A 187,696-nucleotide genomic window follows, 5' to 3' on the forward strand; every position below is an offset into this window, starting at 1 on the left:
GCTGATGTAAGCAGGCTCCCCCGCCGGCCAACCCTTAAGCCTTGAGGTGTCTAAGGAAAAAGCCTGTGCCGGGAAGCTGGATTCGAAAGTGTTAACTGCCGGGTAATCTTGCTGGAACCAGCAATGAGAGGGGCACTTGCAACAAGAAAAAAAGGCGCCCGGAAGGGCGCCTTTTTTTCATACAGAATCCGTTTCTGGCCCCTACAGGTGATCCGGTTGCGGCATTCCCAGAACATGGAAGCCACCGTCCACGCGAATGATCTCACCGGTGGTGCAGGCGCCTGCATCGGATGCCAGATAGACCGCTGTGCCGCCCACTGCCTCCAGTGTTGCGTTGTCGCGCAGCGGTGCGTTCTGGGCAGTGTGTTTGAATGTCTTGCGCGCACCGCCGATGGCGGCACCGGCAAGGGTTTTCATCGGGCCAGGCGAGATTGCGTTCACCCGGATGCCCTCGGGGCCCAGATCATTGGCCAGATAGCGGGTCGCTGATTCAAGCGCAGCCTTGGCAACACCCATCACGTTGTAGTTCGGGACCACCCGGTTCGACCCCTGATAGGTCAGAGTCAGCAGAGTGCCGCCGTTATCCTTCATCATCGGATAGGCGCGGCGCGCGACCTCGATGAAGGAGTAGGCGGAAATATCCATCGAGTTCTTGAAGTTGGAGCGGGTGGTGTTCAGGAACCGCCCGGTCAGCTCAGACTTGTCCGAATACGCGATGGCATGAACCACGAAGTCGATCGAAGGCCAGCGCGCAGCCAGTTCCTCGAACGCCGTGTCCAGCGAGGCATCATCGGTCACATCCACATCAACCATGAAGTCAGAGCCGACGCTCTGCGCCAGCGGCTCAAGCCGTTTGCCAAAGGCCTCGCCCTGGTAGGTGAATGCCAGCTCAGCCCCGGCCTCCGCCATGGCCTTGGCAATACCCCAGGCGATGGAGCGGTCATTGGCAACGCCCATAATCAGGCCGCGTTTGCCTGTCAGCAATCCCGCCATCGTCAATTATTCCTTGTACTTGCTCAGAACCATCGAGCCGTTAGTGCCGCCAAAGCCGAAGCTGTTGGTCATCACCGAGTCGAGGCCGGCGTTTTCCACCAGGCTGGTGGCAATCTCGCCAGGCAGGATGCCTTCGGCGAGCGTGTCGACATTGATCGACGGGGTAATGAAATCGTTGTCCAGCATCAGCAGGCAAAAGATTGCCTCCAGCGCGCCGGCGGCACCCTGAGCGTGACCGGTCATCGACTTGGTCGAAGAGATCGGGGGCACATTGCCTTCGCCAAAGACGCGGCGGGCGGCTTCAACTTCGCCAACATCTCCGACCGGGGTCGAAGTGCCGTGCGCGTTGATGTAGTCCACCTTGCGCCCTTCGGGCAGGGTGGACAGCGCCAGCCGCATCGCCCGCTCGCCGCCTTCACCGGAGGGCGCCACCATGTCGTGGCCGTCGGAGGTTGCAGCAAATCCGGTTACTTCGGCATAGATCTTGGCGCCGCGGGCCAGCGCGTGCTCCAGATCCTCCAGCACCACGATGCCACCGCCGCCGGAGATCACGAAACCGTCGCGGTCCTGGTCAAAGGCACGGGAGGCTTTCTCCGGCTCGTCGTTCTTCTTGGAGGACATCGCGCCCATGGCGTCGAAAAGGCAGCTGAGGGTCCAGTCCAGCTCCTCGCCGCCGCCGGCGAACATCACGTCCTGCTTGCCCATCATGATCTGCTCTGCCGCGTTGCCGATGCAATGCAGCGAGGTCGAGCAGGCCGAGGTGATGGAGTAGTTGATGCCTTTGATCTTGAAGGCAGTCGCCAAGTTGGCCGAAATTGTGGAGGACATGCACTTCGGCACTGCAAAGGGGCCGATGCGCTTGGTCGCGCCGGATTTCAGGACAGTCTGATGCGCGGTCAGCATGGCAGAGGTCGACGGGCCGCCGGACCCAGCGACAAGGCCGGTGCGCTCGTTCACCACCTGATCTTCACTGAGGTCCGCGTCCGCAATCGCCTGGCTCATGGCAATATGCGCATAGGCCGCACCAGGGCCCATGAAACGCAGGGTGCGCTTGTCCACATGCTCGGCCACGTCGATCTTCAGCGTGCCTGCTACCTGGCTGCGGAAGCCGTGCTCGGCCATTTCCGGGCTGGCAACGATGCCGGACTTTCCGGCCTTCAAAGAGGAAAGAACCTCCTCGGCATTGTTCCCGATGGAGGAGACAATCCCCAAACCGGTGACGACGACGCGGCGCATGTGCGTACTCCTGTTTCTGTGACTTTCGTCCTGCCGGAAAGCTTATCAGCTTTCGGACAGGGCCACTTTCATGTCCTTGACCTGATAGATCACCTCACCGTCTGCCTCGACGATGCCATCCGCGACGCCCATGGTCAGGCGGCGGGTTTGCACGGCCTTGGTGAAGTTAACGCTGTAGGTCAGCATCTTGCGGTCCGGGCGGACCATGCCGGTCAGCTTGACCTCGCCGACACCCAGCGCGTAGCCGCGGCCCTGCCAGCCGCGCCAGCCGAGGTTGAAGCCGGTCAGCTGCCACAGGCCGTCGAGACCCAGGCAGCCCGGCATGATCGGGTTGCCGGGAAAATGGCAGTCGAAGAACCAAAGGCCCGGAGTGATGTCAAACTCGGCGATCACATGGCCCTTGCCATGCTCGCCGCCATCGCCGGAAATTTCGGTGATGCGATCCATCATCAGCATCGGCGGCGCCGGCAGCTGGGCGTTGCCTGGCCCGAACAGCTCGCCCCTCGCGCATTTCAGCAAATCTTCCTTGTCAAAACTGCTGGGGTAATCAGCCATTCGGGCGCATCTCCTGCCTGAGGTTCGTGTATATATATTTGGATCCCTGTAGCACCCGGCCAAAGGGTCCTGCAAGGGGACCCCGCGTCACTTCCTGCGCTGATTGTGCCACATGCGCACTGGAAGCGGCCTGTCAGCTGCGAATGAATTTCATTTGAAAACCCCGGGACGTTGCTCCTATATATACGGTCAGCAACGCGATGCAGGACCTGCTCATGACGCCAAACAGCGAAGAAGTGGCCACACGCTGGCTGACAGATGCCGGGCTGAGGCCCACCCGGCAGCGGGTTGCGCTTGCCGAATTGCTGGTGGGTGACGGCAAGCACCGCCATATCACTGCGGAAAGCCTGTTCGAGTCGGCCAAGAAAAACGGTGCCGCGGTGTCGCTGGCCACGGTCTACAATACGCTGCGCGCCTTTTGCGATGCTGGCGTGCTGCAGGAAATCCCGCTGGACGGCTCCAAGAGCTATTTCGACACAAACACCCACGACCATCCCCATTTCTTCTGGGAGGACGAGGGCCGCGTCAGCGATGCGCCGGCGCAGGAACTGGTGATTCACAAACTGCCGGAAGCGCCTGAGGGGATGGAAATCGCATCAGTCGATGTTGTGATCCGTCTGCGCAAGGTCTGACCGGCGGGCGCTTAGCACAGTGCGGAGGATTTCATGTGCTGTGGCTGCTGGGGAGACCTCCGGCATTTCTGCATGGGCCGCAAGAATCACCGGCTCATGTGCCGCCGCGTCCGTGACCGGCACCTCGCATAGGGGTTTGCCGTCATAACTCCTCCCGCCAGGCGGCAAACTGTAGCTGATGCCCACCCCCTCGCCGTTGGCCGCGAAACTGCGCAGCAGCTCCAGCGAATCTGCCCGGTGCGCGATCCGCGGCACCAGTCCGTGCGCCTTGAATAGCCCTAGCATGTGCTGAACTGACAGCCCCTCTTGGGACATCACCAGCGGGTGCTCAGACAGTTCAGCCAAAGAAACACCGCGCTGCCGGGCCAGTGCGTGGTCCGGAGGCACCAGAGCGTGCGGCGCAATTCTGTCCAATTCCGCCCGGCTGAACGCCGCATCCAGGCCCAGGTCATAGGTTATGGCAAGATCTGCCTCGCCTTGGCTCAGCGCGGAGATCAGCGGGGCAAAGCCGCAGGTGCGGTGGCTGACCTTCACTTCCGGCAGGGCCTGGCGCAAGGCCTTCAGTGCGGGCGCCAGCAGAAAGGGCGCGAGGTCGGAAAAACAGACCAGCACCAGTTCCTGCGCGGCAGCGCCACCCTTCGGGTTTTCCAGCTGTGTGGCCCGATCCAGCAACGTCTGTGCCTGTTCGGCAAACCGCCGCCCTTGCGGGGTAAGCGCCAGCGCCGTGCCGCGTCTGCGTAAAAACAGCGCGTGGCCCAGATGCTCTTCGACCCGGCTCAACGCAGCGGAGAGGGCAGGCTGGCTGACATGCACCGCGTCCGCCGCAGCCGACAGGCTGCCGTGCCGGGCCACGGCGCAGACATACTCGTAATGGCGAAGGGTCAGATATAACATGAAGTGAGGGGTATATTAAAAAGATATGATTTGAAACTATACCTTTGCCGCGGCAGGAATGACGCATCGGATTAGCATCATTCAGCAGCGGAGGCAGCAATGGTCCACCCCCTTATTACTCCTGAACAGGTCGATCAGTACCAGCGCGACGGTGTGGTCCTCATCCGCGGTCTGTTCGCGGAGCAAGTTGAACTGCTGCGCGCAGGAGTGGCTGCCAACATGGAAAACCCCGGCCCTTATGCCTCGAACAATGAAAAGGCCGGTCAGACAGGCCGATTCTTTGACGATTACTGCAACTGGACCCGGTTTCCCGAGTTTCAGGAGGCAATCCGGCAATCGCCGGTGGCCGAAGTGGCTGCGGACCTGATGCAATCAACTTCAGTGCAAATGTTCCACGATCATGTGCTTGTCAAGGAGCCCGGCACCTCGATGGCGACCCCCTGGCACCAGGACGGGCCCTACTACTTTGTCGAAGGTCAGCAGACTGTCAGCTTCTGGTCGCCGCTTGACGAGGTGAAGGAGGCCGCCTTGCGCTGCGTGGCAGGCTCGCACAATTGGGAGAAGGAGGTCCTGCCGACCCGATGGGTGTCAGAGGAGGATTTCTTTCCGGATGAAGGCCAGTACATGGCCGTCCCGGATCCGGATGCCGAAGGCATGACAGTGCGCGAATATGCGATGCAGCCTGGCGACGCGGTGGCTTTCAATTTCAAAACCCTTCACGGCGCCCGCGGCAATACATCTGCCAGCCGCCGCCGGGCGTTCTCGTTGCGGCTCGTGGGAGATGATGCGCGCTACGTGGAGCGCCCCGGTCCGACATCGCCGCCGTTTCCGGGACACGAAATGCAGCCGGGCCAGCGCTTGCGGGAAGATTGGTTCCCAATCCTGCTTCAGCGGTGAAGGTGAGGGGGCGTTGCCCCCTCGGCCTGTCGGCTTTCACCCCCGGAATTTTTACGAAAGGTGAAAGCCGCAGGCGCTATTTCTTCAGATCACGACGGATGCCCATATTCTCGGCGTTCGAGAAGGAGCAGGTCTTGCAGATGCCGAACTGCTTGAGGAAACCGCGCTTGCGGGCGCGGGCAGCCTCGTCCGACCGGTAGGCAGCGAGAAAGCCGTCCTGTTCCACATTGGGCAGCTGGATCACCTGGTCGTAGTCGATGCAGCACAGCCCCAGGTCGCCGTTCCAGAAGACCACCGATTGAAACAGCGGCACTGTGCACATGGCGTGGCTGGTATGACGCGGATGGCGGCGCAGTTCCTTCTGGCGCGGCAGGAAATGGGCAAACTCGCGCTTCTGATCTGCCGAGGTGTAAGAGCCGATCGAGAAGGTCTTGAACCGCACCCGGTCAAAACCTGCGTCGCGCGCCCAGGCCTCCATCTCATCCATCTGCGGTTCGGAGTAGCTGGTGAGCAGCGTCTGCAGCACCGTGATCGGAGTCTTCATGCCCAGGTCTTTCTTGATCCTGAGGAATTCCTCGATGCTCGCCTTGACGTTATCGAAGTCGGAATTGACCCGGTAGACCTCCTGCGCCTCCTTGGAGAACCCGTCCATGCAGAGGTTTACCCGCCCCAGGCCAGAGCGGATCAGCCGCTCGCTCATCTCCGGCGTCAGGCGGGTGGCGTTGGTCGACAGATAGGTGTCATGGCCGTTTTCATGGGCATAGGCGATGAAATCCGGCAGGTCCTTGTGCAGGGTCGGCTCGCCGGAAAAGCTGAAATAGATCGCGGGCTTTTCCCGCTGGTCTTTAAAATCGTCGATGATCTTGCGGAACACATGCGGTTTCATCATTCCGCGCTTGCGCTTCATAGCAAAGGTCACAGGGCAGACCGGGCAGCGCAGATTGCAGCTGTTGGTGGCGTCGATGATGATGATCTTGGGCGGGCGGCGGAAAAACGACAGTGGCAGCAAGCGGGCCAGCAAATGCAACGCCCGCTCGTGAAGCGCTGGCGGATTGTCCGGCAGGTCTGGCTGCGCAGACCCGGGCTTGAGCTCCGGGGCGGGGCTGAGATCTTGCATGGGAGCATCTCCGATTTTGTGTCCAGTCAACCTTAAAGACCGTAGCCCGGCAGGCAACCCTCGGACTGGTCACGATCCTTGAGCGTTGCGTGAGAGAGGCCGGGGCGCACACTGCCAGAGGAAATACTGCCGCGTGCGGTGATGACCGCGCCGCTGCAGTGAAGCAGCTGCCAAACAGGCCGGACGGCGGGTTCCCTTCAGGAAATCCGCCGTCCGCTATCGTGAGGTCCGGGGGCTTATTCTCCGGATTACTGGGTCGAGCCGGGTCAGACCGGGGGCTTGCCCTTCACCGCCCGCGCAATCATCGCGACCACGAACAGCACCAGGAAAATGACGAAAAGGATCTTCGCGATACCCGCAGAAGCGCCGGCGATACCGCCAAATCCCAGCAGTGCGGCGATCAGCGCGATCACCAGAAATGTAAGTGCCCAACCAAGCATTGTTTAACTCCTTTTGCAGGGGCTGCCGGAAACAGCAGTCAGGATACCAACCCGGGAACATGGTATTTGTTCCCGGGAAATTGGTCCCGAGGCAGGTGGGACATGATCATCCGGGTCGAAATCGGCCTGGCGAGCACCGGCCACTGCAGCTGCGGAGAGTGCATGTCCAGCTCCGCTTCCGCGGCGCCTCCCATCAGCACCAGTTTGCCGCCGCGGCTTACAACCGTTTTGTCGATCTTGGAACGGGTCACCGCTTCGGAACCGCATTCCATGAAGGCAACTGCGATTCTCCGGTATCGCGAAAGCACCAGCAGCGCGGCCTCGTGCTCCTTCTGAACGCTGATTTCTGCAGCCGGATCAAAATCAAGAATGGTATCGCAGATATCGCAGGTGACCAGATAGTCCTTGGACGCAATCAGATAGAAATGCCCACAATCGCGGTTGCGCGTTTGCATTGCCGTGCTCCCCTATGAACCGGTAGTTTGGAACTTTTTCAGCGCATGCGCATTAAACTGTGACATAAATGATGAGGGGGAAGATCATGTCTGCCACCGCCTGCAGGGACTGCCCGCTGCGAAAACAGGCCGTTTTTACGCCAATGTCGCGCGAGGAGATTGATTTCACCCAATCCTTCAAAACAGGCGAATTGGTGGTGGATGCAGGCACAACAATTCTGCTGGAAGGCTCGAATAGCCCGCAGCTCTATACCGTTCTGAAAGGGATGGGCACGCGCTACAAGACGCTGGAGAACGGCCGCCGCCAGGTGATCAATTTCCTGTTCCCTGGTGATTTTGCAGGGCTCCAGGCCGGATTGATGGGGGAGATGAAGCACTCCGTTGATGCAACTACCAGCATGACATTATGCGTGTTCAGGCGGGCCGGGCTGTTCGAACTGTTTCAGCATCACCCGGAACGTTCCTACGACCTTACGTGGATTGCAGCAGTCGAAGAGCATTTTCTTGGTGAAACCATTGCTTCGCTGGGACAGCGTGATGCAAGGCAGCGCATTGCTTGGGCGCTGGTGCGGATCTATGAGCGGCTGCGCGCCGTTGGGATGGAAGTGAACAATTCGGTGCCACTTCCTTTCCGGCAGCAGGACCTTGCAGATGCGCTTGGCCTGTCTTTGGTGCATACCAACAAGATGCTCAAGGCCTTGCGGGATGCCAAGCTTGCCGAATGGCAAAACGGCATGCTGAAAATCAGGAATGTGCCGGCGCTCGCCAAAATGGCCTTGATCGAAGACTTTACCCCGGAAGTGCGGCCGCTCATCTGATAGGGAAGCTGCACTTCTCAACAGAAATCCGTGATTCTGATCCGCCTGGTAATGCTGCCAGGCTGTGCCTGTTTCGGTGACTGACGGGCAGTTCCCTTTGGTCTGCATGGAACATTTTCCGGAGCGACAGGTTATTGGGTTATCACACGCAACAGAAAGGGCACAGCATGCTTTACTGGGCACTTGTATTCCTGGCCGTTGCAGTCACCGCGGGCATCTTTGGGTTCAGCGGCATTGCCGTGGCCTCCGCAGGGATCGCGCAGATCCTGTTCTACATCTTCCTTCTGCTGTTTGCAGTGGCAATGATCGCTCGGTTTCTAAACGGCCCATCCCGCTGAAGGCCGGACCGGGCTGCGCTGCCGCGCTTCCCGTTGCTGCCAGCAGAACAAGGGAACTTTCCGCACCGGCCTGCGTTCAGTTCCTAGCCTGTAACCAAAGAAAGGAGTTTCCAATGACTGGCGCGCTTACCGCCGTTCCGAGCCCCCGCAAAGTTGATACTGGTGTCCGAGACACCGGCGCCATCGCTGACGGCCTGGCGGATGTGCTGGCAGACACGTACCGCCTTGTTTTCAAGACCCACGCTTGCCATTGGAATGTGGAAGGCCCGGCTTTCTACTCGATGCACAAGCTGACCGAGGAGCAATACGAGGACATGTTCACCGCCGCTGACCAGCTGGCGGAACGTATCCGTGCGCTGGGTCATCTGGCACCGTCCCGGATGGATGAAGTGCTGAACCGCTCCAAGATTGAGGATCCAAGCGGCAAGCTCAACGCCGGCGAAATGGCGCAGGACCTCGCCGCCAGCCACGTGCGCATCGCACAGCGGATGCACGCACTCGCTGAGCTGGCTGGCCAGTGCCGCGATATCGTGACGGAGGACCTTGCAACGGAGCGGTCAGCTTTTCACGAACAGGCGGCCTGGATGCTGCACGCAATTGCCAAATCCTGACCGGGCAGCGGGGCTGCAGCAGCGCTGCAGCCCCGCTCATCAGACCGAATTGAGCCCCGCCTGAAACAGGCGGGGCTCAATTTTTGCAGCGGTAATGAGGAACCCGGACGGGAATACGGCCGGGTGCCGGATGCTGAACGGTGTTGAACAGCTGCCTGTCAGACTTTCAATGTTTCGGTGGAGGAAAAGAACATAGCCTGGCTCACTGCTGATCGCACCTGCTCTTCGGTGTATGGCTTCGAGATCAGAAATGCCGGCTCAGGCCCTTCGCCGGTCAGCAGCCTTTCCGGATACGCCGTAATGAAAATCACTGGCCGGTCGCCATGTTTGTCCAGAATGCCGTTGACGGCGTCGATACCACTGGAATTGTCGGCGAGCTGGATGTCGGAAAGGATCAGATCGGAAGCCGCCTCTGCTGCTAGATCCATCGCACGGGCCTCGGTGCGGGCGATGCCGGTGACGCTGTGGCCCATCCCGGTGACGATGGCCTCCAGGTCCATGGCAATGACCGCTTCATCCTCGATGATCATGACCCGGCCAGCAGTGGCGCGCGACATTTCCTCGTAAGCGATCGAGATCAGCTCAGACGCCTCTTCTTCGCTGACGCCCATGATGGTGCCGGTGCTCGCGGCACTGAATTCCTCGATGGTGTGCAGCAGCAGTGCTTCACGGGTGTTCGGCGTGAGCTGCCGCAGATGCCTCTGCGCTTTTTCAGCCAAGCCTGTGTCCGCCTCATCTTCTCCCGCCGGAGCTCCGGTGGAAGACCAGATCGCGTGAAAGACCCGGAACAATGCCACCTTCGGCGGCAGCGCGCTGTCAAAGCAGGCTTCTCCGGCCAGAATGGCTTCCAACGCGGCCAGGGCGTACTTGTCGCCGCTGTTTTGGCTGCCGGTCAGTGCCCGCGCATAGCGGCGCAGATAGGGCAGATTGGCACCAATCTGGCTGGCGGTCAGTTCTCCCGATTGAGCGGTCATTTGCGACGTTCCTTTTTTTTGCAGTATATATGGAACTATACGCACTGCAGCGCGTTTGGTTCCAGAAACAGCGTAAAAATCTGATGGATCTCATGACACAGCTACCACGCGCCCGGCCGCGCAAAGAACAGGCCGACCGCGAAATTGATGAAAACCTCAAGCGGGCGTTCGAAAAGGTTGCCAGTGAGCCTGTGCCGGACAGGTTCACCGACCTTCTGAAGCAGTTGAAGGAAAAGGAGGCCAAATCAAGAGCGCAGCAGTCAGGGGAGCACACCTCAAATGACTGACACATTCACCGATCCGAGAGACGACCTGGTCAATCATCTGGGCGCGTTGCGTGCGTTCGCCATCAGTTTGACCCGCAATGCCGCGACAGCAGATGATCTGGTACAGGATACGCTGGTGAAGGCTTGGACCAATATCGAGAAATTCGAAGCTGGCTCGAACATGCGGGCCTGGCTCTTCACGATTCTGCGCAACACTTTTTACTCGTTGCGGCGCAAGCGCAAACGGGAGGTTGAAGATGCTGACGGCGCGCTGTCCGGCAGCCTGGCGCAGAAACCCGATCATGACGGGCGGCTTCACATGCGTGACTTTTCAGTCGCTTTTGCGCGGCTGAATGATGAACAGCGTGAAGCGCTGGTGCTGGTCGGCGCAAGCGGATTTTCCTACGAAGAAGCGGCCGAGATGTGCGGGGTGAAAACCGGCACGATCAAGAGCAGGGTGAACCGCGCCCGTGCCCGTTTGGCGGAGCTTATGGATCTGGACGGCGACAGCCGGTTGGAACTGACCGATACTGTCACTGCTGGCATCGTTGCTCAGCAGGGTGCCGCATGATCTCAATGCCGCGGCTGCAGGCTGGCGGTCTTCTTGTCCGATTGGCTGCGCTGATGACGTTTGCGCTGCTGCCGCTGGGCCTGATCGCGATTTACCAGACAAATGCGGTGGTCGATGAGGCCACCCGTTTGTCGCATGCATCCCTTCTCGACCGCACCGAGCGCGCTGCTGCCAGGGAACGTGAACTGCTGCAGCGCGCGGGGGGCGCGACAGAAGGCTTGGCGGCAGCCGTTTTGCCTGTGATTGAAGACAGCAGTGCCTGCAGCGTTCTGCTGAAAGCCTTTACAGAAGGCCAGAACCCTTTCACTTTTGCTGCTTTTATCACGCCCGTGGGCGAAATGACCTGTGCATCGGACGGTGAGGCGCGGGATGTTTCAGACAGGTGGCTGTACCTGAAGGCGCGCCAGACAGCGCAGCTTTCATTTGCCCTCGGCCGGGATCTTCTGGGGGAAGGCGGTTCCTTCCTGCTGGCCACCAGCCCGGTGCAGCGCGAGGGTATTCTGCTGGGATATGTGTCGATTGCAATCCCGCATAAGGTTTCAGCGATCAAATCCGGAAAGTATTGGTCTGACGCGCAGGGCATCCAGTTCGTAACCATCGATGCACAGGGCGAAATCCTCTCGTCCAGCGTGCCGGAGCAGCAGGCAGAGCAGATTCTGCCGGTCTCTGTGCCGCGCCGCGATCTGCAGGCTCTCACCGGCGGGACCTTCTTCGAGGAGGCCCGTTCCGGCGGCGAACGGTTCTTTGCTGTGACTGAGATCCTTCCTGGCCAAGTATCTGTTGTCGGCAGCTGGCCTGTCGAGAACGCGATGTCCGCAAACCCGGCCTCGCTGATGACATTGGCATTCCCGGTCCTGATGTGGCTGGCGGGGATTTCCGTTGCAATCCTTGGCTTGCAGCAGCTAGTGATCCGCCACCTCAGCGCGCTGCGCCGGGCGATGCGCCGCTATGCCCTGGGTGAGCGTGAGGATCCCAGGCTGGAGCTGGTCAACCCGCCGCGCGAGTTTGAAGAGGCGCAGCAGTCCTTCAACCGGATGGTTGTCATTCTCAGTGAAGCCGAACGGCGGCGCGAGCTGGATCTGGAGGAAAAAACAATCCTGCTGCGGGAGGTCCACCATCGGGTGAAAAACAACCTTCAACTGGTTGCGTCGATCATGAACATGCAGAGCCGCGGGGCGCAAACGCCGGAAGCCCGGCGGATGCTGTCGCAGCTGCAGCGCCGGGTGCGGGGGCTGGCCACCATTCACCGCAGCATGAACACCAATCCTGACGTCACCACCGTGGACAGCCGGGACCTGATGCAGGCATTGATCTCCGAAATCGGTTCGATGAATGCGGGCACGGGCCAGGACATTTCTATTGAAACGGATCTGGCTCCGGTGCCCTTGACACAGGATCAGGGGGTTACACTGTCCATGCTGGTGTCGGAAGCGATGACCAATGCGGTAAAATACCTTGGTGTGCCCGAAGGCGGCCGCCCGGAGATCACGGTCCGGTTGCGCGCTCCGGCAGAAAACTGGCTGGAGCTTGAAATCATCAACACCAAGGGGCAGCCGCTGGTGGAGAAGGAAGAAGTGATACAAGGCACCGGAATCGGTGCGCGGCTGATGATGGCTTTCGCGGCCCAGCTTGATGGCACGGTCGAAACCCACGAGACTGAGGACAGTTTCACATACCGGCTGGTATTTCCCGTCGTTGCCGGGGCGGAGCCGCCAGCAAAACAGACTAACGGACAGGACCAGGATGCAGCAGAACCCGCAGCATGATGAAGACAGCTGCCCGGAGTTTTCGGTTTTGGTCACTGCTGAACAGGCTTGGCCGGCCTTTGAACGTGCGGTCTTGGCCGCCAAGCAGGAAATTACCGCAAGTTTCCGCCTGTTTGACTTCTCTACTCCTTTGCTCAGCCCGGAAGCCAGAAAAACCGGAGACACCTGGGCGGAGCTGATCGCCGATGCTTTGCGGCGGGGGGTGCATGTCCGTCTGGTCGTGAGTGATTTTGACCCGGTGATGGCCGCACCGCTGCACTTAGCCGCGCAAAATACGCTTGCGCAAGCCAGCAAGATTGCTCAGGGGCTGTCGCCTGAACAAAGCACGCGGCTGTCTGTCACAGCGGCCCTGCATCCGGCGCGCGCGGGCATTCTGCCGCGGCTGGCGTTTTCGCCGTTTGTGCTGCGGAAACTGCGCAAACTGCCGCGGCGGTTGCGGCCTTCTGCGGCGGAGACTGGCCTGCCGCAGCTGCATCCTGTCTCCCATCACCAGAAGGTGGCAGTGATTGACCGCGAGATTCTTTATATCGGCGGACTGGATCAGAACCGTCGGCGGTATGACACGCTGTCCCACGATCAGCCAGCGTTCAAGACATGGGCGGATGTGCAATTGCTGTTGCGCGGCCCCGAGGCTGAAGAGGCCGCAGGCCATCTTGACAGTTTTCTCGAGGACATTGCTGCGCGCAGGCAGCCCGCTGCCGGGCGGCAAATCCGCCGTACTTTGTCAGTGCCGCGCAGGGCGGGATTCTGGGCGCTGTCACCGAAAACCGTTCTGCGCGAAATCGAAGAGGACCATCTGACGGCCTTCCAAAAAGCCCGGCACCTGATCTATCTGGAAACGCAGTTTCTGCGTTCCAGCGTCATCGCGCGCGGTCTGGCGGATGCAGCGCGGCGCAATTCTGATTTGTCGCTGATCCTTATCCTGCCGGGCCTGCCGGAAGATGTCGCCTTTGACGGCAATCAGGAGGTTGATGCCCGCTACGGGATGGCACTTCAGGCGGAAGCGCTTGAAAAGGTCAGCGCGGCCTTCGGTTCCCGCGCCTGTATCGCCAGCCCGGTTCAACCGCGCATGGCCGCTCGGGATGCGCCCTCGGTACTGGCAGGCTCGCCGCTAATTTATCTGCACAGCAAGGCTCTGATCACCGACCGTGACTTCGCGCTGGTCGGCTCGGCCAATTTGAACGGGCGGTCAATGCGCTGGGACAGCGAAGCGGCCTTGCGGATCACCAGCCGCGGCCGGATCCGCCAGCTATGGCAAGCACTGGCCGGGCACTGGTGGCAGGAGGACCTGCCGGATCAGGCGCTTGATCCGGCGCGCGCCGCGGCCTGGTGGCAGGACGAGATACGCCGGAACCAAGTGCGCCGCCCGGAAGCCCGCCGGGGATTCCTGGTGCCGCATGACCCCGGCAGGATGGCGGAACTTCAGCAGCCCTTGCCTGGAGCGACTGAGGACATCGTTTGACAGGACCAGGGCGCAGCCGGGGAGCAGGCTGTTATAGAAGCAGTTTGGCAAAGACCCAAAAGGCCCGGTGCAGCGCTGCACCGGGCCTTCGAAGTTCGGAAACGCGCAAAGTGTCACTGCGCTTCTTCGGTGATTTCCTCGCCGAGGTTTGAGACATCCCTGCCGAAACCTTCGGCGGTTTCGCAAGCCGCCGTCAGGCCGGCAAGCGCCAGGACTGCAAGCACGAAACGCATGGCTTCCTCCTTACTTCAGTTTCGAGGCAACGTTGCCCGCAAAGGCATCGATGATTGCGTTGTAAAACAGATCGCTGTCGACGGTCACACTCGCCGGGTCGGTGCCCTCAGGGTAATAAGCATTCAGCTGATCCGCGGAAACGGTGAGATCGTAGCGCATGTCCTTCGAAGCATCAGGCATATCAATGTCCACATCGCCTTTCAAAACCCACTCGCCGACGCCAAGCGCTTGCTCGAAATTGCTGGCCAGCGCAACGGAGTCGATTTCGACGTGGATTTCAGCGGCTTCTTCAGCGTCGGGATCTGCAATCTGTCCCACCAGTTGTTCCGCCAAAGCGGTTTCCAGGTCGGTCTCCAGGCTGGTCCAGACCTTGGCTGCCGGGTAGTTTTCAATCGCGCTCAGGTCGGCGGTCACGTCGATTTCGGAAACCATGGACCCCGCCGCTACTGCGGTGGCCATGGCTGCAACGAGGGTAGTGGTGCGGATCAGATGTTTCATTGTTGATGTTCCTTTCCATTCAAGCCCCTCTGGGGGATGCACCGGCAAAACGCGCCGGCCGGAAGAAAGGTTCCTTGACACTCCTGAGAAGCGCCGCGAATTCAGCGTCCTGAGCGGATTCTTGCAGGTGGCAGGCGGGTTGCAACTGGAACCTGTGTGGAGCAGGGGCGTTGAACCCCAAATCAATGCAGCCAAAAAGGGACGCAATGGCATCTGCAAAACAGCCCATCGAACAAGTGCTGAGGGAGACCAGCAGCCTTGCACGAAGACACCGCAGCGGCATAACCGTAAGCAGATTTGCTGAGGAAATGGGGCAAAGGTCGCTTCCGGCGGTTCTGGCAATACCGGCCATGGCGGTGGTGACCCCGCTCAGCGGGGTTCCAATGCTTTCTTCAGTCTGCGGTATTCTGATCTGCCTGGTTTCGGGACAGATGCTGCTGGGGAGGCGGCATCTTTGGCTCCCAGGATGGCTGGGACGGCGCAGGATCAAGGCCGACGCCGTCAGAAAGGCATCCGTGGCGCTGCGGCGGAGTGTGCGATGGCTTGACCGGCACTCCGGCAAGCGGCTGCTGGCCTTGACGCGACAACCATTTCTGACTGTCATTCAGGTTGTTTGCCTGCTCTGCGGCGCTTTGATGCCCCTGCTGGAAATCGTTCCGTTCTCCTCGTCGATTCTCGGCGCGGTGGTCAGCCTGCTGGCAGTGGCCATGCTGACACGGGACGGGCTGATCGCCTTGCTGACACTGTCCGGTCTCGCGGCAGCAGCAGTCGCGCTGGCGGCCGGGATTCTCTAGAGATTTCACGCAAAAAGACCGGGCTCCGATCTGGAACCCGGTCAATCAGGCCGCTTTACAATGAAGCCTGCTGGGACACCGGTACGAGGCAGGAAACCGGAAGAGGGGCAGGCAGACAGGCGGCTTCATTCATAAGGGCCTGCAGGCCCTTATGAATCCGGTCTTTTATCCGGGCTGGTAGTCAGGCAGAGCTTCCAGCTGTTCGCGGGTCAGATGCGTGATCACACGCAGGTCGTTCTCGACCTCCACAATCTCGATATCCCCCATCGCCAGTTCGACCGGCTTTTCACCCATGCCGAGGAAGCCGCCAACATCAATGATAACCGCTTCGACACCGCCGTTTGTGTTCACAACAACCTGCGAAAGTTCGCCAATATGCTCGTCCTTGGAGTCATAGGCAGGGGCACCCGTCAGAGCATCAGCGGTCACCTCGTTCATGCCCAGCGGCTCCATTGCAATCCCGTCGGCATCGGGGACCAGAGCCGACAGTCCGCCTTCCGAGGCGGTGCCGCCGTTAAGAGCGCTTTCTGCGTTATCTGCGGGTTGCTCGGTCCCGGGCTGCACCGGAGTGCTTTCTGCCTTGGCTTCGCCCATGGCAGTGGCGCCAGCCGAAAGATCGGCAGCAGGGGTTTCCAACTGAACACTCGCCCCGGCATCGCCCGAAATTACGCTCTGGGATCCGGCGAGACCCGGAGCCGCGGCTGCAACAATCAGCGAAGTCGAAAGCATTAGGTGTTTCATCACTTGATCTCCTGTTTGTTCCGCACTTCAGCGCGCCTGAAATACAGTCACCCAACCCGCGCCATGCAGGAAAGTTCCTTTCCCGCCGAATAAAATCGCAGGACCGCTTCTGCGATAAATCAGATGGCAGTGCGAGAAGAGGCGGGTTTTGGAAGGGCCTTCGGCCTGTGCGGCAACTTGCCTCTAGCGGGGCCGAAGGGACAGGCATAGGTGGCGCCTTGCCGTTCCTGAATACAGAAGCCGGCCGGAAAACATGATTGTGTGATGCGCTTTTTGATCCACGTCAAAGTCCCGGTTCTTCGCTTCTGTGAAAAGGGCTGGCAGACAGCCACAAGACGGAGAGAGTCCGTGAGCGATTCCAACCCGGCCCCGAGCCTCTACGCTGCCAGGGAACCGATTTTCCCGCGGCGTGTCTCCGGCCCCTTCCGGAACCTGAAATGGTACATCATGGCGGTGACGTTGGGGATCTACTACCTGACCCCCTGGCTCCGCTGGGACCGGGGCCCCTCACTGCCGGATCAGGCGGTGCTGCTGGACCTGGCAAACCGCCGGTTCTACTTCTTCTGGATCGAGATCTGGCCGCATGAATTCTATTTCGTCGCCGGTCTGCTGATCATGGCAGGGCTTGGGCTGTTCCTGTTCACCTCTGCGCTGGGCCGGGTCTGGTGCGGTTATGCCTGCCCGCAAACCGTCTGGACCGATCTGTTCATACTTGTGGAGCGCTGGATCGAGGGCGACCGCAACGCCCGCCTGCGCCTGCACCGGCAGAAAAAGATGGATTTCCGCAAGGCGCGCCTGCGAGTCACCAAATGGGCCGCCTGGTTTCTGATCGGTCTCGCCACCGGTGGCGCCTGGGTGTTCTATTTCGCCGATGCGCCAACACTGGCCTATGACCTGGTGACGCTGAACGCGCACCCGATCGCCTATTCCACCATGCTTATCCTGACCGCGACCACTTTTCTGTTCGGCGGTTTCGCCCGCGAGCAGATCTGCATTTATGCCTGTCCGTGGCCGCGCATCCAGGCGGCCATGATGGATGAGGACACCCTGACCGTCGGCTACCGGGAATGGCGGGGCGAACCGCGCGGCAAGCTGAAAAAGGGCCAGGTGGCCGAAGGGCAGGGCGACTGCATCGATTGCATGGCCTGCGTCAACGTCTGCCCGATGGGGATCGACATCCGAGATGGGCAGCAGATGGAATGCATCACCTGTGCGCTTTGTATCGACGCCTGCGATGACGTGATGGCCAAGATCGGCAAACCGCGCGGATTGATCGACTATATGGCGTTGTCGGACGAGCCTCTGGAACGTGCAGGCAACCCGCCCAAGAACATCTGGAAGCATGTTTTGCGGCCGCGCACCATCTTGTACACCAGCCTGTGGTCGCTTGTGGGTGCGGGGCTGTTGTTTGCCCTGTTCATCCGCTCCGATATTGAATTGACCGTGGCACCGGTACGCAACCCGACCTATGTGACGCTGTCGGACGGTTCTATCCGCAACACCTATGATGTGCGCCTTCGTAACAAGCACGGCGAGGACCGGGTGTTCAATCTTTCGATCAAAGGTGATCCAGCCATGCGGCTTCAGCTGGAAGGCACAGTCTATCACGCGGTGAATGTCCCCGCGGATACGGCACTTTTGCAGCGGGTTTACATAGTCTCCTCCAAAGGGGCTGCACCCTCTCAGGCAAACACCACCCCGGTTCGCATATGGGTCGAGGATTTGATGAACGGCGAACGTGCCCACAAGGACACCAGTTTTAACGGCAAGGGGAACTGAGCCATGGCAAAGCGAGAACGCGAATTCACCGGCAAACACGCCATTCTGATGTTCGGCGGCGCCTTTGCGGTGATCATCGGGGTGAATATCGTTCTGGCCGTGAATGCGGTGAAAACCTTTCCAGGGCTGGAAGTGAAGAACTCCTACGTTGCAAGCCAGCAGTTCGATCAGCGCCGCTCTGCGCAAGAGGCGCTGGGGTGGTCGGTCTACGCGTCGGCAGCAGGCGATCAGGTGAAGCTTGAAATCACGGATGCCGACGGCACCCCTGTGGAGGTTGCCAAGCTGAGTGCAACGCTCGGCCGCGCGACCCATGTGCAGGACGACCAGCAGCCAGATTTCGCCTTTGACGGCCAGGCCTATGTCGCGCCTGCCGACCTGGGACCGGGAAACTGGAATATCCGCATGGTGGCACGGGCCAAGGATGGCACCGAATTCACCCAGCGGGTGGTCCTGCACGTGAAAGGCTGACTGTCATGACCGCCCAGTTCCGCCCCTCGCTTGCTGCCTGTCCCGCCTGCGTCGCCGCCCCGCATGAGGGAGCGGAGCAGGTGCTAACCGAGGCAAGGCTGGCGCTGTCGCTGCCAGGCATCCACTGCCAGGCCTGTATCTCGGCGGTGGAACGGGAGTTGAACGCCCACCCGGCCGTCCGTTCGGCGCGGGTGAACCTGACCCTGAAACGGGCGTTGATCGAGGCCCAGCCAACTTTGCGTGCCACTGACCTGATCCCGGTGCTGGAGGGGATCGGCTACGAGGCGCACGAACTGGACTTTGCAGCTCTTGCTGCCACCCAGAACGACAAAACGGGCCGGGACCTGCTGATGCGGCTGGCGGTGGCCTTCTTTGCCTCTATGAACGTGATGCTTCTGTCGATTTCGGTCTGGTCCGGGGCGTCTGACGCGACGCGGGACATGTTCCACTGGATTTCGGCTGCGATCACATTCCCTGCCATAATCTTCTCGGCCCAGCCCTTCTTTGCCAATGCCTGGACCGCGCTGCGGGTCGGGCGGCTGAACATGGATGTGCCGATTGTTCTTGCACTGGTGCTGGCACTTGTAACATCCCTATGGGAGACTTTTCTCTCGGGCGAGCACGCTTACTTCGACGCGGCGCTGACGCTCACGCTTTTCCTGCTGGCGGGCCGTTACCTCGATTACCGCACCCGCGCGGTGGCGCGCTCCGCAGCAGAGGAACTGGCGGCGCTGGAAGTGCCCCGTGCGATCCGGCTTCTGGACGGTGACGAATACGAGGTGCCGGTGGCAGATCTGGGCATTGGCGACCTTATCCTGGTACGCCCGGGCGGTCGGATGCCGGTGGACGGTGAGATCGTGGATGGCCAGTCGGAACTGGACCGCTCGCTGCTGACCGGGGAAACCCTGCCGGTCTTTGCCGAACCGGGCCTCGCGGTTTCCGCAGGTGAAGTGAACCTGACCGGCCCGCTGACCATCCGCGCAACTGCGGTGGGCGAGGACACCTCGCTGCACCGCATGGCCGATCTGGTCGCCATCGCAGAATCTGGCCGGTCCCGCTACACATCGCTCGCCGACAGTGCTGCGAAACTCTACGCGCCCGGTGTGCATATCCTCTCGGCGCTCGCCTTTGCAGGCTGGTATCTCTACACCTTCGACATCCGCACGGCGCTGAACATCGCCGCTGCGGTGCTGATCATCACCTGCCCCTGCGCGCTGGGCCTCGCGGTGCCTGCGGTCACCACCGCCGCTTCCGGCCGGCTGTTCAAGAAAGGCATGCTGATCAAGCACGCCACCGCACTAGAACGGCTGGCGGAGATCGATACCGCCGTCTTTGACAAGACCGGCACGCTGACTGCCGGCACGCCGGAAGTCACCAATTTGGGCGACCATGCCCGCGCGGATCTGGAGATTGCGCTGGCGCTGGCCGAAGGCTCCTCGCACCCGTTGTCGGTGGCGCTGTCCCGCGCCGCGCGGGAGGCCGGGATTAAGTCCGCGAGCGTTCAGGACATCACAGAGGTGCCCGGCTATGGTGCCGAAGGCCTGTTCCGCGGCAACCGCGTCCGGCTGGGCCGGGCGGCCTGGGTCGGCGCGGAGCAGGGCAGCCAGACAGCAGCCTGGCTTGATACCGGGGCAGGGGAAGCAAAACCCTTCCTGTTCACCGATGCTTTGCGCCCGGGCGCGGCGGAGGCCGTCAGGGCGCTGAAGGAGGCGGGCAAGGATGTGCTGCTTATCTCCGGAGACACCACCGGCGCGGTGGAGGACCTTGCAAGGCAGCTCGGCATTGCCAAATGGGTGGCCGAGGCGCTGCCTGCCGATAAATCTGCCCGGGTGCGGTTGCTGGTCGATCAGGGCAAGAAAGTGCTGATGGTTGGCGATGGCCTAAACGACACTGCGGCGCTGGCCGCGGCGCATGTTTCGATCTCCCCGGCCTCGGCCCTGGACGCGGCACGGGTGGCCTCTGACATCGTGCTTCTTGGCCAGGACCTCAGCCCGATTGCGGAGGCCTGCGGCGTGGCGTGGAAGGCCACCCGCCGCATCCGCGAGAACTTCCGCATTGCCACGCTCTACAACGTGATTGCCGTGCCATTGGCGATTGCCGGTCTGGCCACGCCCTTGATCGCAGCACTGGCGATGTCTACCTCTTCCATCACAGTCTCTCTCAATGCGTTGCGGCTGCGCTGAGCCGCTCTAGTGATACCGGTGCCCTGCCAATGAGTGTCCTTGCCTACCTGATCCCGATTTCACTTATCCTAGGCTCGATAGGGCTGGCGGCGTTTTTCTACACTGTGCGCAGCAACCAGTATGACGACCCAGAAGGCGATGCCCGCCGGATTCTCAGTGATGAATGGGACGACAAGCCGAAACCCTGAACTGATCCCGCTTCCGCAGGTGACCAGTCCGGTCAGAAGGCGGCGTTTCGTAAGAAGACTATAGTGGCAGGCGGGAGAATCTGCGGAAAGCGGGCAGGACCGAGGCAGGAAAAAGGCGCCTTCGAAGGCGCCTGTGCCGGTTGCAATTGCCGGGTGCTCAGGACGGGCCGATCGGCTCGCAGTTTACGTTGCGGGCGTTTAGGCGGCGGCAGGCCAATTCCGCTTGCTCTTGGGTCATACCCAGGAAATTGGCTTCGAATCCCCGGCGGGTCTTCGCAACTTTGCGCAGGGTGCCATCCAGGGTTTCCAGTTCAGACAGCGCAGTCCGCAGAAGCACCTTCTCAGCCTGATAGCGGCTGGTGTAGAGGCCGACATTGACACCCCAGTAGCGCCCGCCGGACGTGGAAAGACGGGTCACAACCACAGGCTCCGGCTCAGGCGAGGCCGCAGCCAGGCTTGCCGGGCGTGCCACCGGGCGCAGACCGGTGAAAGGTACTTTTTGCACGGCAGCGATGACCACTGGATTTGCCTCTTCCGCGGCAGGCAGGGGGTCCGCCTCCGCTTCGGCCAGTGCAAACGCAATGCTGTCACGCAACGCGTCTCCCTGAAGTGCACCGTCCGCGCTGACGGTCTGCACGTTTTCGATCGGCCCTTCCGCGGCATCCTCTGCAGCGGCGTCCACCTTCGCAGCGTCAGTTGTTTCCGCGCTTGCGGTGTCCGCGGGCGGTGTTTGCAAGGCTTCCTCAAGAGCCGCGACGAGCACAGGCGAATCGCTGCTGCCCGGGCGGGTCTTCGGGCGCAGGCTGGTGTTCACCTGGCCGCTCACCCGGATCGTCTTGCCCGCCACCCCGTGCGAGGGGTCGTCATCGGCATCGGCAATCACCACATTACCCGCACCCTGATAGGCCGGCCTCTGAGGCTTGCGCAGGGCCGCACGCGATGGCGCCCGGCGGAAACCGAGATCCAGCAGTTCCGCTACCTTGGCGTTGCGCGCGGCGGTGGACTTTCCGCCGAATACCGTAGCAATGATCCGTTCGTCGCCGCGCTTGGCAGAGGCTACCAGATTGAACCCTGCCGCTCGGGTGTATCCGGTCTTGATTCCGTCTGCACCGCGGTAGGCAGCCAGCAGGCGGCGGTTGGTGTTTGGCACTTCGCGAATGCCGGCGTGGGTCGAGCGGCGCGAGAACAGGTTGTAGTACTCGGGGTAGTCATAGAGCAGGTGCCGCCCCAGCGTGGTCATGTCGCTGGCGGTGGACAAATGCCCGCTGGCGGTCAGGCCATGAGCATTCTTGAAGGTTGTGCGATTCATCCCCAGCGCTTTCGCCGTGCGGTTCATCCGGCGGGCAAAAGCGGCCTCGGACCCCGAAAGGGTCTCGCCGATAGCAGTGGCCGCGTCATTGGCGGACTTCACCGCTGCGGCACGGATCAGGTAGCGGAAAGCAATTTTCTGGCCGGATTGCAGCCCTAGTTTCGAGGGCGGCTCGGCAGCGGCGTTGCGGCTGATCCGGACTTTGGTGTCCAGTGTGATCTCGCCGTTCCGCACTGCTTCGAATGCAATGTAGAGCGTCATCATTTTGGTGAGTGACGCCGGGTGCAGCCTGGTGTCAGCATTGCGCGAATGCAGTACTTCGCCGGTGCGGGCGTCGATTACCATCGCCGCGTAGGGCGCAGCGGAGGCCCGCTGCGGCTGCAACGCCACGGTAAATACTGCCAAAAGAAAAACCGCGGCTGCCCATAGGAACCGGGTACGGGGATACCGGCCAGACGCCGGATTGTCCTGCGTGATCACTGCCATGTTTGCCTCGTGCCGCCGGTTTTCCGGCTGACGTTTTTGCCTGTTAGCAAAAGCGTAACACAGGGTTGATGAGGAATAAACAGGGACGAAAGGGGGAGAACCGCATCACAGGCGGCAGGCTGCCTGCATTTTGTGTTTGAGGCCTCCAAGCCCTCTAAATGCGGTAAGTGCTAACAGAAGGTTACCAAAAAAAGTTGTACAGATGAGCAGGCTGGCGGTGTTTTCTGGATGTGACAACGCCGCCGAGCCGCTCCGGCCTCTCAAACCGTGTGAGAATTCGTGACGTAAAAAGGGGTAGAGTAGCTGAGGCCAAGGGAGAATTCGCAGTGCTGATGCAGCCTCTGCTTGATGCGGCTTTCCAGGTCCGCCAGCAGCGCCAGGGAAAACGTCTCATCACGGTGCGGCTTGGTCAGCAGGGCGATGCTGACCATGAGATGAGTGTGGTGGAACAGCTGCGCCGGATAGGCGCGTCCCTTGCAGGCGCCGGCACCGCTGTCGTGCTCCTGAATAATGGATTCGATTTCCGCCAGAATGGCGTCGGCATCAATCTCCAGATCGCAGGAGTATTTCAGTTCTGCATGCGGCATTTTTCCTGGCTCCCTTGGCGTTCGCCATGGGATAACGCCGCCTAGCCCAGGCTGTCCACCAGATCCGCCAGTCCGCCCAGATCGGTGATCTCTTTGTACCGCGGGCTGTGCTCCGGCGCTGCGGCGTGCTCTACTTCCCAGACCAGCCCGTGCGGCACATAGGTGCCCCAGCCGCCGGCCTCGATCACCGGCAAAACGTCAGAGCGCATGGAATTGCCAACCATCATCGCGCGGTCCGCGCCGTCGCCATGGCGGGCGAAGATGTCCATGTAGACCTCCGGCGTCTTTTCCGACACCACTTCGACCCCGTCGAACAGCTCGCCGAGGCCGGACTGAGCAAGCTTGCGCTCTTGGTCCAGCAGGTCGCCCTTGGTGATCAGCACTACTTTGTAGCGTCCGGCAAGGGCTTCCACCGCTTCCCGCGCATGCGGCAGCAGCTCGATCGGGTAGGACAGCATCATCTGGCCAGCGGTGATCAGCTCCTTGATCACGGCGCCCGGCACCCGTTCTTCCGTCACGTCGATCGCGGTTTCGATCATCGACAGGGTGAACCCCTTCACCCCGTAGCCATAGCGCCCCAGATTGCGTTTTTCAGCGTCCAGCAGCTGTCGTTCCAGCTGCTCCGGACCGATGTCGGCGGGCGTGTGATCCAGCAGCAATTCGGCAAACCGTTCCTGCGTGACGCGGAAGAACCGTTCGTTGTGCCAGAGGGTATCGTCGGCATCAAAGCCGATTGTTGTCAAATTAGGTGTCAATCTGCGGGTCTCAGTCTCTTTTCCTGAACAGCTAAGAGGCTATATAAGCGTCACAGGAAATTCCATGCACCACTGGATCAAATTGCTTATGCCGCTGCAGCCCTTGAAGATGACCGATCATTCTGACGACGACACGGAAGCCGGCGTCCTGACCAAGACGCGGCCCAAGACCAAGCGCCCGCCGCGCTACAAGGTGCTGCTGCTGAACGACGATTACACCCCGATGGAATTCGTGGTGATGGTGCTGGAGCGGTTCTTCGGCATGACCCACGCGCAGGCGTTCGAGATCATGCTGACCGTGCATAAGAAGGGCGTTGCCGTGGTCGGCGTGTTCAGTCATGAGGTGGCGGAAACCAAGGTGGGCCAGGTGATGGATTTCGCCCGCCGCCACCAGCACCCGCTGCAGTGTACTATGGAAAAAGAAGAATAAAGAGGCCCTTAAATGTCCGTTCGCTTGTCCCTGGCCGCCCAATCGGGCGGCTTTGCTGTGCCTGCCGAGGGCCGCATCGCCGTGTTCCACCCGCGCGTGGAGCATGATCTGTCCGCGCTGCCCAAGGATCAGGTTCTGGTCATTCAGCCGTTCCGCCCGGACCACGATCACTTTCAAGGGCAGGGGTATGAATGCGCCCCGTCGCTGGAGGTCGGCGCGGACTATGCCGCCGCTGTTGTCTTCCTGCCGCGGGCCAAGGCGCTGGCCCGGATGCTGGTGGCGCAGGCTGCTGCCGCCACCCATGGCCAGGTGCTGATCGACGGCGCCAAGACCGAAGGCATTGATTCGCTTCTGAAGGACCTGCGCAAGCGTTGCACGCCCTCGGCGCCGGTCTCCAAGGCGCATGGCAAGGTGTTCTGGGTCGACGGCGGTACCGACCTGTCCGTCTGGCTGCCCGAAGGCCCTCAGCAGGTCGAGGGCTTCATCACTGCGCCCGGCGTGTTCTCGTCGGATGGCATCGACCCGGCCTCCCGCATGCTGGCCGCGGCTCTGCCGCAGAAACTGGGCCGCTGTGTTGCCGACCTGGGGGCGGGCTGGGGCTACCTGTCAGCACAAGTGCTGAAGCACGAGGAGGTCGAAGAATTGCATCTGGCCGAGGCCGACCACGCGGCGCTGGCCTGTGCCCGCCTGAACGCCGCCGACCCGCGGTCGCATTTCCACTGGGCTGATGCCCGGAGCTGGAAGGTGCCTGGTCCGGTGAACACCGTGGTGATGAACCCGCCGTTTCACACAGGCCGCGCGGCGGAACCGTCGCTGGGGCAGGCCTTTATCGGCGCGGCGGCGGCCATGCTGGCCGCAAACGGCAGCCTCTGGATGGTGGCCAACCGGCATTTGCCCTACGAGACCGCTCTTTCGGAACGGTTCGTCCAGGTGCGCGAAGAGGGCGGCGACAACCGCTTCAAGATCCTGCACGCGGCCAAGCCGAAACGCGGGCGGAAGTAACCGAAGGCGCGGCGCAATGATGGTTTCCAAACCCGCAGGCGCGGTCTAACGTGCGCACGAAATGCTCTAGGGGAGTACCCTTTTATGTCCTTTTCCATCTCCGGCAAGACCGCCATCGTGACCGGCGCCGCCAGCGGCATCGGTCTGGCGATCGGCAAGCAATTTGCTGACGCCGGCGCCAATGTGATGTTTGCCGATCAATTCGAGGCACAGCTGGTCGATGAACTGGGGGAACAGGCCGACGAAGGCAATATCCGCTATTTTGCCGGCGACCTGCGTGAACGGTTGACCATTGCCAACCTGCTGTCCGCCACCATTGACGCCTTTGATGACATCGACATTCTGGTCAACGGGGCCCGGCAGGTGGTGGCCACCGATGCGCTCGACCCGCAGGACGAAACCCTGGACCAGCTTTTGAACCACAGCCTGCTGCCAACAGTGCGGCTGTCCCAGCAGGTGGCCAGGCGGATGATCAAGCAGGGCGAGGAGCGCGAAGGGGACGGTCCCCTTGGCAGCATCATCAACCTGTCCTCTATCGCGGCCCGCCGCACCCACCCGGACCTGATGGCCTATTCGGTGGCCTCTGCCGCGCTGGATCAGGTGACGCGTTCTCTGGCGGTCTCGCTGGCACCGCATCGGATCCGGGTGAACTCGATTGCCTTTGGCTCGGTGATGAGCGCCTCCATGCAGGCAACCCTCAAGGAAAACCGCAGCTTCCGTCAGGATATCGAGGCGCATACCCCGCTGGGCCGGGTTGCGGCCCCGACCGAACTGACTGAAACGGCGCAATACCTTGCCTCCGATGCCTCCGGCTTCATGACCGGGCAGGTGGTTACGCTGGACGGCGGCCGCACTCTGCTGGACCCTGTATCCGCGCCGATGCACTGATTGGAAAGACCTGTGACTGCTGAAATGAAAGAGGAAAAGGCCAAGGCGGCCGCTTGGTTCCGGGAATTGCGCGATCAGATCGTTGCTGCGTTCGAGGGGCTGGAGGACAGCCACAGCGAAGGCCCATTCTCGGATATGGAGGCGGGCCGGTTCGAGGTGACGGAAACCAAACGCACTTCCGACGATGGCTCCGACGCGGGCGGCGGGCTGATGAGCGTAATGCGCGGCGGCCGGGTGTTCGAGAAGGTTGGTGTTAACATATCCGAGGTTTACGGCACCCTGGGCGCGCGTGCCCAGAATGCGATGGCGGCGCGCAAGGGCACCCCGGGGATGAAGGATGATCCGCGGTTCTGGGCCTCAGGCATCTCGCTTGTCGCCCATATGCGCAACCCGCATGTGCCGGCCGTGCATATGAATACCCGCATGTTCTGGACCCCGCATGCCTGGTGGTTCGGCGGCGGCTCTGACCTCAATCCCTGTATCGAGTACGCTGAGGATACCGAGCATTTCCACGGGCAGCAGAAGCAGCATCTGGACCTGCACGGAGCGGAGCTCTACCCGCGGCTCAAGGCATGGGCCGATGAGTATTTCTACATCCCCCATCGCAAGCGCGCTCGCGGAGTCGGCGGCATCTTCATGGACGATCAGAACTCCGGCGATTGGGCTGCGGATTTTGCCCTGACCCAGGATATCGGCCGCGCCTTCCTGCCGGCTTACGTGCCACTGGTCGAGAAACGCCGGGTGCAGGACTACTCCGATGCCGACAAGGACGCCCAGCTGATCCACCGCGGCCTCTATGCGGAATACAATCTGGTATATGACCGCGGCACAAAGTTCGGGCTGGAAACAGGCCACGACGCCAACGCGGTTCTGATGAGCCTGCCGCCTTTGGCCAAATGGGTCTGAGCCGGGCTCAGCCCTGAAACAGACATCGCGCCGCTGATCAGCGGCGCGTTTTTCTTGCGGCGGATTTACGCTGATCTGCGCTCATCGGGGCGCGACATTGCGCTAACCTGCGCTAAGATGAAAAGCAACAGGCAAAGAAAAGAGCAGTTATCACGAAACGAGGCAGGGAGCACATCACATGCGCAGACTGGTTCTTGGGGCATTGGCACTGGCATTGGCAGCGGGCTGCGGCAGGCCGCCGGAAAGGGGTGCCGGCGCCCCGGCTGTTACCCGCACCGAACCCGCCAACGCCCGGCTCGCAGGGCTTTCCACCTATCCCCGTTTCGGCGACCGCGACCCGCATGATTGGGACGGGCGCAAGCCTTGGTCCTACCCGGTTCACGGCATCGACGTCTCGCGCTACCAGGGCGATATCGACTGGCACAAGGTGCGCCGCTCCGGCGTTTCCTTTGCCTATATCAAGGCAACCGAAGGCGGTGACCACACCGACGCAAAGTTCCGCGACAACTGGCACGGCGCGCGCGCCGCGGGCATCAAGCACGGCGCTTATCACTATTATTATTTCTGCCGCCCGGCTGCGGAGCAGGCGCAATGGTTCATCCGCCATGTGCCTAAAGACCCGAACGCATTGCCGCCGGTGCTGGACATGGAGTGGAATCACCGCTCCCGCACCTGCCGCACGCGGCCTGACGGCGCCACCGTGCGGGCCGAGGCGCGCAAGTTCCTGAACATCATGGAGCGCCACTACGGCAAGCGCCCGGTTGTCTACACCACGGTGGATTTCTACCGCGACACCGGCATCGGCAGTCTTGGCGGCACCGAGTTCTGGCTGCGCTCCGTCGCGGGCCACCCGCAAAAGGTCTACCCGGGCAAGGCCTGGAGCTTCTGGCAGTATTCCGGCACCGGCGAGGTGCCCGGGATTGCGGGCGACGTCGATCTCAACACCTTCCGCGGCAGCCCCGAAAGCTGGCTCAGGTGGTCCGGGCAGATCTGACGCCGGGCAGGGGCTTTGCCCTCTCGCGCCCTGGGCGCTCACCCCCTGGATTTTTTCAGCCGGATGAAGAGCGGATCCTTAATTCATCTGGCCCCAAATATCCCGGAGCGCGAGGCCGCGCCTCGCTTCAGGCCTTCCAGTCGAAGAAGCCCTTGCCGGCCTTCTCCAGCAGCTTGGCCGCCATCTCCCGGCCCAGCTCCGCACCGTCCTCGACTGCACAGGTCTGGTCGTCACTGATCGCCTCCGACCCGTCCGGCCGCAGCACCTCGCCGCGCAGGCGCAGGGTGGTGCCGTCCAGCTCCGCCAGCCCCGCAATCGGCGTCTCGCAGGAACCATCAAGCGCCGCCAGGAACGCCCGTTCCGCCGCCAGGCGCTGACCCGTCTCATGGTCATGGATCGCCGCCAGCATATCACCCGCGCGGCTGTCATCTGTGCGCCGCTCGATGCCGATGGCGCCCTGCGCCACCGCGGGCAGCATGTCGCTGGTCTCAATCGCAGTGGCAGGCACTTCGTCCATCGCCAGACGGTTCAGGCCCGCCATCGCCAGGAAGGTGCACCCCGCCACGCCCTCGGACAGTTTGCGCAGGCGGGTCTGCACATTACCGCGGAACTCCACCACCTTCAGGTCCGGGCGGCGATTGAGCAGCTGCGCCCGGCGGCGCAGAGAGGAGGTGCCGACCACCGCGCCCTCCGCCAGATCATGCAAGGACTTCAGCGCAGGAGAAATAAACGCATCCCGCACGTCCTCGCGCGGCAGATAGGTGTCCAGCGCCAGCCCCTCAGGCTGCGCGACCGGCATGTCCTTCATCGAATGCACCGCAATGTCGATGGCACCCGACAACAGGTCCTCTTCGATTTCCTTGGTGAACAGCCCCTTGCCGCCCAATTCCTTCAGCGGCTTGTCCGCCGCAATCAGCGCCTGATTGTCGCCGGTGGTCTTGATCACCACGATCTCGAACGCCTCCTGCGGCAGATCAAAGGCCGCGGCCAGGCGCGCGCGGGTCTCATACGCCTGGGCCAGCGCCAGCGGCGATCCGCGGGTGCCGATCTTCAGGGGCGAAGCGGGGGAGGGCAGGGTCAGTGTCATGCAGAAAGCCATAAATCAGTTTGCATCCCGGAGGAAACCGGTTTTTGCGCATCTCCCACGGGCCGGGCGCGCGGGCTTTGACATAGGACAAGGCGCAACCGCGCCGGGCGCGGCACATCGCCCCTGCTCTTGACATTCCGCCTCTCAGGCATGACCTCAGGAGCCAGCTGACAAAGAGGATGACCATGGCCGGACAAAAGAAGCTGCTGCGCGCATTGGCGGGTGAAAAACAGGATGTGCCGCCGATCTGGATGATGCGCCAGGCAGGCCGCTACCTGCCGGAGTACCGCGCCACACGTGCCCAGGCCGGGGATTTCCTGTCGCTCTGCTACAATCCCGATCTGGCCGCCGAGGTGACCCTGCAGCCGATCCGCCGCTATGGTTTTGACGCTGCGATCCTTTTTGCCGATATCCTCTTGGTGCCGCAGGCGCTGGGCGCTGACCTGTGGTTCGTGACCGGCGAAGGCCCGCGGCTCTCCACCATCACGACCGAGGCGGACTTCGCCAAGCTGGGCCCCGCGTCAGATATTCACGAAACGCTGACCCCGATCTATGAAACTGTCCGCATCCTGTCGCGCGAACTGCCCGCGGAAACCACGCTGATCGGCTTCGCCGGCGCGCCCTGGACTGTCGCCACCTATATGGTCGCAGGCCGCGGCACCCCGGATCAGGGGCCTGCTCATGCACTGCGCGAGGAAAACACCGCCCTGTTCGAGGCGCTGCTGGCGCGCATCACCGAGGCGACAATCGACTACCTCTCCAAGCAGATCGAGGCCGGGGCCGAAGTCGTCAAGATCTTTGACAGCTGGGCCGGCTCGCTGAAGGGCGAGGCATTCCAGAAATACGCGCTGGAGCCCTGCCGCCAGATCACCCAGGCGCTGAAGGAACGCCACCCGGGCATCCCCGTCATCGGCTTCCCGCGCGAGGCAGGCGAAAATTACGTGGGTTTTGCCGAGGCAACCGGCGTCGACTGCGTGGCGCTGGACAACTCGGTTGATCCGGAATGGGCTGCGGCCAATGTGCAGGTGGACCGCTGCGTGCAGGGCAACCTGGCCTCCCGCCACATGGTGACGGGCGGGCAGGATCTGGTCGAAGACACCCGCCGTATTGTCCAAGCCTTCCGGAACGGTCCGCATATCTTTAATCTGGGCCACGGCATCACTCCCGACGCGGACCCGGACAATGTGCAGCTGATGATTGATACGGTCCGCAACGGCTGATCTTGTGTTATCTATCAAGATGCGGCAATAGCCGCATCTTCGGATACATCCAGAGGTCTCACGATGGACTACAGCAGAATGGGCGGCGCCCGCGCGGGCAGCAACAAGCCTCGTCATTCGGAACACAATGCCAAGGGCACTAAGAAAAATCCTTTTGGCAAGCAGTCGGACAAGACCGAGCTGCTTAGGCGGATGAAGGCAGCCGCCGAGAAGGCCAAGAAAGAAGACTGAGCTTACTCCCGGTCCAGCTTCGCCAGGATTTCCTCGCTGTGCTGGCCGCGATGCGGGATTTCCGGCGGCGTCCATTCAGGCTGGCCGGAAAACCGCGGGGCAGGGGCTGCTTGCAGCATGCCCTGCTCTTCAACCCAGGTGCCGCGGGCGTTCATCGCATGCGCTTGGGCCTCCTCCGGGTTCAGCACCGGGGCCACGCAGGCATCACTCCCCTCGAACAAGGCCGCCCAGTGATCGCGCGGCTGGCTGGCGAAGATGCCGGCAAGACGGCCGGTCAACGCGGGCCAAACGGTGTTTTCGAACTGCTGCTGGAAGTCTGCATCTTCTGACAGTCCCAGCTTTTCCAGAAACACCGCATAGAACTTCGGCTCCAGGCATTGCACCGAAACATAGCCGCCATCGGCGCAGGCATAAGTGCGGCTCCAATGCGGCCCGTCGAGCAGGTTTGCTCCACGTGTGACGCCAAAGTTCCCGGCCTGGCGGATGCTCATCAACAGGTTCATCATATGGGCTGAGCCGTCATAGATCGCGGCATCGACCACGCAGCCCGCGCCGCTGGACTGCGCCTTGAGAATGCCCGCCAGCATTCCCGCCACCAGATACATCGCGCCGCCGCCAATATCACCGACCAGCGTGGCGGGCGTCAGCGGCACGTCACCGGGGGCGGAGGCATACCACAGCGCACCCGATAGTGAGATGTAATTGAGGTCATGCCCCGCCGCATGGGCCAGCGGGCTGTCCTGCCCCCAGCCGGTCATCCGGCCATAGACCAGACCTGGGTTCACCGCGTGGCAGTCTTCGGGACCGAGGCCCAGACGCTCCATCACACCGGGGCGGAAGCCCTCGATCAGGCCATGTGCGTTTTTGGCAAGTTTCAGGAAGGTCCCGGCATCGGCGGGGTCCTTGAGGTCCAGCGTGATCGACCGCTTGCCCCGGTCCAGCAGCGAGCTTTCCGGCATCCCCGGTGTACGGCCCGGTGTACGGGGGGTGTTCGGGCGGTGCACGCAGATCACCTCCGCCCCGAGGTCGGCCAGTGTCATCGCGGCAAAGGGGCCGGGGCCCAGGCCCTCGACCTCCAGAATGCGGATCCCTTGCAGCATTTTGCGCTCCCTTTGCGATGGCCTGCAAGGTCCAGTCTGCTCCGGCTCAGCCGCTTCCGGCAAGCTGCTGGCGGAATTTCCGTGGCGGCATTCCGGTGCCCTTGGCAAACATCCGGCTGAAATGCGCGGGATCGTTGAAGCCCAGTTCATAGGCAATCTGCACCGCGGTCAGGTTGGTATAGATCAGCAGCCGCCGCGCCTCCCGCAGCACCCTGGCATTGACCAGCGCCGAAGCCGGCTGGCCGGTGGCCTGATGCGCGATCCGGTTCAGATGGGTCGGTGACACCGCCAGCTCATCCGCGTATTCCGCCAGCGGGCGGCGCAGACGAAAGTCGCGCTCAACCAGCGCCTCGAAGCGAGCGAACAGCGTGCTATGCTGCGCCTGCGCAGAAGCATCATGGCCGGCGGCAATGGCGCGCGCAGCCGCAGCGGTGAGCGAAAGCGCCAGTCCGCGAAGCATCTGCGCCCGGCCGAAGTCGCGGCGGCGGCAGTATTCGCTGAAAAGCTGCTCTGCCAGATCCTGAAGGCCGCCAGGCAGCGGCCGCACAGCAGGCAGATCCAGCAGCGCCCGCACCCCTTCGCCGGGTGTCAGGTTCTGGTCCAGCAGATCGGAGGTCAGAGTGATCACCCAACCGCCGGTACCGCTGCCAAACCGGAACCCATGCACAACGCCGCGGGGCACATTGATCAGGCAAGGCGGGGTGAGGTAATGTCTGTTTCCGTCAAGTTCCGCCTCTCCCGTCCCGCTGATCAGCACCAGCAGCTGATGCAGCCTGGCGTGCCGGTGCGGCCGCAATTCCCAGTCATGCAGCTCAGACCTGGCACGAATTGTCTCTACATGCAGCACATCAGCTAGTTCGGCGGTTTCTCCGAACAGATTGTAGCTGTCGATGCGGGTTGAGAGATTCATGTGCGAAATATACAAGTAGTGGCGCGCTTGGTCCATTCGCAAAATTGCGCCGCCGGCGCATAATTCCCCTCGCACGAAAGCAGCAAACGATCATGGGGAACGCGCATGTCCACGCATCAGACGCAGGTTGTCATCATTGGCGGCGGGCCTTCGGGGCTGCTGCTGTCGCAGCTTTTGTACCGTAAGGGGATCAGTTCGATCGTGCTGGAGAAGCACACACGGGAGCATGTGCTGGGCAGGATCCGGGCGGGCGTGCTGGAGCATGGTTTCGTCAACCTGATGCGCGAGGCGGGCTGCGGTGAACGAATGGACCGTGAAGGGGAAATCCACGAGGGCTTCCATATTGCCCATCAGGGGCAGCTGGACCGGATCGACCTGGCAAAGCACACCGGCGGCGAGACGGTGATGGTTTATGGCCAGACCGAAGTGACCCGTGACCTCTATGATGCGCGCGATGCGATGGGCGGCATGATCATTCACGAAGCGCAGAATGTGCAGCCTCATGCGCTGACCGAAACCCGTCCTCACGTGACCTGGGAGCAGAATGGAGAGACGAAACGGGTAGAGTGCGACTTCATCGTCGGCGCCGATGGTTTCCACGGGGTCAGCCGCAAGTCGATCCCGGCGGAGGTGCTGAAGGAGTACGAGAAGGTTTATCCCTTCGGCTGGCTGGGGGTTCTGTCGGAAACGCCGCCAGTGGCTGAGGAGCTGATCTATGCCCGGCACGAGCGCGGCTTCGCGCTGTGTTCGCTGCGCAGCCGCGTGCTGAGCCGCTATTACATCCAAGTGCCGCTGACCGACCGCGTGGAGGATTGGAGCGATGCGGCGTTCTGGCAGGAGCTGAAACGGCGGCTGCCGCAGGACGTGGCGGCGGGCCTGCAGACCGGGCCTTCGATCGAGAAATCCATCGCCCCCCTGCGCAGCTTCGTGGCGGAGCCGATGCGGTACGGAAATCTGTTCCTGGCGGGTGACGCGGCCCATATCGTGCCGCCCACCGGCGCTAAGGGGCTGAACCTGGCAGCATCGGATATCCATTACCTCTACCATGGGTTCCTGGACCACTACCTGAATGGGGATAGCGGCGGGCTGCATGGCTATTCGGAAAAGGCACTGGCCCGGGTCTGGAAGGCGGAGCGGTTCAGCTGGTGGATGACCAACCTGCTGCACCGGGCGCCGGAGGGGTCGGAGACGGACCTGCGGCTGCAGCGGGCCGAACTGGACTACCTGTTTTCCTCAGAGGCAGCACAGGTGTCGCTGGCGGAAAATTACGTCGGGCTGCCCTACTGAGGGCGCTGTCCAGCGGCTGATCCGGTCATCGGGCGAGCAAAGGGCTCCCGCGGCTTTGCCAGGCATTGCAGATGCCAGGGAAAGCCTTGGGCCCGGCGCCGCGCTGGCGCGCAGCGCTGCAGCACGCGGCCACGTGCTGCTTGGCCCAACGCTGCCCCAAGGGCGGCGTTAGCCGACCGCCAGGGCGGGGGCGGGAGCGCCCCAGGCAACGGTCAGCTTCTGCCGGATGCCGCGCGGGGTTTCGGCCAGATCCAGCAGCGCCGCGCCGAAATCGGCAAAGGAAATCTGCGAGTTGCCCTTTGCATCGGTGACCAGCGTGTCGGTGCCGAAGCGGTAGCTGCCGGTCTGCGGCCCCTCCGTCAGCATCGCGGGCGGGCGCAGGCAGGTCCATTGCGCCTCTGTTTCCGCCTCCAGCAGCGCGTCCTGCGCGGCGCAGGCCTCTGCAATCGGGCGGACGCTTTCGGGCAGGAAACCGGGAGCGCTCAGCACCGTGTGGCCGCTGCCGTCGGCCAGTTTCAGCGTTGCAGCGCCGCCGGTGACCAGAACCGGGATCCCGGCTTTCCGGGCCGCCGCCAGCGCAGTGCGGGTCAGCGGCACCAGGTCCGGCTCGCGCCCAGCGGGCGGGCGCAGGGTGCTGATGGCCAGATCATGGCCCGCGGCGGCGTCTGCTGCAGCTTGCGGCTCTGCCAGCAGATCCAGTGCCAGCGGTGTCACCAGCGGGCTGGCCGCCGCCAGGGCCTGCGGGTGGCGTGCAACCGCGGTGACCTGGTGGCCGCGGGCAACGGCCGCCTGCAATGCTGCACCGCCGGCGTCTCCAGTGGCGCCAAAGAGAATGATCTTCATGGTGTGCTCCTGTGTTGGTTTTGTATTTGTCTTGATATCGAGATAGTTGTCAAAAATCTTGACGTCAAGATAAAATCGGCCAAACCGCCGCCGGCAAGAGTGCCGGGAGCGGCCGCAAGATGCCTGAATGTCACTGCGGGCTTGGCAGGGGCGGAGCAGGGGGCTAGGTCTGGAACAGACCGTAAGCAAGCGCCAGGGAGGCTCCACCATGCAGATGAGTGACCAGAAAGAGATCGCCGCTGACCCCGCAACCGTCTATGCGGCGCTGCTGAGCCCGGAGGTGCTGCAGGCCTGCGTGCCCGGCGCGCAGGAAGTGACCGGCACGCCGGAGAACGGGTTCGAGGCCACGGTCACTCAGAAGGTGGGGCCAGTCAAAGCCACCTTTAAGGGGCAGGTTACGCTGTCGGATCTGGTTGCAAACGAGAAGCTGACCATCTCCGGCGAGGGCAAGGGCGGCGCGGCGGGATTCGCCAAAGGCGGTGCGGTGGTGGCGCTGGCGCCGTCGGAAACCGGCACATTGCTGGCCTATGACGTTGAAGCCAAGGTCGGCGGCAAGCTGGCGCAGCTGGGCAGCCGGATCATCGACGGCTTTGCCAAAAAGATGGCGGATCAGTTCTTTGCCAACCTGCAGGCGCATCTGGCGCCGGAAGAGGAAAGCCAGGATGGCGATACGCCGGAAGAGGGTGAAGAGAAGAAAGGCTGGTTCAGTAAGGTGACAGGCCGTAGCTGACCCCTGCACTGGCGCACATGCCATTCTGCGGACTGATCCGCGGCGCAGGGCTGGCAGATGCGGCAAACCGCCGCTAGGGTGGCCGGGATTTGAGACCATCCCGGAGGCATCATGGCAGCGATCCTGTCCATCCGCGATCTGCGCAAAACATACGATGGCGGTTTCCAGGCGCTGAAAGGCGTCTCGCTGGATATTGAAGAAGGTGAAATACTGGCACTGCTCGGCCCCAATGGCGCCGGCAAAACCACACTGATCTCGACCATTTGCGGCATTACCACTGCGACCTCCGGCAGCGTCTGCGTGGGTGGTTTCGACAATGTTTCGCAGTTCCGGCAGGCCCGCGCCCTGATCGGATTGGTGCCGCAGGAAATCACGCTGGAGCCCTTTGCCAAGGTGCATGACACCGTCATGTTTTCACGCGGGCTGTTCGGCAAGCCTGCGGACCCGCCCCGGATCGAAGCAGTGCTGCGCAAGCTTTCGCTGTGGGAAAAGCGGGACGCTAAGATCATGGAGCTATCCGGCGGCATGAAGCGGCGGGTGCTGATTGCCAAGGCGCTGGCCCATGATCCGCAGATCCTGTTCTTGGATGAGCCGACTGCAGGCGTTGATGTTGAACTGCGCAAGGACATGTGGGAGATCGTGGGGGAGCTGAAGGCAAGCGGCGTCACCATCATCCTGACCACCCACTATATTGAAGAAGCCGAGGCGATTGCCGACCGGGTCGGGGTTATCACCGGCGGCGATTTGCTGCTGGTCGAGGAAAAGGAGCGGCTGATGGCCCGGATGGGGCAGAAGCAGTTGGAAGTTCAGCTGACAGAGCCGATTGACGCACTCCCGGAACAGCTTGCAGGGCATAACCTGCAGCTGGTGAATGGCGGCGGCGCGCTGCTTTACACCTATGACACGCGGGCTGAGCGCACCGGTATTACCACGCTTCTGAATGATGTGGCAGAGGCCGGCCTGGTGCTGGCGGATGTGCAGACGCGGGAATCCAGCCTTGAAGACATCTTCGTTGGCCTCGTTGCACGCAACGGTGGCGGTGAAGCAGCAGTTTCAGGAGACGCAGCGTGAACTGGACAGCAGTCGCCACCATTTACAAGGCGGAAATGGCGCGCTTCTGGCGCACTTTCCTGCAAAGCTTCATCTCGCCGGTGCTGTCCACATCGCTCTACTTCGTGGTGTTCGGCAGTGCCATCGGCAGCCGCATCCAGGAGGTCGACGGGGTTGAATACGGTGCCTTCATCGTGCCAGGGCTGATCATGCTGTCTGTAATCACCCAGAGCATTTCCAACGCCTCCTTCGGGATCTATTTCCCCAAGTTCATCGGTAACATCTATGAAATCCTCTCAGCACCGATCAACTTCCTGGAGGTGGTCGCAGGCTTTGTCGGAGCGGCGGCGACAAAGTCGCTGTTTATCGGCACTGTGATCCTGTGCACGGCCGCGCTATTTGTGGACCTCAGCATTCAGCACCCCTTTGCGATGGTTGCCTTTCTGGTGCTGACCTGCCTCAGTTTTTCGCTGATGGGGTTCATCATCGGCATCTGGGCGGGCAATTTCGAACAGCTCCAGCTAGTGCCGCTATTGGTGGTGACACCGCTGGTGTTTCTGGGCGGCTCCTTTTACTCGATTTCGATGCTGCCGCCGATATGGCAGACGATTACCCTGTTCAACCCGGTTGTCTATCTGGTCTCGGGCTTCCGATGGGCGTTCTTCGGCCAAGCGGATGTGCCGGTGCTGCTGAGCCTGTGCGCCATTGGCGGCTTTACTCTGGCTTGCATGGGGGTCATCTGGTGGATCTTCAAGACGGGCTGGCGCATCCGCGCCTGACGCTTGAGGAGTAGCCTGACGCCGCAGGAGTAGCCTGCCGCCTGCAGGAGCGGCTAACCACATGGCTTCTGCCTGTTCCGTGCGCGGCCCGCTGCTCTTCCCGGTTTGCAGCGGGGGCGTTGCAATTTTGCCTGCTACCGCGCGGTTTTTGCATTTCAGGGAATTTCCCCGGGCGGGGCACCTTGTTTCACCCGGTGCCGGCCTCTACATCGGCGCCATGAGATTTCACCTGCCTTTCCTGAAACGGCCGCCACTGGTTGCAGTCGTGCGTCTGAACGGCGCTATCGGCATGCCCGGCCGCGGCTCGCTAAGTGATGCCGCGCTGGCTCCGGTGCTGGAGCGCGCCTTCCGCAAGGGCAAGCCTGCGGCGGTAGCCCTGGAGATCAATTCGCCAGGTGGTTCGCCCGTGCAAAGCTCGCTGATCGGCGCCCGCATCCGGGCGCTTTCCGAAGAACTGAACGTGCCGGTCTATGCCTTTGTCGAGGATGTTGCCGCTTCCGGGGGCTACTGGCTGGCAGCTGCTGCGGATGAAATCTGGGCGGATGCGAGCTCTGTTCTGGGCTCTGTCGGGGTGATATCCTCAGGTTTCGGTGCCCATGTGTTTCTGGCCCGTCAGGGGGTGGAGCGGCGGGTCCATACCGCGGGGGAGAGCAAATCCATGCTGGACCCGTTCCGCCCGGAAAACCCGGAGGATGTGAAGCGCCTCAAGGTGATCCTGAACGACATTCACGCCAACTTCATCGACCATGTCACCGAACGCCGGGGGGGGAAGCTGCACAGTGATGAAAACCTGTTCACCGGTGAAGTCTGGCTGGCACGCCGGGCGGAAGAACTGGGGCTGATCGACGGCATCGGCCACTTGAAATCCAAGATGCAGGAACGTTACGGCGAGAAGGTCCGCTTCCGCCGCTATGGCCTCAAGAAACCGCTGCTCAGCCGCTTCGGCCTGCAGATCGCGCAGGACGCGTTGGCCGGGATCGAGGAGCGTGCCGAGTTCGCGCGTTTCGGGCTCTGACGTGCTGTTCAAGATCGTTGCAATCTTTCTGGTGGTGATGGCTGTGCTTGCGATGTTCGGCAAGCTGCGGTTTCCCGGCCAGAAGCACATCAATTCCAGGCGCTGCCCCTCCTGTGGCCGCTTCAAGATCGGCAAGGGACCTTGCGTCTGTAAAAAAGGAGATCGTGGCAAATGATGCCATGGCTGTATTCGGCGCTTGGCCTGTTGATCCTGCTGCTGGCCGGCGATGCGCTGGTGCGCGGCGCAGTGAACCTCAGTCTGCGGCTTGGGGTGCCTGCGCTGATCGTCAGCCTGACCATTGTCGCCTTCGGCACGTCGGCACCAGAGCTGCTGATTGCCATCAAGGCGGTTAGCCACAATGCGGACGGCATCGCACTGGGTAACGTGGTGGGATCTAACACTGCCAATATCCTGCTTGTGCTGGGCATTCCTGCGATGATGCGCGCGCTGCACACGAGCGAATGCAGCACCCGCAAGAACTATATCTTCATGCTGGGCGCCTCGGTGCTGTTCATCGGCCTGGCATTTTGCGGCACTTTCACCATCTGGTCCGGGCTGATCCTTCTGGCAGCGCTTGCCGGGGTACTGGGGGTGGCATTTCACGAGGCCCGCAATCACCGCCGCAACGGTAATGGCTGCGCGGCGGAGACAGACCTGGAAGAGATCGAGGAAGCGGACCCGGACATGCCCTATTGGCGGGTCTGCACCTATCTGCTGCTGGGCCTGGTCGGCCTGCCGCTGGGGGCCGACATGCTGGTCGACAATGCGACGGTCATCGCCCGCCTTTATGGAATCAGCGAGACCGTTATCGGCCTAACATTGGTGGCCGTCGGAACGTCGCTGCCAGAGCTGGCGACTACTGTGATGGCGGCGCTGCGGCGCCAGGCGGATGTTGCGCTTGGCAATGTGATCGGCTCTAACATGTTCAACCTCCTGGCCATTATCGGTGTTGCAACCTTTATCGGCCCGATCTCTGTGGACCCGGAGTTCCTGCGGTTTGACCTGTGGGTGATGCTGGCAGCCTCGCTGCTGCTGATCCCGTTCGTGTTTTTCAAGCAGGACATCACCCGCACATGGGGCGTTATTCTCACGGCACTCTATCTGGCCTATCTCTTCGTCCTGTTCTAACTCTGTCACTGCAAGAGCAGCAGGGAGGCGCAGATGCGGGCATTGGTGACCGGAGCGGGCAAACGGCTGGGCCGGGCCATGGCGCTGGAGCTTGCGGCACAGGGATATGACGTGGCTGTCCACTATGCCTCCTCGTCTGGCGAGGCTGAGGACACTGCTGCCCAGGTCTGCAAAATGGGCCGCCAGGCAGTGGCCTTGCAGGCGGACCTGCTGGAGGAGGATCAGGCCCAGGCGCTCCTGCCGCGTGCGGCAGCAGCACTGGGCGGTCCGGTAACTTGCCTGGTCAATAATGCATCCGTGTTCGAGCACGACACCTTGGAAACGGCCACCCGTGGCAGCTGGGACCGTCATTTGGACAGCAACCTGAGGGCGCCCTTTGTGCTGCTGCAGGCGATGGCGGCGCAGGATGTCGGGCTGACTTGCGACCAAGGCGGCGAACCGCTTGCCTGGGGGCTGGCGGTCAACATGATCGATCAGCGTGTGCGCAAGCTGACCCCTGAGTTCATGAGTTACACCCTTGCAAAATCGGCGCTGTGGACGCTGACCCGGACCGCGGCCCAGTCGCTGGCGCCTCGGATCCGGGTCAACGCCATTGGCCCGGGGCCGACGCTGCAGGGCCCGCGGCAAAGCTCAGAGCAGTTTTCCCGCCAGCGCAAGGCCACGATCCTGCAGCGCGGTGCGGATGCGGGTGACGTCACTGCGGCCCTCAGCTATCTGCTGCAAGCCAAGGCTGTGACCGGCCAGATGATCTGTGTCGATGGCGGCCAGCACCTGGGCTGGCAGACCCCCGACAGCTGCGGGCTTGAGTGACGCATACAGGGGCAGAACTGCCCCTTTTGATGCAAGTTTTGCACCGGTCCGGATGCCGTCACGGAAGCGTTACAAAAGTGCCTTTGTTTTCAGAACCTTGTCAGGGGTGCGGAAAAGTTTTCATTGAAAACATTATCTTATCACGTTGCCTATTTTTTAGGCATCCGTCCAAAACGGCCAGAATATAAGAGAAAAGACGGGATAGCCCAAAGATATCTCCGTAGTTATCCACAGCATCCGTGGATTTTCCCGCACTTGATCCCGGCAAGCAAACATTGCAGCCACGGCCGGGGAATCATATGTCTGGGCGCATGACTAACCAGCCTTCCGATGCAGCCCCGGATTCGCCAACCCGCACCGGTTATGCGGTAATCCAGGATTATGTGAAAACACTGGACGCATCGCCCGGCGTTTACCGGATGCTGGATGCGGACAGCCGGGTTCTGTACGTCGGCAAGGCGCGCAATCTGAAGGCAAGGGTGTCGAATTACACGCGGCCCGGAAACAGCCCGCGGATCGAGCGGATGATCGCGCTCACCGCCTCGATGATGTTCCTGACCACCCGCACAGAGACCGAGGCGCTGCTGCTGGAGCAGAACCTGATCAAACAGTTGAAGCCTAAGTACAATGTGCTGTTGCGCGATGACAAAAGCTTCCCGAATATTCTTGTGGCCAAGGATCACGCCTTTCCGCAGATCAAGAAGCACCGTGGCGCCCGCAAGCAGAAGGGCAGCTATTTCGGCCCCTTCGCCAGCGCAGGGGCGGTGAACCGGACGCTGAACCAGCTGCAGAAGGCATTTCTGCTGCGCAACTGCTCGGATTCCATGTTCGAGACCCGTACGCGCCCCTGCCTGCAATACCAGATCAAGCGCTGCACCGCGCCTTGCACCGGGCTGATCAGTGAAGAGGATTATGCCGCCAGTGTCCGCGACGCCGAACGTTTTCTGTCCGGCCGCTCCACCAAGATCCAGGAGGAGTTGGCAGAGCAGATGATGGCGGCCTCCGAGGCGATGGAGTTCGAGCGTGCGGCGGCGCTGCGCGACCGGATCAAGGCGCTGACCCAGGTGCAGACAAGTCAGGGCATCAACCCGCGCGGTGTCGCCGAGGCGGATGTGGTCGGCCTGCATATGGAGGGCGGCCAGGCTTGCGTGCAGGTGTTCTTCATCCGCGCCAACCAGAACTGGGGCAACCAGGATTTCTATCCACGTGTGGATGCCGACAACAGCCCGGCGGAGATCATGGAGGCCTTCCTCGGCCAGTTTTACAGCAACAAGGAGCCGCCGCGTCAGCTGATCCTGTCCGATGCGATTGAGAATGCCGACCTGATGGAAGCGGCGCTGAGCGAAAAAGCGGACCGCAAGGTGGAACTGCTGGTGCCCCAGCGCGGCGAGAAGACCGAGCTGGTCGCCTTTGCCGTGCGTAACGCGCGCGAAAGCCTGGCTCGCCGCATGGCTGAAAGCGCGACCCAGGCCAAGCTCTTGCGCAGCTTGGCCGAGGCTTTCGGGCTGGACAGCCCGCCGCAACGGATCGAAGTTTACGACAACTCGCACATTCAGGGCACCAATGCGGTGGGCGGCATGATCGTGATGGGGCCGGAGGGTTTCATGAAAAACGCCTACCGCAAGTTCAATATCCGGGGGGACGACCTGGTGCCCGGCGATGACTTCGGCATGATGAAAGAGGTTCTGAACCGCCGCTTCTCGCGCCTGCTGAAGGAAGACCCGGACCGGGACAAGGGCCTTTGGCCGGATTTGCTGCTGATCGACGGCGGCGCCGGCCAGGTCTCGGCTGTGGCGGAGATCATGGAAGAACACGGCGTGCAGGACATTCCCATGATCGGCGTCGCAAAGGGCGTGGACCGTGACCACGGCAAGGAAGAGTTCTACCGTCCCGGCAAAAGCGCCTTCGCCCTGCAGCGCAACGATCCGGTGCTCTATTTCATTCAGCGGATGCGGGACGAGGCGCACAGGTTCGCGATCGGCACACACCGCGCCAAACGCGCCAAGGCGCTGAGCGCCACGCCGCTGGATGAGGTGTCCGGCGTCGGCGCGTCGCGCAAGCGCGCATTGCTGGCCCATTTCGGCAGCGCCAAGGCGGTAAGCCGCGCCAATCTGGCCGATCTCAAGGCGGTGGACGGGATATCCGAAGCCCTGGCGGAACGCATCTATGACCACTTCCACGGGCAGAGCTAGACCACCCGACTTGGGCGCAATGGCAATCGCGCTATTTTTGAAGGGCAGTCCCTAGCTGCCCGGAGGAGTTATGCCCGTCTCTCTGACCGTGAAACCCGTTGTCTATGATCCCTATCCGGTGTCCGGAAAGACGCTTCCGGATGTTGCCAAAAGCATCAAAAAGAGCGGTCCGAAAGACCCGAATGACAACAAGAAGGTGGCTTTTCTGACCACAACCGAGCTGGAATGCATGACCGCCAAGGGCAAGTTTGCAGCCGATGGAAAGGCAAAGATCGACAAGAAGACCGGCTGGTTCGAAGTGAGAGCGAAGGTCTCGGCCCTCAAAGTTGTCCTGCACACAACCGTCCGCTGCCCGAGACGCTCTGTCAGCGGGCTGTCGCCGCGGGCGCTGATTGAATGGTATCGCTTTTATGCCTGCTGCCTGGCGCATGAGGCCCAACATGTGGATAAGGCTAAGAAGGAATGCGGGAAGATCGCCAAGGAATTGGACAAGCTGAAAGGCACCGGGCTGGCGGAAACCGAGGCCGAGGCCCTTAAGCAGGCAAAGGAGGATTTGATGCGGGTTATCAATATCCATATCTTTGACGGCCGCGACCGGCTCAACGAGGTGCACCGGAAATTTGATCGTTCCAGTCATCACGGTGAAAAGAAGGGTGCGTTGCTGGATACGTCCGTTGGGTGAGGGGGATGCGAAGCACGTGCGTTCATACTGGAGCGGCAACGCGCGATGGCCCCGGTCTTTGCCAGACATCGCCAAATTTTAGTCAAGCCCGCTTTCCACTTTCGAAACAGCCGGATAATGTGCGCCGCATGAAGTGGACTTTACCCAATATTCTCACCCTGCTGCGGCTGGTCGCGGCGCCCGGCCTGGCCGTGATGTTCCTGTACTTCCACCGGCCCTATGCGGACTGGTTTGCCTTGCTGCTGTTTGTCACCGCTGCGGTGACCGACTGGTTCGACGGCTATCTGGCGCGGGCCTGGAAGCAGGAAACCAAGATGGGGGCGATGCTGGACCCGATTGCTGACAAGGCGATGGTGGTGATCGCGCTGATGATTCTGGTGGGCTACTCCACCGAACACTGGACCCCTTGGCTCGTGCTGCCCGCCACGGTGATCCTGTTCCGCGAAGTGTTTGTGTCGGGGCTGCGCGAATTTTTGGGCGCAGCGGCCGGGACGCTGAAGGTGACCAAGCTTGCCAAGTGGAAGACCACCGCGCAGATGATCGCCATCGCCACCCTGTTCTCCCAGGGCATTTTTGAGCACTATCTTGTCATGTCCTCCTTTGGCATGGATCAGGCGCTGATTGACCAGATCATGACCGGGGAAGTTTCCGACGAAATGGGCCTGCGCTGGAAATTCGAGGGCATGGTGTGGACAGGGCGCATCGGGTTGTGGCTGCTTTGGGTTGCCGCTGCCCTGACTGCGATTACCGGGGTCGACTATCTGCGCAAGGCGATGCCGCATCTGAAGGAGGCACATTGATGGACATCCTCTATTTCGCCTGGGTACGGGAGCGCATCGGCCTGCCGCGCGAACGGGTGGAGACCTCTGCCGCCACGGTTGCGGATCTGGTCGAGGAGCTGCGCGGGCGCGAAGACCGCTATGCAGCAGCTTTTGCCGATTTGTCCGCCCTGCGGGTGGCGCTGGACCAGGAGCTGTCGGAATTCGATGCGCCGCTGGACGGGGTGCGCGAAGTCGCTTTTTTCCCGCCGATGACCGGAGGCTGAGGCAATGCGGATTTCCGTGCAGGTAGCCCCGTTTGAATTGGGTGCCGAAAGCGACGCCTTCGCGGCAGGGGTGGAAAACGCCGGCGCCGTCGTGACCTTCGCAGGTGTTGTCCGGGATTCCGATCAGGGCGGACTTCAGGCGATGGAGATCGAGCATTACCCCGGCATGACGGAAAAGGCGCTGACTGCCATCGCGGAGGAGGCCGTGGAGCGCTGGTCGCTGGCTGATGCCTTGGTGATCCACCGCCACGGCCGCTTGGCCCCGGGTGAGCGCATCATGATGGTCGCTACAGCTGCCCGCCACCGCAAGGACGCGTTTGAGGCGGCGGAATATCTGATGGACTATCTGAAATCGCGCGCCCCCTTCTGGAAAAAGGAAATCCTGGCCGGCGGAGGGTCGGACTGGGTGGCGGCCAAAGTTGCCGACGAAGACGCTCTGAAACGCTGGTGAAACCGCGGCAGGGAGCTCCCGCCAGATGTTCAATCATCACAGATGATTTCCGCCTGTTGGGCCCGGCGCCGCGCTTACGCGCGGCGTCTTCTTCTGTGGAGAAGGCCTGAACGGGCAGGTTTGCCCGGTCAGGTCCAACGCAAGTTTTTAGAGTTGCGCATCAAGAGGAAGCCGCTGCGCGGGGCCTGCGGACTCCTTGACCCGCCGGTGGTTAAATGAGGCCCGCACCGCGCGCTGGCGCGGTGCCATGCCCAAGGCTGTGGCGCAACCAGCGTGGGTTTCAGGCGCGGGAGCGCGCCGCTCAGCGCGTCTGCCTAATGCGGGATCTGGCTGCGCAGCTCTTCGGCCTCGCGGCGGGCCTCGCGCAGGCCATCCATCGCCGCGCGCAGCTCTGCCTCGGTCTGGGTCAGCTGGTTGGTCAGTTCCGCCTCGCGCTGCTGCAAATACGTGATTGCCTGATCGCGCGTCTCTTCCGCCTCATGCAGCTCCTGGCTCATCCGGTCGAGATCGGCCACATCGCTTTGACGCACACGGGTGAAGCGGTGCACCAGCCAATTGGCAAACCAGCCCATGGCAAAGGCCGCAAACAGGATGATCGCGGTGGTGATGATGAACTCGGTCCTGTTCATTCCTCTGTAGTCTCCTGTGCGTCCTCAGCGCTGCCGGCGGTCCCGCCGGTATCCTCGATATCCGCTTCCTCCTGCTCTGCAGGGCGGACCAGCTTGAACTCGATGCGGCGGTTGGCCTCGCGGCCTTCTTCGGTGCCATTGTCGGCAATCGGCTCGCTCTCGCCATAGCCCTTAGCGGCGAAGGTCGAGGTTACAACCCGGCGCGCGCGCAGTTCGTTCAGCACCGATTGCGCCCTTGCCTGGCTCAGGTTCTGGTTCATCACTTCGCGCCCCTGGCTGTCGGTGTGGCCCTGAATCTCCAGCCGCACCGGGCCGCAGTTGGCCAGAACTTCAGCGATACGGTCCATGGTGCCGGCGCTTTCCGCGGCAATGGTGGCGGATCCGGGTTCAAAGGTGATCTTTGATTCGGCTTGGGCACTGGCAAGCTGCGCCTCGCAGAGTTCAGGCGCGATCGGCTGGTCCTTGGGTGCAGGCGGTTCCTCGTAAGTGATGTCGAGGCCGTAGGTCTCCGCCTCACCCAGCTTGGCCGACAGGAAACGGGCGATCTCAGCGAGCGCATCCTTGCGGTAGCTCATGCCGCGCAGTTCCAGGTTTTCCGGTGTTACCGTCACCGAGCCGCGCTGCAGGTAAGACAGCGCCTCCAGTCCGGCCAGCACCCGAACCGGCCAATCAGGGGGCAGGTCGGCGACGACGCGGGTGGCGGTGTGCACATTGGCCGAGCCGAAGCGAGCCTTGGCATAGCTGTCGGCCACCGTGCGCAGGGCAGCGTCGCTCAGCCGGCCGCGCAGCTGCACCTGGCCTTCTGGGCTAAGGGTAGCGGTGAACTCCGGCGGCCCGGCGGTGGCGCTGGATTCGGGCACCGGCAGCACCGCGTGCAAGGCAAAGACTCTGGGCAGGGCGCTTTCCAGTTCGCCCACCACGTGGTCGAAAGTGCCGCTGGCGGTGCCTTCTGCGGCCACCAGAGTAATATCGGCATTGGCAATGGTGACGGAGCCGCCGCCAAGCTCCGCAAGGCTGGCGATGCTCAATTCCGCCGCGCGGGCCCAGTTCGGCGAGGGCACGCCCATGCCAATCACGCAATCGGCCTCCCCCTCCAGCCCGGCCTTGCGGGCCGCAGCAAGAATGCGTTTGCGGCTTTCCTCGCTCTCGGCGGAGCAGGCATCGAACTGGGCGCCGCCTTCCTCCAGCAGGAAGCGCAGGGTGAAGGGGGTAATCACCGGACGCGGCGCCGCAATGTCCATCGCTAAACGCAGCCCCGGAGGCGCCAGCCGGCCCAGCTGCTCTTCCAGCCGGTGCTTGGCCTCTTCACTGCCGGAAATTGCGGTGATGGATACCTCGCCGGCTTCCACCGAAATCTTGGCGCGCGGCAACAGCTTCAACGCCTCGACGGCAAAATCCAGCGCCTGCTGCCAGCCCTCGGGCTTGGCATATTTGGCGGTTTCCAGAAGGTCCGCGACGCTGCCTTCCCCTGCCAGGGCGTTCAGCTGCTTGACCATCGCTGCGCGGCCGGAGCCTGCCGGGATCAGCCCGATAATAGAGATGCCGCTGTCATTGCGCAGGATTTCCGCGGAAAACCGCGGCGGTGCCAGGCCCTTGGCCGGGGGAACCTCCATCCCGTCGATGATCCGGGCCGCATCCACCACGCCGCCAACCAGGGAAATCACCGAAAACCGGGTTGCTTCGTCGGGCGCCGTGCCTTCCAGCAGCACCTGAAGCCCGTCCGCGGTGACTTCCGCCCAGGTGTGCCCGGCACGGTCAAGTGTCTGGCGCACCCCGGTTTCGGTGCTGCGCTCAACTGCGGTGACGGTAAAACCGGCGGCAACAAGGCTCAGCCCTGCGGCGGCTGTGAAAGCCAGGCCTGGGATCAGCAGAGAGGACAAGCGCATATGGCGGCAATTTCCCTTGGTCAGTTAGTGGCTCATACCCTGCCGGGCGCGGCGGTTCAATCACACGAACATGGCGAGCGCAAAGAAGATCAGCGGGATCAGGCCGGTATCGCGGTTGAGCCGGAACAGCTGCAGCAGCCGGGCATTGTTTTCCGCGTCAAAGGCGCGCAACTGCCAGGTCATGTGCCAGCCCATCGCCCAAGGGGCGGCCAGGGCCAGCACCAGCGCCAGCACTGAGGCGCTCTCCAGCATCGCTCCGATCACTGCCATCGCCATCAGGCAGACGAAGGCAACGATGAAGCGGCGCAGCCACATTGGTGTTTGGCTGCCGAATAGCCGGGCGGTGGATTTCACGCCGATCAGCGCGTCATCCTCGGTGTCCTGATGGGCATAGATGGTGTCATAGAACAGTGTCCAGGCGATGCCCGCCAGATACAGCAGCACCGGTGGCCATCCCATGGATCCGGTGTGCGCCACCCAAGCCAGCATGGCGCCCCAGTTGAAGGCGAGGCCGAGGAACACCTGCGGCCACCAGGTGAACCGCTTGGCAAAGGGATAGACCGCCACCGGCAGCAGCGACAGGATGCCCATGGCAATGGCCGCCTGGTTGAAAGTCAGCAGGATTGCAAGCCCAGCCAGGCACTGCAGCCCCATCCAGGCCAGCGCGCCCTTGACCGTCACTTGGCCCGAGGGGATCGGGCGCGAGCGGGTGCGCTCCACCTGGCCGTCGAAGTTGCGGTCGGTGATGTCGTTCCAGGTGCAACCGGCCCCGCGCATCAGCCAGGCGCCGGCCGCGCAGCCGATGGCAATCCAAAGGTCGCTCCAGCGCGGGCTTTGATCCGCGAGGATCGCCAGTGCCAGCCCCCACCAGCAGGGGATCAGCAACAGCCAGGTGCCGATCGGACGGTCGGCGCGGCTGAGGCGCAGGTAGGGCCGCGTCCATTCCGGCGCATATGTGTCGACCCAGTTTCCCTTGACCGCATCCGCGACCTGACCCTCTGGCGCTGGCTTCTGGCCTTGCATATGTAGGACCCCATGAGTGCAAAAATCAGACTGTATGTAGAGCACCCTTTGGGGGCAGGGCAATCGGTTCCCTTGGATCGTGATCAGGCGCATTACCTGTTCGGGGTGATGCGGCTGTCTGTTGGCGCCTATGTGGCGCTGTTCAACGGCCAGGATGGCGAGTGGCTGGCCGAGGTTGCTGAAGCCGGCAAACGCGGCGGCACGCTGGTCTGCCTGGAGCAGACGAAGCCCCTGCAGCTGCCGCCGGACCTGTGGCTGATGTTTGCCCCGATCAAGAAGGCGCGCACCGATTTCATTGTCGAAAAGGCGGCGGAGATGGGCGCCGCCCGCATCCTGCCGGTGCAGACCGAGTTCACCAATTCCGAACGCATCCGCCAGGACCGGCTGCAGGCTCATGCGGTCGAGGCGGCAGAGCAATGCGGCGGCACCTATGTGCCGGAGGTGGCGGATTTGCAGAAACTCCCGCGCCTCCTGGACCTGTGGCCCGCCGAGCGGCAGCTGATGTTCTGCGATGAGGCTGAGGTGGGCAATGCGCTGCAACTGGCCGCGGAGACGCAGAAAGTCGCCCCATGGGCCATTCTGATCGGTCCGGAAGGCGGCTTTTCCGAGGCGGAGCGCAAACGCCTTCACGCGCTGCCGCAATCCCATGTGGTCAGCCTCGGCCCCCGCATTTTGCGCGCGGACACCGCAGCCGTGGCCGCCATGACCCTATGGCAGCAGGCGCTGGGGGACTGGTAAAAGCGGGGCCATGTCTCCGGTCACGGTTTGGAAACCATTTTCGGTTAACCTTTTCGTGTGCGTCAGCGGCAGCCGGCGGTGCAGAAACCGCCCACGCAGCCTGCAATCGGCGTGGCCGCCATTGCATCCGCCGCCCTGACCCCACAAGTAAGGAGGGCACGGCAGGCCGTACCGCCTGCCAGACGTTTTTATGAGGCGAAACACATGAGTTTCATCCGCCCCGAAGCCCGCGACGCGCTGTGGCAATGGCGCGAGGTTCTGGCCGCTGCCCTGATGTTCCTGCTGGGGCTGAAATGGGCGTTTTCCTCGGCTGGCTTTACTGCGATCAGCGGCTGGGCTCTGGTTGCCACCGGGCTGGTGACCGCAGTGATCGGCGCCCAGCGGATGCGGTTCCGGCGCGGCACCGGCGGCCCTGGCGTGGTGCAGGTGGATGAAGGGCAGATCGCCTATTTCGGGCCGCTCACCGGCGGTGCGGTTGCGGCCTCGGAACTGGAGCGGCTGGCGCTGGATCACACTTCCAAGCCGCCGCACTGGCTGCTGGAGCAGCCCGGCCAGCCGCCGCTGGCAATCCCGGTGAATGCGGAAGGTTATGAGGCGCTGTTTGATGTCTTTGCCGCCCTCCCGGGCCTCAAGACTGAGCGGATGCTGGCGGAGCTGCGCCGCCGGGGCCCTCACCAGGTCGTGATTTGGGAGCGTGCCGCCAGCCGCCCGGAACATCAGCGCCTGCATTGACACCGGCGGCGATTCCGCCCACGACTGACCCTTCAAGACAGATCTAACAGGACGGAGTGCCAGGCATGTCCATTCCCCAGTCCGGCGGCGGGCCGATCGAACGCCACGAGCAGCTTGCCCAGTATCTTGCCGACGGCTGCAAACCCAAGGAAGACTGGCGCATCGGCACCGAGCACGAGAAGTTCGGCTTCTGCAAGGACACGCTGAAGCCGCTTCCCTATGCCGGCGAGCGCTCCATCCAGGCAGTGCTTGAGGGCCTGCGCGACGGCCACGGCTGGGCGCCGCTGACTGAAGGCGGCAACCTGATCGGTCTGACCAAGGACGGCGCCAACATCAGCCTGGAGCCGGGCGGCCAGCTGGAACTGTCCGGCGCGCCGCTGGAAACCATCCACGAGACCTGCGACGAGGTGAACGCCCACCTGCGCGACGTCAAGGACATCGCCGACAAGATCGGCGTCGGATTCATCGGCCTGGGCGCCGCCCCTGTGTGGCGCCATGAAGACATGCCGCTGATGCCCAAGGGCCGCTATAAGCTGATGGACGGCTACATGCAGGAAGTCGGCACCATGGGCACCACCATGATGCGCCGCACCTGCACCGTGCAGGTGAACCTCGATTTTTCCTCCGAGGCAGACATGGTGCAGAAGCTGCGGGTGGCGCTGGCACTGCAGCCGGTCGCAACGGCGCTGTTTGCCAACTCCCCTTTCTTGGACGGCCGGCCCAACGGCCACAAGTCCTGGCGCGCCCGCGTCTGGCGCTCGCTGGACGCCGATCGGACCGGCATGCTGCCGTTTGTGTTCGAGGAGGGCTTCGGGTTCGAGGCCTGGGTGCAATACGCCCTCGATGTGCCGATGTATTTCGTCTACCGCAACGGCGAATACATCAACGCGCTCGGCATGTCCTTCCGCGACTTTCTCAAGGGCGAGCTGCCTGCGCTGCCCGGCGAAACCCCAACGCTCAGCGATTGGGCCGACCACCTGACCACCATCTTCCCCGAGGCGCGCATCAAGAAATTCATCGAGATGCGCGGCGCCGACGGCGGCCCCTGGCGCCGCCTCTGTGCGCTGCCGGCCTTCTGGGTGGGGCTCACCTATGATCAGACCGCGCTGGACGCGGCCTGGGACCTGGTCAAGGGCTGGGACGCGGAAACCCGCGACGCCCTGCGCGTCGCCGCCTCGGAACAGGGGCTGCAGGCCAAGGTGAACGGCATCAGCATGCACGAGCTGGCCCGCGAGACGGTCGCGATCTCCGAAGGCGGCCTCAAGGCGCGCGCGCGCCCCGGCGCTGGCGGTCTGGTGCCGGACGAAACCCATTTCCTGAACGCGCTGAAGGACAGCCTGGAAACCGGCAAGGTCCCCGCGGATGAGCTGATGGAGCGCTACAACGGCGCCTGGGAGGGGGATCTCTCCCGCATTTACAGCGAATTCGCCTACTGACTACAGACGAAAGAGGCCGCGCTCCGGGCGCGGCCTTTTTTATTTAAGAAACCGGCGGCAGATTGCCCTGCCGCCGGTTGTTTGCACGTGAGTGGAGGCCTCAGGCCTACTGCGTCTGCAGCTCCGCCGGGTCTTTGTCCGCAATATCGGTCCAGTTGGCGTTGGCATTCTGGATGAAGCCCGGAATGTCGCCTTCCCAGCGGTCCTGAATGTCCTGCGACAGGTTCAGGTACAGGGTGTTGTCGACGATCTTCCAGTGGTTCGGATCGCCGTCGAACTTGAAGCCCATCGCAGTGCCGAAGGCGCAATAGCCGCCGTAGGCCGGCACATAGGCTTCGGGATTCTTTTCAAACGCCGCTTTGTGCTCTTCCGTGGCAAAGCGGTAGGTTGCGTCATTGTAAATGGAAGTGATTTTGTAGCTGCCCTTGGTGGGGGCACCGTCCGTGAAATATGCGACCGGGTCATAGCCCTGCATGGCCAGGCCGGTGGAGGATGCGTTGATTTCAACGCCCGCCGCCAGTGCCGAGGTTGCCATCGCAACCGACAGAGCCACACCGCTGATCAGTGCCTTTACTTTGTTCATGGTCCCGTCCTTTCAAATCCCGGCCGCGGCGTTCCCAAATGCTTGCCCGGCCGGCGTTTCACCATGTGTGCCGCGGTATGCTGCGGGTCACGGAACCGATGTGGAGAGCCGGGCGATCACATTCAAAGCAACTCAAATTGAATGTGCGCGGGGCGGCAGCTGGCTGTGCATTGCCGCGCAGAAAGGGTGACAGGTTGCACAGATGCGGTCAGAGTGAGGGCAGGCTAGCTGGAGACTTGTATGACACGCCTATTTCCCATCCGCCGCGCAATTCTGGGTGGCCTTTTGACGGCCGCAGCCTTTGCCGGGGCGGCCGCAGCCCAAAGCATCAGCGGCAGCTACCGCGCCGAGGGGCGCAACCCCGACGGTAGCGCTTATGCCGGCACGGTGCAGATCCGCGACAACGGAGGCGCCATCGAGATGAACTGGCAGGTCGGCAGCCAGACTTATGCCGGGACCGGCACCCGCAACGGCGATGTGGTCTGGGTCAACTGGGGCGATACCTACCCGGTGGTCTACGTGCGGATGCCCGATGGCGAGCTGCATGGCACCTGGTCCAACGGCCGCGCGCTGGAACGGCTCATTCCGTGACCTGCAGCGACAGTACGAAGCGGACTACCTTTTCCGCGGGCATCTCGCAGGGTTTAAGACGCGCACCGGAGGCCAGACGGTAGAGGTTCAGACTGATACAGTCCGTGCTGCCCAGCTCCCGCGCCAGAAGTTTCTGAGCCTTGCCTTCGGCCAGATCCAGGCGGACCGCGGCATAGCGCCGCCCACCAGCTTTCCCTGTGAAGGCGCCCAGCGGCAGGGCGTCAAAAGCTGCAAGAAAGGCCTGCAGTTCCTCCGGTGTCACTTTTGGCCGATCCGCGGTTCGGTGCCCGCCCGCAGCCGCGCAATATTGGCGGAATGGCGGATGTAGACCACCACCGCCAGCAGTGCCGCCAGTACCGCAACCGGCTGATATCCGAGCAGCATTGCCCAGACTGCGCCGGACGCGGCTGAAACCAGCGCCCCCATCGAGGAAATCCGGCTGACCGCAGCTGCCGCCAGCCAGGTCAGGCAGCAGGCAATACCCACCGGCCATGCCAGCGCCAGCATCAGCCCCAGGAATGTGGCCACGCCTTTGCCGCCCTTGAAGCCCAGCCAGACCGGAAAGCAATGGCCAAGGAAGGCCATCAGCCCCGCCGCCTGCGCCGCATCTTCGCCGGCCAAAAAGCGGGCCAGCAGCACCGCCGCCGCGCCCTTGCCGCCATCCAGAAGCAGTGTCAGTGCTGCGGCGGCCTTGCTGCCGGTGCGCAGCACGTTGGTGGTGCCGATATTGCCGGAACCGATTTCCCGCAGGTTGCCGAGCCCGAAGATCCTGGTGACAACCATGCCAAACGGGACCGAGCCCAGGCCGTAGCCGATCACCGCCCATAGAAACAGAACGGCAGCAGAGCTTTCGAGAACAGGCATCAGTCCCTCCGGTAGACGGGCTCACCGGCCACATAGGTTGCTTCGACCCGGCCCTGCACCCGCTGGCCGTCATAAGGCGTGTTCTGCGATTTCGAGCGCAGCTTGAAACGGTCCAGCACAAAGGGCACATCGGCATCGAACAGCACCAGATCAGCGGGCGCGCCCGCCGCCAGGCGGCCGCTCTCCAGCCCCAGCCGTCTGGCCGGGTTCAGCGCCATGGCGCGGAACAGCGTCGGCAGGTCCAGCAGTTCCGCATGGTACAATCGCAGCGCTGCCGGAAGCAGCGTCTCCAGCGCCACCGCACCGGCTGCGGCTTCCTCGAACGGCAGGCGCTTGCTTTCCTCGTCTTGCGGCGTGTGCATCGAGGAGATGATATCGATCAGCCCCGAACGCACCGCCTCGACCACTGCCAGCCGGTCGTCTTCCGAGCGCAGCGGCGGCTTCACCTTGAAGAAGCTGCGGTAGCCCGCAACGTCCAGCTCATTCAGCGTCAGGTGGTGGATTGAGGTGCCCGCGGTAATGTCGAGCCCGTTGGCCTTGGCCCGTTCCAGCGCGGGCAGGGCGCGTGCTGTCGTAATCTGGTCGGCGTGGTACTTCGCGCCGGTCATTTCCAGCAAAGCAATATCCCGGTCCAGCCCCATCCGCTCTGCCATCGGCGACACTGCGGGCAGGCCGTAGAGTGCCGCAAACTTGCCGCTGGTGGCGGCCGCGCCCTTGCTCAGAACCGGCTCCTGCGGGTGGGCAATGACCAACGCGCCGCAGGAGCGGGCATAGGTCAGCGCCCGCTGGAACACCTTGGTGTTGCTGACCACGTGGTCGCAGTCGGAAAACGCCACCGCGCCGGCATCCATCAGGAAGCCGATCTCGGTCATCTCGCGGCCCTCACGCCCCTTGGTCAGCGCCGCCATCGGCAAGACGTTGACCGGCGCATCGGCCTGGGCGCGGCGAGTGACGAATTCCAGCGTCTCCGGGCTGTCGATCGCAGGCGCGGTGTCCGGGCGGGTCACGATGGTGGTGACCCCGCCTGCGGCTGCCGCAAGCCCCGCGGATTTATAGCTTTCCTTGTGCCGCTCGCCCGGTTCGCACACCTTGACGCCGATATCCACAATCCCCGGCGCCAGGCATTTGCCGCCGCAGTCGATATGGGTCACATCTTCTGACCTGATGTTTCGCGCGCGAAACAACTGGTCAGGATCTGTGACGTTCTTTTCGACCGCAGCGATCCGCCCGTTTTGGACCAGCACCATGCCCGGTGTATCGCTGCCACCCTCCGGGTCGATCAGGCGGGCGTTGGTGAAGAGAGTGCTCATGCCTTGGCTCTTTCGATTGCGTTGAGGGTCGCGGCCGGGTCGGCCTGGTATTTGATAAGGTGCTTGTCGCCGCCCTTGGTGACCACCTGCACATAGCTGCCCATGGTTTTGACAGCTTCGATTTGCGTGACCGGAACCGAACGCCCCGCGGGCCCCGAGAAAGACTCCCGGGTCAGGATCCAGACCGCCGCCAGCTCCTCGCTGGCCATGTACCAGCCGCGCAAGCCGATGGCGGCCAGCCCGCCGATGGCGCCGGTCCAGATGTGCGGGCTGTCGATGATCCACAGCACCGCCATGGCGCCGCCCATGCCGATGGCCGCCATCCAGGCGTGGGCGCGGACATAGGCGCCGCGGTCCGGTCTGATCTCCTGTGCCGCCATCAGGTCACGAGCACCCAGATCAGCAGTGCAATCAGCAGCATCACCACGGCAAACAGCCCCGCACCGATGCGGCGGGCCTGCGACCGCGCCGTGCGCGGCGGCAGTTTCGGAGCGGAATAGGGCTTGGCGCTCTCGGCGGTTTCGGGCGGCGCGCTCCAATTGGTCCGCCGCTCGCCATAGGTCCCGATCAGTTTGATCTGATCCGCCGGGGTCAGCCGCGTTTCCTTGCCTTCAAAAGCGCGCGAGCGGATCAGCAGCACGTGGCCCTCCAGCGCCTGCAGCATCGCGCGGTCTTCTTCGACCTGCGCCCGCGGCACGCCGCAGCCCTCAGTCAGGTAGCCGGTCAGGCCGATGTCCTCCAGGTCGGAGACCGGGAAGACCTCCACCTGGTCCATGTCGAGCGCCTCGATCCCCAGGACCTGCGCCAGCGCGCCGGGTTCCTTCAGGAACGCCGCCTGCTCGGGCCGCATGTCCAGCGCAAACAGCCGGATCACACCGCGCTCGCCCGCCGGGATATGGATCACGCCCTCCACGCCGCTCATCCGGCCATGGCCTGGCGTTCGGCGCGCAGGTTGCGGGCCAGCAGGTCCATCGCCGCCATCCGCACCGCGACACCCATTTCCACCTGCTCCTGAATGACCGAGCGGTTGATGTCATCGGCGAGCGTGCCGTCGATTTCCACGCCGCGGTTCATCGGGCCGGGGTGCATGACGATGGCGTCGGGCTTGGCCAGTGCCAGCTTTTCGGCGTCGAGGCCATAGCGGTGGTAATACTCGCGCTCGGACGGAATGAAACCGCCGTCCATCCGCTCTTTCTGAAGCCGCAGCATCATCACGACATCGACGTCCTTTAGTCCTTCGCGCATGTCGTCATAGATCTCGGCGCCGAACTCGGCGAACTGGCCGGGCACCAGCGTCGGCGGGCCGATCAGGCGGATGCGGTTTTCCATCTTGCCCAGAAGGATCAGGTTCGACCGCGCCACGCGGGAATGGGCAATGTCGCCGCAGATCGCGATGTTCAGCCGGTGCAGACGGCCCTTCGAGCGGCGGATGGTCAGCGCGTCCAGCAACGCCTGTGTCGGGTGCTCATGCTTGCCGTCGCCCGCGTTCAGCACAGCGCAGTTCACCTTCTGCGCCAAGAGGTCCACCGCACCGGAATGCGGATGGCGCACGACCAAAAGATCCGGGTGCATCGCGTTCAGCGTCATCGCGGTGTCGATCAGCGTCTCGCCCTTCTTGATCGAGGAGGCCTGCATCGCCATGTTCATCACATCCGCGCCCAGCCGCTTGCCCGCCAGCTCGAAACTGGCCTGGGTGCGGGTGGAGTTCTCAAAGAACATGTTGATCTGGGTAAGGCCCGCCAGCACGTCGGAGTGCTTTTCCGGGCGGCGGTTCAGCGCCACATAGTCGTCGGCCAGGTCGAGGATCGCGGTGATCTCATGCGGCTTCAGCGGTTCGATGCCAAGCAGGTGGCGGTGTTCGAAGGACATATGGGGCGGCTCCGCTTGATTTGCCGGTTCTTATAGGCGGGGCGGGCGGATGCGGCAAGGCAGAGCAGGCGAGGGGCCGGCCCCTCGCGCTCCCCGGAGTATTTTCTGAAAGATGAAAGGCTTGAATCTGCGGCATGGCGGCGGAGAGGTGTTCCGCTTGCCGGCTGGGCGGAGTAGCTTGGGCGCATGGAATCGGCATTGGATTACTGGAGCGCCCGGGCGCTGTTGGAGTGGCAGGCAGAGCTTGGCGCCACCGAGGCGCTGTGCGACGAACCGGTCGACCGCTATGCGCTGGAACAGGCCGCGCCCAAGCCGAAACCGGGCGCTGCCCCCGCACCGCCGCCCAAGCCCAAGGACGTGAACCCGGCCGAGGTGGCCCAGAAGGCCGCCAGGGGCGCAGCCTCCCTGCCTGCCTTGCGCGATGCGATGGACGGCTTCAGCCACTGCGACCTGAAGCGCGGCGCCCGTAACCTGGTGTTCTCCGACGGCCAGGCCGGCGCGCGGGTGATGATCATCGGCGAGGCTCCGGGCCGCGATGAGGATCTGCAGGGCAAACCCTTCGTGGGCCGCGCCGGGCAGCTTCTGGACAAGATGCTGGAGGCGATCGGCCTCAGCCGCGCGGAAAACGTCTATATCACCAACGTGCTGCCCTGGCGGCCGCCGCAGAACCGCGACCCGTTGCCCGCCGAGATTGCCATGCTGACGCCTTTTCTGGAGCGGCATGTGGCGCTGGCCGAGCCGGACATCCTTGTGCTGATGGGCAATATCAGCTGTCAGGCGGTGCTTGGCAAACGCGGCATCACCCGGCTGCGCGGGCAATGGGATCAGGCCTGGACGAAACCGGTCATCCCGATGTTCCACCCGGCCTATTTGTTGCGCCAGCCGCAGCAGAAGCGGCTGGCCTGGGCCGACCTGCTGGAGCTGAAGGCGCGTCTGGGGAGCTTGTCCTGAGGTAGCCCATGAAAATTCTGGCATTCTCCGATCTGCATCTCTCTGCCTCCCATGCGGCGGATATCGTCGCTGCCAGTGCCGGCGCGGATCTGGTGATCGGTGCGGGCGATTTTTGCAATATGCGGATGGGGCTGGACAGTGCTGTGGCGATGCTGGCCGGGCTGAAGGCGCCTATGGTGGCGGTCCCCGGTAACGGTGAAAGCGCGCAGGAGCTGCGCGCCGCGGGATTTGCCAATACCGCCGTGCTGCACGGCGAGGGCCGGGACTTCGAAGGCCTTCGCCTTTTCGGGCTGGGCTGCGGGGTGCCGGAGACGCCCTTTGGCAGCTGGTCATGCGATCTGAGCGAGGTGCAGGCAGCGGCGATGCTGGCGGCCTGCGATCATGCCGACATCCTGATTTCCCATTCACCGCCCAAGGGGCTGGGAGACGTGACTTCGGGCGGGCTCTCTGTTGGCTCCACCGCGGTCCGGGCCGCAGCAGAGAGGATCCAGCCGCAGCTGCTGCTCTGCGGCCACGTGCATGATTGCTGGGGCTTCCGCGGCCAACTTGGGAAAACTCAGGTCGCCAATCTTGGTCCCGGGGTGAACTGGTTCGAGGTGGAGCCGTGATTGATGCCGTGACCTTGCTTGCCTTCATCCCGGCGGCCTTGGCGCTGAACCTGACGCCGGGCGCGGACATGATGTTTTGCCTGGGCCAGGGCCTGAGGTCCGGGCGCGGGGCGGCGGTGGCGGCCAGTGCCGGGATCTCGGCGGGCAGCATGGTCCATGTGACGGCGGCCGGCCTCGGGCTGGGGGCGGTGGTCGCTGCAATGCCTGCGCTGTTCGCCGTGATCCGCTGGGTCGGTGTGGCCTATCTGCTGTATCTGGCCTGGGGGGCCTTGCGCAGCGGGCCGGTCAGGCCGGATGCGCCTGCGGTTCCTGCCCGTCAGGCGTTCCGCTCCGGATTTCTTGTCAACCTGACGAACCCCAAGGTGATCCTGTTCGTGCTCGCCTTCGTGCCGCAATTCGTGAAGCCGGAGGCCGGGCCGGTGCTGGCGCAATTCCTGGCCTTCGGGCTGATCCTGTCTGCGGGCGGGTTTTTCATCAACGGGCTGGTGGGTGTTTTTGCGGGCCAGGCGGGCCGGCAGCTGACAGGCTCGCCGGTGTTCGCGCGCTGGCTGGGCCGGGTGTCGGCCGGAATTTTTGCAGGGCTGGCCGTGCGGCTGGCGGTTTTGGAGAAGGCCTAGATGTCCCGGATTGACGAAAGCAAGGAATTCATCCCGGTCCGCATTGCGGTGCTGACGGTATCGGATTCCCGGAAAATGGAGGACGACCGTTCCGGCCAGGTACTGGTGGACCGGCTGCGCGACGCAGGCCATACGCTGGCCGATCGCAGGATCATCCCGGATGAGCGGGCAGAGATTGCCGGCCAGCTGCGCGCCTGGATCGCCGACCCCAAGGTGGATGTGGTGATCTCCACCGGCGGCACCGGCCTGACCGGCCGCGATGTGACGGTGGAGGCGCACCGCGACGTCTATGAGAAGGAAATCGAGGCCTTCGGAACCGTCTTCACTTGGGTTTCGATGCAGAAGATCGGCACCAGTGCGGTGCAGTCGCGCGCCACGGGCGGCGTCGCAGGCGGAACGTACCTGTTTGCGCTGCCCGGCAGCCCTGGCGCCTGCAAGGATGGCTGGGATGAGATCCTGTCAAAACAGCTCGATTACCGCCACCGGCCCTGCAATTTCGTGGAAATCATGCCCAGATTGGACGAACATCTGCGCCGGAAGTGAGCGCGCGCGGCGTGTAACCTCGCAAACCCGCGCGAAAATTCTATATTTTCATGCGGGGACAAGGCATTTGCGCTTTTGGCCGGCCATGAGCGGCCCCGGCAGCAGCCGCCACCGGAAGGGAGAGATATGCGCTTTTTGCGTCAGAGTTTGATGGGGCTTTTCCTTGCGTCGCTGACGGCGGCTCTGCTGCTCTATGCCGGGCAGATGATCTATGGCGCCATAGAGGCGCAGCTCAATGCCGAGCGCAAAGTGCCGCCGGTGCGCGAGCGGGTGTTTGCAGTGAACGTGGTCACCGCGGACCTGCAGACCGTTGCGCCGGAGCTTACGGCCTTTGGCAGGGTCGACAGCCGCCGCACCCTGGAACTGCGGACGGCCGTCGGCGGCCGGGTTGTGCAGCTCTCTGAGGATTTCGAAGAAGGCGGCACCGTGCGGGCAGGTGAGGTGCTGGTGCAGATTGACCCGGCGGATGCGCAGGCTGTGCTGGACCGGGCCGAGGCCGACATGATGGATGCCCGCGCCGAGGAACGCGATGCGGGCCGGGCGCTTATTCTGGCGCAGGACGAGCTGCAGGCGGCCCAGGACCAGGCGCAGCTGCGCGAGCGCGCCTTTCAGCGGCAGGTGGATTTGCAGGAGCGCGGAGTCGGTACTGCAGCCACGGTGGAAACCGCGGAACTGGCGGCGGTCCAGGCCCGTCAGGCGGTGATCTCGCACCGCCAGGCGGTCAGCCAGGCAGAGGCGCGCTCCGATCAGGCCGCAACCCGGGTGGCCAGGGCGGAGATCGCGCTGGGCGAGGCCCGCCGCGACCTGGAGGATACCACCATCAGGGCGGGCTTCGACGGCACCCTGCAGGCGGTCAGCCTGGTGCAGGGACGGCTTGTTTCGGCCAATGAAAAACTGGCGGATTTGGTTGACCCCGACCTTCTGGAAGTGGCGTTCCGGGTCTCTACAGCGCAATATGCCCGGCTGCTGGATGGCGGCGGCCAGCTGCTCAAGGCCCCGGTCAGGGTGTCGCTGGATGCCGCTGGCGCCGGCCTCAGCGCGACCGGGCGGATCTCGCGCGCCAGCGGCGCGGCGGGTGACGGGCAGACCGGGCGGCTGGTCTATGCCAGCCTGGACGCTGCGCCGGGCTTCAAGCCCGGGGATTTTGTGACGGTTCATGTGACCGAGCCCGAGGTCCGGGCGGTGGCGAGGGTTCCCGCTTCCGCTCTCGGTGCCGACGGCTCGGTGCTGCTGCTGGGGGCTGAGGACCGGCTGGAGGCGCTGCCGGTCGAACTGGTGCGCCGTCAGGGCGACGACGTGCTGATCCGCGGTTCGGGCCTGGAGGGGCGCGAGGTCGTTACCGGGCGCACGCCGTTGCTGGGCGCAGGCATCAAGGTGCGCCCGCTGCGCCAGGGGGCCGAGGTGCAGGCTCTGCCGGAGCTGATCGAACTGACGGACGAGCGCCGCGCCCGGCTTGTGGCGCTGGTGGAGCGTAACAGCCGGATGCCCTCAGAGATGAAGGTCAAGATGCTGCAGCAGCTGGCTGAGGCCAAGGTGCCTGCGCAACTGGTCAGCCGTATCGAATCCCGGATGGGAGGCTGAGGGCGATGGTCCGCGAGCTCCCCCGGCAAGCCCGCGGGCTGTTCGGCTATTTCACCCGCCACCGCACGGCAGCCAACCTCCTGCTGGTCATAATGCTGGTGCTGGGCGCGGCAGCGATGCCCAACATGCGGGCGCAGTTCTTCCCGGACGTGATCGTCGAGAGCGTCACCGTTACCGTCGAATGGGAGGGGGCCGGGCCGGAGGACGTGGACAGCGCGATCGTGCAGGTGCTGGAGCCGGTGCTGCTGGCGGTGGACGGGGTGGAGGAAACCTCCTCCATTTCCCGCGAAGGCTGGGCCACGCTGACGCTGGAGTTTGAGCCCGGTTCCGACATGGGGCAGGCAACCGACGATGTGCAGACGGCGGTGGATGGCATCACCACGCTCCCGGAAGAGGCGGAGGAGCCGGAAGTTCGCCGCGGCGCCTGGCGCGACCGGGTGACAGACGTGGTGATCTCCGGACCGGTCGCGGCGGCGCAGCTGGGTCTCTTTGCTGATGAGCTGGTGGTAAGGCTCTTTGAGGCTGGCGTCACCCGCACCACTATCCGCGGCATTGCAGCGCCTGAAACCATCGTCGAGGTGCCCACGGCCAAGCTGATCACCCACGGCATCACCATGCGCGAGATTGCCGAAGCCATCGCGGCAGAGGTGGATGCCGCCCCAGCAGGCGACGTGACCGGCGCCAATGCCCGGGTCCGCACCGGCAGCGAGAAACGCAAACCGGAGGAGCTGGCAGCCATTGTTCTGCGCACCAATCCCGACGGATCGGTGCTTACCATCGCCGACGTGGCACAGATCCGGATCGAGGGCTTCGACCGTGACCGCGCCTACTTCGTTGGAGAACATCCGGCGATGTCGATCCGGATCGACCGGTCCGATCAGGGCAATGCCATCCGCCTGCAGCACCAGGTGCAGGAGGTGGTGGATCAGATGCAGGCAAGCCTGCCGCAAGGGGTGACAGCGCAGATGATCCGCACCCGGGCGCAGTCAATCACCGACCGCTTGGACATGCTGGTCGACAACGGCTTGATGGGCCTCGCCCTGGTGCTTTGCCTGCTGTTTCTGTTCCTCAACACCCGCATCGCCTTCTGGGTGGCGATGGGCATCCCGGCCTCGATGTTCGCCGCCGTGGCGCTGATGTATGCCGCCGGAATCACGATCAACATGGTCAGCCTGTTTGGCCTGATTATCACCCTGGGCATCGTGGTGGACGATGCCATCGTCGTAGGGGAACACGCTGATTTCCGGGTGCGGCGGCTGGGCGAAAGCCCCATCCAGGCGGCCGAAAATGCAGCCCGGCGCATGGCGATGCCGGTCTTCGCCGCCACGCTCACGACCATCATTGCCTTTTTCGGCCTGACGCTGGTGGGCGGGCGCTTTGGCGAATTGATCCGTGACATTCCCTTCACCGTGATTGCGGTGCTGGCGGCGTCGCTGGTGGAATGCTTCCTGATCCTGCCCAACCATCTGGCTCACGCGCTGACACATGCCCGGGCGCACCACTGGTACGACTGGCCCAACCGGATGGTGAACCGTGGTTTCCGCTGGCTGCGCGACCATGCTTTCCGCCCTCTGATGGGCCTCATCGTCACTGCCCGTTACGCGGTCCTGGCAGGCGCCCTGGCGGTGCTGGCCAGCCAGGCGGCACTGTTCATAAACGGCGATGTGCAATGGCGTTTCTTCAACGCGCCGGAGCGCGGCTCGGTCAGCGGCAACTTCGCCATGGCAGAGGGGGCAACCCGTGCCGACACCCTGGCGATGATGCGGGAAATGCAGCGCGCGACAGAGGAGCTGGGCGCGGAATACGAAGAACGGTATGGCCGCAATCCGCTGGATTTCGTGATGGCGGAGGTCGGCGGCAACGCCGGCCGCGGCCTGAGCGGGGTGGAAGCCAAGGACACTGACCTCCTGGGCGGCATCTCGATTGAACTGATCGACGCAGACCTGCGTCCCTATTCCAGCTTTGCCTTCGTCGCGGAACTGCAGAAGCGGGTGGTGCGCCATCCGATGGCCGAAACGGTCTCTTTCCGCAGCTGGCGGTCGGGGCCGGGCGGCGATGCGTTGGATGTGCAGTTTTCGGGCCCCAGCGTGCAGGTGCTCAAGAACGCTTCGGAGGATCTGAAGACGGCGTTGCTGCGCTTCCCGGAAGTTTCCGCGGTGGAGGACAATCTGGCCTATGACAAGGAAGAGGTGATCCTCGACCTTACCCCGCAGGGGCAGGCGCTGAATTTCACCATCGGCAGCTTGGGCCAGGCGCTCCGGGCGCGGCTCAACGGCATTGAGGCGGCAACCTACCCGGACGGGCCGCGCAGCGCCACGATCCGGGTGGAACTGCCGGAAAACGAACTGACCGCCGACTTTCTGGAGCGTACCCTGATGCGGGCGCCGAGCGGCATCTATGTGCCGCTCGCCGATATTGTCTCCGTCACCCAGCGCACCGGATTCTCCACCGTGCGGCGTGAAAACGGCATCCGAGTGATCAGCGTGACCGGCGACATCTCCGAGGATGACCCGGCCCGTGCCGAGGCTGTCACTCAGGCCCTGCAGAACGACATCCTGCCGAGGATCGCCAGCGAGCGGCAGGTGGAATGGCGCCTGTCCGGGCTGGCCGAGCAGGAGCAGACATTCCTCCAGGAGGCTGCCACCGGCCTGATCCTCTGTCTTACCGGCATCTATCTGATTCTGGCCTGGATCTTTGCCAGCTGGACCCGGCCGCTGGTGGTGATGGCGATCATTCCGTTCGGCCTGGTGGGCACAATATGGGGCCACTACATGTGGGAGGTGCCGCTGAGCATGTTCACCGTGGTGGGCCTGCTGGGGATGACCGGGATCATTATCAACGATTCCATCGTGCTGGTGACCACCATCGACCAGTATGCCGAAGACCGCGGCCTGATCCCCTCCATCATCGACGCGGCAGCAGACCGGCTGCGCCCGGTGATGCTGACCACCATGACCACGGTGCTGGGGCTCGCGCCGCTGCTGTTTGAGCGCTCCCAGCAGGCGCAGTTCCTGAAACCGACGGTGATCACGCTGGTCTACGGCCTGGGTTTCGGCATGTTCCTGGTGCTGCTGGTGGTCCCGGCGCTGGTTGCGATGCAGCGCGACCTGTCGCGGCCGCTGACATCTCTGCGCCGCGCCTTGCGGCAGGGGGCCGGGCGCCTGCGCTGGCTGGTGCTGGGAACGGCTCTGGCGCAGCTGGGCTGGCTGGTGCTGACTTTGGGCTGGGCCATGGCCACCGGCGCTTTGCACCCGGCCTTGCGGATGCTGCCCGCTCTTGCAGCGATGGAGCCGGTGCGCGCGGGGCTGCTGGCCTTCCTTGCAGGCGCTTTGGTGCTGGCGCTGCTCGCCTATGCTGCTGGCGGCATTACCTACCGGCTCAACGCCCGCCAGCGGGCCTGAGCCAGCCGCGCAACGTCGCTGACCTGATCCAGCAGCTGCAGCCCGCGGGCCTCGATCTCTGCAATCGGGATCCACTCGGCCTGTTCGGCGTCATCATCAGGCGCCGGTTCGCCGCTGAGGTGCTCGCAGAGCACCACGGTCAGCAGGTACTGCCGCCGCGGCGCGCCCGCCGCATCGCGGGAGATCACGTCGACATTGGTGAGATATTCCAAGGGCCGTGCGGTCACGCCGGTTTCTTCCTTCAGCTCGCGCGCCGCTGCCTGCAGCGCCGTCTCACCCATCTCCACATGGCCGCCGGGAAAGCCCCACCAGCCTGCATTCGGCTCCTTTCCGCGCTGCACCAGGATCACCTGATCCTGCCCGCCAATATGGCGGCAGACCACGGCAATGGCGCCCAGGACCGGGCGGGCCAGGGTGCCAGGCGCGCTCATCCGGCGCTGCAGCCCTGAATATCAACCGCGTGGTTTTTTCCCAGCACCGTGATCCGCAGTTTTGAGCGGTCGATGGCATAGCTATTGCCGTCCGCTGGCAGGAATTCGGTCTCTGCCACCAGCTGCCCGCCTTCACGCCGGGTGCTGGTTTCGCCTGCAAATAGCCTGGGATTGCCCGGCTCGATCACCGCAATCTCCTCGCCGCCGGCGGAGGGCATTGAGATGCGGGCGGTGACCGTCATGCCGTATTGCGTGGGGTGCAGGCTGCAGGACGCCGCACGCACACCAGCCTCTTTGGCGGTCCACGGGCGGCTGGCCATTGCAGCGGCAATCGCCGGGTGGCGGCCCGCGCTGCTGTCCAGCTGATGGTCGAATTCCAGTTCGGCCGGCACGCAGACATCCTTGCACACCCCCAGCTGCATCCGCCCTTTCAGGCGCACCGGCTTGCCCGGGGTTTCGGGCGTGATCTCCACCGGGAGCACCAGCTGATCGTGATAGCCGATGGTGCGGTAGCCGGAGGTCAGGAACACCTCGGGCGCGGGCCAGATGATCGACAGCTCTCCGACATTGCGGGCGCCGCGCCAGGAAAAGCTTGGCGGGATGCCGGCATCGCCAGGCGCGCGCCAATAGGTCTTCCACCCCGGCTGCAGGGTGATCCGCAGCGCGCCCAGATGGGTGCCGCGCGGGGTCAGGCCGCCATCAAGCACCTCGATCCGCACGATGTCGCCCTCAGCGGCACCAGAAAGGGCAGGGGCGGGCATCGCGACTGCAAACAGGGCCGCAGCGGCAGCAGCGGATTTGGTCAGCGTCTGTCTCATGCCCGAATAAATGCGCCTGCCAGCCGGGTTTGCCAAGTCACGATCCGGTCATGGCCGTTTCATCCGCCTGCCTTTGCGGCAAATTTGCCGGAGCCTGCGCGGGGTTACGCCGATGCGCCCCTTGCGCGGAAAGCGGGCGCGCGTCATGGTGGGGGGAGGCAGCAGAAAGACGGAAATTCATGGATCTGACTGGCAAGCTCTTGATTGCAATGCCTGGTATCGGCGACCCGAGGTTCGAGCATTCGGTGATCTTCCTGTGCTCGCACGGCGAGGAGGGCGCGATGGGCCTGATTGTGAACAAACCCGCGGACGGCGTGGCGCTGGGCGATTTGCTGGAACAACTGGACATGGGCGGCGAGGAAAGCGCGGCCTCGGCGCTGCCGGTGCGTTTTGGCGGTCCGGTGGAGACCCAGCGCGGCTTCGTGCTGCACACACCGGACTACGAATCGGATGTGAGTTCGCTGAAGGTGCCGGGCGGCTTTTCGATGACCGCGACGCTGGATATTCTGGAGGATATCGCCCAGGGGCAGGGGCCGCAGGACCTGCTGGTTCTGCTGGGCTATGCCGGCTGGGGGCCGGGGCAGCTGGAATCGGAAATCACCATGAACGGCTGGCTGACCGCCGAGGCCAGTCCGGAACTGGTATTCGGCCTCGCGGATGACAGCAAATGGGGCGCGGCGCTGAAGACCCTCGGGGTTGATCCGCTGACGCTCTCCGCCAGCGCCGGCCACGCTTGACCGCAGTAAGCCAAAACCGCACGGGGGGAGGCTTCCGCGCATTTTCTGGTTTTCCGCAGTGAATCCCAAAACCCTTGGGCCGGGCGCCCATTTGCGATCGGCGCTGCCGCGGTCCTCGCGCTCAGTCCCGCGGTGCGGCGGCGCGGTGCAAGCGGTCGTTGATTGCCTCGCCCAGTCCGTGTTCCGGCACCGGGGCAACGGCGATCGGTTTGCCTAGGGCATCCAGCCGGTGGAGATGGCCGAAAAGGTTCGCGGCGGCCTCCGCCAGATCACCGCTTTCGGACAGGTTCAGGTCGCATTCCACCGGGCCGAAGCCGAGAAACAGCTCGCCCTCGCCGGGCGCCTCCGCATTCAGCCGCACCGGCGCGCCGGGGGCATAATGCGACAGCAACTGGCCCGGGGCGGTAAGCGGATCATGCACATCCCGCTGCACCAGCTTGCGGCCCAGCACCGTCTCGATCTCCTCCGCAGCCAGCCCGCCCGGGCGCAGCAGCATCACCTCCGACCCTGCCAGCCCGATGATTGTGGACTCAAGGCCAACGCCGCAGGCGCCGTCATCCAGGATCGCCGCAATCCGCCCGTCCAGCCCGGCGATCACATGTGCCGCTGTTGTCGGACTGATCTTGCCGGAAGGGTTCGCCGAGGGGGCCGCCACCGGCCCGTCCAGCTCTCTCAGCAGTGCCTGGCCCGTGGGATGCGCCGGCACCCGAATACCCAGGGTGTCCAGCCCGGCAGTGACCAGCGGTGAAATCCCGTGCCCCTCGCGCAGCGGCAGCACAAGCGTCAGCGGGCCGGGCCAGAACGCGGCCGCCAGCTGTTCCGCAACGTCATTCCACTGTACATAGCGCCGCGCCGCCTCCGCCGAATGCACATGCGCGATCAGCGGGTTGAAAGACGGCCGCCCCTTTGCCTCGTAAATTGCCGCCACCGCTTCGCCCTGTCTGGCATCGGCGCCCAAGCCATAAACGGTCTCAGTCGGGAAAGAGACCAGCCGCCCCTCCCGCAGAAGCTGGGCGGCGCGGGCAATGCCGCCTGCCGTTGCGGCAAGAATTTCAGTGCTCTGCTGGGGCATTTCGGGTGACGCGGCGTTTTGGTTGATTGAAATAAGCGTCCGATTAGGTAATCGGACAAGCCACAGACCATAATGGGCCAGCGCCGGGAAGCCAAGACTGCCCGCGCCCGCACGCCCCAGAAACCCCCGCCAGAGGACGCCCATGACCTTCCGCGCCCCCGTTTCCGAGTATGAATTTCTGCTGAACCACGTCGTCGGATATGACAGCATCCCGGCCACAGACCGCTTTGCAGAGGCAACCCCCGACATGGTGAGCGCGATCCTGACCGAGGCGGGCAAGTTGTGCGACGAGGTGATGGCCCCGCTGCAGCGCAGCGGCGACCTGCATCCCGCGCATCTGGAAAACGGCGTGCTGAGGACCTCGCCCGGATTCGCCGAAGGGTATCAGGCCATCATGGACGGCGGCTGGGTCGGAATCAGCGCCGCAGAGGAATTCGGCGGCATGGGGCTGCCGCAGACGGTTGCCGTCGCGGTGTACGAAATGATGGCCGGCGCCTGCCTGTCGCTGCAGCTGGCACCGCTGCTGAGCCAGGGCCAGATCGAGGCGCTGGAGCACCATGCCTCCGACGCGATCAAGGAGATCTTTCTGCCCAAGCTGGTCTCCGGTGAATGGTCCGGCACCATGAACCTGACCGAACCCCAGGCCGGTTCCGATGTCGGCGCTCTCAGCTCCAAGGCAGAGCCCAACGGCGATGGCTCCTATGCCATCTCGGGCCAGAAGATTTTCATCTCGTGGGGTGACAACGACTTCTGCAGCAACGTCTGCCACCTGGTGCTGGCACGGCTGCCGGACGGGGTGCCGGGAACCAAGGGGATTTCGCTGTTCCTGGTGCCTAAATACCTGCCGGACGCCGGCGGCAACCCGGGCAAGGCAAACGATCTGAAGGTCGTCAGCCTTGAGCACAAGATGGGCCTGCACGGCTCCCCCACCTGTGTGATGCAGTTCGACGGCGCCACCGGCTGGCTGGTCGGGGCCGAGCACGGCGGCATGGCCGCGATGTTCACAATGATGAACAACGCGCGCGTTGGGGTTGGCGGCCAGGGCGTCGGCGCAGGCGAGGGCGCCTATCAGCACGCGCTGGCCTATGCGCTGGAGCGCAAGCAGGGCAAGACCGCTAGCGGCTTCATTGCCGACCACGCCGACGTGCGCCGGATGCTGATGGAAATGAAGGCGGACCTCTTTGCCTCCCGCGCCATCCTGATGGCCTGCGCCCGCGCCATCGACATGCAGACCGCCACCGGAAGCGGGGACTGGGGCGCGCGCGCAGCCTTCCTGACGCCGATCGCCAAGGCCTTCGGCACCGACACCGGGATGCGGGTTTCGGAAACCGGAGTGCAGGTGTTCGGCGGCATGGGCTTCATCGAGGAATCCGGTGCCGCGCAGTATTACCGCGACGTGCGGGTGACGGCGATCTACGAAGGCACCAACGGCATCCAGTCGATGGACCTGGTGGCGCGCAAGATGATGGACGGCGGCGAGACGGCCTTTGCCCTGATCGACGAGATCGAGGAGCAGGCCGAACGCGCCCGTGCCACCCATCCGAACATGGCGGAAGCTGTCTGGCAGGCCTGCGAATCATTGCGCGAAGCGACTGAATGGCTGGTGGCGCAGCAGGACCTGCAGGACCGCTTTGCCGGCTCGGTGCCGTATCTGCGCGCCTTCGCCCGGGTGCTCGGCGGCCATTACCACCTGGCTGCCGCAATGGCTGATCAGGGCGGTGCGCGCGAGAAACTGGCCCGGTTTTACATCACCCGGATGCTGCCGGAGCATGCGGCGCTGCTGGCGCACGCCCAGGCCGGCGCGGCAGGCACCTTCGCGCTCAGCCTTGATGAACTTGCAGGCTGACACCGTGGCCGATATCCCCGACGTCTCCCCCCGCACCCCCTGGGAAGAACCGCCCGCGCATGGCGAAGCCATCGAGGTGGCGGAGGGCGTTCTTTGGATGCGCCAGCCGCTGCCGATGAAACTGGATCACGTCAACATCTACGCGCTGGACGATGGCGACGGCTGGACGGTGGTCGACACCGGCTTCAACACCCGCAAGAGCCGCGCGATCTGGGACAGTCTGATGGCGGGGCCACTGAAGGGCAAGCCGGTGACGCGGGTGGTCGGCACCCACCACCACCCCGATCACATCGGCCTCGCGGGCTGGTTACAAAGCGGGCAGGGCGCCGAACTGGTCACCACCCGAACCGCCTGGCTGTTTGCCCGCATGCTGACCCTGGATGTGCAGGAAGTCTGGCCGGAGGAGACCCTGGCCTATTACCGAAGCGCCGGCATGGCGCCGGAAATCTACGAGAAGCGCGTGAATGACCGGCCCTTCAACTTTGCCGACACCGTGCACCCGATGCCGCTGGGCTTCACACGCATCAAGCAGGGCGATGTGATCCGAATGGGCGGGCGCGACTGGGATGTGCACACCGGCAACGGCCACGCGCCGGAGCACGCGACCTTCTGGAGCCGCGACGACAATCTGGTCCTCACCGGCGACCAGATCCTATCCACCATCAGCCCCAACATCGGCGTTTACGCGACCGAACCGATGGCCGACCCGCTGGGCGAATGGCTGGAGTCCTGCGAGCGGCTGGCGAAACTGGCGCGTCCTGATCACCTGGCACTGGGCGGCCACAAGCTGCCGTTCTCGCGCCTGCCGCTCAGGATGCAGCAGCTGATCGGCAACCACCACGGCGCGCTGGAGCGGCTGATGGATCACCTTTCCGTGCCCCGCACCGCCGCCGATTGCTTTGCGCCGCTGTTCAAGCGCACAATCGGCGAAGGCGAGTACGGGCTTGCACTGGTCGAGGCGGTGGCCCATGTAAATCACCTGTACCACACCGGCCAGGTGTCCCGCTGGAAACGAGACGACGGCGCCTGGCTTTATCAATGCAAGGGGTGACACGCCCCGCGGCAGGGGAGGCACCATGAGCGACGAGATTTCAACCAGCGCCGAGGCGGCAGAGGCGGCGGTGCTGCCCTGTGTGCATGAAGTCCACTCCGACCCCGAAACCTGCGCGGGGCTGCGCAAGGTGCCGGAGAAGCTGCAGAAGCCGGACGCGGCCAAAAGCCCGGCGCGCTGGGCCTATGAGCGGCTGATCCTCTACATCCAGAATTTCGAGCAGCAGCTGGACGCCGAGCACGAGGTGGCGATGGGCTTCACCGGCGGCAATACCGGTGTGCTCAGGATCGAGGGAATGGGCTATTTCGACCCCGACATCATCACCTTCTACGGCAGCGAGGGCAGCGGCTCCAAGACCCAGCTGGTGCAGCATGTCAGCCAGCTGAACGTTATGCTGCGCGCGGTGCCCAAGGCGCGCGAGGAGGCGCCGCCCAACCGGATCGGCTTCCGCCTGGCCTCGGATCTGCAGCAGGGCTGACCGGCGCCGGACGGCGCGAATCGCCGCAGGGGCCGCCGCGCCGGCTGTCCGGCCGGGTTTCGGCGGTTTTGCGGGGGCATTTCCCCCGGATGCGCCCGAATGACGTGGTGACAGGGCGCGGCAAATCCGGTAATCAGCGGAAAAATGCACGTGAATTTGAGGGATAAACCACATGGCTGAACATCAGCACGGCACCATGGACACCACCGTTCAGGAGAAGACCTACTCCAGCTTCCTGACCTTTGTGACCCGCTTCAGCATTGCGATGGTCTTCCTCGCGCTGTTCCTGGCCGTTTTCGCCACCTGATTCCCGGAACGAAATGATGCGCAGTCTGCTCTGCCTCGGCGCGGTGATGCTGGCGCTTGCGGGTTGCGCGGCGCCCCAGCAACCCAACGCGGACGCCGAAACGCTGGCCAGGGTGGCCTACCGCCAGCCTGGACCGGCCACGCTCACCCTTTACACCATGATCAACAATCGCACCGGGCGGGGCGGCCATACGTCGCTGATGATCAATGCCTCGGAACGGGTGATCTTCGATCCGGCGGGCTCGTTTTACGCCTCGGCCGTGCCAGAGCGGAACGACGTCCTTTACGGCATTACACCGGCGGTCGAGAAAGCCTACCGCGGCGCCCATGCCCGCAGCACCTACCATGTGGTGGTGCAGCGCGTCGAGGTAACGCCGGAGCAGGCGCAGAAAGCCTATCAGCTGGCGGTCACCAACGGCCGCGTGCCGGGCGCCTACTGTGCCCAGGCCACCATCGGAATCCTGCAGCAGGTGCCGGGGTTCGAAAGCCTCGACCGCACCTTCTATCCGGAGAAGCTGTCGGCCCAGTTCGGCCAGCTGCCCGGCGTGAAGACAGAGCGCTACTACGAAAACGACAGCGCCGACCTGCAGGCGGGCATCACCAAGAGCGATGCCGCGCTGAGCGCCGCGGAGGAATAGTCCCGCCCGGAATCAGGCCGCGGGCGCGGGCAATGCGCGCCGCCGGATCCGGCTGCGAGTGCTAGGCCGCGAGGTACAAAAGCAGCAGCGACAGCCCGCCTGTGCCAAGGCCGATCAGCACATTGCGGGTCAGATAGCCTGCGGCAAAGGTCGCGGCTGCAGCGGCAAAATGCATCAGGCTGGGTTCCCCGCCGTTCGGCGCAGGCCAGACCACCAGCGGCGCCACCAGGGCCGGGATGATCGCGACGGCGGTATAGCGCAGGTGCCGCATCAGCCATTCCGGGATGGGTCTGCCGCCCATGAAGCCGATGAAGGCAAACCGCAGGGCATAGCTGCCGGCCGCCAGCCCGATGATAACGGTCCACAGAACCGGTGCAGGGATGCTGCTCATTTGACGCCCTCCGCCTTGATCTTCTGCCGCTCCAGCCACAATTCCGCCTGGGCGCCGGCTACCATTCCGGCGATCCCGGCCACGATCAGCCCCAGGTTATAGGGCAGCGCGGCCGCAGGCAGCGAGGCGGCCACCGCCACAAAGCAGGCCGCCACATGCGCAGGCGTGCGCAGCATCGGCCCGATCATCGCCAGAAACGCCAGCGGCAGCACGAAATCCACCCCCCAGCTCTCCGGAATGCGGGTGCCGACCAGCGCCCCCAGCGCGGTGGCGATCACCCAGGCCGGGGTGATCAGGCCATTGGTTCCAAAGAAGTAGGCGACCCGCTGCGGCAGCGGCATCTCCGGCTCCTGCTCAAACTTCACGATCGACAGCGCATAAGACTGGTCGACGATGAAATAGGCGGCCAGCGCCCGCTGCCACATCGGCGCATCGCCGAGGTAGGGCGTCAGCGAGGCCGAATACATTGCCATCCGCAGGTTCACTGCCAGCGCCGAGATCAGGATGATGATCAGCGGCGCATTCTCCTGCATCAGCTGCAGCGCGGTGAACTGGGCTGCGCCGGCAAAGACCGCCAGCGAAAACGCAAAGGCTTCCGGCACGATCAGCCCGGCCTCTGCCGCCAGCACGCCGAACAGGAAACCGAAGGGCGATGCCATGAACAGGAAGGGCGCGCTGTCGCGAAACCCTTTCCAGAAGGCCGATTTGGTGGTGGTGATTGCCATCTGCGCGTCCTAGATTGCGTGCACCCGGCCTAAGGCGGACGCAGGAGGAATGCAATTGGTGAGTATGGATATTACAGAAGAATATCTGATTGCGCCCGGTGTCTCCGACCCGCGGCTCACACGCGCTGTCACCGGCGTTGACCAGAACGGCGATACAAGCGAGATCGCGGTGGTCGAGGAGCGGCCGCTGACCATCTTCCTGAATTCCCAGGAAATTGTTACCGCGATGACCATCGGCGACTACCCGGAATACCTGGCGCTCGGCTTCCTGCGCAACCAGCGGATGCTGCGCGATGAGGATGAAGTCACCCGCGTCGACTATGACGAGGACCTGGAAACCGTGGTGGTGCGCACGGCGGTGGAGACCAGCCACGAGGAAAAGCTGAAGAAAAAGACCCGCACCTCCGGCTGCGCGGTCGGCACCGTCTTCGGCGACATGATGGAGGGGCTGGAGGACGTGCGCCTGCCGCAGACGGAGGTCCGCACCTCCTGGCTTTATGCGCTGGCGCATAAGATCAACCGCACGCCCTCGCTGTACCTTGAGGCCGGCGCGATCCACGGCACTGTTCTGTGCCATCAGGACCGCCCGCTGGTCTATATGGAGGACGTTGGCCGCCACAACGCGGTGGACAAGATTGCAGGCTGGATGCTGTCGGAAAAGGCCGAGGCCGAGGACAAGATCCTTTACACCACCGGGCGGCTGACTTCGGAGATGGTGATCAAGACCGCGATGATGGGCATCCCAGTGCTGGCCTCGCGCTCTGGCTTCACTGCTTGGGGCGTGGAGATTGCGCGCGAGGTCGGCCTCACCCTGATCGGCCGGATGCGCGGCCAGCGGTTTATCTGCCTCTCCGGTGAGGAGCGGCTGGTGCGGGACATGGACCCCAAGGACGCGCCGGTTGAGGAAAAGAAGCACCGTCGCAAGAGTGCGGGATCGTGACGGCCGAGCCAAGGCAGACAAGGAGAATTGGTTTGATTGAAGATGACCAAAGCAGATTTGCAAAATGGCAGCAATGGCATCATGCTTGACGTAGTCAAGTTTTTCCTGCTGTTGACGGGGTTGATTGGCGTGCCGTTAGTATGGGTGGCAGGTGTTCGCCTATATTCTCATTCAGCCCAGTTAATATTCTATGGTATGGCAAAACTGCCATCCAGCGAGTTGGAGCGCTTCGGCTGGCCAAGCTCTGCAGACGTGTTTCAAGACATTCGGATGCGTCCCTTGCTGGATAAGTTAGTCGCATCGCTGCATACGGAAACCTATGATCGCCCTACAATTCTCGGGAAATTTTGGGTATGGGGATTGCCAGCTTGTAATGGAATTTCCATTGAAACACGACGCGCTGCACGGCGATACCGGGTTATTCGAACTTCTGGCACATTGCTTTTCTTTGGCGTTCTACCTTTTGTCGCTCTTCGAAGCTTTGGTGCTTCTATTATGATCTTGGCATTCATTGTTCTGGTTCCGCCAGACAAACTTTTTCCCTGGAAGCAGAGAAACGGAAGCACCCCATGACCCAACCCCTTGGCGTAATCCTCGCAGGCGGCCTTGCCACCCGGATGGGCGGCGGCGACAAGGGGCGGCTGCTGGTCGGCGGTGAAAGCCTCTTGTCCCGCGTGGCGGACCGGCTTGGCCCCCAGGTCGCGGGCCTGGCGCTCAACGCCAATGGCGACTCGGAGCGGTTCGCCGACTTGGGACTTCCGGTCATTGCCGACTCGATCGCAGGCTTTGCCGGTCCGCTTGCGGGCGTGCTGGCGGGCCTCGACTGGGCCGCAGAGCAGGGAGCCAACACCATTGTGACCGCTGCTGCCGACACGCCCTTTTTCCCGCGGGATCTGGTTGCGCGGCTAACCGCTGCCGCACAGGGCATGGAGCACCCTCTGGCCCTCGCCACCACCCCGCGCACCGGCGGTGAGTCACTGAAGTCCGGCGGGCGGAGCAAAGTGAACCGGCATCCGGCTTTCGGCCTCTGGCCCGTCGCCCTGCGCGACGACCTGCGCGCTGCCTTGAATGACGGGCTGCGCAAGGTGGTGCTGTGGACCGACCGGCACGGGGGCCGCGAGGCGCTGTTCGAAGCCGATCCCTTCGACCCCTTCTTCAACATCAACACGCCAGAGGATCTGGCCAAGGCCGAGGCGCTGCTGACATGAAGATCTACGGCGTCACCGGCTGGAAGAACAACGGCAAAACCGGGCTGATGGAGCGGCTGGTGGCGGAGTTTTGCACCCGCGGCCTCACCGTCTCCACCATCAAGCACGCCCATCACGCCGCCGATGTGGACCAGCCTGGCACCGACAGCTACCGCCACCGCCAGGCGGGCGCATCGGAGGTGGTGCTGGCCTCCGCAGGCCGCATCGCAATCATGCAGGAGCTGCGCGGGCAGCCGGAGCCGCCGCTGGCAGAACTTCTGGCCCGCCTGAACCCCGCCGATCTGGTGCTGGTGGAGGGCTACAAGCGCGAACCTCACCCCAAGGTCGAAGCCCACCGGCAGGCTGCAGGCACAGAACTGATCGCCGCGCGGGATGTCAGCATCCGGGCGGTTGCCAGTGACACTCCACTTGATCTGGACCGCCCGGTGTTCGATTTGAACGACACCGCGGCGATTGCGGATTTTATCCGGGCCGAGCTGGACCTGTGAGCCGCTTTGAGACCATTCTGGCCGTCGACTGGTCTGCAGCCAAGCGCAGGTCTCAGCGGCCAGGCAAGGACGCGATCTGGCTGGGCGTGGCACGCGATGGGACCTCAGAGCAGCAGATTTACTGCCGCAGCCGGCAGGAGGCTGAGACGCGGATCAGCAGCTTCCTTGATGACGAGAAGGCCGCAGGGCGGCGGGTGCTGGCGGTTTATGATTTTCCTTTCGGGTATCCGCGCGGGTTCGCGCGCCGGATCACCGGGTCGGATGACCCCTTCGCCCTTTGGCAGTGGCTGGAGGAGCGTGTCGAGGACGCCGAGGACGGCAGCAACAACCGGTTTGAAGTCGCCTCTGCAATGAACCGCAAGTTTGCCGGCGCCGGTCCGTTCTGGGGCAAGCCGGTGGAGACGGCCTGGCCGGACATTCCTTACCGCAAGGCAGGTATAGCTTACGAGGACGTGGCTGAACGGCGCAGCGCGGATCTTGCGGCCAAGGCAGCCTCCTCCTGTTTCCAGTTGTTCTTCAACCCCACAGTTGGCAGCCAGATCCTGATGGGCCTGCCGGTCCTGCAGCGGTTGCGGCTCCGGCACAACGCCGCGGTCTGGCCGTTTGAGAAGGTTGCGGATGCGCAAATTGTGTTTGCAGAAATTTGGCCAGGATTGATCGAACCGGCCGTAAGGTCCGCCATGGCTGCGGCTGGACCTGAAGAAATCCGCGACCGCGTGCAGATGCGGCTGTTGTCGCAGGCGCTCAGCCGTCTGCCGACAGAGGAGCTTGCCGCAATGCTGGCTGCCGCGCCTGAGGACGCACGAGAGGAGGCCTGGATATTGGGCACCGGATACGAAGACCGATTGAACGCGCTTGCCTCGGATGGGCAGGGCGGGCTGAACCCGCCGCCGCTCAGCAACGACTGCTTTGCCCTGCCTGCCGGCGTTGACTGGACCCCGGTCGATGACGCGCTGGCATTGCTGCGGGGCCGGCTGGGGCCAATCACCAGCGCCGAAGCCGTGCCGCTGTCAGATGCCCTGGGACGGGTGCTGGCAGAGGATGCCGTGGCCAAACGCGCCAATCCGCCGCTGCCCAACACGGCGGTGGACGGCTACGGCTTTGCCGGCGGCCGGGGCGAGGGCCCGCATGTGCTGCCGCTGGTGCAGGGCAGGGCAGCCGCCGGGGTGCCGTTTGACGGCAGAGTGGCCGAAGGCAGCGCCATCCGGGTGCTGACCGGCGCCGCGCTGCCGGATGGCGTTGACACGGTGATCCTGGAAGAGGACGTCAGCACCGACGGCGCCCGGATTGCCTTCAACGGCCCGCTGAAGCAGGGCGCGAACACCCGCAAGGCAGGCGAGGATGTCTGCGCAGGCGAGGCCATCCTGCCTGCAGGCCGGGTCATCACCCCTGCCGATCTCGCCCTCGCCTCGGCAACCGGGCTGGCTGAGCTCACGGTCCGGCTGCCGCTGCGGGTCGGGGTGCTCTCCACCGGCGACGAGTTGGTCGAGGCCGGGGAAGCCTCGGGCAAGGGGCAGATATTCGACGCCAACCGCCCGATGCTGCTGGCGCTGATCCGCCAGCTGGGGTTTGTGCCGGTGGACCTGGGCAAGGCCGCCGACGACCGCGATGCCTTGCGCGCGCACTTGGACGGAGCCGCGGCACGGACCGATGTGATCCTGACCTCCGGCGGCGCCTCCGCCGGGGACGAGGATCACATGTCGGCGCTCCTGCGCGAGGCGGGCGCGATGCAGGAATGGCGCATCGCGCTGAAACCCGGCCGTCCTCTGGCCTTGGGCATGTGGCACGGCACGCCGGTTTTCGGCCTGCCGGGCAACCCGGTGGCCGCCCTCGTATGCACGCTGATCTTTGCCCGCCCTGCAATGGGGCTGATGGCAGGGGCAGGCTGGCAGGAACCGCAGGCGTTTGAAGTCCCTGCCGCGTTTGAAAAGCGCAAGAAACCGGGCCGCCGCGAATACCTGCGGGCGCGGGTGCGGGACGGCCGCGCCGAGGTGTTCAAATCCGAAGGCTCCGGCCGCATCAGCGGCCTCAGCTGGGCCGAGGGCCTGGTGGAACTCGGCGACGGCGCCGCAGAGATCAAACCCGGCGACCCGGTGCGCTTCATTCCCTACGGCAGTTTCGCCATGTAGGTGGGGCGCTCCCGCCCGCGGCCCGGCGCATCCAAGATGCTTGCCCGCCGTTGGGCCCGGCGCCGCGCTGACGCGCGGCGCGAACGCCCTGCAGCTTCACCTTTGTATAAATACTCCCGCCGGAGGCAGCGGCCCGCCAGGGCCGCCCTGATCAGTCGAAGGTCCCGGCCACCCGGCCCAGCAGCATGAAGGCGCGGGCGGTGCGGGTGTTGCCAAGCGCGGAAATCTCGCCGTCGGTGGCCTCGGCCTCGAAATCGGCAAACATCTGGTCGAAGCGGCGCAGGAAGTGGTGCGCCGCGTCCCGGAAAATCGGATCCTGTTTCATCCGAGCGGCTGTCAGCGCCAGCGAGGTGCGGTCGCGCACGCCGCCAAGCGCCGCCACCGCGCGGCCGCGCGCGCCCTGGCCGAACTGGCGCCAGACCTCGGGCCGGGCCATGTCTGGGCGCAGGTCGTCCATGTAAATGCCGTCCTGGCTCAGCAGCGTCAGAACGTCCTGCGCCGCCTGAATCACCTGCGCCGCCTTGCGGTCGCGCAGTGCCGCGCGCAGAGCGGCAAAGCCTTCCTCGTCCTCAGCGGTTTCCGGGAAATTCAGGGCACGGATAAACTGTTCGGCAGACAGCGGCGGCGCGGTGTCCGCGGCCTGGGTGCCAAGCGCCAGAGAGCCCTGTTCCGCCGCGGTCATCTCCGCTGCCGCCTGCGGGATCGCCGGGCGCAGCGGGTTGGCGCGGCGGCTGGTGTGGAAGGTCGCCAGCGCGGTTTCCGTCTTGCGGGTGGCCTCGGCGATTTCCTCCAGCCGCTTGGCGACCGAGGTCTCCGCCACCCCCGCATGCTGCTGCGCCTGGGCCAGATAGCTCTGGCGCAGCCCGTCGATCGCCGCCTGCAGCTGTTCGCTTTCTTCCCGCATCACCCGGGCCGACCGCGCAGCGGAGGCCGCGACCCACAGCATTGCCAGTGGCAGAACCACCGCCAGCACGGTGGTGATCAGGTCCGCCCATTGCGCCAGGCCGGTCTCCTCCGGCGCGAAGACGTAAAAGGCAACCGCCGCCAGCAGCCACAGGGCCCCCAGTCCGATCGCTGCCAGCTCAGCCCCGCCCAGCCCGTTGCCGGAGGCCGGGCCTTCAAGGCGCCGCAGCGGCTGGCCGCCGCCTGGTTTCGGGCTGGAACCCGGACTGCTGCTGGAGCCTGTCATGACCACTCTGCCCTTGCGGATCAGGAATAGACGATTTTGAGAATCTCATAGGAACGCTCGCCGCCGGGCGTGCGCACTTCCACACTGTCGCCTTCGTCCTTGCCGATCAAGGCGCGTGCGATCGGGGATTTGATGTTCAGCAGGCCTGCTTCGATATTGGCCTCATGCTCGCCGACGATCTGCCAGGTCTTTTCCTCGTCGGTGTCCTCGTCCACCACCGTCACTTTGGCGCCGAACTTGATGGCGCCGGACAGCTTGGCCGGATTGATCACATCGGCCAGCGACAGAATGCCTTCCAGCTCCTTGATGCGGCCCTCGATGAAGGACTGCTTTTCGCGGGCGGAGTGGTATTCAGCGTTCTCCGACAGGTCGCCCAGTTCGCGCGCTTCGGCAATCGCCTGGATGATGGCCGGGCGTTCGACGGATTTAAGGTTCTTCAGTTCGCTTTCCAGGGCGGCGAAACCCGCCGGGGTCATCGGGATCTTTTCCATGTGATTGGTCCAGGTCGCTCTTTGTTCTTGTCTCTATGAAAACCGCAGCCCCGCAGCATGAGCCGCGGGGCCTCCGGTCCGGTTGACAGATACCTGACCCAATCCTGTGCCCGATTTCAAGTGGGCGCAGGGCTTTGCCGCACGCAATTCCGCCTAACCCGGCAGATTGCGGGGGTTTTCCACAGGTTTGCGCGAAAAAATGCCGTGAAGGGCGGCTGCGGCCCGCACCGCCGGCCGCAGCGGGTCAATCATATTGGACCGCTTCGTATTCGATGCCGTTCTCGTCATGGAAATAGAACCGGCGGCCCGGTTCGTAATCGCCGTGGTTCACCGGCGTAAACCCTGCGGCCTTCACCGCGGCTTCGGTGGCGTCCAGATCGTCCACGATCACTGCCAGGTGGTTCAGGCCCCCGATGATGCCATAGCTTTCCGGCGCTTTGCCGGCCGCGGTGCGCGGGGTGAAAAGCGCCAGATAGCTGTTCTCCTCCCCGACATGCACGGTGTAGCCGCCGTTGATGGCCGCACCTTCCCACCGCACATGCCAGCCAAAGACCTTCTCCATCCAGGCGGCGGTGCCATTGGGGTCGGCTACGGTGATATTCGCGTGCTCCAGAACTGCGCTCATGGGAAATCTCCTTTTCGGGTTGAGCAAACCTGTTGATGCGACTCACCGTAATTCCTAAACCTAACTTTAGCTCAAGAGATTTCTTCAGGGAGTTTGCCATGCCCCAACCTGCCGGGATTTCCATCGGTTACCTGGCCGAGCGCACCGGTCTCGCGGTGTCCGCCATCCGCTACTACGAGGCGCAGGGCCTGGTGGAGCCCTGGCGCAACGCAGGCGGCCAGCGGCGGTTTCACCGCGCCGACATCCGGCGGCTCAGCTTCATCATGATCGCGCAGCAGTTCGGCTTCTCGCTGCCGGAGATCCGCGGTTTCCTCAAAAGCCTGCCGGGCAGCCGCACCCCGACCAGGGACGACTGGGCGCGGATCTCGGAAAACTTCCGCAGCCATCTGGACCAGCGAATCGAAACCCTGGTCAAACTGCGCGACAATCTGGACGGCTGCATAGGCTGCGGCTGTCTATCGCTTCCGAATTGCAAACTTTACAACCCCGAGGACCGGGCGGCACAGAAGGGGCAGGGACCCCGATATCTGATGGGAGACCGGCCCGAGGCGGAAAATGATCCTTGAGTGACGAAAATGGACGCACTTTTTGTCTCAGTTGCCTGTTTTACAGGTGTTTGACGCGGAGTTTGGATTGACCGCACGGCACGCCAAACGCTAAGCAGCCGCGAAAGAAAATTGCGCCCACCGACTGTTGTGGGGCCGGTAGCGAACAGAAAGCCAAGGAGCGCCGCAAATGGCCGAGATTGAACGCGAAGCGATGGAATACGACGTGGTGATCGTCGGGGCCGGCCCTGCCGGTCTGTCTGCGGCCATCCGCCTGAAACAGCTGGACGCCGACCTGCAGGTCGTCGTTCTGGAAAAAGGCTCCGAAGTGGGCGCGCACATCCTGTCCGGTGCGGTGCTGGACCCCTGCGGCCTGAACGCGCTGATCCCCGACTGGAAGGAAAAGGGCGCGCCGCTGAACGTCGAGGTCAAGGAAGACAACTTCCTGATGCTGGGCGAGGCCGGCAAGGTCCGCATCCCCAACTTCCCGATGCCGCCGCTGATGAACAACCACGGCAACTACATCGTTTCCATGGGCAACGTCTGCCGCTGGATGGCGGAACAGGCCGAGGAACTGGGCGTCGAAATCTTCCCGGGCATGGCCTGCTCGGAGCTGGTCTACGGCGACAACGGCGAAGTGAAGGGCGTGGTTGCCGGCGAATTCGGCAAGAACCCCGACGGCACCCCCGGCCCGGCCTATGAGCCCGGCATGGAGCTGCACGGCAAATACGTCTTCCTCGGCGAAGGCGTGCGCGGCTCGCTGTCCAAGGAAGTGATCGCCAAATACGGCCTCTCCGACGGCAAGGAGCCGCAGAAATACGGCGTCGGCATGAAAGAGATCTGGGAGATCGACCCTGCCAAGCACAAGGAAGGCACCGTCACCCACACCATGGGCTGGCCGCTGGGCTCCAACGCGGGCGGCGGCTCGTTCATCTATCACCTGGACAACAACCAGGTTTATGTGGGCTTCGTGGTGCACCTGAACTACAAGAACCCGCACCTGTTCCCCTACATGGAATTCCAGCGCTTCAAGCACCACCCGGTGGTCGCCGACCTGCTGAAGGGCGGCAAGCGCGTGGCCTACGGCGCCCGCGCCATCACCGAAGGCGGCTGGCAGTCGATGCCGAAACTGGTCGCGCCCGGCGTGGCGCTGCTGGGCTGCTCGGCGGGCATGGTCAACGTGCCCCGCATCAAGGGCAACCACAATGCGATGCTGTCGGGCAAGGCCGCGGCCGAAGCCGCCTATGACGCGATCAAGGCAGAGCGTTCCGGCGATGAGCTGACCGCGTATGAAAGTGACGTGCGCGAAGGCGCCATCGGCAAGGACCTCAAGATGGTTCGCAACGTCAAGCCGATGTGGTCCAAATGGGGCCTCACCGCGTCGCTGGCGCTGGGCGGCCTCGATATGTGGACCAACAACCTGTTTGGCTTCTCCTTCTTCGGCACCCTGGGCCACGGCAAGAACGACGCCGAGGCGACCGAAGAGGCCTCCAAGCACAAGCCGATCGACTATCCCAAGCCCGACGGCGTGCTGTCCTTCGACCGGCTGACCAACGTCAGCTTCTCGATGACCAACCACGAGGAAAGCCAGCCCTGCCACCTGCGCCTGGGCAATGCCGAAACCCCGATTGCAGTCAACCTGCCGAAGTTCGCCGAACCGGCGCAGCGCTACTGCCCGGCCGGTGTCTACGAGGTGGTCGAAAAGGACGGCAAGCCGGAGTTCGTGGTGAACTTCCAGAACTGCGTCCACTGCAAGACCTGCGACATCAAGGACCCGTCCCAGAACATCACCTGGACCACGCCGCAGGGCGGTGACGGCCCGAATTACCCGAACATGTAATGGGAACTGCGCTGCAAGAGGAGATCCTCGATTTCGCAGTGCAGTATTGCCGTGGAAAGCCAAATCGCACCTGGCAGAAAGATCTGCCAGGTGCTTTTGGTTTGGATGGGGCGGATGTCACGGATTTCCTGGAAGCATTTGCTGGGCACTATGATGTAGACCTGTCAGGCTGCCTTTGGGAATTCCACTATAACGCCGATGAGCCGCCCGGCAGGCGGCGCGTGCTGCCGCTTGATGCCTTCGGGGAGGTCATCCCCTATCAGCCGATCACTTTGGAACTGCTCGAAAAAGCGGTTCTGGCTGGCAAATGGGACTATGACTACCCAGAGCACACGATCAAAGACTTGGGGTTTGCCGCTCACCTGCCTGATTGGCGGCATCTTGCAGCAGTTGGCATGCTTGGCATGATTTGGGCCGTTTTCTGGTAGGCGAAGGGTCGCGCAAACCGGCAGAGGCGGCTTCACGTCCACGTCATATTGAGGCACAAGGCTTGAAAACTGACGGCGGCGTGCCCCAACGCCCATTGCGCGTTAACCGCCACGGGACTACGCTTCACTTCAGGCAAGAGCAGTAAACCGTAAGGGGGTCCCCAGTGCCCGTATCCATTCTCCGCACCCTGTCCTGTGCGGCCCTGATGGCCGCCGCAGCCGCACCCGCCGTGCAGGCCGAAGGACTGGCGGGATCCTACCTGGCCGGACGCGCCGCAACCTACGATAGCGACTTCGCCGCGGCGGCGCTTTACTACACCCAGGCGCTGGCCCGCGATCCGCAAAATCCGCTTTTGATGGAGAACGTGGTGTTCGCGCAGCTTGCCATGGGCAAGGCGGAGCTTGCCGTGCCGGTGGCAGAACGGCTGCGCCAGACCGGCGCCCGCAGCCAAGTGGCCAACATTGTCAGCGTCGGCGGCCTTGCCGCCAAGGGCGATTTCCGGGCAATTCTGGACCGGGATCTGGAGCAGGACGCGATCCACCCGCTGGTGGACGGTTTGCTGGAGGGCTGGGCGCATGTCGGCGCGGGATCCGTTTCCAGCGCGCTCGAGACGTTTGACCGGCTGGCCAAGGACGGCAGCCTGAAACCCTTTGTACTTTATCACCGCGCCCTGGCGCTGGCCTCGGCCGGCGACTACGGCGGGGCGGAGGAGCTGTTCGCGGCCGAGGACGGCCGTCTGGCAACCCTCAGCCGCCGTGCTGCCGTGGCACGGGTGCAGATCCTGTCGCAGCTGGGCCGCAACCAGGAGGCCCGCGATGCGCTGATGGCCGCCTTCGGCAGCAGCTTCGACCCCGGTCTTGAAGCCCTGGATGCGCAGCTGGCCGCCGGTGAAACCCTGGCCTACACCATCGCCCCCAGCCCGCAGGACGGCATTGCCGAGGTGTTCTTCACCCTCGGCGCGGCGCTGAACGGCGATACCGCCAATGATTACGTGCTGATGTATGCCCGCATGGCCGCCTCGCTGCGGCCGGACCATGTGGATGCCATCCTGCTCAGCGCCAGCCTGCTGGACCAGCTGGGCCGTTACGAACTGTCGGTCGCCACCTACAAGCAGGTGCCCGGCGGCCATCCCGATTACCACGCCGCCGAAATGGGCCGCGCCGAGGCGCTGCGCCGCGCCGCCAAGCCGGATGCGGCCATCGAAGTGCTGGAGAAGCTGGCCCGCGACTTCCCGGAACAGCCCAGCGTTTACATCAGCCTTGGCGACCTCCTGCGCCAGCAGGAGGACTACGCCGCCGCCGCCCGCGCCTATGACAGGGCGCTGGACAAGACGCCCGAGGATTCCGGCAGCCGCTGGTTCCTGTATTACGCCCGCGGTATCTGCCACGAGCGGCTGGGCCAGTGGCCGCAGGCCGAGGCCGACTTCCGCGCCTCGCTGGAGCTGGACCCGAACCGGCCGCAGGTGCTGAACTATCTCGGCTACTCGCTGGTGGAGAAAAGCAGCAAGCTGGACGAGGCGCTGGACATGATCGAACGCGCCGTCGCTGCCCGTCCCGACTCCGGCTTCATCGTCGACAGCCTGGGCTGGGTGCTTTACCGCATGGGCCGCTTTGACGAGGCCGTGGCCCATATGGAGCGCGCTGTGGAACTGATGCCGGTGGACCCGGTGGTCAATGACCACCTGGGCGACGTCTACTGGGCCGTGGGCCGCCAGCGCGAGGCGGAGTTCCAGTGGAAACGCGCGCTCTCCTTCATCGACCCGGAAGACACGGACGGCGAAGCCGACCCCAAGCGCATCCGCCGCAAGCTGGAGGTTGGCCTGGACGCGGTTCTGGCCGAGGAAGGCGCCCAGCCGCTGAAGGTCGCCAATGGCGGCTGAGGTCTTTGCACCTGCCAAGATCAACCTGACCCTGCATGTGACCGGCCGCCGCGGGGACGGCTATCACCTGCTGGATTCGCTTGTTGTGTTTGCGGATGCCGGCGACCGGCTGGCTCTTGAGAGCGGCCCGGAACTGGCGCTGGAGGTCACCGGCCTGTTTGCGGCGGGCGTGCCTGCGGACGCGCGCAACCTGGTGTGGAAGGCTGCCGAAGGCGCGGGCTGGACCGGGCGCATCCGCCTGGACAAGCGGCTGCCCCATGGCGCGGGGATCGGCGGCGGGTCATCGGATGCGGCCGCGGTGCTGCGTGCGCTGGCCGGGCAGGGCGCAACTATCCCCGAAGGCCTGCCCCTGTCGCTGGGCGCCGATGTGCCAGTCTGCATGGCCGCCCGCGTTTCCCGGATGCGGGGCATCGGCGAGCGGATCACGCCAGTGCAGCTGCCGGAGCTGCACGCGCTGCTGGTTAATCCGGGCGTGCATGTGCCCACCGGCCCGGTGTTCTCTGCGCTGGCTTCCCGCAGCAATCCGCCGATGCCGGAAGATATCCCGCCCTTCACGTCCGCTGAGGACTGCGCCGCCTGGCTTGCGGAACAGCGCAACGACCTGGAGGCCCCGGCTATCGCCGTTGCGCCGGAAATCGACCGGACCCTGTCGGACCTGCGCAGCTCCCGCCAGGCGCTGCTGGCCCGAATGTCCGGCTCCGGCGCCACCTGCTTTGCGCTTTATCCCACGAAGAAGGCCGCCCACATAGCGGCCTACGAAATCGGGGCGGAGCATCCCGATTGGTGGTGCAGCGCGGTCATCCTGACCTGAAGGACCCGCTTTAGGCCGGACACTCCCGCCTGCGGGGCAGCGCATCGAAGATGCTTGCCCGCCGTTGGTCCTGGCGCCGCGCTGAAGCGCCGCGGACTTCCCTATTCATCTTTGCGAAAATACTCCGGGGTGAGGCCGCAAGGCCGAGGGGCAGCGCCCCTCAGACCTCTTAGTTCAGCCGCGACACCACGTAGTCCGCGAGATCGCTCAGCATGCTGCGGATCTCGTTATCGGGCAGCACCTCCAGCGCCGTCCGCGCCTTGGCGGCCCAACCGAAGGCATCCTCGCGGGTGGCTTCCAGCGTCTTGTATTTGGCCATCAGCGCCAGCGCCTGCTCCAGGTCGCCATCCTGCTGCTTGCCCTTCTCGATGGTGCGGGTCCAGAAGGCGCGCTCCTCGTCCGTCGCCTGCGCCACCGCCTTGATCACCGGCAGCGTCAGCTTGCGCTCGCGGAAATCATCGCCGACGTTCTTGCCTGTCGCCTTGGCGTCGCCCTGGTAATCCAGCAGATCATCGGCAATCTGGAACGCGATCCCCAGCGCATCGCCATAATCAAACAGCGCCTTCACCTGCTCTTCGGCTGCACCGGCAATCACCCCGCCAATCTCGGTCGCGGCCGAGAACAGCGCTGCGGTCTTGCCGCGCACCACCTGCAGATAGACATCCTCATCCGTCTTCAGGTTCGAGGCCGCGGTCATCTGCAGCACCTCGCCCTCGGCAATGGTGGCGGAGGCATTGGCGAGGATGTCCAGCACCCGCAGGCTCTCCGTCTCCACCATCAGCTGGAAGCTGCGGGCAAACAGGTAGTCGCCGACCAGCACCGAGCTCTTGTTGTCCCACAAAAGGTTCGCGGTGGGGCGGCCGCGCCGCTGGGCGCTTTCGTCCACAACATCGTCATGCAGCAGGGTGGCGGTATGGATGAACTCCACCGTCGCCGCGAGTTTCAGGTGATGGTCGCCCTCGTAGCCGCACAGCCGTGCCGCCGCCAGCGTCAGCATCGGCCGCAGCCGCTTGCCGCCGGCTTCGACCAGATGCGCGGTCACTTCGGGAATGCGCGGCGCGTGTTTGGAGGCCATCCGGGTGCGGATCAGCGCATTCACCGCTTCCAGTTCCTGGCTCAGCGCTGCGGCCAGCATCTCATGCGGCTTCCTGGTCATCACTTGGTCCATCACTTTCCCGCTCGCAAGTCTCGACAAGGGGGATGCCTTGCCCTTAGATCCATCCCCATGAAAGAGCTTCTGCGCAGCACCGATCCGACGATCATGGCCTTTGCCTCCGCCCTCCTTGAGGGAGAGGATATAGACTGCTTTCAAATGGACGTAAATATGAGCATCCTGGAAGGCGGGATCGGAATTTTCCCGCGCCGTCTGATGGTTCGCGAGGATGACTACGACGCCGCCCTGGTGGTGATGCGCGACAACGGCATCCCGCTGGGACGATGAGCGGTTTTGCAGAGCATGAGCTGAGCTGCAACGGGTTCCTCGGCGGCAGGGTGCAGCTGTGGCAGCCTGTCCGCGGCTACCGTGCCGGCGTGGACCCGGTGCTGCTGGCGGCGGCGGTTCCCGCCCGTGCAGGGGAGAAGGTGCTGGAGCTCGGCTGCGGCGCAGGCCAGGCGCTGCTGTGCCTGGCGTCGCGGGTGCCTGGGCTGGCGCTCACCGGGGTGGAGCTTCAGCCGCCCTATGCCGCGCTTGCGCGGCGCAATGCGGCAGCCAACGGCCAGACCGTCGACGTGTTCGAGGCCGACCTTTCGGCCCCGCCGGAGGCGCTGAAGCAGCGCCAGTTCCATCACGTCATCGCCAACCCGCCCTATTACAAGGCCGGCGCCCACAGCCAGTCCAGCGACGGCGGCCGCCAGGTGGCGCTGGGGGAAGGCACGCCGCTGACGGAGTGGATCGCCACCGCCGCCCGCCGCCTCGCACCGAAGGGCTATCTGCATATGATCCAGCGGGCTGACCGGCTGCCGGACATGCTGGCAGCCTGCGGCGGCGGCCTCGGTTCGCTTGAGGTGCTGCCGCTGGCCCCGCGCGCAGGCCGCGCCGCGGAGCTGGTGATCTTGCGCGCACGCAAGGGCGGGCGGGCGGATTTCCGGCTGCACGCGCCGCTGATTCTGCATGAAGGCACCCGGCATGAGCGTGACGGGGAGAGCTACCGGGCCGAAATCCGCGCCGTACTGCGCGATGGCGCCGCGTTGCCCTGGCCGGGCCAGAGCGGTTTCCCGGCGGCGCAAACTTAGTGGCGGTGCATGCCGGATTCAACCTTTGGAGAATCCAAATCTGCGGGTTTCTGCAAAAACGCGCTAAGCCCTGCGGCAAAATGCGCGGCACACGGCCGATATGAAAATTTCATGACAAAAATCGTGCGGCTGCAGCGTGACAGACGCGTGCACATGTGCTCCACTCTTTAAGTCAAACACATCTAGCTCAATAAAGGAGGGTTGCCATGAGCCTCAGCTCGCATCTGACCGAACTTAAGAAGAAGCACGAGCATCTGAGCATGGAAGTGGAACAGGCCCAACGATCGCCTAGTACCGACGATCTGAAAATCGCAGCAATGAAAAAGCAAAAGCTGAAGCTGAAGGAAGAGATCACCCGCCTGACTGCTGAAGCCGTCTGAAGAGTTCCGGCCGGGGCGGATCCCGGCCATTTATCCGGAGGGCCTGCCAGCGCGGCGGCCCTCCTTTCGATTCCGGACTATGGTTTCGCACCGTTCAGGCGGGCATTCCGCGCCAGGTCACTTGCCGGCACTGGCCCGCGCCGCAATCAGCGCCCCGCCGGTGATCAGCGCCGCCGCCAGCGCCAGCCCCCAGGAGGCCGCGGCGATGCCCGCCAGCACCAGGATCAGCGTCGACAGCAGGGGCGCGGCATAGGAACTGGTTCCGAGCATCTGAATGTCGCCCTGCTTGACGCCGATGTCCCAGACGTAGAACGCCAGCCCGACGGGGCCGAGGCCGAGGAGCAGGGTGGAAACCCAGCCCAGCGTGCCTGCCGGCCAGACGGTTTCCTCCAGCGCGAAATGCAGCCCCCAGGAGGCCACGGCGGTGGCCAGGCAGAACACGGCAACCGAACTGGTCGGCGCCCCGCCCATCAGCCGCGACAGAACCGAGTAGCCGGACCATGTGAGCGCGCACAGCAGCGCCAGCCCGTAGCCCGGCAGAAATTGCGCCTCAAAGCCGCCGCCGCCGCCGGAAATGATGGTGGCCGCCCCGGCAAAGCCCAGGACTGCACCGATCAGGTGCCCCGCCTTGAGCCGCTCGCCTGGCAAGAGGCCAGAGAACAGCACGATCAGCAGCGGCCACAGGTAGGCGATCAGCCCGGCCTCTGCCGCAGGCGCCAGCCGCAGCGCCGAAAAATACAGTGCGTGATAGCCGAAGAGGCCCAGCGTGCCGAAGATATAGACCCGCACCGGCACATGGCGCAGCTGCTTCAGCTTGCCCGACGCTGCGGTCCAGATCATCCCCAGCGTGCCGCCGATGGTGAAGCACAACGCATTCAGCAGCAACGGCGGCGCGGGCTCCGATCCGACGGTCAACAGCGCCAGCAGCGCCCACAGCAGAACAGCGATGAAGCCGATGGCGGTCGCGCGGGTCTTGGTCATCGGGGGTGAAGATCCTGAATCGGGATAATTTTAAAGTCGTCCCACATATGCGCGGTTTTCTCGATCTCTGCAAAGTACCAGTCGCGGAAGGCTGCGATCTGCGGCCGGTCCTTGGCCTCCGGCAGGCACAGGAACCGGAACCGGGCTTCGGACTGGATGGCGATCTTGAAAGGCGCGACCAGCCGCCCCTCGCGCACGTCCTTGATGATCAGCGGCCGCCGCCCCAGCGCCACGCCCAGGCCGGCGCAGGCCGCGTCAATGGCATGGTCCGGCGCGGAAAAATGCGTGCCGCTTCCGGGGGTGAAGCCGGTCCCCGCCGCCTGGAACCAGGCGGGCCAGTCGCAGCCCGGTGCCACCTTGCTGAGGGAATCGTCAAAGATCAGCGGTGCGCCCTGCAGCGACTCGGGGGTTGGAAACCGCTCGTGCAGCTCCGGCGTCATCACCGGCGTCAGCCAGTCGGGGCGGGTGCCGTAGGAGGCCAGCCCGGCATCGTCTGACACCCCGAAACGGATGGCCACATCGACGTCGCCGCGCCGCAAGTCCACCACCTTGAGCGAGGCCGACAGCCGCAGTTCGATCTCCGGGTGGCTGCGGGCGAATTCGAACAATCGCGGTGCCAGCCATTTCGCCGTCAGTGCGGGCCCGGCGGTCACCGTCAGCGTGGTCTCGTCCAGCAGCCGCCGTGTGCTTTGCCAGGCCTGGCCCAATGTGCGGAACCCTTCGGCAGCGCCCGGTGCCAGCGTCTCCCCCGCCTCAGTCAGCTCCACCGCACGGTTCAGGCGGCGGAACAGCGGCTGGCCCAGATGCTCTTCCAGAGATTTGATCTGAAAGGACAGCGCCGCGGGGGTCACGTTCAGCTCCTCCGCCGCCTTGGCAAAGGACATGTGGCGGGCGGCGGCGTCAAACGCGCGCAAAGCGGTGAGAGGAGGGAGTCGATCAGTCATATTCACATAAGTATACCTTAACTGAACGCTGTAAAAGACTCGTTTGCCGGTTTGACGGGACATCCTCATATTGGAAGCAGGTAAAGGATACTGATCTGATAAGGAGGCCGAAGATGCTGGAATACTCTGCTGATGCCGCCGTGAAGTCCGCCATGGCCCGCGCCCACGCCGAACGCGGGCAGGTGCTGAAACAGGCTTGGACCTGGCTGTTCGGCAAGCGGCCGGCGCCAGCGCTTCGCCCCAAGGTTTCCCGCTGGGCCTGAGCGCGCTCTTTTTCGAGAAAAGGCACTTACGGGATAGGAAAAGGGCCGGTCCATGTGGACCGGCCCTTGCCGTTCGGGCTGAGCAAGCAGCTCAGACGAAGAACTGCGCGCCGTTGGCGGAAATGGTCGAGCCGTTGATGAAGCCCGAGTCGTCGGAGGCCAGGAAGGCGACGCAGCGGGCGATCTCTTCCGGCTCGCCCAGGCGGCCCGCCGGGATCTGGCCGATGATCGACTCGCGCACCTTCTCCGGCACCGCCATCACCATCTCGGTGGCGATGTAGCCGGGGCAGACCGCGTTGGCGGTAATGCCGGCGCGGGCGCCTTCCTGGGCCAGCGATTTCACGATGCCCAGGTCGCCGGCCTTGGTGGCGGCATAGTTCACTTGCGCGAACTGGCCTTTCTGGCCGTTGATCGACGAAATCACGATGACGCGGCCGAACTTGCGCTCGCGCATGCCGGGCCAGACCGGGTGCACGGTGTTGAACACGCCGGTGAGGTTGGTGTCGATCACTTCCTGCCACTGCTGCGGCGTCATCTTGTGGAACGGCGCGTCGCGGGTGATGCCGGCGTTTGCGACCACGATGTCGATCGGGCCCAGCTCTTCTTCGACCTTGGCAATGCCGGCGGCGCTATCCTCGTAGCTGCCGACATTCCACTTATAGGTCTTGATGCCGGTTTCCTCGGTGAATTTCGCCGCGGCTTCGTCATTGCCGGCATAAGTTGCCGCCACCGTGCAGCCCTGCGCCTTCAGCGCCTGCGAGATTGCTGCGCCGATGCCGCGGGAACCGCCGGTGACGAGTGCAGTACGTGCCATTCAAGAATCCTCCAGTTTGACTTCTTTGTAATCTTGCTACAGTTTCGGTATCGCCTGCGCAACAATATTGCGTCGTGAAATTTCTGCATCGCCGCAATAAATTGTCGCACCTGCGAGATACCGCTGAATTGTAAAAGAAAAAGGGCGCCCCGAAAGGGCGCCCTTCGATATCAGCAATAAGGCGCCACTTACGGGCGCTCCACGCACATGGCAACGCCCATGCCGCCGCCGATGCACAGCGTGGCCAGGCCCTTCTTGGCGCCGCGGCGCTTCATTTCGAACAGCAGCGTGTTCAGCACCCGGCAGCCGGAAGCGCCGATCGGATGGCCGATCGCGATGGCGCCGCCGTTCACGTTGACGATTGCCGGATCCCAGCCCATGTCCTTGTTCACTGCGCAGGCCTGGGCGGCAAAGGCTTCGTTGGCTTCGACAAGATCCAGGTCATTGACCGACCAGCCGGCCTTCTCCAGCGCCTTGCGCGAGGCATAGACCGGGCCGACGCCCATGATCGACGGGTCCAGACCCGCGGTGGCATAGGAGGCGATGCGGGCCAGAGGCTCGATGCCGCGGCGCTCGGCTTCATCGGCGCTCATCAGCAGGGTGGCGGCGGCGCCGTCATTGAGGCCGGAGGCGTTGGCCGCGGTGACCGAGCCGTCGCGGGTGAAGGCCGGGCGCAGCTTCTGCATCGCTTCGATGGTGGCGCCGTGGCGGATGTATTCGTCCTGGTCCACGGTGATGTCGCCCTTGCGGTGCTTGACCACAAACGGGGTGATCTCATCGGCGAACTTGCCCGCCTTCTGCGCCGCTTCGGCCTTGTTCTGCGAGGCGACGGCAAACTCGTCCTGCTGGTCACGGGAGATCTGCCACTGCTCGGCCACGTTCTCGGCGGTCTGGCCCATGTGGTAGCCGTTGAAGGCATCCCAAAGGCCATCGCGGATCATGGTGTCGATGTAGCTCATGTCGCCCATTTTCTGGCCGGCGCGCAGATGCGCGGCATGGGGGGACAGGGTCATGTTCTCCTGGCCGCCGGCCGCCACGATGGAGGCATCGCCCAGCTGGATGTGCTGTGCGCCCAGGGCGACGGCGCGCAGGCCGGAGCCGCAGACCTGGTTGATGCCCCAGGCAGCGCTTTCCTTGGGCAGGCCCGCGTTGATGTGGGCCTGGCGGGCCGGGTTCTGGCCCTGGGCGGCGGTCAGCACCTGGCCCAGGATGGTTTCGGACACTTCGGATTTGTCCACGCCAGCGCGTTCCACCACGGCTTCCAGCACCGCGGCGCCCAGGTCATGAGCGGGGGTGTTGGCGAACGAGCCGCCAAAGGAGCCGACGGCGGTGCGCGCGGCGGATGCGATTACAACATTGGTCATTGATTTCTGGTCCTCTGCCATCAAGTCAGGTTTTTCCGGTCAAGCCTGGCGCCTGCACTTTTGGGCGGGCACGCAAGAATCTTTCCCGGTCACTCCGGATACCGACATAATCTATTGCTGCACGTGCAGCAATTGACAGCGTGTCTCAGGGGGTGCGGCAGAGTCAACCGCGAGATACGTCCCGGATGGCAGGATTTCCGTCAGCCGGGACCGGTGATGCTGCAAAGCAGCAATGCCGGCGGCGGCACGGGCATGCCGCCCGGGACGGCAATTCCCCCGGGAGGACAGCCGCAACGGGCTGTCCGCAGGCGGGGAAAGCCTGGCCGCTGCCAGACGATGAGGGCGGCGGGTATCCCCTGCGCGCCGGTCCGGGCTCAGCCGGCCTCCTGGCGTTTCATGTCTTCGATCCAGGGCGGCGTGACAGAGGGCGCGCCGAAAAGGTAGCCCTGCAGGCAGTCGACGCCGTTTTCCACCAGAAACTCCGCATCGGCCGGGCTTTCGACCGATTCCGCGACGATGAACATGTCGAACTGTTTGGCGATACCGATCAGGGCGCGGACCACCGACTGGTTGTCGTGGCTGGCATGGATGCCGCGCACGAACTGACCGTCGATCTTGACCGCGTCAAAGAAGAACTGTCGGAAGTGGCCGATCGCAGTGGTGCTGGCGCCGAAATTGTCCAGCGCGAAGGCAATCCCGTGCTGCTGCATCCGGCCCATGAAATCAGTCACCAGTTCCGGTGCCGCCATGGCGGAGGCTTCGGTGATTTCCAGCACCAGTCGCTCGCCCAGGGTGGAATCGCGTTTCAGGAACCGTTCCAGCACCTTGTTCCAGCGCTGATAGCCGATGGAGCGGGCGGACATGTTCACCGAGAGCCGGATCTGGGAATATTTCTCCAGCGCCTTCAACCCGTGCTGCAGCGCAAGGCAATCCATTTCACGGCCGATTTCCTTGTCCTCGACCACATGCATGAATTCGCGCGCGGGGATCACGCGGCCGGTTGGATCCAGCACCCGGATGTACCCCTCGTAAAAGGCGACCCCGTGCGGCGCCATCGCCTGCATCACCGGCTGATAGGCCAGCACCGTCTGATTGTGACGCACCGCTTCGCCTACCATGTCCAGCGTGGAGCGGTCGCGCCCGGCCACCGCCGCATTCAGCGGGCTGTCGGCCCCTTCGGGAAGATCTGCCTTGGCGTTTCGTCTGGTCATGTGCTGCTGGAACCCTGGTTACGGCAATGTTGCGGACAGTATGATGCTCCCCGCAGGGTGCCGCAAAAGGGTTGAGACGGAATTAAAGATCAAATTTGATTGTTCTGGCGGACGCCGGGCAGGCGTCAGCCGCCAAAGCCGGGGGTGCCCGCGTCTTCCGGGTGGCGCGCCAGGTGGGCGGCCTTGATCCCGGCAGAGGTGTCGCGGCTGCCGTCATGGCTGTAGCCGGGCGGCGCAAAGGCATAGAGCAAGCGCTGCTTCAGGGTCAGGCCGGGCTGGGCCATGTCCTTGAAAATGCCGATCCACTCATGGAAGGCGACGCGCAGCGGATTGAAGGTGGCGATGTTGTGGACCAGCCCGTAATCGGGGCGGTCGTGGTCCTGTTCCGGCACAAAGGTGCCGAACATCCTGTCCCAGACGATGAACACGCCGGCATAGTTGCAATCCAGATAGCGCGGATTGCGGCCGTGATGGGCGCGGTGGTGGCTGGGGGTGTTCATCACCGCCTCGAACCAGCGGGGCAGGCGGCCGACCGCCTCGGTGTGGATCCAGAACTGGTAGATCAGATTGAGCCCGCCGCAGAACAGCACCAGCGCCGGATGGAAGCCCAGCAGCACCATCGGCGCCTTGACGGTCATCATGAAGGTGAAGGTGCCGGTCCAGGTCTGCCGCAGCGCGGTGGTCAGGTTGTAGTGTTGGCTGGAGTGATGATTCACGTGCGACGCCCAGACCCAGCGCACCCGGTGGCCGAGCCGGTGCACCCAGTAGTAGCGCAGATCGTCCAGAACAAAGCAGGCCAGGATGGCCCAGATCGAGGTGCCCATGTCCAGCGGTGTCAGCTCCCACAGGGCCATGAGCAGCGCCCAGGCGATGAAGCCCAGCAGCAGCCCCTCGGCGACGCTGCCCGCGCCCATGATGAGGGAGGTGACGGCATCGCGGGTCTCATAGCGGCCGCCGCGTTTCTTCACGGCGATCCACAGGAATTCGGCCAGGATGGCGGCGATGAAGAACGGAACCGCCAGCTGGGTCGCGTCCGGGTAGGAAATCTGTCCGGTCATGCGGCCTCCGCGGTGGCTGCGATCTGTGCCAGCCAGTGGCGGCGCTCCCCTTCCGGCAGGGGCAGGGCGAGGCTAGGGGCCGCGAAATCGTTGAACGCGAAGTGCAGGCCGTCAGCGGTTTCGCGGACCTGGCCGGCCGTCAGACGGCGGCCAGCTGTATCGGCGCCGAAGGCCCAGAGCAGCCCGGGGCCGTTTCCGGTCAGGATCAGCGCGGCCTGTCCGCTGGCGGCGGGCAGCACCTTGATAACGCTGTCGCCGGGAAAGTGGCGCAGCCAGGCCGTGCGGGCGCTGCCGGTGCCCAGAACGGCCTGCCGGGACCGCCCGGTCAGGTGCAGCAGCAAGGCTATTGCGGATATCCCGCCCGCAACCAGGGCCAGCAGCAATTCCAGCGGCATGAACGTCCTCCCGCGGGCAGAGTGGCGGCCCGCCGGAAAGCTGTCAAAGGTGGCGTGGGGTCAAGCGCACGCGCGCCTGTCCCCTGGCCGGGGCACAGGCGGCAGCCGCGGCAGGCCCGGAGCCTACATCGCTGCCGCGGCGCTGCGGGGGCGCGCCAGGACCTGCATCTGCACCACCCGCTCGACGAAGGGCACCAGCCCTTCGGGGCCGGAGGCGCGGTCCTTGAGGTGGATGCAGACGTCCGGACGCAGTGCGGCGATGATGCCGATCAGGTCGCCGCGGATCTGGTCATCCAGCCCGGCGCCCATGATCACGCATTCGATGCGCGGCTCGTTCTCCAGCTGGCGCACCACCTCGGGCTGGTCATGCGCGCCCAGCCAGTGGATCGGCAGATGGTCCAGCTCTTCAGCCACATTGCCGATCACATGCGGCAGCTTTCCGATCAGTAACACAACAGGTTTCATTTCACTCTCCACCCTATGCCAGGGCGCCTTATCTGGACGTCCCTCCGTTTACAGGTAGTGCGAAATTCTGCCGGGTCAGGTGGTGCAGGCGCGCTCAGAATGAATAGGTGACCGATTTGCCTTTGCCCTTGTTCCGCGTGAAGGTCACGGTGTTGCCGTCCAGCGAAACCGTCTGGCAGTCCTGCGGCAGCTGGGTGTTTCCGATATAGACATTGCGGCAGACAAAGCGCTTGTTCCAGACCCAGGCGCCGACAATTTTTTCCCCCTTGCTCGAAACCCCTGTCAGCTTGCCGTCCGCGCCGACAACAATCCAGCTGTTCCCGGAAACAAGTTTCTTGCCGGCAACAGCCGCGACAAAATCGCTTTGCTTCTTGATGGCCCCGGCGCTGGCCGGCGCTGCGGCAGCAATGCTGAATGCCAGGGCGCAGGCAGTCAAATGCAGGATTCTCATGGGGGTCCCTCCCGGCTTACTTGTTAACAGAACACCGGGAGAGTGTGTCAGATCAGGCCGGATTTTTCAATTGGAGGCTGTGGATCCGCCGCTTGGCTCTCCGATCATCGCCTGAACGATCGCCTTGGCGCTGTCCGAGTTCCACTCGGCGTCGCCCAAGAGCCGCGCCACCTCGTTGCCGTCGCGGTCCAGCAGCACCGTGATCGGCAGGCCGATCACCGCCATCTCCCGCGCCAGCGCCTGTTTCGGGTCCTGGTGGCGGGGCAGGCTGTTGATGCCGTTCTCGTCAAAGAACTTCTGGATGCCCGCGGGGGAGTTGCGGCCGGTGGCGATGGTCAGCACCTGAAAATCCTCGCCGCCGAACTCCTGCTGCAGCTCCTCCAGCTGCGGCATCTCCTTGCGGCACGGTGCGCACCAGGTGGCCCAGAAGTTCAGCAGAACCACTTTGCCGTGGTAGTCGGCTAGGGTCGCGGTGCCGGCGCCGTCTGCCAGATCGAACGCGGCAGCAGAGACCGGTTTCGGCTCGGCATGCACCACCAGTTTCTTCATCGAACCTTCGCGCAAGCCTTCCAGAAGCGCGGGGTCCGCCGCCGCCGCGGCATTTGCACCCAAGGTCAGGGCCATATAAAGGGAAAGCTGACGAAACAGACGCATATTATCTCCGGGATTCCACCATGACAGATCAATCCTCGAACCAGATGTGGGGCGGCCGCTTTGCCGCTGGCCCGGACGCGATCATGGAGGCGATCAATGCCTCGATCGGGTTCGACAAGCGGATGGCAGCGCAGGACATTGCAGGCTCCAGGGCCCATGCGGCGATGCTCGCCGCCACAGGCGTCATTACGGATAATGATGCCGAGGCCATTCGGGAAGGGCTGCTCACCGTTTTGTCAGAGATCGAGGGCGGAACCTTCCGGTTTTCCACCGCACTGGAAGACATCCACATGAATGTGGAGGCCCGCCTGAAAGAGATCATCGGCGAGCCTGCGGGCCGTCTGCACACCGGCCGCAGCCGCAATGACCAGGTGGCGACCGATTTCAAACTCTGGGTGCGCGACCAGCTGGACGCGGCGGAATCGGGCCTGCTGGCGCTGATCCGCGCGCTTCTGTCGCAGGCTGAGGCAGGGGCGGATTGGGTGATGCCAGGCTTCACCCACCTGCAGACCGCGCAGCCGGTGACCTGGGGCCACCATATGATGGCCTATGTCGAGATGTTCGGCCGCGATCTGTCCCGCGTGCGCGACGCCCGCGCCCGGATGAACGAATCGCCGCTGGGCGCCGCCGCGCTGGCCGGCACCTCCTTCCCGATCGACCGGGAGATGACCGCCAAGGCGCTGGGTTTTGACCGCCCGGCAGCAAACTCGCTGGATGCGGTCAGCGACCGCGACTTTGCGCTGGAGTTCCTGAGCACCGCCTCGATCAGCGCCGTGCACCTCAGCCGCTTCGCTGAGGAGCTGGTGATCTGGTCCTCCGCCCAGTTCCGCTTCGTAACGCTCAGCGACCGCTTCTCCACCGGCTCGTCGATTATGCCGCAGAAGAAGAACCCGGACGCTGCCGAGCTGATCCGCGCCAAGGTGGGCCGGATCTTCGGCGCCAACACCGCGCTGATGATGGTGATGAAGGGGCTGCCGCTGGCCTATTCCAAGGACATGCAGGAAGACAAGGAGCAGGTCTTTGATGCTGCCGACAACTGGATGCTGGCGCTGGCGGCGATGGAAGGCATGGTCAAGGACATGACCGGCAACCGCGAGTCGCTTGCCGCCGCGGCGGGTTCCGGCTTCTCCACCGCCACCGACCTGGCCGACTGGCTGGTGCGGGTGCTGAAGGTGCCGTTCCGCGACGCCCACCATGTGACCGGCACGCTGGTCGCGATGGCCGAAAGCCGCGGCTGCGACCTGCCGGACCTGCCGCTGGCCGACATGCAGGGCGTTCACGAAGGCATCACCGAGGACATCTTCTCTGTGCTCGGCGTCGAAAACTCGGTAAACTCGCGCATGTCCTACGGCGGCACCGCGCCCGCCCAGGTGCGCGCGCAGATCGCCCGCTGGCAGGGCATCCTGGCGGGCTGATCCCGCCGGCGGGATCCGCCCGTTGAAGGCCGCTGTGCGGCAAGGAGGCAGACAATGCGCAACATGATCTTTGCTTTGCTGGGGCTGGCGGTGCTGGCGGCCTGCGGCGCTGATGGCGAGCCGGTGCAGCCGACCCTGAACGCAGGTGTCGGCGTCGGCAGCGGCGGCGTGCATCTCGGCGGCGCGGTGGGCCTTCACAAGGGACCCGTCAGCGTCTTTCTGGGCTTCTAGCCGCCGGCGCTCTTGATGCGGCGCTGCCGAACAACCATTTCGGAACCGCCCCGCCGTCAGGCCGGGGCGGTTTTGGTTTCAAGGATATTGCAATGAAAGCAGCTCTTGTTGTTGTGGCCCTGCTGGGCCTGGCCGCCTGCGATACCGGCGCTCCGGCGTCCAACCCGCCGCAGCCTTCCGAACCGGCCGCGACCGGCGTGAAAATCTCCGGCTACGGCCGGGTTGGAGTGTCCGGCTCGTTCTAGCAAACACGGGCTATACCCGGTCCGGGCCGCTGTCCCGTCCGGTTGCTGTCTGCTTCGGTGCGTTCCGTATCTGATAGGCAGAACGTCAGCGATTGGAAATGGCGGCGCCGCCAAGGAGCGGAGGCGGGACGGGAGGGTTGCTCCCGCACGCGAAACGTCGTCATTGCGTGCCCGTGCCAATGGGCCCTGTTCCTGGGTGCCGGGGGTGTCAGGCCCGGCGGGTGACCGCGATCAGGGCTTACTCTGCCAGTCCGGGTTTAGAATGCGGTGACAGGGGCGTGCGCCGGTTGCGCAACACCATATGCGTTGCGCTTGCCGCGGCCGCCGCGCCGTGAGTATTCTTGCAAAGTAGAAGAGACATGTTGCGCTGCTTCTTTGCCGGAATACTCGCCCCCCGCCGCGCGGCAGCGCGGCGCTTGGCCCAACGGGCGCGGGCGCATCTTTGATGCGTCTGCGGCGGGCGGGAGTGCTGCCTTGTTGCAGCTGCGCGGCCTGAGCCGGAATCATTTGATCCATCTGCCCCTTTTGCCCTAAACGCGGGGGCATGGATCATTTTCTCTACCGTGACGGCGCTCTTTGCGCCGAAGACGTTCCCATCTCCGAGATCGCCGCGGCGGTGGGCACCCCGTTCTATGTCTATTCCACCGCCACCCTGCTGCGCCATTTCCGGCTGTTCGACGAGGCGCTGGAGGGCACCGACCACCTGGTCTGCTTTGCGATGAAGGCGGCCTCCAACCAGGCGATCCTGAAGACCCTGGCGCAGGCCGGCGCGGGCATGGATGTGGTCAGCCAGGGCGAATACCTGCGCGCCAAGGCGGCGGGCGTGCCGGGCGACCGGATCGTGTTTTCCGGTGTCGGCAAGACGGCAGAGGAAATCCGCGTGGCCCTGACCGGCGGCATCCGCCAGTTCAACGTGGAATCCGAACCGGAGATGGAAGTGATCAGCGCCGTGGCTGAGGAGCTGGGAACGTTGGCGCCGATCACCATCCGGGTCAACCCGGATGTCGACGCCAAGACCCACGCCAAGATCGCCACCGGCAAATCCGAGAACAAGTTCGGCATCCCGATCGCCCGCGCCCGCGAGGTCTACGCCCGCGCCGCCGCGCTGCCGGGGCTGGAGGTGGTGGGGATCGATGTCCACATCGGCTCGCAGCTGACCGATCTGGAGCCGTTCCGGCTGGCCTACCAGAAAGTGGCGGAGCTGACCGAAACCCTGCGCACTGACGGTCACGATATCCGCCGCCTCGACCTCGGCGGCGGCCTCGGCATCCCATATGAGCGGTCCAACTCGGCACCGCCGCTGCCGGTAGAATACGGCCAGATGGTCAAGGAGACCCTGGGGCACCTAGGCTGCGAGATCGAGATCGAGCCGGGCCGGCTGATCGCGGGCAACGCGGGCCAGCTGGTCAGCAAGGTGATCTATGTGAAATCGGGCGAGGGGCGCGATTTCCTGATCCTGGATGCGGCGATGAACGACCTGATCCGCCCGGCGATGTATGAAGCGCATCACGACATCATCCCGGTCGAGGAACCTGCCGCCGGCACCGAGAGCCGGCCCTATGACGTCGTCGGCCCGGTCTGCGAAACCGGCGACACCTTTGCCAAGCAGCGCGACCTGCCGCCGCTTGCTGCCGGGGATCTGGTCTCTTTCCGCAGCGCCGGCGCCTATGGCGCAGTGATGGCCAGCGAGTACAACTCCCGCCCGCTGATCCCCGAAGTGCTTGTGCACGGGGATCAATTCGCGGTTATTCGCCGGCGGCCGGACTATGAAGATATGATAAACCGCGATACCATCCCGGAGTGGCTCTGAAGCGATCCGGGCGTGATCCGGCGCGGGCCATCAGAACATGAGGCCCGTATGCCCTTTTACCGCCGAGCGGACCGACGGACTGACAGACAGGCCGATCCGGTCCTGAAATCCCTGCGCTGGCCCCTGGGCCTGACGCGGGCCGGCCTGGTGGCGGAGCAGGCCCTGCGCGCCTTCTGGCCGCTTGCCTCGGTGCTGATGGCGGCGCTGGCTTTTCTGATGCTGGGGCTGCACCAGATGCTGCCGGAGCGGCTGGTCTGGACCGGCGCGCTGGCGGTGCTGATTGCCGCCGCGGCGGCGCTGGCGCGGGGGGCATGGCGCTTCCGCTGGCCCGGCCGGGACGCGGCGCTGCGGCGGCTCGACCAGACCCTGCCGGGCCGACCGGTCACGGCGCTGCTCGATACCCAGGCGGTCGGGGCAGGCGATGCTGCCTCCGCCGCGCTGTGGCAGGCCCACCAGCGCCGGATGGCCGCAGCCGCGGCCAGGGCCAAGGCCCCGGCGCCCGATCTGAACATTACCGAGGCCGACCCCTATGGCCTGCGCTATATGGCCGGGCTGCTGCTGGCCGTGGCGGTGCTGTTCGGCTCGGTCTGGCAGGTGGCCTCGGTCAGGGAGCTGGGATCCGGCGGCCGCGCCGCGCTCAGCGGTCCCGCGTGGGAGGGCTGGGCGGAACCGCCCGCCTATACCCGGCTGCCGGTGCTGTATCTGAACGACCAGGGCGGAGAGGTCCTGAAACTGCCGGAGGGCAGCCGTGTCACCCTGCGGTTCTACGGCGAGGCCGGGGCGCTTGAGCTGGAAGAGGACGTATCCGGCCGCAGCGGCGAAGAGTCGCAGGCACCGGACGCCAGCCGGCAGACCGCGCTGGAAATTGATGTCACCCGCAGCGGGGGGGTTGCCATCAAGGGCAGCGGCGGGCGCAGCTGGGAGGTCGAGGTGATCCCGGACAACCCGCCCAAGGTGGCGGTGGCGGGCCAGCCGGCGCTGGAGAGCGACGGCTATACCAGCCTCGCTTTCGCAGCGCAGGATGATTACGGCGTTGCCGCGGGCCAGGTGCGGATCACCCTGGATCTGGCGGCGGTGGAGCGGCAGCACGGGCTGTCCGCGGACCCCGACCCGCGCGAGGCGCTGGTGCTGGATCTGCCGCTGCCCCTGTCCGGCTCGCGCAGGGAGTTCACCGAAAAGCTGATCGAGGATTTCGCCCGGCATCCCTGGGCCAACCTGCCGGTGGTGTTCACTTTCTCGGCTGTGGATGAGGCGGGGCAGGCTTCGGCCGCCGCGGGTTTTGGCAGTGAACTGCTGACCCGCCGCTTTTTTGACCCGCTGGCGGCAGCGGTGATCGAACAGCGCCGGGACCTGTTGTGGGCGCGCGCCAACGCGCCGCGGGTGGCGCAGGTGATCCGGGCGCTGTCACACAGGCCGCAGGAAGTGTTCCGTGATTACGGCGATTACCTGCGGCTGCGGACCATCCTGCGGCGGCTTGAGAGCTACACCCTCAAGGGAACCATTCCTGAACCGCGGCAGGCGGAAATCGCTGCCGCGCTGTGGGATCTGGCGATCCAGCTGGAAGAGGGCGATGTGGGCGACGCGCTGGAGCGGATGCAGCGGGCGCAGGAGCGGCTGAGCCAGGCGATGCGCGACGGCGCCAGCGAGCAGGAGATCGCCCGGCTGATGCAGGAGCTGCGCGCGGCGACCCAGGACTACCTGCGCCAGCTGAGCCGCCAGGCGGAGGCCAACGGCGAGATGATGGAGCCTGGCGATATGCCCGAGGACATGATGACCCTCAGCCAGGACGACCTGCAGGCGATGATGGACCGCATCCAGGAGCTGATGGAGCAGGGCCGGATGGCCGAGGCCGAGCAGGCCTTGCGCGAGTTTCAGCAGATGATGGAAAACATGCGGATGACGCGCTCGCAGCAGGGGCAGGGCCAGGGCAATGAGGGCCGCGAGGCGATGGAGGGTCTGGCGGAGACCCTGCGCGAGCAGCAGGGGCTGTCGGATCAGGCCTTCCGCGACCTGCAGGAGCAGTTCAATCCCGGCGCCCGCAGCGGCGAAAGCCAGGGCAACGAGGGCCGTGACGGCGGCCTGGGCCGCGGCCAGAGCCACCAGGGCGGCCAGGGCGGCGACCAAGGCGACGGTCAGGGCGGCGAGGGCGCAGAGAGCCGCAACCCCGATGGCCAGGGCGGTCAGGGCCGTGAACAGCCCGGGCAGGGCGGCTCGCTGGCCGACCGCCAGCAGGCGCTGCGCCAGCAGTTGCAGCGGCAGCGCGACGGGCTGCCCTATCTGGGCGGTGAGGCCGGCGAGGCGGCACGCGAGGCACTGGACCGTGCGGGCCGGGCCATGGAAGGCGCCGAGGAGGCGCTGCGCGGCGGCGACAATGCCGAAGCCATCGACCGCCAGTCGGACGCGATGGAAGCGCTGCGCGAGGGCATGCGCAGCCTGGGCGAGGCGCTTGCGCAGCGCCAGCAGCCGGGGCAGCAGAACGGGCAGCAGCCCTCAGCCACCGCACAGGGGGAACGGCTGGACCCGCTGGGCCGCAGCAACGGCCGGATCAACGATGGCGGCAAGGTGGGCGAGGGCACGGCCTACCGCCGCGCCTGGGACCTGCTGGAGGACATCCGCCGCCGGGCCGGCGAGCGGCAGCGCAGCGAGCGCGAGCGCAGCTATCTGCAGCGGCTTTTGGACCGGTTCTGAGTTATGGGCACCACCGGCGTCAGCCGGTCCTGCGGGCGGATCTGTTGCGCGGATTTGACGGTAACGCCTGGTTACTGTGTCGCGGTCACGGATTTGACCTGGCCGTCGAGCCACAGCCGGGCCTGATCGACCCACGCCACATAGCTGCTGAGCGCCGGATCCGCCTGCGGCAGCTTCTCGGCAATCAGGGGCGCGTTGTCATAGACCATCACCAGGACGAGCGCAGCGATTACCGACAGCGAAAACCCGCGGGCAAAGCCGCTCTTGCGCCGCACCGGGAAATCGTCCGGGGCAGGGTGCGGAGCAGGTGCCGCGCTGCCGGCCGAACGCAGGGTGGAATTGATCTCTTCGATATCCGGCAGCAGCTCCTTGCGAGAGCCGCTTTCGGCAGCGGCCAGCTGGCGCGGATCCTCACCGCGGATGCGGGCCATCCGGTCGCGGGCCTGGCGGCTGCGGCGGGCGGCCTCGTCCTCATGCGCGGCACCGCCGTCCAGCCCCAGGTCGGGCTGGGTTTCCAGGCTCTGGCTTTCCGCCGCCCGCAGTTCGGCCTCCCGTGCGGCCTCTTCGCGCAGGATGTCCGACATCGCCGGGTCCAGTGAACGCCCGCGCTGGGGGGCCTCAGCTGCCTGCGTGTCTTCGTGCCCGTCTTCTTCTTCGTCCTCGTCACGGGTGTCCGGCTGGTCACCGGCGAGCGCTGCAGTGCTGTCCTGCACTGGTGCAGCGGCGTCCTCGGGTTCCGGGTCCGGCTGCGGCGCGGGAGCCGGCTCCGGCCGGGAGGGCTCCTGGGCGCTGTCTTGCGGTTCCAGTTCCGGTTCCGGCCCGGCTGCCGCGGCCTGCGGAGCTGTTGCCGCCATCCCGGTGTCTTCGGGAACATCCTCTGCCGGGGCCGCGCCGGCAGCGGCCTGGAACCAGGTCTGGCCGCAGTTGGAGCACTGCACGTCCCGCCCTTCGGCAGGGATCACATCTTCCGGCACTTCGTACTGGGCTGCGCAGTTCGGGCAGGTCAGGCGCATCATGCTCTCCTCGGCACCATCCCGCCGCCCTGTCCGGCGGCAGGTTGTTTTTTAAGGGATTATAGGCATCCCCCGCCGCTGGTGAAAGTGGCAAATGCCGCAACCCGCCCGCCCCGGGTTTCCCGGCAACAGAGCCCCCATTGAAACTGCCGGCCCCTTGGGGCAAAACAGCCGGGTGCCAACAACGGGCGCGTGCAGGGGGCAGCAGTGATCGAGCTGGAGAATGTGGGCTACAACTACGGCGGCGGCGAGCTGCTGAATGCGGTGTCGGTGCAGTTGGCGCCGGGCTCCTTCCATTTTCTGACCGGCCCGTCGGGGGCGGGCAAGACCACGCTGCTGAAGCTCTGCTACGGCGCTTTGAACCCGACCGCGGGCCGGGTGCGGGCTTTCAACATGGATGTGCTCGGGCTGGACCGCGATCAGATGGCTTATTTGCGCCGCCGGGTCGGGGTGGTGCATCAGGACTGCAGGTTCCTGGACCACCTGCCGGTGATCGAGAACATCGCCCTGCCGCTGCTGGTGTCGGGCCGCGAGCTGGGTCACGAGGAAGCCAACCTGCGGGAGCTGCTGAACTGGGTGGGGCTCAGCGAGCGCGCCCATGCGCTGCCGCCAGAGCTGTCGGGCGGCGAACGGCAGCGGGCGGCGCTGGCGCGGTCGGTGATCCTGTCGCCGGATGTGATCATCGCGGATGAGCCGACCGGCAACGTCGATTGGGAAATGTCGCAGCGGCTGCTGCAGCTCTTGGTGGAGCTGAACCGGATGGGCAAGACCATCCTGGTCGCCACCCATGACCTGTCGCTGATCCGGGCGGCCAAGAACCAGGTGCAGGCGCGGGTGCTGCGGATTTCCAACCGGCAGTTGCAGCTGGCGGGGGCGGACCTATGACAGAAGGCAGGCTGCGCAAGCTGGTGCTGGGCGACACCCAGGCCGACCGGGTGGTGCCGCCGAGCGGTTTCACCGCCCAGCTGACCCTGTTCGTTTCCGGCGCGATGGCCTTCCTTGCGGTGTTTGCACTGGCGCTGTCGATGGCCTCCGGGCGGCTGGCGGACCAGTGGGCCTCGGAGCTGGCGCGGGCGGCCACGCTGCGCATCAACGCGCCGGCAGAGCAGCGCGCCGCCCAGACCGAGGCAGCGCTGGAGATCCTGCGCCAGACGCCCGGCGTCGCCGCCGCCCGGGCGCTGACCGGCGAGGAGCAGGCGGCGCTGCTGGCGCCCTGGTTCGGCTCCAGCGTGCCGCTGGGCGATCTGCCGCTGCCGCAGCTGATCGAGGTGACCGGCGACGATGCCGGCTATGACGCCCAAGGCTTGCGGCTGCGGCTGCAGGCAGAGGTGCCGGGCGCGGTGCTGGACGACCATACGCGCTGGCGCGAACCGCTGGTGGATGCGGCCCGCGCGCTGCGCCGGCTGGCCTGGGTGTCGATCCTGCTGATCGGCGGCGCCACCGCGGCGATGATCACCCTGGCCGCCAACGCGGCGCTGGCCGCCAATGCCCAGGTGATCGAGGTGCTGCGGCTGGTCGGCGCGTTGGACAGCTATATCGCCCAGGCCTTCATCCGCCGCTTCACCCTGCGGGCGCTGACCGGAGCCGCCGCCGGGGTGGTGCTGGGCATGATCGGCGTCTGGCTGATGCCGGAGGCCTCGGATGAGGGCGGCTTCCTGACCGGCCTCGGCTTTCAGGGCTGGGGCTGGCTGGTGCCGCTGCTGATCCCGCCGCTTGGGGCGCTGGTGGCCTTTGCCGCCACCACCCGTGCGGCCACCAAACGCTTGGGGGAACTGTCGTGAAAAATCCCATCCAATGGCTGCGTTCGCTCATATTCATCACGCAGATGTATCTGGCGATGCTGGTGCTGGGAATCGTGTTTGCGCCTTGGGCCGCGCTGTCCCCCAAGGGCGCGCGCATTGCCTGCAAGAGCTTTGCCCGCTGGGCGCTGTGGACCGCGCGCTGGATGGTCGGCATCCGCACCGAGGTGCGCGGCCAGGTGCCCGAGGGCGAAGTCATCATCGCCGCCAAGCATCAGAGCTTTCTCGATATCATCATCATCTTCAACGCGGTGCCCTCGGCCCGGTTCATCATGAAGCGCGAGCTGATGTGGACGCCGGTCATCGGGGTCTATGCCAAACGGCTGGGCTGCGTCCCGGTCGACCGCGGCAAGCGCGGGGCGGCAATCGCCAAGATGGTCAAGGATGTTGCCAAGGAGAGCAGGGAGCCCGGCCAGCTGATCATCTATTCCCAGGGCACCCGCGTCGCCCCCGGCGCCAGGAAGCCCTACAAGATCGGCACCGCGGTGCTGTACGAGGGGCTGAAACAGCCCTGCGTGCCCGCCGCCACCAATGTCGGCGTGTTCTGGCCGCGCACCGGCATCTACCGCAAGCCGGGCCTGGCAGTGGTAGAATTCCTGGAGCCGATGCAGCCGGGGATCGCCCGCGCTGCCTTCATGGCGCAGCTGGAAAGCCGGGTGGAGAGCCGCTCGGATGAACTGATGAGAGAAGCGGGATTTGAACCGGATGCAATACCTCAGCAGCATTGAAGACCTGGAGGCGCTTTACGGGACACCGGGAGCGCCTTCTTTACGCAAGGTGGCGCGGCGGATGACGCCGCTCTACCGCAAATGGATCATGGCCTCGAAACTGTGCATGCTGGCGACCGTCGGCCCCGAGGGCACCGACGACAGCCCGCGCGGCGACGACGGGCCGGTGGTGCAGGAGCTGGACCCCGAGACTCTGGCGCTGCCCGACTGGCGCGGCAACAACCGGCTGGACAGCCTGCGCAATATCGTGCGGGACGGGCGGGTGTCGCTGATGTTCCTGGTGCCGGGATCAAACAATGTGGTGCGGGTGAACGGCATGGCGCGGCTGACCGCTGATGCGGTCCTGCGGGCGCGGTTTGAAAAGCACGGCAAGCAGCCCGCCACGGTGATCGTCATCAGGATCGGTGAGATTTACAGCCAATGCGCCCGCGCCCTGCTGCGGGCCGGCACCTGGAGCGGTCAGGACGAGAGCGCTGGCCTGCCCACGATGGGTGAGATCCTGGCCGAGCAGACGGCAGGCGAGGAAGGTGGTGTGGAGTATGACGCGGCCTGGGGCGCCCGCGCAGCCAAAACCATGTGGTAACGCGCACGGGCGGCAGCCAGCCCAGCGGCGTTCAGAATTTCCTTGGCAAAAGTTTTCAGAAAGCTTTTGAGCGGGGGAGCGTAAGGCTGACCAGGCTTCCTGACCGTTCTCCCCGGTCAGGAAACATGTAAACGGATACGCCCCAGCGCTGAGGCGAGGCCGCTTTACCAGTCATCCATGCCCGGAACAGCACATCGTCGCCCAGGGTGGCCTTTGGGTCAAAGGCCAGGTTCGGGAAAGTCGCGGCCACAACCTGCTCGATGTCCGCGGCCAGCGCGTCGCCTTCGGCTTTTGTGAGCGCATGCGGCGCGTTTGTCGAAATGGAGCAGGTGTGTTCATCCAGACGGAGGTGGCTTGCCGAAACAGGATCTGTCCACCGCCGCTCCCGTGGCAACAGGTCATTCCTGACCAGCCCCAACCCTTCTGGCGGCGCACTGAGCTGACCGTGCGAAAATGGAACGCATATATCTGTGAAAAGCTGGACAGTGCGTTCAGGGCGGCTGGGTTCGTGCTGAAGCATACGGCCAAGCAGCAAACCTGCTGCGAGACCGGCTGCGCATAAGGTGAGCAATACCCTGAGTTTCAAACGCTGGTCCAGCCAATGACCCGGCCCCGTTATGGGGCCGGGCTGTTTTGATCAGCTGTGGATCGGGCCGTCGCCGCAGGCCAGGGCGGCCTCGCGCACGGCTTCGGAATAGGTCGGGTGGGCGTGGCAGGTCAGCGCCACGTCCTCGGCCGAGGCACCGAATTCCATCGCAACGCAGAGTTCGTGGATCATGTCGCCTGCCGCCGGGCCGATGATGGCGGCGCCGAGAATGCGGTCGGTCTCGGCGTCGGTGATGATCTTGACGAAGCCGCCCTCGGCCTGGTGCACGGCCTTGGCGCGCGCGTTGCCCATGAACATGAACTTGCCGACCTTGACCTTCTTGCCTTCGGCCTTCAGCGCGTCCTCGGTGGCGCCGACGGTGGCCACTTCCGGGGTGGTGTAGACAACGCCGGGAATGACGCCGTAGTTCACATGGCCGTGCTTGCCCGCGATCACCTCGGCCACCGCCATGCCCTCATCCTCGGCCTTGTGCGCCAGCATCGGGCCTTCGATCACGTCGCCGATGGCATAGACGCCGGGCAGGTTGGTGCGCCAGTGGTCATCGGTGGCGATCTGGCCGCGCTCGGTCATCTTGATCCCCAGCGCATCCAGCCCAAGGCCTTCGCTGTAGGGTTTGCGCCCGGTGGCCACCAGCACCACATCGGCGTCCAGCGTCACCTCGTCGCCGCCCTTCTTGGGCTGGTACTTGACCTTGGCCTTGGTCTTGGAGGTCTCCACCCCCTGCACCGCGGCGCCCAGGATGATGTTGAGGCCCTGTTTCTCCAGGATCCGCTTGAAGCTCCGCTGCACGTCCTTGTCCATGCCGGGGCAGACCGCGTCCATGTATTCGACCACGGTCACCTCGGAGCCGAGGCGGGCATAGACCGAGCCCAGTTCCAGCCCGATGACGCCGGCGCCGATCACCGCCAGTTTCTTGGGGATCTTCGGCAGCTCCAGCGCGCCGGTGGAGGAGACCACGATCTTCTCGTCGATCTCGACGCCCGGAATGGACGACGGCACCGAACCGGAGGCGATCACGATGTTCCTGGCCTCATGGACTTCGTCGCCGACCTGCACCTTGCCGGCCGCGGGGATCGAGGCCCAGCCCTTGATCCAGTCGATCTTGTTCTTCTTCATGAGGAACTCGACGCCGCCGGTGTTCTGGCCGATCACCTCATCCTTGTAGGCCTTCATCTGGTCCCAGTCGACCGAGGGGCTTTTGCCCTTGAGGCCCATATGGGCGAAGTTGTGCTCTGCCTCATGCAGCAGGTGGGTCGAGTGCAGCAGCGCCTTGGACGGGATGCAGCCGACGTTCAGGCAGGTGCCGCCGAGGGTCTCGCGGCCCTCGACGATGGCTGTCTTCAGTCCCAGCTGCGCGCAGCGGATGGCGCAGACATAGCCGCCGGGGCCGGCGCCGATTACGATGACGTCATAGGATGCCATGTGTCATGTGCTCCTTTCGGGTTGAGCGGGGAGGGGGCGCTGCCCCCGGCCCTTGCGGGCCTCCCCCGGAGTGTATGTGCAAAGGTGAAAGGTCAAGTGAGACAGGCGGCCAGCATGGCCGCGGTTGCGAGGTATCCGGCGGCCCAGATCAGGCTGCGCCAGGGCGTCCAGCCGAAGGCATAGGCCGGAACGTAAAGCACGCGCGCGCCAAGGTAGAGCCAGGCGCAGGCGGCGGTGAGGGGTGAGGATTTCTGCGCCAGCGTGACCACCACGCAGGCGATGGTGAACAGGATCAGCCCCTCGAAATGGTTGATCATCGCCCGCCACAGCCGTGCGGTGCGGCGCGAGAGCCGGTCCTGCAGATCGCCGCCCAGCCGGTCGCGGTCGCGGGGCCAGAGGGTCTGTCCCGGCTTCAGTTCCAGATTGGCCGGAACCGCCATGAGGGCGATCTGGAAAACCTGCAGAAGCGCGGCGAAGGTGAGGGCGGTGAGCTCGGGGGTCATTTGCGGAGTGTCCGGGCTTTAACCCAAAAGTAGAACGGGTAAATCCAGCCGAGGGCGGCATAGAGTGCAAACAGTTTGGTCGATGGACGCTGCATTTGATGCCCGGATTGGCCGACGAAAGGCAACAGTGTTGCGGCCGCGCAGATGAACCAGATCCAGAACCAAAAGGATGCCGGGCGCTGTGCCTTCCATGCGGTTACACGGTTTTTGAGCGCGAACAGCCTTGGGTATTCCTTTTCAGGATCCGGTTCAGGTTGATAGCTCATACAGCCCACGCAGTGCTTTGGCGGCGCACCGGGCCGCTTATAGGCCCGATGCAGGTTCACGGTGTTTGGCTTACAGATCCATCAGCAGGCGGCGCGGGTCTTCCAGCGCTTCCTTGACGCGGACCAGGAAGGTCACGGCGCCCTTGCCGTCGACGATGCGGTGGTCATAGCTCAGCGCCAGATACATCATCGGGCGGATTTCCACCTTGCCGTTGATCGCCATCGGGCGGTCCTGGATCTTGTGCATGCCCAGGATGCCGGACTGCGGCGGGTTCAGGATCGGTGAGGACATCAGCGAGCCGTAGACGCCGCCGTTGGAAATGGTGAAGGTGCCGCCCTGCATTTCCGCCATGCTGAGCTTGCCGTCGCGGGCGCGCTGGCCCTTCTCGGCAATCGCCTTCTCGATGGAGGCAAAGGACATTGCGTCCGCATCGCGGATCACCGGCACAACCAGGCCGGTGGGGGTGCCTGCGGCGATGCCCATGTGGACGTAGTTCTTGTAGACGATGTCGGTGCCGTCAATCTCGGCGTTGACTTCCGGCACTTCCTTCAGCGCGTGGCAGCAGGCCTTGGTGAAGAAGGACATGAAGCCCAGTTTCACGCCGTGCTTCTTCAGGAACAGATCCTTGTACTCGTTGCGCAGCGCCATCACCTCGGTCATGTCGACCTCGTTGTAGGTGGTCAGCATGGCGGCGGTGTTCTGGCTGTCCTTCAGGCGCTTGGCGATGGTCTGGCGCAGGCGGGTCATCTTCACCCGCTCCTCGCGGGCGGCGTCGTCCGCAGTCACCGGGCCGCGCACCTGCGCAGGCGCCGGGGCCGCGGCAGGCGCTGCCTTGGCCGCCGCCACGGCAGCGGCCACGTCTTCCTTCATGATGCGGCCGTCGCGGCCGGTGCCGGTGACCTGAGATCCGTCGATGCCGGCCTCTGCCATCGCCTTTTCGGCGGAGGGCGCGTTAGCGACATCCTTGGCCGGGGCGGGGGCGGCCGCTGCCGGGGCTTTTTCGGCTGCCGGGGCGGCCGCGGCGCCGGACGCAGCGCCGGAGATCACACCGAGTTTGGCTGACGCAGCAACGGTTTCACCTTCGCCTGCGGTGATTTCAGCCAGCACGCCGGCCGCGGGAGACGGCACCTCGACGGAAACCTTGTCGGTTTCCAGCTCGCACAGCATTTCGTCCTGCGCGACGCTGTCGCCCACCTTCTTGAACCAGGTGGAGACGGTGGCCTCGGAGACCGACTCGCCCAGGGCAGGCACGATGATGTCGGTGCTGGCAGCCTCTCCCGCCGGTTCGGCGGTTTCCGGCGCGTTAGCCTTGGGCTTCACGGTTTCCGGACCCGCGGCGCTTTCCTCAGCGATATTAGCCAGCAGCGCGTCGACGCCAACGGTGTCACCCTCGGCGGCAACGATATCGGCCAGCTGGCCGGAGGCGGGGGAGGGCACCTCGACCGTAACCTTGTCGGTTTCCAGCTCGCACAGCATTTCATCGGCCGTGACGGCGTCGCCGGGCTTCTTGAACCAGGTGGCCACGGTGGCCTCGGTCACGGATTCGCCCAGGGTGGGCACGCGGACTTCGGTTGTCATGTCTGTTTATCCTCAGATGCTCAGCGCTTCGTTCACGAGGGCTGTTTGTTGGGCTTTGTGTTCGCTGGCCAAGCCGGTTGCGGGCGAGGCCGAAGTGGCGCGGCCCGCATAAACCGGGCGGGTGTGCTTGGCGCCGATCCGGGTCAGCACCCATTCGATGTTGGGCTCGATGAAGGTCCAGGCGCCCTGGTTCTTGGGCTCTTCCTGGCACCAGACCATCTCTGCCTGCTTGAAGCGTTCCAGCTCCTTCACCATCGAGATCGCGGGGAACGGGTAGAACTGCTCAATCCGCATCAGGTAAACGTCATCGATGCCGCGGGCGTCGCGTTCCTCCAGCAGGTCGTAGTAGACCTTGCCCGAGCACATGACGACACGCTTGATCTTGTCGTCCGCCACCAGCTGGGTATCGGAGTTGCCGTGCTGCGCGTCGTCCCACAGCACCCGGTGGAAGCTGGAGCCGGTGGTGAATTCCTCGGCCTTGCTGACCGCCATCTTGTGGCGCAGCAGGGATTTCGGGGTCACCAGGATCAGCGGCTTGCGGAAGGTGCGGTGCAGCTGGCGGCGCAGGATGTGGAAGTAGTTCGCAGGCGTGGTGCAGTTCGCCACGATCCAGTTGTCCTGGCCGCACATCTGCAGGAAGCGCTCCAGCCGGGCGGAAGAGTGCTCCGGCCCCTGGCCTTCGAAGCCGTGCGGCAGCAGGCAGACCAGGCCCGACATCCGCAGCCACTTGGATTCCCCGGAGGAAATGAACTGGTCGAACATGATCTGGGCGCCGTTGGCGAAGTCGCCGAACTGGGCTTCCCACAGGGTCAGCGCGTTCGGTTCGGCCAGCGAGTAGCCGTATTCAAAGCCCAGCACCGCGTATTCCGACAGCGCGGAGTCGATCACCTCGTACTGCGATTGGCCCGCGCGGATGTTGTTGAGCGGATAGTAGCGCTCCTCGGTCTCCTGGTTGACGATGCCGGAATGGCGCTGCGAGAAGGTGCCGCGGGTGGCGTCCTGGCCGGACAGGCGCACCGGATAGCCTTCCAGCATCAGCGAGCCGAAGGCCAATGCCTCGCCGGTGGCCCAGTCAAAACCCTCGCCGGTTTCGAACATCTTGCCGCGGGCCTCGAGGAAGCGGCCGACGGTGCGGTGCAGCGGCAAGCCGTCCGGCACCCGGCTGAGCGCGTTGCCGATTTCGGCCATGGTTTCGGGCTCGATCGCGGTGCGGCCGCGCTGGTAGTCGGCGTCCTTCTTGTCCAGATGCGACCAGCGCCCGTCCAGCCAGTCGGCCTTGTTGGGCTTGTAGTTCTTGCCGGTCTCGAACTCTTCGTTCAGATGCGCCTGGAAGGCAGCCTTCATGTCCTCGATCTCGCCCTCGGGGATCAGCCCGTCCTTGACCAGCCGGTCGGTGTAGAGGGTGAGGGTGGTCTTGTGGCCCTTGATCTTCTTGTACATCAGAGGGTTGGTGAACATCGGCTCGTCGCCTTCGTTGTGACCGAAGCGGCGGTAGCAGAAGATGTCGATGACCACGTCCTTGTGGAACTTCTGGCGGAACTCGGTGGCGACCTTGGCCGCGTGCACCACCGCCTCCGGGTCGTCGCCGTTCACATGGAAGATCGGCGCCTCAACCACCAGCGCGTTGTCGGTGGGGTAGGGGGAGGAGCGCGAGAAATGCGGCGCGGTGGTGAAGCCGATCTGGTTGTTCACCACGATGTGCATGGTGCCGCCGGTGCGGTGGCCGCGCAGGCCGGAGAGCGCAAAGCATTCCGCCACCACGCCCTGGCCTGCAAAGGCCGCGTCGCCGTGCAGCAGGATCGGCAGAACCTGGCTGCGGTCGGTGTCGCCCAGCTGGTCCTGCTTGGCGCGGACCTTGCCCAGAACCACCGGGTTCACCGCCTCCAGGTGGGAGGGGTTGGCAGTCAGCGACAGGTGAACGGTGTTGCCGTCGAACTCGCGGTCGGAAGAGGCGCCGAGGTGGTATTTCACGTCGCCGGAGCCATCGACGTCCTCGGGCTTGAAGCTGCCGCCCTGGAATTCGTTGAAGATCGCCCGGTAGGGCTTCTGCATCACGTTGGCGAGGATGTTGAGGCGGCCGCGGTGCGGCATGCCGATCACGATGTCGCGGACCCCCAGAGCACCGCCGCGCTTGATGATCTGCTCCATTGCCGGAATGAGGCTTTCGCCGCCATCGAGGCCGAACCGCTTGGTGCCGGTGTATTTGACGTGCAGGAACTTCTCGAAGCCCTCTGCCTCGACCATCTTGTTGAGGATCGCCTTGCGGCCCTCGCGGGTGAAGGTGATTTCCTTGTCGTAGCCCTCGATCCGCTCCTTCAGCCAGGCGGATTGCTCGGGATCGGAGATGTGCATGTACTGCAGCGCAAAGGTGCCGCAATAGGTGCGCTTCACGATCTCGACGATCTGGCGCATGGTGGCAACCTGCAGGCCCAGCACGTTGTCGATGAAGATCGGCCGGTCCATGTCGGCGTCGGTGAAGCCATAGGTCTTGGGGTCCAGCTCCGGATGCGGCGTGGCGGCGCGCATGCCCAGCGGGTCCAGATCGGCCGCCAGGTGGCCCCGGATCCGGTAGGCGCGGATCAGCATCAGGGCGCGGATCGAGTCGAGCACCGCCCGCTGCACCTGGTCGTCAGTCAGTTCCACACCCTTGGCGGCGGCCTTGTCGCGGATCTTCTTGCCCGCGCCCTTGGCTTCCGCCGGAGCCGGCCATTCGCCGGTCAGCGCGCCGGTCAGATCGTCATTGGGGGCCGGCGGCCAGTCGCCGCGCGCCCAGGAGGGGCCCTTGGCCTCGGCCTTCACGTCCAGTTCAGCATCGCCCATCTGGCGGAAGAACTCGGCCCAGGCGGCATCCACCGCGTTGGGATCATTGGCGTAGCGGGCATAGAGCTGCTCCAGATACTCCGCATTGTGCCCCTGCATGAAAGAGGAGGCGTGGAAGAGGTCGTTGGGCGATTGGTCGGTCATTTTGGTGCCTCTTGCGGGTTGGGACCGTATACGTTCTGGCCTTAGGCCGCTCCCGTCAGGGTGGTGCTCGGGAGTTTCAAATGAATGAATGAGCCGCAGAACCTTGCGGCCAATCCGGCGGTGCAAACCGAATTGGCGGCAAGGTCCGTCATTGAATGAGCTGCCTTGGCAGGTGGGGATGCCCGGCGGAGGCCGCCGGGCATAGTCCGCTTTGTGGTATGCAAAGCGGAAGGATGCATTACTTGCCGATCGCCTTCAGCACCGCTTCGCCGAGGCCGGCCGGGCTTTCGGCGACCACGATGCCTGCGGATTTCATCGCTTCGATCTTGTCCTCGGCGCCGCCCTTGCCGCCGGCGACAATTGCGCCCGCGTGGCCCATGCGGCGGCCCGGAGGCGCGGTGCGGCCGGCGATGAAGCCTGCAACCGGCTTCTTGCGGCCCTTCTTGGCCTCATCGGCCAGGAACTGGGCGGCCTCTTCCTCGGCGGAGCCGCCGATTTCGCCGATCATGATGATGCTTTCGGTTTCGTCATCGGCCAGGAACCATTCCAGCACGTCGATATGCTCGGTGCCCTTGATCGGGTCGCCGCCGATGCCGACGCAGGTGGACTGGCCCAGACCGACGTCGGTGGTCTGCTTCACCGCCTCATAGGTCAGGGTGCCGGAACGGGACACCACGCCGACGGTGCCGCGCTTGTGGATGTGGCCGGGCATGATGCCGATCTTGCAGGCATCAGGGGTGATCACGCCGGGGCAGTTCGGGCCGATCAGCACCGACTTGGAGTTCTCCAGCGCCCGCTTCACCTTCATCATGTCGAGCACCGGGATGCCCTCGGTGATCGCCACGATCACTTCCATCTCGGCGTCGATCGCCTCGAGGATGGAGTCGGCGGCAAACGGCGGCGGCACGTAGATCACCGAGGCATTGGCTTCGGTCACGTGCTTGGCTTCATGCACGGAGTTGAAGACCGGCAGGTTCAGGTGGGTCTGGCCGCCTTTGCCGGGGGTCACGCCGCCGACCATTTTGGTGCCGTAGGCGATGGCCTGCTCGGAGTGGAAAGTGCCCTGCGAGCCGGTAAAGCCCTGACAGATGACCTTGGTGTTTTCGTCGATGAGGACTGCCATGTTCTTGGTTCCTTCAAGCGGTATGAGTGTGTTGGGTCTGCGGGGTGGCCAGGGAACGGCCGTCGAAGCGGATTTTTTCGAGGGTGGCCCGCCCCAGGACCACACTGGGAAGTATTCGGAAGCCGCCGCGGAACTCGTAAATCCCGCGCCGGAGTTTCTGGCGGATCAGCGGCCAGCCCCTGGGCCGGTAGCGCGGCGGGCCGACGCCTGCCTCGCCTGGCGCCTCGTTGCCCTGTTCGGCAAGCGCGGGCTGGACCTGATAGACCTTGATGGCCCGCGCCGGACGCGAGGCATCAAAGTTGAACAGCAGGTTGTCCAGCGTGATGTCGAACGGGCGGCTGTCCAGCAGATGCTGAGCTGCCGCGCGCGAAATCACATAGGCTGCGCCGCCCGCGTGGCGGGACAGCATATGCCGCACCTCGCGGCCCAGATGGGTGAAGCCGCCCTTGCCAAGCGCCACCTGCAGCTTGTTGGCGCGCCAGCGCTCGAACTTGACGATGCCGGCATCTGCAGGCCACCAGGACAGATCGTTCAGCCAGGCGCCGGTGTCAGGCGACAGGAAGACGTCATCCTCCAGGATCAGCGCCACATCGGCGTCCGAGGCCAGGAAGGCTTCCCAGGCCTTGGCGTGGCTCAGGGTGCAGGCCATGTCCTTGGTCTGGAAATAGCCCCAGTTGCCCTCGGAACTGCATTGCTGCAGCATCTCCTCGCGGCTGACCCGGGTGCTGTCCACCGCATCGATGCGCACAGCCGTGAGCCCGGCCTGATCCAGCTCCCGCTGCATCAGCTCCGCACGGCCCGTGGCCTGCCGCAGGCCTATGAGATAGACAGCCGCCTTCACCGGATCAGGCCCTTAGCCCTTCACCGCCTTCACGATTTTCTCGGCGCCGTCCTTGAGGTCGTCGGCGGCGATCACGTCGAGGCCGGAGGTGTTGATGATCTCCTTGCCCTTGTCGACGTTGGTGCCCTCGAGGCGAACCACCAGCGGCACCTTCAGGCCGACTTCCTTCACCGCGGCAACCACGCCCTCGGCGATCACGTCGCAGCGCATGATGCCGCCGAAGATGTTGACGAGGATGCCTTTGACGTTTTCGTCGGAGGTGATGATCTTGAACGCCTCGGTCACCTTCTCCTTGGTGGCGCCGCCGCCCACGTCGAGGAAGTTGGCAGGCTCGGCACCGTAGAGCTTGATGATGTCCATGGTCGCCATCGCCAGGCCCGCGCCGTTCACCATGCAGCCGATCTCGCCGTCCAGCGCGATGTAGTTCAGGTCGTACTTGGAGGCTTCCAGCTCTTTCGGGTCTTCCTCGGTGGTGTCGCGCAGTTCGGCCACGTCGGCGTGGCGGTAGACCGCGTTGCCGTCAAAGCCGACCTTGGCGTCCAGCACCTTGAGGTTGCCGTCATCGCCGACGATCAGCGGGTTGATCTCCAGCATCTCCATGTCCTTCTCGACGAAAGCCTTGTAGAGCTGGCCCATCAGCTTGACGCACTGCTTGATCTGCTGGCCTTCGAGGCCCAGCGAGAAGGCGATGCGGCGGCCGTGGTAGGGCTGGTAGCCGGTAGCCGGGTCGACGGAGAAGGACAAAATCTTCTCGGGGGTGGCGGCTGCCACTTCCTCGATGTCCATGCCGCCCTCGGTGGAGCAGACGAAGGAAATGCGCGAGGTCTGGCGGTCGACCAGCAGCGCCAGGTACAGTTCGGTTTTGATGCCGGAGCCGGCCTCGATGTAGATGCGGTTCACCTGCTTGCCGGCCGGGCCGGTCTGATGTGTCACCAGGGTGCGGCCCAGCATCTTCTTGGCTTCTTCGGCAGCTTCCTCCACCGACTTGGTCAGGCGCACGCCGCCTTTCTCGCCGGCATCGGCTTCCTTGAAGGAGCCCTTGCCGCGGCCGCCTGCGTGGATCTGGGCCTTGACCACCCACAGCGGGCCGTCGAGTTCACCGGCGGCGGTCTTGGCTTCTTCGGCCCGCAGCACCACGCGTCCGTCGGACACCGGCGCACCGTAGCTGCGAAGGAGGGCTTTGGCCTGATATTCGTGGATGTTCATCTGAAACTGTCCCGTCTGGCTGCAATTGTCTGCTGTTAATAGGCCGTGTTAAAGCCAAGTGTTAAAGGCTTTTTTGACAGGTGGCGGGGAAATGCCGAAGATTTTCGGTTTTTGTGATCACGGGTTTTGGGGGTGTGATCACAAAATAGCGGCACCTTGATGCGGGTGATTCGAGATCAGGCCAAGAGCTGCCCCCGCCGCATCATGGAGCAAAAGCGGCAGCGCCGGAGCGGCGCCGCCGCGGCATGAGAAAAGGCCCGCCGGAAGCGGGCCTTTCAGGTTTGCGGATGCTGAGCGCCTTAGGCCAGCGAGGCGTCGATACCCTTGCAGGCCTCGACCAGGCCTTTCACGGCGTTGACCGAGTTGTCGAACATGGTCTGCTCTTCCTCGGTCAGCTGGATGTCGACGATCTTTTCGATGCCGCCGGCGCCGATCACGGTGGGGACGCCCACATACATGTCCTTGACGCCGATCTCGCCAGTGCAATAGGCGGCGCAGGGCAGCACGCGCTTCTGGTCTTTCAGATAGGCTTCGGCCATTTCGATGGCCGAGGTGGCCGGGGCGTAGAAGGCGGAGCCGGTTTTCAGCAGGCCGACGATTTCTGCGCCGCCGTCACGGGTGCGCTGCACGATGGCGTCCAGGCGCTCCTGGGTGGTCCAGCCCATCTTGACCAGATCGGGCAGCGGGATGCCTGCAACGGTGGAGTAGCGCACCGACGGCACCATGGTGTCGCCGTGGCCGCCCAGGACGAAGGCGGTGACATCCTTCATCGAGACGTTGAATTCCTCAGCCAGGAAGTGGCGGAAGCGGGCGCTGTCCAGTACGCCGGCCATGCCGCAGACCTTGTTCGCGGGCAGGCCCGAGAACTGCTGCAGCGCCCAGACCATCGCGTCCAGCGGGTTGGTGATGCAGATCACGAAGGCGTCGGGCGCGTGGTCGCGGATGCCTTCGCCGACGGATTTCATCACTTTGAGGTTGATGCCCAGCAGGTCGTCGCGGCTCATGCCCGGCTTGCGCGGCACGCCTGCGGTCACGATGCAGACATCGGCGCCGGCGATGTCCTCATAGGACTGGGTGCCCTTCAGTGAGGCGTCGAAGCCCTCGGAGGGACCGGATTCTGCGATGTCCAGCGCCTTGCCTTCGGGGATGCCTTCGGCGATGTCGAAGAGAACGACGTCGCCCAGTTCCTTCAGGGCTGCGAGATGTGCGAGGGTGCCGCCGATCTGACCTGCGCCGATGAGGGCGATTTTGGGTCGTGCCATTGGAAAATGTCTCCGGTCCGGTTGAAATTTCCCCTGATGCCTAAGGCGTAATACGGACCCGTGCAAGGGCTCTGCGCTGCGGCATTCAGCTCTGTATGCTTGTGTATACCGGGCCGGTACCGCTAAACCGTATGGAATCTAGGGATTTCAGGGGCGGGCCATGGCGGCGTTTGATGCGATGTTTTTCGTTTTTGCCATCCCGGCGGTCGTTTTTGCGGGCGTGTCCAAGGGCGGTTTCGGTTCCGGCGCGGCCTTTGCCTCGGCCTCGATTCTGGCGCTGGTGCTGGAGCCGGGCGCAGCACTGGCGATAATGCTGCCCTTGCTGATGCTGATCGATGCGGCCACGCTCAAACCCTATTGGGGACGGTGGAACCTGCGGGCGTCGCTGCTGCTGATCGGCAGCGGGCTGCCAGGTGTTGCGCTGGGAGCGTGGTTGTATGCAGCGGTGGATGCCGATGTTATGCGGGTGCTGATCGGCATGGTTTCCGTTGGCTTTGTGCTGTGGCAGCTGCGGGCGCGGCTGGGGCTGCGGCTGGCCGCGGAGGCGCCGCTGTCCACCGGGGCAGGGGCGCTGGCCGGGCTGGCGGTGGGGTTCACCAGTTTTGTCAGCCACGCCGGCGGGCCGCCAGCGGCGGTTTATCTCCTCCGCCTCAAGTTGCGGAAGACCGAATATCAGGCCAGCACTGTGCTGATCTTCTGGGCCATCAACATTGCCAAGGCGGTGCCTTATGCCGGGCTGGGGATGTTCACCCGCGAAACCCTGCTGCTGGATCTGACGCTGGCGCCCTTTGCGCTGCTGGGCGCCTGGCTAGGGGTGAAGCTGCACCATTCTATCCCGGAACGCCGGTTCTTCGCGCTTACTTATGTGCTGCTGCTGGCAACCGGTGCCAAGCTGATTTGGGACGGGCTGGTGTAAGTGCTGCGCAGGGCGCAGCCTGCTGGAGTTGCCCGGCCGGAGCAGATGGCTGCCGCAAGGCTGCTCAGGCGTCGGTGTCGGTGTTCGGCAGCGCTTCTGCAAGCACTTCGTAAGACTGGCCCGAAGCCACCAGGCAGGTCATCCCGTTGGGGGTGGTGACGGTGATGGTCCAGCTGCCGGTGTCGGCAGAGGCGAAGGTTTCCATCACCATGCCCTGCTGCCCCATGCCGATGCTTTGCCGGCTTTCGCCGAACTTTTCGGCAAGGCGCTTCACCACCGCATCGCGCGGCGCGCAGTTGCGGCCTTGGGCGGCAGCGGGTGCGGCGGCCACGGCGATCGCGGCCAGGGCCAGCGGCAGTGCGAAGAGCGAGTTTTTCATCTCGTTTTACCCTTTCCGGAACGGCCGGACAGGGCAGGGTGCCGGTTGGCAGCCCCCGGTGTCCCTGAGCGGGCCGGTGTGTGACGCGATACGTATTGCAGGCCCCATGCCTGCGGGCAACAGGTGCGGCCTGATCTGGCGGCGGGAGCCTGTGCCTTGGTATTCTCTAGTATGCCGCGCAGGTCCTGATAACCGGTTAATCAGGCGTGCGATGTAATTTCACAATAATTATCAAATGCTTGCTGCAAATGCGCAAAGGGTTACGCTGCGCTGCGGCGGAATTGTACTTGAAAGTATACAAACGATTCTATACCGCTTTACGCAACAAAATAACTTTTGGAGAGGCTCTATGGATCCGCGTGCGCGCCCTTACCGTTCGGTTTTGTATATCCCCGGCTCCAACGCGCGTGCGCTGGAGAAGGCAAAAACCCTGCCGGTGGACGCGGTGATCTTTGACCTCGAAGACGCGGTCTCGGCCGATGAAAAAACCAATGCCCGCGAGACCTTGGCCCAGGCGCTGAAGGCGGGTGGCTATGGCGCGCGGATGAAGATCGTGCGGATCAACGGGCTGGACACCCCCTGGGGCCGCGGCGATGCGACAGCGGTGGCGCGGATGGGCTGCGACGCGATTCTGCTGCCCAAGGTGAACGCGCCGGAAGATCTGGATGCGCTGGCGGAGATCACCGGCGACATTCCGCTGTGGGCGATGATGGAAACCCCGCGCGGCATGCTGAACGCTGCCGCCATTGCTGCGCATCCCAAGCTGCATGGTATGGTGATGGGCACCAATGATTTGGCCAAGGAATTGCAGACCCGCTACCGCCCCGACCGGATGCCGATGATGGCGGGACTGGGCCTGTGCCTGCTGGCGGCCAAGGCTGAGGGGCTGGTGATTGTCGATGGCGTCTATAACGCCTTCAAGGACGTAGAAGGCCTGGCCGCGGAATGTGCGCAGGGCCGCGACATGGGCTTTGACGGCAAGACCCTGATCCACCCGGCGCAGGTGGAAGTGGCCAATGCCGCCTTTGCCCCGACCGAGCGCGAGATTGACACCTCCCGCCGCCAGATTGCCGCTTTTGAAGAAGCCCAGGCCGCAGGGCAGGGTGTTGCCGTGGTCGATGGCAGGATAGTTGAAAATCTGCATGTTGTTACAGCGCGCGAGATCCTGGCAAAAGCGGATGCAATCGCCGCGCTTTCCGCATAGGTGTTAAGCAGCTTAACATCTAAGAGGGGCTGAAATGGCACTGTTGATCCTGGGACTTCTGCTGTGGTGGGGCGGCCACCTGTTCAAACGGCTGGCACCGGATATGCGCGCCTCGATGGGCAGTGGCGGGCGCGGCGCGGTGGCGCTGGTGCTGGCCGCGGGCGTGGTGCTGATGGTGATCGGATACCGTTCCGCCGATGTCTATGATCTGGCAGCGCCGCCGGAATTCCTGCGTCACGTCAATAACCTGATGGTGCTGATCGCCATCTGGATGATGAGCCCGGCGCCCAGGAAAGGCGCGCTGCTGAACCGGATGCGCCACCCGATGCTGGCAGGCTTCAAGCTGTGGGCTGCGGCACACCTGCTGGTGAACTGGGACGCGGCGTCGTTTGTGCTGTTCGGCGGGCTGCTGGCCTGGGCGGTGGCCGAGGTCATCGTGATCAACCGCTCCGAACCGGAGTGGCAGCCCGGCCCCAAGGGCACCATCGCCAAGGATGCGGTGTTCTTTGCCGCTTCGATTGTTCTTATGGGGGTGATCGGCTACGTCCACGGGATGATCGGGCCGTCGCCCTTTCCGGGATAGGCCCTGAGCAGGATAGGAAGCCATGAAACTCTACCGATTTTTGTCCGAGGACGACACCTCCGCCTTCTGCCACAAGGTGACCGATGCGCTGAACAAGGGCTGGGAGCTGCATGGCAGCCCGACCCAGGCCTTTGATCCCGTCAAGGGGATCATGCGCTGCGGCCAGGCGGTGGTGAAGGACGTGGACGGAACCTACACCCCTGAGACCAAACTGGGAGAACACTGATGGCCAAGACCAATCCGGGCCGGTTTTTCGAAGATTACACCGTCGGCGAGGTGATCCGCCACGCGGTGCCCCGCACAGTGTCGGGCGGCGAACGGGCGCTGTATCACGCGCTCTACCCGGCGCGCCATGCGCTCTATTCCTCGGATGAATTTGCCCGGGCCTCTGGTCTGCCTTCGGCGCCGCTGGATGATCTGGCGGCCTTCCATGTGGTGTTCGGCAAGACGGTGCCGGACATTTCCCTGAATGCGCTGGCGAACCTCGGCTATGCCGAGGGGCGCTGGCTGCTGCCGGTCTATCCCGGCGACACGCTGCGCTCGGAATCCGAGGTGATCGGGCTCAAGCAGAACTCCAACGGCAAGTCCGGCGTGGTCTATGTCCGCACCCGCGGGCTCAATCAGCGCGATGAATGCGTGATGGAATACGTGCGCTGGGTGATGGTGCGCAAACGCGACCTCGATGCCCCGGCGCCGGAGACGGTGATCCCGGAGCTGAACAAGGTGATCCCGGTGGAGCAGCTGGTGATCCCGGCGGGGCTGGATTTCAGCAACTACGATTTCACTCTGGCCGGCGAGCCGCACCGCTGGGGCGACTATGAGGTCGGCGAGACGATCGACCATGTGGATGGCGTCACCATCGAGGAAGCCGAACACATGATGGCGACCCGCCTGTGGCAGAACACTGCCAAGGTGCATTTCGACAATACCGCCCGCCCGGATGGTACAAGGCTGATCTATGGCGGCCATGTGATCTCGATGGCGCGCACGCTTAGCTTCAACGGGCTTGCCAACGCGCAGATGATCGTCGGCCTGAACGGCGGAGCGCATGCCAACCCCTGCCTGTCGGGACTGACGGTCCGGGCCTGGTCCGAGGTGCTGGACAAAGCCGACACCGCGGCACCCGGCGTCGGTGCGATCCGGCTGCGGCTGGTGGCGACCAAGGGCGGCGCGCCATTTGAGCTGAAGGGCGAGGACGGCAAGTACCTGCCCGATGTGCTGCTCGACCTGGATTACTGGGCGCTGATGCCGAAGTGACCTGAAGGGGCCTTCCCCTCGCAAGCTGTGCCTGCTCAGCCCTGGAATATTTTGAACCGGATCGGCCGGGGCTGGCAGAATTGTGATGACCCGCCGCGCGATTGCCGCTTAAGCTGGCGGCATGCGGGTTTTGCAGCTTCTGGTATTCTCCATGCTCTCCCTCTGGCCGCTGCGAACGGCGGCCTGCGATCTGGCATTGGTGCTGGCGGTGGATGTTTCCGGTTCTGTCGATGCCGATGAATACCGCATTCAGATGGACGGGCTGGCGGCAGGGCTGCGCGACGGGGTGGTGTCCGAGGCGCTGGTCAAGGCCCGTGCCCGGGTGCTGCTGCTGCAATGGTCCGGCCAGTCGCGCCAGGAGGTGACGCTGCCCTGGGTGGAGGTGCGGACTTTCGCTGATGTCGAGGCGCTGGCACAGCGGATCGAGCAGGCGCCGCGGCCCTGGCGCAACTATTCCACGGCAGTAGGGGAGGCGCTGTTTCTGGCACTGGAGCAGTTTCCGGCAGTCGCGCACTGCAAGCGCCGGGTGATAGATGTCTCCGGCGACGGGTTTTCAAACGAGGGGGTCGAGCCGCGGGCGGCGCATGCCGCGCTGGCGGCGGCGGATGTGACGGTGAATGCCATTGCCATAGAGCAGAGCGAGCCGGACCTGACCGCCTATTTCTTCGAAAATGTGATCCGCGGCGAAGGGGCCTTTGTGGTCTCTGCCGCGAGCTTTGCCGACTACCCGTCGAGCATCCGCAAGAAGCTGGTGCGGGAGGTGGCAAGGCAGACTGCGGGGCTGCCGGCGGGTGCGGTCAGGGCGGTTGCATCTTTGCAGTGATTTGCAGAATGGCCCCTGATTCTGCAAAAAATTTCCAATCGGCAGATTTGTGATCACTAATTATTTGCTGTGATCACAAGTCGTGGCGTTTTAGCGCCAACAGGCCAGAAACCTGCCGTTTTTAACCGTTCCTTCGGGTGACACGCCGTAAAAATCGGCTAAAACGTCGTCAGCCAACCGGAAAGGAGCCAACATGGCCGATGTCAATCGGGGCAACCGCCCGCTTTCGCCATTCATGATCGGGCCATACTACCGGCCGCAGATGACGTCTATCTCATCCATCATGGTCCGCATTACGGGCATTGCAGTGCTGATCCTGGCCCTGCTCGTGGTCTGGTGGCTGCTTGCGGCGGCAACGTCCCAATCAGCCTTTGCCTTTATCGACGGGCTGCTGCGCAGCTGGCTGGGCGATCTGGTTCTGCTGGGGGCGTCCTGGGCGCTTTGGTACCACATGCTGGGCCGTTTGCGCCATGTCGTTTGGGACTTCGGATACTGCCTGGATGTCCCGACTTCCGAAAAGCTGGGGCTGGGCATGTTTGTCGGCGCGACGGTCCTGACCGTTCTCACCGTGCTCGTGGTGTAAGGAGAGATCTCATGCAATTTCTGACCGACCGTAAACGGGCGCAGGGGCTGGGGGCCGGCCGTTCCGGCACGCATCACCACTGGCAGATGCTTGTCAGTTCTATCCTGCTGGTTCCGCTGGTTCCGCTGTTCATCTTCACCTTCGGCTACGGGCTGGGCGGCACCTATGAAGAAGTGCTGGCCTATTTCAGCCGCCCGTTCCCGGCCATTGTCATGGGGCTGAGCCTGATCGTGATCACACTGCATGTCATGCGCGAGGCGCACGAGGCGATCGAGGACTACATGCACGGTGCTACTGAAAAGCTCGCGCTCGTCTCGGTGTCGGGGCTTGCCTACACGCTGATCGCGGCGGGCCTTTTCGCCCTCGTCAAGCTCGCTCTTTGAAATACGCGGTAAGGAACAGATAAGATGACAACAGCGTATGAATATGAAACCCACGAATACGACGTCGTGGTTGTGGGTGCTGGCGGGGCTGGCCTCCGTGCCACTCTGGGCATGGCCGAGCAGGGCCTGCGCACCGCTTGCGTGACCAAGGTGTTCCCGACCCGCTCCCACACCGTGGCGGCGCAGGGCGGTATTGCCGCGTCGCTGGGCAACATGGGTCCGGACAGCTGGCAGTGGCACATGTATGACACCGTTAAAGGCTCCGACTGGCTGGGCGACACCGACGCGATGGAATACCTCGCGCGCGAGGCGCCCAAGGCAGTATACGAACTGGAGCACTACGGGGTGCCGTTCAGCCGCACCGAGGAAGGCAAGATCTACCAGCGCCCGTTCGGCGGCCACACCACCGAATTCGGGGAAGGCCCGGCGGTGCAGCGCACCTGTGCAGCGGCTGACCGCACCGGCCACGCGATTCTGCACACGCTTTATGGCCAGAGCCTCAAGAACAATGCGGAATTCTACATCGAGTATTTCGCCATCGACCTGATCATGTCCGAGGATGGGCAGTGCCAGGGTGTGGTGTGCTGGAAGCTGGACGACGGCACCATGCATGTCTTCAACGCCAAGATGGTGGTGCTGGCGACAGGCGGCTACGGCCGCGCGTACTTCTCCGCCACCTCGGCGCATACCTGCACCGGCGACGGCGGCGGTATGGTGGCCCGCGCAGGCCTGGCGCTGCAGGACATGGAGTTCGTGCAGTTCCACCCGACCGGCATCTACGGCTCCGGCTGCCTGATCACCGAGGGCGCGCGGGGCGAGGGCGGCTACCTGACCAACTCCGAGGGCGAACGCTTCATGGAGCGCTATGCGCCCCAGTACAAGGACCTGGCGCCGCGCGACTATGTCAGCCGCTCCATGACCATGGAAATCCGCGAAGGCCGCGGTGTGGGCGCCGAGGGCGACCATATCCACCTGAACCTGAGCCACCTGCCGGCCGAGGCGCTGGCGGAGCGGCTGCCGGGCATTTCCGAGAGCGCCAAAATCTTTGCCGGCGTGGACGTCACCAAGGAGCCGATCCCGGTCCTGCCCACCGTGCATTACAACATGGGCGGCATCCCGACCAACTACTGGGGCGAGGTGCTGAACCCGACAGCCGAGGATCCGACCGCCGTTGTGCCGGGCCTGATGGCCGTAGGCGAGGCCGGCTGCGCCTCGGTGCATGGCGCCAACCGCCTTGGTTCCAACTCGCTCATCGACCTTGTGGTCTTCGGCCGTGCCTCTGCCATCCGCGCGGGTAAGGTTGTGGATGCGGATGCGCCGAACCCGGTGCTGAACCAGGCCTCTGTCGACAAGGCGTTTGACCGTTTCGACACCCTGCGCAACGCCAAGGGCGGCATCCCGACCGCGGATCTGCGGCTGGAGATGCAGAAGTGCATGCAGGCCGACGCGGCGGTGTTCCGCACCTCCAAGACCATGGCGGAAGGCGTCGAAAAGATGACCGCGATTGCGGCCAAGCTCGATGACCTGAAGGTGACCGATCGCTCGCTGGTCTGGAACTCCGACCTGATGGAAACGCTGGAACTGACCAACCTGATGCCGAACGCGCTGGCGACCATTGTCGGTGCCGAGGCCCGCAAGGAAAGCCGCGGCGCGCATGCGCATGAGGACTTCACCGCCCGCGACGACGAGAACTGGCGCGTCCACACCGTCTCCCGCGTGGAAGGCAACAAGGTGGAGCTCAGCTACCGGCCGGTGATCGTTGATCCGCTGACCACCGAGGATGAAGGCGGCATTAGCCTCAAGAAAATCGCGCCCAAGGCGCGGACGTTCTAAGGAGACAGATCATGGTTCAATTCAGCCTCCCCAAGAACTCCAAGATCACCACCGGCAAGACCTGGCCCAAGCCGGACGGCGCCGCCAATGTGCGCAAGTTCAAGATCTACCGCTGGAACCCGGATGACGGCCAGAACCCGCGGGTCGATACCTATTTCGTCGATATGGACAGCTGCGGTCCGATGGTCCTGGACGCGCTGATCAAGATCAAGAACGAGATCGACCCGACGCTGACCTTCCGCCGCTCCTGCCGGGAGGGGATCTGCGGGTCCTGTGCGATGAACATCGACGGCATCAACACCCTGGCCTGTATCTACGGCATGGATGAGATCAAGGGCGATGTGGCGATCTACCCGCTGCCGCATATGCCGGTGGTCAAGGATCTGATCCCGGACCTCACGCACTTCTATGCCCAGCATGCCTCGATCATGCCGTGGCTGGAAACCAAGACCAACCGCCCGGCCAAGGAGTGGAAGCAGTCGATCGAGGATCGCAAGAAGCTGGACGGGCTGTATGAATGCGTGATGTGCGCCAGCTGCTCGACGTCCTGCCCGAGCTACTGGTGGAACGGCGACCGCTACCTGGGCCCGGCAGCGCTGCTGCATGCCTACCGCTGGATCATCGACAGCCGCGATGAGGCCACGGGCGAGCGTCTGGACCAGCTGGAGGATCCGTTCAAGCTCTACCGCTGCCACACCATCATGAACTGCGCCAAGACCTGTCCCAAGGGCCTGAATCCGGCCAAGGCGATTGCGCACATCAAGAAGATGATGGTCGAGCGCACAGTCTGACCCCGGCCGGGCCTGGTCCGCAAGGATCCGCCGCCCGCGGTGATCAAAATTGCACTGCCCCCGGTTTCCTGCGAAACCGGGGGCATATTGCTGGCGGGAAGGGAAAGCGGGCATGAAACTCCTGAGTATGGCCCTGGGCGCGGCAGCCGTTCTGGCAGGCTGCATGACAGCAGCCGACCACGACCGGATCGGCGCTCAGATTGCGGCCACGGATGCGCGGATCCCGGGCTGCATCGCGGAGGCGGGCATCACCGGGCAGTACCGGGTTGTGACAGAGTTCCTGGGGCACGGGGCAGGGGCCACGGTGCTGCGCAATGTGCAGCAGGGGCCGAACGTGACCGCCGTCCAGGCAGCCCAGGCCACCACGTGCATCAACGTGTGATACAAACCGGTTGAGCTGCCGTTCCGGTGAATCTAATCTGCCGGAATGCAACCACATGTCTTTGCCGTTCTTCTTGCCGGTTTTGCCGGGCTGGCGATGCCTCTGGGCGGGCTGCTGGCCTGGTGCGAGCAGATCCGCAACCCGGTGCTGCGCGACCGCGTGCTGCACACCATTGCAGCGTTTGGCGGCGGCGCACTGGCCTCGGCGGTGGCGCTGGTGCTGGTGCCGGAGGCTGCTGCGGCGCTGCCTGCGGGCTGGGCGGTGGGCCTGTTTGCCGCGGGCGGCGGGGTGTTCTACCTGATCGACGCCCTGCTGGAGCGGCGCGGCGGCAGCGGAGCCCTGCTGCTGGCGATGCTGCTGGACTACCTGCCGGAGGCGATGGCCCTGGGCGCGATGCTGGTGGCCGATGCCGCCACGGCCAAGCTGCTGGCGTTGATGATCTTCCTGCAGAACCTGCCCGAAGGCTTTGCCGCCTTCCGCGAGGTTTGGAGCGGCAGCAGCCCGGCTTGGCATGTGCTGCTCGCCTTCCTCGGACTGGCGGCGCTGGGGCCGGCCTGTGCCCTGGCGGGGGTGCTGTGGCTGGCCGATGCCCATGCCGCGCTTGGCGCCATCATGATGTTTGCGGCCGGCGGTATTCTGTACCTGCTGTTTCAGGATATCGCGCCCAAGGCGCACAGCAGCGGCAGCAGCGCGCCGGCGCTGGGGGCGGTTGCCGGATTTGCCTTGGGGCTGGCGGGACACTTGCTGTTGGGCTGAGCAGGGCCGGGCTGCGGCTTGCGGCAGATGCATGGCCAAGCTGCAAAAACTTCCGGTGCGCACAGGAACGGCAGCGGTTATGGTCCGGGGCGAGGGAGGATGGTGCCCAAAAGCAGGAGACCGCCCGATGAAACTTGTTGAAACCCCGCAAGACAAGGCTGACCGGCAGGCCCGCGCCGCGCGTGAAGCGCTGGAACAGGCCTATGCCTACTATACCCCTGAAACGCCGGCAACGGCAGCGCGGGAGCCGCATCAGGACCAGCTGTTCGGCTACTATCAGGCAGCCTGAGGCCGCCGTTGCCTCTCTGCGTCCGGCATTTGCATTTGAAGCGCGCGAAATGCAGGAATAGACAGGCTGCATGATACTTGTTGCCGTCCTTGCCATTGGCGTTTTCTGCTACTTTCTGTGGCGACACCGCGCACTGGACCTGACCCGCAACTGCCGCTGGCGGCAGGTCAGGTCAGAGAGGCTCTGGCGCTGCAGCTATTGCGGTGCGGAGGCCGCGGGAGAGCAAACACCGCGCAGTTGCCGCAACCCGCAGCGCAGCCCTCGCTGACAGGGCCGGAGCGAGCGGCGGGCGCTGCCATCAGGACTTGCGCCTTGCCGGTGAAGCGGTCTTGATTGGAGCAAACGAACAGGAAGGTATGCCCCAATGTCCAGCACTCCCGCTGCCCCCGCTGACGCCGCGGATCGCCGCGCCGTCAAACCGGTGATCTGCTACCCGAACGACACCCTGCCTGCACCGGACCTGGCGCTGTACAGCCAAGCGAGGGAAGGCGCGGCGAAAACCGGCGAGGTGCTGGTGACGCCTCGCGATGCCGCCTGTTTCGAAGTGCCTGCCGGGCATTTCTTCCGCATCACCTCGGTCGAGGGGCCGCAGGTGGGCGATCTGAACCTGTGGAACAAGAACGACCTGAGCGAGCGGTTCTATTCCGGCAAGACCCGCGCCCTGCATGGCACCCATATCACCACCGGAGAAAGGATGTGGACCAGTTTCCCGCATCTGCGCCCGATGGCAACCATCGTGGCGGACACGCTTGGCTGGTACGGCATCGACGAATTCGGCGGTTCAGTGCATGACGTGATCGGCACCCGTTGCGACCCCTACACCGGCAATCTTCTGGCGGGCAGCCAATACCACCATTGCTGCCATTCCAATCTGACGAGGGCGCTGGCGGATCATCTGGGCATTTCCCCGGCAGAAGCGGAACCGCATGTTCATGATGTCCTGAATGTGTTCATGTGCACAGGCTTCACCCGCGACACGGGCCAGTATTTCATGAAAGCAAGCCCGGTGCGCCCCGGCGATTACCTGGAGTTTTTTGCCGAGATCGATTTGCTGGGCAGCCTCAGCGCCTGTCCGGGCGGCGATTGCTCCGCAGAGCATTCCAGCGATACCGCCGCCTGCTATCCGCTGCTGGTTGAGGTGTTTGCCCCGGGTGAAGGCGCGCTCGGCGATTGGCGGAGCCCGCCGCGCAATGGCTATGACCGCAGCCATGGCCGAAGCTGAAACAGAAAAATGCGTATTAGTCCGGAGGCGGGCCAGTAATTTTCTGCCGCAGAAAACAGGTAGAAATTTCAGCGGTTCACGCAAGATCAAAAAAAAGGCAGCGAAAATATCCGCTGCCTTAACAAAATGCCGGAAATAAAATTACGTTGCGTCAGCTGAAGGCGGCCTCCAGCGCAATTTCGACCATATCGCCGAAACTGCGTTCCCGCTGATCGGACGGCAGCGCTTCGCCGGTGCCCAGATGATCGGACACGGTCAGCACCGCCAGCGCACGGCAGCCATGCCGGGCAGCCAGCGTGTAGAGTTCTGCTGCTTCCATCTCGACGCCCAGGATGCCGTGGCGCACCATCTGCTCATTGAGGTCAGGGCGTTCGTCATAGAACACGTCCGACGAGTAGATGCCGCCGATATGGGTGGCAATATCGCGTTTACCAGCCGCCTGAGCCGCCGCCTGCAGCAAGCCCCAGTCGGCGCAGGGGGCAAAGTTCAGTTCGCGGAAAAAGCCGCTGGAAGGGCTGTTCACGGTGCTGGCGGTCATCGCCAGGATCACGTCGCGGACCTTGACCTTGTCCTGCATGCCGCCGCAGGAGCCGATGCGGATCAGGGTTTTCGCCCCGTAGTCGCGGATCAGCTCATTGGCGTAGATCGACAGCGAGGGCATGCCCATGCCGCTGCCCTGCATGGTGACCCGGTGCCCGTTCCAAGTGCCGGTGTAGCCCAGCATCCCGCGCACCTCGTTGACCAGACGGGCATCCTGAAGGAAGGTTTCCGCCGCCCATTTCGCTCGGTAGGGGTCGCCGGGCATCAGCACCGTTTCGGCAATGTCGCCGGGTGCGGCGCCAATATGAATGGTCATCGCTTTGCTCCGCCTTAGGCCTCAGATTTCCAGATCGGAAATATCCATGCCCGCGGTCAGCGCGGCATGCACCCAATGCGGTTTGCGGCCGCGGCCGGTCCAGGTTTCCTCTGGGTTGTTCGGGTTGCGGTATTTCGGTGCTGCTTTGGTTTTCTTTGCGCCCTGGCGCGAGGCGCTGGCGATTTCATCCAGAGAAAAACCGTATTTGGCCGCAGCTTCTTCTGCGGCTTTCAGAGCTTCCTGGCGTTCACGCAGTTCCGCTTCCTGCAGCGCTTTTTCAACGTCGATTTGCAGCTGAAGAAGCTCTTTTCTGCTCATTGCTGAAAGGTCTATGGTCATTCTGAACTCCACATAAAAAATGACATCCCGGAATGCCGGGTATGTCATTCTTTATGACGCAAATGCCAGACGCGTTTCAGCATCTTTTTTAGTATCTGCAGAAAATTGCCGGTCTAAATTCAATTCACTGCAATCCCGGGTGGTTTTGCCAGGTCAACGATGTCACTCATGATTGAATTGAGTTCAAAATCCTTGGGAGTGTAGACACGGGCCACGCCCATGGACTTCAGCCTTTGCGCATCCTCGTCTGGGATGATGCCGCCCACGATCACCGGCACATGCCCAAGGCCTGCGTCCCGCATGCGCTGCATCATCTCCTCGACCAGCGGCAGGTGGCTGCCCGACAGGATCGACAGGCCGACCACATGGGCGTCGTCCTTCTGCGCCGCATCCACCAGTTCTGCCGGGGTCATGCGGATCCCGTCATAGGTGATGTCCATGCCGCAGTCGCGGGCGCGGAAGGCAATCTGCTCGGCGCCGTTGGAATGGCCGTCGAGGCCCGGTTTGCCGACCACGAATTTGATCCGGCGGCCCAGCACGTCGCTGACCGCATTCACAGCGTCGCGCAAATCGTCCAGCCCTTCGGTCTTGTTGGACACCGAGGCCGACACCCCGGTGGGACCGCGGTAGGTGCCGTGGACCTTGCGCATTTCCTCGGCCCATTCACCGGTGGTAACTCCGGCCTTGGCGGCAGCAATTGAGGGTTCCATGATATTGGCGCCTCTTTTCGCGGCGGCGCGCAGCGCGGCCAAGGCCGATTGCACCGCATCATTGTCACGCTCGCCGCGCCAGGCGTTCAGGCGGCTGATCTGCTCCTGTTCCACCGCCGGGTCGACCACCATGATGCCGCCGTCCTCGGTCTGCAGCGGCGAGGGCTCGCCCTCGGTCCACTTGTTGACGCCGACCACGATGGTCTCGTTCCTCTCGATCCGGTTCAGGCGTTCGGCGTTGGAATCCACCAGGCGGCCCTTCATGTACTCAATGGAGGCAACGGCGCCGCCCATTGATTCCAGGTTGGCCAGCTCGGCGCGCGCGCCTTCCTTCAGCTCCTCCACCTTGGCATCAACCGCTGGGTTGCCGTCGAACAGGTCGCCGTATTCCAGGAGGTCGGTCTCATAGGCCAGGATCTGCTGCATCCGCATAGACCACTGCTGGTCCCAGGGGCGGGGCAGGCCAAGCGCCTCGTTCCAGGCAGGCAGCTGCACGGCACGGGCACGGGCCTTCTTCGACAGCGTCACCGCCAGCATCTCGATCAGGATGCGGTAGACGTTGTTTTCCGGCTGCTGTTCTGTCAGCCCCAGAGAGTTCACCTGCACGCCGTAGCGGAAGCGGCGGAATTTCGGGTCGGCGACGCCATAGCGCTTCTCGCAGATCTCGTCCCACAGGTCGACAAAGGCGCGCATCTTGCACATTTCAGTCACGAAGCGGATTCCCGCGTTCACGAAGAAGGAGATGCGCCCCACCATCGCCGGGAAGTCTTCCGGCGCGATGCGCGGCTTCAGCTCGTCCAGCACCGCCTGTGCGGTCGCCAAGGCAAAGGCCAGTTCCTGCTCCGGTGTCGCGCCTGCCTCCTGCAGGTGGTAGGAGCAGACGTTCATCGGGTTCCATTTGGGCACGTTGGTGTAGCAGTACTCCGCCACGTCCGCGATCATCTTGAGGCTGGGCTTGGGCGGGCAGACATAGGTGCCGCGCGAGAGGTATTCCTTGATCAGGTCGTTCTGCACCGTGCCCTGCAGTTTCGACACATCGGCACCCTGTTCCTCTGCCACCGCGATGTACAGCGCCAGCAGCCAGGGGGCGGTGGCGTTGATGGTCATCGAGGTGTTCATCTGTTCCAGCGGGATCTCATTGAACAGGGTCCGCATGTCGCCCAGGTGGCAGACGGGCACGCCAACTTTGCCCACCTCGCCGCGGGCCAGCACGTGGTCGCTGTCATATCCGGTCTGGGTCGGCAGGTCGAAGGCGACAGACAGACCTGTCTGCCCCTTGGCCAGGTTGGCGCGGTAAAGCGCGTTGGATGCCGATGCCGTGGAGTGGCCGGCATAGGTGCGGATCAGCCAGGGGCGGTCTTTTTGCATCTGCGGCATGTCGGGCCTCGCGAGTCAGTGTGTCGGTAATTTTATTTCGTCAAGCAGATGTAAACTGCAATTTTCAACCCATGTCAATTCGCTGCGTTGCGGCAAATCTTCTGCCGGGGCAGGAAACCCGGGTGGCTTGCCGCTTGTAAAGGCTGTTGCCATGCGCAACTGTTCTCACATGACGCAAACCGTGGAACTGCCGCTGTGGCTATTCATGCTGATCGTGGGTTTTGCCGCGGTGACCTTTGCGTCGCATTTCCTGTTCCCCTCTGTGCGATGGTTCTTCCGGCGGCGGCTGGAACGGGCGGTGGCTCGGCTCAATCAGCGGCTGGAACGCCCGATTGAGCCGTTCAAGCTGGCGCGGCGCCACGACATGATCCAGCGGCTGATTCACGACCCGCAGGTGGCGCAGGCCGCCGCAGATCATGCGGCAGCGGAGGGAATCCCGGAGAACGTGGCCTTCGAGCAGGTGCGCCGTTATGCGCGCGAGATCGTGCCGGGCTTTTCGGCCTTTGCCTATTTCAGCCTGGCGATCCGGGCGGCGCGGTTCCTGTCCAATGCGGTCTACCGGGTGCGGCTGGGCCATCAGGACGAGGAAGCGCTGCGGGCAATCGATCCTAATGCCACCGTGGTGTTTGTGATGAATCACCGCTCCAACATGGATTACGTTCTGGTCACCTATCTGGCGGCGGAACGCTCAGCGCTGTCTTATGCGGTCGGCGAATGGGCGCGGGTCTGGCCGCTCAGCCGCCTGATCCGGGCGATGGGCGCCTATTTCATCCGACGCCGCTCGCGCAACGACCTCTACCGCAAGGTGCTGGCGGCCTATGTTCGGCTGGCCACCCGCGGCGGTTCCACCCAGGCGATGTTTCCCGAAGGCGGTCTAAGCCTCAATGGCGCCTTGGCCGCACCCAAACTGGGGCTGCTGAAATACATCGTTGAGGGCTACGACCCGGACCGGCGCGACGTGGTGTTTGTGCCGGTGGCTCTGAACTACGACCGGGTGCTGGAGGACAAGATCCTGACCTCTGCCGCCAGGGCGGGCGACCGGCGGTTCCGCGCCCGCATCGGGCTGGTCGCGCTGCGGCTGCTGCGGCAGCTGTGGCTGTGGATGACCGGGCGCTATCACCGGTCCGGCTATGCCGGGGTGAATTTCGGCCGCCCGCTCAGCCTGGCAGGTTTCGGTGCCGGGCGTGAGGGCGACATCACCAAACCGCTGGCGCGGGAGCTGATGCAGCGTATCAGCGCCATTGTCCCGGTGCTGCCGGTGCCGCTGATTGCCGCGATTCTGCTGCGGCACGGGCCGCTCAGCCGGGCGGCAATCGGGCACCGGCTGAAGGATCTGATCTCCGCGATGCCGCTGGCGCATGTCCATATGCCGCGGGAAAATCTGTCCTGCGCAGTTGAGGCCGGGCTGCGCCAGCTGTTGCGGCGCGGACTGGCCACGGAAGCCGGCGGGCAGATCGTGCCGGCCGCAGACCGCCGCGACCTGCTGGCGTTTTATGCCAATTCAATCCGTCACCTGCTGCCCAACGGCGGCGGTCCGGATGGCGGCCAGGGTGGCTTTTCTGCACCTGCTAAGGGCAATGCTGCATCCGCAGGGTTATAAAATTACCCAAATGCGGCAAAAGAGGTTGCAATATTACCTCTCCAATCCTATCCATCAGGTAACCGCTGCGATTCTGCACCGCGGCATAGGACAGGATACAAAGGAGGCCATCATGGCATTGGATACCCAGACTGACGTCATGTCGTACGAGGCGCCGGAGAAAGATCTCTATGAACTGGGGGAAATCCCCCCGATGGGTTATGTGCCCAAGAAAATGTACGCCTGGGCGATCCGCAAGGAGCGGCACGGCGAACCGAACACCGCGATGCAGCAGGAAGTCGTTGATGTGCCTGAGCTGGACAGCAACGAGGTGCTGGTCCTGGTGATGGCGGCCGGCGTCAACTACAACGGCGTCTGGGCCTCACTCGGCAAACCGATTTCTCCGTTTGATGGCCACGGAAAGCCGTTCCACATCGCCGGCTCGGATGCCTCGGGCATCGTCTGGGCGGTTGGCTCCAAGGTGACCCGCTGGAAGGTCGGCGACGAAGTGGTCATCCACTGCAACCAGGACGACGGTGACGACGAGCACTGCAACGGCGGCGACCCGATGTATTCCAACAGCCAGCGGATCTGGGGCTATGAGACCCCGGACGGCTCGTTTGCCCAGTTCACCAACGTTCAGGCTCAGCAGCTGATGCCGCGCCCCAAGCACCTGACCTGGGAAGAAAGCGCCTGCTACACGCTGACGCTGGCCACCGCCTACCGGATGCTGTTCGGCCATGAGCCGCACGACCTGAAGCCGGGCCAGAACGTGCTGGTCTGGGGCGCCTCGGGCGGTCTTGGCTCCTATGCGATCCAGCTGATCAACACCGCCGGCGCCAATGCCATCGGGGTGATCTCCGACGAGAGCAAGCGCGACTTCGTCATGGGCCTGGGCGCCAAGGGCGTTCTGAACCGCAAGGACTTCAACTGCTGGGGACAGCTGCCCACCGTGAATACCCCGGAATACGCCGAATGGTTCAAGGAGGCCCGCAAGTTCGGCAAGGCGATCTGGGACATAACCGGCAAGGGCGTGAACGTCGACATGGTGTTCGAGCACCCCGGTGAAAGCACCTTCCCGGTCTCCACCTTCGTGGTCAAGAAGGGCGGCATGGTCGTGATTTGCGCCGGCACCACCGGCTATAACCTGACCTTCGACGTGCGCTACATGTGGATGCACCAGAAACGCCTGCAGGGCTCCCACTTTGCCCACCTGAAGCAGGCTTCGGCGGCCAACCAGCTGATGGTCGAACGCCGCCTGGATCCCTGCATGTCCGAAGTTTTCACCTGGGCGGATCTGCCGGAAGCGCACATGAAAATGATGCGCAACGAGCACCTGCCGGGCAACATGTCGGTGCTGGTGCAGGCTCCGAAGACCGGTTTGCGCACCCTTCAGGATGTGCTCGACGCCTGAAGGCGGACGGACGCTAAAAGCTGAAAAAAACACAGTCTCCCGCGAATCGCCCTGGCGTTTCGCGGGTTCTCTTTTTAATTTACCTTTTCAAATGTTTATCTGTGCTTGCCCCGCCGGTTGCGTGGAGTGTTGCGCGCAAAGCTGCATTTAAGATAAACCTTTGGTGGCATGCGGCTGTCCCTGAACACCTGCGGACGGCGTCAATCGGCCCGATTTTGACCAAAGGGTCAGAAATGCCATTGACCGGAGTAACTTGGCCGCTGCAATAAGGCCGAAGTTATATGCCATGCCTGACGCGACGGGGTGCACCGGCATATTTCACGAACTCCAGCGGACGGCGGCAGAAGAAACGATGGCAGGCAAAGCAGAACTGGACCGTATTCTGGAGGCGCTCGACGCCACTGATACTCTCGATGGTCTTCAGCAGATCATTGAGCAGGTCTGTGTTGTGTTTGGCGTCGACCATGCCATGTACCACTGGGTCGACAGCGCCGGCGACCATTACTACTTTGGTACGTATCCGCAGGTTTGGACCGATCGGTATCAGGAAAAGGGTTATGTCCGCGTCGACCCGGTTGTGGCCGGCTGTTACCAGCGCTTTCATCCCGTGGACTGGAAACGCCTGGACTGGTCGCCGAAACCGGCCCGGGAGTTTCTCAAGGACGCGCTGGAGCATGGGGTCGGCAATCAGGGCTACTCGATCCCGGTCCGCGGGCCGAACGGGCAGTTTGCCGTGTTCACCGTCAGCCACAACTGCGACGATGAGGTCTGGGAAAAATTGACGGAGCGGTACAGCCGCGACATGATCCTGATGGCGCATTACTTCAACCGGAAGGCGCTGGAATTCGAACCCGACCGCAGCCCGGAGCAAACCCAGCCGCTGTCGCCGCGCGAGGTGGACGCGCTGACCCTGCTGGCGATCGGCTACAGCCGCGCGCAGGTGGCCAAGACCCTGTCCATTTCGGAGCATACGCTGCGCGTCTACATCGAAAGCGCCCGTTTCAAGCTTGGGGCGATCAACACCACCCATGCCATTGCCCGCGCGATGTCGCTCGGTTTGATTGTGATTTAACGGCCGGGTGTGAAAGCTACCGTAAATATACTCAGAGATTGCGGCCAATAGCCGTACCCTGTCCCCACTGTTCAACCAGAAGGGGATTAAATCATGCTTCGTTATATCTATGGCCGCGATCTTTACGCACACGCTGATCTGGCGCGGTCGATGTTCCGGGACCGGGCGGACCAGTTCAAGACCCGGCTCGGCTGGGACGTGCAGGTTGACCGGAACGGCGAGGAACGCGATCAGTATGACGCGCTCAATCCGCTCTATGTGATCTGGGAAATGCCTGACGGCAGCCACGGCGGTTCGATGCGGTTCCTGCCCACCACCGGCCCGGTGATGGTCAATGACATCTTTCTGGACCTGGCGGGCGGTGTGCCCATCAGCAGCCCGCTGATATGGGAGTGCACCCGTTTCTGCCTGTCGCGCGCGGCAGGCAGAAACGTGGCCGGAGCGCTGACCCTGGGCGGCGTGGAAATCATGCGCAACTTCTCCGTCGCCCACTTTGCCGGCGTTTTTGACCGCCGCATGGTGCGGATCTACCGCAGCCTGGGGTTCAGCCCGGAGGTGATCGGCAGCCAGGGCGAGGGGCGGAACAGGATCTGCCTTGGGCTTTGGGAATACACGCCTGAAGTCTATCGGAACGTGGCCGCCAAGGCGGGCGTCGCGCCGGAATTGTCGCGCCTGTGGTTCGATCTCTCCTTTGGCAGTGCAGAGGCGCCGGAGCCGATGGCGCTGACGGCCTGAGGCATTTGCAATACGGGGCCGGTTCCGCTGGCGGACCCGGCCCCGCGGCTGTAGGGTCGCGCCATGACAGCTCTGCCCGTACAGTTTTCCGATGACCAGGCCACCGCTTATGACAGCGTGACCGAACTCCTGCGCCAGGCGGGGGTGGACCTTGATGACGGGCTCCTGCACCCGCCCCGCGGCGACGCTGGTGTGATGGCGGTGATCGGCAAAGCGGGATCGGGCAAGACCCTGCTGCTCGCGGAGCTTTACAAGGCGCTGGAGCAGTCAGGGGTCGAGGTTGTCTCCGGCGACTATGAGAGCCGCAAGAAGGGCGATGACCGCCGTACCCTGGCGATCCTGGCGCCGACCAACAAGGCTGCCAGTGTGCTGCGCCTGCGCGGGGTGCCGGCCACCACCATCCACCGCATTCTCTACACGCCGGTCTATGACCCGGAATTTGAGAAGATCGCGGAATGGCTGGCAGGGCAGGGCGACCAGCCCGAGATCGAAGGGCTGACGGAAGCGGCGCTGGCGCGCGCCGCGGCCTTCTACGAGAAGAACAAGTCGATCCCAGGGGCGCTGGCCGCTGCCGGCCTGCGCGGCTCCGACTTCATCACCGGCTGGAAGCGGCGCGAGGAGCCGCTGGACATCGGCTTTGTCGATGAGGCCTCGATGCTGGACGACCGGCAGTTCGAGGATCTGAAGGAGATTTTCCCGAACCTGATCCTGTTCGGCGACCCGGCGCAGCTGGCGCCGGTCAACCAGTCCGGCTCGATGGTGTTTGACGCGCTGCCGGAGCCGCGGCGCCTGATCCTGAACCGCATTCACCGGCAGGAGGCGGGCAACCCGATCCTGGACCTGGCCCATGCGCTGGCCGACCCGCAGCTGGGGTTCCAGGATTTCGAGCGGATGATCGAGGACACCGCGCGGCGCGACGACCGCGTGGTCTGGGGCCAGCGGGTGGAGGTTGACCTGATGGCGCGCTCGCCGGTGCTGGTCTGGCGCAACAACACCCGCATCCGGCTGATCAATGCCTTCCGCACCGTCTATGGCGCGCCGGAAGATGAGCTGATCGCCGGCGAGCCGCTGATCTGCGACGGCATCGAACTGCCGATGAAGCACCGCAAGAAGCGCCTGGACCTGGAAGCCCGCGGCCTGATCAAGGGGGCGCAGGTGATCTTCCTCGGCTCCGGCCGCAAGCCCGGCTTTTCCCGGCTGCACGTGATGGGGGCGGAGGACCCTCAGGTTTCTGCCGCCTCGATCGTCAAGATCGAGAAACCGGATGAGGAAGAACCCTTCATTCCCTATGCCGCCCGCATGGGGGCGACGTTTCTGCATGGGGCGGCTGTAACCATCCATAAGGCGCAAGGCAGCCAGTGGGAGACCGCGCAGGTCTTTGCCCCCGACATCTATGCCGCGGCCCGTATGGGCCGGGTGGAGGCAGGGCAGCCGCTGTGGAAACGGCTGGCTTATGTGGCAATCACCCGCGCGCAGGAACGGCTGATCTGGGTGGTCCGCAACCGGCTGGCCAAGCCCAACGGCCCGCTGCCGGTGGATGACCTGAAAGCAATTCCGGCCGCGGCGCTGACGCTGGAAGCACAGGAGGAGACCCCGGCATGACGAAATCGATCCTGATCACCGGTGCCAGCTCCGGCATCGGCCGCGCTGTGGCAGAGCTGTTTCTGGCCGAGGGCTGGCAGGTCGGCTTGGCCGCGCGCCGGGCGGAGAAACTGGAAGACGTTGCGCAGGGGCACGCCAATGCCCATGTTCTGCCTGCCGACGTGACCGATCCGGCAGCGGTCGATCACGCGGTGGATGCTTTTGCAATGGCGGCGGGGCGGCTGGATGTGCTGTTCAACAACGCCGGCATCTTCACACCGCCGGGTACCATTGACGAAATCCCGCTGGAGGACTGGTTCGCTTCCGTGAACGTGAACCTCACCGGCATGTTCCTGACTGCGCGGGCCGCCTTCCGGCAGATGCGGCGGCAATCGCCGCAGGGCGGGCGGATCATCAACAACGGCTCCATTGCAGCCCACGTGCCGCGCCCGCACTCAGCGCCCTATGCCGCGACCAAGGCGGCCATCACCGGCCTGACCAAAAGCCTGTCTCTGGACGGCCGCCCGTTTGACATCGCCTGCGGCCAGATCGACATCGGCAACACCCGGACACCGATGGTTGAAGACCTGAGCCAGCGCCACGCCGAGGCCAATCCGGGTGCTGAACCGATGCACACCTTCGCGGTGGAGGACGCGGCGAAATCGGTGCTGCACATGGCCGGTCTGCCGCTGGAGGCCAATGTTCAGTTCATGACGGTGATGGCAACCAAGATGCCCTACATCGGCCGCGGCTGAGCGCTCCCGCCCGTCGCCGCGCATTGAAAATGCGCAGCTCCCGTTGGGCGTGGGGCTGCGCTGGCGCGCAGCGGGCCTTCCTACCGGTTCCGGAGCAGGCTGAAGGCTGCCGAGGCGCCCCAGCCGGCGGCAATGGCTATTGCCAGGGACATCAGGCCGTAAAGGAACGGCTGCTCGCGCGAGAGGGAGAACAGGAACCGCTCCAGCCCCACTTTGCGCACGTCGATGGAAGTCTCGTAGCTCGACACGACCTCGCCGCCGCGGGTCAGGAAGATCCGGGTCTGGTAATTGCCCTCGGTGAGGTCGGCAGGCATCTTGATCGCGGTGCGGAACAGCGTCTGCTCATCCACCGCCACGGTATTTTCGCGCAGGGAATAGAGCCCGTTCTTCTCGCGGATGCGCATCACCGCATCAGCGAATGCCTGGGCGCCGCGGATGTGCATGGCGGCGCCAACCGAACGGATCGCGCGCCGGATCGACACCCGGTAGCGCAGGTCCTCGGTGTCACTCAGAACCTGGGTGAACGGGGCGCTGGTGGCCACCGCATAAAACGCCGGGGCCGAGTCGACCAGAACGCTGTCGACGTTGACCCAGATGCCGAGCTTTTTCTCCTTGCGGCGCACCATGACCGATGGCGCAGGCCCGGATACCGCGACGATCACCTGAAGCGGCTCGTCCTTGGGAATAGGCGCTTCCCTCTTGACTGCGCCGAAGACCAGTATCTCGGAGCCGTCAAAGGTGGCAGTGATCGCCACCCGGTCCTGACTGAGGCCCAGGACCACTTCCTCCTTGGCGGCCCGGGCAGCAGACTGCGGCAGTACAGCCAGGGCGGCGGCGGCCAGTGCGGACAGCAGCAGCTTGCGCATCTCAGTGGCCTCCCGCTTCGCCAAGCGTGAACAGCTCGGAAGGTTGCAGCAGGAGGTCGAGCGCGAGTTTGGCGCAGACCGCGATGACCATCAGCGCCAGCAGGATGCGCAGCTGCTCGGCCTTGAGGTAGACGCCGATGCGGGTGCCGATCTGGGCGCCGATCACGCCGCCGATCAGCAGGAGAACCGCCAGAACGATATCCACGGTATAGTTGGTGGTGGCGTGCAGCATGGTGGTGAAGCCGGTGACCAGGATGATCTGGAACAGCGAGGTGCCGACAACAACCTTGGTCGGCATGCCGAGGATATAGATCATCGCAGGCACCATGATGAAGCCGCCGCCGACGCCCATGATCGCTGCCAGGATGCCGACGCAGACGCCGACCAGGACCGGCGGGATCACGGAAATATAAAGCCCGGATGTGCGGAACCGCATCTTGAATGGCAGCGCATGCACCCAGCCGCGCTGGCGGCGCTTCGCCGGGGAGGAGCCGCCTGCCTTCTTGGACTTGCGGATCGCGTTCAGGCTTTCGATGAACATCAGCCCGCCGACGACGCCCAGGAATACGACGTAGCAGAGCTTGACCAGCAGATCGACCTGGCCCAGTGCCTTGAGATAGTTGAAGACCACCACCCCCAGAGCCGCGCCCATCAGGCCGCCGGCCTGCAGCACCAGTCCCATCTTGATGTCGACAGTCCGTCTTCGGAAATGCGCCAGCACGCCGGAGAAGGAGGAGGCGACAATCTGGTTCGCTTCGGTGGCCACCGCCACTGCAGGCGGGATGCCGATAAAGAACAGAAGCGGCGTCATCAGGAAACCGCCGCCAACTCCGAACATGCCCGAAAGAACCCCCACCATTCCCCCGAGGCCCAGGAGAAGGAAGGCATTTACCGAGACCTCAGCTATGGGAAGGTAGATTTGCATGTTCTTTGTTAGACCGCAGTCATATCAAAAATCAATGATCTATGCCGCTCTGCAGCGTGCAGGACTGATTTGGCGCAGAAAACTGGACTTATGGCGCGGCCTGGCCGGATCACTGCGCGTTTACGACGGTCAGGGAAAACAGGTCGGCCGGTTCCAGCAGCAGTTCGAAACCGATCTTGACCGAAACCGACAGCACCAGCAGCGCCAGCAACACCCGCAGCTGCTCTGCCTTGAGCCTGGCCCCGATCTGAGTGCCCAGTTGGGCGCCCGCAACGCCGCCCGCGAGCAGGAACAGCGCCAGCACCACGTCGACGCTATAATTCGTGGTGGCGTGCATCAGGGTGGTGAAGCCGGCGACAAAGATGATCTGGAACAGCGAGGTGCCGATCACCACCTTGGTCGGCATGCCAAGGATGTAGATCATCGCCGGAACCATGATGAAGCCGCCGCCGACACCCATGATCGCCGACAGAATGCCGACGCCGAAGCCGACCAGCACAGGCGGGATCACGGAAATATAGAGGCCGGATGCCTTGAACCGCATCTTGTAGGGCAAGGCATGCACCCAGGACCGCTGGCGCCGTTTGTAGGCGGGAGCGCCGCCGGCCTGCCTGGACCTGCGGATCGCATTGACGCTTTCAATGAACATCAGCGCGCCGATCACACCGAGAAACAGCACATAGCAGAGCTGCACGGCAAGATCGACCTGGCCCAGTCTTTTGAGGTAGTTGAAGACCGCCATCCCGATTGCCGCGCCGAACAGGCCGCCGCCGAGCAGCACGTAGCCCATCTTAAGGTCCACCGTGCGGCGCCGGAAATGCGCCATCAGTCCGGAGACTGAGGAGGCGACCACCTGGTTGGCGGAGGTGGCAACTGCAACCCCCGGCGGGATGCCGATCAGGAACAGGAGCGGCGTGACCAGGAAGCCGCCGCCGACTCCGAACATGCCTGACAGCACCCCAACGGCGCCGCCAATACCCAGCAGCAGCAGAAAGTTGACCGAGACCTCGGCGATGGGAAGGAAGACATGCATGGTTCCATACAGCAAGCGGGGAGAACAGGGTCAACCGGCCAGGCGGCACCACGAAGGACAGGACCGACAGAGGGCAGTGAACTGGACCTAAAGCCGTTGCGGCGACTGCGCACCGCGCGCTTCGCCGCCCCTGATCCGCAAGGGACGAAGGGCGGAAAAGGGAAACGTCCGGCGCTGGGCCGGGCGCTTCAAGTTTACTGGTGCGTGGCTTAGCGCTCTTTCACATAAGGTTCGCCGCCGGCACGGGGCGGGATCGCCTTGCCGACAAAGCCGGCCAGGATCACCACTGTCAGCACATAAGGCAGCGCGTCCATCGCCTGTACCGGGATGGTGATGCCGCCGAGTTCGATGTTCTGGAACCGCAGCGCGATCGCTTGCAGAAGGCCGAACAGCAGACAGGCGCCCATCGCGTGCCAGGGCCGCCACTTGGCAAAGATCAGCGCCGCCAGCGCGATAAAGCCCCGGCCCGCGGTCATGTCCTTGACGAAACCCGCTTGCAGCGCCGTGGCCAGATAGGCGCCGGCAATGCCGCACAGCAGGCCGCAGATCATCACGGCCGCATAGCGCAGGCCGACAACCGAGACGCCGGCGGTGTCTACCGCGGCCGGGTTTTCGCCCACGGCGCGCAAGCGCAGGCCAAAGCGGGTGCGGAACAGCACCCACCAGGTCGCGGGCACGGCCAGGAAGGCGATGTAGACCAGGATCGAGTGGCCCGAGAGCAGCTCAGAATAGACCGGACCCAGCACCGGGACGCCGGAAAGGCTTTCGGCAAAGGGCAGATCAAACGGTGTGAACCGCCCGCCGCCGATCAGCGACGGCGTGCGCCCGCCCTGCTGGAACCAGTCCTGGGCGATCAGCACCGTCATGCCCGCCGCCAAGAAGTTGATCGCCACGCCAGAGATCAGCTGGTTGCCGCGGAAGGTGATCGAGGCCACCCCGTGCAGGCCCGCCAGCAAGAGCGAGGAGCCGATGCCCGCCAGAAGCCCCAGCCAGACATTGCCGGTGGCGGCAGCGACGGCAGCAGAAAAGAAGGCGGCCATCAGCATCTTGCCCTCAAGGCCGATGTCGAAGATGCCGGCGCGTTCCGAGAACAGGCCGGCAAGGCAGGCCAGCAGCAAGGGGGTTGCCAGGCGGACGGTGGAATCCAGCAGCTGGATGATCGTCAGGAAATCCATCAGTTCTGCCCCTTCCGCATCGCCAGGAAGATCCGCTCAAGCGGCATCCGGACCATGTTGTCGAGCGCGCCGGTGAACAGGATCACCAGGGCCTGGATCACCACGATCAGCTCGCGCGGGATCGAGGTCCAGAGCGCCAGCTCCGCACCGCCCTGGTAGAGGAAGCCGAACAGGATCGCCGCCAGGAACACGCCGAACGGGTGGTTGCGGCCCATCAGCGCCACCGCGATGCCGATGAAACCGGCGCCTTCGGTGGCGTTCAGGACCAGCCGTTCTGCTTCGCCCATCACGTTGTTCACGGCCATCATGCCGGCCAGTGCGCCGGAGATCAGCATGGCGATCATGATGGTGCGGACAGAGGAGATGCCGGCATAGCGCGCGCCCGGCTCCGATTTGCCGAGGGAGCGGATTTCATACCCCAGCGGTGTGCGCCATATCAGCAGCCAGACAAACAGGCAGGCGCCGACGGCGACCAGCAGGCTGACGTTGGCGGGCGCAGATTTCGAGAACTCGATCCCGATCGGTGCGAGCAACTCATGCAGGGACGGCAGGTGCACCGCTTCAGGGAAGCGTTCGGTGGCCGGGTCCATTGAGCCTTCGGGGCGCAGCAGGTTCACCAGCACATAGTTCAGCACCGCCGCGGCGATGAAGTTGAACATGATGGTGGTGATCACGATGTGGCTGCCGCGCTTGGCCTGCAGATAGGCGGGGATCGCAGCCCAGGCGGCACCGAAGAGGCCGGCGCCCAGAGCCGCAAAGACCAGCGCCAGAGTCCAGTGCGGCCAGGGTATCAGCAGGCAGACCAGCGCCACGCCAAGCCCGCCCAGCATTGCCTGGCCTTCGCCGCCGATGTTGAAGAGGCCAGCATGGGCGGCAATCGCCACCGCCAGCCCGGTGAACATGAAATTGGTGGCGTAATAGAGCGTGTAACCCCAGCCGTAGGTGGACCCCAGCGCGCCATCGACCATCAGTTTGACCGCGGCCACAGGGTCTTCGCCGATCCCGAGGATCACCAGGGCCGACAAAAGCGCGGCCAGGAACAGGCTGATCAGCGGAATCAGGACCACATCGGCCCATTTCGGCATCTTGTCCATTTACGCGGCCTCCCCCGCGACACCGGCCATCATCAGGCCGAGTTCTTTCTCATCGGTCTGATCGGCGGGCCGTTCACCCATGATCATTCCGTCAAACATCACCGCCACCCGGTCGGCGAGCGACAGAATTTCCTCGAGCTCGACCGAGACCAGCAGGATTGCCTTGCCCTGGTCGCGCAGCGCGACGATCTGCTTGTGAATGAATTCGATGGCGCCGATGTCGACGCCTCGGGTCGGCTGGCCGACAAGCAAGAGGTCCGGGTTGCGTTCTATCTCACGCGCCACAACAATCTTCTGCTGGTTGCCGCCCGAGAAGCTCTTGGCCGCCAGCCAGGGGTCGGGCGGGCGGACGTCGAATTTCTGCATCTTGGCCTCGGTATCCGCGCGCAGAGCGGCGTTGTTCATCAGAACGCCGTTCCGGTAGGCCGGGTCCCGGTGATAGCCGAAGGCCACGTTTTCCCAAGCGTGGAAATCCATGATCAGGCCTTCGCGCTGGCGGTCTTCCGGCACATGGCCGATACGGGCGTCCCGCCGCGCGGCGGCATCTGAGCCATTGCCCTGCAGGGGCAGGGGAGTGCCATGCAGCTTGATGCTGCCTGTGCCAGGGCGCATCCCGCCCAGAACCTCCAGCAGCTCGGACTGGCCGTTTCCGGCGACGCCGGCAATGCCGACGATCTCGCCTGCGCGCACCGTCAAGTCGATGCCCTTGACGCGTTCGACGCCGGCGCTGTCCACCACCCGAAGGTTCTCGATCTCAAGGATCGGCGCGCCGGGCCTGGCGGGCACTTTGTCAACGCGCAGCAGGACCTTGCGGCCCACCATCAGCTCGGCCAGATGCTCGGGGCTGGTTTCTGCCGTCTTGACGGTGGCGGTCATCTGGCCGCGCCGCATGACGGACACCGTGTCGGTATACTCCATGATCTCCCGCAGCTTGTGAGTGATCAGGATGATGGTTTTCCCCTCGGCGCGCAGCCGGTCGAGGATGCGGAACAGCTGGTCGGCCTCGGACGGGGTCAGCACGCCTGTCGGCTCATCGAGGATCAGGATTTCCGCCTTGCGGTACAGCGCCTTGAGGATCTCAACCCGCTGCTGCGCGCCGACGCCGATCTCGTCGATGCGGGCGTCCGGGTCGACGAACAGCTCGTATTCCTCCTCCAGGGCCTTCAGTTCCTTGCGGGCGCGGCGCAGCGAGGGCATCAGCATGCCGCTGTCCTCGGCCCCCAGAACGATGTTTTCCAGCACGGTGAAATTCTCCACCAGCTTGAAATGCTGGAACACCATGCCGATGCCCGCGGCAATCGCCGCCTGGCTGTCCGGGATCGCGGTGCGCTTGCCCTTGATCCAGACTTCGCCTTTGTCGGCCTTATAGAAGCCATAGAGGATCGACATCAGAGTCGATTTGCCCGCACCGTTTTCACCGATGATGCCGTGAATAGTGCCGGGGGCGACGCTGATGGAAATGTCCTTGTTAGCCTGGACCGGGCCAAAGGCCTTGGAAATGCCTTTGAGTTCGATGGCGGGGGCGGTCAATCGGGCTCTCCCATGCCTGTGAAACCGATCAGCTGCACCGCCTTGCCGTCTTGCGAGCCGGCGAAACACTGGACGCGCGCCATGCATTGCCGGCCCTTCCCGGACACCGCCGCGGCGCGGCTGCGGCGATGGTGTTCCGGGACGGCCGCGGCCCTGGCGGCAGCGCCTGGAAGTGCCGCAGGGAACGGCGCGGCATACTCCATACAGGCACCGCGCCCGGTGACCGGGAAGGCTGGGGTGGGATCGGAGGAAAAGAATCCGGGCCCGCTGGCCGCGTCCGTCTTGGCGGCGCGGCCTTCGGGCGATGGGTCGCCCCAGGCCGAAAACAGAATATGAAAAGACTCCGTCAAGGCCCGGGGCTTTCTGCTCAGAAGCTCAGAGCAGGGCAGCTGTCGTCGGACATGTAGTCATGCACCTTGATCTCGCCGGAGGCGATCTTGGCTGCAGCCTCGTCCACAGCGGCCTGCATCTCGGCTGAGATCAGCGGAGCGTTGTGCTCATCCATGGCGTAACCGACGCCGCCGTTGGACAGGCCCATGACCGAAAAGCCGGTCTCCATGTCCGCGCCATCCGTGAAGGCCTCGAACACGGCATTGCCGACGTTCTTGGTCATCGAGGTCAGCACTTTGCCCGGGTGCAGGTGGTTCTGGTTGCTGTCCACGCCGATCGACAGGATGCCCTCGTCGGCTGCAGTCTGCAGCACTCCGACTCCGGTGCCGCCGGCCGCGGCATAAATAACGTCAGCCCCCTGGCTGATCTGCGCCTTGGTCAGTTCCGAACCCTTCACCGGGTCGTTCCAGGCTGCCGGGGTGGTGCCGGTCATGTTGGAAATCACCTTGGCGTCCGGGTTGGCGGCCTTGACCCCTTCGGCATAACCGCAGGCGAACTTGCGGATCAGCGGGATGTCCATGCCGCCGATGAAGCCCACGGTGTTCGATTTGGACGCCATCGCGGCCATCATGCCCACCAGATAGGAGCCTTCGTGTTCGTTAAAGACAACCGAGCGCACGTTATCGCCTTCCACCACCATGTCGATGATGGTGAATTTGGTGTCCGGGTAGTCGGCAGCCACCTGGCCCAGGGCGTCGGCAAAGGCAAAGCCGACCATCACGATCGGGTTGGCGCCGGCCTCGGCAAAGCGGCGCAGGGCCTGCTCGCGCTGGGCTTCGGACTGCAGTTCGACCTCGCGGTAGCTCTGGCCGGTCTCTTCGGCCCAGCGCTGGGCGCCGCCGTGGGCGGCCTCGTTGAAGCTCTTGTCGAACTTGCCGCCCAGATCGAAGATCAGCGCCGGTTCCGCAAGCGCGGCACCTGCGGTCAGGGCCAGCGACGCGGCTGCGCCCATCAGCGGTTTCATCAGGGTCATCAGGTTAACTCCCACTGTTTTTTTTGTTGGATGCAGCGGGGGTTTTCCGCTGCCCGGCCCCGTTCAGGCCTTAGAGGGTGCGGCAATTTAGCCTGCTGGGCAGGGAGGGGGTCAACCGCTTTTTGACCATTTGGTGCGAAATCCGCGCAACTGGCCTAACGTAAAGACTTTCTCATCAGGATTGCATCCGCGGGATTGGCGCCTTCGCGCCGGTAATATCCGGACCGGCGCCCGCATTCCGCGAATCCGCAGTCGCGGTACAGGGCCTGCGCGGGCGCGTTGTCTTCAGCGACTTCCAGAAACACCTCGGCGGCGCCGCGCGCACGGGCCAGTGATTCCCACGCGGCCATGCAGGCGCGGGCCAGGCCCTGGCGCTGATGGGCGGGATCCGTCACGATGGTCAGAAGTTCCGCCTCATCCGCAATCACCCGCACCAGCGCAAAACAGCGGGCATCTCCGGCGGCGAAGATCAGCGGGCTGTCCAGAAGGGCTGCAAACTCCAGCGCCGACCAGGACCGCGACTGGCTGAAGCCCGCGGCATGGGTGGCGGCCATCTGGGCCGGTGTCAGCAGGTCACTCATCAATCAGCGCAGGCGGCACGTCGCTGGAGGGCGCAGCGTCCGCGGCGCGCAGGTACAAGGGAGCTGGCGGCTCACTCACGGTTTGGAACCGCGCGGCTGCGATCCGGGCGATGGCTTCGGCCAAACCGGCTGCGCTCGCCTCAGGCGTAAACGCCAGCCCGGCGCCGCGGGCGGCACCCTCCGCCTCCTGGCGCGGCATCAGACGCGGCGCCTCGCCTGGCAATGCTGCGTAGACCTGATCGCGCGGAGCCGGGACGGCAGGCAGGGCCCCGTCAGCGGCACGCGCCTCAAACCCGTCCACCCCCACGGCCGGCACGTCAAGACCCAACGCCAGGCCGCGGGCGGCGGAAACCGCGATGCGGATCCCGGTGAAATTGCCGGGGCCGACGCCTACGCCGATGGCATCGAGGTCCTGCCAAGCAGCGCCGCCCTCGTCCAGCACCTCTTCCAGCAGCGGCATCAGCCTTTCGGCCTGGCCGCGGGTCATTTCCTCCAGCCGAGAGGCCAGCAGCCGATCCCCGCGCAGCAAAGCGGCCGCGCAATGCGCGGCCGATGTGTCAAATCCCAGAACCAGCGGTTCGGAAGCCATCAGATGTCCTTTCGCGGCCGGTCAAACGGCAACCGGGCGCACCTCGGTGACTTCCGGAATGTAGTGGCGCAGCAGGTTCTCGATGCCCATCTTCAGGGTCAGGGTCGAGGACGGGCAGCCCGCGCAGGCGCCCTGCATATGCAGGTAGACCACGCCGCGGTCAAAGCCGTGGAAAGTGATGTCGCCGCCGTCCTGGGCCACCGCCGGGCGCACCCGGCTGTCCAGCAGCTCTTTGATCTGGTTGACGATCTCGGCGTCCTCGCCGGAGTGTTCGGCGTGGCCCGACGCGGGATCGGCAGAGCCGTCCGCCATCACCGGCTGGCCGGACTGGTAGTGTTCCATCACTGCGCCCAGGATGGCAGGCTTGATGTGGTCCCACTCGACGCCGTCGGCCTTGGTCACGGTTACAAAGTCATTGCCGAAGAACACGCCGGTCACGCCGTCGACCGCAAAGATACGGGAGGCTAGCGGTGATTTGCCTGCGGCGTCTGCGCTCGGGAAGTCGGCAGTGCCCACCTCTAGAACGGTCTGGCCCGGCAGGAATTTCAGCGTCGCCGGGTTAGGCGTGGATTCAGTCTGAATGAACATGTCGGGTCTCCGTTAAGCGTGCCCCCGATATGCGCTCTGCGGCCCGCCAAGTCAAGATTTGGAACGATTCTAAATTGTGACTGCTGCGGCGTGGTCCAGCGCCTGCTCTAGCCGGTCGTCGCCCCAGAACAGCTCCGCCCCGCTGGTAAAGCTGGGCGCGCCGAAAATGCCCATGGCAATGGCCTCGTCGGTCTGTGCCCGCAGTGCCGATTTAATTGCGGGATCCAACGCCCGCTGCACCAGCCCGGGTGCAAGACCGGACACGCGCAGACAGCCCTGCAAAACGCGCTCGTCCGCGATATCCGCGCCCTGCCCGAACTGTGCTTGAAACACTGCCTGTGTAAAGGCAGCGATCCGGTCCTCCTCTGCCGCAGCCAAGGCCAGCCGCGCCGCCAGCAGGCCGTTCTGCGGGAAACTGTCCGGGCGGCAGAAGGACAGGCCGCGTGCGGCGCAGATACGTTCCAGATCGCGCCACATGTAGCGCCCTTTGGCCGGGAAGAGATTGAACGGGGAGGTGTTCCAGCCCTGGGCAGCGAAAACAGGCCCCAGAAGAAACGGTTTCCAGCTGACCGAAATCCCGCGGGCGGCTGCCAATCCGCCGATCCGCATCACGCTGAGATAGGAATAGGTGGAGGCGAAGTCGAACCAGAATGTGATCCTGCCGGTCATTGCCTCTGCTGTCCCGCTTGATCAGGTGATCGCTTCCAGCTTTTCCTTGCTGAGGTCGCCGGGCACGATGGTGATCGGCACCGGCAGGGTGCCGGAGTTCTTGGTCAGCTGAGTGACCAGCGGTCCCGGCCCCTTGCGGCCGGTTCCGGCGCCCAGCACCAGAACGCCGATTTCCGCGTCACCCTCGATATAATCGAGAATTTCTGGCACCGGCTCGCCTTCTCGGATCACCAGCTCCGGATCCACATTCTGGCGGTCGCGCATCCATTTGGCAAAGACCTCGAAATGGGCATGGATCCGTTCGCGGGCTTCCTCGCGCATCACTTCGCCGACTCCGATCCAGTGGTTGAATTCATCCGGCGGGATCACAGACAATATGGTCACGCCCGCACCGGTATGCGCCGCCCGCATCGCGGCAAAGCGCATCGCGTTCAGGCATTCGCGGCTATCATCCAGTACCACAAGGAATTTGCGCATCGTCGCTCTCTCGTTGTTGCCCCGCGGATCATGGCGCAAGCGGCGCCGTCAGGCAATAGAGCCAAAGAACCCCATGGGGTTACGGCATCTGGCCCTAGTTCAATCCTGTTGGTCGTGCACAGGTGCCGCGGATCATTTCTGGCTGGCGGCCCAGTCCCAGTATAGATCCCGCACGCGCTTGGCCACGGGGCCTGCCTGATAGCGGCGGCCGTCAAATGCGGTGACCGGGGTGACCTTGCTCATGTTGCCGGACAGGAAGACCTCGTCAGCCTCTTCAAAGTCCTGATAGCCGAGCACGCATTCATGCACTGCAAGGCCATCCGCTCGCATATTGCTGATGTGCCGCGCGCGGGTGATGCCCGCAAGGAATGTGCCGTTGGGGATCGGCGTGAACACTTCGCCGTCGCGCACCATGAAGACGTTGCTGGTGGTGGTCTCGGCCACATTGCCCATGGCGTCCAGAACAAGCGCATTGGTGAAGCCCTTACTGCGCGCTTCGCGCAGCATGCGGGCGTTGTTGGGATAAAGGCAGCCGGCCTTGGCGTTCACCACCGCGTTTTCCAGCACAGGGCGGCGGAACCGGGTGCGGGTCAGGGTGGCAGCGGCCTCTGGCGGGGCCATCGGGATCTCTTCCAGGCAAACGGCAAACTGCGTGCTGTCCGCCATGGGCGCGATCAGCGTCTCGTCTCCGTCGGCGGCCCAATACATCGGCCGGATATAGACGGCGGCACCGGGGGCGAAACCTTCCAGGCCGTCACGGATCACCTCGGTCATCGCCTCGGTGGACAGCGCAGGTGCCATCATCAGCGCTTCGGCAGAGGCATTGGTGCGGGAGCAGTGCAAGTCCAGGTCCGGGGTCAAGCCGTCAAAGCGGCGCGCGCCGTCGAACACTGACGATCCCAGCCACATGGCATGGTCCGCGGCCCGCATTACAGCAGGGTTGCCGTCCTGCCAGCTGCCGTTGAAAAATGTCCGGATCGTCTTTCCCGCAGCCATGGTTCTGCCTCCCTGTGCTTGCCCCAAGGGTAGGCACCGAAAGGTCAGAGGTCCAGACCTAATCCCGGTCAGGGCGGGCTGTGCGGCGTCATGGCAATTGAAGATTTTCTGATTGCCGACAAGAGCTTGATCCGCACCCTCTGGAATTCTGACGCTGCGTCGGTCGGGTCAGGGTGCCTGACCCATTGTTTCGCGCGCGAAACATTCGGACAGGATAGCTGACCTACTCAATCTCCGCGAGCAAATTCCGCAAATCCAAGGGGGCGGAGCCCATCTGCAGGCTGCCGTCGGACCCGCGCGGCCACTCTTCTTCCGGCCGGTCGCGGTACAGCTCCACCCCGTTGCCGTCCGGGTCGCGCAGATAGATGGCCTCGGACACGCCGTGGTCGGCGGCGCCTTCCAAGGCGATGCCTGCGTCCAGCACCCGCCGCAGCACCGCGGCCAGGCTCGGACGGTCCGGCAGCAGAATAGCGGAGTGGTAGAGGCCGGTCATATTTGGGGCCGGGGCAGGACCGCCGCGCGACTGCCAGGTGTTGAGGCCGATGTGGTGGTGATACCCGCCCGCTGACAGGAAGACGGCGGAGCTGCCCAGCCGCTGGGTTACTTCGAACCCCAGCACGCCGCTGTAAAACGCGATTGCCTGTTCCAGGTCCGACACCTTCAGGTGGATATGGCCGATGCGGGTGCCTGCGGGCAGGGGGGCTGTGCCGGTGCTCATTGCTGTCTCCATCTGTCTGTTAAGGTGAAGATGGAGGGTTACCGTTCAAAAGGCTATTCCGCAGCGGTGCACCATTTCCCTGTGGTTTTGCACAGCGGCACGTAAGCAGCGCGGCCAGCGCGCCGTCAGGCGCGCCGGGCCCAACCGGGCCTGCGCATCAGTGATGCGCGGAAGCCCGGGCGGGAGCATTTCCGCTGGCGATCAGGCGGCGGGCTTCATGCCGGCCTTTGCCAGAACGGCAGTGGCGGCCTGTTCCCAGCGGGCCTTCAGCTCCGCATTTGGGGTGCGGCGCAAGCCCATCGCCTTAAGGCCCTCGAATTTCTGCGAAGTCTCCGAACCGAAGCTGGCCGCCACCCTTGGCCACCAGTAGTCCGCCAGCGCCTGCAGAGTCTCTGCGCCTTGCGTCTCGACCAGTACCATCAGGCCTTCCTCGGCCAATTCCGCGTGATGCGCCTCAACCGGCTGGATGGCGCGGAAAGCCTCGGCCAGCGGCTGGTAGGAGACATGGCTCAGCTCTTCCAGCTGCACGGCAACGGCACTTCCCATGAGCAGGTTCATCACCACCGCGTCGGCCCAGCCTTCCAGCGGGTAGTTGAAGACGGCCAGCCGCATATCGTGCTTGGTCCGGGTCTGGCCGATGTCGGCGTCCCGCTCCAGCCGCGCGGTCCAGGGGTGGTGGTCGGCGTAGCGGTCGGTGTCGGCGCCGAACTCGCCCATGATGCGCAGCACCTTTTCGGCGCTGTCGGATTTTTCCAGCACGATTTTGGCGGCGGCGATGCGCGCCTTGATGCCGGGGCCTTCGTTGATGATGTCGGCAAAGCCCGCGGCGCCTGCCAGCTCGCTGTCGACAAAGGTCGCCATCATCTTCATCAGCTCGGCGCGGTAGCGCGGCGGCACGTTGGACGGGTTGCTCAGCACGCCGCCCTGGGCCAGATAGCTTGCGATGCTCATCTCGTCAGTCATGATCTTTCCTCCCTCGGGCAGGCGTTACTGGTCGTAATCGACCACGACGTTATCGGTCACCGGATAGGCCTGACACGACAGCACATAGCCCTTCTCGACCTCGTAGTCTTCCAGCGCGTGGTTCGCGACCATCTCGACCTCGCCCTCCAGCACTTTGCAGCGGCAGGTCGAGCAGACGCCCGCCTTGCAGGCATAGGGCGCGTCCATCGCGTTTTCCAGCGCAGCGTCCAGCAGGGTCATGTCCTTGCCCATCTCGATGGTCTGGGTGGCGCCGTCCAGGGTGATGGCAGCCTTTGTCTGGTTGGCGCTAGAGGCTGCGCCGCTCGCGGCGGCCTTGCGTTTGGCGCGGCCCGGCTGGGCAGAGGCGAACAGCTCGAACTTGATCTGGCTGTCCTCCAGCCCGACGGTGCGCAGGGCGGCTGCAATGCCCAGCATCATCGGCTCCGGGCCGCAGATAAAGGCGGTGTCGACCGATTTGATGTCGATCCAGTGCTCGAACAGCTGGGCGCATTTCTCCTCGGTCACCAGGCCGGTGAACAGGTCGATTTCCTGCGCGTCCGATTCCAGCACATGGATCACGTTGAAACGGCCCATGTACAGGTTCTTGAGGTCTTCCAGCTCCTCGCGGAACATGATCGTGTTCACGCCCTTGTTGGCATAAACCAGCGTGAAGGAGGATTTGGGTTCCGCCGCCAGCGTCGTCTTAAGGATCGACAGCACGGGCGTGATGCCTGAGCCGCCGGCAAAGCCCAGATAGTGCTTCTCGGCCACCGCATCGAGCGGGGTGAAGAAGCTGCCCATCGGCGGCATCGCCTGCAGGATATCGCCCGCCTTCAGTTCGGTGTTGGCCCAGGTCGAAAAGGCGCCGCCGTCGACCCGCTTGATGCCGACTTGCAGAATGCCTTCGCTTTTGCCTGCGCAGATCGAGTAGCTGCGGCGCAGCTCCTCGCCGTCGAAGGTGCGGCGGAAGGTCAGGTACTGGCCCTGGGTGAAATCGAATTCCTCTGCCGCGCCGTCCGCGGGCTTCAGGGTAACAACCACCGCATCCCGGATGGTCTTGCGGACGTCGGTGACTTCAAGGTCGTGAAAGCGCGCCATCAGGGTCTCCTCAGATGCACTTGAAATAATCAAAAGGTTCGAGGCAGTCCTGGCAGCGCCAGTGGGCCTTGCAGGGAGTCGAGCCGAACTGGCTGACCTTGGTGACATGTTTGCTGCCGCAATGCGGGCATTTCTCCGGGCCGCCTGCAGGCTGGGGCGGGGCGATGCCGTATTCCTCGAGCTTTGCCCGGCCCTTTTCCGACAGCCAGTCGGTGGTCCAAGCGGGGGATATCTGGGTCTTCAGCCGCAGGTCGGTGATGCCTCGGGCGCGCAGGGCGGTTTCGATGTCCATGTTGATCACCGAAGTGGCCGGACAGCCGGAGTAGGTCGGGGTGACGGTGACCACCAGGGTTTCGCTCTGCCAGGCTACATCGCGGATGATGCCCAGGTCCACCAGCGAGATCACCGGGATTTCCGGGTCGGGAACGGCGTCGAGCCAGTCCCAGATCTGTTCAATGCTTGGCTGAGTTGTCACTTGGCTCATGCGGTTACCCTCATTGGCGTTTCCGCCCGGCGTATACGCCGGGCAAGGCCCGCTGCTGCTCCTCCCCCGGGAAGGGGCGATGCCCTCAGTTCTTTGGCCGTGGCCTTACCACTTGGCGCCCGGGTAGGCGCGCTGCAGCCATTGCATCTGGGTTAGCAGGTGGCCCAAGTGCTCGGTGTGCATCGCGCCAGTGCGACCGCCCTTGTGGGCGAAGCGGCTCTCCGGGATGGTCAGCGTGGCCTCATCCAGCACACGGGAGACCAGCGCATCATATTCCTCGCGTAAGGCGGCCGGGTCAGGGGCGATGCCCGCCTTTACCATTTCCGCGTCCACTTCGTCGGACTGGAACATCTCGCCCGCGTAGGGCCACAGGTAATCGAGCGCCTCCTGCATCCGGCGGTGGCTTTCCTCGGTGCCGTCGCCCAAGCTCACCACCGTGTCGGCGGAGCGCTCCAGGTGGTAGGCCGCTTCCTTGGAAGCCTTCTCGGCAATTGCAGCGACGCGCGGGTCGGAGGATTTCACGAGCCGGCCCAGCTGGATCAAGTGCCAGGCGTCAAACAGGAACTGGCGCATCAGGGTGCGGCCGAAGTCGTGGTTCGGCACCTCGACCAGCAGCACATTGCGGAAATCCCAGGCGTCGCGCAGGAAGGCGAGGTCGTCGGCAGACTTACCTTCGCCCTGCAGCTCTGCGGCGAGGCCGAGCCACATCTGAGTCTGGCCGATCAGGTCCAGCGCGGTATTGGCCAGCGCGATGTCCTCTTCCAGCACCGGAGCGTGCCCGCACCATTCGCTGACCCGGTGGCCGAGGATCAGGGTGTTGTCCCCCATCCGCAGCAGGAACTGGGTGAATGCCTCGTCGCGGGTCATTACATTGCCCCCACTTCTTCGGGGATGTCGAAGAAGGTCGGGTGGCGGTAGACCTTGCTCTCCGACGGCTCATAGAGCGGCCCCTTGTCGCTGGGGGAGGAGGCGCTGATGTTGTTGGCCTCGACCACCCAGATCGACACGCCCTCGTTGCGGCGGGTGTAGACGTCGCGGGCGTTCTTGATCGCCATTTCGGCGTCGGGCGCATGCAGCGAGCCGACGTGGCGGTGGCTCATGCCGTGCTGGCCGCGGATGAAGATTTCCCAGAGGGGCCATTCGTTTTTCATGTCTCTAATCCTCCTGGCTGAGGGGGCGCCTGCGCAGCGGCGGCGCCGGAAAGCTTGGGGTTATTCGGCTGCGTGTTTGCGCGCGGCCTTCTTCCGGGCGTGGGCCAGCATGCCGTCGCGGACCCATTTGCCGTCGTCCCAGGCCTTGTTGCGGGCGGCGAGCCGGTCGGTGTTGCAGGGGCCGTTGCCCTGGATCACGTCAAAGAACTCGCTCCAGTCCGGGTCGGTGTAGTCGTAGTGGCCGCGCTCCTCGTTCCATTTCAGGTCCGGGTCGGGAACGGTCAGGCCCAGGTATTCGGCCTGCGGCACGGTCTGGTCGACGAATTTCTGGCGCAGTTCGTCATTGGTGTTCATCTTGATCTTCCAGGCCATCGACTGGGCGGAATGGACCGAGTCCTTGTCCGAGGGGCCGAACATCATCAGCGACGGATACCAGAGGCGGTTCAGCGCATCCTGCGCCATCTTCTTCTGCTCCGGCGTGCCTTCGGCCATCTTGCGGATCACGTCATAGCCCTGGCGCTGGTGAAAGCTCTCTTCCTTGCAGATCCGGATCATCGCGCGCGAATAGGGGCCGAAGGAGGTGCGCTGCAGCGGCACCTGGTTCATGATCGCCGCGCCGTCGACCAGCCAGCCGACCGCGCCCATGTCAGCCCAGTTCAGCGTCGGGTAGTTGAAAATCGACGAATATTTCATCCGCCCGTCCAACAGCATCTCCGTCAGCTCGTCGCGGGTCACGCCCAGTGTCTCCGCCGCGCAGTAGAGGTACAGGCCGTGGCCCGCCTCGTCCTGCACCTTGGCGAGCAGGATCGCCTTGCGCTCCAGCGTGGGGGCGCGGGTGATCCAGTTGCCCTCGGGCAGCTGGCCGACGATTTCGGAGTGCGCGTGCTGGCCGATCTGGCGGATCAGCGTCTTGCGGTAGCCCTCGGGCATCCAGTCCTTGGGCTCGATCTTCTCCCCCGCGTCGATACGGGCCTGGAAGGCGGCCAGCTTTTCCGGATCGTCCTGGGTCGCTTCGGATTTGATCATCTGAGCATACATGTCTGGGACCTCCTGCGGGGTAGATTACACGCGTTCCAGGATCAGGGCTGTTCCCTGACCGACGCCGACGCACATGGTGCAGAGCGCATAGCGCCCGCCGGTGCGCTGCAGCTGATAGGCGGCGGTCAGCACCAGCCGCGCCCCGGACATGCCGAGCGGGTGGCCCAGTGCAATCGCACCGCCGTTGGGATTAACATGGGGCGCATCGTCCGGAACGCCAAGTTCGCGCAGGGTGGCAAGGCCCTGCGACGCGAAGGCCTCGTTCAATTCGATCACGTCCATCTGTTCGATGGTCAGGCCGGTGCGGGCCAGAACCTTGCGGGTAGCAGGCACCGGGCCGATACCCATGATGCGCGGCTCGACCCCGGCGGCGGCCATGCCGACGATGCGGGCCATCGGTTTCAGGCCGTTCCTGGCGGCCGCAGCCTCATTGGCCATCAGGATCGCGGCGGCCCCGTCGTTGACGCCGGAGGCATTGCCGGCGGTCACGCTCTTGTCCGGGCCGTTGACGCCCTTGAGGCCCGCCAGCTTCTCAGCCGAGGTGCCGGGGCGGGGGTGCTCGTCGGTGTCGACCACCAGGTCATCGCCCTTGCGCTGGGGGATGGTGACCGGGGTGATCTCATCCTTGAAAATGCCAGCCTCATGCGCCGCGGCCCAACGGGCCTGGCTGCGGGCGGCGAAGGCGTCCTGGTCTTCGCGCGAGACGCCATAGTCAGCGGCCACGTTGTCGGCGGTCTGCGGCATCGAGTCGGTGCCGTACATCTTTTCCATCTTCGGGTTCACGAAGCGCCAGCCGATGGTGGTGTCATAGACCGCGTTGGCGCGGGTGAAGGCGGAGGCTGCCTTGGGCATCACGAAGGGCGCGCGGCTCATGCTTTCGACGCCGCCGGCGATGGCCATGTCATAATCGCCTGCCTTGATGCCGCGCGACGCCATGCCGACCGCATCCATGCCGGAGGCGCAGAGCCGGTTGATCGTGGTGCCGGGCACGGTGGTCGGCAGGCCGGCCAGCAGTGCGGCCATGCGGGCCACGTTGCGGTTGCTTTCGCCGGCCTGGTTGGCGTCGCCCAGGATCACGTCATCCAATGTGCCCCAGTCCACGTCCGGGTTGCGCGCCGCCAAGGCGGCGATGGGCAGCGCAGCAAGGTCATCAGTACGCACCTGGCTGAGCGCGCCGCCATAGCGGCCGATCGGGGTGCGGGTGGCATCGCAGATGAATGCATCCATGGTGTTCGCGTCTCCTGTGGCGGCGGGAAAAGCCGACCGTTGGGTCGGTGATACGCCGGAATATGATTCGCGGCAAGTAAAATGTAACGCAATATCTGAATGGAGTAAAAACTTGTAACGTGTCAAAGCGCAGAAGCAGGAAACTGGACACAGTCAGGTGCTTATGTCCGCTTGCGGAGTATCGGAAACGTAAGGCGTCTGTTGGTTTTGGGTTGGGCGGACGCTACGGACTGCGGAACCGGAGGACGTCATTCGGGTAGTGGCTGTCCCCGATCCTGAAATGGGTCAGGCCTGCATGTTCAAACCCATTGCGCAAATAAAACGAAATTGCGCTGGTATTGTCCGAGTTGCTTGCGAGCCAGGGGGCATCCCAATGGTTGTCGCGGCAGAGCTGCAGGCCGGCCTGCAGCAGTCGGAGGCCGGTGCCATTCCCTTGGTGCCGCGGCTGGACATAGAGTGTCATGATTTCGGTCCGGGACTGATTGTCCACCGGGTTGGGCTGCCCGTGTGCGAGTCGGATATACCCATCGATCCCGTCCAGGTTCTGCGACACAAGCAGGCGCTCTGCCGGGTTTTGCAGGGCGGCAGCAAAATGCGCCGGGGTATACTGGCTGAGCACATAATCTGCGAAATGACTGTTGATGCCGTTCTGCAGGTAAGTACCGCACCACACCTCGAGCGACAGGGCTGCGAGGCTGGAGCAGTCGTCAGCATTGGCCGGGCGGATTGCGGTCTGGGCTGCTTGCGCGGTCATGAGGGCCGTTGGGGCTGGAGTAAACTAAACAAGGGGCATAGTTCAGGCAGCCGGGTGCTTGGGTCAAGAAGTCCCTCTCGCCAAAATTGCTTCACTTGTTTATTAATGAGGAAGCACAGAGCGGGAGGCGCCGATGAACATTCTTTATATCATGTTCGACCAGCTGCGGTTCGACTACCTGAGCTGCGCAGGCCACCCGCATCTGCACACTCCGCATATCGACGGGCTGGCCGCCAGGGGCGTGCGCTTCACCCGCGCCTATGTGCAGTCGCCCACCTGCGGCTCGTCACGGATGTCGAGCTATACGGGGCGGTATCCCTCCAGCCACGGGGTGCAGTTCAACAGCTACCCCTTGCGGGTAGGCGAGTGGACCATGGGCGACCATCTGCGCAAGGCGGGCATGGGCTGCCACCTGATCGGCAAGACCCATATGGTGGCCGATGCCGAAGGCATGCAGCGGCTGGGGCTGGCGCCGGACAGCGTGATCGGGGTGCGGCAGTCGGAATGCGGATTTGATCCTTACGTGCGTGACGATGGGTTGTGGGCGGAAGGGCCGGACGGCTTCTACGACCAGAAGCGCAGCCCCTATAACGAATACCTGAAGGAAAAGGGCTATCCGGGCGAGAACCCCTGGAACGATTTTGCCAATGCGGGGATCGAAGGGAATGACATCGCCTCTGGCTGGTTTATGGTCAACGCGGACAAGCCGGCCAACATTGCCGAGGAAGACAGCGAAACGCCTTGGCTGACAACCCGGGCCATGGAATTCATCGAACGGGCTGAAGGGCCCTGGTGTGCGCACCTGAGCTATATCAAGCCGCATTGGCCTTATATCGTCCCTGCTCCCTACCACGGCATGTACGGGCCTGAGCATGTTCTGCCGGTGGTGCGGTCCGACGCGGAACGGGAAGACGCGCATCCGGTTTTTGACGGTATGATGAACAACCAGATCGGCAGGACCTTCAGCCGCGAGGAAGTGCGCGAAAAGGTGATCCCCGCCTATATGGGGCTGATCAAGCAGGCCGACGACCAGATGGGCCGCCTGTTCGGCTGGCTCGAGGAGACGGGCCGCATGCAGGACACGATGATCGTGCTGACCTCGGACCATGGCGATTACCTCGGCGATCACTGGCTGGGGGAAAAGAACCTGTTCCACGAGCCCTCGATCAAGGTGCCGCTGATCGTCTATCACCCGCATGCGGAAGCAGATGCTACCCGCGGATCGGTTTGCGATGAGCTGGTAGAGGCAATTGACTTGCTTCCAACCTTTCTGGAGGCCGCAGGCGGTGAGCCGGCGCCGCATATCCTCGAAGGGCACTCGCTGATGCCCTGGCTGCGCGGCGAAACCCCAAAGTGGCGCGGCTATGCCGTGGCCGAGTTTGACTATTCGACCATGCCGCTGTGCGAAAAGCTGGGGCTGGAGCCAAAGGATGCGCGGCTGTTCATGGTGGCGGACAAGCGCTGGAAGTTCATGCATGCGGAGGGCGGGCTGCGGCCGATGCTGTTCGACATGGAAAACGACCCGCAGGAGCTGGTGGATCTGGCCAAGGGCGATGCGCATCAGGGGATCATCGACCTGATGTATGACCGGCTCCTGGAGTGGGGTCTGCGGATGTCGCAGCGCATCACCCTGTCGGATGCGCAAATCAAGGCACGCCGCGGCAAGTCCGGGTGCAAAGGCATCCTGCTGGGCGTCTATGAAGCGGACGAAGTGGCGCCAGAGCTGACGGAGAAATACCGCGGTCCGGTGCCCAAGTAGCCGCGCAGCCTTTTCACCTCTGCAAAAATACTCCGGGGGAGTCCGAAGGGCGGGGGCAGCGCCCCCAGCCGCGCGTTGCCAAGCCGCGGAGGCACGCATAAATTGGCCTCAAAACCCATAAAAGGCGGCGCAATGGCAGGGCAGACGGAACAGGTTCTGAACGCAATCCTTCAGGATATCGAGGCCGGGCGGCTGGTGCCTGGCGCGCCCTTGGAGGAAAGCGAGCTGGTGGAACGCCACGGCGTGTCGCGCACGCCGGTGCGGGAAGCCTTTATCCAGCTGGAAGCGATCGGCCTGATCAAGCGGCTGCCGCGCAAGGGGGCGGTGCTGTTCAAGCCGACGCTGGAGGAGTTTCTGGCCATTCTGGAGGTGCATGCGCGGCTGGAGGGGCAGGCGGCAGGGCTGGCGGCGCGGCGGCTGTCACCGGCGCAGGCCGCGCAGCTGGAGGCAGCGGTGGCGGCTTGTGAAGCCCATGCGGCAGAGAAGGGCGACAGCGACCCGGCCGGGTATTACCAGCTGAACCTGCGGTTTCATGCTTGCGTCGCCGAAGGCTCGGGCAACCCGTTCCTGGTCGAGATGATCAAGACCAATGCGCGCAAGCTGATGGCCTATTACCGGGCGCGCTACAGCTACCCCGGGGCGATTGCGCAATCGGCCAAGGAACACCGGGAGATTGCCGCGCTTATCTTTGCCCATGACCGGGAAGGAGCTGAGGCAGCGATGACCGCGCATGTCCAGTTCGACCAGGTCACGGTGATGGATCTGCTGGCTGCGTTGGGCTGATCCCTGACCGGACCGGGCCTGACGGCTGTGTGCTTTCAGCGAGTGTATTCGGTAAGGGTGAAACCCTAGCGGGCCGCCTGCTCAAAGAAGCGGGCGAGGCATTCCGAAAAGACCCGCTGGTCCGACTGCTCCTTGAGGCTGTCCAAGGCGCGGGCGTGAGTCTCCGGGCCGAGCTCCCCACGCATTTCTTCGCTCAGCGCGAGGATAAAATCATGTGTCATCTCCGGGTGATGCTGGGTGGTGAGGATGTGGCGGCCCAGAAGGAAGCCTGTGTTCATGCCGTTGCTCTCGCTGAAGGCTGTTGCGCTTTGCGGCAGCCTGCTGACGCACTCGCAATGGGAGCCGTAAAGCTTGAATTCATCCGTCAGGTCATTGGCCCACTCCGGACGGTGCAGCAGACTGTTGCGGGTCAGCCCATGGATCCAGCCGCTGGGGTTGTGATCCAGGGCGCCGCCAAGAGCCGTTGCGATGGCCTGATGTCCGAAGCAGGCGCCGAACATCGGGAACTGCCGGGTGTCGGCCGCGCGAATGAGATCCAGGAGCTGCCTGATCCAGGAAGCGCCGGAGCGAACCGAAGCGGGGCTTCCGGTAATCATCGCGCCGTCAAATGCAAACAGATCCTGCGGGAACGCGCCATCCTTCACGGAAAACACGGTGGTGCGCCAGTCCGGTCGCGCCATCTGGATCAGATCGGTGAATTTCTCGCCGTCCTTGGGGTGGGCTTGGGCGAATTCGCTTTCGTCCGTGTTGGTCATCAGGACGGCCAAGTGCATGAGGGGGCTCGCAGAGTTTTCATTTACATATTTACAATCACTATTAATATACTTTGCAGGAGCAAGTTAGGGAAGCCCGCAATGACAGTTTGGACCCCCACTGATGACGGTTATGCGGATCTGAGCAGTCACGACACTTTTGCCGATGGCGCGCCGCACAGCACCTTTGCCCGTCTTCGCCGCGAGGATCCGCTGCATTGGACTGAATATGCCGGCGGCGGGAACTTCTGGTCGGTCACCCGCTATGAAGACATCACCGCGATGAACAAGAACACCGAAGTGTTTTCTTCCGCCCGCGGCATCCGGATGGAGGACCAGACCTACGAGGAATACCTGGCGCGCCGGACTTTTCAGGAGACCGATCCGCCGGAGCACTCCAAGGTGCGGATGAAACTTCTGAAGGCATTCTCCAAAACCACGATGGCGCAGTATGAGCAAGACATTCGCGACCTCTGTGCGGATATCTTGGATCAGGCGCTGACCAAGGGGGAGTTCGACGCCACCAAGGAAATTGCCCGCCAGCTGCCGATGCGGATGCTGGGCCGCGTGGTGGGCCTGCCGGAGGAAGACCTGCCCTGGCTGGTGGAAAAGGGCGATGCGCTGATCGCCAATACCGACCCGGATTTCACCTCCCATGTACTGGACAAGATGCAGACGGATGAGTTCCGCATGATGCCCTTCAACTCTCCCGCGGGGGCGGAACTGTATGTCTACGCCAAGGAACTGATGGAGGCGAAGGCGAAGATGGGCGACACCGCGGGAGTGCTGAACCTTATCCTGGCTCCGGCCAAGGACGGATCAGTCATCACTGAGACCGAGTTCCGAAATTTTTTCTGCCTGTTGGTGGCGGCGGGCAATGACACGACGCGCTATTCGATTGCGGCGGGGATTCAGGCGATGTGCCACCAGCCGGAGCTGCTGGAGCAGATGCAGGCGGGCGGCGCGATCTGGGAGACAGCAGCGGATGAGATCATCCGCTGGGCAACACCGGCACTGTATTTCCGCCGCACCGCGACGCGGGATGTGGAAATGCACGGAAAGACCATCCGGAAAGGCGATAAGGTTCTTTACTGGTTTGTCTCCGCCAATCGCGACGAGGGTTACTTTGACAGGCCATTTCACGTGAATCTGCACCGCAGCCCGAACCGGCACCTGTCGTTCGGGCAGTTTGGCCCGCATGTCTGCCTGGGCATGTGGCTGGCGCGGCTGGAGGTCACGGTGCTGTTCCAGGAACTGGCCAAGAGGATCCGGCATATTGAGGCCGCCGGTCCGCATAAATTCCTGAGATCGAATTTCGTGGGCGGGATCAAAGAGCTGCCGGTCAGGGTGGAAGCTGCTTAGCTTTCTGGTCTTCCCGCAGGAAGAACTCCGCAGAAACCGATAAATGTGTTAAGTAAAAGGCACAGGTGAACGATGCCGATGACTGTCCAACAGGGAAGGACCCGGAGCCATGAAGACCCGCCTGCGCGCGATGTTCTGCGACCACCTCAGCATCATGCGGGGGAAGTATCTTCCGAATTCCAAGATCGGTGACGGCAGCACACGCTTCTGCCGCTCGGTCTTTGGCACCCATTACGACAGGGACTTGCTGGATGCGCCGGGCTCGATGGTGAAGCAGGGCCTGCCGGACATGGAGCTGAAGTGGCTGCATGACGATATCCGCGACAGCTGGCATGCCGCGACCAAGGTGGTGCTGGGCGATCTGTATGATGATGAGGGGGAGCCGCTGGCGCTGTGTCCGCGCCGGGCACTGAAGCGGGCGGTGGCGGACTGGCAGAAGCATGGACTGACGCCCAAGGTCGGGATCGAGCTCGAGGCCTTTGCCCTGCAGGCCGACGACAGCGGGCGGCTGATGCCCTATGATGCGCCGGGCGGGGTGGTCTATGGCACCGGGCCGTTTGCTGACCCGCTGCGCTTCAACGACCGGATCTGGGCGATGGCAGATGACATGGGCTTCTCGCTGGACATGATCACTGCCGAGTTCGACAGCCCGCAGTTCGAGTACACCCTGACCTTCGATGACGCGGTGAAGGCGGTGGATGACATCGTGCTGTTCCGCCTGATGGCGCGCGAGGTGGCGCTGGAGTACGGCATCGTGCTGACCTTCATGCCCAAGCCGGTAGCCGAGGCGGGCGGATCCGGCATGCATATCAACTTTTCCTTCCTGGACGAGGCGGGCGGCAATGCGTTGTCCGCGGGAGCGCGGGGCGGGCCGGAGTATTTGAACGATCTCGCGCGCGGCTGCCTGGCGGGGCTGTTGCATCACCACAAGGGGCTGGCTGGGCTGATCGCGCCGACCGCCAACAGCTACATGCGGCTGCAGCCGGGCTCGCTGTCGGGGTACTGGCAGAACTGGGGCGGCGACCACCGCAACGTGACCACGCGGATCAGCTCGGAAGGCGGCGCCAAGGCGCGGCTGGAGCACCGGACGGCGGATGCTTCGGCCAATCCCTATACGGCGGTGGCGGCGGTGCTGCAGGCCGCGCGGCTGGGGGTAGAGAACGCCTACCCGCTGCCGCCGATCGAGACCGGCGACGGCTTCGACCGCACCGATGCGCGCGAGGGCACGGCAGCGGACCTGAAGGGGGCGGTGAATGACCTGGAACGGGACACCGTGCTGGCGCAGGCCGTTGGTTCTGAGCTGGTGGCCAACCACGTCTTCATGAAACGTAAGGAAGTGCGCAAGACCCGCGATCTAGAAGGCGACGAGATGCGCGATTTCTATGTGCATTTTATCTGACCATCCGCAGGAGAAACCGTGAAAGTAACCTGGAAGCTGCCGGACGGCGGGACCGTTACGGCGATGGCGGATTATGGGCAAAGCCTGATGGAGGCCGCGCTGGCAAACGGTGTGCCGGGCGTTTTGGGGGAGTGCGGCGGTTGCCTCGCCTGCGCTGCCTGCCACGTGTATGTGGATCCGCATTGGGCCGCCAAATGCGGTGAGGCTGGCGAGTTTGAAGCTGCGATGCTGGGCCTGGCGGAGGAGCGGCGGGAAACAAGCCGTCTCAGTTGCCAGATCGAAACGCATCCGGACCTGGACGGGTTGGTGCTGGAGGTGCCGAAGGGGTGAGCTCTGCCATCGCACCTGGTGGCGCCCGGGCCTGACGGCCCGGGCGCGGTTGCGTTCGGCGCGGGTGTCAGCTCACCGCCGCAAAACCTTTATCCAGCGCGGAGAGGATGGTTTCCGCTTCCGCCTCGCTCAGTACCAGCGGCGGCGACAGGATGATGTTGGGACCGGAGACCCGCACCATGGCGCCGGCCTCATAAGCAACCTCCTGCAGTTTGCCGATGGTTTTCTTATCGACTGCGGCCTTGGTTGTGCGGTCGGAGACCAGCTCCAGCGCGCACATCAGCCCGTGCCCGCCGCGCACGTCGCCGATCAGGTCGTATTTTTGCTGTAGCGCCAGCAAGCCCTGGTGAATCTGAGTGCCGCGGGCAGAGGCGTTTTCCGGCACGTTCAGGCGCCGGGTTTCGGCAAGACAGGCGAGGGCGGCGGCTGCGCCCACCGGGTGGCCGGAGTAGGTGTAGCCATGGCCGATGGCTGCCTTGCCGGTGGTGTCTTTCTCGAAGGTCTCGGTCATGTGATCGGCAATCATCACGGCGCCGAAGGGGAAATAGCCGTTGGTGATCGCCTTAGCGGTGGCCATCAGGTCCGGCTGAACGCCCCAATGGCGCGAGCCGCTCCAGGAGCCGGTGCGGCCGAAGGCGGTGATCACCTCGTCCGCGATCAGCAGGATGCCGTGTCTGGAGCAGATCTCCCGCACGCCGGGCATGAAGCTGGGATGCGGCGGGATCACACCGCCTGCGCCCAGGATGGGTTCCATGATGAAGGCGGCGACAGTGGCTGCACCCTGGAAGGCGATCTCATCCTCGAGCGCCTGCAGGCAGAGCTGGGCAAGGCGCTCCGGATCCGACTCGTTGAAGGGGTTGCGGTAGGTGTAGGGCGCCGGGATGTGAAAGCAGCCGGGCAGCAGCGGTTCGTACTGGGTACGGAAGTTGGCGTTGCCATTCACTGAAGCCCCGCCCATGTGGGTGCCGTGGTAGCCCTTCTTGAGGCTCAGTAACTTGGTGCGGCCTTCCTCGCCGCGGATCTTGTGGTACTGGCGTGCGAGCCGCAGGGCGGTCTCCACCGAATCCGAGCCGCCGGAGGTGAAGAAGGCGCGGGTGAGCCCGTCGGGGGCGAAGAACTTGCGCAGCTCCTCGGCCAGCTGGATCACCTGGTCGTTGGTGGTGCCGCGGAAGGTGGAGTAGTATGGCAGCACGTCCAGCTGCGCGGCAATGGCATCTTTCACGGGCTGGCAGGAGAAGCCGAGGTTCACGTTCCACAGGCCGCCGACTGCATCGACCGCCTCATGCCCGTCAATGTCAGTGATCTTCACCCCCTGGGCCGATGTGATAATCGCGGGCGGGTTGGCCAGGCTGTCCGCAGGGTGCGCCATCGGATGCCAGAGCGATTTGGCGTTGTGTTCTTTTAGAAAATTGGAGTCTTTCATTTTGGCAGCTCCTGGCTGGGGCCTGGTCTGGGCCGGTGAAGTTCAGGCGGTGTCGTCCTGCGGGTAGTCCGTGGGGGCGGAACCGCCGATTCGATGAGTGAGAGTGGCGCCCGCGCGGCGCAGGGCTGCCGGGATCAGCTGTTTCTGTTCTGGCGTCATTCGGGAAACCGGGGCGGCCACGGCCAGCGCGCCGATTACCTGGCGGTCCGGGCCGAAGACCGGGACCGCGTGGGAGTGCACGTCGGCCTCGAAGCCGCCGATGGACTGGGCAATGCCTGTGCTGCGGATATCGGCCAGCTGGGCGCGGATTTCGTCGGGGTCGGTGATGGTTTCCGGCGTGCGGGCCTCCAGCGGCCGGGCCAGCTGTTCTTCTGCAAAAGCTTGGTCGGCATAGGCCAAGACCGCCAGCCCTGAGCTGGTGCCGTGAAACGTCAGCACTTCGGCGTCTTCCATCATTACCTTGGTGGCATTGCGCGGGGAGTAGGCGTGAGACAGCGAATTGAGCTGGCTGCCTTGCAGCAGCGAAAGGTGGGTTGTTTCGCCGGTTTCATCGCTCAGGTCGCGCAGCACCCGCCGGGAGACCGAGAGTATGGGCACTGCTGCCTCGCGCAGGGCGGCAAGGCGCAGAACCTGAGGGCCAAGACGGTAGGAGCGGTCCGCACCGGCCTGCTCGACAAAGCCTGATTCCTGCAGTTCGCTCATCAGCCGGTACACTGTGGCCTTGTTCATGCCGGACAGGCGAGTCAGGTCGCTGAGGCCGATTTCCGTCCGGCCGTGGTTGAAAAACGTTAGTAGTGACAAGGCCTTGGATACCGTTCCCATGCGCCTGTACGTGCTCCCTGTTTGGCCTTGGAGGGTGGTGTTTACGGAAAAAGACGCACCCGAGATGCAATTTTGTTGACAGATAACGGGGCGGCCTGTCAATCTAAATTCAAACCAATGGTTCAAATAATGAACCTGGTGGCAATACTGGGAGGATAGCCATGAAACTCAAATCTCTGATGAAAGGGGCTGCTGCAGCAGCGACATTGGGACTGAGCGCAGTTGCAGCGCAGGCCGAGTATCCGGAAAAGCCGGTGAACTTCATCGTGCCGTGGCCGCCTGGTGATCTGGAGGATGTTCTGACCCGGATGATCGCCGAGGACTTCCAGAACGAATACGGCGTTGCCGCAGCGGTGGTGAATAAACCGGGCGGCGGCGGCGGGCCGTTCCCGGGGGCGATCGAGGTCGCCAATGCGCCGGCTGACGGCTACACCATTGGCTCCTTCGTTATCGGTGTGCCGGTGATGGGCCATCAGATCGACATTCCGCCGCTGACACCCGCCAAGTTCGATCCGCTGGGGATTTTTCTGACCTATCCGTTTGTGATCGCCACCTCCGCTGGTGCGCCTTACAGCACGATGGAAGAGCTGGCGGCCTATACCAAAGAGAACGACGTGGCGCTGGGCCACTTCGGCGATGTGCTGACCCCGACCCAAGTGACCAAGGCCTATGCTAAGAACGCGGGATTCGAATGGGGGTCGGATGCAGCGTTTGATGCGCTGGACTGCAACACGCTGGCCTCTGGCGATGCGGATGTGATCAACACCACCCTGCAGCTGGTGCTGCCCTGCCTGGATGAGGTCAAGGTGCTGGTTTCCATCACCGACGAGCGCATCCCGCTGGCCCCCGACGCGCCGACCATCGGCGAGCTGGACGACAGCCTGAACATCGCCCTGTGGAACGGTCTGTTCGTGACCAAGGACACCCCGCAGGACGTGCGCGACAAGATCATCGCCGTGGCCGAAAAGACGGTGATGAGTGAGCGCGCCCAGAACGTCGCCAAGGAAACCGGCGCATTGGTTTACTGGCAGGGCGCCGAGGACAGCACGGCCCGCGTCGCAAATGACATCGAAACCATGGCCCGTATCGGCGGCCTGCTGGCGGAATAATCCTCCCCCACTTCATCGGGGCCTTGCCGGGTCCCGGTGACTTTTCCTACTCGCGTGGACAAAGAGCTCCCCAAATGCCTTCGGAACGTGAACGCCGCTTTGCTGGACCGCGGCGCGGCCAGCTGATCTTTGCCTTGATCATGGTGGGACTTGCGCTGCTGCTGCTGGCCTTGATCGGTGAGCAAACTGCCTGGGTTCAAAAGACAAAGTTGTTTGCCCAGCCCCGTTTTTGGCCTGCTGTCGCCATTGGCGGCATGGTGCTGCTGGGCGGGCTGCACCTTTACAAGCTGCCGTGGCGCCGGATCAGCCGAAATGACCTGCGGGAGGTCAAGCGCTGGGGGCAGGTGTTGGAATTCGCAGGCTGGTTTATGGGCTATGTTCTGCTGGTGCCCCTCATCGGCTACCTGCCCGTGACGCTGGTGTTCATGCCGCTGCTGAGCTGGCGGATGGGCTACCGCAGGCCGTTCATGCTGTGGACGAGCGCCGCCTTTGCCGTGGCCGTCGTGCTGCTGTTCAAAGCCTTCCTGTCGGTCAAGATCCCGGGGGCACTACTCTATGAATACCTGCCGGGCCCGCTCCGCACCTTCTTCATCCTCTACCTCTGAGCGCTGACCATGGACCTGATCCTTTCTGCTATAGACATCCTGATGCGCTGGGACGTGGCGCTGGCACTGCTCGCCGGTTCGGTCGGCGGGGTGCTGATCGGCGCCATTCCCGGTGTCGGTCCTGCGGTAGCGATCGCGATCCTGCTGCCCGCAACCTTTTCGATGGACCCGATCGTGGGGCTGACGGTGTTGCTGGGGATCTACGGCTCCTCCATGTACGGCGGTGCCATTCCGGCGATCCTAATCAATACGCCGGGCACTGCGGTCAATGCGCTGACCACCTATGACGGCTACCCGATGACTGCCCGCGGGGAACCCAGGCGTGCCCTGAGCCTCGCCTATTCGGCCAGCTTCTTTGGCGGCATCTTTTCGGTCATCTGTCTGATCCTGTTCGCCCCGGTGCTGGCAAAAATCGCGCCGATGTTCGGCTCGCGCGAGATCTTTATGGCCGCGCTTCTGGGCCTCATCCTGGTGGTGGTGGCGCACCGCGGCCAGGCGCTGATTGCCGGGGCGCTGGCTTGTTTCGGGATCTTCCTGCAGACCATCGGGCTGGAGCCGGTCAAATACACCCAGCGCTACACCTTCGGTCAGGATTTCCTCGGTGGCGGCATCAACCTGATCGTGGTGGTGCTGGGGCTGTTTGCGATCTCCCAGGCGTTTGTGCTGCTAACGGACGAAGACGAGAAAGTCCGGATGGCCCGCCTGCGCGGCGGCATGTTTCAGGGGCTGCGCGAGCTGGCACACCATCCGCGGGTGGCTGGCGTCTCGGCCGCATTCGGTGTGCTAATGGGCATGATCCCCGGTGTGGGAGAGTTCACCGCCCAGTTCATGTCTTACACCTATGCGCAGAAAACCTCGAAACGCCCCGAGGACTTCGGTCATGGCTCGTCCGAGGGGCTGATTGCGGCGGAGACCGCCAACAACGCGGTGCCCGCGGCCGCGATGGTGCCGCTGCTGGCGCTGGGCATCCCGGGAGAGGCGCTGACGGCGATGATGCTGTCGGTGTTCTACGTCCACAACGTGGTGCCGGGGCCGGGGCTGTTCCAGAACGACATGGATTTTGTCGTGGCGCTCTATCTGGCGCTGCTGGTTCTGAACGTGCTGGTGCTGCTGTTCCTGCTGTTTGCCACCAGGTCGCTCATTCAGGTGGTGCGTATCCCCAACAGGTTCCTTGGCGTCTGCATCCTGACGCTCAGCTTTGTCGGGGTCTATTCCCTGCGCAATTCCGCCACCGACTGCCTGATGGCGGCGGGCTTCGGCATTCTGGGTTTCATCCTGAAGCGGCTGTCGCTGCCGTCTGTGCCGATCATCCTGGGCATGGTCCTGGGCGGTATCATGGAGGTGAAGCTGCGCGCGGGCATGGCGCGGGTGAAGGAGCCCCTCGATTTCATTGACCGCCCGGTGGCGTTCATCCTGTTTCTACTCATCATCATCGTTCTGGCGGTCCACATCCTGCGGGTGCTGAAGGACCGGAAGGAACTGAAGGAGGCCGAATGGCAGACCAAGACCTCATCGACAAGCTTCGGCAGCTTGATGTTGCGCCGCAGAAACTCTTTCTTGAAGGATCATGGACGGAAGGTTCGGGCCAGACACTCGAAGTTGCTTCGCCGGTTGACGGATCTGTTCTGACAACGCTGGCAGGCGCCTCTGCGACGGATGTCGAGAACGCTGTCGCTTCGGCGCGGCGGGCGTATGAGGATCGCCGCTGGGCTGGACAGAGCCCCGCCGCACGCAAACAGGTGCTGCACAGGATTGCGGACCGGATCGAGGCCGAGGCGGTTGAGCTGGCCGTCCTGGGCGTGCGCGACAACGGCACGGAGTTCAGCATGGCTTTGAAGGCAGAGCCGGGATCGGCGGCGGGGACATTCCGCTATTATGCCGAAGCGCTGGACAAGGTGGCGGGCGAGGTCGCACCGACCGCGCCGGATGTGCTGGGGCTGGTACACCGGATGCCGGTGGGCGTGGTGGGGGCCATCGTGCCGTGGAATTTCCCGCTGATGATCGGCGCGTGGAAGCTGGCGCCAGCTTTGGCGATGGGCAATTCGGTGGTTCTGAAACCGGCCGAGACGGCCTCCCTGACGCTGCTGCGGCTGGCGGAGATCTGTTCCGAATGCGGCTTGCCGGACGGGGTGCTGAACGTGGTCACAGGCGCAGGTGCGGAAACCGGCGCGGCGCTGGCGGTCTCCAACGGGGTTGATGTGCTGGCTTTCACCGGATCCGGCGCGACGGGGCGCAAGCTTCTGGAGGCATCGGCACGCTCGAATCTCAAGCGCTGCTACCTGGAACTGGGCGGCAAGTCCCCCAACATCGTCTTTGCGGACGCCCCGGATCTGGCGAAGGCGGCCAAAGTTTCTGCTGCGGGGATTTTCCGGAACTCCGGCCAAGTCTGCATTGCGGGGTCACGCCTGCTTGTCGAGGCTTCAATCCATGATGAGTTCGTCGAGCTGCTGAAGGCCGAGGCAGAGTCGCTGCGGGTCGGTGACCCGCTGGACCTCAGTACCCGGGTCGGTGCGGTGAATTCCGAAGAGCAGCTGCGCCGGAACCTCTCATTCATGGATATTGCGCGCTCCGAGGGGGGGCAGGTCGTGACTGGCGGCGCGCGGATACTGGAGGACACCGGCGGCACCTACATGTCGCCGGCCATTGTGACACATGTGGCTCGTGATCATGCGTTGTTCCAGCGGGAGGTTTTCGGGCCGGTGCTGGCGGTCACAAAATTCGAGACAGAGGCGGAGGCGCTGAGCCTGGCCAACGGCACCGATTTCGGCCTGGCGGCGGCAGTCTGGACGGAAAACCTTTCCCGTGCGCACCGGATGGTTGCCGGCATCCGGGCTGGGGTTGTTCATGTGAACACGTACGGGGGAGCGGACAACACCGTTCCGCTGGGCGGTGTCGGCCAGTCCGGCAACGGGCATGATAAGTCGATGCATGCACTGGACAAGTACACTGATCTGAAGACCGCCTGGATCCAGCTGTAAAGCAGGTTTTGCAGGGGTGGAACATGCGGTCTCAGGCGGGAGTTCCTGGGAAAGATGAAAAGTTAGCGTTGTGCCGAAAAGCGCCGCGAGGCTGACAGACGGGAGGCAAAGCCTGTGGAAGACAAGACGATTCTGGTTGCAGGAACCTATGACACAAAGGACGACGAGCTGGGATACCTGGCAGAGGTGATCCGCGGGCAGGGCGGCAAGGTGCTGTCGATGGACGTAAGCGTGCTGGGTGATCCCGGCAGACCCTCGGATATCAGCAAGCATGAGGTGGCCGAGGCCGGCGGCAGCTCGATTGAAGAAGCGATTGCTTCGGGCGATGAGAATAGCGCCATGCAGATCATGGGCGCAGGCGCGGCGGCCAAGGCGCTGGAATTGTACCGTGGCGGCCTCATTGACGGGGTGATCGTGCTGGGGGGCACAATGGGCACCGATCTGGCGCTGGACATGTGCGCGGCGCTTCCGGTCGGGGTTCCAAAGTATATCGTCTCCACTGTCGCCTTTTCGCCGCTGATGCCTCCGGAAAGGATTCCTGCAGATGTGCAGATGATCCTGTGGGCGGGGGGGCTTTACGGGTTGAACTCGATCTGCAAGGCGTCGCTCAGCCAGGCTGCTGGAGCGGCGCTGGGCGCGGCGCGTGCGGCGGAGCCGCCGAAACGCGACCGGCCGCTGATCGGCATGACGTCGTTCGGCAAGACGGTGCTGCGCTACATGGTGGCGCTGAAACCGGCGCTGGAGGACCGCGGGTTTGAAGTGGCCGTCTTCCATGCAACCGGAATGGGCGGGCGCGCATTTGAGAGCCTGGCTGCCGAGGGCGCCTTTGCCGCGGTGATGGATTTTGCACCGCAGGAGGTTTCGAACCATCTGTTCGGCGGGCTGTCGGCCGGGGCGGACCGGATGACCAATGCGGGAAAATCCGGCACTCCGCAGCTTGTGGCGCCGGGTTGCTATGACCTGGTGGATTTTGTTGGCTGGCAGGAGGTGCCTGCGCAGCTGAAGGGGCGGGAGACACACGCTCATAACCGTCTTTTGACCTCTGCCTTGCTGGACGCAGACGAGCGGCGGCAGGTGGCACAGGCAATCTGCGGCAAGCTTTCCACCGCGCGGGCACCGGTGGCGGTGCTGCTGCCGGCGGGCGGCTGCAACGAATGGGACCGTCCCGGCGCGCCTTTGCATGATGCGTCGGGGCTGGCGGCCTTTTGCCAGGCGATGCGGGCGTGCTGCCCGGAGAATGCCGAGTTGCATGAGCTGGGCTGTCACATCAATGATGCTGAGTTCGCCGCCAAAGCACTGGAAATTATGGACGGCTGGATTGCCAGCGGAGCGGTTAAAACCGGCTGATCGGTCTGGCCGTGATACCGTCGACATAAGTGTTTCAAAAAGTTTTCATTCGCCCTGCCTTCTGTTACGTAATCCCTAGCATGACGGACCGCTGGAGGCCGCGAGTTCCGTGGCGCGGGGTTTGCGGTCCTTCTGCTGCCATTAGGGCTTGGCGGCAGTCCGGCTGCCGTGCCTAATCTGTAGGGAGCCGGGCGCAGGCACTGCCGCCGCGGAAGAGAGAGGATGACCGGATGAGTGAAGCCATTGCATATGAGCGCGTCGGTGATATTGCCGTACTGAAGGCGCAGAACCCGCCTGTAAACGCGCTGGGCCTTGATGTGCGCAAGGGGCTGCTGGCGGGGATCGAGCGTGCTGAGGAAGAAGGCGCAAAGGCCGTGCTGATCTACGGCGAGGGAAAGACCTATTTCGCTGGTGCTGATATCCGCGAATTCGGCAAGCCGCCGCAGGAACCCTATCTGCCGGGCCTGTGCAACCGGATAGAAGCGTCGCCGCTGATCGTGGTCTCTGCCATGCATGGCACGGCACTGGGAGGCGGGTTGGAAGTAGCTTTGTCCTCGCACTACCGGATTGCGGTACCTTCGGCCAAAATGGGGCTGCCGGAAGTCAACCTGGGCATCCTGCCCGGCGCCGGCGGCACCCAGCGGCTGCCGCGTTTGGCCGGAACCGAAGCGGCACTGGAGATGATTACCACCGGCCGCCACTTTGGCGCAGCCGAGGCGCTGGACAAGGGTATCATCGACCGGATCGAAAAGGGCGATCCGCGCGAAATAGGCCTCGCCTATGTGCAGGAGCTTCTGGAGAAAGGAGCGCCGCGCCGTGCCGTTGGGGAGATGCCCGCGCCGGAAGCGGTGGATTTTGATGCGGTCTATGAGGCCACATTGAAGAAAGGCCGCGGCCAGCTGTCGCCGGCAACGGCAGTGCGGGCGGTGCAGGCCGCAGTTGAGGCGGAGAGCTTTGAAACGGGCCTTAAGCGTGAGCGAGCCCTGTTCACGGAACTGATGGAATCGGATCAGCGGCAAGGGCTGATCCATGCCTTCTTTGCGGAGCGCGCAGTCAGCAAGCTGCCGGAGCTAGAAGGCGTCGCGCCCCGCGAGGTTGCCGCGATGGGGGTGATCGGAGGCGGCACCATGGGGGCGGGCATAGCCACTGCGGCGCTGCTGGCCGGGCTGCAAGTGGTGCTGGTTGAGATGACGGAAAACGCTGTTTCCGCTGCACGCGGCCGGATCGAAGGCAACCTGCAGGGCGCTCTGAAGCGCGGCAAGATCACCCAGGCGCAATATGATCAACTGACCGGTGAGGCGCTGTCCGTGGTCACGGATTATGCCGCTCTGGGTCAGGTGGAGCTGGTGGTCGAGGCCGTGTTTGAGGACATGGGTGTCAAACGCGAGGTCTTTGGCAAGCTGGACGCCCATTGCAAGCCGGGCGCGGTGCTGGCAACCAACACCTCCTATCTGGACGTTGACGAGATCGCCGCGGCGACCTCCCGGCCGCAGGATGTGATCGGGTTGCACTTCTTCTCTCCTGCGCATGTGATGAAGCTGCTGGAAGTTGTGGTGGCAGAGAAGACGGCGCCGGAGGTGCTGGCCACGGGTTTTGCCCTTGGCAAGCGGCTGAGGAAGGTCACGGTGCGGTCCGGAATCTGCGACGGGTTCATCGGCAACAGGATCATGAACGCCTACCGCAAGGCCGCGGAATATGTGGTGCTGGATGGCGCTTCACCCTATCAGGTGGATAAGGTCGTGACCGGTTTCGGCTTCCCGATGGGGCCGTTTGCGATGGGCGACCTGGCCGGGCTCGACATCAACTGGGCGGCCCGCAAGCGCCGCGCGCCGACGCGGGATCCGCGGGAGCGTGTGCCGCGCTTCTACGAGATGCTCTGCGAGGGCGGTGATTTCGGTCAGAAGACCGGCAGGGGGTTCTACATCTACGAGGAAGGCAAGCGCGGCGGCGTGCCGAACCCCGAGGTGGCGGATCTGATTGCCAAGGATCAGGAGCAGCAGGGCGTTGCTCCGCGCGCCTTCAGCGATGCCGAGGTGTTGCGCCGCTACATGTGCGCGATGGTCAACGAAGCCGCAAGGGTGGTGGGCGAAGGCATCGCGCGGCGGCCGCTGGATGTTGATATGGTGATGGTCTTCGGCTACGGCTTCCCGCGCTACTGGGGCGGGCCGCTGAAATGGGCCGACCTGCAGGGGTTGGACGGCATCCTGGCGGATATCCGGGGCTATGCGGCAGAGGATGAGTTCTTCTGGCAGCCCGCACCGCTGCTGGAGAAGCTGGTGGCCGATGGCAGGACCTTCGACGATCTGAACAAGAGCGGCTGAACGGGCGGGCGCCCCTCCGGCCCGTCGAGGGCCGCCGGGGCGCTGCCCGGCACCGCCGGGCTGGCCGTGCAGACGCTGGCCGTCTCACGAAAAAGCGCCGCGCGGAATGCGCGGCGCCTGTCAAGAGCGGCGCATTCCGGAATGCGCTTCAAATCTGGCGGGAGGTTTCCCGTCTTAGACCCACGTGCCTTCTGTGGCGGCACGGATCTTGCGGATGTTCTCGCCATAGACCTCCGGGTTGTTGACGGAGCCGCCCCTGAAAACGGCGGAGCCTGCCACCAGCACGTCGGCGCCAGCCTCGGCCACCAGCGGCGCGGTTGTGGGGTCAACGCCGCCGTCGATCTCGATATGAATCGGGCGGTCGCCGATCAAGCTGCGCAGACGGCGGATCTTGGCTGTCATGTCGATGAACTTCTGGCCGCCGAAACCGGGGTTCACGGTCATCACGCAGACCAGATCGGTCAGGTCCAGCAGATGCTCCACAGCTTCCGCCGGGGTGCCGGGGTTCAGCGCGACGCCTGCCTTCATGCCCGCCCCGCGGATTGCCTGCAGAGTGCGGTGGATGTGCGGCCCCGCCTCGATATGCGCGGTCAGCACGTCGGCGCCTGCGTCGGCATAAGCGTCGATGTAGGGATCGACCGGAGCGATCATCAGGTGCACATCCATCACTGTCTTCACATGCGGGCGGAACGCCTTCACCGCCTGCGGTCCGAAGGTGAGGTTCGGGACGAAATGCCCGTCCATCACATCCACATGCACCCAGTCGGCGCCCTGCGCTTCGATGGCCTGGATCTCCTCGCCGAAGTTGGCGAAATCGGCGGAGAGGATCGAGGGCGCGATCTTGATCTTGCGGTCAAAGGACATCTGGCAGCTTCCTTTTGCAAAGGGAAATGAGGAGTCGATGGCCGTATAGACTGTCCGGCCTGCTGTGGACAGAGGCAGATTGCGTGTCCGGCTGGTTTCCGGGGGCTGCACGCCCGCGGGTTGCGCCGCTGGGCGTTACAAAACTTTCACGGCAGTGACACATAGGATTTGAGCAGAACCGGTAGGCATCCCTGGAACGGAAAGGGAGCGCCCGGGTGCTGCGCATTGATAAGCTTACAAAACGGTTCGGCGAAAAGATTGCGGTGGATTCCGCCACGCTGGACATCGACAAACCCTGCATGATCGGGATCATCGGCAGGTCCGGCGCGGGGAAATCCACCCTGCTGCGGATGCTGAACCGCCTGGAAGACGCCAGCGGCGGCCGCATCCTGTTTGACGGGCGCGAAGTCACTGGCCTGAAAGGCAGGGACAGGCGGGCCTGGCAGTCCGACTGCGCGATGATTTTTCAGCAGTTCAATCTGGTGCCGCGGATGGATGTGGTCTCCAACGTGCTGCACGGCACGCTGAACCGCCGCAACGCGATGGCGACGCTGTTCAACCTCTATCCGATGGACGACATTCACAAGGCAATCGACATTCTGGACCGGCTGGGCATTGCCGAGCATGCAGCCAAGCGGGCCGAAGCGCTGTCGGGCGGGCAGCAGCAGAGGGTGGCGATTGCAAGGGCGCTGATGCAGGACCCGAAGATCATTCTGGCGGATGAGCCGATTGCCTCGCTCGACCCGATGAACGCCCAGACCGTGATGGAGGCGCTGCGCCGCATCCACGAGGAAGATGGGCGCACCGTCATTGCCAATCTGCACACGCTGGACACCGCGCGCCGCTATTGCGACCGGGTGGTTGGGATGCGCGACGGGCGTATCGTGTTCGATGGGCTGCCGGAGCAACTGACCACCGGTGTGGCACGCGAAATCTATGGTGCCGGGGAGGAATTCTCTGAAGCCGCCACCTCGACCGAGATCGAAACGCTGGAGAAGACGGACGCGCGGCGCGCCGCCATTCCAGCCGAGTAACCCCTGACTTGTTTTCATCGACCCGGCGGGCTGCTTTGCCGGGAACCAAGCGGAGAGAAATGAAATGAAGAATCTGTTTGCTGCCGTTCTGGCAACCACCGCGCTGACCGCCCCTGTTGCGGCAGAGGAAATCAAGGAATTCCGCATCGGTATTCTGGGCGGCGAAAACGCGCAGGACCGTCTGAACAACAATGAATGCCTGCGGGAATACACTGAAAAGGAACTGGGTGTCGAAACCAAACTGTTTGCGCCTGCCGACTACAACGGCGTGATCCAGGGTCTGCTGGGCGGCACCATCGACATGGCCTGGCTGGGCGCTTCGGGCTATGCCAAGACCTATCTGTCCGACCCCGAAGCGGTTGAGCCGGTTCTGGTCAAGGTGAACACCGACGGCGGCTACGGCTACTACTCGGTCGGCTTCGCCCGAAAGGACAGCGGCATCACATCGCTGGAAGACATGAAGGGCAAGGCCTTCGGTTTCGGCGATCCGAACTCCACCTCGGGCTACCTGATCCCGTCGATTGAGATCCCGAACAAGATCAACGCCAGCATGGAGTCCGGTGACTACTTTGGCGAAGTGAAATTCACCGGCGGTCACGAACAGACCATTGTCGCGGTTGCCAACGGCGACGTTGACGGCGGCGTGACCTGGGCGGACGGCCTGGGCGAATGGGAAGATGGCTATCAGTCGGGCGCGCTGCGCCGCGCTGTGGATGCAGGTCTGGTAGACATGAACGACATGGTCGAAATCTGGAAATCGGCGCCGATCCCGGAGGGCCCGGTTGTCTTGCGCAAAGCGCTGCCCGCCGATGTGAAAGAAAAAATGACCGCGCTGATGGACAGCCTCAGCGAGATCGACCGCGATTGTTTCTACGGTGTTGCGGCCGGTGAAGCCAAGAGCTTCGACCCGATCTCACATGAAGCTTACGAAGTGATCATCGAAGCCCGCAAATTGAAATCAGAGTAATTTCAGCACTGAGCTCTGCGGGGTTCCGGGCACTGCCCGGGCCCCGTAATTTCCTTGATGGCTCCTTTTCAAGCCATCAGTTCAAGACCAGGACCCATACATGGCAGATCTGACGGCAGCCCGGCCGACGGTAAACGAGATCCGGGAGCACTACACCGCCCATATCCAGCGCAAGCGGCTTTATGGAGGTATTCTTCTTGCAGTCTTTGTGGCGCTGATGGCAGCGGGATTCCGCACCGCAGATGACCGCAATGCCGGCTCCTTCGCCGATGGGTTCACCCGCGTCTTCGATTACCCTGCAGAGGTTCTGGCCGAAGCTGCCGGGAAGGCCGCGCAGCTGCCGGGGCATCTGGTTCATTTCTTTCCGGCGCTGGTTGAAACTCTGAACATTGCAGCCGCGTCGACCCTGGTTGGCGCGATGTTCGGCACGCTGCTGTCGCTGCTTGCGACCCGGGGCATGGCTCCTTGGCCCGCGCTGATCCCGCTTTTCCGCCGTATCAGTGACATTTGCCGGGCGATCCCGGAAATCGTCATTGCGCTGGTGCTGATCTTTGTCCTTGGCGGCGGGCCGGTGCCGGCGATGATCGCCATTGCCATTCACACCGCCGGGGCACTGGGCAAGCTGTTTTCCGAAGTGAATGAAAACGCTTCGTTAAAACCGGTCGAGGGCCTCACCTCCGTCGGTGCCACCTGGGCGCAGAGGATGACGCTGGGGGTGATCCCGCAGGTTGGCCCGAACTACGTGAGTTATGCGCTGCTGCGCTTTGAAATCAACATTCGCGCCTCCGCCATCCTTGGCTTTGTCGGCGCGGGCGGTATCGGTTACGAACTGAAGAACGCGATGTCCTGGGGGCAGGGGCGTTACGACGAGGCCGCCGCGATTTTCCTCCTCCTTTTTGTCACCATCGTGGGCGTGGACCAGCTGTCCGGTCTGCTGCGTGACCGCCTGACCTATGGAGCGAAGGCATGACCACTTTCGACACGAACCTCACGCCGGCGGAGTTGAAGCTGAGCATCTCGCGGCTGTTTATGAAGAAACGGCTGACCAACTTTGCCTTGCCTGCCGCGGTGCTGGCTTACCTGGCATACGTGTTTTTCGCTTTCAGCATGCCGGGGCTGTGGGAGCGTGCCAGCCTGGACAACGCGCTGACCCTGGTCAGCGACAGCTACAGCTACAAGACCCATGTCACACGCGACAACCGCAGCGGCGAGGTTTCGGTAGCCATCGAGGGCGAGCGCAAGGGGGCCTACCCTGATGGCATGGCACCAGACTGGGTGGCTCTGGGCGAAACCACGGTGATTGATCTGGAAGACGGCCACAGGGTTACTTTCGGACTCGAAACCATTGAGTACGTGATCCCCGGCTATGGCGCCGTGCGCGCCACGCCGAGCCGCACTGCTGGTGTTCAGGCAGAGCTGCCGGCAGGGGAAATTCCCGGTTGGATCAATGTCTCCAAGAACCGCTTGGCAGTGACCACCGAGGCAGGCCGCCTGACAGTGACCCGCAACCGGGCCGAAGTGTTCCGCTACTTCGCTGGATGGGAACTGTTCTTCTTCACCCTCGATAGCCCCTATTACGGCATGGGGGCAGGGGAGCTGCTGCAGCGGGCCGCCACTGGCGAGGGTGGTTCGATCTTCCAGGATTTCTGGACCAACAAGATGTGGCGCCACCAGGACGTGGCCTGGGCCATTGCCGAAACTCTTCTGATGGCGTTCCTTGGCACAATCGGCGCAGGGATCATTGCGCTGCCGCTGGCCTTCGCCGCGACCCGGAACTTCATGCCCCTGAGCAGCATTCGCTTTGCCGTGCGCCGCCTGTTTGACTTTGTCCGCGGCGTCGACTCGCTGATCTGGACCGTGGTGCTGGCCCGCGCCTTCGGACCCGGCCCGCTTACCGGTGCGCTGGCGATCCTGGTGACGGATACCGGCACCTTCGGCAAGATTTTCTCGGAAGCGCTGGAAAACGTAGACCAGAAGCAGATAGAGGGCGTGGCTTCCACCGGGGCCAAGCCGGTGCAGCGCTACCGCTTCGGGGTGATCCCGCAGATCACACCGGTGCTGCTGAGCCAGCTGCTGTACTTCCTGGAATCCAACACCCGCTCCGCCACCATCATCGGCGCGATCACCGGCGGCGGCATCGGCCTCTTGCTGACGCAGGCGATCATTACCCAGAAGGACTGGGAGGAGGTGGCCTATTACATCACGCTAATCATCCTGATGGTGATGCTGATGGACTGGTTTTCGGGCTGGCTGCGCCGCCGCCTGATCAAGGGCGAGGGCGGCAAGGCCGGGCGCACGGCGCGCAAGGGCAAAGCTTTCCTGCTGCCCTGAGCTGGCTCCAAGCGTTTCGAAGAGGACAGAGCATGGCCCGTTTGACAGCGGAAGCGCCCTTCATCCACCCGGACTGCCAGATCACCGGCAGCACCCTTGGCGCCTATGTTGAGATCGGTGCCGGAAGCCGGGTGGCAAATTCGGTGCTCGGCGACTACAGCTATTGCGACCGCAGTTGCGACATTGCCAATGCGCAGATCGGTAAGTTCGCCAACATCGCCAGCTTTGTGCGGATCGGCGCCTCCGATCATCCGATGGAGAAGGCGTCGCTGCATCATTTCCTCTACCGCTCCGCAAGTTATTGGGAGGATGCGCAGGACGACGCGGACTGGTTCGCCCGCCGCGCCGGACGCACGGCTCGTATCGGCCATGACACCTGGGTCGGGCATGGCGCTGTGATCAAGCCGGAGGTGACCATCGGTCACGGGGCGGTAGTGGCCTCGTGCGCCGTCGTGACCAAGGACGTGGCGCCCTACACCATTGTCGGCGGCAACACCGCGCAAGTGATCCGCCGTCGCTATCCCGAGGCGGTGGCTGAACAAATGATGGCGTTGGCCTGGTGGGATTGGGACCATGAGGCATTGCGTGCGGCGCTGCCGGATTTCCGCCAGTTGCGGGCGGAGGAATTTTTGGAGAAATACGCCTGATCCGGCGGGCGGAGGCTCCCGCCTGTTTCTAGGCATTCACAGAATGCCCGTCACAGTTGGGCGTGGCGCCGCTGCGCGGTGCAGAAGCGCTCCGCCCATTCGAACTCGAATGATCTCCCGGAACATCTCTGTTCCAATTCTTTCTGCTGAGAATCGCTTCAAGGGCAGGTTACCCTGAAGCGCCTGCTGCAGTGTGCGGTCTGCCATACCCGCCACAAAGGTGAACGGTGCTGTCCAACCCCGTTTTGCGGCCCTTGACCCGGGGCTGGCCGGGGTCAGGCAGCGCCTGCATCGACCAGCTGGGTGGCGATGTCGAGGAAGACCTTGGCCTGGGCGCCCCCGGGCTGCGCGGCCACGATCGGCGTGCCATTGTCGCCCGCAAGCCGCACGTCCAGATGCAGCGGCACCTCGCCCAGAAGCGGCACGCCGAGCTTCCTGGCTTCCTGCGCCACGCCGCCGTGGCCGAAGACATGCTCCTCATGCCCGCAGTTGGAGCAGATATGGGTCGACATGTTCTCTATCATGCCAAGCACCGGCACGTTCATCTTGCGGAACATGTCGATGCCCTTGCGCGCATCGATCAGCGCTACGTCCTGCGGAGTGGAGACCACGATGGCGCCGTCCACGCGGGTTTTCTGCGCCAGGGTCATCTGCACGTCGCCGGTGCCGGGCGGCAGGTCGACGATCAGCACGTCCAGTTCCCCCCATTGCACCTGCAGGAGCATCTGCTGCAGCGCGCCCATCAGCATCGGGCCGCGCCAGATCACCGCCTGGTCCTCGCCGGTCATCAGCCCCATCGACATCATGGTGACGCCGTGGTTGCGCAGCGGCAGGATGGTTTTTCCATCAGGGCTGGCGGGGCGGCCGCTGACGCCCAGCATCTTGGGCTGCGAGGGGCCATAGACGTCGGCATCCAGCAGGCCCACTTTGCGCCCCTGCATCGCCAGCGCGCAGGCAATATTGGCGGAAACGGTGGATTTGCCAACGCCGCCCTTGCCCGAGGCCACGGCGAGGATCCGCGCCACGCCCGGCACCTTCTGCGGTGCCTGCTGCTGCGGCTGGGCTGCTTTCTTCGGTTTCAGGTCCGGCGGGGCTTTCTCCGAATGGGCGGTCAGCATGGCGGAGACCTTCTCCACCCCCGGCAGCGCTGCCACTGCCGCATCGGCCTTATCGCGCACCGGTCCGTAGGCTTCGGACTTGCCGGGATCTATTTCCAGCACAAAGCGGACAGTGCTGCCTTCTACGGTCACTGCACGGGTGATGCCTGCGCTGACGATATCGCTGCCGCTGACGGGGTCGGTGATGGATTTGAGCGCCTCAAGGACGGTTTCACGGGTGACGGTCACGCCGGTCTCCTGTAGCTGGTCATGTCTTGCGCCTGTTCTGGCGCAATTCGGCAGGTCATGCCAGCCGTACCCGGCCCGGAGGCTGATTTAGCGCATCCTGAAGACAGCATTTCTCCGGATTGGTCTTGCTGGAGGCGAAATCTTGCGGGAAACGCGGCAGCGCCGCGCGTCAGCGCGGCGCCAGGCCCAACGGGAGGAAGCCCATCGGGTTTGCGACGGGTGGGAGACCCCCGTCAGCTGGCCAGGGCAACCTTTGCGGAGTCCATTACCGCGCCGATGCGGCGACCGGTGTCCACCATTCGGTTGGAGAAGCCCCATTCGTTGTCGTACCAGCTGACCACCCGCACCAGCCCTTCGGCGGTGACGGCGGTCTGCGCGGCGGCAAAGCAGCTGGAATGGGGATCGTGGTTGAAGTCAACCGACACAAGCGGGTCTTCCTCGTAGGACAGAATACCTTCCAGCCCGTTCGCAGCTGCCGCCTGCACCGCCGCATTGACTGCATCAACAGTGGCAGGGCGCTCCGGGACAAAGCTGAGGTCCACGACGGAGACATTGGCGGTTGGAACCCGGATCGCTGAGCCCTCCAGGCGGCCTTTCAGATGCGGCAGCACCTCGGAAATCGCGCGCGCGGCCCCGGTGGACGTGGGGATCATCGACAGCGAGGCCGCACGGGCGCGGTAGAGGTCCTTGTGGCTGGTGTCGTGGGTTGGCTGATCCCCGGTGTAGGCGTGGATCGTGGTCATGTAGCCGGTTTTTATGCCAAAAGCCTCGTCCAGCACCTTGGCCAGCGGCGCCAGGCAGTTGGTGGTGCAGGAGGCGTTGGAGACAATGACGTCATCTGCCGCCAAATCCGTATGGTTCACACCATATACAACCGTGCGGTCCGCATCTTTTCCCGGCGCGGATATCAGCACCCGTTTGGAGCCGTTCTTCAGGTGCCGCGCGGCATCGTTGCGCGCGGTGAACAGGCCGGTGCATTCAAAGGCTATATCGACATCCTGCCAGGGCAGCTCCTCAGGGTTGCGCATGGCGCTCAGCCGGATGCTGTGGCGGCCCACGCGGATCAGGTCGTCTGCCAGGAAAACCGGGATATTCAGCCGCCCGTGCACGCTATCGTACTTCAGCAGATGCACCAGCGTTTCCGGTGGCGACAAGTCATTGATGGCCACCACCTCGATATCCTTGGCATCGCTCTCAAGAAGCGCCCGCAGCACCCCGCGGCCAATGCGCCCGAATCCGTTGATTGCAATCTTCAGTGTCATCTCTGATCTCCGGCTGGTGTACCGGATCTGAAGCCGGTATCGATAACGGTTGCGATACCGATAGCGATAACGGAATAGAAAATCAACCCCCATAGCAGCAGGGCCGCTCTTGCGGCTGCCTGCGATCTGCAGGAGCATGGGCGTATGACGAAGAAACTGCTTCTGAAAGACGTGGCCAAGCTGGCCGGAGTGAGCGAGATGACGGCCTCGCGCGCCTTGCGCGGAGCCCCGGATGTATCCGCCAAGACCAAGGCGAAGATCGAGGAAATTGCCCGGGCCCACGGCTATGTCCCGAATCGGATTGCCGGTTCCCTGTCCTCGCAATCGGTTAACCTTGTGGCGGTTGTGGTGCCATCGCTGAACAGCTTTGTGTTTCCTGAGGTGCTGTCGGGTATTTCTGCTGTGTTGAAGCCCAGTCCTTTGAAGCCGGTTGTGGGAATCTCCGGCTACGATTTGGAGGAGGAGGAAAGCGTCATCCGGGAAATGCTGAGCTGGCGGCCCTCGGGGCTGATCGTGGCCGGGCTTGAACACACCGAAGCGACCCGCCGTATGCTGCAGCAGGCCGATTGCCCGGTGGTGGAGGTGATGGATGCCGACGGCGATCCCGTGCGCCATTGCGTTGGCATATCGCATCTCCAGGCCGGGCGCGATATGGCTGAACAGATATTGGCCCGCGGCTACCGGAACATCGGCTTTATCGGCACCAAGATGCCGCAGGATTTCCGGGCCCGGAAACGCTTCGACGGGTTCACCGACGGGTTGGCTGCGCAGGGCGTGACGCTTAGCGATATCGAGCATTACTCCGGGGAAAGCGCAATTCAAACCGGCCGCCAGCTGACCGCGCAGATGCTGGCACGCAATCCGGATCTTGATTGCATCTACTATTCCAGCGATGTGATGAGCGTTGGCGGATTGATGCATTGCCTGGCAGCCGGCCTGTCAGTGCCTGGTGATATTGCACTGGCAGGATTCAATAACCTGCAAATTCTGCAAGGGTTGCCGCTTCAGCTGGCGACCACCGATGCCTGCCGCAGGGAGATCGGCGAACGCGCGGCAAAGGTCATCCTGAAGTCGCGGGAACCCGGCGATGCAGAGGGGCTGGTTTTCGACCGCCTGCACCCCGCGATCAGCCTGGGCGAAACGCTATAGCTAGCTGCCGCCCCCTTGAGCGGCCCGGTCGGAAAACGACGGTCGCGCCGGCCCGCCCAGGGATTTTTCTATAGCTTTGCGGGCCGCCCCGGGGCAACCTGTGGGTATGGTTCCAGTGCAGCACGGGTCAGCCCGGTGAAGGAGTGCAGATGCCCAATTACAACGACATGTTTGAACTTTCTGTCGAGGATATGGATCTGATCGAGACCGCACTGCGGCACACGCGGGACAGTCTGTCCAAGACGCAGCCGGAAACGGGCAGCGGTGACGCGGAAACCCTGCGCCGGGTCCACGCTCTTCTGGGGCGGTTGCACAATCAAAAGATTTTCTACTATCCCAAGGACAAGGTTTACGTGAGCGGCTGACGCTGTTCCTGGGTGTAAACGCGCTCCCCGCGTGGCGGAGAGCGCTGAAGCTAGGGCAAAAACCCTTTTCTTACATTGCCGCCTTGAACAGCTGGGCGAGATTTTCTTCGGTCAGCTCGATGGGGTTGCCGCCGCAGGAGGGGTCGATGATGGCGCCCTTGACCAACTCGGGAACCGCACTCTCGGTGACGCCCAAGTTTGAGAGACCGCGCGGGATGCCCAGCGAATCGTTCAGCTCCTGCACAAAGCCGCGGAACCCGTCGAAGCCGCCTTCGATGCCCAGATAAGCTGCCGCCATGTTGAACCGGTCAGCAATTGCAGAGGCGTTGAACTCCAGCACAGTGGGCATGCAGACCGCGTTGGTGGTGCCGTGGTGGGTGTTGAAATGGGCGCCGATCGGGTGGCTCATCGCGTGGATCGCGCCGAGACCCTTCTGGAAGGCGGTGGCGCCCATCGCGGCGGCCGACATCATCTGGGAGCGGGCTTCGATATCGGTGCCGTCAGCGTAGGCGCGCGGCAGGTAGTCCTTCACGAGGCGCATGCCTTCCAGCGCGATGCCCTGGGACATCGGGTGGTAGTGGGGGCTGCTGAACGCCTCAACACAATGGGCGAAGGCATCGAGCCCGGTGCCCGCAGTGATGAACTTGGGCATGCCAATGGTCAGCTCGGGGTCGCAGATCACCACGGCCGGCAGCACCTTGGGGTGGAAGATGATCTTCTTCTGGTGAGTAACGCTGTCGGTGATCACCGAGGCGCGGCCGACTTCGGAACCCGTGCCTGCGGTGGTCGGCACCGCGATGATCGGCGCGATGGCATCGGCATCGGCGCGGGTCCACCAGTCGCCGATATC

The 187,696-nt window shown here is 63.9% G+C and carries 201 protein-coding genes and 1 pseudogene; 111 read left to right on the plus strand and 91 right to left on the minus strand.

Annotated elements, in window-relative coordinates; all coding sequences use genetic code 11:
• Positions 1–201: 201 nt before the first annotated feature.
• Genes KUV26_RS09930 through fabA form a run of 3 tightly spaced genes read right to left on the minus strand, consistent with a single transcriptional unit; the run spans position 202 to position 2,784 of the window.
• On the minus strand, positions 202–993 hold the full coding sequence (locus tag KUV26_RS09930; RefSeq protein ID WP_222508223.1) for an enoyl-ACP reductase: 792 nt from the start codon (positions 991–993) through the stop codon (positions 202–204).
• A 6-nt stretch (positions 994–999) separates the two neighbouring features.
• On the minus strand, positions 1,000–2,229 hold the full coding sequence (fabB, locus tag KUV26_RS09935) for a beta-ketoacyl-ACP synthase I (protein WP_222508224.1): 1,230 nt from the start codon (positions 2,227–2,229) through the stop codon (positions 1,000–1,002).
• Between the two features lie 45 nt (positions 2,230–2,274).
• A complete protein-coding gene (fabA, locus tag KUV26_RS09940; protein WP_222508225.1) occupies positions 2,275–2,784 on the minus strand; it encodes a bifunctional 3-hydroxydecanoyl-ACP dehydratase/trans-2-decenoyl-ACP isomerase in 510 nt (169 codons plus the stop codon).
• Positions 2,785–2,999: 215 nt separating this feature from the next.
• Here fabA and irrA point away from each other — a divergent pair, with 215 nt between their 5' ends.
• A complete protein-coding gene (irrA, locus tag KUV26_RS09945; protein ID WP_065265869.1) occupies positions 3,000–3,416 on the plus strand; it encodes an iron response transcriptional regulator IrrA in 417 nt (138 codons plus the stop codon).
• On the opposite strand, the gene KUV26_RS09950 is transcribed toward irrA, so the two are convergent.
• Positions 3,381–4,310, minus strand: a complete 930-nt coding sequence (locus tag KUV26_RS09950) for a LysR family transcriptional regulator (RefSeq protein WP_222508226.1) — start codon at positions 4,308–4,310, stop codon at positions 3,381–3,383. The two genes, irrA and KUV26_RS09950, sit on opposite strands and share 36 nt — an antisense overlap.
• A gap of 99 nt (positions 4,311–4,409) precedes the next feature.
• Between KUV26_RS09950 and KUV26_RS09955 the strand changes: the two genes are divergently transcribed.
• Positions 4,410–5,207, plus strand: a complete 798-nt coding sequence (locus KUV26_RS09955; protein WP_222503376.1) for a phytanoyl-CoA dioxygenase family protein — start codon at positions 4,410–4,412, stop codon at positions 5,205–5,207.
• A 76-nt stretch (positions 5,208–5,283) separates the two neighbouring features.
• Here KUV26_RS09955 and KUV26_RS09960 read toward each other — a convergent pair whose 3' ends face one another.
• The 3 genes from KUV26_RS09960 to KUV26_RS09970 form a co-directional block, all read right to left on the minus strand.
• On the minus strand, positions 5,284–6,324 hold the full coding sequence (locus KUV26_RS09960; protein WP_222503377.1) for a radical SAM/SPASM domain-containing protein: 1,041 nt from the start codon (positions 6,322–6,324) through the stop codon (positions 5,284–5,286).
• A 266-nt stretch (positions 6,325–6,590) separates the two neighbouring features.
• On the minus strand, positions 6,591–6,764 hold the full coding sequence (locus KUV26_RS09965; protein WP_222503378.1) for a DUF1328 domain-containing protein: 174 nt from the start codon (positions 6,762–6,764) through the stop codon (positions 6,591–6,593).
• A 38-nt stretch (positions 6,765–6,802) separates the two neighbouring features.
• A complete protein-coding gene (locus KUV26_RS09970; protein WP_222503379.1) occupies positions 6,803–7,219 on the minus strand; it encodes a hypothetical protein in 417 nt (138 codons plus the stop codon).
• 86 nt (positions 7,220–7,305) lie between these two features.
• Between KUV26_RS09970 and KUV26_RS09975 the strand changes: the two genes are divergently transcribed.
• The 3 genes from KUV26_RS09975 to KUV26_RS09985 all read left to right on the plus strand — a co-directional run bounded on the left by KUV26_RS09975 (position 7,306) and on the right by KUV26_RS09985 (position 8,986).
• A complete protein-coding gene (locus KUV26_RS09975) occupies positions 7,306–8,037 on the plus strand; it encodes a Crp/Fnr family transcriptional regulator (RefSeq protein WP_222503380.1) in 732 nt (243 codons plus the stop codon).
• A gap of 167 nt (positions 8,038–8,204) precedes the next feature.
• Positions 8,205–8,375, plus strand: a complete 171-nt coding sequence (locus KUV26_RS09980; protein WP_222503381.1) for a DUF1328 domain-containing protein — start codon at positions 8,205–8,207, stop codon at positions 8,373–8,375.
• A 113-nt stretch (positions 8,376–8,488) separates the two neighbouring features.
• Entirely contained in the window at positions 8,489–8,986 is a 498-nt protein-coding gene (locus KUV26_RS09985; protein ID WP_222508227.1) for a Dps family protein, read from the plus strand.
• A gap of 158 nt (positions 8,987–9,144) precedes the next feature.
• On the opposite strand, the gene KUV26_RS09990 is transcribed toward KUV26_RS09985, so the two are convergent.
• The gene (locus KUV26_RS09990) at positions 9,145–9,960 is read right to left on the minus strand and encodes a response regulator (RefSeq protein ID WP_222508228.1); all 816 of its coding nucleotides are present in this window, start codon (positions 9,958–9,960) and stop codon (positions 9,145–9,147) included.
• 29 nt (positions 9,961–9,989) lie between these two features.
• Here KUV26_RS09990 and KUV26_RS09995 point away from each other — a divergent pair, with 29 nt between their 5' ends.
• From KUV26_RS09995 to KUV26_RS10010, 4 genes are all read left to right on the plus strand, one after another.
• Positions 9,990–10,247 carry a NepR family anti-sigma factor gene (locus KUV26_RS09995; RefSeq protein WP_261399817.1) on the plus strand — a complete coding sequence of 86 codons (258 nt, stop codon included), beginning with the start codon at positions 9,990–9,992 and terminating at the stop codon, positions 10,245–10,247.
• Positions 10,240–10,797: an RNA polymerase sigma factor gene (locus KUV26_RS10000; protein WP_222503384.1), complete on the plus strand. Its 558-nt coding sequence runs from the start codon at positions 10,240–10,242 to the stop codon at positions 10,795–10,797. Before KUV26_RS09995 ends, KUV26_RS10000 begins: the two co-directional genes overlap by 8 nt.
• A 1,034-nt stretch (positions 10,798–11,831) precedes the next feature.
• On the plus strand, positions 11,832–12,563 hold the full coding sequence (locus tag KUV26_RS23850) for a sensor histidine kinase (protein ID WP_409996946.1): 732 nt from the start codon (positions 11,832–11,834) through the stop codon (positions 12,561–12,563).
• Positions 12,541–14,025 (plus strand): phospholipase D family protein, encoded by a 1,485-nt coding sequence (locus KUV26_RS10010; protein WP_222508230.1) that lies wholly within the window; start codon positions 12,541–12,543, stop codon positions 14,023–14,025. Before KUV26_RS23850 ends, KUV26_RS10010 begins: the two co-directional genes overlap by 23 nt.
• Positions 14,026–14,138: 113 nt before the next feature.
• Here the strand turns inward: KUV26_RS10010 and KUV26_RS10015 are convergent, their stop codons facing one another.
• Both KUV26_RS10015 and KUV26_RS10020 read right to left on the minus strand, forming a co-directional pair.
• The gene (locus tag KUV26_RS10015; RefSeq protein WP_222503386.1) at positions 14,139–14,258 is read right to left on the minus strand and encodes an entericidin A/B family lipoprotein; all 120 of its coding nucleotides are present in this window, start codon (positions 14,256–14,258) and stop codon (positions 14,139–14,141) included.
• A 10-nt stretch (positions 14,259–14,268) separates the two neighbouring features.
• Positions 14,269–14,757, minus strand: a complete 489-nt coding sequence (locus tag KUV26_RS10020; protein WP_222503387.1) for a hypothetical protein — start codon at positions 14,755–14,757, stop codon at positions 14,269–14,271.
• 206 nt (positions 14,758–14,963) lie between these two features.
• Here KUV26_RS10020 and KUV26_RS10025 point away from each other — a divergent pair, with 206 nt between their 5' ends.
• The gene (locus tag KUV26_RS10025) at positions 14,964–15,551 is read left to right on the plus strand and encodes an exopolysaccharide biosynthesis protein (protein WP_222508231.1); all 588 of its coding nucleotides are present in this window, start codon (positions 14,964–14,966) and stop codon (positions 15,549–15,551) included.
• 165 nt (positions 15,552–15,716) lie between these two features.
• Here the strand turns inward: KUV26_RS10025 and KUV26_RS10030 are convergent, their stop codons facing one another.
• Positions 15,717–16,292, minus strand: a complete 576-nt coding sequence (locus KUV26_RS10030; protein WP_222508232.1) for a PRC-barrel domain-containing protein — start codon at positions 16,290–16,292, stop codon at positions 15,717–15,719.
• Between the two features lie 348 nt (positions 16,293–16,640).
• Between KUV26_RS10030 and ccoG the strand changes: the two genes are divergently transcribed.
• Genes ccoG through ccoS form a run of 4 tightly spaced genes read left to right on the plus strand, consistent with a single transcriptional unit; the run spans position 16,641 to position 20,910 of the window.
• Positions 16,641–18,071, plus strand: coding sequence for a cytochrome c oxidase accessory protein CcoG (gene ccoG / locus KUV26_RS10035; protein ID WP_222508233.1), 1,431 nt, complete (start codon positions 16,641–16,643; stop codon positions 18,069–18,071).
• 3 nt (positions 18,072–18,074) lie between these two features.
• Entirely contained in the window at positions 18,075–18,539 is a 465-nt protein-coding gene (locus tag KUV26_RS10040) for a FixH family protein (protein ID WP_222508234.1), read from the plus strand.
• Positions 18,540–18,544: 5 nt separating this feature from the next.
• Positions 18,545–20,722, plus strand: a complete 2,178-nt coding sequence (locus KUV26_RS10045) for a heavy metal translocating P-type ATPase (RefSeq protein WP_222508235.1) — start codon at positions 18,545–18,547, stop codon at positions 20,720–20,722.
• 29 nt (positions 20,723–20,751) lie between these two features.
• Positions 20,752–20,910, plus strand: a complete 159-nt coding sequence (gene ccoS, locus KUV26_RS10050; protein WP_222508236.1) for a cbb3-type cytochrome oxidase assembly protein CcoS — start codon at positions 20,752–20,754, stop codon at positions 20,908–20,910.
• 157 nt (positions 20,911–21,067) lie between these two features.
• Here the strand turns inward: ccoS and KUV26_RS10055 are convergent, their stop codons facing one another.
• From KUV26_RS10055 to KUV26_RS10065, 3 genes are all read right to left on the minus strand, one after another.
• Positions 21,068–22,705 carry a D-alanyl-D-alanine carboxypeptidase family protein gene (locus tag KUV26_RS10055; protein ID WP_222508237.1) on the minus strand — a complete coding sequence of 546 codons (1,638 nt, stop codon included), beginning with the start codon at positions 22,703–22,705 and terminating at the stop codon, positions 21,068–21,070.
• 260 nt (positions 22,706–22,965) lie between these two features.
• Complete coding sequence (locus KUV26_RS10060) at positions 22,966–23,292, minus strand: hypothetical protein (RefSeq protein WP_222508238.1); 327 nt, start codon at positions 23,290–23,292, stop codon at positions 22,966–22,968.
• A gap of 41 nt (positions 23,293–23,333) precedes the next feature.
• Complete coding sequence (locus KUV26_RS10065; protein ID WP_222508239.1) at positions 23,334–24,047, minus strand: HAD family hydrolase; 714 nt, start codon at positions 24,045–24,047, stop codon at positions 23,334–23,336.
• 109 nt (positions 24,048–24,156) lie between these two features.
• Here KUV26_RS10065 and clpS point away from each other — a divergent pair, with 109 nt between their 5' ends.
• The 5 genes from clpS (at position 24,157) to KUV26_RS10090 (ending at position 28,267) form a co-directional block, all read left to right on the plus strand.
• Entirely contained in the window at positions 24,157–24,477 is a 321-nt protein-coding gene (clpS, locus tag KUV26_RS10070) for an ATP-dependent Clp protease adapter ClpS (protein ID WP_409996945.1), read from the plus strand.
• A gap of 12 nt (positions 24,478–24,489) precedes the next feature.
• A complete protein-coding gene (locus tag KUV26_RS10075) occupies positions 24,490–25,479 on the plus strand; it encodes a methyltransferase (protein ID WP_222508240.1) in 990 nt (329 codons plus the stop codon).
• Positions 25,480–25,563: 84 nt separating this feature from the next.
• The gene (locus KUV26_RS10080) at positions 25,564–26,367 is read left to right on the plus strand and encodes an SDR family NAD(P)-dependent oxidoreductase (protein WP_222503398.1); all 804 of its coding nucleotides are present in this window, start codon (positions 25,564–25,566) and stop codon (positions 26,365–26,367) included.
• A 24-nt stretch (positions 26,368–26,391) separates the two neighbouring features.
• Complete coding sequence (hemF, locus tag KUV26_RS10085) at positions 26,392–27,273, plus strand: oxygen-dependent coproporphyrinogen oxidase (RefSeq protein ID WP_222508241.1); 882 nt, start codon at positions 26,392–26,394, stop codon at positions 27,271–27,273.
• Between the two features lie 178 nt (positions 27,274–27,451).
• Complete coding sequence (locus tag KUV26_RS10090) at positions 27,452–28,267, plus strand: glycoside hydrolase family 25 protein (RefSeq protein ID WP_222508242.1); 816 nt, start codon at positions 27,452–27,454, stop codon at positions 28,265–28,267.
• Between the two features lie 127 nt (positions 28,268–28,394).
• Here KUV26_RS10090 and hemC read toward each other — a convergent pair whose 3' ends face one another.
• Complete coding sequence (hemC, locus tag KUV26_RS10095; protein ID WP_222508243.1) at positions 28,395–29,354, minus strand: hydroxymethylbilane synthase; 960 nt, start codon at positions 29,352–29,354, stop codon at positions 28,395–28,397.
• 185 nt (positions 29,355–29,539) lie between these two features.
• On the opposite strand from hemC, the gene hemE reads away from it, so the two are divergent.
• Positions 29,540–30,574: a uroporphyrinogen decarboxylase gene (gene hemE, locus KUV26_RS10100; protein WP_222508244.1), complete on the plus strand. Its 1,035-nt coding sequence runs from the start codon at positions 29,540–29,542 to the stop codon at positions 30,572–30,574.
• A gap of 63 nt (positions 30,575–30,637) precedes the next feature.
• Positions 30,638–30,805: a hypothetical protein gene (locus KUV26_RS10105; RefSeq protein WP_222508245.1), complete on the plus strand. Its 168-nt coding sequence runs from the start codon at positions 30,638–30,640 to the stop codon at positions 30,803–30,805.
• Between the two features lie 2 nt (positions 30,806–30,807).
• On the opposite strand, the gene KUV26_RS10110 is transcribed toward KUV26_RS10105, so the two are convergent.
• On the minus strand, positions 30,808–31,905 hold the full coding sequence (locus KUV26_RS10110) for a CaiB/BaiF CoA transferase family protein (RefSeq protein ID WP_222508246.1): 1,098 nt from the start codon (positions 31,903–31,905) through the stop codon (positions 30,808–30,810).
• A 46-nt stretch (positions 31,906–31,951) separates the two neighbouring features.
• Positions 31,952–32,815: a helix-turn-helix domain-containing protein gene (locus tag KUV26_RS10115; RefSeq protein WP_222508247.1), complete on the minus strand. Its 864-nt coding sequence runs from the start codon at positions 32,813–32,815 to the stop codon at positions 31,952–31,954.
• 105 nt (positions 32,816–32,920) lie between these two features.
• On the opposite strand from KUV26_RS10115, the gene pobA reads away from it, so the two are divergent.
• Positions 32,921–34,102, plus strand: coding sequence for a 4-hydroxybenzoate 3-monooxygenase (gene pobA, locus KUV26_RS10120; RefSeq protein WP_222508248.1), 1,182 nt, complete (start codon positions 32,921–32,923; stop codon positions 34,100–34,102).
• 168 nt (positions 34,103–34,270) lie between these two features.
• Here pobA and KUV26_RS10125 read toward each other — a convergent pair whose 3' ends face one another.
• Positions 34,271–34,945 (minus strand): NAD(P)-dependent oxidoreductase, encoded by a 675-nt coding sequence (locus KUV26_RS10125; RefSeq protein WP_222508249.1) that lies wholly within the window; start codon positions 34,943–34,945, stop codon positions 34,271–34,273.
• Positions 34,946–35,153: 208 nt separating this feature from the next.
• Between KUV26_RS10125 and KUV26_RS10130 the strand changes: the two genes are divergently transcribed.
• The 12 genes and pseudogenes from KUV26_RS10130 to KUV26_RS10185 all read left to right on the plus strand — a co-directional run bounded on the left by KUV26_RS10130 (position 35,154) and on the right by KUV26_RS10185 (position 44,827).
• A complete protein-coding gene (locus tag KUV26_RS10130) occupies positions 35,154–35,675 on the plus strand; it encodes a CoxG family protein (protein ID WP_222508250.1) in 522 nt (173 codons plus the stop codon).
• Between the two features lie 111 nt (positions 35,676–35,786).
• Positions 35,787–36,746 carry an ABC transporter ATP-binding protein gene (locus KUV26_RS10135; RefSeq protein ID WP_222508251.1) on the plus strand — a complete coding sequence of 320 codons (960 nt, stop codon included), beginning with the start codon at positions 35,787–35,789 and terminating at the stop codon, positions 36,744–36,746.
• Entirely contained in the window at positions 36,743–37,504 is a 762-nt protein-coding gene (locus KUV26_RS10140; RefSeq protein WP_222503409.1) for an ABC transporter permease, read from the plus strand. The genes KUV26_RS10135 and KUV26_RS10140 overlap by 4 nt, the downstream gene beginning before the upstream one ends.
• Positions 37,505–37,721: 217 nt before the next feature.
• A complete protein-coding gene (locus tag KUV26_RS10145) occupies positions 37,722–38,519 on the plus strand; it encodes a S49 family peptidase (protein WP_222508252.1) in 798 nt (265 codons plus the stop codon).
• A gap of 1 nt (position 38,520) precedes the next feature.
• On the plus strand, positions 38,521–38,694 hold the full coding sequence (locus KUV26_RS10150; protein WP_222508253.1) for a hypothetical protein: 174 nt from the start codon (positions 38,521–38,523) through the stop codon (positions 38,692–38,694).
• Positions 38,691–39,647, plus strand: coding sequence for a calcium/sodium antiporter (locus tag KUV26_RS10155; protein WP_222508254.1), 957 nt, complete (start codon positions 38,691–38,693; stop codon positions 39,645–39,647). Before KUV26_RS10150 ends, KUV26_RS10155 begins: the two co-directional genes overlap by 4 nt.
• Positions 39,648–39,674: 27 nt before the next feature.
• Positions 39,675–40,457, plus strand: a pseudogene (locus KUV26_RS10160) (SDR family oxidoreductase); the annotation flags it as partial.
• A gap of 299 nt (positions 40,458–40,756) precedes the next feature.
• Positions 40,757–42,649, plus strand: a complete 1,893-nt coding sequence (gene uvrC, locus KUV26_RS10165; RefSeq protein ID WP_222508255.1) for an excinuclease ABC subunit UvrC — start codon at positions 40,757–40,759, stop codon at positions 42,647–42,649.
• 70 nt (positions 42,650–42,719) lie between these two features.
• The gene (locus tag KUV26_RS10170) at positions 42,720–43,331 is read left to right on the plus strand and encodes a DUF922 domain-containing protein (RefSeq protein WP_222508256.1); all 612 of its coding nucleotides are present in this window, start codon (positions 42,720–42,722) and stop codon (positions 43,329–43,331) included.
• 128 nt (positions 43,332–43,459) lie between these two features.
• Positions 43,460–44,131 (plus strand): CDP-diacylglycerol--glycerol-3-phosphate 3-phosphatidyltransferase, encoded by a 672-nt coding sequence (pgsA, locus tag KUV26_RS10175; RefSeq protein WP_222503416.1) that lies wholly within the window; start codon positions 43,460–43,462, stop codon positions 44,129–44,131.
• Complete coding sequence (gene moaD / locus KUV26_RS10180; protein ID WP_222503417.1) at positions 44,131–44,376, plus strand: molybdopterin converting factor subunit 1; 246 nt, start codon at positions 44,131–44,133, stop codon at positions 44,374–44,376. Before pgsA ends, moaD begins: the two co-directional genes overlap by 1 nt.
• Positions 44,377–44,380: 4 nt before the next feature.
• The gene (locus KUV26_RS10185; RefSeq protein WP_222508257.1) at positions 44,381–44,827 is read left to right on the plus strand and encodes a molybdenum cofactor biosynthesis protein MoaE; all 447 of its coding nucleotides are present in this window, start codon (positions 44,381–44,383) and stop codon (positions 44,825–44,827) included.
• A 314-nt stretch (positions 44,828–45,141) separates the two neighbouring features.
• Here the strand turns inward: KUV26_RS10185 and KUV26_RS10190 are convergent, their stop codons facing one another.
• The 3 genes from KUV26_RS10190 to ubiA are packed head-to-tail and all read right to left on the minus strand — an operon-like array spanning position 45,142 to position 48,365.
• Entirely contained in the window at positions 45,142–45,456 is a 315-nt protein-coding gene (locus tag KUV26_RS10190) for a hypothetical protein (protein WP_222479373.1), read from the minus strand.
• Positions 45,453–47,342 (minus strand): OmpA family protein, encoded by a 1,890-nt coding sequence (locus KUV26_RS10195; protein ID WP_222508258.1) that lies wholly within the window; start codon positions 47,340–47,342, stop codon positions 45,453–45,455. Before KUV26_RS10195 ends, KUV26_RS10190 begins: the two co-directional genes overlap by 4 nt.
• A gap of 60 nt (positions 47,343–47,402) precedes the next feature.
• Positions 47,403–48,365, minus strand: coding sequence for a 4-hydroxybenzoate octaprenyltransferase (gene ubiA, locus KUV26_RS10200; RefSeq protein WP_222508259.1), 963 nt, complete (start codon positions 48,363–48,365; stop codon positions 47,403–47,405).
• A 12-nt stretch (positions 48,366–48,377) separates the two neighbouring features.
• Between ubiA and KUV26_RS10205 the strand changes: the two genes are divergently transcribed.
• The 3 genes from KUV26_RS10205 (at position 48,378) to KUV26_RS10215 (ending at position 51,271) form a co-directional block, all read left to right on the plus strand.
• Positions 48,378–49,103, plus strand: coding sequence for a 16S rRNA (uracil(1498)-N(3))-methyltransferase (locus tag KUV26_RS10205; RefSeq protein ID WP_222508260.1), 726 nt, complete (start codon positions 48,378–48,380; stop codon positions 49,101–49,103).
• A 204-nt stretch (positions 49,104–49,307) separates the two neighbouring features.
• Positions 49,308–49,835 carry a hypothetical protein gene (locus KUV26_RS10210; protein ID WP_222508261.1) on the plus strand — a complete coding sequence of 176 codons (528 nt, stop codon included), beginning with the start codon at positions 49,308–49,310 and terminating at the stop codon, positions 49,833–49,835.
• A 65-nt stretch (positions 49,836–49,900) separates the two neighbouring features.
• Complete coding sequence (locus tag KUV26_RS10215) at positions 49,901–51,271, plus strand: glutamate--cysteine ligase (protein ID WP_222503423.1); 1,371 nt, start codon at positions 49,901–49,903, stop codon at positions 51,269–51,271.
• Positions 51,272–51,377: 106 nt separating this feature from the next.
• Here KUV26_RS10215 and KUV26_RS10220 read toward each other — a convergent pair whose 3' ends face one another.
• Positions 51,378–51,854 (minus strand): YHS domain-containing (seleno)protein, encoded by a 477-nt coding sequence (locus KUV26_RS10220; RefSeq protein ID WP_222503424.1) that lies wholly within the window; start codon positions 51,852–51,854, stop codon positions 51,378–51,380.
• Between the two features lie 240 nt (positions 51,855–52,094).
• Between KUV26_RS10220 and KUV26_RS10225 the strand changes: the two genes are divergently transcribed.
• Positions 52,095–52,445, plus strand: a complete 351-nt coding sequence (locus tag KUV26_RS10225; RefSeq protein ID WP_222508262.1) for a hypothetical protein — start codon at positions 52,095–52,097, stop codon at positions 52,443–52,445.
• On the opposite strand, the gene KUV26_RS10230 is transcribed toward KUV26_RS10225, so the two are convergent.
• From KUV26_RS10230 to KUV26_RS10255, 6 genes are read right to left on the minus strand one after another with little or no spacing between them, the layout of a single operon-like run.
• Positions 52,435–52,707: a hypothetical protein gene (locus KUV26_RS10230; RefSeq protein WP_222508263.1), complete on the minus strand. Its 273-nt coding sequence runs from the start codon at positions 52,705–52,707 to the stop codon at positions 52,435–52,437. The two genes, KUV26_RS10225 and KUV26_RS10230, sit on opposite strands and share 11 nt — an antisense overlap.
• Positions 52,704–53,309 (minus strand): glycerol-3-phosphate 1-O-acyltransferase PlsY, encoded by a 606-nt coding sequence (plsY, locus tag KUV26_RS10235; protein ID WP_222508264.1) that lies wholly within the window; start codon positions 53,307–53,309, stop codon positions 52,704–52,706. Before plsY ends, KUV26_RS10230 begins: the two co-directional genes overlap by 4 nt.
• The gene (gene pyrC, locus KUV26_RS10240; protein WP_222508265.1) at positions 53,309–54,619 is read right to left on the minus strand and encodes a dihydroorotase; all 1,311 of its coding nucleotides are present in this window, start codon (positions 54,617–54,619) and stop codon (positions 53,309–53,311) included. The genes plsY and pyrC overlap by 1 nt, the downstream gene beginning before the upstream one ends.
• Positions 54,616–54,999 (minus strand): hypothetical protein, encoded by a 384-nt coding sequence (locus KUV26_RS10245; RefSeq protein WP_222508266.1) that lies wholly within the window; start codon positions 54,997–54,999, stop codon positions 54,616–54,618. Before KUV26_RS10245 ends, pyrC begins: the two co-directional genes overlap by 4 nt.
• On the minus strand, positions 54,999–55,532 hold the full coding sequence (locus KUV26_RS10250; RefSeq protein WP_222508363.1) for a hypothetical protein: 534 nt from the start codon (positions 55,530–55,532) through the stop codon (positions 54,999–55,001). Before KUV26_RS10250 ends, KUV26_RS10245 begins: the two co-directional genes overlap by 1 nt.
• Before the next feature lie 5 nt (positions 55,533–55,537).
• Positions 55,538–56,488 (minus strand): aspartate carbamoyltransferase catalytic subunit, encoded by a 951-nt coding sequence (locus KUV26_RS10255; protein ID WP_222503430.1) that lies wholly within the window; start codon positions 56,486–56,488, stop codon positions 55,538–55,540.
• A 186-nt stretch (positions 56,489–56,674) separates the two neighbouring features.
• Between KUV26_RS10255 and KUV26_RS10260 the strand changes: the two genes are divergently transcribed.
• From KUV26_RS10260 to KUV26_RS10285, 6 genes are all read left to right on the plus strand, one after another.
• Positions 56,675–57,439, plus strand: coding sequence for a uracil-DNA glycosylase family protein (locus KUV26_RS10260; RefSeq protein ID WP_222503431.1), 765 nt, complete (start codon positions 56,675–56,677; stop codon positions 57,437–57,439).
• 8 nt (positions 57,440–57,447) lie between these two features.
• Positions 57,448–58,047, plus strand: a complete 600-nt coding sequence (locus tag KUV26_RS10265) for a metallophosphoesterase family protein (protein ID WP_222503432.1) — start codon at positions 57,448–57,450, stop codon at positions 58,045–58,047.
• Positions 58,044–58,664 (plus strand): LysE family translocator, encoded by a 621-nt coding sequence (locus KUV26_RS10270; RefSeq protein WP_222508267.1) that lies wholly within the window; start codon positions 58,044–58,046, stop codon positions 58,662–58,664. The genes KUV26_RS10265 and KUV26_RS10270 overlap by 4 nt, the downstream gene beginning before the upstream one ends.
• The gene (gene moaB, locus KUV26_RS10275) at positions 58,665–59,207 is read left to right on the plus strand and encodes a molybdenum cofactor biosynthesis protein B (protein WP_222503434.1); all 543 of its coding nucleotides are present in this window, start codon (positions 58,665–58,667) and stop codon (positions 59,205–59,207) included.
• Between the two features lie 126 nt (positions 59,208–59,333).
• Positions 59,334–60,788 carry an efflux RND transporter periplasmic adaptor subunit gene (locus KUV26_RS10280; protein WP_222508268.1) on the plus strand — a complete coding sequence of 485 codons (1,455 nt, stop codon included), beginning with the start codon at positions 59,334–59,336 and terminating at the stop codon, positions 60,786–60,788.
• Positions 60,789–60,793: 5 nt separating this feature from the next.
• Positions 60,794–64,189 carry an efflux RND transporter permease subunit gene (locus KUV26_RS10285; protein ID WP_222508269.1) on the plus strand — a complete coding sequence of 1,132 codons (3,396 nt, stop codon included), beginning with the start codon at positions 60,794–60,796 and terminating at the stop codon, positions 64,187–64,189.
• On the opposite strand, the gene KUV26_RS10290 is transcribed toward KUV26_RS10285, so the two are convergent.
• Together KUV26_RS10290 and KUV26_RS10295 are read right to left on the minus strand one after the other, a co-directional pair.
• A complete protein-coding gene (locus KUV26_RS10290) occupies positions 64,159–64,620 on the minus strand; it encodes an NUDIX hydrolase (RefSeq protein WP_222503437.1) in 462 nt (153 codons plus the stop codon). The genes KUV26_RS10285 and KUV26_RS10290 overlap by 31 nt on opposite strands.
• Complete coding sequence (locus KUV26_RS10295; RefSeq protein ID WP_222508270.1) at positions 64,617–65,438, minus strand: protein-disulfide reductase DsbD domain-containing protein; 822 nt, start codon at positions 65,436–65,438, stop codon at positions 64,617–64,619. Before KUV26_RS10295 ends, KUV26_RS10290 begins: the two co-directional genes overlap by 4 nt.
• A 179-nt stretch (positions 65,439–65,617) precedes the next feature.
• On the opposite strand from KUV26_RS10295, the gene KUV26_RS10300 reads away from it, so the two are divergent.
• Positions 65,618–66,175 carry a YqgE/AlgH family protein gene (locus tag KUV26_RS10300; protein ID WP_222503439.1) on the plus strand — a complete coding sequence of 186 codons (558 nt, stop codon included), beginning with the start codon at positions 65,618–65,620 and terminating at the stop codon, positions 66,173–66,175.
• A 121-nt stretch (positions 66,176–66,296) separates the two neighbouring features.
• Here the strand turns inward: KUV26_RS10300 and KUV26_RS10305 are convergent, their stop codons facing one another.
• The gene (locus KUV26_RS10305) at positions 66,297–67,247 is read right to left on the minus strand and encodes an L-threonylcarbamoyladenylate synthase (RefSeq protein WP_222508271.1); all 951 of its coding nucleotides are present in this window, start codon (positions 67,245–67,247) and stop codon (positions 66,297–66,299) included.
• Positions 67,248–67,389: 142 nt separating this feature from the next.
• On the opposite strand from KUV26_RS10305, the gene KUV26_RS10310 reads away from it, so the two are divergent.
• The 5 genes from KUV26_RS10310 (at position 67,390) to KUV26_RS10330 (ending at position 71,566) form a co-directional block, all read left to right on the plus strand.
• The gene (locus KUV26_RS10310) at positions 67,390–69,093 is read left to right on the plus strand and encodes an acyl-CoA dehydrogenase (protein ID WP_222508272.1); all 1,704 of its coding nucleotides are present in this window, start codon (positions 67,390–67,392) and stop codon (positions 69,091–69,093) included.
• Positions 69,077–70,144 (plus strand): MBL fold metallo-hydrolase, encoded by a 1,068-nt coding sequence (locus KUV26_RS10315; protein ID WP_261398617.1) that lies wholly within the window; start codon positions 69,077–69,079, stop codon positions 70,142–70,144. Before KUV26_RS10310 ends, KUV26_RS10315 begins: the two co-directional genes overlap by 17 nt.
• Before the next feature lie 25 nt (positions 70,145–70,169).
• Positions 70,170–70,622 (plus strand): DUF6173 family protein, encoded by a 453-nt coding sequence (locus tag KUV26_RS10320; protein ID WP_222503442.1) that lies wholly within the window; start codon positions 70,170–70,172, stop codon positions 70,620–70,622.
• A 172-nt stretch (positions 70,623–70,794) separates the two neighbouring features.
• Entirely contained in the window at positions 70,795–70,929 is a 135-nt protein-coding gene (locus KUV26_RS10325) for an aa3-type cytochrome c oxidase subunit IV (RefSeq protein WP_222503443.1), read from the plus strand.
• Positions 70,930–70,945: 16 nt separating this feature from the next.
• Complete coding sequence (locus KUV26_RS10330; RefSeq protein ID WP_222508273.1) at positions 70,946–71,566, plus strand: hypothetical protein; 621 nt, start codon at positions 70,946–70,948, stop codon at positions 71,564–71,566.
• 61 nt (positions 71,567–71,627) lie between these two features.
• Here KUV26_RS10330 and KUV26_RS10335 read toward each other — a convergent pair whose 3' ends face one another.
• On the minus strand, positions 71,628–71,957 hold the full coding sequence (locus tag KUV26_RS10335) for an AzlD domain-containing protein (RefSeq protein WP_222503445.1): 330 nt from the start codon (positions 71,955–71,957) through the stop codon (positions 71,628–71,630).
• Positions 71,954–72,682 carry an AzlC family ABC transporter permease gene (locus KUV26_RS10340; protein WP_222503446.1) on the minus strand — a complete coding sequence of 243 codons (729 nt, stop codon included), beginning with the start codon at positions 72,680–72,682 and terminating at the stop codon, positions 71,954–71,956. Before KUV26_RS10340 ends, KUV26_RS10335 begins: the two co-directional genes overlap by 4 nt.
• Before the next feature lie 64 nt (positions 72,683–72,746).
• On the opposite strand from KUV26_RS10340, the gene KUV26_RS10345 reads away from it, so the two are divergent.
• Genes KUV26_RS10345 through glp form a run of 5 tightly spaced genes read left to right on the plus strand, consistent with a single transcriptional unit; the run spans position 72,747 to position 77,447 of the window.
• Positions 72,747–73,622 (plus strand): formate dehydrogenase accessory sulfurtransferase FdhD, encoded by an 876-nt coding sequence (locus KUV26_RS10345; RefSeq protein WP_222508364.1) that lies wholly within the window; start codon positions 72,747–72,749, stop codon positions 73,620–73,622.
• 36 nt (positions 73,623–73,658) lie between these two features.
• The gene (locus tag KUV26_RS10350) at positions 73,659–74,195 is read left to right on the plus strand and encodes a hypothetical protein (RefSeq protein WP_222508274.1); all 537 of its coding nucleotides are present in this window, start codon (positions 73,659–73,661) and stop codon (positions 74,193–74,195) included.
• Positions 74,192–74,830 carry a molybdenum cofactor guanylyltransferase MobA gene (mobA, locus tag KUV26_RS10355; RefSeq protein WP_222508275.1) on the plus strand — a complete coding sequence of 213 codons (639 nt, stop codon included), beginning with the start codon at positions 74,192–74,194 and terminating at the stop codon, positions 74,828–74,830. Before KUV26_RS10350 ends, mobA begins: the two co-directional genes overlap by 4 nt.
• The gene (mobB, locus tag KUV26_RS10360) at positions 74,827–75,318 is read left to right on the plus strand and encodes a molybdopterin-guanine dinucleotide biosynthesis protein B (protein WP_222508276.1); all 492 of its coding nucleotides are present in this window, start codon (positions 74,827–74,829) and stop codon (positions 75,316–75,318) included. Before mobA ends, mobB begins: the two co-directional genes overlap by 4 nt.
• Entirely contained in the window at positions 75,315–77,447 is a 2,133-nt protein-coding gene (gene glp / locus KUV26_RS10365) for a gephyrin-like molybdotransferase Glp (protein WP_222508277.1), read from the plus strand. Before mobB ends, glp begins: the two co-directional genes overlap by 4 nt.
• 151 nt (positions 77,448–77,598) lie before the next feature.
• Here glp and KUV26_RS10370 read toward each other — a convergent pair whose 3' ends face one another.
• From KUV26_RS10370 to KUV26_RS10380, 3 genes are all read right to left on the minus strand, one after another.
• Positions 77,599–78,636 carry a hypothetical protein gene (locus KUV26_RS10370; protein WP_222508278.1) on the minus strand — a complete coding sequence of 346 codons (1,038 nt, stop codon included), beginning with the start codon at positions 78,634–78,636 and terminating at the stop codon, positions 77,599–77,601.
• 20 nt (positions 78,637–78,656) lie between these two features.
• Entirely contained in the window at positions 78,657–79,127 is a 471-nt protein-coding gene (gene greA / locus KUV26_RS10375) for a transcription elongation factor GreA (RefSeq protein WP_222503452.1), read from the minus strand.
• A gap of 244 nt (positions 79,128–79,371) precedes the next feature.
• Positions 79,372–79,752 carry a VOC family protein gene (locus tag KUV26_RS10380; protein ID WP_222508279.1) on the minus strand — a complete coding sequence of 127 codons (381 nt, stop codon included), beginning with the start codon at positions 79,750–79,752 and terminating at the stop codon, positions 79,372–79,374.
• A 98-nt stretch (positions 79,753–79,850) separates the two neighbouring features.
• Between KUV26_RS10380 and soxR the strand changes: the two genes are divergently transcribed.
• The 5 genes from soxR (at position 79,851) to KUV26_RS10405 (ending at position 85,256) form a co-directional block, all read left to right on the plus strand.
• Entirely contained in the window at positions 79,851–80,318 is a 468-nt protein-coding gene (soxR, locus tag KUV26_RS10385; protein WP_222508280.1) for a redox-sensitive transcriptional activator SoxR, read from the plus strand.
• 169 nt (positions 80,319–80,487) lie between these two features.
• On the plus strand, positions 80,488–82,137 hold the full coding sequence (locus tag KUV26_RS10390) for an electron transfer flavoprotein-ubiquinone oxidoreductase (protein WP_222503455.1): 1,650 nt from the start codon (positions 80,488–80,490) through the stop codon (positions 82,135–82,137).
• Entirely contained in the window at positions 82,137–82,565 is a 429-nt protein-coding gene (locus KUV26_RS10395; protein WP_222508281.1) for a DUF1493 family protein, read from the plus strand. The genes KUV26_RS10390 and KUV26_RS10395 overlap by 1 nt, the downstream gene beginning before the upstream one ends.
• Before the next feature lie 164 nt (positions 82,566–82,729).
• Positions 82,730–84,445: a tetratricopeptide repeat protein gene (locus KUV26_RS10400; RefSeq protein ID WP_222508282.1), complete on the plus strand. Its 1,716-nt coding sequence runs from the start codon at positions 82,730–82,732 to the stop codon at positions 84,443–84,445.
• On the plus strand, positions 84,435–85,256 hold the full coding sequence (locus KUV26_RS10405) for a 4-(cytidine 5'-diphospho)-2-C-methyl-D-erythritol kinase (protein ID WP_222508283.1): 822 nt from the start codon (positions 84,435–84,437) through the stop codon (positions 85,254–85,256). Before KUV26_RS10400 ends, KUV26_RS10405 begins: the two co-directional genes overlap by 11 nt.
• A gap of 169 nt (positions 85,257–85,425) precedes the next feature.
• Here the strand turns inward: KUV26_RS10405 and KUV26_RS10410 are convergent, their stop codons facing one another.
• The gene (locus tag KUV26_RS10410) at positions 85,426–86,424 is read right to left on the minus strand and encodes a polyprenyl synthetase family protein (RefSeq protein WP_222508284.1); all 999 of its coding nucleotides are present in this window, start codon (positions 86,422–86,424) and stop codon (positions 85,426–85,428) included.
• Between the two features lie 57 nt (positions 86,425–86,481).
• Here KUV26_RS10410 and KUV26_RS10415 point away from each other — a divergent pair, with 57 nt between their 5' ends.
• The 3 genes from KUV26_RS10415 to KUV26_RS10425 all read left to right on the plus strand — a co-directional run bounded on the left by KUV26_RS10415 (position 86,482) and on the right by KUV26_RS10425 (position 87,868).
• Positions 86,482–86,697, plus strand: coding sequence for a DUF2007 domain-containing protein (locus KUV26_RS10415; protein ID WP_222503460.1), 216 nt, complete (start codon positions 86,482–86,484; stop codon positions 86,695–86,697).
• Positions 86,694–87,488 (plus strand): tRNA1(Val) (adenine(37)-N6)-methyltransferase, encoded by a 795-nt coding sequence (locus KUV26_RS10420; RefSeq protein ID WP_222508285.1) that lies wholly within the window; start codon positions 86,694–86,696, stop codon positions 87,486–87,488. Before KUV26_RS10415 ends, KUV26_RS10420 begins: the two co-directional genes overlap by 4 nt.
• A 206-nt stretch (positions 87,489–87,694) precedes the next feature.
• Positions 87,695–87,868 carry a YdcH family protein gene (locus KUV26_RS10425; RefSeq protein WP_222503462.1) on the plus strand — a complete coding sequence of 58 codons (174 nt, stop codon included), beginning with the start codon at positions 87,695–87,697 and terminating at the stop codon, positions 87,866–87,868.
• A gap of 117 nt (positions 87,869–87,985) precedes the next feature.
• Here the strand turns inward: KUV26_RS10425 and KUV26_RS10430 are convergent, their stop codons facing one another.
• The gene (locus tag KUV26_RS10430) at positions 87,986–88,849 is read right to left on the minus strand and encodes a DMT family transporter (RefSeq protein ID WP_222508286.1); all 864 of its coding nucleotides are present in this window, start codon (positions 88,847–88,849) and stop codon (positions 87,986–87,988) included.
• A complete protein-coding gene (locus tag KUV26_RS10435) occupies positions 88,846–89,793 on the minus strand; it encodes a transcriptional regulator GcvA (RefSeq protein ID WP_222508287.1) in 948 nt (315 codons plus the stop codon). Before KUV26_RS10435 ends, KUV26_RS10430 begins: the two co-directional genes overlap by 4 nt.
• A gap of 113 nt (positions 89,794–89,906) precedes the next feature.
• Between KUV26_RS10435 and KUV26_RS10440 the strand changes: the two genes are divergently transcribed.
• Positions 89,907–90,056: a hypothetical protein gene (locus tag KUV26_RS10440; RefSeq protein ID WP_222503465.1), complete on the plus strand. Its 150-nt coding sequence runs from the start codon at positions 89,907–89,909 to the stop codon at positions 90,054–90,056.
• Between the two features lie 91 nt (positions 90,057–90,147).
• On the opposite strand, the gene phbB is transcribed toward KUV26_RS10440, so the two are convergent.
• The 8 genes from phbB to KUV26_RS10480 form a co-directional block, all read right to left on the minus strand.
• Positions 90,148–90,870, minus strand: coding sequence for an acetoacetyl-CoA reductase (phbB, locus tag KUV26_RS10445; RefSeq protein WP_222503466.1), 723 nt, complete (start codon positions 90,868–90,870; stop codon positions 90,148–90,150).
• A 188-nt stretch (positions 90,871–91,058) separates the two neighbouring features.
• On the minus strand, positions 91,059–92,234 hold the full coding sequence (locus KUV26_RS10450; protein ID WP_222503593.1) for an acetyl-CoA C-acetyltransferase: 1,176 nt from the start codon (positions 92,232–92,234) through the stop codon (positions 91,059–91,061).
• Between the two features lie 374 nt (positions 92,235–92,608).
• The gene (locus tag KUV26_RS10455) at positions 92,609–93,445 is read right to left on the minus strand and encodes an EAL domain-containing protein (protein WP_222508288.1); all 837 of its coding nucleotides are present in this window, start codon (positions 93,443–93,445) and stop codon (positions 92,609–92,611) included.
• A 125-nt stretch (positions 93,446–93,570) separates the two neighbouring features.
• Entirely contained in the window at positions 93,571–94,503 is a 933-nt protein-coding gene (locus KUV26_RS10460; protein WP_222508289.1) for a sterol desaturase family protein, read from the minus strand.
• Positions 94,500–94,898 (minus strand): hypothetical protein, encoded by a 399-nt coding sequence (locus KUV26_RS10465; protein ID WP_222508290.1) that lies wholly within the window; start codon positions 94,896–94,898, stop codon positions 94,500–94,502. Before KUV26_RS10465 ends, KUV26_RS10460 begins: the two co-directional genes overlap by 4 nt.
• A 123-nt stretch (positions 94,899–95,021) precedes the next feature.
• A complete protein-coding gene (locus tag KUV26_RS10470) occupies positions 95,022–95,363 on the minus strand; it encodes a hypothetical protein (protein WP_222503470.1) in 342 nt (113 codons plus the stop codon).
• Positions 95,364–95,457: 94 nt separating this feature from the next.
• Entirely contained in the window at positions 95,458–95,814 is a 357-nt protein-coding gene (locus KUV26_RS10475; RefSeq protein ID WP_222508291.1) for a hypothetical protein, read from the minus strand.
• 66 nt (positions 95,815–95,880) lie between these two features.
• Complete coding sequence (locus KUV26_RS10480; protein WP_222508292.1) at positions 95,881–96,468, minus strand: TlpA disulfide reductase family protein; 588 nt, start codon at positions 96,466–96,468, stop codon at positions 95,881–95,883.
• Between the two features lie 20 nt (positions 96,469–96,488).
• Between KUV26_RS10480 and argH the strand changes: the two genes are divergently transcribed.
• The 5 genes from argH to KUV26_RS10505 all read left to right on the plus strand — a co-directional run bounded on the left by argH (position 96,489) and on the right by KUV26_RS10505 (position 102,857).
• On the plus strand, positions 96,489–97,883 hold the full coding sequence (gene argH / locus KUV26_RS10485) for an argininosuccinate lyase (RefSeq protein WP_222508293.1): 1,395 nt from the start codon (positions 96,489–96,491) through the stop codon (positions 97,881–97,883).
• Between the two features lie 54 nt (positions 97,884–97,937).
• Positions 97,938–98,114, plus strand: coding sequence for a hypothetical protein (locus KUV26_RS10490; RefSeq protein WP_222503474.1), 177 nt, complete (start codon positions 97,938–97,940; stop codon positions 98,112–98,114).
• 92 nt (positions 98,115–98,206) lie between these two features.
• On the plus strand, positions 98,207–98,359 hold the full coding sequence (locus tag KUV26_RS10495; RefSeq protein ID WP_222503475.1) for a hypothetical protein: 153 nt from the start codon (positions 98,207–98,209) through the stop codon (positions 98,357–98,359).
• Between the two features lie 544 nt (positions 98,360–98,903).
• Positions 98,904–100,169, plus strand: a complete 1,266-nt coding sequence (gene lysA, locus KUV26_RS10500) for a diaminopimelate decarboxylase (protein WP_222508294.1) — start codon at positions 98,904–98,906, stop codon at positions 100,167–100,169.
• A 48-nt stretch (positions 100,170–100,217) separates the two neighbouring features.
• Complete coding sequence (locus KUV26_RS10505) at positions 100,218–102,857, plus strand: TIGR02302 family protein (RefSeq protein WP_222508295.1); 2,640 nt, start codon at positions 100,218–100,220, stop codon at positions 102,855–102,857.
• A gap of 71 nt (positions 102,858–102,928) precedes the next feature.
• Here KUV26_RS10505 and KUV26_RS10510 read toward each other — a convergent pair whose 3' ends face one another.
• Positions 102,929–103,870: a zinc-ribbon domain-containing protein gene (locus tag KUV26_RS10510; protein WP_222508296.1), complete on the minus strand. Its 942-nt coding sequence runs from the start codon at positions 103,868–103,870 to the stop codon at positions 102,929–102,931.
• A 207-nt stretch (positions 103,871–104,077) separates the two neighbouring features.
• Between KUV26_RS10510 and KUV26_RS10515 the strand changes: the two genes are divergently transcribed.
• From KUV26_RS10515 to KUV26_RS10530, 4 genes are read left to right on the plus strand one after another with little or no spacing between them, the layout of a single operon-like run.
• Positions 104,078–104,755 (plus strand): cell division ATP-binding protein FtsE, encoded by a 678-nt coding sequence (locus KUV26_RS10515; protein ID WP_222503479.1) that lies wholly within the window; start codon positions 104,078–104,080, stop codon positions 104,753–104,755.
• Positions 104,752–105,651 (plus strand): cell division protein FtsX, encoded by a 900-nt coding sequence (locus KUV26_RS10520; protein WP_222503480.1) that lies wholly within the window; start codon positions 104,752–104,754, stop codon positions 105,649–105,651. Before KUV26_RS10515 ends, KUV26_RS10520 begins: the two co-directional genes overlap by 4 nt.
• The gene (locus KUV26_RS10525) at positions 105,648–106,397 is read left to right on the plus strand and encodes a lysophospholipid acyltransferase family protein (RefSeq protein ID WP_222503481.1); all 750 of its coding nucleotides are present in this window, start codon (positions 105,648–105,650) and stop codon (positions 106,395–106,397) included. Before KUV26_RS10520 ends, KUV26_RS10525 begins: the two co-directional genes overlap by 4 nt.
• The gene (locus tag KUV26_RS10530) at positions 106,375–106,980 is read left to right on the plus strand and encodes a pyridoxamine 5'-phosphate oxidase family protein (protein ID WP_222508297.1); all 606 of its coding nucleotides are present in this window, start codon (positions 106,375–106,377) and stop codon (positions 106,978–106,980) included. The genes KUV26_RS10525 and KUV26_RS10530 overlap by 23 nt, the downstream gene beginning before the upstream one ends.
• A gap of 55 nt (positions 106,981–107,035) precedes the next feature.
• On the opposite strand, the gene KUV26_RS10535 is transcribed toward KUV26_RS10530, so the two are convergent.
• The 10 genes from KUV26_RS10535 to mdh all read right to left on the minus strand — a co-directional run bounded on the left by KUV26_RS10535 (position 107,036) and on the right by mdh (position 118,753).
• The gene (locus KUV26_RS10535) at positions 107,036–107,566 is read right to left on the minus strand and encodes a hypothetical protein (protein ID WP_222508298.1); all 531 of its coding nucleotides are present in this window, start codon (positions 107,564–107,566) and stop codon (positions 107,036–107,038) included.
• A gap of 51 nt (positions 107,567–107,617) precedes the next feature.
• On the minus strand, positions 107,618–109,009 hold the full coding sequence (gene lpdA / locus KUV26_RS10540; RefSeq protein WP_222508299.1) for a dihydrolipoyl dehydrogenase: 1,392 nt from the start codon (positions 109,007–109,009) through the stop codon (positions 107,618–107,620).
• Positions 109,010–109,101: 92 nt separating this feature from the next.
• Positions 109,102–109,512 carry an MAPEG family protein gene (locus KUV26_RS10545; protein ID WP_222508300.1) on the minus strand — a complete coding sequence of 137 codons (411 nt, stop codon included), beginning with the start codon at positions 109,510–109,512 and terminating at the stop codon, positions 109,102–109,104.
• Positions 109,509–109,778, minus strand: coding sequence for a hypothetical protein (locus KUV26_RS10550; RefSeq protein ID WP_222508301.1), 270 nt, complete (start codon positions 109,776–109,778; stop codon positions 109,509–109,511). Before KUV26_RS10550 ends, KUV26_RS10545 begins: the two co-directional genes overlap by 4 nt.
• A 70-nt stretch (positions 109,779–109,848) precedes the next feature.
• On the minus strand, positions 109,849–111,357 hold the full coding sequence (gene odhB / locus KUV26_RS10555; protein ID WP_222508302.1) for a 2-oxoglutarate dehydrogenase complex dihydrolipoyllysine-residue succinyltransferase: 1,509 nt from the start codon (positions 111,355–111,357) through the stop codon (positions 109,849–109,851).
• Positions 111,358–111,369: 12 nt separating this feature from the next.
• On the minus strand, positions 111,370–114,321 hold the full coding sequence (locus KUV26_RS10560) for a 2-oxoglutarate dehydrogenase E1 component (protein WP_222503488.1): 2,952 nt from the start codon (positions 114,319–114,321) through the stop codon (positions 111,370–111,372).
• A gap of 238 nt (positions 114,322–114,559) precedes the next feature.
• Positions 114,560–115,444: a succinate--CoA ligase subunit alpha gene (sucD, locus tag KUV26_RS10565; RefSeq protein WP_222503489.1), complete on the minus strand. Its 885-nt coding sequence runs from the start codon at positions 115,442–115,444 to the stop codon at positions 114,560–114,562.
• 13 nt (positions 115,445–115,457) lie between these two features.
• A complete protein-coding gene (locus KUV26_RS10570; RefSeq protein WP_222508303.1) occupies positions 115,458–116,285 on the minus strand; it encodes a glycosyltransferase family 25 protein in 828 nt (275 codons plus the stop codon).
• Between the two features lie 12 nt (positions 116,286–116,297).
• Positions 116,298–117,491: an ADP-forming succinate--CoA ligase subunit beta gene (gene sucC, locus KUV26_RS10575; protein ID WP_222503491.1), complete on the minus strand. Its 1,194-nt coding sequence runs from the start codon at positions 117,489–117,491 to the stop codon at positions 116,298–116,300.
• A gap of 299 nt (positions 117,492–117,790) precedes the next feature.
• Positions 117,791–118,753, minus strand: coding sequence for a malate dehydrogenase (gene mdh / locus KUV26_RS10580; RefSeq protein WP_222508304.1), 963 nt, complete (start codon positions 118,751–118,753; stop codon positions 117,791–117,793).
• Between the two features lie 160 nt (positions 118,754–118,913).
• Here mdh and KUV26_RS10585 point away from each other — a divergent pair, with 160 nt between their 5' ends.
• Positions 118,914–119,669: a sulfite exporter TauE/SafE family protein gene (locus KUV26_RS10585; RefSeq protein ID WP_222508305.1), complete on the plus strand. Its 756-nt coding sequence runs from the start codon at positions 118,914–118,916 to the stop codon at positions 119,667–119,669.
• Positions 119,670–119,733: 64 nt separating this feature from the next.
• Here KUV26_RS10585 and KUV26_RS10590 read toward each other — a convergent pair whose 3' ends face one another.
• Positions 119,734–120,048 carry a hypothetical protein gene (locus KUV26_RS10590; protein ID WP_222508306.1) on the minus strand — a complete coding sequence of 105 codons (315 nt, stop codon included), beginning with the start codon at positions 120,046–120,048 and terminating at the stop codon, positions 119,734–119,736.
• A gap of 349 nt (positions 120,049–120,397) precedes the next feature.
• On the opposite strand from KUV26_RS10590, the gene KUV26_RS10595 reads away from it, so the two are divergent.
• From KUV26_RS10595 to KUV26_RS10655, 13 genes are all read left to right on the plus strand, one after another.
• Complete coding sequence (locus KUV26_RS10595) at positions 120,398–121,252, plus strand: HpcH/HpaI aldolase/citrate lyase family protein (RefSeq protein ID WP_222508307.1); 855 nt, start codon at positions 120,398–120,400, stop codon at positions 121,250–121,252.
• Between the two features lie 34 nt (positions 121,253–121,286).
• Positions 121,287–121,835 carry an NnrU family protein gene (locus KUV26_RS10600; protein ID WP_222503496.1) on the plus strand — a complete coding sequence of 183 codons (549 nt, stop codon included), beginning with the start codon at positions 121,287–121,289 and terminating at the stop codon, positions 121,833–121,835.
• A gap of 22 nt (positions 121,836–121,857) precedes the next feature.
• On the plus strand, positions 121,858–122,061 hold the full coding sequence (locus tag KUV26_RS10605; protein ID WP_027244590.1) for a DUF1737 domain-containing protein: 204 nt from the start codon (positions 121,858–121,860) through the stop codon (positions 122,059–122,061).
• The gene (locus KUV26_RS10610; protein WP_222508308.1) at positions 122,061–123,092 is read left to right on the plus strand and encodes a MaoC family dehydratase; all 1,032 of its coding nucleotides are present in this window, start codon (positions 122,061–122,063) and stop codon (positions 123,090–123,092) included. The genes KUV26_RS10605 and KUV26_RS10610 overlap by 1 nt, the downstream gene beginning before the upstream one ends.
• A 121-nt stretch (positions 123,093–123,213) precedes the next feature.
• The gene (locus KUV26_RS10615) at positions 123,214–123,915 is read left to right on the plus strand and encodes a DUF1194 domain-containing protein (RefSeq protein WP_222508309.1); all 702 of its coding nucleotides are present in this window, start codon (positions 123,214–123,216) and stop codon (positions 123,913–123,915) included.
• A 193-nt stretch (positions 123,916–124,108) separates the two neighbouring features.
• Positions 124,109–124,498 (plus strand): succinate dehydrogenase, cytochrome b556 subunit, encoded by a 390-nt coding sequence (sdhC, locus tag KUV26_RS10620; protein ID WP_222508310.1) that lies wholly within the window; start codon positions 124,109–124,111, stop codon positions 124,496–124,498.
• 11 nt (positions 124,499–124,509) lie between these two features.
• A complete protein-coding gene (sdhD, locus tag KUV26_RS10625; RefSeq protein WP_222508311.1) occupies positions 124,510–124,881 on the plus strand; it encodes a succinate dehydrogenase, hydrophobic membrane anchor protein in 372 nt (123 codons plus the stop codon).
• A 24-nt stretch (positions 124,882–124,905) separates the two neighbouring features.
• Positions 124,906–126,714, plus strand: a complete 1,809-nt coding sequence (gene sdhA, locus KUV26_RS10630) for a succinate dehydrogenase flavoprotein subunit (protein ID WP_222503501.1) — start codon at positions 124,906–124,908, stop codon at positions 126,712–126,714.
• 11 nt (positions 126,715–126,725) lie between these two features.
• Positions 126,726–127,505 (plus strand): succinate dehydrogenase iron-sulfur subunit, encoded by a 780-nt coding sequence (locus KUV26_RS10635; RefSeq protein WP_222503502.1) that lies wholly within the window; start codon positions 126,726–126,728, stop codon positions 127,503–127,505.
• Positions 127,506–127,617: 112 nt separating this feature from the next.
• Positions 127,618–127,887, plus strand: coding sequence for a hypothetical protein (locus KUV26_RS10640; protein ID WP_222508312.1), 270 nt, complete (start codon positions 127,618–127,620; stop codon positions 127,885–127,887).
• A 45-nt stretch (positions 127,888–127,932) separates the two neighbouring features.
• Positions 127,933–128,643 carry a ZIP family metal transporter gene (locus KUV26_RS10645; protein WP_222508313.1) on the plus strand — a complete coding sequence of 237 codons (711 nt, stop codon included), beginning with the start codon at positions 127,933–127,935 and terminating at the stop codon, positions 128,641–128,643.
• A gap of 127 nt (positions 128,644–128,770) precedes the next feature.
• The gene (locus KUV26_RS10650) at positions 128,771–128,932 is read left to right on the plus strand and encodes a hypothetical protein (protein ID WP_222508314.1); all 162 of its coding nucleotides are present in this window, start codon (positions 128,771–128,773) and stop codon (positions 128,930–128,932) included.
• A gap of 364 nt (positions 128,933–129,296) precedes the next feature.
• On the plus strand, positions 129,297–130,154 hold the full coding sequence (locus KUV26_RS10655; protein ID WP_222508315.1) for an urea carboxylase-associated family protein: 858 nt from the start codon (positions 129,297–129,299) through the stop codon (positions 130,152–130,154).
• Between the two features lie 151 nt (positions 130,155–130,305).
• Here KUV26_RS10655 and deoD read toward each other — a convergent pair whose 3' ends face one another.
• The 3 genes from deoD to KUV26_RS10670 form a co-directional block, all read right to left on the minus strand.
• On the minus strand, positions 130,306–131,010 hold the full coding sequence (gene deoD / locus KUV26_RS10660; RefSeq protein WP_222508316.1) for a purine-nucleoside phosphorylase: 705 nt from the start codon (positions 131,008–131,010) through the stop codon (positions 130,306–130,308).
• Between the two features lie 21 nt (positions 131,011–131,031).
• A complete protein-coding gene (locus KUV26_RS10665) occupies positions 131,032–131,349 on the minus strand; it encodes an H-NS family nucleoid-associated regulatory protein (RefSeq protein ID WP_222508317.1) in 318 nt (105 codons plus the stop codon).
• 119 nt (positions 131,350–131,468) lie between these two features.
• Positions 131,469–133,436: a protein meaA gene (locus tag KUV26_RS10670; protein ID WP_222508318.1), complete on the minus strand. Its 1,968-nt coding sequence runs from the start codon at positions 133,434–133,436 to the stop codon at positions 131,469–131,471.
• A 169-nt stretch (positions 133,437–133,605) separates the two neighbouring features.
• Here KUV26_RS10670 and KUV26_RS10675 point away from each other — a divergent pair, with 169 nt between their 5' ends.
• From KUV26_RS10675 to KUV26_RS10700, 6 genes are all read left to right on the plus strand, one after another.
• Positions 133,606–135,036, plus strand: a complete 1,431-nt coding sequence (locus KUV26_RS10675; protein ID WP_222508319.1) for a 1-acyl-sn-glycerol-3-phosphate acyltransferase — start codon at positions 133,606–133,608, stop codon at positions 135,034–135,036.
• A 112-nt stretch (positions 135,037–135,148) separates the two neighbouring features.
• Positions 135,149–136,429 carry a crotonyl-CoA carboxylase/reductase gene (gene ccrA, locus KUV26_RS10680; RefSeq protein WP_222503511.1) on the plus strand — a complete coding sequence of 427 codons (1,281 nt, stop codon included), beginning with the start codon at positions 135,149–135,151 and terminating at the stop codon, positions 136,427–136,429.
• Positions 136,430–136,781: 352 nt separating this feature from the next.
• Complete coding sequence (locus KUV26_RS10685) at positions 136,782–137,501, plus strand: helix-turn-helix transcriptional regulator (RefSeq protein WP_222503512.1); 720 nt, start codon at positions 136,782–136,784, stop codon at positions 137,499–137,501.
• 93 nt (positions 137,502–137,594) lie between these two features.
• Positions 137,595–138,236, plus strand: a complete 642-nt coding sequence (locus KUV26_RS10690; RefSeq protein ID WP_222508320.1) for an acyl-homoserine-lactone synthase — start codon at positions 137,595–137,597, stop codon at positions 138,234–138,236.
• Between the two features lie 63 nt (positions 138,237–138,299).
• Positions 138,300–139,838, plus strand: coding sequence for an ATP-dependent RecD-like DNA helicase (locus tag KUV26_RS10695; RefSeq protein ID WP_222508321.1), 1,539 nt, complete (start codon positions 138,300–138,302; stop codon positions 139,836–139,838).
• Positions 139,835–140,572: an SDR family oxidoreductase gene (locus KUV26_RS10700; RefSeq protein WP_222508322.1), complete on the plus strand. Its 738-nt coding sequence runs from the start codon at positions 139,835–139,837 to the stop codon at positions 140,570–140,572. Before KUV26_RS10695 ends, KUV26_RS10700 begins: the two co-directional genes overlap by 4 nt.
• An 80-nt stretch (positions 140,573–140,652) precedes the next feature.
• Here KUV26_RS10700 and KUV26_RS10705 read toward each other — a convergent pair whose 3' ends face one another.
• The 22 genes from KUV26_RS10705 to KUV26_RS10810 all read right to left on the minus strand — a co-directional run bounded on the left by KUV26_RS10705 (position 140,653) and on the right by KUV26_RS10810 (position 159,891).
• Positions 140,653–141,438, minus strand: coding sequence for a TIGR02186 family protein (locus tag KUV26_RS10705; protein WP_222503516.1), 786 nt, complete (start codon positions 141,436–141,438; stop codon positions 140,653–140,655).
• A 1-nt stretch (position 141,439) separates the two neighbouring features.
• Positions 141,440–142,363, minus strand: coding sequence for a sulfite exporter TauE/SafE family protein (locus KUV26_RS10710; protein ID WP_222503517.1), 924 nt, complete (start codon positions 142,361–142,363; stop codon positions 141,440–141,442).
• A 109-nt stretch (positions 142,364–142,472) separates the two neighbouring features.
• Positions 142,473–143,396, minus strand: a complete 924-nt coding sequence (locus tag KUV26_RS10715) for a sulfite exporter TauE/SafE family protein (protein WP_222503518.1) — start codon at positions 143,394–143,396, stop codon at positions 142,473–142,475.
• A 209-nt stretch (positions 143,397–143,605) separates the two neighbouring features.
• Complete coding sequence (locus tag KUV26_RS10720; protein ID WP_222503519.1) at positions 143,606–144,571, minus strand: ABC transporter permease; 966 nt, start codon at positions 144,569–144,571, stop codon at positions 143,606–143,608.
• Positions 144,571–145,665: an ABC transporter permease gene (locus KUV26_RS10725; RefSeq protein WP_222503520.1), complete on the minus strand. Its 1,095-nt coding sequence runs from the start codon at positions 145,663–145,665 to the stop codon at positions 144,571–144,573. Before KUV26_RS10725 ends, KUV26_RS10720 begins: the two co-directional genes overlap by 1 nt.
• Positions 145,666–147,195 carry an ABC transporter ATP-binding protein gene (locus tag KUV26_RS10730; RefSeq protein ID WP_222508323.1) on the minus strand — a complete coding sequence of 510 codons (1,530 nt, stop codon included), beginning with the start codon at positions 147,193–147,195 and terminating at the stop codon, positions 145,666–145,668.
• Positions 147,196–147,562: 367 nt separating this feature from the next.
• Positions 147,563–148,558, minus strand: a complete 996-nt coding sequence (locus KUV26_RS10735) for a BMP family protein (RefSeq protein WP_222508324.1) — start codon at positions 148,556–148,558, stop codon at positions 147,563–147,565.
• A gap of 155 nt (positions 148,559–148,713) precedes the next feature.
• Positions 148,714–149,139 (minus strand): GNAT family N-acetyltransferase, encoded by a 426-nt coding sequence (locus KUV26_RS10740; RefSeq protein ID WP_222503524.1) that lies wholly within the window; start codon positions 149,137–149,139, stop codon positions 148,714–148,716.
• Entirely contained in the window at positions 149,132–149,728 is a 597-nt protein-coding gene (gene tsaB, locus KUV26_RS10745; RefSeq protein WP_222508325.1) for a tRNA (adenosine(37)-N6)-threonylcarbamoyltransferase complex dimerization subunit type 1 TsaB, read from the minus strand. The genes KUV26_RS10740 and tsaB overlap by 8 nt, the downstream gene beginning before the upstream one ends.
• 21 nt (positions 149,729–149,749) lie before the next feature.
• Complete coding sequence (locus KUV26_RS10750; protein WP_222503526.1) at positions 149,750–150,316, minus strand: NifU family protein; 567 nt, start codon at positions 150,314–150,316, stop codon at positions 149,750–149,752.
• Between the two features lie 69 nt (positions 150,317–150,385).
• Entirely contained in the window at positions 150,386–150,985 is a 600-nt protein-coding gene (locus tag KUV26_RS10755) for a 2-hydroxychromene-2-carboxylate isomerase (RefSeq protein WP_222508326.1), read from the minus strand.
• A 21-nt stretch (positions 150,986–151,006) separates the two neighbouring features.
• On the minus strand, positions 151,007–151,462 hold the full coding sequence (locus KUV26_RS10760) for a universal stress protein (protein ID WP_222503528.1): 456 nt from the start codon (positions 151,460–151,462) through the stop codon (positions 151,007–151,009).
• A gap of 132 nt (positions 151,463–151,594) precedes the next feature.
• Positions 151,595–152,458, minus strand: coding sequence for a branched-chain amino acid aminotransferase (locus KUV26_RS10765; RefSeq protein WP_222508327.1), 864 nt, complete (start codon positions 152,456–152,458; stop codon positions 151,595–151,597).
• A 223-nt stretch (positions 152,459–152,681) separates the two neighbouring features.
• Positions 152,682–153,176, minus strand: a complete 495-nt coding sequence (locus tag KUV26_RS10770) for a VOC family protein (RefSeq protein ID WP_222508328.1) — start codon at positions 153,174–153,176, stop codon at positions 152,682–152,684.
• Between the two features lie 201 nt (positions 153,177–153,377).
• Entirely contained in the window at positions 153,378–154,139 is a 762-nt protein-coding gene (locus KUV26_RS10775) for a Phenylacetic acid catabolic protein (protein ID WP_222503531.1), read from the minus strand.
• Between the two features lie 24 nt (positions 154,140–154,163).
• Entirely contained in the window at positions 154,164–155,237 is a 1,074-nt protein-coding gene (gene paaE, locus KUV26_RS10780; protein WP_222508329.1) for a 1,2-phenylacetyl-CoA epoxidase subunit PaaE, read from the minus strand.
• A gap of 10 nt (positions 155,238–155,247) precedes the next feature.
• Positions 155,248–155,721: a 1,2-phenylacetyl-CoA epoxidase subunit PaaD gene (gene paaD, locus KUV26_RS10785; protein ID WP_222508330.1), complete on the minus strand. Its 474-nt coding sequence runs from the start codon at positions 155,719–155,721 to the stop codon at positions 155,248–155,250.
• Positions 155,722–155,826: 105 nt separating this feature from the next.
• The gene (gene paaC, locus KUV26_RS10790; RefSeq protein ID WP_222508331.1) at positions 155,827–156,588 is read right to left on the minus strand and encodes a 1,2-phenylacetyl-CoA epoxidase subunit PaaC; all 762 of its coding nucleotides are present in this window, start codon (positions 156,586–156,588) and stop codon (positions 155,827–155,829) included.
• On the minus strand, positions 156,588–156,872 hold the full coding sequence (gene paaB / locus KUV26_RS10795) for a 1,2-phenylacetyl-CoA epoxidase subunit PaaB (protein WP_170336421.1): 285 nt from the start codon (positions 156,870–156,872) through the stop codon (positions 156,588–156,590). The genes paaC and paaB overlap by 1 nt, the downstream gene beginning before the upstream one ends.
• A 60-nt stretch (positions 156,873–156,932) precedes the next feature.
• Positions 156,933–157,910 (minus strand): 1,2-phenylacetyl-CoA epoxidase subunit PaaA, encoded by a 978-nt coding sequence (gene paaA / locus KUV26_RS10800; protein WP_222503535.1) that lies wholly within the window; start codon positions 157,908–157,910, stop codon positions 156,933–156,935.
• 24 nt (positions 157,911–157,934) lie between these two features.
• Complete coding sequence (gene pcaF / locus KUV26_RS10805) at positions 157,935–159,137, minus strand: 3-oxoadipyl-CoA thiolase (protein ID WP_222503536.1); 1,203 nt, start codon at positions 159,135–159,137, stop codon at positions 157,935–157,937.
• 223 nt (positions 159,138–159,360) lie between these two features.
• A complete protein-coding gene (locus KUV26_RS10810) occupies positions 159,361–159,891 on the minus strand; it encodes a GNAT family N-acetyltransferase (protein WP_222508332.1) in 531 nt (176 codons plus the stop codon).
• Positions 159,892–160,024: 133 nt separating this feature from the next.
• Between KUV26_RS10810 and KUV26_RS10815 the strand changes: the two genes are divergently transcribed.
• Both KUV26_RS10815 and KUV26_RS10820 read left to right on the plus strand, forming a co-directional pair.
• Positions 160,025–161,650 (plus strand): sulfatase-like hydrolase/transferase, encoded by a 1,626-nt coding sequence (locus KUV26_RS10815; protein WP_222503538.1) that lies wholly within the window; start codon positions 160,025–160,027, stop codon positions 161,648–161,650.
• 132 nt (positions 161,651–161,782) lie between these two features.
• Positions 161,783–162,433, plus strand: coding sequence for a GntR family transcriptional regulator (locus tag KUV26_RS10820; RefSeq protein WP_222508333.1), 651 nt, complete (start codon positions 161,783–161,785; stop codon positions 162,431–162,433).
• A 65-nt stretch (positions 162,434–162,498) separates the two neighbouring features.
• Here the strand turns inward: KUV26_RS10820 and KUV26_RS10825 are convergent, their stop codons facing one another.
• Complete coding sequence (locus KUV26_RS10825; RefSeq protein WP_222508334.1) at positions 162,499–163,206, minus strand: type 1 glutamine amidotransferase; 708 nt, start codon at positions 163,204–163,206, stop codon at positions 162,499–162,501.
• Between the two features lie 81 nt (positions 163,207–163,287).
• Here KUV26_RS10825 and KUV26_RS10830 point away from each other — a divergent pair, with 81 nt between their 5' ends.
• The 3 genes from KUV26_RS10830 to KUV26_RS10840 all read left to right on the plus strand — a co-directional run bounded on the left by KUV26_RS10830 (position 163,288) and on the right by KUV26_RS10840 (position 166,276).
• Entirely contained in the window at positions 163,288–164,547 is a 1,260-nt protein-coding gene (locus KUV26_RS10830; RefSeq protein ID WP_222508335.1) for a cytochrome P450, read from the plus strand.
• A gap of 109 nt (positions 164,548–164,656) precedes the next feature.
• Positions 164,657–165,946, plus strand: a complete 1,290-nt coding sequence (locus KUV26_RS10835; protein ID WP_222508336.1) for a glutamine synthetase family protein — start codon at positions 164,657–164,659, stop codon at positions 165,944–165,946.
• 18 nt (positions 165,947–165,964) lie between these two features.
• Positions 165,965–166,276, plus strand: coding sequence for a 2Fe-2S iron-sulfur cluster-binding protein (locus KUV26_RS10840; RefSeq protein ID WP_222508337.1), 312 nt, complete (start codon positions 165,965–165,967; stop codon positions 166,274–166,276).
• Between the two features lie 67 nt (positions 166,277–166,343).
• On the opposite strand, the gene KUV26_RS10845 is transcribed toward KUV26_RS10840, so the two are convergent.
• Positions 166,344–167,699 (minus strand): aspartate aminotransferase family protein, encoded by a 1,356-nt coding sequence (locus KUV26_RS10845; RefSeq protein ID WP_222508338.1) that lies wholly within the window; start codon positions 167,697–167,699, stop codon positions 166,344–166,346.
• A 42-nt stretch (positions 167,700–167,741) separates the two neighbouring features.
• Positions 167,742–168,521: an IclR family transcriptional regulator gene (locus tag KUV26_RS10850; protein WP_222508339.1), complete on the minus strand. Its 780-nt coding sequence runs from the start codon at positions 168,519–168,521 to the stop codon at positions 167,742–167,744.
• A gap of 161 nt (positions 168,522–168,682) precedes the next feature.
• Between KUV26_RS10850 and KUV26_RS10855 the strand changes: the two genes are divergently transcribed.
• The 6 genes from KUV26_RS10855 to KUV26_RS10880 all read left to right on the plus strand — a co-directional run bounded on the left by KUV26_RS10855 (position 168,683) and on the right by KUV26_RS10880 (position 176,881).
• Entirely contained in the window at positions 168,683–169,630 is a 948-nt protein-coding gene (locus KUV26_RS10855) for a tripartite tricarboxylate transporter substrate-binding protein (protein ID WP_222508340.1), read from the plus strand.
• 74 nt (positions 169,631–169,704) lie between these two features.
• Complete coding sequence (locus tag KUV26_RS10860) at positions 169,705–170,235, plus strand: tripartite tricarboxylate transporter TctB family protein (RefSeq protein WP_222503547.1); 531 nt, start codon at positions 169,705–169,707, stop codon at positions 170,233–170,235.
• Positions 170,236–170,244: 9 nt separating this feature from the next.
• On the plus strand, positions 170,245–171,864 hold the full coding sequence (locus tag KUV26_RS10865) for a tripartite tricarboxylate transporter permease (RefSeq protein WP_222508341.1): 1,620 nt from the start codon (positions 170,245–170,247) through the stop codon (positions 171,862–171,864).
• Positions 171,747–173,213 carry an aldehyde dehydrogenase gene (locus tag KUV26_RS10870; protein WP_222508365.1) on the plus strand — a complete coding sequence of 489 codons (1,467 nt, stop codon included), beginning with the start codon at positions 171,747–171,749 and terminating at the stop codon, positions 173,211–173,213. The genes KUV26_RS10865 and KUV26_RS10870 overlap by 118 nt, the downstream gene beginning before the upstream one ends.
• A gap of 114 nt (positions 173,214–173,327) precedes the next feature.
• Positions 173,328–174,560 carry a Tm-1-like ATP-binding domain-containing protein gene (locus KUV26_RS10875; protein ID WP_222503549.1) on the plus strand — a complete coding sequence of 411 codons (1,233 nt, stop codon included), beginning with the start codon at positions 173,328–173,330 and terminating at the stop codon, positions 174,558–174,560.
• A gap of 230 nt (positions 174,561–174,790) precedes the next feature.
• On the plus strand, positions 174,791–176,881 hold the full coding sequence (locus KUV26_RS10880; RefSeq protein ID WP_222508342.1) for a 3-hydroxyacyl-CoA dehydrogenase NAD-binding domain-containing protein: 2,091 nt from the start codon (positions 174,791–174,793) through the stop codon (positions 176,879–176,881).
• Positions 176,882–177,055: 174 nt separating this feature from the next.
• Here the strand turns inward: KUV26_RS10880 and rpe are convergent, their stop codons facing one another.
• Positions 177,056–177,745, minus strand: coding sequence for a ribulose-phosphate 3-epimerase (gene rpe, locus KUV26_RS10885; protein WP_222503551.1), 690 nt, complete (start codon positions 177,743–177,745; stop codon positions 177,056–177,058).
• Positions 177,746–177,960: 215 nt separating this feature from the next.
• Here rpe and phnC point away from each other — a divergent pair, with 215 nt between their 5' ends.
• The 5 genes from phnC (at position 177,961) to KUV26_RS10910 (ending at position 182,724) form a co-directional block, all read left to right on the plus strand.
• The gene (phnC, locus tag KUV26_RS10890) at positions 177,961–178,779 is read left to right on the plus strand and encodes a phosphonate ABC transporter ATP-binding protein (RefSeq protein ID WP_222508343.1); all 819 of its coding nucleotides are present in this window, start codon (positions 177,961–177,963) and stop codon (positions 178,777–178,779) included.
• Positions 178,780–178,843: 64 nt separating this feature from the next.
• On the plus strand, positions 178,844–179,746 hold the full coding sequence (gene phnD, locus KUV26_RS10895) for a phosphonate ABC transporter substrate-binding protein (RefSeq protein ID WP_222508344.1): 903 nt from the start codon (positions 178,844–178,846) through the stop codon (positions 179,744–179,746).
• 100 nt (positions 179,747–179,846) lie between these two features.
• Entirely contained in the window at positions 179,847–180,716 is an 870-nt protein-coding gene (phnE, locus tag KUV26_RS10900; protein WP_222508345.1) for a phosphonate ABC transporter, permease protein PhnE, read from the plus strand.
• A complete protein-coding gene (gene phnE / locus KUV26_RS10905; RefSeq protein ID WP_222508346.1) occupies positions 180,713–182,077 on the plus strand; it encodes a phosphonate ABC transporter, permease protein PhnE in 1,365 nt (454 codons plus the stop codon). The genes phnE (KUV26_RS10900) and phnE (KUV26_RS10905) overlap by 4 nt, the downstream gene beginning before the upstream one ends.
• Positions 182,078–182,109: 32 nt before the next feature.
• Positions 182,110–182,724: a chloramphenicol acetyltransferase gene (locus tag KUV26_RS10910; RefSeq protein WP_222508347.1), complete on the plus strand. Its 615-nt coding sequence runs from the start codon at positions 182,110–182,112 to the stop codon at positions 182,722–182,724.
• A 275-nt stretch (positions 182,725–182,999) separates the two neighbouring features.
• On the opposite strand, the gene KUV26_RS10915 is transcribed toward KUV26_RS10910, so the two are convergent.
• Entirely contained in the window at positions 183,000–184,070 is a 1,071-nt protein-coding gene (locus tag KUV26_RS10915) for an Mrp/NBP35 family ATP-binding protein (protein ID WP_222508348.1), read from the minus strand.
• A gap of 233 nt (positions 184,071–184,303) precedes the next feature.
• Positions 184,304–185,332 carry a type I glyceraldehyde-3-phosphate dehydrogenase gene (gene gap / locus KUV26_RS10920; RefSeq protein ID WP_222503558.1) on the minus strand — a complete coding sequence of 343 codons (1,029 nt, stop codon included), beginning with the start codon at positions 185,330–185,332 and terminating at the stop codon, positions 184,304–184,306.
• Between the two features lie 144 nt (positions 185,333–185,476).
• On the opposite strand from gap, the gene KUV26_RS10925 reads away from it, so the two are divergent.
• Together KUV26_RS10925 and KUV26_RS10930 are read left to right on the plus strand one after the other, a co-directional pair.
• Positions 185,477–186,481 (plus strand): LacI family DNA-binding transcriptional regulator, encoded by a 1,005-nt coding sequence (locus KUV26_RS10925; protein ID WP_222508349.1) that lies wholly within the window; start codon positions 185,477–185,479, stop codon positions 186,479–186,481.
• A 149-nt stretch (positions 186,482–186,630) separates the two neighbouring features.
• Positions 186,631–186,846 (plus strand): hypothetical protein, encoded by a 216-nt coding sequence (locus KUV26_RS10930; protein WP_222503560.1) that lies wholly within the window; start codon positions 186,631–186,633, stop codon positions 186,844–186,846.
• A gap of 70 nt (positions 186,847–186,916) precedes the next feature.
• On the opposite strand, the gene KUV26_RS10935 is transcribed toward KUV26_RS10930, so the two are convergent.
• The coding region (locus KUV26_RS10935) for an iron-containing alcohol dehydrogenase (RefSeq protein WP_222508350.1) at positions 186,917–187,696 on the minus strand (780 nt) is incomplete at its 5' end.

It is taken from the genome of Leisingera daeponensis (assembly GCF_019801465.1).
Classification (GTDB): Bacteria; Pseudomonadota; Alphaproteobacteria; order Rhodobacterales; family Rhodobacteraceae; genus Leisingera; species Leisingera daeponensis_A.

Coding starts and splice junctions, on each gene's coding strand:
- KUV26_RS09930 (WP_222508223.1), bottom strand. CDS start 993: ATGGCGGGATTGCTGACAGGCAAACGCGGCCTGATTATGGGCGTTGCC.
- fabB (WP_222508224.1), bottom strand. CDS start 2,229: ATGCGCCGCGTCGTCGTCACCGGTTTGGGGATTGTCTCCTCCATCGGG.
- fabA (WP_222508225.1), bottom strand. CDS start 2,784: ATGGCTGATTACCCCAGCAGTTTTGACAAGGAAGATTTGCTGAAATGC.
- irrA (WP_065265869.1), top strand. CDS start 3,000: ATGACGCCAAACAGCGAAGAAGTGGCCACACGCTGGCTGACAGATGCC.
- KUV26_RS09950 (WP_222508226.1), bottom strand. CDS start 4,310: ATGTTATATCTGACCCTTCGCCATTACGAGTATGTCTGCGCCGTGGCC.
- KUV26_RS09955 (WP_222503376.1), top strand. CDS start 4,410: ATGGTCCACCCCCTTATTACTCCTGAACAGGTCGATCAGTACCAGCGC.
- KUV26_RS09960 (WP_222503377.1), bottom strand. CDS start 6,324: ATGCAAGATCTCAGCCCCGCCCCGGAGCTCAAGCCCGGGTCTGCGCAG.
- KUV26_RS09965 (WP_222503378.1), bottom strand. CDS start 6,764: ATGCTTGGTTGGGCACTTACATTTCTGGTGATCGCGCTGATCGCCGCA.
- KUV26_RS09970 (WP_222503379.1), bottom strand. CDS start 7,219: ATGCAAACGCGCAACCGCGATTGTGGGCATTTCTATCTGATTGCGTCC.
- KUV26_RS09975 (WP_222503380.1), top strand. CDS start 7,306: ATGTCTGCCACCGCCTGCAGGGACTGCCCGCTGCGAAAACAGGCCGTT.
- KUV26_RS09980 (WP_222503381.1), top strand. CDS start 8,205: ATGCTTTACTGGGCACTTGTATTCCTGGCCGTTGCAGTCACCGCGGGC.
- KUV26_RS09985 (WP_222508227.1), top strand. CDS start 8,489: ATGACTGGCGCGCTTACCGCCGTTCCGAGCCCCCGCAAAGTTGATACT.
- KUV26_RS09990 (WP_222508228.1), bottom strand. CDS start 9,960: ATGACCGCTCAATCGGGAGAACTGACCGCCAGCCAGATTGGTGCCAAT.
- KUV26_RS09995 (WP_261399817.1), top strand. CDS start 9,990: ATGGAACTATACGCACTGCAGCGCGTTTGGTTCCAGAAACAGCGTAAA.
- KUV26_RS10000 (WP_222503384.1), top strand. CDS start 10,240: ATGACTGACACATTCACCGATCCGAGAGACGACCTGGTCAATCATCTG.
- KUV26_RS23850 (WP_409996946.1), top strand. CDS start 11,832: ATGGTTGTCATTCTCAGTGAAGCCGAACGGCGGCGCGAGCTGGATCTG.
- KUV26_RS10010 (WP_222508230.1), top strand. CDS start 12,541: ATGCAGCAGAACCCGCAGCATGATGAAGACAGCTGCCCGGAGTTTTCG.
- KUV26_RS10015 (WP_222503386.1), bottom strand. CDS start 14,258: ATGCGTTTCGTGCTTGCAGTCCTGGCGCTTGCCGGCCTGACGGCGGCT.
- KUV26_RS10020 (WP_222503387.1), bottom strand. CDS start 14,757: ATGAAACATCTGATCCGCACCACTACCCTCGTTGCAGCCATGGCCACC.
- KUV26_RS10025 (WP_222508231.1), top strand. CDS start 14,964: ATGGCATCTGCAAAACAGCCCATCGAACAAGTGCTGAGGGAGACCAGC.
- KUV26_RS10030 (WP_222508232.1), bottom strand. CDS start 16,292: ATGAAACACCTAATGCTTTCGACTTCGCTGATTGTTGCAGCCGCGGCT.
- KUV26_RS10040 (WP_222508234.1), top strand. CDS start 18,075: ATGGCAAAGCGAGAACGCGAATTCACCGGCAAACACGCCATTCTGATG.
- KUV26_RS10045 (WP_222508235.1), top strand. CDS start 18,545: ATGACCGCCCAGTTCCGCCCCTCGCTTGCTGCCTGTCCCGCCTGCGTC.
- ccoS (WP_222508236.1), top strand. CDS start 20,752: ATGAGTGTCCTTGCCTACCTGATCCCGATTTCACTTATCCTAGGCTCG.
- KUV26_RS10055 (WP_222508237.1), bottom strand. CDS start 22,705: ATGGCAGTGATCACGCAGGACAATCCGGCGTCTGGCCGGTATCCCCGT.
- KUV26_RS10060 (WP_222508238.1), bottom strand. CDS start 23,292: ATGCCGCATGCAGAACTGAAATACTCCTGCGATCTGGAGATTGATGCC.
- clpS (WP_409996945.1), top strand. CDS start 24,157: ATGACCGATCATTCTGACGACGACACGGAAGCCGGCGTCCTGACCAAG.
- KUV26_RS10075 (WP_222508240.1), top strand. CDS start 24,490: ATGTCCGTTCGCTTGTCCCTGGCCGCCCAATCGGGCGGCTTTGCTGTG.
- KUV26_RS10080 (WP_222503398.1), top strand. CDS start 25,564: ATGTCCTTTTCCATCTCCGGCAAGACCGCCATCGTGACCGGCGCCGCC.
- hemF (WP_222508241.1), top strand. CDS start 26,392: ATGAAAGAGGAAAAGGCCAAGGCGGCCGCTTGGTTCCGGGAATTGCGC.
- KUV26_RS10090 (WP_222508242.1), top strand. CDS start 27,452: ATGCGCAGACTGGTTCTTGGGGCATTGGCACTGGCATTGGCAGCGGGC.
- hemC (WP_222508243.1), bottom strand. CDS start 29,354: ATGACACTGACCCTGCCCTCCCCCGCTTCGCCCCTGAAGATCGGCACC.
- hemE (WP_222508244.1), top strand. CDS start 29,540: ATGGCCGGACAAAAGAAGCTGCTGCGCGCATTGGCGGGTGAAAAACAG.
- KUV26_RS10105 (WP_222508245.1), top strand. CDS start 30,638: ATGGACTACAGCAGAATGGGCGGCGCCCGCGCGGGCAGCAACAAGCCT.
- KUV26_RS10110 (WP_222508246.1), bottom strand. CDS start 31,905: ATGCTGCAAGGGATCCGCATTCTGGAGGTCGAGGGCCTGGGCCCCGGC.
- KUV26_RS10115 (WP_222508247.1), bottom strand. CDS start 32,815: ATGAATCTCTCAACCCGCATCGACAGCTACAATCTGTTCGGAGAAACC.
- pobA (WP_222508248.1), top strand. CDS start 32,921: ATGTCCACGCATCAGACGCAGGTTGTCATCATTGGCGGCGGGCCTTCG.
- KUV26_RS10125 (WP_222508249.1), bottom strand. CDS start 34,945: ATGAAGATCATTCTCTTTGGCGCCACTGGAGACGCCGGCGGTGCAGCA.
- KUV26_RS10130 (WP_222508250.1), top strand. CDS start 35,154: ATGCAGATGAGTGACCAGAAAGAGATCGCCGCTGACCCCGCAACCGTC.
- KUV26_RS10135 (WP_222508251.1), top strand. CDS start 35,787: ATGGCAGCGATCCTGTCCATCCGCGATCTGCGCAAAACATACGATGGC.
- KUV26_RS10145 (WP_222508252.1), top strand. CDS start 37,722: ATGAGATTTCACCTGCCTTTCCTGAAACGGCCGCCACTGGTTGCAGTC.
- KUV26_RS10155 (WP_222508254.1), top strand. CDS start 38,691: ATGATGCCATGGCTGTATTCGGCGCTTGGCCTGTTGATCCTGCTGCTG.
- uvrC (WP_222508255.1), top strand. CDS start 40,757: ATGTCTGGGCGCATGACTAACCAGCCTTCCGATGCAGCCCCGGATTCG.
- KUV26_RS10170 (WP_222508256.1), top strand. CDS start 42,720: ATGCCCGTCTCTCTGACCGTGAAACCCGTTGTCTATGATCCCTATCCG.
- pgsA (WP_222503416.1), top strand. CDS start 43,460: ATGAAGTGGACTTTACCCAATATTCTCACCCTGCTGCGGCTGGTCGCG.
- moaD (WP_222503417.1), top strand. CDS start 44,131: ATGGACATCCTCTATTTCGCCTGGGTACGGGAGCGCATCGGCCTGCCG.
- KUV26_RS10185 (WP_222508257.1), top strand. CDS start 44,381: ATGCGGATTTCCGTGCAGGTAGCCCCGTTTGAATTGGGTGCCGAAAGC.
- KUV26_RS10190 (WP_222479373.1), bottom strand. CDS start 45,456: ATGAACAGGACCGAGTTCATCATCACCACCGCGATCATCCTGTTTGCG.
- KUV26_RS10195 (WP_222508258.1), bottom strand. CDS start 47,342: ATGCGCTTGTCCTCTCTGCTGATCCCAGGCCTGGCTTTCACAGCCGCC.
- ubiA (WP_222508259.1), bottom strand. CDS start 48,365: ATGCAAGGCCAGAAGCCAGCGCCAGAGGGTCAGGTCGCGGATGCGGTC.
- KUV26_RS10205 (WP_222508260.1), top strand. CDS start 48,378: ATGAGTGCAAAAATCAGACTGTATGTAGAGCACCCTTTGGGGGCAGGG.
- KUV26_RS10210 (WP_222508261.1), top strand. CDS start 49,308: ATGAGTTTCATCCGCCCCGAAGCCCGCGACGCGCTGTGGCAATGGCGC.
- KUV26_RS10215 (WP_222503423.1), top strand. CDS start 49,901: ATGTCCATTCCCCAGTCCGGCGGCGGGCCGATCGAACGCCACGAGCAG.
- KUV26_RS10220 (WP_222503424.1), bottom strand. CDS start 51,854: ATGAACAAAGTAAAGGCACTGATCAGCGGTGTGGCTCTGTCGGTTGCG.
- KUV26_RS10225 (WP_222508262.1), top strand. CDS start 52,095: ATGACACGCCTATTTCCCATCCGCCGCGCAATTCTGGGTGGCCTTTTG.
- plsY (WP_222508264.1), bottom strand. CDS start 53,309: ATGCCTGTTCTCGAAAGCTCTGCTGCCGTTCTGTTTCTATGGGCGGTG.
- pyrC (WP_222508265.1), bottom strand. CDS start 54,619: ATGAGCACTCTCTTCACCAACGCCCGCCTGATCGACCCGGAGGGTGGC.
- KUV26_RS10245 (WP_222508266.1), bottom strand. CDS start 54,999: ATGGCGGCACAGGAGATCAGACCGGACCGCGGCGCCTATGTCCGCGCC.
- KUV26_RS10255 (WP_222503430.1), bottom strand. CDS start 56,488: ATGTCCTTCGAACACCGCCACCTGCTTGGCATCGAACCGCTGAAGCCG.
- KUV26_RS10260 (WP_222503431.1), top strand. CDS start 56,675: ATGGAATCGGCATTGGATTACTGGAGCGCCCGGGCGCTGTTGGAGTGG.
- KUV26_RS10265 (WP_222503432.1), top strand. CDS start 57,448: ATGAAAATTCTGGCATTCTCCGATCTGCATCTCTCTGCCTCCCATGCG.
- moaB (WP_222503434.1), top strand. CDS start 58,665: ATGTCCCGGATTGACGAAAGCAAGGAATTCATCCCGGTCCGCATTGCG.
- KUV26_RS10280 (WP_222508268.1), top strand. CDS start 59,334: ATGCGCTTTTTGCGTCAGAGTTTGATGGGGCTTTTCCTTGCGTCGCTG.
- KUV26_RS10285 (WP_222508269.1), top strand. CDS start 60,794: ATGGTCCGCGAGCTCCCCCGGCAAGCCCGCGGGCTGTTCGGCTATTTC.
- KUV26_RS10290 (WP_222503437.1), bottom strand. CDS start 64,620: ATGAGCGCGCCTGGCACCCTGGCCCGCCCGGTCCTGGGCGCCATTGCC.
- KUV26_RS10295 (WP_222508270.1), bottom strand. CDS start 65,438: ATGAGACAGACGCTGACCAAATCCGCTGCTGCCGCTGCGGCCCTGTTT.
- KUV26_RS10300 (WP_222503439.1), top strand. CDS start 65,618: ATGGATCTGACTGGCAAGCTCTTGATTGCAATGCCTGGTATCGGCGAC.
- KUV26_RS10305 (WP_222508271.1), bottom strand. CDS start 67,247: ATGCCCCAGCAGAGCACTGAAATTCTTGCCGCAACGGCAGGCGGCATT.
- KUV26_RS10310 (WP_222508272.1), top strand. CDS start 67,390: ATGACCTTCCGCGCCCCCGTTTCCGAGTATGAATTTCTGCTGAACCAC.
- KUV26_RS10315 (WP_261398617.1), top strand. CDS start 69,077: ATGAACTTGCAGGCTGACACCGTGGCCGATATCCCCGACGTCTCCCCC.
- KUV26_RS10320 (WP_222503442.1), top strand. CDS start 70,170: ATGAGCGACGAGATTTCAACCAGCGCCGAGGCGGCAGAGGCGGCGGTG.
- KUV26_RS10325 (WP_222503443.1), top strand. CDS start 70,795: ATGGCTGAACATCAGCACGGCACCATGGACACCACCGTTCAGGAGAAG.
- KUV26_RS10330 (WP_222508273.1), top strand. CDS start 70,946: ATGCGCAGTCTGCTCTGCCTCGGCGCGGTGATGCTGGCGCTTGCGGGT.
- KUV26_RS10335 (WP_222503445.1), bottom strand. CDS start 71,957: ATGAGCAGCATCCCTGCACCGGTTCTGTGGACCGTTATCATCGGGCTG.
- KUV26_RS10340 (WP_222503446.1), bottom strand. CDS start 72,682: ATGGCAATCACCACCACCAAATCGGCCTTCTGGAAAGGGTTTCGCGAC.
- KUV26_RS10345 (WP_222508364.1), top strand. CDS start 72,747: ATGGATATTACAGAAGAATATCTGATTGCGCCCGGTGTCTCCGACCCG.
- mobA (WP_222508275.1), top strand. CDS start 74,192: ATGACCCAACCCCTTGGCGTAATCCTCGCAGGCGGCCTTGCCACCCGG.
- mobB (WP_222508276.1), top strand. CDS start 74,827: ATGAAGATCTACGGCGTCACCGGCTGGAAGAACAACGGCAAAACCGGG.
- KUV26_RS10370 (WP_222508278.1), bottom strand. CDS start 78,636: ATGACAGGCTCCAGCAGCAGTCCGGGTTCCAGCCCGAAACCAGGCGGC.
- greA (WP_222503452.1), bottom strand. CDS start 79,127: ATGGAAAAGATCCCGATGACCCCGGCGGGTTTCGCCGCCCTGGAAAGC.
- KUV26_RS10380 (WP_222508279.1), bottom strand. CDS start 79,752: ATGAGCGCAGTTCTGGAGCACGCGAATATCACCGTAGCCGACCCCAAT.
- soxR (WP_222508280.1), top strand. CDS start 79,851: ATGCCCCAACCTGCCGGGATTTCCATCGGTTACCTGGCCGAGCGCACC.
- KUV26_RS10390 (WP_222503455.1), top strand. CDS start 80,488: ATGGCCGAGATTGAACGCGAAGCGATGGAATACGACGTGGTGATCGTC.
- KUV26_RS10395 (WP_222508281.1), top strand. CDS start 82,137: ATGGGAACTGCGCTGCAAGAGGAGATCCTCGATTTCGCAGTGCAGTAT.
- KUV26_RS10405 (WP_222508283.1), top strand. CDS start 84,435: ATGGCGGCTGAGGTCTTTGCACCTGCCAAGATCAACCTGACCCTGCAT.
- KUV26_RS10410 (WP_222508284.1), bottom strand. CDS start 86,424: ATGGACCAAGTGATGACCAGGAAGCCGCATGAGATGCTGGCCGCAGCG.
- KUV26_RS10415 (WP_222503460.1), top strand. CDS start 86,482: ATGAAAGAGCTTCTGCGCAGCACCGATCCGACGATCATGGCCTTTGCC.
- KUV26_RS10420 (WP_222508285.1), top strand. CDS start 86,694: ATGAGCGGTTTTGCAGAGCATGAGCTGAGCTGCAACGGGTTCCTCGGC.
- KUV26_RS10425 (WP_222503462.1), top strand. CDS start 87,695: ATGAGCCTCAGCTCGCATCTGACCGAACTTAAGAAGAAGCACGAGCAT.
- KUV26_RS10430 (WP_222508286.1), bottom strand. CDS start 88,849: ATGACCAAGACCCGCGCGACCGCCATCGGCTTCATCGCTGTTCTGCTG.
- KUV26_RS10435 (WP_222508287.1), bottom strand. CDS start 89,793: ATGACTGATCGACTCCCTCCTCTCACCGCTTTGCGCGCGTTTGACGCC.
- KUV26_RS10440 (WP_222503465.1), top strand. CDS start 89,907: ATGCTGGAATACTCTGCTGATGCCGCCGTGAAGTCCGCCATGGCCCGC.
- phbB (WP_222503466.1), bottom strand. CDS start 90,870: ATGGCACGTACTGCACTCGTCACCGGCGGTTCCCGCGGCATCGGCGCA.
- KUV26_RS10450 (WP_222503593.1), bottom strand. CDS start 92,234: ATGACCAATGTTGTAATCGCATCCGCCGCGCGCACCGCCGTCGGCTCC.
- KUV26_RS10455 (WP_222508288.1), bottom strand. CDS start 93,445: ATGACCAGACGAAACGCCAAGGCAGATCTTCCCGAAGGGGCCGACAGC.
- KUV26_RS10460 (WP_222508289.1), bottom strand. CDS start 94,503: ATGACCGGACAGATTTCCTACCCGGACGCGACCCAGCTGGCGGTTCCG.
- KUV26_RS10465 (WP_222508290.1), bottom strand. CDS start 94,898: ATGCCGCTGGAATTGCTGCTGGCCCTGGTTGCGGGCGGGATATCCGCA.
- KUV26_RS10470 (WP_222503470.1), bottom strand. CDS start 95,363: ATGAAACCTGTTGTGTTACTGATCGGAAAGCTGCCGCATGTGATCGGC.
- KUV26_RS10475 (WP_222508291.1), bottom strand. CDS start 95,814: ATGAGAATCCTGCATTTGACTGCCTGCGCCCTGGCATTCAGCATTGCT.
- KUV26_RS10480 (WP_222508292.1), bottom strand. CDS start 96,468: ATGCGTCTGTTTCGTCAGCTTTCCCTTTATATGGCCCTGACCTTGGGT.
- argH (WP_222508293.1), top strand. CDS start 96,489: ATGACAGATCAATCCTCGAACCAGATGTGGGGCGGCCGCTTTGCCGCT.
- KUV26_RS10490 (WP_222503474.1), top strand. CDS start 97,938: ATGCGCAACATGATCTTTGCTTTGCTGGGGCTGGCGGTGCTGGCGGCC.
- KUV26_RS10495 (WP_222503475.1), top strand. CDS start 98,207: ATGAAAGCAGCTCTTGTTGTTGTGGCCCTGCTGGGCCTGGCCGCCTGC.
- lysA (WP_222508294.1), top strand. CDS start 98,904: ATGGATCATTTTCTCTACCGTGACGGCGCTCTTTGCGCCGAAGACGTT.
- KUV26_RS10505 (WP_222508295.1), top strand. CDS start 100,218: ATGCCCTTTTACCGCCGAGCGGACCGACGGACTGACAGACAGGCCGAT.
- KUV26_RS10510 (WP_222508296.1), bottom strand. CDS start 103,870: ATGCGCCTGACCTGCCCGAACTGCGCAGCCCAGTACGAAGTGCCGGAA.
- KUV26_RS10520 (WP_222503480.1), top strand. CDS start 104,752: ATGACAGAAGGCAGGCTGCGCAAGCTGGTGCTGGGCGACACCCAGGCC.
- KUV26_RS10530 (WP_222508297.1), top strand. CDS start 106,375: ATGCAATACCTCAGCAGCATTGAAGACCTGGAGGCGCTTTACGGGACA.
- lpdA (WP_222508299.1), bottom strand. CDS start 109,009: ATGGCATCCTATGACGTCATCGTAATCGGCGCCGGCCCCGGCGGCTAT.
- KUV26_RS10545 (WP_222508300.1), bottom strand. CDS start 109,512: ATGACCCCCGAGCTCACCGCCCTCACCTTCGCCGCGCTTCTGCAGGTT.
- KUV26_RS10550 (WP_222508301.1), bottom strand. CDS start 109,778: ATGAGCTATCAACCTGAACCGGATCCTGAAAAGGAATACCCAAGGCTG.
- odhB (WP_222508302.1), bottom strand. CDS start 111,357: ATGACAACCGAAGTCCGCGTGCCCACCCTGGGCGAATCCGTGACCGAG.
- KUV26_RS10560 (WP_222503488.1), bottom strand. CDS start 114,321: ATGACCGACCAATCGCCCAACGACCTCTTCCACGCCTCCTCTTTCATG.
- sucD (WP_222503489.1), bottom strand. CDS start 115,444: ATGGCAGTCCTCATCGACGAAAACACCAAGGTCATCTGTCAGGGCTTT.
- sucC (WP_222503491.1), bottom strand. CDS start 117,491: ATGAACATCCACGAATATCAGGCCAAAGCCCTCCTTCGCAGCTACGGT.
- mdh (WP_222508304.1), bottom strand. CDS start 118,753: ATGGCACGACCCAAAATCGCCCTCATCGGCGCAGGTCAGATCGGCGGC.
- KUV26_RS10585 (WP_222508305.1), top strand. CDS start 118,914: ATGGCGGCGTTTGATGCGATGTTTTTCGTTTTTGCCATCCCGGCGGTC.
- KUV26_RS10590 (WP_222508306.1), bottom strand. CDS start 120,048: ATGAAAAACTCGCTCTTCGCACTGCCGCTGGCCCTGGCCGCGATCGCC.
- KUV26_RS10595 (WP_222508307.1), top strand. CDS start 120,398: ATGGATCCGCGTGCGCGCCCTTACCGTTCGGTTTTGTATATCCCCGGC.
- KUV26_RS10600 (WP_222503496.1), top strand. CDS start 121,287: ATGGCACTGTTGATCCTGGGACTTCTGCTGTGGTGGGGCGGCCACCTG.
- KUV26_RS10605 (WP_027244590.1), top strand. CDS start 121,858: ATGAAACTCTACCGATTTTTGTCCGAGGACGACACCTCCGCCTTCTGC.
- KUV26_RS10610 (WP_222508308.1), top strand. CDS start 122,061: ATGGCCAAGACCAATCCGGGCCGGTTTTTCGAAGATTACACCGTCGGC.
- KUV26_RS10615 (WP_222508309.1), top strand. CDS start 123,214: ATGCGGGTTTTGCAGCTTCTGGTATTCTCCATGCTCTCCCTCTGGCCG.
- sdhC (WP_222508310.1), top strand. CDS start 124,109: ATGGCCGATGTCAATCGGGGCAACCGCCCGCTTTCGCCATTCATGATC.
- sdhD (WP_222508311.1), top strand. CDS start 124,510: ATGCAATTTCTGACCGACCGTAAACGGGCGCAGGGGCTGGGGGCCGGC.
- sdhA (WP_222503501.1), top strand. CDS start 124,906: ATGACAACAGCGTATGAATATGAAACCCACGAATACGACGTCGTGGTT.
- KUV26_RS10635 (WP_222503502.1), top strand. CDS start 126,726: ATGGTTCAATTCAGCCTCCCCAAGAACTCCAAGATCACCACCGGCAAG.
- KUV26_RS10640 (WP_222508312.1), top strand. CDS start 127,618: ATGAAACTCCTGAGTATGGCCCTGGGCGCGGCAGCCGTTCTGGCAGGC.
- KUV26_RS10645 (WP_222508313.1), top strand. CDS start 127,933: ATGCAACCACATGTCTTTGCCGTTCTTCTTGCCGGTTTTGCCGGGCTG.
- KUV26_RS10650 (WP_222508314.1), top strand. CDS start 128,771: ATGAAACTTGTTGAAACCCCGCAAGACAAGGCTGACCGGCAGGCCCGC.
- KUV26_RS10655 (WP_222508315.1), top strand. CDS start 129,297: ATGTCCAGCACTCCCGCTGCCCCCGCTGACGCCGCGGATCGCCGCGCC.
- deoD (WP_222508316.1), bottom strand. CDS start 131,010: ATGACCATTCATATTGGCGCCGCACCCGGCGACATTGCCGAAACGGTG.
- KUV26_RS10665 (WP_222508317.1), bottom strand. CDS start 131,349: ATGACCATAGACCTTTCAGCAATGAGCAGAAAAGAGCTTCTTCAGCTG.
- KUV26_RS10670 (WP_222508318.1), bottom strand. CDS start 133,436: ATGCCGCAGATGCAAAAAGACCGCCCCTGGCTGATCCGCACCTATGCC.
- KUV26_RS10675 (WP_222508319.1), top strand. CDS start 133,606: ATGACGCAAACCGTGGAACTGCCGCTGTGGCTATTCATGCTGATCGTG.
- ccrA (WP_222503511.1), top strand. CDS start 135,149: ATGGCATTGGATACCCAGACTGACGTCATGTCGTACGAGGCGCCGGAG.
- KUV26_RS10685 (WP_222503512.1), top strand. CDS start 136,782: ATGGCAGGCAAAGCAGAACTGGACCGTATTCTGGAGGCGCTCGACGCC.
- KUV26_RS10690 (WP_222508320.1), top strand. CDS start 137,595: ATGCTTCGTTATATCTATGGCCGCGATCTTTACGCACACGCTGATCTG.
- KUV26_RS10695 (WP_222508321.1), top strand. CDS start 138,300: ATGACAGCTCTGCCCGTACAGTTTTCCGATGACCAGGCCACCGCTTAT.
- KUV26_RS10700 (WP_222508322.1), top strand. CDS start 139,835: ATGACGAAATCGATCCTGATCACCGGTGCCAGCTCCGGCATCGGCCGC.
- KUV26_RS10705 (WP_222503516.1), bottom strand. CDS start 141,438: ATGCGCAAGCTGCTGCTGTCCGCACTGGCCGCCGCCGCCCTGGCTGTA.
- KUV26_RS10710 (WP_222503517.1), bottom strand. CDS start 142,363: ATGCAAATCTACCTTCCCATAGCTGAGGTCTCGGTAAATGCCTTCCTT.
- KUV26_RS10715 (WP_222503518.1), bottom strand. CDS start 143,396: ATGCATGTCTTCCTTCCCATCGCCGAGGTCTCGGTCAACTTTCTGCTG.
- KUV26_RS10720 (WP_222503519.1), bottom strand. CDS start 144,571: ATGGATTTCCTGACGATCATCCAGCTGCTGGATTCCACCGTCCGCCTG.
- KUV26_RS10725 (WP_222503520.1), bottom strand. CDS start 145,665: ATGGACAAGATGCCGAAATGGGCCGATGTGGTCCTGATTCCGCTGATC.
- KUV26_RS10735 (WP_222508324.1), bottom strand. CDS start 148,558: ATGACCCTGATGAAACCGCTGATGGGCGCAGCCGCGTCGCTGGCCCTG.
- KUV26_RS10740 (WP_222503524.1), bottom strand. CDS start 149,139: ATGAGTGACCTGCTGACACCGGCCCAGATGGCCGCCACCCATGCCGCG.
- tsaB (WP_222508325.1), bottom strand. CDS start 149,728: ATGGCTTCCGAACCGCTGGTTCTGGGATTTGACACATCGGCCGCGCAT.
- KUV26_RS10750 (WP_222503526.1), bottom strand. CDS start 150,316: ATGTTCATTCAGACTGAATCCACGCCTAACCCGGCGACGCTGAAATTC.
- KUV26_RS10755 (WP_222508326.1), bottom strand. CDS start 150,985: ATGACCGGCAGGATCACATTCTGGTTCGACTTCGCCTCCACCTATTCC.
- KUV26_RS10760 (WP_222503528.1), bottom strand. CDS start 151,462: ATGCGCAAATTCCTTGTGGTACTGGATGATAGCCGCGAATGCCTGAAC.
- KUV26_RS10765 (WP_222508327.1), bottom strand. CDS start 152,458: ATGGCTGCGGGAAAGACGATCCGGACATTTTTCAACGGCAGCTGGCAG.
- KUV26_RS10770 (WP_222508328.1), bottom strand. CDS start 153,176: ATGAGCACCGGCACAGCCCCCCTGCCCGCAGGCACCCGCATCGGCCAT.
- KUV26_RS10775 (WP_222503531.1), bottom strand. CDS start 154,139: ATGACTGACGAGATGAGCATCGCAAGCTATCTGGCCCAGGGCGGCGTG.
- paaE (WP_222508329.1), bottom strand. CDS start 155,237: ATGGCGCGCTTTCACGACCTTGAAGTCACCGACGTCCGCAAGACCATC.
- paaD (WP_222508330.1), bottom strand. CDS start 155,721: ATGAGCCAAGTGACAACTCAGCCAAGCATTGAACAGATCTGGGACTGG.
- paaC (WP_222508331.1), bottom strand. CDS start 156,588: ATGACCCGCGACGAGGCATTCACCCAGTTCCTGCTGCGGATGGGGGAC.
- paaB (WP_170336421.1), bottom strand. CDS start 156,872: ATGAAAAACGAATGGCCCCTCTGGGAAATCTTCATCCGCGGCCAGCAC.
- paaA (WP_222503535.1), bottom strand. CDS start 157,910: ATGTATGCTCAGATGATCAAATCCGAAGCGACCCAGGACGATCCGGAA.
- pcaF (WP_222503536.1), bottom strand. CDS start 159,137: ATGGATGCATTCATCTGCGATGCCACCCGCACCCCGATCGGCCGCTAT.
- KUV26_RS10810 (WP_222508332.1), bottom strand. CDS start 159,891: ATGACCGCGCAAGCAGCCCAGACCGCAATCCGCCCGGCCAATGCTGAC.
- KUV26_RS10815 (WP_222503538.1), top strand. CDS start 160,025: ATGAACATTCTTTATATCATGTTCGACCAGCTGCGGTTCGACTACCTG.
- KUV26_RS10820 (WP_222508333.1), top strand. CDS start 161,783: ATGGCAGGGCAGACGGAACAGGTTCTGAACGCAATCCTTCAGGATATC.
- KUV26_RS10825 (WP_222508334.1), bottom strand. CDS start 163,206: ATGCACTTGGCCGTCCTGATGACCAACACGGACGAAAGCGAATTCGCC.
- KUV26_RS10830 (WP_222508335.1), top strand. CDS start 163,288: ATGACAGTTTGGACCCCCACTGATGACGGTTATGCGGATCTGAGCAGT.
- KUV26_RS10835 (WP_222508336.1), top strand. CDS start 164,657: ATGAAGACCCGCCTGCGCGCGATGTTCTGCGACCACCTCAGCATCATG.
- KUV26_RS10845 (WP_222508338.1), bottom strand. CDS start 167,699: ATGAAAGACTCCAATTTTCTAAAAGAACACAACGCCAAATCGCTCTGG.
- KUV26_RS10850 (WP_222508339.1), bottom strand. CDS start 168,521: ATGGGAACGGTATCCAAGGCCTTGTCACTACTAACGTTTTTCAACCAC.
- KUV26_RS10855 (WP_222508340.1), top strand. CDS start 168,683: ATGAAACTCAAATCTCTGATGAAAGGGGCTGCTGCAGCAGCGACATTG.
- KUV26_RS10860 (WP_222503547.1), top strand. CDS start 169,705: ATGCCTTCGGAACGTGAACGCCGCTTTGCTGGACCGCGGCGCGGCCAG.
- KUV26_RS10865 (WP_222508341.1), top strand. CDS start 170,245: ATGGACCTGATCCTTTCTGCTATAGACATCCTGATGCGCTGGGACGTG.
- KUV26_RS10880 (WP_222508342.1), top strand. CDS start 174,791: ATGAGTGAAGCCATTGCATATGAGCGCGTCGGTGATATTGCCGTACTG.
- rpe (WP_222503551.1), bottom strand. CDS start 177,745: ATGTCCTTTGACCGCAAGATCAAGATCGCGCCCTCGATCCTCTCCGCC.
- phnD (WP_222508344.1), top strand. CDS start 178,844: ATGAAGAATCTGTTTGCTGCCGTTCTGGCAACCACCGCGCTGACCGCC.
- phnE (WP_222508345.1), top strand. CDS start 179,847: ATGGCAGATCTGACGGCAGCCCGGCCGACGGTAAACGAGATCCGGGAG.
- phnE (WP_222508346.1), top strand. CDS start 180,713: ATGACCACTTTCGACACGAACCTCACGCCGGCGGAGTTGAAGCTGAGC.
- KUV26_RS10910 (WP_222508347.1), top strand. CDS start 182,110: ATGGCCCGTTTGACAGCGGAAGCGCCCTTCATCCACCCGGACTGCCAG.
- gap (WP_222503558.1), bottom strand. CDS start 185,332: ATGACACTGAAGATTGCAATCAACGGATTCGGGCGCATTGGCCGCGGG.
- KUV26_RS10925 (WP_222508349.1), top strand. CDS start 185,477: ATGACGAAGAAACTGCTTCTGAAAGACGTGGCCAAGCTGGCCGGAGTG.
- KUV26_RS10930 (WP_222503560.1), top strand. CDS start 186,631: ATGCCCAATTACAACGACATGTTTGAACTTTCTGTCGAGGATATGGAT.